This window comes from Neorhizobium sp. T25_13 (genome assembly GCF_002968675.1).
Lineage (GTDB): Bacteria > Pseudomonadota > Alphaproteobacteria > Rhizobiales > Rhizobiaceae > Neorhizobium > Neorhizobium tomejilense.
Genome location: NZ_PVBI01000006.1, coordinates 1 through 230,686, shown reverse-complemented (window position 1 = coordinate 230,686; position 230,686 = coordinate 1). Strand labels below are relative to the sequence as shown.

At 61.0% G+C, this 230,686-nt stretch carries 213 protein-coding genes, 2 tRNA genes and 1 pseudogene (1 of these 216 cut by a window edge); 95 read left to right on the top strand and 121 right to left on the bottom strand.

What is annotated here, in order from left to right:
* A protein-coding gene (locus C5J22_RS16225) for a Tex family protein (protein WP_105439048.1) crosses the window boundary here: on the bottom strand, positions 1-169 show its beginning. Its footprint begins 2,129 nt before the window's first position; only the first 169 of its 2,298 coding nucleotides appear in the window; its start codon is at positions 167-169; its stop codon lies off the left edge, out of view.
* A gap of 226 nt (positions 170-395) precedes the next feature.
* Here C5J22_RS16225 and C5J22_RS16220 point away from each other — a divergent pair, with 226 nt between their 5' ends.
* The 5 genes from C5J22_RS16220 (at position 396) to C5J22_RS16200 (ending at position 7,031) form a co-directional block, all read left to right on the top strand.
* Positions 396-605 (top strand): hypothetical protein, encoded by a 210-nt coding sequence (locus C5J22_RS16220; RefSeq protein WP_105418679.1) that lies wholly within the window; start codon positions 396-398, stop codon positions 603-605.
* A 146-nt stretch (positions 606-751) separates the two neighbouring features.
* On the top strand, positions 752-2,023 hold the full coding sequence (gene purD, locus C5J22_RS16215; protein ID WP_105439047.1) for a phosphoribosylamine--glycine ligase: 1,272 nt from the start codon (positions 752-754) through the stop codon (positions 2,021-2,023).
* Positions 2,024-2,124: 101 nt separating this feature from the next.
* Complete coding sequence (locus C5J22_RS16210) at positions 2,125-2,643, top strand: plant virulence effector HPE1-like domain-containing protein (protein ID WP_205837188.1); 519 nt, start codon at positions 2,125-2,127, stop codon at positions 2,641-2,643.
* A 279-nt stretch (positions 2,644-2,922) separates the two neighbouring features.
* On the top strand, positions 2,923-4,776 hold the full coding sequence (locus C5J22_RS16205; RefSeq protein ID WP_105439046.1) for a methyl-accepting chemotaxis protein: 1,854 nt from the start codon (positions 2,923-2,925) through the stop codon (positions 4,774-4,776).
* A gap of 401 nt (positions 4,777-5,177) precedes the next feature.
* Positions 5,178-7,031, top strand: a complete 1,854-nt coding sequence (locus C5J22_RS16200) for a methyl-accepting chemotaxis protein (RefSeq protein ID WP_105439045.1) — start codon at positions 5,178-5,180, stop codon at positions 7,029-7,031.
* A 70-nt stretch (positions 7,032-7,101) separates the two neighbouring features.
* Here the strand turns inward: C5J22_RS16200 and C5J22_RS16195 are convergent, their stop codons facing one another.
* The 6 genes from C5J22_RS16195 to C5J22_RS16170 form a co-directional block, all read right to left on the bottom strand.
* Positions 7,102-7,416, bottom strand: a complete 315-nt coding sequence (locus C5J22_RS16195) for a DNA-binding protein (protein WP_105402043.1) — start codon at positions 7,414-7,416, stop codon at positions 7,102-7,104.
* 1 nt (position 7,417) lies between these two features.
* Complete coding sequence (locus C5J22_RS16190) at positions 7,418-7,738, bottom strand: type II toxin-antitoxin system RelE/ParE family toxin (protein WP_105439044.1); 321 nt, start codon at positions 7,736-7,738, stop codon at positions 7,418-7,420.
* A 48-nt stretch (positions 7,739-7,786) separates the two neighbouring features.
* The gene (gene glyS, locus C5J22_RS16185) at positions 7,787-10,009 is read right to left on the bottom strand and encodes a glycine--tRNA ligase subunit beta (protein WP_105439043.1); all 2,223 of its coding nucleotides are present in this window, start codon (positions 10,007-10,009) and stop codon (positions 7,787-7,789) included.
* Positions 10,010-10,093: 84 nt separating this feature from the next.
* Entirely contained in the window at positions 10,094-12,025 is a 1,932-nt protein-coding gene (locus C5J22_RS16180) for a DUF2207 domain-containing protein (RefSeq protein WP_371412620.1), read from the bottom strand.
* A 42-nt stretch (positions 12,026-12,067) separates the two neighbouring features.
* The gene (locus C5J22_RS16175) at positions 12,068-13,342 is read right to left on the bottom strand and encodes a 3-phosphoshikimate 1-carboxyvinyltransferase (protein ID WP_105439041.1); all 1,275 of its coding nucleotides are present in this window, start codon (positions 13,340-13,342) and stop codon (positions 12,068-12,070) included.
* An 87-nt stretch (positions 13,343-13,429) separates the two neighbouring features.
* Positions 13,430-13,981 (bottom strand): LemA family protein, encoded by a 552-nt coding sequence (locus C5J22_RS16170; protein WP_105439040.1) that lies wholly within the window; start codon positions 13,979-13,981, stop codon positions 13,430-13,432.
* A 201-nt stretch (positions 13,982-14,182) separates the two neighbouring features.
* Between C5J22_RS16170 and C5J22_RS16165 the strand changes: the two genes are divergently transcribed.
* The gene (locus tag C5J22_RS16165) at positions 14,183-14,380 is read left to right on the top strand and encodes a hypothetical protein (RefSeq protein ID WP_105439039.1); all 198 of its coding nucleotides are present in this window, start codon (positions 14,183-14,185) and stop codon (positions 14,378-14,380) included.
* A 43-nt stretch (positions 14,381-14,423) separates the two neighbouring features.
* Here the strand turns inward: C5J22_RS16165 and C5J22_RS16160 are convergent, their stop codons facing one another.
* Positions 14,424-15,377, bottom strand: a complete 954-nt coding sequence (locus C5J22_RS16160) for a glycine--tRNA ligase subunit alpha (RefSeq protein ID WP_105419067.1) — start codon at positions 15,375-15,377, stop codon at positions 14,424-14,426.
* Between the two features lie 145 nt (positions 15,378-15,522).
* Between C5J22_RS16160 and C5J22_RS16155 the strand changes: the two genes are divergently transcribed.
* Together C5J22_RS16155 and C5J22_RS16150 are read left to right on the top strand one after the other, a co-directional pair.
* Positions 15,523-15,807: a hypothetical protein gene (locus C5J22_RS16155; RefSeq protein ID WP_105439038.1), complete on the top strand. Its 285-nt coding sequence runs from the start codon at positions 15,523-15,525 to the stop codon at positions 15,805-15,807.
* Positions 15,807-16,121: a type II toxin-antitoxin system RelE/ParE family toxin gene (locus C5J22_RS16150; protein ID WP_105439037.1), complete on the top strand. Its 315-nt coding sequence runs from the start codon at positions 15,807-15,809 to the stop codon at positions 16,119-16,121. The genes C5J22_RS16155 and C5J22_RS16150 overlap by 1 nt, the downstream gene beginning before the upstream one ends.
* Positions 16,122-16,124: 3 nt before the next feature.
* Here C5J22_RS16150 and C5J22_RS16145 read toward each other — a convergent pair whose 3' ends face one another.
* Genes C5J22_RS16145 through C5J22_RS31225 form a run of 3 tightly spaced genes read right to left on the bottom strand, consistent with a single transcriptional unit; the run spans position 16,125 to position 17,328 of the window.
* Positions 16,125-16,316, bottom strand: a complete 192-nt coding sequence (locus C5J22_RS16145; protein ID WP_105439036.1) for a hypothetical protein — start codon at positions 16,314-16,316, stop codon at positions 16,125-16,127.
* A 27-nt stretch (positions 16,317-16,343) separates the two neighbouring features.
* A complete protein-coding gene (locus C5J22_RS16140; RefSeq protein ID WP_105439035.1) occupies positions 16,344-17,210 on the bottom strand; it encodes a S49 family peptidase in 867 nt (288 codons plus the stop codon).
* Positions 17,167-17,328, bottom strand: a complete 162-nt coding sequence (locus tag C5J22_RS31225) for a hypothetical protein (protein ID WP_172746634.1) — start codon at positions 17,326-17,328, stop codon at positions 17,167-17,169. The genes C5J22_RS16140 and C5J22_RS31225 overlap by 44 nt, the downstream gene beginning before the upstream one ends.
* Positions 17,329-17,377: 49 nt before the next feature.
* Between C5J22_RS31225 and C5J22_RS16135 the strand changes: the two genes are divergently transcribed.
* Positions 17,378-18,718: an Nramp family divalent metal transporter gene (locus C5J22_RS16135; protein ID WP_105439034.1), complete on the top strand. Its 1,341-nt coding sequence runs from the start codon at positions 17,378-17,380 to the stop codon at positions 18,716-18,718.
* Here C5J22_RS16135 and C5J22_RS16130 read toward each other — a convergent pair.
* Positions 18,687-19,487, bottom strand: a complete 801-nt coding sequence (locus C5J22_RS16130) for a tRNA1(Val) (adenine(37)-N6)-methyltransferase (protein ID WP_105439033.1) — start codon at positions 19,485-19,487, stop codon at positions 18,687-18,689. The two genes, C5J22_RS16135 and C5J22_RS16130, sit on opposite strands and share 32 nt — an antisense overlap.
* Positions 19,488-19,858: 371 nt before the next feature.
* Positions 19,859-20,080, bottom strand: a complete 222-nt coding sequence (locus tag C5J22_RS16120) for a DUF2007 domain-containing protein (protein ID WP_037087717.1) — start codon at positions 20,078-20,080, stop codon at positions 19,859-19,861.
* Positions 20,081-20,186: 106 nt separating this feature from the next.
* Here C5J22_RS16120 and C5J22_RS16115 point away from each other — a divergent pair, with 106 nt between their 5' ends.
* From C5J22_RS16115 to moaB, 4 genes are all read left to right on the top strand, one after another.
* Positions 20,187-21,203, top strand: coding sequence for a polyprenyl synthetase family protein (locus C5J22_RS16115; RefSeq protein ID WP_046631012.1), 1,017 nt, complete (start codon positions 20,187-20,189; stop codon positions 21,201-21,203).
* A gap of 164 nt (positions 21,204-21,367) precedes the next feature.
* Positions 21,368-23,203 (top strand): tetratricopeptide repeat protein, encoded by a 1,836-nt coding sequence (locus C5J22_RS16110; protein ID WP_105439031.1) that lies wholly within the window; start codon positions 21,368-21,370, stop codon positions 23,201-23,203.
* A gap of 5 nt (positions 23,204-23,208) precedes the next feature.
* Positions 23,209-24,138, top strand: coding sequence for a 4-(cytidine 5'-diphospho)-2-C-methyl-D-erythritol kinase (locus C5J22_RS16105; RefSeq protein WP_105439030.1), 930 nt, complete (start codon positions 23,209-23,211; stop codon positions 24,136-24,138).
* A complete protein-coding gene (moaB, locus tag C5J22_RS16100; RefSeq protein WP_105439029.1) occupies positions 24,135-24,683 on the top strand; it encodes a molybdenum cofactor biosynthesis protein B in 549 nt (182 codons plus the stop codon). The genes C5J22_RS16105 and moaB overlap by 4 nt, the downstream gene beginning before the upstream one ends.
* Before the next feature lie 3 nt (positions 24,684-24,686).
* Here the strand turns inward: moaB and C5J22_RS16095 are convergent, their stop codons facing one another.
* Positions 24,687-25,205 (bottom strand): glycosyl transferase, encoded by a 519-nt coding sequence (locus tag C5J22_RS16095; RefSeq protein WP_046664605.1) that lies wholly within the window; start codon positions 25,203-25,205, stop codon positions 24,687-24,689.
* 133 nt (positions 25,206-25,338) lie between these two features.
* Here C5J22_RS16095 and C5J22_RS16090 point away from each other — a divergent pair, with 133 nt between their 5' ends.
* Complete coding sequence (locus tag C5J22_RS16090; protein WP_046641104.1) at positions 25,339-26,496, top strand: PA0069 family radical SAM protein; 1,158 nt, start codon at positions 25,339-25,341, stop codon at positions 26,494-26,496.
* A gap of 169 nt (positions 26,497-26,665) precedes the next feature.
* The gene (locus C5J22_RS16085; protein ID WP_105439028.1) at positions 26,666-27,334 is read left to right on the top strand and encodes a ribonuclease HII; all 669 of its coding nucleotides are present in this window, start codon (positions 26,666-26,668) and stop codon (positions 27,332-27,334) included.
* A 15-nt stretch (positions 27,335-27,349) separates the two neighbouring features.
* Here the strand turns inward: C5J22_RS16085 and C5J22_RS16080 are convergent, their stop codons facing one another.
* The 11 genes from C5J22_RS16080 to C5J22_RS16030 all read right to left on the bottom strand — a co-directional run bounded on the left by C5J22_RS16080 (position 27,350) and on the right by C5J22_RS16030 (position 37,915).
* Entirely contained in the window at positions 27,350-28,099 is a 750-nt protein-coding gene (locus C5J22_RS16080) for a nucleotidyltransferase domain-containing protein (protein ID WP_105439027.1), read from the bottom strand.
* A gap of 76 nt (positions 28,100-28,175) precedes the next feature.
* Positions 28,176-28,661, bottom strand: a complete 486-nt coding sequence (locus tag C5J22_RS16075; RefSeq protein ID WP_105439026.1) for a F0F1 ATP synthase subunit B — start codon at positions 28,659-28,661, stop codon at positions 28,176-28,178.
* 4 nt (positions 28,662-28,665) lie between these two features.
* Entirely contained in the window at positions 28,666-29,274 is a 609-nt protein-coding gene (locus C5J22_RS16070) for a F0F1 ATP synthase subunit B (protein WP_105418641.1), read from the bottom strand.
* An 83-nt stretch (positions 29,275-29,357) separates the two neighbouring features.
* Complete coding sequence (locus tag C5J22_RS16065) at positions 29,358-29,585, bottom strand: F0F1 ATP synthase subunit C (RefSeq protein WP_037087706.1); 228 nt, start codon at positions 29,583-29,585, stop codon at positions 29,358-29,360.
* Between the two features lie 66 nt (positions 29,586-29,651).
* Entirely contained in the window at positions 29,652-30,404 is a 753-nt protein-coding gene (locus C5J22_RS16060; protein ID WP_046630996.1) for a F0F1 ATP synthase subunit A, read from the bottom strand.
* 61 nt (positions 30,405-30,465) lie between these two features.
* Positions 30,466-30,828 (bottom strand): AtpZ/AtpI family protein, encoded by a 363-nt coding sequence (locus tag C5J22_RS16055; protein ID WP_105418639.1) that lies wholly within the window; start codon positions 30,826-30,828, stop codon positions 30,466-30,468.
* Positions 30,829-31,095: 267 nt separating this feature from the next.
* Entirely contained in the window at positions 31,096-32,250 is a 1,155-nt protein-coding gene (locus tag C5J22_RS16050) for a cell wall hydrolase (protein ID WP_245440404.1), read from the bottom strand.
* Positions 32,251-32,419: 169 nt separating this feature from the next.
* Positions 32,420-34,321, bottom strand: a complete 1,902-nt coding sequence (locus C5J22_RS16045; RefSeq protein ID WP_105439024.1) for a potassium transporter Kup — start codon at positions 34,319-34,321, stop codon at positions 32,420-32,422.
* Positions 34,322-34,335: 14 nt separating this feature from the next.
* Complete coding sequence (locus C5J22_RS16040) at positions 34,336-35,307, bottom strand: magnesium transporter CorA family protein (RefSeq protein ID WP_105439023.1); 972 nt, start codon at positions 35,305-35,307, stop codon at positions 34,336-34,338.
* A 309-nt stretch (positions 35,308-35,616) separates the two neighbouring features.
* Entirely contained in the window at positions 35,617-36,807 is a 1,191-nt protein-coding gene (apbC, locus tag C5J22_RS16035) for an iron-sulfur cluster carrier protein ApbC (RefSeq protein ID WP_105402061.1), read from the bottom strand.
* A 376-nt stretch (positions 36,808-37,183) separates the two neighbouring features.
* Positions 37,184-37,915: a LuxR family transcriptional regulator gene (locus tag C5J22_RS16030; RefSeq protein WP_105439198.1), complete on the bottom strand. Its 732-nt coding sequence runs from the start codon at positions 37,913-37,915 to the stop codon at positions 37,184-37,186.
* Between the two features lie 412 nt (positions 37,916-38,327).
* Between C5J22_RS16030 and C5J22_RS16025 the strand changes: the two genes are divergently transcribed.
* Both C5J22_RS16025 and C5J22_RS16020 read left to right on the top strand, forming a co-directional pair.
* Complete coding sequence (locus tag C5J22_RS16025) at positions 38,328-39,209, top strand: SMP-30/gluconolactonase/LRE family protein (protein ID WP_105439022.1); 882 nt, start codon at positions 38,328-38,330, stop codon at positions 39,207-39,209.
* A 192-nt stretch (positions 39,210-39,401) separates the two neighbouring features.
* The gene (locus tag C5J22_RS16020) at positions 39,402-40,019 is read left to right on the top strand and encodes a PRC-barrel domain-containing protein (RefSeq protein WP_105439021.1); all 618 of its coding nucleotides are present in this window, start codon (positions 39,402-39,404) and stop codon (positions 40,017-40,019) included.
* Positions 40,020-40,130: 111 nt separating this feature from the next.
* Here C5J22_RS16020 and C5J22_RS16015 read toward each other — a convergent pair whose 3' ends face one another.
* The gene (locus tag C5J22_RS16015; RefSeq protein ID WP_105402064.1) at positions 40,131-41,486 is read right to left on the bottom strand and encodes a bifunctional diguanylate cyclase/phosphodiesterase; all 1,356 of its coding nucleotides are present in this window, start codon (positions 41,484-41,486) and stop codon (positions 40,131-40,133) included.
* Positions 41,487-41,586: 100 nt separating this feature from the next.
* Positions 41,587-43,257: a response regulator gene (locus tag C5J22_RS16010; protein WP_105439020.1), complete on the bottom strand. Its 1,671-nt coding sequence runs from the start codon at positions 43,255-43,257 to the stop codon at positions 41,587-41,589.
* A gap of 362 nt (positions 43,258-43,619) precedes the next feature.
* On the opposite strand from C5J22_RS16010, the gene mutL reads away from it, so the two are divergent.
* A complete protein-coding gene (gene mutL / locus C5J22_RS16000; protein ID WP_105439018.1) occupies positions 43,620-45,434 on the top strand; it encodes a DNA mismatch repair endonuclease MutL in 1,815 nt (604 codons plus the stop codon).
* 66 nt (positions 45,435-45,500) lie between these two features.
* Entirely contained in the window at positions 45,501-45,734 is a 234-nt protein-coding gene (locus C5J22_RS15995) for a DUF2093 domain-containing protein (RefSeq protein ID WP_046630976.1), read from the top strand.
* 545 nt (positions 45,735-46,279) lie between these two features.
* Here C5J22_RS15995 and lpxK read toward each other — a convergent pair.
* The 6 genes from lpxK to C5J22_RS15960 form a co-directional block, all read right to left on the bottom strand.
* Entirely contained in the window at positions 46,280-47,326 is a 1,047-nt protein-coding gene (lpxK, locus tag C5J22_RS15985) for a tetraacyldisaccharide 4'-kinase (RefSeq protein WP_105439016.1), read from the bottom strand.
* 90 nt (positions 47,327-47,416) lie between these two features.
* Positions 47,417-48,145 carry an HAD family hydrolase gene (locus C5J22_RS15980; RefSeq protein ID WP_105439015.1) on the bottom strand — a complete coding sequence of 243 codons (729 nt, stop codon included), beginning with the start codon at positions 48,143-48,145 and terminating at the stop codon, positions 47,417-47,419.
* Entirely contained in the window at positions 48,142-49,461 is a 1,320-nt protein-coding gene (gene waaA, locus C5J22_RS15975; RefSeq protein ID WP_105439014.1) for a lipid IV(A) 3-deoxy-D-manno-octulosonic acid transferase, read from the bottom strand. The genes C5J22_RS15980 and waaA overlap by 4 nt, the downstream gene beginning before the upstream one ends.
* 169 nt (positions 49,462-49,630) lie before the next feature.
* Entirely contained in the window at positions 49,631-49,873 is a 243-nt protein-coding gene (locus C5J22_RS15970; protein WP_046630968.1) for a DUF4170 domain-containing protein, read from the bottom strand.
* Between the two features lie 63 nt (positions 49,874-49,936).
* Entirely contained in the window at positions 49,937-50,740 is an 804-nt protein-coding gene (locus C5J22_RS15965) for a 3'(2'),5'-bisphosphate nucleotidase CysQ (protein WP_105439013.1), read from the bottom strand.
* A 5-nt stretch (positions 50,741-50,745) separates the two neighbouring features.
* Entirely contained in the window at positions 50,746-52,092 is a 1,347-nt protein-coding gene (locus C5J22_RS15960) for a TldD/PmbA family protein (protein WP_105439197.1), read from the bottom strand.
* A 104-nt stretch (positions 52,093-52,196) separates the two neighbouring features.
* On the opposite strand from C5J22_RS15960, the gene C5J22_RS15955 reads away from it, so the two are divergent.
* Positions 52,197-54,011 carry a monovalent cation:proton antiporter-2 (CPA2) family protein gene (locus C5J22_RS15955; RefSeq protein ID WP_105439012.1) on the top strand — a complete coding sequence of 605 codons (1,815 nt, stop codon included), beginning with the start codon at positions 52,197-52,199 and terminating at the stop codon, positions 54,009-54,011.
* On the opposite strand, the gene C5J22_RS15950 is transcribed toward C5J22_RS15955, so the two are convergent.
* Complete coding sequence (locus tag C5J22_RS15950; protein WP_105439011.1) at positions 54,008-54,628, bottom strand: TetR/AcrR family transcriptional regulator; 621 nt, start codon at positions 54,626-54,628, stop codon at positions 54,008-54,010. The two genes, C5J22_RS15955 and C5J22_RS15950, sit on opposite strands and share 4 nt — an antisense overlap.
* 79 nt (positions 54,629-54,707) lie before the next feature.
* On the opposite strand from C5J22_RS15950, the gene C5J22_RS15945 reads away from it, so the two are divergent.
* Positions 54,708-55,313 carry an NAD(P)H-dependent oxidoreductase gene (locus tag C5J22_RS15945; RefSeq protein WP_105439010.1) on the top strand — a complete coding sequence of 202 codons (606 nt, stop codon included), beginning with the start codon at positions 54,708-54,710 and terminating at the stop codon, positions 55,311-55,313.
* Between the two features lie 11 nt (positions 55,314-55,324).
* On the opposite strand, the gene C5J22_RS15940 is transcribed toward C5J22_RS15945, so the two are convergent.
* Genes C5J22_RS15940 through C5J22_RS15930 form a run of 3 tightly spaced genes read right to left on the bottom strand, consistent with a single transcriptional unit; the run spans position 55,325 to position 58,922 of the window.
* Complete coding sequence (locus C5J22_RS15940; protein ID WP_046664623.1) at positions 55,325-56,206, bottom strand: patatin-like phospholipase family protein; 882 nt, start codon at positions 56,204-56,206, stop codon at positions 55,325-55,327.
* 10 nt (positions 56,207-56,216) lie between these two features.
* Positions 56,217-56,777 carry a 16S rRNA (guanine(966)-N(2))-methyltransferase RsmD gene (gene rsmD / locus C5J22_RS15935; RefSeq protein WP_046630955.1) on the bottom strand — a complete coding sequence of 187 codons (561 nt, stop codon included), beginning with the start codon at positions 56,775-56,777 and terminating at the stop codon, positions 56,217-56,219.
* A 6-nt stretch (positions 56,778-56,783) separates the two neighbouring features.
* Entirely contained in the window at positions 56,784-58,922 is a 2,139-nt protein-coding gene (locus C5J22_RS15930; protein WP_105439009.1) for a pseudouridine synthase, read from the bottom strand.
* A gap of 147 nt (positions 58,923-59,069) precedes the next feature.
* Between C5J22_RS15930 and C5J22_RS15925 the strand changes: the two genes are divergently transcribed.
* On the top strand, positions 59,070-59,525 hold the full coding sequence (locus C5J22_RS15925; protein WP_105439008.1) for a nucleoside deaminase: 456 nt from the start codon (positions 59,070-59,072) through the stop codon (positions 59,523-59,525).
* A gap of 7 nt (positions 59,526-59,532) precedes the next feature.
* On the opposite strand, the gene C5J22_RS15920 is transcribed toward C5J22_RS15925, so the two are convergent.
* Both C5J22_RS15920 and ileS read right to left on the bottom strand, forming a co-directional pair.
* Positions 59,533-60,162 carry a hypothetical protein gene (locus tag C5J22_RS15920; RefSeq protein ID WP_046630949.1) on the bottom strand — a complete coding sequence of 210 codons (630 nt, stop codon included), beginning with the start codon at positions 60,160-60,162 and terminating at the stop codon, positions 59,533-59,535.
* A gap of 134 nt (positions 60,163-60,296) precedes the next feature.
* Positions 60,297-63,227: an isoleucine--tRNA ligase gene (ileS, locus tag C5J22_RS15915; protein ID WP_105439007.1), complete on the bottom strand. Its 2,931-nt coding sequence runs from the start codon at positions 63,225-63,227 to the stop codon at positions 60,297-60,299.
* A 248-nt stretch (positions 63,228-63,475) separates the two neighbouring features.
* On the opposite strand from ileS, the gene C5J22_RS15910 reads away from it, so the two are divergent.
* Together C5J22_RS15910 and C5J22_RS15905 are read left to right on the top strand one after the other, a co-directional pair.
* Complete coding sequence (locus C5J22_RS15910; protein WP_245440421.1) at positions 63,476-63,922, top strand: antitoxin Xre/MbcA/ParS toxin-binding domain-containing protein; 447 nt, start codon at positions 63,476-63,478, stop codon at positions 63,920-63,922.
* 3 nt (positions 63,923-63,925) lie between these two features.
* Entirely contained in the window at positions 63,926-64,360 is a 435-nt protein-coding gene (locus C5J22_RS15905) for an RES family NAD+ phosphorylase (protein ID WP_105439005.1), read from the top strand.
* Positions 64,361-64,364: 4 nt separating this feature from the next.
* Here C5J22_RS15905 and C5J22_RS15900 read toward each other — a convergent pair whose 3' ends face one another.
* The 3 genes from C5J22_RS15900 to chrA form a co-directional block, all read right to left on the bottom strand.
* Positions 64,365-65,345, bottom strand: coding sequence for a bifunctional riboflavin kinase/FAD synthetase (locus C5J22_RS15900; RefSeq protein WP_105439004.1), 981 nt, complete (start codon positions 65,343-65,345; stop codon positions 64,365-64,367).
* 40 nt (positions 65,346-65,385) lie between these two features.
* Positions 65,386-66,234: a TIGR01459 family HAD-type hydrolase gene (locus C5J22_RS15895; protein WP_046630939.1), complete on the bottom strand. Its 849-nt coding sequence runs from the start codon at positions 66,232-66,234 to the stop codon at positions 65,386-65,388.
* 126 nt (positions 66,235-66,360) lie between these two features.
* Positions 66,361-67,695: a chromate efflux transporter gene (gene chrA, locus C5J22_RS15890; protein ID WP_105439196.1), complete on the bottom strand. Its 1,335-nt coding sequence runs from the start codon at positions 67,693-67,695 to the stop codon at positions 66,361-66,363.
* A gap of 484 nt (positions 67,696-68,179) precedes the next feature.
* On the opposite strand from chrA, the gene groES reads away from it, so the two are divergent.
* Together groES and groL are read left to right on the top strand one after the other, a co-directional pair.
* The gene (groES, locus tag C5J22_RS15885) at positions 68,180-68,476 is read left to right on the top strand and encodes a co-chaperone GroES (RefSeq protein ID WP_007752582.1); all 297 of its coding nucleotides are present in this window, start codon (positions 68,180-68,182) and stop codon (positions 68,474-68,476) included.
* 58 nt (positions 68,477-68,534) lie between these two features.
* On the top strand, positions 68,535-70,178 hold the full coding sequence (gene groL / locus C5J22_RS15880) for a chaperonin GroEL (protein WP_038540272.1): 1,644 nt from the start codon (positions 68,535-68,537) through the stop codon (positions 70,176-70,178).
* 107 nt (positions 70,179-70,285) lie between these two features.
* On the opposite strand, the gene C5J22_RS15875 is transcribed toward groL, so the two are convergent.
* A complete protein-coding gene (locus tag C5J22_RS15875; protein ID WP_105439003.1) occupies positions 70,286-72,223 on the bottom strand; it encodes a translation factor GTPase family protein in 1,938 nt (645 codons plus the stop codon).
* A 268-nt stretch (positions 72,224-72,491) separates the two neighbouring features.
* Between C5J22_RS15875 and C5J22_RS15870 the strand changes: the two genes are divergently transcribed.
* Complete coding sequence (locus tag C5J22_RS15870; RefSeq protein WP_105439002.1) at positions 72,492-74,033, top strand: sodium:proton antiporter; 1,542 nt, start codon at positions 72,492-72,494, stop codon at positions 74,031-74,033.
* A 109-nt stretch (positions 74,034-74,142) separates the two neighbouring features.
* Here the strand turns inward: C5J22_RS15870 and C5J22_RS15865 are convergent, their stop codons facing one another.
* Positions 74,143-74,457, bottom strand: a complete 315-nt coding sequence (locus tag C5J22_RS15865; RefSeq protein ID WP_046630933.1) for a hypothetical protein — start codon at positions 74,455-74,457, stop codon at positions 74,143-74,145.
* Between the two features lie 267 nt (positions 74,458-74,724).
* On the opposite strand from C5J22_RS15865, the gene C5J22_RS15860 reads away from it, so the two are divergent.
* The gene (locus C5J22_RS15860; RefSeq protein ID WP_105439001.1) at positions 74,725-75,174 is read left to right on the top strand and encodes a DoxX family protein; all 450 of its coding nucleotides are present in this window, start codon (positions 74,725-74,727) and stop codon (positions 75,172-75,174) included.
* 65 nt (positions 75,175-75,239) lie between these two features.
* Here the strand turns inward: C5J22_RS15860 and C5J22_RS15855 are convergent, their stop codons facing one another.
* The 4 genes from C5J22_RS15855 to hisS all read right to left on the bottom strand — a co-directional run bounded on the left by C5J22_RS15855 (position 75,240) and on the right by hisS (position 79,268).
* The gene (locus C5J22_RS15855; RefSeq protein WP_105439000.1) at positions 75,240-75,644 is read right to left on the bottom strand and encodes a GFA family protein; all 405 of its coding nucleotides are present in this window, start codon (positions 75,642-75,644) and stop codon (positions 75,240-75,242) included.
* A gap of 22 nt (positions 75,645-75,666) precedes the next feature.
* Positions 75,667-76,365 carry an ATP phosphoribosyltransferase gene (hisG, locus tag C5J22_RS15850; protein ID WP_105438999.1) on the bottom strand — a complete coding sequence of 233 codons (699 nt, stop codon included), beginning with the start codon at positions 76,363-76,365 and terminating at the stop codon, positions 75,667-75,669.
* Entirely contained in the window at positions 76,362-77,483 is a 1,122-nt protein-coding gene (locus C5J22_RS15845) for an ATP phosphoribosyltransferase regulatory subunit (RefSeq protein ID WP_105438998.1), read from the bottom strand. The genes hisG and C5J22_RS15845 overlap by 4 nt, the downstream gene beginning before the upstream one ends.
* 168 nt (positions 77,484-77,651) lie before the next feature.
* A complete protein-coding gene (gene hisS, locus C5J22_RS15835; protein WP_105438996.1) occupies positions 77,652-79,268 on the bottom strand; it encodes a histidine--tRNA ligase in 1,617 nt (538 codons plus the stop codon).
* 144 nt (positions 79,269-79,412) lie between these two features.
* Between hisS and C5J22_RS31220 the strand changes: the two genes are divergently transcribed.
* The 4 genes from C5J22_RS31220 (at position 79,413) to C5J22_RS15815 (ending at position 81,739) form a co-directional block, all read left to right on the top strand.
* The gene (locus C5J22_RS31220) at positions 79,413-79,646 is read left to right on the top strand and encodes a DUF6290 family protein (protein WP_172746650.1); all 234 of its coding nucleotides are present in this window, start codon (positions 79,413-79,415) and stop codon (positions 79,644-79,646) included.
* 35 nt (positions 79,647-79,681) lie between these two features.
* Positions 79,682-80,434, top strand: coding sequence for a hypothetical protein (locus tag C5J22_RS15825; protein WP_105438994.1), 753 nt, complete (start codon positions 79,682-79,684; stop codon positions 80,432-80,434).
* A 141-nt stretch (positions 80,435-80,575) separates the two neighbouring features.
* Complete coding sequence (locus C5J22_RS15820; RefSeq protein WP_105426554.1) at positions 80,576-80,947, top strand: DUF305 domain-containing protein; 372 nt, start codon at positions 80,576-80,578, stop codon at positions 80,945-80,947.
* Between the two features lie 87 nt (positions 80,948-81,034).
* Positions 81,035-81,739: an HAD family hydrolase gene (locus tag C5J22_RS15815; RefSeq protein WP_105426553.1), complete on the top strand. Its 705-nt coding sequence runs from the start codon at positions 81,035-81,037 to the stop codon at positions 81,737-81,739.
* Here C5J22_RS15815 and C5J22_RS15810 read toward each other — a convergent pair.
* Positions 81,726-82,355, bottom strand: coding sequence for a DNA-3-methyladenine glycosylase I (locus C5J22_RS15810; protein ID WP_105438993.1), 630 nt, complete (start codon positions 82,353-82,355; stop codon positions 81,726-81,728). The genes C5J22_RS15815 and C5J22_RS15810 overlap by 14 nt on opposite strands.
* Positions 82,356-82,598: 243 nt before the next feature.
* Between C5J22_RS15810 and C5J22_RS15805 the strand changes: the two genes are divergently transcribed.
* The 3 genes from C5J22_RS15805 (at position 82,599) to C5J22_RS15795 (ending at position 85,113) form a co-directional block, all read left to right on the top strand.
* Positions 82,599-83,357: a L,D-transpeptidase gene (locus tag C5J22_RS15805; RefSeq protein WP_105439195.1), complete on the top strand. Its 759-nt coding sequence runs from the start codon at positions 82,599-82,601 to the stop codon at positions 83,355-83,357.
* A gap of 162 nt (positions 83,358-83,519) precedes the next feature.
* On the top strand, positions 83,520-84,212 hold the full coding sequence (locus tag C5J22_RS15800; protein ID WP_046664642.1) for a L,D-transpeptidase: 693 nt from the start codon (positions 83,520-83,522) through the stop codon (positions 84,210-84,212).
* Positions 84,213-84,393: 181 nt separating this feature from the next.
* The gene (locus C5J22_RS15795) at positions 84,394-85,113 is read left to right on the top strand and encodes an outer membrane protein (protein ID WP_105438992.1); all 720 of its coding nucleotides are present in this window, start codon (positions 84,394-84,396) and stop codon (positions 85,111-85,113) included.
* A 60-nt stretch (positions 85,114-85,173) separates the two neighbouring features.
* Here C5J22_RS15795 and glcF read toward each other — a convergent pair whose 3' ends face one another.
* From glcF to C5J22_RS15780, 3 genes are all read right to left on the bottom strand, one after another.
* On the bottom strand, positions 85,174-86,478 hold the full coding sequence (glcF, locus tag C5J22_RS15790; protein WP_105438991.1) for a glycolate oxidase subunit GlcF: 1,305 nt from the start codon (positions 86,476-86,478) through the stop codon (positions 85,174-85,176).
* A gap of 230 nt (positions 86,479-86,708) precedes the next feature.
* Positions 86,709-87,905: an FAD-binding protein gene (locus C5J22_RS15785; RefSeq protein ID WP_105438990.1), complete on the bottom strand. Its 1,197-nt coding sequence runs from the start codon at positions 87,903-87,905 to the stop codon at positions 86,709-86,711.
* Complete coding sequence (locus C5J22_RS15780) at positions 87,902-89,341, bottom strand: FAD-linked oxidase C-terminal domain-containing protein (protein ID WP_105438989.1); 1,440 nt, start codon at positions 89,339-89,341, stop codon at positions 87,902-87,904. The genes C5J22_RS15785 and C5J22_RS15780 overlap by 4 nt, the downstream gene beginning before the upstream one ends.
* A 98-nt stretch (positions 89,342-89,439) precedes the next feature.
* On the opposite strand from C5J22_RS15780, the gene C5J22_RS15775 reads away from it, so the two are divergent.
* The 6 genes from C5J22_RS15775 (at position 89,440) to C5J22_RS15750 (ending at position 95,828) form a co-directional block, all read left to right on the top strand.
* Entirely contained in the window at positions 89,440-90,213 is a 774-nt protein-coding gene (locus tag C5J22_RS15775) for a FadR/GntR family transcriptional regulator (RefSeq protein ID WP_105438988.1), read from the top strand.
* A gap of 214 nt (positions 90,214-90,427) precedes the next feature.
* Entirely contained in the window at positions 90,428-90,934 is a 507-nt protein-coding gene (locus tag C5J22_RS15770; RefSeq protein ID WP_105418566.1) for an NUDIX hydrolase, read from the top strand.
* Positions 90,935-91,077: 143 nt separating this feature from the next.
* Positions 91,078-92,583, top strand: coding sequence for an inorganic phosphate transporter (locus C5J22_RS15765; protein ID WP_105438987.1), 1,506 nt, complete (start codon positions 91,078-91,080; stop codon positions 92,581-92,583).
* 13 nt (positions 92,584-92,596) lie between these two features.
* On the top strand, positions 92,597-93,334 hold the full coding sequence (locus C5J22_RS15760) for a 16S rRNA (uracil(1498)-N(3))-methyltransferase (RefSeq protein WP_105438986.1): 738 nt from the start codon (positions 92,597-92,599) through the stop codon (positions 93,332-93,334).
* Positions 93,335-93,462: 128 nt separating this feature from the next.
* Positions 93,463-94,836: a glutamate--cysteine ligase gene (locus C5J22_RS15755; protein WP_105438985.1), complete on the top strand. Its 1,374-nt coding sequence runs from the start codon at positions 93,463-93,465 to the stop codon at positions 94,834-94,836.
* 86 nt (positions 94,837-94,922) lie between these two features.
* Positions 94,923-95,828 (top strand): DUF937 domain-containing protein, encoded by a 906-nt coding sequence (locus C5J22_RS15750; protein ID WP_105438984.1) that lies wholly within the window; start codon positions 94,923-94,925, stop codon positions 95,826-95,828.
* Positions 95,829-95,909: 81 nt separating this feature from the next.
* Here C5J22_RS15750 and C5J22_RS15745 read toward each other — a convergent pair whose 3' ends face one another.
* Positions 95,910-96,209 carry a DUF1127 domain-containing protein gene (locus tag C5J22_RS15745; RefSeq protein WP_105438983.1) on the bottom strand — a complete coding sequence of 100 codons (300 nt, stop codon included), beginning with the start codon at positions 96,207-96,209 and terminating at the stop codon, positions 95,910-95,912.
* 195 nt (positions 96,210-96,404) lie between these two features.
* Between C5J22_RS15745 and C5J22_RS15740 the strand changes: the two genes are divergently transcribed.
* From C5J22_RS15740 to C5J22_RS15730, 3 genes are read left to right on the top strand one after another with little or no spacing between them, the layout of a single operon-like run.
* Positions 96,405-97,355: a LysR substrate-binding domain-containing protein gene (locus C5J22_RS15740; protein ID WP_105418555.1), complete on the top strand. Its 951-nt coding sequence runs from the start codon at positions 96,405-96,407 to the stop codon at positions 97,353-97,355.
* Positions 97,356-97,411: 56 nt separating this feature from the next.
* Positions 97,412-97,690 carry a CopG family ribbon-helix-helix protein gene (locus C5J22_RS15735; protein WP_105438982.1) on the top strand — a complete coding sequence of 93 codons (279 nt, stop codon included), beginning with the start codon at positions 97,412-97,414 and terminating at the stop codon, positions 97,688-97,690.
* A complete protein-coding gene (locus C5J22_RS15730; RefSeq protein WP_105438981.1) occupies positions 97,690-98,004 on the top strand; it encodes a type II toxin-antitoxin system RelE/ParE family toxin in 315 nt (104 codons plus the stop codon). Before C5J22_RS15735 ends, C5J22_RS15730 begins: the two co-directional genes overlap by 1 nt.
* 71 nt (positions 98,005-98,075) lie before the next feature.
* Here C5J22_RS15730 and C5J22_RS15725 read toward each other — a convergent pair whose 3' ends face one another.
* From C5J22_RS15725 to C5J22_RS15710, 4 genes are all read right to left on the bottom strand, one after another.
* Complete coding sequence (locus C5J22_RS15725; RefSeq protein ID WP_105438980.1) at positions 98,076-98,960, bottom strand: dienelactone hydrolase family protein; 885 nt, start codon at positions 98,958-98,960, stop codon at positions 98,076-98,078.
* A gap of 215 nt (positions 98,961-99,175) precedes the next feature.
* The gene (locus C5J22_RS15720; protein WP_105438979.1) at positions 99,176-99,595 is read right to left on the bottom strand and encodes an MAPEG family protein; all 420 of its coding nucleotides are present in this window, start codon (positions 99,593-99,595) and stop codon (positions 99,176-99,178) included.
* Between the two features lie 197 nt (positions 99,596-99,792).
* Positions 99,793-101,295, bottom strand: coding sequence for an IMP dehydrogenase (gene guaB / locus C5J22_RS15715; protein WP_105438978.1), 1,503 nt, complete (start codon positions 101,293-101,295; stop codon positions 99,793-99,795).
* Between the two features lie 180 nt (positions 101,296-101,475).
* Entirely contained in the window at positions 101,476-102,465 is a 990-nt protein-coding gene (locus tag C5J22_RS15710; RefSeq protein ID WP_172746649.1) for an MBL fold metallo-hydrolase, read from the bottom strand.
* 195 nt (positions 102,466-102,660) lie between these two features.
* Between C5J22_RS15710 and C5J22_RS15705 the strand changes: the two genes are divergently transcribed.
* Positions 102,661-104,064, top strand: a complete 1,404-nt coding sequence (locus tag C5J22_RS15705; RefSeq protein ID WP_105438976.1) for a DHA2 family efflux MFS transporter permease subunit — start codon at positions 102,661-102,663, stop codon at positions 104,062-104,064.
* Here C5J22_RS15705 and C5J22_RS15700 read toward each other — a convergent pair whose 3' ends face one another.
* Both C5J22_RS15700 and C5J22_RS15695 read right to left on the bottom strand, forming a co-directional pair.
* Positions 104,065-104,874, bottom strand: a complete 810-nt coding sequence (locus tag C5J22_RS15700; protein ID WP_105438975.1) for an RlmE family RNA methyltransferase — start codon at positions 104,872-104,874, stop codon at positions 104,065-104,067.
* Entirely contained in the window at positions 104,871-106,478 is a 1,608-nt protein-coding gene (locus C5J22_RS15695; RefSeq protein ID WP_105438974.1) for a Ppx/GppA phosphatase family protein, read from the bottom strand. The genes C5J22_RS15700 and C5J22_RS15695 overlap by 4 nt, the downstream gene beginning before the upstream one ends.
* A 276-nt stretch (positions 106,479-106,754) precedes the next feature.
* Here C5J22_RS15695 and C5J22_RS15690 point away from each other — a divergent pair.
* Positions 106,755-106,828 (top strand) — tRNA-Gln (locus C5J22_RS15690).
* Between the two features lie 158 nt (positions 106,829-106,986).
* On the top strand, positions 106,987-109,071 hold the full coding sequence (locus C5J22_RS15685; RefSeq protein WP_105438973.1) for an integrase: 2,085 nt from the start codon (positions 106,987-106,989) through the stop codon (positions 109,069-109,071).
* Between the two features lie 43 nt (positions 109,072-109,114).
* Here the strand turns inward: C5J22_RS15685 and C5J22_RS15680 are convergent, their stop codons facing one another.
* The 9 genes from C5J22_RS15680 to C5J22_RS15640 form a co-directional block, all read right to left on the bottom strand.
* On the bottom strand, positions 109,115-110,773 hold the full coding sequence (locus C5J22_RS15680) for a hypothetical protein (protein WP_105438972.1): 1,659 nt from the start codon (positions 110,771-110,773) through the stop codon (positions 109,115-109,117).
* Positions 110,774-111,086: 313 nt separating this feature from the next.
* Positions 111,087-111,326, bottom strand: a complete 240-nt coding sequence (locus C5J22_RS15675; RefSeq protein WP_245440403.1) for a hypothetical protein — start codon at positions 111,324-111,326, stop codon at positions 111,087-111,089.
* 314 nt (positions 111,327-111,640) lie between these two features.
* Complete coding sequence (locus C5J22_RS15670) at positions 111,641-112,543, bottom strand: DUF429 domain-containing protein (RefSeq protein WP_245440402.1); 903 nt, start codon at positions 112,541-112,543, stop codon at positions 111,641-111,643.
* Positions 112,544-112,614: 71 nt separating this feature from the next.
* Positions 112,615-113,382 carry an ATP-dependent Zn protease gene (locus C5J22_RS15665; protein WP_245440401.1) on the bottom strand — a complete coding sequence of 256 codons (768 nt, stop codon included), beginning with the start codon at positions 113,380-113,382 and terminating at the stop codon, positions 112,615-112,617.
* Positions 113,379-114,146 carry an ATP-binding protein gene (locus tag C5J22_RS15660; RefSeq protein WP_105438970.1) on the bottom strand — a complete coding sequence of 256 codons (768 nt, stop codon included), beginning with the start codon at positions 114,144-114,146 and terminating at the stop codon, positions 113,379-113,381. Before C5J22_RS15660 ends, C5J22_RS15665 begins: the two co-directional genes overlap by 4 nt.
* Positions 114,143-115,339, bottom strand: a complete 1,197-nt coding sequence (locus C5J22_RS15655; RefSeq protein ID WP_105438969.1) for a hypothetical protein — start codon at positions 115,337-115,339, stop codon at positions 114,143-114,145. Before C5J22_RS15655 ends, C5J22_RS15660 begins: the two co-directional genes overlap by 4 nt.
* A complete protein-coding gene (locus C5J22_RS15650; RefSeq protein WP_105438968.1) occupies positions 115,332-115,835 on the bottom strand; it encodes a hypothetical protein in 504 nt (167 codons plus the stop codon). Before C5J22_RS15650 ends, C5J22_RS15655 begins: the two co-directional genes overlap by 8 nt.
* Positions 115,836-115,985: 150 nt before the next feature.
* Positions 115,986-117,131: a hypothetical protein gene (locus tag C5J22_RS15645; protein WP_105438967.1), complete on the bottom strand. Its 1,146-nt coding sequence runs from the start codon at positions 117,129-117,131 to the stop codon at positions 115,986-115,988.
* 321 nt (positions 117,132-117,452) lie between these two features.
* Positions 117,453-118,631 (bottom strand): hypothetical protein, encoded by a 1,179-nt coding sequence (locus tag C5J22_RS15640; protein ID WP_105438966.1) that lies wholly within the window; start codon positions 118,629-118,631, stop codon positions 117,453-117,455.
* A gap of 339 nt (positions 118,632-118,970) precedes the next feature.
* On the opposite strand from C5J22_RS15640, the gene C5J22_RS15635 reads away from it, so the two are divergent.
* On the top strand, positions 118,971-120,020 hold the full coding sequence (locus tag C5J22_RS15635; RefSeq protein ID WP_245440400.1) for an HNH endonuclease: 1,050 nt from the start codon (positions 118,971-118,973) through the stop codon (positions 120,018-120,020).
* Here the strand turns inward: C5J22_RS15635 and C5J22_RS15630 are convergent.
* On the bottom strand, positions 119,944-120,372 hold the full coding sequence (locus C5J22_RS15630; RefSeq protein ID WP_105438965.1) for a very short patch repair endonuclease: 429 nt from the start codon (positions 120,370-120,372) through the stop codon (positions 119,944-119,946). The two genes, C5J22_RS15635 and C5J22_RS15630, sit on opposite strands and share 77 nt — an antisense overlap.
* Positions 120,369-121,868, bottom strand: a complete 1,500-nt coding sequence (locus C5J22_RS15625; RefSeq protein ID WP_105438964.1) for an Eco57I restriction-modification methylase domain-containing protein — start codon at positions 121,866-121,868, stop codon at positions 120,369-120,371. Before C5J22_RS15625 ends, C5J22_RS15630 begins: the two co-directional genes overlap by 4 nt.
* A gap of 145 nt (positions 121,869-122,013) precedes the next feature.
* Between C5J22_RS15625 and C5J22_RS15620 the strand changes: the two genes are divergently transcribed.
* The 6 genes from C5J22_RS15620 to C5J22_RS15595 all read left to right on the top strand — a co-directional run bounded on the left by C5J22_RS15620 (position 122,014) and on the right by C5J22_RS15595 (position 132,603).
* Positions 122,014-124,299, top strand: coding sequence for an ATP-binding protein (locus tag C5J22_RS15620; RefSeq protein ID WP_105438963.1), 2,286 nt, complete (start codon positions 122,014-122,016; stop codon positions 124,297-124,299).
* A 4-nt stretch (positions 124,300-124,303) separates the two neighbouring features.
* Entirely contained in the window at positions 124,304-125,434 is a 1,131-nt protein-coding gene (locus tag C5J22_RS15615) for a hypothetical protein (RefSeq protein ID WP_105438962.1), read from the top strand.
* A complete protein-coding gene (locus C5J22_RS15610) occupies positions 125,431-126,138 on the top strand; it encodes a hypothetical protein (RefSeq protein ID WP_105438961.1) in 708 nt (235 codons plus the stop codon). Before C5J22_RS15615 ends, C5J22_RS15610 begins: the two co-directional genes overlap by 4 nt.
* Positions 126,138-127,244 carry a DNA cytosine methyltransferase gene (locus tag C5J22_RS15605; protein WP_105438960.1) on the top strand — a complete coding sequence of 369 codons (1,107 nt, stop codon included), beginning with the start codon at positions 126,138-126,140 and terminating at the stop codon, positions 127,242-127,244. Before C5J22_RS15610 ends, C5J22_RS15605 begins: the two co-directional genes overlap by 1 nt.
* Before the next feature lie 387 nt (positions 127,245-127,631).
* A complete protein-coding gene (locus tag C5J22_RS15600) occupies positions 127,632-128,264 on the top strand; it encodes a hypothetical protein (protein WP_105438959.1) in 633 nt (210 codons plus the stop codon).
* A 229-nt stretch (positions 128,265-128,493) separates the two neighbouring features.
* Positions 128,494-132,603 carry a hypothetical protein gene (locus C5J22_RS15595; RefSeq protein ID WP_172746648.1) on the top strand — a complete coding sequence of 1,370 codons (4,110 nt, stop codon included), beginning with the start codon at positions 128,494-128,496 and terminating at the stop codon, positions 132,601-132,603.
* 831 nt (positions 132,604-133,434) lie between these two features.
* Here the strand turns inward: C5J22_RS15595 and C5J22_RS15590 are convergent.
* Both C5J22_RS15590 and C5J22_RS15585 read right to left on the bottom strand, forming a co-directional pair.
* Positions 133,435-134,556 (bottom strand): hypothetical protein, encoded by a 1,122-nt coding sequence (locus tag C5J22_RS15590; protein ID WP_105438957.1) that lies wholly within the window; start codon positions 134,554-134,556, stop codon positions 133,435-133,437.
* Complete coding sequence (locus C5J22_RS15585; protein WP_105438956.1) at positions 134,553-135,545, bottom strand: hypothetical protein; 993 nt, start codon at positions 135,543-135,545, stop codon at positions 134,553-134,555. Before C5J22_RS15585 ends, C5J22_RS15590 begins: the two co-directional genes overlap by 4 nt.
* Before the next feature lie 229 nt (positions 135,546-135,774).
* On the opposite strand from C5J22_RS15585, the gene C5J22_RS15580 reads away from it, so the two are divergent.
* Both C5J22_RS15580 and C5J22_RS15575 read left to right on the top strand, forming a co-directional pair.
* Entirely contained in the window at positions 135,775-138,084 is a 2,310-nt protein-coding gene (locus C5J22_RS15580; protein ID WP_105438955.1) for a trypsin-like peptidase domain-containing protein, read from the top strand.
* A 75-nt stretch (positions 138,085-138,159) separates the two neighbouring features.
* On the top strand, positions 138,160-138,693 hold the full coding sequence (locus C5J22_RS15575) for a phospholipase D-like domain-containing protein (RefSeq protein WP_172746647.1): 534 nt from the start codon (positions 138,160-138,162) through the stop codon (positions 138,691-138,693).
* Between the two features lie 1,310 nt (positions 138,694-140,003).
* Here C5J22_RS15575 and C5J22_RS15570 read toward each other — a convergent pair.
* The 5 genes from C5J22_RS15570 to C5J22_RS15555 form a co-directional block, all read right to left on the bottom strand.
* Complete coding sequence (locus C5J22_RS15570; RefSeq protein WP_172746646.1) at positions 140,004-141,791, bottom strand: hypothetical protein; 1,788 nt, start codon at positions 141,789-141,791, stop codon at positions 140,004-140,006.
* 622 nt (positions 141,792-142,413) lie between these two features.
* Positions 142,414-143,316, bottom strand: coding sequence for a hypothetical protein (locus C5J22_RS15565; protein WP_105438952.1), 903 nt, complete (start codon positions 143,314-143,316; stop codon positions 142,414-142,416).
* A 1-nt stretch (position 143,317) separates the two neighbouring features.
* Positions 143,318-144,058, bottom strand: coding sequence for a hypothetical protein (locus C5J22_RS15560; protein WP_172746645.1), 741 nt, complete (start codon positions 144,056-144,058; stop codon positions 143,318-143,320).
* Positions 144,055-144,609, bottom strand: a complete 555-nt coding sequence (locus C5J22_RS31215; protein WP_172746644.1) for a hypothetical protein — start codon at positions 144,607-144,609, stop codon at positions 144,055-144,057. The genes C5J22_RS15560 and C5J22_RS31215 overlap by 4 nt, the downstream gene beginning before the upstream one ends.
* Before the next feature lie 345 nt (positions 144,610-144,954).
* On the bottom strand, positions 144,955-146,388 hold the full coding sequence (locus tag C5J22_RS15555; RefSeq protein WP_172746643.1) for a restriction endonuclease: 1,434 nt from the start codon (positions 146,386-146,388) through the stop codon (positions 144,955-144,957).
* A 627-nt stretch (positions 146,389-147,015) separates the two neighbouring features.
* Here C5J22_RS15555 and C5J22_RS15550 point away from each other — a divergent pair.
* From C5J22_RS15550 to C5J22_RS15540, 3 genes are all read left to right on the top strand, one after another.
* Positions 147,016-147,909: a hypothetical protein gene (locus C5J22_RS15550; RefSeq protein ID WP_172746642.1), complete on the top strand. Its 894-nt coding sequence runs from the start codon at positions 147,016-147,018 to the stop codon at positions 147,907-147,909.
* A 91-nt stretch (positions 147,910-148,000) separates the two neighbouring features.
* Positions 148,001-148,180 carry a hypothetical protein gene (locus C5J22_RS15545; protein WP_105438948.1) on the top strand — a complete coding sequence of 60 codons (180 nt, stop codon included), beginning with the start codon at positions 148,001-148,003 and terminating at the stop codon, positions 148,178-148,180.
* 40 nt (positions 148,181-148,220) lie between these two features.
* Positions 148,221-149,243 (top strand): hypothetical protein, encoded by a 1,023-nt coding sequence (locus C5J22_RS15540; RefSeq protein ID WP_105438947.1) that lies wholly within the window; start codon positions 148,221-148,223, stop codon positions 149,241-149,243.
* A gap of 386 nt (positions 149,244-149,629) precedes the next feature.
* On the opposite strand, the gene C5J22_RS15535 is transcribed toward C5J22_RS15540, so the two are convergent.
* The 6 genes from C5J22_RS15535 to C5J22_RS15510 are packed head-to-tail and all read right to left on the bottom strand — an operon-like array spanning position 149,630 to position 155,602.
* Positions 149,630-150,292: a flavin reductase family protein gene (locus C5J22_RS15535; protein ID WP_172746641.1), complete on the bottom strand. Its 663-nt coding sequence runs from the start codon at positions 150,290-150,292 to the stop codon at positions 149,630-149,632.
* Between the two features lies 1 nt (position 150,293).
* Positions 150,294-151,718, bottom strand: a complete 1,425-nt coding sequence (locus tag C5J22_RS15530; RefSeq protein WP_105438945.1) for a Xaa-Pro peptidase family protein — start codon at positions 151,716-151,718, stop codon at positions 150,294-150,296.
* A 31-nt stretch (positions 151,719-151,749) separates the two neighbouring features.
* A complete protein-coding gene (locus tag C5J22_RS15525; RefSeq protein WP_046632060.1) occupies positions 151,750-152,571 on the bottom strand; it encodes an ABC transporter permease in 822 nt (273 codons plus the stop codon).
* On the bottom strand, positions 152,564-153,391 hold the full coding sequence (locus C5J22_RS15520; RefSeq protein WP_105402114.1) for an ABC transporter permease: 828 nt from the start codon (positions 153,389-153,391) through the stop codon (positions 152,564-152,566). The genes C5J22_RS15525 and C5J22_RS15520 overlap by 8 nt, the downstream gene beginning before the upstream one ends.
* Positions 153,392-153,400: 9 nt before the next feature.
* Positions 153,401-154,438 carry an extracellular solute-binding protein gene (locus C5J22_RS15515; protein ID WP_105438944.1) on the bottom strand — a complete coding sequence of 346 codons (1,038 nt, stop codon included), beginning with the start codon at positions 154,436-154,438 and terminating at the stop codon, positions 153,401-153,403.
* Between the two features lie 51 nt (positions 154,439-154,489).
* Positions 154,490-155,602 (bottom strand): ABC transporter ATP-binding protein, encoded by a 1,113-nt coding sequence (locus C5J22_RS15510; RefSeq protein ID WP_371412619.1) that lies wholly within the window; start codon positions 155,600-155,602, stop codon positions 154,490-154,492.
* 628 nt (positions 155,603-156,230) lie between these two features.
* Between C5J22_RS15510 and C5J22_RS15505 the strand changes: the two genes are divergently transcribed.
* The 7 genes from C5J22_RS15505 (at position 156,231) to C5J22_RS15475 (ending at position 164,548) form a co-directional block, all read left to right on the top strand.
* A complete protein-coding gene (locus C5J22_RS15505; RefSeq protein WP_105438942.1) occupies positions 156,231-157,163 on the top strand; it encodes an ABC transporter substrate-binding protein in 933 nt (310 codons plus the stop codon).
* A gap of 4 nt (positions 157,164-157,167) precedes the next feature.
* The gene (locus C5J22_RS15500) at positions 157,168-158,040 is read left to right on the top strand and encodes an amino acid ABC transporter permease (protein ID WP_105418529.1); all 873 of its coding nucleotides are present in this window, start codon (positions 157,168-157,170) and stop codon (positions 158,038-158,040) included.
* An 82-nt stretch (positions 158,041-158,122) separates the two neighbouring features.
* Positions 158,123-159,253 (top strand): sugar phosphate isomerase/epimerase family protein, encoded by a 1,131-nt coding sequence (locus tag C5J22_RS15495; protein ID WP_105438941.1) that lies wholly within the window; start codon positions 158,123-158,125, stop codon positions 159,251-159,253.
* 146 nt (positions 159,254-159,399) lie between these two features.
* The gene (locus C5J22_RS15490; protein ID WP_105439193.1) at positions 159,400-160,149 is read left to right on the top strand and encodes a GntR family transcriptional regulator; all 750 of its coding nucleotides are present in this window, start codon (positions 159,400-159,402) and stop codon (positions 160,147-160,149) included.
* 505 nt (positions 160,150-160,654) lie between these two features.
* Entirely contained in the window at positions 160,655-160,888 is a 234-nt protein-coding gene (locus tag C5J22_RS15485) for a hypothetical protein (protein ID WP_105438940.1), read from the top strand.
* Positions 160,889-161,112: 224 nt separating this feature from the next.
* A complete protein-coding gene (locus tag C5J22_RS15480) occupies positions 161,113-163,788 on the top strand; it encodes an HAD-IC family P-type ATPase (protein ID WP_105438939.1) in 2,676 nt (891 codons plus the stop codon).
* A 100-nt stretch (positions 163,789-163,888) separates the two neighbouring features.
* A complete protein-coding gene (locus C5J22_RS15475) occupies positions 163,889-164,548 on the top strand; it encodes a CBS domain-containing protein (protein WP_105438938.1) in 660 nt (219 codons plus the stop codon).
* Positions 164,549-164,717: 169 nt separating this feature from the next.
* Here the strand turns inward: C5J22_RS15475 and C5J22_RS15470 are convergent, their stop codons facing one another.
* Positions 164,718-165,548, bottom strand: a complete 831-nt coding sequence (locus C5J22_RS15470; protein WP_105438937.1) for a universal stress protein — start codon at positions 165,546-165,548, stop codon at positions 164,718-164,720.
* Positions 165,549-165,821: 273 nt separating this feature from the next.
* On the opposite strand from C5J22_RS15470, the gene C5J22_RS31210 reads away from it, so the two are divergent.
* A complete protein-coding gene (locus C5J22_RS31210; RefSeq protein WP_172723971.1) occupies positions 165,822-165,995 on the top strand; it encodes a hypothetical protein in 174 nt (57 codons plus the stop codon).
* Positions 165,996-166,116: 121 nt separating this feature from the next.
* Here the strand turns inward: C5J22_RS31210 and C5J22_RS31205 are convergent, their stop codons facing one another.
* Complete coding sequence (locus C5J22_RS31205; protein WP_172723970.1) at positions 166,117-166,287, bottom strand: hypothetical protein; 171 nt, start codon at positions 166,285-166,287, stop codon at positions 166,117-166,119.
* Between the two features lie 111 nt (positions 166,288-166,398).
* Complete coding sequence (locus C5J22_RS15465; RefSeq protein WP_038548738.1) at positions 166,399-166,608, bottom strand: cold-shock protein; 210 nt, start codon at positions 166,606-166,608, stop codon at positions 166,399-166,401.
* A 294-nt stretch (positions 166,609-166,902) separates the two neighbouring features.
* Between C5J22_RS15465 and C5J22_RS15460 the strand changes: the two genes are divergently transcribed.
* A complete protein-coding gene (locus C5J22_RS15460; RefSeq protein WP_105438936.1) occupies positions 166,903-167,157 on the top strand; it encodes a hypothetical protein in 255 nt (84 codons plus the stop codon).
* A 110-nt stretch (positions 167,158-167,267) separates the two neighbouring features.
* Positions 167,268-167,408, top strand: a complete 141-nt coding sequence (locus tag C5J22_RS31200; RefSeq protein ID WP_172716950.1) for a hypothetical protein — start codon at positions 167,268-167,270, stop codon at positions 167,406-167,408.
* A gap of 132 nt (positions 167,409-167,540) precedes the next feature.
* On the opposite strand, the gene C5J22_RS15455 is transcribed toward C5J22_RS31200, so the two are convergent.
* On the bottom strand, positions 167,541-167,762 hold the full coding sequence (locus C5J22_RS15455; RefSeq protein ID WP_105438935.1) for a hypothetical protein: 222 nt from the start codon (positions 167,760-167,762) through the stop codon (positions 167,541-167,543).
* A 328-nt stretch (positions 167,763-168,090) separates the two neighbouring features.
* Between C5J22_RS15455 and C5J22_RS15450 the strand changes: the two genes are divergently transcribed.
* The 10 genes from C5J22_RS15450 to C5J22_RS15410 all read left to right on the top strand — a co-directional run bounded on the left by C5J22_RS15450 (position 168,091) and on the right by C5J22_RS15410 (position 173,864).
* Positions 168,091-168,273 carry a hypothetical protein gene (locus C5J22_RS15450; protein ID WP_105402128.1) on the top strand — a complete coding sequence of 61 codons (183 nt, stop codon included), beginning with the start codon at positions 168,091-168,093 and terminating at the stop codon, positions 168,271-168,273.
* A 72-nt stretch (positions 168,274-168,345) separates the two neighbouring features.
* On the top strand, positions 168,346-168,591 hold the full coding sequence (locus C5J22_RS15445; protein WP_046603327.1) for a hypothetical protein: 246 nt from the start codon (positions 168,346-168,348) through the stop codon (positions 168,589-168,591).
* A 176-nt stretch (positions 168,592-168,767) separates the two neighbouring features.
* Positions 168,768-169,664: a transglutaminase family protein gene (locus tag C5J22_RS15440; protein WP_105438934.1), complete on the top strand. Its 897-nt coding sequence runs from the start codon at positions 168,768-168,770 to the stop codon at positions 169,662-169,664.
* 75 nt (positions 169,665-169,739) lie between these two features.
* Complete coding sequence (locus C5J22_RS15435) at positions 169,740-170,555, top strand: transglutaminase family protein (protein ID WP_105402129.1); 816 nt, start codon at positions 169,740-169,742, stop codon at positions 170,553-170,555.
* Between the two features lie 284 nt (positions 170,556-170,839).
* Positions 170,840-171,049, top strand: coding sequence for a cold-shock protein (locus tag C5J22_RS15430; protein WP_037085395.1), 210 nt, complete (start codon positions 170,840-170,842; stop codon positions 171,047-171,049).
* A 194-nt stretch (positions 171,050-171,243) separates the two neighbouring features.
* Positions 171,244-171,624, top strand: coding sequence for a DUF6481 family protein (locus C5J22_RS15425; protein WP_105402130.1), 381 nt, complete (start codon positions 171,244-171,246; stop codon positions 171,622-171,624).
* 86 nt (positions 171,625-171,710) lie between these two features.
* The gene (locus tag C5J22_RS15420; RefSeq protein WP_105402131.1) at positions 171,711-172,751 is read left to right on the top strand and encodes a fatty acid desaturase; all 1,041 of its coding nucleotides are present in this window, start codon (positions 171,711-171,713) and stop codon (positions 172,749-172,751) included.
* Between the two features lie 139 nt (positions 172,752-172,890).
* Positions 172,891-173,181 carry a hypothetical protein gene (locus C5J22_RS15415; protein ID WP_105402205.1) on the top strand — a complete coding sequence of 97 codons (291 nt, stop codon included), beginning with the start codon at positions 172,891-172,893 and terminating at the stop codon, positions 173,179-173,181.
* Positions 173,182-173,379: 198 nt separating this feature from the next.
* Positions 173,380-173,523, top strand: a complete 144-nt coding sequence (locus C5J22_RS31195; protein ID WP_172723969.1) for a hypothetical protein — start codon at positions 173,380-173,382, stop codon at positions 173,521-173,523.
* 77 nt (positions 173,524-173,600) lie between these two features.
* Complete coding sequence (locus C5J22_RS15410) at positions 173,601-173,864, top strand: DUF1488 domain-containing protein (RefSeq protein ID WP_105402132.1); 264 nt, start codon at positions 173,601-173,603, stop codon at positions 173,862-173,864.
* A gap of 38 nt (positions 173,865-173,902) precedes the next feature.
* On the opposite strand, the gene C5J22_RS15405 is transcribed toward C5J22_RS15410, so the two are convergent.
* Positions 173,903-174,439 carry a hypothetical protein gene (locus C5J22_RS15405; protein ID WP_172746640.1) on the bottom strand — a complete coding sequence of 179 codons (537 nt, stop codon included), beginning with the start codon at positions 174,437-174,439 and terminating at the stop codon, positions 173,903-173,905.
* A 74-nt stretch (positions 174,440-174,513) separates the two neighbouring features.
* Positions 174,514-176,028 carry a bifunctional aminoglycoside phosphotransferase/ATP-binding protein gene (locus tag C5J22_RS15400; RefSeq protein ID WP_105438932.1) on the bottom strand — a complete coding sequence of 505 codons (1,515 nt, stop codon included), beginning with the start codon at positions 176,026-176,028 and terminating at the stop codon, positions 174,514-174,516.
* A 370-nt stretch (positions 176,029-176,398) separates the two neighbouring features.
* On the opposite strand from C5J22_RS15400, the gene C5J22_RS15390 reads away from it, so the two are divergent.
* From C5J22_RS15390 to msrA, 4 genes are all read left to right on the top strand, one after another.
* A complete protein-coding gene (locus C5J22_RS15390; protein ID WP_105438931.1) occupies positions 176,399-177,583 on the top strand; it encodes an acetate/propionate family kinase in 1,185 nt (394 codons plus the stop codon).
* Positions 177,584-177,647: 64 nt separating this feature from the next.
* On the top strand, positions 177,648-180,041 hold the full coding sequence (locus C5J22_RS15385; RefSeq protein WP_105438930.1) for a phosphoketolase: 2,394 nt from the start codon (positions 177,648-177,650) through the stop codon (positions 180,039-180,041).
* A gap of 152 nt (positions 180,042-180,193) precedes the next feature.
* Positions 180,194-180,685 carry a peptide-methionine (R)-S-oxide reductase MsrB gene (gene msrB / locus C5J22_RS15380; RefSeq protein WP_105439192.1) on the top strand — a complete coding sequence of 164 codons (492 nt, stop codon included), beginning with the start codon at positions 180,194-180,196 and terminating at the stop codon, positions 180,683-180,685.
* 43 nt (positions 180,686-180,728) lie between these two features.
* The gene (gene msrA / locus C5J22_RS15375) at positions 180,729-181,457 is read left to right on the top strand and encodes a peptide-methionine (S)-S-oxide reductase MsrA (protein ID WP_105438929.1); all 729 of its coding nucleotides are present in this window, start codon (positions 180,729-180,731) and stop codon (positions 181,455-181,457) included.
* 61 nt (positions 181,458-181,518) lie between these two features.
* Here the strand turns inward: msrA and C5J22_RS15370 are convergent, their stop codons facing one another.
* The 12 genes from C5J22_RS15370 to C5J22_RS31185 all read right to left on the bottom strand — a co-directional run bounded on the left by C5J22_RS15370 (position 181,519) and on the right by C5J22_RS31185 (position 194,905).
* The gene (locus C5J22_RS15370; protein ID WP_105438928.1) at positions 181,519-182,979 is read right to left on the bottom strand and encodes an MDR family MFS transporter; all 1,461 of its coding nucleotides are present in this window, start codon (positions 182,977-182,979) and stop codon (positions 181,519-181,521) included.
* A gap of 166 nt (positions 182,980-183,145) precedes the next feature.
* Positions 183,146-185,053, bottom strand: coding sequence for a diguanylate cyclase (locus C5J22_RS15365; protein ID WP_105438927.1), 1,908 nt, complete (start codon positions 185,051-185,053; stop codon positions 183,146-183,148).
* 112 nt (positions 185,054-185,165) lie between these two features.
* Positions 185,166-185,615, bottom strand: coding sequence for a PTS sugar transporter subunit IIA (locus tag C5J22_RS15360; RefSeq protein WP_105438926.1), 450 nt, complete (start codon positions 185,613-185,615; stop codon positions 185,166-185,168).
* Positions 185,616-185,643: 28 nt separating this feature from the next.
* Positions 185,644-186,336: a response regulator transcription factor gene (locus tag C5J22_RS15355; protein ID WP_105402142.1), complete on the bottom strand. Its 693-nt coding sequence runs from the start codon at positions 186,334-186,336 to the stop codon at positions 185,644-185,646.
* Positions 186,333-189,038 (bottom strand): sensor histidine kinase KdpD, encoded by a 2,706-nt coding sequence (locus C5J22_RS15350; RefSeq protein ID WP_105438925.1) that lies wholly within the window; start codon positions 189,036-189,038, stop codon positions 186,333-186,335. The genes C5J22_RS15355 and C5J22_RS15350 overlap by 4 nt, the downstream gene beginning before the upstream one ends.
* Before the next feature lie 163 nt (positions 189,039-189,201).
* Positions 189,202-189,771 (bottom strand): potassium-transporting ATPase subunit KdpC, encoded by a 570-nt coding sequence (kdpC, locus tag C5J22_RS15345; protein ID WP_105438924.1) that lies wholly within the window; start codon positions 189,769-189,771, stop codon positions 189,202-189,204.
* A 12-nt stretch (positions 189,772-189,783) separates the two neighbouring features.
* Entirely contained in the window at positions 189,784-191,871 is a 2,088-nt protein-coding gene (kdpB, locus tag C5J22_RS15340; RefSeq protein WP_046603310.1) for a potassium-transporting ATPase subunit KdpB, read from the bottom strand.
* A gap of 206 nt (positions 191,872-192,077) precedes the next feature.
* A complete protein-coding gene (gene kdpA / locus C5J22_RS15335) occupies positions 192,078-193,781 on the bottom strand; it encodes a potassium-transporting ATPase subunit KdpA (RefSeq protein ID WP_105438923.1) in 1,704 nt (567 codons plus the stop codon).
* 67 nt (positions 193,782-193,848) lie between these two features.
* Positions 193,849-193,938 (bottom strand): K(+)-transporting ATPase subunit F, encoded by a 90-nt coding sequence (locus tag C5J22_RS15330; RefSeq protein WP_007760774.1) that lies wholly within the window; start codon positions 193,936-193,938, stop codon positions 193,849-193,851.
* A gap of 309 nt (positions 193,939-194,247) precedes the next feature.
* Positions 194,248-194,412 carry a hypothetical protein gene (locus C5J22_RS31190; protein ID WP_172746639.1) on the bottom strand — a complete coding sequence of 55 codons (165 nt, stop codon included), beginning with the start codon at positions 194,410-194,412 and terminating at the stop codon, positions 194,248-194,250.
* Between the two features lie 11 nt (positions 194,413-194,423).
* Positions 194,424-194,714: a hypothetical protein gene (locus C5J22_RS15325; RefSeq protein ID WP_105438922.1), complete on the bottom strand. Its 291-nt coding sequence runs from the start codon at positions 194,712-194,714 to the stop codon at positions 194,424-194,426.
* An 11-nt stretch (positions 194,715-194,725) separates the two neighbouring features.
* Complete coding sequence (locus C5J22_RS31185; protein ID WP_172746638.1) at positions 194,726-194,905, bottom strand: hypothetical protein; 180 nt, start codon at positions 194,903-194,905, stop codon at positions 194,726-194,728.
* Between the two features lie 234 nt (positions 194,906-195,139).
* On the opposite strand from C5J22_RS31185, the gene C5J22_RS15315 reads away from it, so the two are divergent.
* A complete protein-coding gene (locus C5J22_RS15315; protein WP_105438920.1) occupies positions 195,140-196,387 on the top strand; it encodes an FAD-binding oxidoreductase in 1,248 nt (415 codons plus the stop codon).
* Positions 196,388-196,500: 113 nt separating this feature from the next.
* Positions 196,501-197,811: an FAD-binding oxidoreductase gene (locus tag C5J22_RS15310; protein WP_172746663.1), complete on the top strand. Its 1,311-nt coding sequence runs from the start codon at positions 196,501-196,503 to the stop codon at positions 197,809-197,811.
* On the opposite strand, the gene C5J22_RS15305 is transcribed toward C5J22_RS15310, so the two are convergent.
* Positions 197,812-198,474, bottom strand: a complete 663-nt coding sequence (locus C5J22_RS15305) for a TetR/AcrR family transcriptional regulator (protein WP_105438918.1) — start codon at positions 198,472-198,474, stop codon at positions 197,812-197,814.
* 212 nt (positions 198,475-198,686) lie between these two features.
* Positions 198,687-199,223, bottom strand: coding sequence for a gluconokinase (locus tag C5J22_RS15300; RefSeq protein WP_105438917.1), 537 nt, complete (start codon positions 199,221-199,223; stop codon positions 198,687-198,689).
* 170 nt (positions 199,224-199,393) lie between these two features.
* Here C5J22_RS15300 and C5J22_RS15295 point away from each other — a divergent pair, with 170 nt between their 5' ends.
* A complete protein-coding gene (locus C5J22_RS15295; RefSeq protein ID WP_105438916.1) occupies positions 199,394-200,632 on the top strand; it encodes a TadE/TadG family type IV pilus assembly protein in 1,239 nt (412 codons plus the stop codon).
* A gap of 3 nt (positions 200,633-200,635) precedes the next feature.
* On the opposite strand, the gene C5J22_RS15290 is transcribed toward C5J22_RS15295, so the two are convergent.
* From C5J22_RS15290 to C5J22_RS15270, 6 genes are all read right to left on the bottom strand, one after another.
* Positions 200,636-201,667, bottom strand: a complete 1,032-nt coding sequence (locus tag C5J22_RS15290) for an AbrB family transcriptional regulator (RefSeq protein WP_105438915.1) — start codon at positions 201,665-201,667, stop codon at positions 200,636-200,638.
* A gap of 172 nt (positions 201,668-201,839) precedes the next feature.
* Positions 201,840-202,322, bottom strand: a complete 483-nt coding sequence (gene rirA, locus C5J22_RS15285; protein WP_105429265.1) for an iron-responsive transcriptional regulator RirA — start codon at positions 202,320-202,322, stop codon at positions 201,840-201,842.
* 344 nt (positions 202,323-202,666) lie between these two features.
* Entirely contained in the window at positions 202,667-202,798 is a 132-nt protein-coding gene (locus C5J22_RS31915) for a hypothetical protein (RefSeq protein WP_256386132.1), read from the bottom strand.
* Positions 202,799-202,871: 73 nt separating this feature from the next.
* Positions 202,872-203,936 carry a M48 family metallopeptidase gene (locus C5J22_RS15280; RefSeq protein WP_105438914.1) on the bottom strand — a complete coding sequence of 355 codons (1,065 nt, stop codon included), beginning with the start codon at positions 203,934-203,936 and terminating at the stop codon, positions 202,872-202,874.
* Positions 203,926-205,020: a YjgN family protein gene (locus C5J22_RS15275; RefSeq protein WP_105438913.1), complete on the bottom strand. Its 1,095-nt coding sequence runs from the start codon at positions 205,018-205,020 to the stop codon at positions 203,926-203,928. The genes C5J22_RS15280 and C5J22_RS15275 overlap by 11 nt, the downstream gene beginning before the upstream one ends.
* Before the next feature lie 178 nt (positions 205,021-205,198).
* Positions 205,199-206,695, bottom strand: a complete 1,497-nt coding sequence (locus C5J22_RS15270) for a CoA-acylating methylmalonate-semialdehyde dehydrogenase (RefSeq protein WP_105438912.1) — start codon at positions 206,693-206,695, stop codon at positions 205,199-205,201.
* A gap of 114 nt (positions 206,696-206,809) precedes the next feature.
* On the opposite strand from C5J22_RS15270, the gene C5J22_RS15265 reads away from it, so the two are divergent.
* Positions 206,810-207,118, top strand: a complete 309-nt coding sequence (locus tag C5J22_RS15265) for a putative quinol monooxygenase (protein WP_105439191.1) — start codon at positions 206,810-206,812, stop codon at positions 207,116-207,118.
* A gap of 27 nt (positions 207,119-207,145) precedes the next feature.
* Positions 207,146-208,027 carry a LysR family transcriptional regulator gene (locus C5J22_RS15260; RefSeq protein ID WP_105438911.1) on the top strand — a complete coding sequence of 294 codons (882 nt, stop codon included), beginning with the start codon at positions 207,146-207,148 and terminating at the stop codon, positions 208,025-208,027.
* A gap of 80 nt (positions 208,028-208,107) precedes the next feature.
* Here the strand turns inward: C5J22_RS15260 and C5J22_RS15255 are convergent, their stop codons facing one another.
* The 4 genes and pseudogenes from C5J22_RS15255 to C5J22_RS31660 all read right to left on the bottom strand — a co-directional run.
* Positions 208,108-208,353 (bottom strand): helix-turn-helix domain-containing protein, encoded by a 246-nt coding sequence (locus tag C5J22_RS15255; RefSeq protein WP_038539927.1) that lies wholly within the window; start codon positions 208,351-208,353, stop codon positions 208,108-208,110.
* A 312-nt stretch (positions 208,354-208,665) separates the two neighbouring features.
* Positions 208,666-209,664 (bottom strand): TRAP transporter substrate-binding protein, encoded by a 999-nt coding sequence (locus C5J22_RS15250; RefSeq protein ID WP_105438910.1) that lies wholly within the window; start codon positions 209,662-209,664, stop codon positions 208,666-208,668.
* 29 nt (positions 209,665-209,693) lie between these two features.
* Positions 209,694-211,469 carry a TRAP transporter large permease subunit gene (locus C5J22_RS15245; RefSeq protein ID WP_245440418.1) on the bottom strand — a complete coding sequence of 592 codons (1,776 nt, stop codon included), beginning with the start codon at positions 211,467-211,469 and terminating at the stop codon, positions 209,694-209,696.
* 122 nt (positions 211,470-211,591) lie between these two features.
* A pseudogene (locus C5J22_RS31660) lies at positions 211,592-211,707 on the bottom strand (alkanesulfonate monooxygenase); the annotation flags it as partial.
* A 221-nt stretch (positions 211,708-211,928) separates the two neighbouring features.
* Here C5J22_RS31660 and C5J22_RS15235 point away from each other — a divergent pair.
* Together C5J22_RS15235 and C5J22_RS15230 are read left to right on the top strand one after the other, a co-directional pair.
* Complete coding sequence (locus C5J22_RS15235; protein WP_172746637.1) at positions 211,929-214,181, top strand: bifunctional diguanylate cyclase/phosphodiesterase; 2,253 nt, start codon at positions 211,929-211,931, stop codon at positions 214,179-214,181.
* Between the two features lie 96 nt (positions 214,182-214,277).
* Entirely contained in the window at positions 214,278-216,098 is a 1,821-nt protein-coding gene (locus tag C5J22_RS15230; protein ID WP_172746636.1) for a sensor histidine kinase, read from the top strand.
* Positions 216,099-216,105: 7 nt separating this feature from the next.
* On the opposite strand, the gene C5J22_RS15225 is transcribed toward C5J22_RS15230, so the two are convergent.
* The 3 genes from C5J22_RS15225 to C5J22_RS15215 all read right to left on the bottom strand — a co-directional run bounded on the left by C5J22_RS15225 (position 216,106) and on the right by C5J22_RS15215 (position 218,092).
* Positions 216,106-216,882 carry a molybdopterin-binding protein gene (locus C5J22_RS15225; RefSeq protein WP_105438906.1) on the bottom strand — a complete coding sequence of 259 codons (777 nt, stop codon included), beginning with the start codon at positions 216,880-216,882 and terminating at the stop codon, positions 216,106-216,108.
* Positions 216,879-217,733 carry a cytochrome b/b6 domain-containing protein gene (locus C5J22_RS15220; protein ID WP_105438905.1) on the bottom strand — a complete coding sequence of 285 codons (855 nt, stop codon included), beginning with the start codon at positions 217,731-217,733 and terminating at the stop codon, positions 216,879-216,881. The genes C5J22_RS15225 and C5J22_RS15220 overlap by 4 nt, the downstream gene beginning before the upstream one ends.
* Before the next feature lie 95 nt (positions 217,734-217,828).
* Positions 217,829-218,092, bottom strand: a complete 264-nt coding sequence (locus tag C5J22_RS15215; RefSeq protein WP_105426499.1) for a pentapeptide MXKDX repeat protein — start codon at positions 218,090-218,092, stop codon at positions 217,829-217,831.
* Between the two features lie 186 nt (positions 218,093-218,278).
* Here C5J22_RS15215 and C5J22_RS15210 point away from each other — a divergent pair, with 186 nt between their 5' ends.
* Together C5J22_RS15210 and C5J22_RS15205 are read left to right on the top strand one after the other, a co-directional pair.
* Positions 218,279-218,827 (top strand): sigma-70 family RNA polymerase sigma factor, encoded by a 549-nt coding sequence (locus tag C5J22_RS15210; protein WP_105438904.1) that lies wholly within the window; start codon positions 218,279-218,281, stop codon positions 218,825-218,827.
* On the top strand, positions 218,824-219,468 hold the full coding sequence (locus C5J22_RS15205; RefSeq protein WP_105438903.1) for an NrsF family protein: 645 nt from the start codon (positions 218,824-218,826) through the stop codon (positions 219,466-219,468). The genes C5J22_RS15210 and C5J22_RS15205 overlap by 4 nt, the downstream gene beginning before the upstream one ends.
* Before the next feature lie 166 nt (positions 219,469-219,634).
* Here C5J22_RS15205 and C5J22_RS15200 read toward each other — a convergent pair.
* Positions 219,635-219,711 (bottom strand) — tRNA-His (locus tag C5J22_RS15200).
* A gap of 147 nt (positions 219,712-219,858) precedes the next feature.
* Entirely contained in the window at positions 219,859-220,305 is a 447-nt protein-coding gene (locus C5J22_RS15195) for a phasin (protein ID WP_105418451.1), read from the bottom strand.
* A gap of 237 nt (positions 220,306-220,542) precedes the next feature.
* On the opposite strand from C5J22_RS15195, the gene C5J22_RS15190 reads away from it, so the two are divergent.
* A complete protein-coding gene (locus C5J22_RS15190; RefSeq protein ID WP_105438902.1) occupies positions 220,543-224,385 on the top strand; it encodes an ATP-binding protein in 3,843 nt (1,280 codons plus the stop codon).
* A gap of 328 nt (positions 224,386-224,713) precedes the next feature.
* On the opposite strand, the gene C5J22_RS15185 is transcribed toward C5J22_RS15190, so the two are convergent.
* The gene (locus C5J22_RS15185) at positions 224,714-226,666 is read right to left on the bottom strand and encodes an acetoacetate--CoA ligase (RefSeq protein WP_105438901.1); all 1,953 of its coding nucleotides are present in this window, start codon (positions 226,664-226,666) and stop codon (positions 224,714-224,716) included.
* 181 nt (positions 226,667-226,847) lie between these two features.
* On the opposite strand from C5J22_RS15185, the gene C5J22_RS15180 reads away from it, so the two are divergent.
* Both C5J22_RS15180 and C5J22_RS15175 read left to right on the top strand, forming a co-directional pair.
* On the top strand, positions 226,848-228,722 hold the full coding sequence (locus tag C5J22_RS15180; protein WP_172746635.1) for an AsmA-like C-terminal region-containing protein: 1,875 nt from the start codon (positions 226,848-226,850) through the stop codon (positions 228,720-228,722).
* A gap of 28 nt (positions 228,723-228,750) precedes the next feature.
* Positions 228,751-228,999 carry a hypothetical protein gene (locus C5J22_RS15175; protein ID WP_105438899.1) on the top strand — a complete coding sequence of 83 codons (249 nt, stop codon included), beginning with the start codon at positions 228,751-228,753 and terminating at the stop codon, positions 228,997-228,999.
* Between the two features lie 3 nt (positions 229,000-229,002).
* Here C5J22_RS15175 and C5J22_RS15170 read toward each other — a convergent pair whose 3' ends face one another.
* Positions 229,003-229,821 (bottom strand): ABC transporter permease, encoded by an 819-nt coding sequence (locus C5J22_RS15170; RefSeq protein WP_046664720.1) that lies wholly within the window; start codon positions 229,819-229,821, stop codon positions 229,003-229,005.
* Between the two features lies 1 nt (position 229,822).
* Positions 229,823-230,686 (bottom strand): ABC transporter permease subunit (locus tag C5J22_RS15165; protein ID WP_245440399.1); only part of this gene is annotated, 864 nt, incomplete at its 5' end.

Sequence of the window (230,686 nt, the reverse complement as noted above, 5' to 3'; positions counted from 1 at the left end):
TGCGGAGCTGCGTATCGTCCAGCCCGCCGGTCACTTCCTTACGGTAGCGCGCAATGAACGGCACGGTGGCGCCCTCGTCGATCAGGCCGATCGCGGCGGCGGCCTGTTCGGGACGGGCATTGATTTCCGCGGCAATCGCGGCGGCAAGGAAACGGAGATCGGCGGCCATGGGCGTCCTCGTTCAAATGGGAGGCGCGACCATAGTCGAAGTTTGTGGCAAGGCAACGTAGCGAATGCCGGTTCCACAATTTGCTTGGCGCCAACCGTGCCGGAACGAGACACGAGGTGACCGATTGCTAACCAAGGCCCTGTGGAAAAGAACCAACGCACTCTCACCTCCGGCAAGAGGCTATTAAAATCATTCCGCCGCATGATGTGGCCGAATGGAGATACGAATGCCCAAAAACGCCGCCAGGACACTGGCATTTGACACGGCGGTCGCCAATGAAGAGCTAGAGGCTGCCATTTCCTATCTCGAACAGAAGCTGAACGATGCGTCCCTTCGGAACGAACCGGTGCCTTTCCTCGCCTATCGGAACAGGGTGATCTTCCAGACGACACTGGACATCCGACGTGGCGCCAAAAATCGGCGCGGTGAATTCTGACCTTTATCGAACGCAACGGCCTCCCATTGAAACGCCATGATGGCCACAAGATGGGAGGCCACCTAAGCCTTGGCCCTTGACCTTTGCCTCCCCTCCCCTTAACCGCCGCGCAAGGCCAAGGTTTTCAGCGCAGGCGAGGGCAGGACATGAAAGTTCTCTTGATCGGTTCGGGTGGACGCGAGCACGCGCTCGCCTGGAAACTCGCCCAGTCTCCGAAACTCGGCAAACTCTATGCCGCCCCCGGCAATCCCGGCATCGCCGATCATGCCGAACTCGTATCGCTCGACATCGACGATCATGCCGCCGTCGCGGCCTTCTGCCTCGACAACGCAATCGGTCTCGTCGTCGTCGGGCCGGAAGCGCCGCTCGTCGCCGGGCTTGCGGACCATCTCCGCGCCAAGGGCATTGCGACCTTCGGTCCTTCCGCCGCCGCCGCCCAACTCGAAGGCTCGAAGGGTTTCACCAAGGATCTCTGCGCCCGCTACGATATCCCGACCGGCGCCTATCGCCGCTTCACCGACGCTGCCGAGGCCAGGGCCTATGTGCGCGAACAGGGCGCGCCGATCGTCGTGAAGGCAGACGGGCTTGCCGCCGGCAAGGGCGTCACCGTCGCCATGGTGCTCGACGAGGCGCTTGCCGCAATCGACGACTGCTTCGACGGCGCCTTCGGGTCGGCCGGAGCCGAAGTGGTGGTGGAAGCCTATCTGGACGGCGAGGAGGCGAGCTTCTTCTGCCTGTCCGACGGCAAGTCAGCGCTGGCGCTGGCGACAGCCCAGGACCACAAGCGGGTCGGCGACGGCGATACCGGCCCGAATACTGGCGGCATGGGCGCCTATTCGCCCGCTCCGGTGATGACGCCGGACATGGTCGCGCGCACCATGAAGGAGATCATCGAGCCGACGATCCGCGGCATGGCGGCAAGCGGGCATCCCTTTACCGGCGTGTTCTTCGCGGGCCTGATGATCACCACCAAGGGTCCGGAACTGATCGAATACAATGTCCGCTTCGGCGATCCCGAATGCCAGGTGCTGATGATGCGGCTGAAGAGCGACCTGCTCGACCTGCTGCATGCGGCAGCGACCGAAACGCTCGACCAGGTTTCCGCCGAGTGGAGCGACGACGTGGCGCTGACCGTGGTGATGGCCTCCAAGGGTTACCCGGGCGCCTACGACAAGGGCACCCCGATCGCCCACCTGCCGGAGGATGCTGCCGCGGGGAAGATTTTTCACGCCGGGACGGCCCTCAAGGACGGCAAACTTGTCGCAACCGGCGGCCGCGTGCTGAACGTTACGGCGACTGCCGGGACCGTCGCGGATGCGCAGGCGCGCGCCTACAGGCTCGTGGACCAGGTCGAATGGGAAAACGGCTTCTGCCGCCGCGATATCGGCTGGCAGGCAGTGGCGCGCGAAAAGAGCTGAGTGTCGGAAACGCCAAGTTCATTCAAAATTTACCGACTATCCAGACGGGATAGAAACGAAGCTACGGTAATCATCGGGGACCTCAAGAAGGATTCCCGGTCATGCGTCTCGTTCTGGCTACAGCTCTGGTGTTTGCAAGCAGTTCCGCTTTCGCGTCGTCGATCACGGTGATCAACAGCACACATCAGCCAGGCGTCAGTATCGTCACCAAGACCTGCGCAAGCTGCCCGGTCACCGTGGCCCCGAAATCCGACGAGGCGGCCTACAGGGTTCCCGATCTGCCGGCAGGCACCCAGAAGACGGAAATCATCGAGATCAACGGTGAGAAGAAGCTGGCGCGCACCGAAGCCTGGCTCGGCGGCTCGCCGGTAGTCCATGTCAGCAAGCTGCCCCAATGGATGGCCGAGGAAAAGGCCATTGCCGAACTTCACCCGACCACCAACGGCTCGACCCAGACGCAGATCGTCGCCGCCGAAGCACCGAGTGACGGCATCGATACCGACGCCATGACCAGTGCCGTGAAGACAATCGGCGACGCGTCGGTCGGAATTGCCGAAGCTTCGCTCGCGCCGAAGCCGCTGGCCCTCGACATGTTCGAGCTGCGTACCAACCGGTACTAAGTTAGAAAATCATTATATTTACATAGCAGAAAGTGCTTCCGGAATGCCGTTTCACGGCATGCGCGCAAATTGTGCATCGTCAAATCCGACCTGCCCAAAATATTTGCGTTCGGGGCTGTCAAGACCCCGATAATTAAATTTTTATTCAAATGTTCGAGATCACTCTCGCGTCATAGTGCGATGTGAGCACGTGACCGGCGCAGGACGCGCTTCCCCAAAAACTTCGCCCCCGCTCCGGCTCCTCCGGGAGAGTTCGGCTGCCTGAAAGTGAGTCGAAACATGAAGAATCTCAAGATTTCCCACCAGTTATTGACCATGGTGGCAGTGCTCATGGTGGCTTTTACCGCCGTCACCTACTATCAGATCCGCACGTCGATCGCCTCCATCTATGCCGAGCGCTACGAAATGCTGCGCACCCAGGTGGAATCGGGCATTTCCATCCTGCAATCCTATTACGACCGGGAAAAGTCGGGCGAGCTGAAGCGCGAGGACGCGCAGAAATTGGCTTACGCAACCGTGGCAGGGATCAAATACGAGCCGGCCGGCTACATCTTCGGCCTGAACTACGAGACGGTGACGCAGTTCCACTTCAATTCCAAACTGATCGGCGTGAACCAGAAGGGTCAGCCGGACAAGATGGGCAACCTGTTCCGCGAAGAGATGGTCGCCAAGGGCCGTGCCGGCGGCGGCGTCACCACCTATTACTGGGAAAAGCCCGGCATGCCGGCTGACAAGGTCTTCGAAAAGGCCGCCTATTCCCGCGCCTTCGAGCCCTGGCAGCTCATTGTCGGCACAGGCGTTTACACCGACGACCTCGACGCCAAGATCAACAGGACGATCCTGGAAGTGGTCGGCATCGGCTTCGTCGCCTTCCTGTTTGCACTCGGCGTCGCCGTCCTCGTCATCCGCAACATCACCAAGCCGCTCGCCGCCGTGCACACGGCTCTGCAGGCCGTCGCCGACGAAAACGTCACCGCGACGATCCCGCATACGGACATGTCGAACGAAGTGGGCATGATGGCGAAGGCCACCCAGGCTCTGCAGGAAAAGATCCGCGAACGCCATGCGATGGCCGATCGCGAGGAAAAACAGAAGACGGAACTCGATCGCGAGCGCCAGCAGAATGTCGATATGCAGCAACAGGAAGCCGCGCTGCAGACCCGTGTGGTCTCCACCATCGGCGAAGCGCTCGAAGCGCTTGCCCAGGGAGACCTCACTGTCCGCTGCAGCGATCTTGGAGCGCGTTACGAGACGCTGCGCCATAACTTCAACGAAGCACTCGCCCATCTCGAGGCGGCGATGAGCAAGGTCAATGCCAAGGGCATCGACATCGGCGGCTCGAAGGAAGAAATCCGCCGCGCCTCGAGCGAATTGTCGCAACGCACCGAACGTCAGGCCGCCAATCTCGAAGAAACGTCCGCGGCTCTCGACGAACTCACCGTCGCCGTTCGCCAGACGGCCGAAGGTGCACATGAGGCAGCCCAGCGCGTCACCTCCGTCAGCGCCGAGGCCACCCGTTCCGACCAGATCGTCGCCCAGGCGATCGACGCGATGGGCGGCATCGAGCATTCGTCGGACGAGATCTCCAAGATTATCGGCGTCATCGACGATATCGCCTTCCAGACCAACCTGCTGGCCCTCAATGCCGGTGTCGAAGCAGCACGCGCCGGTGAATCCGGCAAGGGTTTTGCGGTCGTCGCCCAGGAAGTCCGCGAACTGGCCCAGCGCTCCGCCGCTGCCGCCAAGGAGATCAAGGACCAGATCTCCCGTTCTTCCGGTCAGGTGCAGAATGGCGTCCGGCTCGTCGGCGAAGCCGGCGAAGCCCTGAAGCGGATTTCCAACCAGGTGAAGGCGGCGAGCGACATCGTCGGCAAGATCGCCCATTCGGCTTCCGAACAGGACACCACGCTGCGCTCGATCTCGTCGTCGCTGAACCAGCTCGACGCGGCAACCCAGCACAATGCGGCGATGGCGGAAGAAACCACCGCCTCGGCCGAAGCGCTTGCCGCCGATACCGATGAACTGCTGAGCCTGATCAGCAGCTTCCGCATCAGTGCAGGCCAGGACACCGGCTACAATACCGGCGCCGGCAGCCTCAACCGCGTCGCGCAGAAGATGCGCCGGGCCAGCTGACGCCAATCCAATACATGGGACGGAGGAACCGCCGGATCGAAAGATCCGGCGGTTGCATCATAAGAGATAATAAGTCACATAATAGAAATTCAATTCAAGTATATAATGCGTGGACATTAAATACTATTGCCAAAACTCTTCGGCTTATTGAGCCCTGCTGCTCAAATTTCCTTTATTTGCGACAGCTTTAAACGTATCGCCCCGCGAAAAACATACGCATAATTTCTCTGGATTGTTAAATATCATCCCTGAAATTCGCTTTTGTTAAATTTTTATTCAAATATTGCATTATATTCTCTCGGGTGTGCGATGCAGCACATTTCCACGCGCAGAAGCGCCTCTCCATTCAGAATCATTCTTCCAAGTCGCTCGAGGCGAGCTCAATCACTTATGGAACGAACATGAAAAACCTGAGGATTTCAAACCAGCTCGTCCTGCTGGTTCTGGCCCTGATCGCCGGCTTCGCCGTCGTGACCTATTTCCAACTCCAGACCTCGACGCGCGCTATCTATGCCGAGCGGTATGGAATGCTGCGGACCCAGGTGGAGTCTGGTATCGGTATCCTCAAGAAGTTCCAGCAGCGTGAGGCGGCCGGTGAGCTGACGCGCGCAGACGCCCAGAAGCAGGCCTTCGCCGCAGTCTCCGCCATGAGCTTCCAGCCCGACGGCTATCTCTTCGCCTATGACTACGACGTGAAGATGCTGATGCATCCCGATCCGAAGAAGGTCGGCGAGAGCGGCAAGGGCAAACCTGATTCCGCCGGGAAACTGTTCCGCGACGAAATGGTCTCCGTTGGCAGATCCGGCGGCGGAATTGTCGATTATATAAGCACGACCAAGCCCGGCCTGCCTGATGGCGACTTTTCGAAGAGCTCCTATGCGAAGGCATTCGAACCCTGGCAGATGGTCATTGCGACAGGCGTCTACACCGATGACCTGCAGGCACAGATTCGCGGAATGGTGCTGGACGCACTCGCTACCGGCGCCTTCGCGTTGATAATCGCCCTTGCGGCTGCCTATGTGGTGATCCGCGGCATCACCAAGCCGCTCGCCGCCGTGCATGGCACGCTTCAGGCGGTCGCCGACGAAAACGTCACGATCGCCATCCCGCATACGGACATGTCGAACGAAGTGGGCATGATGGCGAAGGCCACCCAGGCGCTGCAGGAAAAGATCCGCGAACGCCATGCCATGGCCGATCGCGAGGAAAAGCAGCGCCAGGAGCTCGACCGCGAACGCCAGCAGAACCTCCACAGCCAGCAGCAGGAAGCCGCGCTGCAGACCCGTGTGGTCTCCACCATCGGCGAAGCGCTGGAATCACTCGCCCAAAGCGACTTGACGATCCGCTGCGGCGATCTCGGCCCGCGTTACGAGACGCTGCGCCACAACTTCAACGAGGCGCTCGCCCATCTCGAAGCGGCGATGAGCAAGGTCAATGCCAAGGGCATCGACATCGGCGGCTCGAAGGAAGAAATCCGCCGCGCCTCGAGCGAGTTGTCGCAACGCACCGAACGCCAGGCCGCCAATCTCGAAGAGACGTCCGCGGCGCTCGACGAACTCACCGTCGCCGTTCGCCAGACGGCCGAAGGTGCACACGAGGCGGCCCAGCGCGTCACCTCGGTCAGCGCCGAAGCCACCCGCTCCGACCAGATCGTCGCCCAGGCGATCGACGCAATGGGCGGCATCGAACATTCGTCGGACGAGATCTCCAAGATCATCGGCGTCATCGACGACATCGCCTTCCAGACCAACCTGCTGGCGCTCAATGCCGGTGTCGAAGCAGCCCGCGCCGGCGAGTCCGGCAAAGGTTTTGCGGTCGTTGCCCAGGAAGTCCGCGAACTCGCTCAGCGCTCCGCCGCTGCGGCCAAAGAGATCAAGGATCAGATCTCGCGTTCTTCCGGACAGGTGCAGAACGGCGTCCGCCTCGTTGGCGAAGCCGGCGAAGCCCTGAAGCGGATTTCCAACCAGGTGAAGGCGGCGAGCGACATCGTCGGCAAGATCGCCCATTCGGCTTCCGAACAAGACACCACGCTGCGCTCGATCTCGTCTTCGCTGAACCAGCTCGACGCGGCCACCCAGCACAATGCGGCGATGGCGGAAGAAACCACCGCCTCGGCCGAAGCGCTTGCCGCCGACACCGACGAGTTACTCAGCCTGATCAGCAGCTTCCGCATCAATGCAGGCCAAAATACCGGCTACAACGCCGGTGCCGGCAGCCTCAACCGCGTTGCACAGAAGATGCGCCGCGCCAGCTAATTAAAGTTAGTCGGGGGACGGGGAACCGCCGGGTCGAAAGATCCGGCGGTTTTTTTGGGGGGGAGTAAGATCAGGCGGCGGCCACTGCCAGGTGGATGCCGGAGCTTTCCTGCAATTGCCGGATGACATTGAACAGATTATCGGCGCGCGGATTGCCTTTTGGCCCGAACATTCGCATCAGGCTCTTGGCCGGCATATCGACCTTTTCGGCCAATGTCTCGAAACCGATCGTAGCGTTGATGAAGTCGCGCAGCACGCTCTTACCGGTTTCGAGATCGCCTTCCAGAAGAAGTTCGACAGCATCCGAAAGCAAAGCGGCGCGAAATGCCGGATCCTGATCCAGCCGGGCCTTCACCGTTTCCTTGAATTCGCGTGTCAGGGCCATCTCAGCTTCCCTTCCTGGATTTGTAGCTCTGCCAATAGCCAAGCGCGGTCTCGATATCATTTTGCTGGCGCTGTTTGGTTCCGCCGACCAACAGGATCACCAGTTGCCCGCCGTCCCGACCGAAATAGATCCGGTAGCCGGGCCCATAATCGATCCGGTATTCCGGCACTCCGGCGCCGACCGACTTCACGTTCGAGAGGTTGCCTTGTCCGATCCGCGCCAGCGCAATCGTCACCTTCGAGGCCGCACGGGACTCGATCTTCGAAAACCACCGCCCGAAAGGGCTCGATCCATCTGGCTCAAGGTATTCGGTGATCTTCATTGGATGATGGTAACATATGCGTCACCATCATCCAATAGCGTCGGATGTTCAGCCGCTGATCTTGGAAAAGTCCGCGACGGTCGCGGTCGCTTCGCGGATGGCCTTCAGGAGGGCCAAGCGGTTGGCGCGGATGGCGGCGTCCTCGTCGTTGACGAGCACATCCTCGAAGAACTTGTCGACGGGCGCGCGGAGTTTCGACAGGGCTTCCATGGCCGAGCGGAAGTCTTCCCTGGCGACGGCCTCGGCCGCTTCCTTCGAGGCGACGACGACCGCTGCCCAGAGCGCCTTTTCGGCATCGAGCCTCAACAGTTCTTCCGAAACGCCATCGGCGACGACGGTGCCCTTCTTCTCTTCCGCGGCGAGCAGCTGCACGGCGCGCTTGGTACCGGCGAGCAAGTTCTTGCCGTCTTCCGAAGTGATGAACGCCGTCAGCGCCTCGACGCGGCGAGCGACCATCAGCAGATCGTCGGAGGACGGCGTCAGGACGGCGTCGATCAGGTCGTGGCGGGCGCCCTGGTCGCGAAGATAGACTTTTAGGCGGTCGTGGAAGAAGGAGAGGAGATCGGGCTTATAAATCCTATCCGCGATCTCTTCTTCCGTCCTACCGGGATGAAAATAGAGATTCGGAACGTAGGCCATTCGAAAAGCTTCGCTGAGCGCCAGCCGAACCTTCCGCTCCAACAAAATCCGTACAACACCTAGAGCCGCACGTCGCAGCGCATACGGATCCTTCGAACCCGTCGGCTTCTCATCGATCGCCCAGAAGCCGACCAGCGTATCGAGCTTGTCGGCAAGAGCGACCGTCAGCCCGACCTTGTCCTCGGGCAGGCGATCGGAAGGGCCATTCGGCTTCCAGTGGTCTTCGATCGCCGCAGCAACCGTCGCATCCTCGCCCTGCAGCACCGCATATTTCCGGCCCATTAGGCCCTGCAGTTCCGGGAATTCACCGACCGCTTCGGTGCGAAGATCAGCCTTCGCCAGCACGGCGGCGCGATCGACGAGCTTCGTATCAGCACCGACGATCGGAGCCAGCTCCTGAGCCAAAGCTCGGATGCGCGTCACGCGTTCGCCTTGCGTGCCGAGCTTGGCGTGGAACGTCACGTTCAGCGCGTCGAGCTTTGCCATGCGCTGGTCGAGCGGCTTTTCCTTATGCAAGTCGAACTTTTTGAATGACTCCTCAAGAGTGTCGAGGTCGGGCATGTCGCCCTGGTCGCGCGTCCAGAAATGCTTGGCGTCGGAGAGGCGCGCGCGCACGACCTTGCCGTTGCCGTGCATGATTTCCTTGCCGCCGTCCTTCGCCTCGATGTTCGAAATCAGGATGAAGCGGTTGGAAAGGCCCTCTCCGCCTGTCTGCGGGCGGGTGACGAAACATTTCTGGTTCGTCTTGATGGTCAGGCGGATGATTTCGGAGGGGATTTCGAGATAATCCTCTTCGAACTCGCCCATCAGCACATGCGGCCATTCGACGAGACCGGAGACTTCTTCGAGCAGGCCTTCGTCCTCGACCAGTTCGAGGCCGTTGGCGAAGGCGAGGTCGCGGGCATCGTGCAGGATGACGTCCTTGCGGCGGTCGGCATCGAGCATGACCTTCGCCTTTTCGAGGCTCGTCACGTAATCGTCGAAACGGCGCACGGTAACGGCGTCAGGCGCGTGGAACCGGTGGCCGTAGGTGATGTTGCTGGCGGTCAGGCCGTCGATCTCGAAGGGGATGACCTGGGTTTCGTCATGTTCCGGGCCGAAGACGCAGACGATCGACTGCAGCGGGCGCACCCAGCGCAGGCTTTCCGGACCCTTGCCGTCAATGCCGGCAAAGCGCGCACCCTTCGGCATGGAGGCGGCACCCCAGCGCATCGATTTCGGCCAGGGGAAATTGCGGATGATGCCGGGCATCACCTCGGCGATGATCTCTTCCGCCGGACGGCCGGGCTTGGAGATGAGCGCGACGTAGAAATCGCCCTTCTTCGGGTCGTTGACGACCTGGGCCTCGGAGATCGACGAAAGACCTGCACCGCGCAAAAAGCCGGCGATGGCGCCTTCCGGCGCGTCGGTGCGCGGACCCTTGCGCTCCTCGCGCTGATCTGCGGAGCGGGCTGTCAGGCCGCGGATATCCAGCGTCAGGCGACGCGGCGTCCAGTATTCGCGCGCACCCTCATAGGTCAGACCCGCTTCCACCAGCGCGTCGGTGACGAGCTTTTTCAGGTCTCCCGCCGCCTTGCGCTGCATGCGGGCGGGAATTTCCTCTGAGCGGAGTTCGAGAAGCAGATCGGGCATGATGATGTCTTTGCGCTAACAATAAGGTCGCGGCGGACTTAGCAAGCCCGTCGCCAAAAGTCATCAGCGGATTGGGGAAAGTCTCTACCAGCCGCCTCCGCCGCCGCCACCTCCGCCGCCACCGGACGAGCCGCCGGAAAAGCCGGAGGAGGACGAGGAGGATTTTGGGGCGGGGATGGTCGAGGCGATGGTGGAGGCCATCGAGGAGGAGAAACCGCCGATGCGGTCGCCGAAATTGGATCCGTAATTGCCGCTATACCAGCCGGGCGCATAGGCGCCGGCGGCCGCTCCAGCGGCGGCGCTCGCAAGCCAGGTCTCGAATGTGTTGCTCCACGGCTTTTCGACGCCGAGTGCCACCGCATAGGGCAGAAGCTTTTCGAAATGCTGCGGCGACATCGTGGGGGCGCCGGCCGTGTTCATGCGGTCCTTTTCGGCGAGCGTCAGGTAGATGCGCAGGCCCTCTATGCCATCCATCAGCTTGCGGCCGAGCGGCGTCGGCGCACCTATCAGGAAGAAGAAGATGACGTTGGCGAGCACGATGCCGCCGACCGAGACCAGGATCGGCCAATGCTCGTTGCCGGTCATCTCCGACAGGACCGCCACGAGGATGGCCGAGCCGATCGAGATCGCAACGAGGCCGATGACGCCGAGGATAACGACCGAGATGATTTTCGAAAACAGCGACGAGCCGCGGCGGAAGCCCTTGCCGAAACCGACAGCAAGGAAACCGAAGACCACGGCGAAAAATGCGGGGATGATCAGCATGGCGATCATGTCCGGTTCAAGATTGCCGAACACCAGCAGAGCCACGATGGAAAGCACGCTCAGGATGACGCCGCCGATCACGTAACTCTTGTTGCCGTTGTAATATTTGCCGCGATGTTCCTTCTCGATCGCCTGGCGGAAGCTCGCGCCGATCGACTGGACAGTGGTGCCGTGGGCCTCGTCGATGATCAGTTCCTGCCCCTTGGCCCCGATGGAGCCAAGGATCGAGGCCTGACCGATCGGCACCGTCCTCGGCACTGCCTTGTCGGTGCGCCGGATGACGATCTTTTCCGCGAGATCCTCCAGCGTCACATAACCCTTGACCGCCAGATCGAGCGCGCTTGCCGCAAAGGCCGTCCATCCGCCGCCGGAAAAGCCCTTGTTGTCGATGTAGTTGACCAGAGCCGGCGATAGCCCCTCCGGCGCATCCCAGCGCGGCACGACGACACCTCGATCCGGGTCGCGACCGACGCGGACCCAGAACGCGGCATAATAACCGACGACGAGGACAAGGCCGACGACCGAGATGATCGTCCCGATATTGTCGCGCCACCACCACGCACTTTCCTGATCCCTGGAAGGAGGGGCTACAACCCCCTTGGGAAAGCCCGCAACGATCGTCAGGCCCTCCTGCGCGCCGAGCGGCCTCGTGGTCGAGAACACCGCCTGATTGCCGTTCGCCTGCATGCGGGCATTGCGAGCGGTGGAGCCGAGCGGACCGGTATAGGCGGCGGTTTGGGTTATCCGCGCGGCGGCCGGCAGGGTCACCCGCGCCGAGGCCTGGGCGATGCGGAATTCCCAGCCATTGCCGGTGGCATTCCAGTAAAGCTCGTCGTGATCGTCGAAATAACGGATCTGCCGGTCGGTCTTGTAGGTGAAGACGAAGGTGTGCTCGCCATCGCGGAGGAACACGTCCTTGTCGCCGGAATAGATACGGATGCCGCCGGTAACGCTTTCGGTATGGAAGGGTTCGGGCTCGCCGTCGCGGGTGACGGAAACGACCTCGAAGCCGACCCGCACGGTGCGGCCGGCCGCATCCGTCATGGTCAGCGGGAAGTCGCGGAACAGGCCGCGCTTGATCCTGTCGCCTTCGGAATTGGCGATGATGGTTTCGGTGACCGTCAGGTCGCCGTTTTCCGCGACCTGGATGTCGGAATGATAGGAGCGGATATATTCCTCCGCCGCGGCGGGCAGCGCCGCCGACAGGGAGAAAAGCAACGCCAGGCCAAGGCCGGAGAACCACCGCATCACGACATTCCTCCTCTTCGGCACCAGCCGATCCGGGTTTTCCGCTTAAACTATGTCCGTATATTCGACGCCGAGCGAGGCCAGTACATCCCAATAGCTGGGGAAGGTCTTGGCGACGCAATCCGGATCGAGAATGGTGATGCCGCCGATCATCAGGCCCGCCAGCGCGAAGCTCATGGCAATGCGGTGATCGGCGAAGGTATTGATCTCGGCCGGCAGGGTCTGGCCGGCAAGCGACGGGTCGGAGGCGACGATCAGGTCGTCGCCCTCTTCCGTCGCAAGGCCGTCGCGAATGGCGTTGAGGCCGAGCGAGAGCGCCCTCACCCGGTCGCATTCCTTGACGCGCAGGTTGGCGATACCGGTGAAACGCACCGGTGTTTCGTTGAAGGCGGCCAGCACCGCGAGCGTCGGCACCGCGTCCTGCATCTGCGAACCGTCGATTTCGGCCGGCAGGTGCGGGAATTGTGCGATCACTTCGTAAGCCTTCGCATCCGGTTGGGTGAAGGCGGTGGCCGCCACGCCGAGATCGATGGCGCCGCCGGTCAGCACCTCGGCAGCCCAGAGATAGGTGGCGGCCGACGCGTCCGGTTCAATGACGAAGTCTGCTGCGCGATATCCGGTCGGCTCGACCTTCCATGTCGCGGCGTCGATCTGCTCGACCTTGGCCCCGAAAGCCTGCATGGCGGCGAGCGTCAGGTCCACATAACCGCGGGCGCCGATTTCCGCGCCGGCCAGCGCAACCGTCAAGGGGGCGTTGGCGCCTTGATTGACGAGCGGCCCCGCCATCAGCAGCGCAGAGACGTATTGGCTGGAAAGACCGGCGTCGATCTCGACGCGGCCGGAGGCGAAATGGCCGTTGCCGCGAACCGTCACCGGCGGGCAGCCGGTCGGTGCTTCGGCATCGATACCGAGCGATTTCAGGGCGGCGACCAGCGGGCCGATCGGCCGCTTGCGCATATGTTCGTCGCCGTCAACGACGACGGTGCCCGCAACGGAAGCGACGGCCGCGGTCAGGAAGCGGGTCGCGGTTCCGGCATTGCCGAGGAACAGCGGGGCGGAGGGCGGCAGAAGCTTGCCGCTGCCGGTGACGACAAAGGTCGTCTCGTCCGGTTCGTCGACCGAAACGCCCATGGCCCGCAAAGCGTCGGCCATGTAGCGCGTGTCGTCGCTCCGCAGGGCGCCGGTCAGCCGGCTGGTGCCGCTGGCAAGGCCCGCCAGAAGCAGCGCGCGGTTGGTGATCGACTTGGAACCCGGCGGCATGGCGCGCCCGGAAAGCGGCTTGCCCGACGGCAGGATGGTGAGTTTGGCTCTACCCATGATATTCGTCTCTTAACGCCAATGGAATGCCGCAACGAGCGGCCGACCGCGCTCTTAAACCGTTGCGGCACGAAGGTCCAATGGCGGATTTCAGAACTTGACGGTCGGGACTGCGCGGTCGGCGGCGTTCTCGATCTCGAAATACTCGCGCTTCGAGAACCCGAACTGGCCGGCGACGAGGTTGTTGGGGAAGCTCTCGACCTTGACGTTCAGGTCGCGAGCTGCACCGTTATAGTACCGCCGGGACATCTGGATTTCGGTTTCGATGGTTTCGAGCGAGGCCTGCAGTTCGGAGAAGTTCTCGTTCGCCTTGAGGTCCGGATAGGCCTCGGCTAGTGCGATGATCTTGCCGAGTGCCTGGCCGAGCAGGCCTTCCGCCTGGGCGCGGCCGGCGACATCGCCTGCGGGCACCGCCTGCGCCTGGTTGCGCAGCTTGACGACTTCCTCGAACGTGCCCTTTTCGTGCGCGGCATATCCCTTGACCGTCTCGATCAGGTTCGGGATCAGGTCGGCACGGCGCTTCAACTGAACGTCGATGCCGGACCACGCCTCCTCCGCCATCTGGCGCGCCTTGACGAGGCCGTTGTAGATCATAACGACGTAGAATGCGACGAGAACAATTATGCCGATCAAAATGTACATCTGAGTCTCCCGACTTGCCATTGCGATGGGACAGTAGAGGCCTGGTATAAAAAAGTGGTTGAAGTCATCGATTATTTTTCACGGTCAATTTTTTGACTTACCGCAAAGTCCCGACCGTCCGGATACCCTAGATTCTCTTACAGAAAAACGGGCGATTCCAAAGATTCGGCCCCACCTCAAAACAATCTGGATGGAATTGCCATGGCGTGCCTAGTGCGAACCGCCAATGTGCTGGCGTTTGCCGTGCTGTTTTTTCAGTACGGGGTAATGATGAGGCCCCCGGAGCCGGCCGGCACGCGCCGGTTCCTGCAGATCTATGCAGGGCAGCTTCCGACCGGCGCCTACGCGACACTCAAACCTATCTGGCAGCTGGGCACGCAGTGGACGGGCGCCGTTTGAACGGTTCGCCGCCCAGCGCCAGTCCCGCTCCAAAATCCGGACTTCAGGCGGCGCGGCCGAAATTCGCACCACCGGCATCCGTCATCAGGAAGGCCTCGCCGCAGGCTTTCGCCAGCGTGCGAACGCGCAGGATATAGCTCTGGCGTTCGGTGACCGAGATTACCCCGCGGGCATCCAGCAAGTTGAAGACGTGGGACGCCTTGATGCACTGGTCATAGGCGGGGAAGACGCATTTGTGCAGCATCTGGTTGGCGTTCGCCCCCGGAGCGCCGGCCGCCAGCAGCGCCTGGCATTCCTTCTCAGCGTCGATGAAATGACGGTGCAGCATGGCGGTGTCGGCAAATTCGAAGTTATGGCGGGAATATTCCTGCTCGGCCTGCAGGAAGACGTCGCCATAGGAGATCTTTTCCTCGCCCTCACGGCCGTTGAAATTGAGCTCGTAAATGCTGTCCACGCCCTGCAGATAGGTGGCGAGGCGTTCGAGGCCATAGGTCAGTTCGCCGGCGACCGGCGCGCATTCGATGCCGCAGACCTGCTGGAAATAGGTGAACTGCGAGACTTCCATGCCGTCGCACCAGCATTCCCAGCCGAGGCCCCAGGCGCCGAGCGTCGGGCTTTCCCAGTCGTCCTCGACGAAACGCACGTCGTGCAGCAGCGGATCGAGGCCGATTGCCGCGAGCGAGCCGAGATAGAGTTCCTGCAGGTTCGGCGGGTTCGGCTTCAGGATGACCTGGAACTGGTAATAATGCTGCAGCCGGTTGGGGTTCTCGCCATAACGGCCGTCGGACGGACGACGCGACGGCTGCACATAGGCAGCCTTCCACGGCTTCGGCCCGAGCGCACGCAGCGTGGTCGCCGGATGGAAGGTACCAGCACCGACTTCCATGTCGTAGGGCTGCAGGATCGCACAGCCCTTGTCCGCCCAGTAATTCTGGAGCGCGAGGATCAGCCCCTGGAAGGAGCGGGTCGGAGACATGTGGTCGGGCAGCTCGGTCATGGCCATATCTGTGTCGGTTCGAGGATGCGGACGAGTGCCACGCATCAGGGGCGCGGGTCAAGGATTTATGCGTTTGGAGCGGTTGCGGGGATGCCGAAACGGCACGATCCATGTTAAGGTCCGCCCGTTCTTCCGGAGAAAGACCATGAACGTCAAGAACAGCTTCACCTTGTCTGAGCGCTCTCTGCGACTTGCTGAAAAGCTCGTCGAGGACGGCCAGTTTCCGTCCGTCGAAAAAGTCCTCGAGGCCGGCATCGAGAGCCTGCTGAGGGATGAGGAAAGTTCCGCTCATGAGGATCCGCTGATCGGCATGAAGGACGAAATCCGCCGCCGCGCGAAGCTGCCGCGAGATCAGTGGCTGCCGTGGGATGGGGACGAAATGGCTAATCGCATCAAGGCAAAACTGGACGAGAAATATAAGAACCGCTGATGAGCTACGCGATCATCAAGCACCCGCTCGTCGAGTTCGATATCTTTGACATCACCGATTTCATTTCGTCCTATGCGGGCACTGCCATCGGCAAATCCAAGGTCGATGAGATCACGCTCTTCATCTCCCGCCTGACAGATTTCCCAAAAATCGGGACCATCCGGGATGACATTCTCCCCGGTCTTCGCGCCATCCCGGCCTCCGAAAAAGCCGTGGTGTGCTTCACCGTAGACGATGAAGCCAGAACCGTGTTCATTCTCTGCGTAAGTTATGCCGGCTCAGACTGGGCGTCGCGCGTGAGGGAGCGACTCTAGCTCCTACTCCTCATCCCGCTTCACCCTGTACTCCCCCGTCGTCGGGTCCCGTTCCAGGGTGCCGATCGCGCCGTTCTGGCGTTCCTTTTCCTCGCGGCGGGTGCGCGATGACAGTCTTTCGGCGTCCTTGATGAATTTCTTGTAGAGCATCCAGCCGCCGCCGATGACGATGATCAGAAATAAAAGCTGCGCCATTTCCCCTCTCGCGCTATCCTGACGACCTCAAAGGCCGTAGCGGCTCCACATTGCCTTTTCTTCCAGGCTCGCCGCAAGTCCCGTGACTGCGCCTGCGGCGATTTCTCCAGCCTTGCCCTCGCCGAAGACGACGCCGGGCACGCGGCGGCCGAAGAGCGTGCGGGCGCTGCCGATCAGTTCCAGCCTCGTATCCTTGCCGTAACGGCGCTTGAGGACCTCGCGCATGTCGCCGAGGCTGTCGATCAGGCCGAGATCGAGCCCGCGCAAACCGCTCCAGAACAGGCCCGAAAAGATCGTCGCGTCGTCGGCGAGCCGCTCGCCGCGGCGCAGCTTGACCATCTCGATGAAGACCTTGTGGATTTCGAGCTGCAGGGCCTTCAGATATTCGATGTCACCTTCCTTTTCCGGCTGGAAGGGATCGAGGATCACCTTGTTTTCGCCGGCGGTATAGACGCGGCGCTCGACGCCGATCTTGCGCAGCAGTTCCGGAAAGCCGAAACCGCCGGAAACGACACCGATCGAGCCGACGATGGAGGTCGGATCGGCAAAGATCTCGTCGCCTGCGAGTGCGATCATATAGCCACCCGAGGCCGCGACATCCTCGACGAAGACCAGCACCTTCTTGTTCTTTTCTTCCGCCAGCGAGCGGATGCGCTGGAAGATCAGGCGCGACTGCACGGGCGATCCGCCGGGGGAATTGATCGAGATCGCGACGACCGGCGCATCCTTCTTGGCGAAGGCCTTGTCGAGCATCGGCGCCACGCCGGCCAGGTTGAGGCTCTGCTTGAACTGGCTGCCGCCGGCCATGATCGCTCCGTGAAGCCGCACGACGGGAATCGTCAGCCCTTTCTTACGGAACCGTTTCGGCATCAACCTCTTCAAAAACCCGGCCATTTCTTTTCCTTCTGTCGCGTTCGGCTCTGCCAAAGCATGTATGTGACGGATTTTCAAACGCAATGGCTGTGCCGCTTAAAGCAGGATTTTGATTTTTCCAGTTGCGAATGACTTGCATTACCATTCCAACAAGGCATTATCCGCTCGCGAACGAAGAGAGAGTGACAATGGACGTCTTGGGTTCAAAACAGGACAGCGGCTGGCGGAACAAGCGGGGAGAGGCATCGCTTTCCGACGTCCATCGAAGCATCGACATCTCGCAATCCGGATCCCGTTGGCGGCGGCTCGCTGCCTTTGCGGGGCCGGGTTACCTGGTCGCAGTCGGCTACATGGATCCCGGCAACTGGGCGACTTCGCTCGCCGGTGGCTCCAAATTCGGCTATGCGCTGCTGGCGGTCGCGCTGCTGTCCAACCTGATGGCGATCGTGCTTCAGTCGCTCTGTGCGCGTCTTGCGATCGCATCGGGCCGAGATCTGGCGCAGGCCTGCCGCGACGCGTTCCCGAAATGGGTTTCCATCCCGCTCTGGGCGCTTGCTGAAATCGCCATCATCGCCACCGACATCGCCGAGGTGATCGGCACCGCGATCGGTCTCAACCTGATCTTCGGCATTCCGCTCGAGCTCGGCGTGCTGATCACGGCACTCGACGTCTTCATCATCCTTTACCTGCAGAAGATGGGTTTCCGCTGGGTCGAAGCCTTCATCATCACCCTGCTCGGCGTCATCGCCGTCTGCTTCGCAATCCAGATCTTCCTCGCCGATCCGCAATGGGGCGGCGTCATCCGCGGCTTCTTCCCGACAACCGAGATCGTCACCAATCCGGAGATGCTTTATCTGGCGCTCGGCATTCTCGGCGCGACCGTCATGCCGCACAATCTCTACCTGCATTCCGGCATCGTACAGACCCGCAACTATGGCCACACCCTGCCGGAAAAGAAGGAGGCACTCACCTATGCGACGATCGACTCCACCGTCGCGCTCTGTTTTGCATTGTTGATCAATGCCTCGATCCTGATCCTCGCGGCAGCCGCCTTCAACAGCACCGGCCGGACTGAGGTAGCGGAACTCGGCGAAGCCCATTCGCTGCTGGCACCGCTGCTCGGCTTGGCCATCGCCCCGACGCTGTTCGGGATCGCCCTGCTCTGCTGCGGCCTGAACTCGACGGTGACGGCGACGCTTGCGGGTCAGATCGTCATGGAAGGCTTCCTCAAGATGAAGCTGCAGCCATGGATCCGCCGGCTGATCACCCGGGCGATCGCCATCATTCCGGCCGCGTTCGTGACGATATGGTACGGTGATGCGGGTACGGCCGAGCTGCTGATCCTGACCCAGGTCGTGCTCAGCCTACAGCTTTCCTTTGCGGTCTTCCCGCTCGTCATGTTCACCGCCAGCAAGGCCAAGATGGGTCAACTGGTGGCGCCGATTTGGCTCTCCGGCATCGCCTGGCTGATCGCCGTCGTCATCGCCGGCCTTAACGTCAAGCTTCTCGTGGATTTCGTTTCGGGCTGAGGCGGGAATAGGCGGCCCGGCCATTGTTCAGGTCGTCCACGAACGCCGAAAAAGCATGGCCATCCGCGCCATGCACGAAAAGCGGCGCGCGGAAGGTCAGGCGGGCGCGCGATCCCTTGACGGCGGTGACCAGGATGCGTGTGGCGCTTTCGTCCGGCCGGGGATGGAGAGCCGTGATTTCCAAGCCGCCGAAACGCCTGCCACAGGCATCGATGATCTCGGCGATCGATTGCGGCCTGGCGATCAGCGACAACTGCCCGCCGGGCTTCATGATCGCGCCGGCGGTGCGGATCCAGGCTTCGAACAGGTCTTCCGTCATCGCGTGCGCCTCGGCCTTCAACGCATCGGGCGTCTTGCGGTCGCTGGCATCGTTGAAGGGCGGGTTCATGATCACGTGGTCATGGATTTCGTCGACAAGGCCGGCGGCGAGCCGCGGCTTTCCCGTCAGGGTCACATCCGCTTCCAGCACCTCGATGCGACCGGCCAGGAAGGCGTTTTCGGGAAGTTCCAGCGTCCTGCGGGCATAGTCGGCCATCAGCGGCGATTTCTCGATCAGCAGGACTTTCGAGTGCTGCAGCCGCGCGGCGACCGCGAGACCCGCAGCACCTGCGCCCGAACCGAGATCGGCGACGCTCACGGGCGTGTCGGCAGCTACCAATGAGGCGAGCAGCATCGCATCGACGCCTGACCGATGCCCACCGCCCTTCGGCTGCATGACGTGAAAGCGGCCGCGATGGAAGGCGTCGATGGTGTGGGTTGGAGTGCTCATACTTTGCGGCACCATTGGATGTCGGCGGTTGGAAGATCCCATCTAGTGCCGGTGGTTGCCAGCCCCCCTCTGCCCTGCCGGGCATCTCCCCCTCGAGTGGGGAGATCACAAGCGGCGCGATCCTCGCTCCCCCCGAAACAGCGTGCTGGAAGAGAGGTATTGAAATGTTCGGGGAGAGACGTCGCATTGAAATGCGCAGGAGACGACAGCTGATTGGGAGCGGCAGGCATGCCCCCAGCCGATCTCCCCCCTTGAGGGGGAGATGCCCGGCAGGGCAGAGGGGGGCGATCCGCGAAAAGGCTCAAGGTTGGAACTCCAAAACATCCAACACCAAGGCTTCAAAAAAACTCACAGCCACAGCTCCCTCGACATCAAGGCCGCAGCTCCGCTTCCAGCCCCGCGTCCTTCAAGATCCGCCGGGCCTCGTCGGCGCGCTCGCCGTCGACCATCAGCCGGCGCTGCAACAGGCCCAGCGAGCCTTCGAGCACGCTCATCGACTGGTCGGCGACCATGCAGTAGATGCCCGCATCCTTCATCAGGCTCTGTGCCAGCGACAGGATCACGATGTCGTTGGTGCGGATGATCTCCAGCATGGCTTGTTTGTTACCCCATTATATCTGGCGGGATGCGATTTGCGCTTGCCGCACTATCAGCCTCTTTCTATTGTCGTTTGAAAGATTTCGATAGGGAGGCCTGACATTGGGCGTCGTCATACCGCTTGAAGAAGGCAAAAACAAACTGGCATCCGTCAAACCGCTGGTGGATCTCACCAAGGCGGACATGGATCGGGTCAACCAGCTGATCCTTTCCAAGGCCGGCTCCGACGTGCAGATGATCCCGGAAGTCGCCAACCACCTGATCTCGTCCGGCGGCAAACGGTTGCGGCCGATGCTGACGCTCGCGTCTGCTGCCCTGTTCGGCTACCAGGGCGAAGGCCATGTGAAGCTTGCGACCAGCGTCGAGTTCATGCACACGGCAACGCTGCTCCACGACGACGTGGTGGACGAAAGCGATCTGCGCCGCGGGCGTTCCACCGCACGGATGATCTGGGGAAATCAGGCAAGCGTTCTGGTCGGTGATTTCCTGCTTGGCCAGGCCTTCCGGATGATGGTGGAGGTCGGCTCTCTCGAAGCGCTCGACGTGCTGTCGGCCGCAGCGTCCGTGATCGCCGAAGGCGAAGTGCTGCAGCTTTCCGTCGCCAAGAACATGGAGACGACCGAGGACGACTATCTTTCGGTCATCCGCGCCAAGACGGCCGCGCTGTTTGCCGCCGCCGCCGAAGTCGGGCCGATCATCGCCAATGCCGACAAGGCCGGCCGGGGTGCGCTGAAATCCTACGGCATGAACCTTGGCCTTGCGTTCCAGCTCGTCGACGACGCGCTGGATTACGGCGGCAAGGCTGCCGATCTCGGCAAGAATGTCGGCGACGATTTCCGCGAGGGCAAGATCACGCTGCCCGTCATCCTCTCCTATCGCCGCGGCACCGAAGCCGAACGCGCCTTCTGGCGCCAGGCGATCGAGAAGGGTGAAAGCAGCGACGAGAACCTGGAAAAGGCGCTCGGCTTGATCAACAAATACGGAGCCCTGAACGACACGATCGGCCGCGCGCTGCATTACGGCACGATCGCCCGCGATGCGCTGGCACCGCTTCCAGCCTCGCCGCTCAAGGCCGCTCTTCTCGAAGTCATCGACTTCTCGATCCAGCGCGTCAACTGACCGAAAGCCGCCCGCTGACGAAGGTGTGACCGGCGCCGTCCCCATGCGGCGCTGGGGATTTCCTTGCGGACGTGCTTCAAAAAAGCCATTCTATCATGAATCAATAGGGCGGAATTGGCGGCGGTATCTCATCGAATCGCCATGCTCTTACGAAAGGCATGTTTATGCGGCAGAAATCCAGCCTTCTTCTGCTCTCCAGCGCGGCGCTTGCAACTGTTCTCCTGTTTGGAACGGTAGCCAATGCGGCGACGGCGGAAGTGAAGCCCGCGGTGAAAGACACGGTGACGTTCGGCCCTGGCAACGTGAAGACGTTTTCCGGTGCATTTCTGGCCGCACGGACAGCCGACGTCGACCATGACTACGACACTGCGATCGCGCTCTACCGCAAGGCGCTGGCTTTCGATGCCGCCAACCTGGAAATCCGCGAGCGGCTGATGATCTCGCTGTTGCTCAACGGCGATTTCGACCAGGGCCTCGCTGAAGCCAACGCGCTCAAGGACGACAAGGCCGTCGAGCGGATCACCAAGATCGTCCGCGGCCTCGATGCCCTGCGCGCCAAGAAATTCGATACCGCCAAGAAGGTTCTTGCCTACGAAGGCCCGAACGATCTCGACCGGCTGACCCACCAGCTTCTTTCCGCCTGGGCGGATGTCGGCGCCGGCAAGGGCAAGCAGGCGATGGCCGGCATCAACAACCTCAAGGGACCGGCCTGGTACAAGGTATTCACCGATTACCATCTCGGCGCCATGGCGCTGGTGACCGGCGATATCGGCACGGCGCGGCAGCACCTCAATACCGCCGTCACCAACAAGGAAGCCGTCGCCACCGCGCCGGACACCTTTATGCGCGCGGTGATGGCGCTTGCGCGTCTCGAAGCGGCTGCTGGCAACAAGCAGAAGGCGCTGGACGCGATCTCCGTCGGTGACGGCATGGTCTCCAACTATGCGCCGCTGAAGGCCCTGCGCCAGAGCATCGAGAAGGGCCAGAAGCCCGAACAGCAGGTGAGCAATGCCGCAGAAGGCGCGGCCAGCGTCCTGTTTTCGATCGGCGGGGCGCTGAACCGCCAGGGCGCCGAGGACATGGTCTCGCTCTACCTGCAGATTTCCCACGCGCTCGACCCCAAGAGCGCCGACACGCTGATCCTGCTCGGCGGCATCGCTGAAAAGCTGAAGCAGCCGGAGCGCGCCATCAAGTTCTATGCCAGCGTCCCGGCCGATTCGCCGATGCGCCGCATTTCCGAGCTGCAGCTCGGCGTGACGCTTTCCGATACCGGCAAGGTGAATGAGGCCAAGCAGCACCTGAAGTCGCTGATCGATTCCGATCCGTCCGACATCCGCAGCTACATCGCCTATGGCAGCGTGCTTTCCGACGCCAAGGACTACAAGACCATGGCGGAGACCTACGACAAGGCTGCCGAGGTCATCGGGCCTGTGCCGAAGCCCGGCGACTGGACGATTTTCTTCCAGCGCGGCATCGCCTACGAGCGGCTCAAGAACTGGGCGAAGGCCGAGCCGAACTTCCGCAAGGCGCTCGAGCTCAACCCGGAACAGCCGCAGGTCCTCAACTATCTCGGCTATTCGCTGGTCGACATGAACAAGAACCTCGACGAGGGTCTCGACATGATCAAGCGGGCCGTCGACGCACGGCCGGATGACGGATACATCGTCGACTCGCTCGGCTGGGCCTATTTCCGGATGAGCAAGTTCGACGATGCCGTGACCGAGCTGGAACGTGCGGTGCAGCTGCGTGCCGGCGATTCGACGATCAACGACCATCTCGGCGATTCTTACTGGCGCGTCGGGCGCAAGCTCGAGGCCGTCTACCAGTGGAACCGGGCTCTGATCTCGGAAGGCGAGGACATCAACCGCGAGCAGATCAAGGAGAAGATCGAGAAGGGCCTGGCGCCGCTCGATCCGAACGCCACGACTGCCGACCGCAGCCCGACGGAGCCCGTGGCACCTGCCCCGCCGGCGCCGGCCAATCCCGACAAGAAATCCTGACGCGCATGTTTCTCGACAATCCGTCATCTGACAAATGGCTCGCCGACAAGGCGGGCCTCTTCGAACTGGCGCCCGCCAAGATCAATCTCGCGCTGCACGTGACCGGCCAGCGGGCCGACGGTTATCATCGGCTCGAAAGCATCGTGACTTTTGCGGACACCGGGGACCGGCTGTGCTTTAGCGAGACGGAGGCCGACGATTTTTCCGTTTCCGGCCGGTTCGCCTCGCTGCTACCGACCTCGCCGGAAGGCAAGAGGGGCAATCTCGTGCTGAAAGCGCGCGATCTCCTGCGCGCGGCGTTGGAGGATAAAGGCGTTTCGGCGCCGCCGGTAGCTATCCATCTCGAAAAGAACCTCCCGGTCGCAGCCGGTATCGGCGGTGGTTCGGCTGATGCGGCAGCTGCCCTGCGCGGCCTGATGCGCTTCTGGAATGCCAACCTGCCGGATGGGGAACTGGCAGCGCTCGCGCTTTTGCTCGGCGCCGATGTGCCTATGTGTCTCAAGAGCGAGGCGCTGATGGCGAGGGGCATAGGCGAGGAACTGACCGCGCTTCCCGACCTGCCCTCGCTGTCGCTGGTGCTCGGCAATCCGCTCGTCGGCGTCTCGACGCCCGATATCTTCCTGCGCCTGACGCAGAAGGAAAACGCGGCGATCGGCCCGTTCGACAGTGACTGGATCAGCTTCCTGAAAACTCTGCGCAACGATCTCGAACCGCCGGCGCGCTCGCTGGTGCGCGAGATCGACCAGATCTCCAGCCTGATCGGCGCGGAGGGCACGATGCTGACGCGGATGTCCGGTTCCGGCGCCACCTGTTTCGGGATATTTCCTTCCTTCGAAGCGGCGGAAAAGGCGATGGAAAACCTTAACGGCCAGAAGCCGGAATGGTATTTTCAGGCGGTGAGGACCGTCGGACAGGTGCCCGAGAAAACCCAATGAACCGGATCGACGAAACCCGTTCCTTCATCCCCGTCGGCATCGCCGTGCTGACCGTCTCCGACACGCGCACGGCGGCCGACGACAAGTCCGGCGACACGCTGGTGGCGCGGATCACTGAAGCCGGCCACGAGCTGAAGGCACGGGCGATCGTGACGGACGACAAGGACCGCATTGCCGGCCAGGTGCGGGAATGGACGCTCGATCCCGATATCGACGTGGTGATTACCACAGGCGGCACGGGTTTTACCGGCCGGGACGTGACGCCCGAGGCGCTGGAGCCGCTGTTCGAAAAACGCATGGACGGCTTTTCGGAAGTGTTCCACCGCATTTCCTACGACAAGATCGGCACTTCGACGATCCAGTCGCGGGCGACCGGCGGCGTGACGAACGCCACTTTCATCTTCGTGCTGCCGGGTTCGCCCGGCGCCTGCAAGGATGCCTGGGACGGCATTTTGAAGGCGCAGCTCGACTACCGCCACATGCCCTGCAATTTCATCGAGATCATGCCGCGGCTCGACGAGCACCTGAAGCGCGGCGGCAAGTAGCCGCTACCTGACTGCCGCTGCCACCCAGGCCGGAATAATCTCGCTGGCGAGCTTCGACACCTTCTGGCCGCGTGCCAGCGCTTCCAGGTCCATCCCCGATTTTGCGAGCGCGATCGCCTGCCGCTTCGGCAGCAGCATGCCGTATTCCAGCGGCGGCACGGCGCGGCCGATGCGCTTGAAGAACGGCCGCCGATAGTTGCGCGCCGGCGCGAAGCGGGCCGGCTGCTTGTTCAGCGCGATATACTCCATCACCTCGTCGATCCAGCCGGCCTGCAGCCGGGCGCCGGGTTCGACGAGCAACAACCATTCTCCACGGGCGCCGCGCAAAATATCCTTGATGTCCCAATGGCCGTAAAAACGGCAGCCGGCCGCATCGGCGACGCGGGAGGAACCATCCCGCGAACCGTGATCGAGCACCACGACGTCGCTCACAAGTCCCTCCACCGCAGCGGAAACGAGCACAGAGAGCGTCTGCGCCAGCTCGGATTCCTGATCGCGGCATTCCATGATGACAGTCAGCATGCCTGACATGTAACGCATTGCCACAAGGAACGCCAGAAACGCCGGCCTTCAATTTTGTTCTTGCAATGTTCTCATTTCCGCGCTAGGAATTTAATCATCAGGAACGGGGAATTTCCCCTTCAGGAGCTAACCCATGAACGAGCTGCATCAGTTGCGGCAGGACGCTTTCGCGCCTGCCCATACGGCCGATATTGCCGATGCGTTGGTCAAATCCTCCGGTCTTCGGGTGGAGATCGACCGGCGTCGCGGGCGCGGCGCGGGGCTCAACCCGAGCGGCCGTTTCGAGGAAGAGCGCCGCGAGGCATTCGATGACGGCTGGCAGACACTGGAGGAGCTCGAACCGTTCAGGACCGAGGTGCAGGTGGAGAAGCCGCGCACCGCGATCACTCGCAACGAATCTCCGGACCTTTCCTTCGATCGCTCGATCAATCCCTATCGCGGCTGCGAACATGGCTGCATCTACTGCTTCGCAAGGCCGACGCACAGTTTCATGGGGCTTTCGCCAGGCCTCGATTTCGAGTCGAAGCTGTTCGCCAAGCCGGACGTGCCGAAACTGCTCGAACGGGAGCTGAGCCGCCCGGATTACAAGGTGCGGGCGATCGCGATCGGCACCAATACCGACCCCTATCAGCCGATCGAGCGGGAATGGCGGATCATGCGGCAGATCCTCGAAGTGCTGCAGAAGGCCAACCACCCCGTCGCGATCGTCACCAAGTCGGCGCTGATCACCCGCGACATCGACATCCTTGCCGATATGGCTTCGAAAGGGCTCGCGAAGGTCGGGATTTCGGTCACCACCCTCGACCGCAAGCTTGCCCGCACCATGGAGCCGCGCGCCTCGACCCCTCCCAAGCGTCTCACTGCCATCAAGGCGTTGACCGATGCCGGTATTCCGACTGCGGTCATGGTGGCACCCGTCATTCCGGCGCTCAACGACCATGAGATCGAGCGGATCCTCGACGCCGGCCATGCGGCAGGGGCGACGGAAGCGAGCTACGTGCTCCTGCGCCTGCCGCTGGAGGTGAGCCCCCTCTTCCGCGACTGGCTGCTGCAGAACTATCCGGACCGCTACCGGCATGTGATGTCGCTCGTCCGCTCGATGCGCGGCGGCAAGGATTACGACGCCGAATGGGGAAAGCGGATGAAGGGTGCCGGTCCCTATGCATGGCAGATCGGCCGGCGTTTCGAGATGGCGACCAAGCGGCTCGGCATGGTCCGGCGCGGCCTGCCGCTGCGCGACGACATTTTCCTCCGCCCCGACGGCGGTGGTATCCAACTCTCGCTGCTCTGACCGGGCCCTCTCCCGGTTTCATTGCGAATTCCCATTTCCGGCGCGGACCCGCCCTGTCCCCCGCGTCGGAAGATACCCCGGTTCCACCGCCGCCCCTCGGTGGATAGCGACGCCGCAATCGCTTGGCCGGGGGTTGCAGGAGGTCGGGACGACGTGCGAGGTTGCCGCCATGTTACCTCGCACGTCGCCCGATTCTCCGATGCTTTTTGAAGATGTTCCGCTGGTTCCGGATTTCAGTCTGGAGCTTGTGGCGCGCCAGGCCGGCCATTGGCCGGTCGCGGGCACCGACGAGGCGGGACGCGGGCCGCTGGCAGGCCCGGTCGTGGCCGCCGCCGTCATCCTCGACCCCGACAATATCCCGGATGGCCTCAACGATTCCAAGCAGCTGACTCTTAATCAGCGGGAAGTTCTGTTCGAGGCGATCATGGCGACGGCCGAAGTGTCGATCGCCGCGTCCGGTCCACGCCATATCGACGAGCGCAACATCCTGCGCGCCAGTCTCGACGCCATGCGCCGCGCGGTGGCGGGGCTTGCCGTGACGCCGGCCTATGTGCTCGCCGACGGCCGCGACGTGCCGCAGGGGCTCTGTTGCCCCGGCAAGGCGGTCATCAAGGGCGACGCCCGCTCCGTTTCGATTGCCGCCGCCTCGATCATCGCAAAAGTTACCCGCGACCGGATGATGACCCGCGCGCACCTGGTCTTCCCCGGTTACGGTTTTGCCAATCACGTCGGTTATGGGACGCCCCAGCACCGCGCCGGCATCGAGACGCATGGCCCCTGCTCCCTGCACCGGATGAGCTTTCGGCCGCTCAAAAAGGATGATCTGCCGGAAAGCTAACCGGCACTCCTTCCCTCATTTACGCCATTCGGGCAACGCGTCGGCGCGATAGCCATCGAACAGCAGTCCCCCATGTGCGGCGAAGACTTGTTCCGCGCAATCCAGGGCCGGCTTAGCCTCTCCTTCGCGAAACAGCATGTCGAAGGCCTCGACGAATGCATCGCCCAGCACCGGATCGAAAGCTGTCATCTGCCGCGGCAACCATTTTCCGGCTCCGGACCATTGCCCGTTGCTGCGCAGGATGAAATCACCGAGCGCCTGATAAAGCGCCGAGCCAATCGCCACCCGCTCGAAGTCAGGCCGTTCGTCGGCAAGATCGGTCAGCAGGCTCGAGATGACATAACGCATGCGGTCGAGCGCCTCCTGGTCCAACTGCGGCGGACCTTTGACCAGGAGAGCCTCGGCCTCGCGGCGAAGCTCATCCGCTCGCTGCGGCCGCGGACCAATAGGAATTCCTTCGATCACCATGCGGATCAGCACGGGGCGGCCCGCTTTTACATCCGCCTCAAGAAACCAGCGCAAGGTCCCCTCGTCATGTACCAGAGCTTCGAATGGCACACCTTCGAAGACCTCTGAGTGACGATGGGCATGCGGCAGGGCAGAATGCAGTACGACGAGATCAATATCGGAGGACGGCGTTCCCGCGCCACGCATGATGGAGCCGGCCACGAAGGCGAAATCCGCATCGGCAAACCGCTCGGTCAGAAACCGTTCGGTTAGCGACAGTGCTCGTTCCCTCGACAGACTTCCCGCAGCCAAAGCCATCACGACACTCCTTTCGCCCAAAACAAAAAAAGCCGGGGTTTTCGCCCCGGCTTTGGAAAGTCTTGCGTGACTGAAATCAGTTCAGTCTCGACTGCACCTTGCCGACGGCGTCCTTGAAGAGCGTGTCCTGGGTGGACGCATCGGCCTTGCGGGCGATGACGCTCTGGGCAGCGGCAATTGCGAGATCGACGGCGGCGGCGCGCACGGCGCCGATCGCTTCGGCTTCGGCCTGCTTGATCTTCTGCTCGGAAAGCGCGTTGCGGCGAGTGACGAATTCGTCGGTCTTCTGGCGAGCTTCCTCGGTCAGGGCCGCGGCTTCACGCTCGGCGACAGCCACAATCTGCGCGGCTTCCGCTTCGGCTTCCTTGCGCTTGCGCTGGTATTCGGCGAGCAGGGTCTGCGCTTCTTCGCGCAGGCGCTTGGCTTCGTCGAGTTCCTTGCCGATGTTGGCGGCGCGCTCGTCGAGCGACTTCGCCATCATGCCCGGCACTTTCAGGTAAACGATCAGGGCCAGGAAGATGACGAGAGCGACAAGTGCGAAAAATGTTGCATCCAATGTCATTGGATCAGGCCTCCGTCTTCGCGGCCGCAACTGCAGCCTTGATGTCGTCGCCGCTTGCCTTGGCGCCGATCAGCTGATCGACGATGGCGGTGGCGGTCTCTTCGGCGATCTGGCCAACCTCTGCGAAAGCTTTTGCCTTGATTTCGCCGATGCGGGTTTCGGCAGCGGCCAGCTTCTCGGTCAGCTCGGCCTCGATCGCGGTGCGGTCGGCGGCGGCCTTGGTCTTGGCGGCCTCGCGAGCGGTTTCGGCGATCTTGTGGCCCTTGGAACGGGCAGCTGCCAGTTCCTTTTCATAGGTCTCGACGGCGGCGTCCGCTTCCGCCTTCAGGCGGGCGGCCTCGTCGAGGTCCTGGGCGATCCGGTCGTGGCGGTGTTCGAGAATGCCGCCGACGCGCGGAACGATGACCTTCTTCATCAGCAGGTAGAAGAGGCCGAAGCTGATGACCAGCCACAGAAGCTGCGAAGCGAAATAGGTGGAATCCAGGGGCGGGAACGCACCCTTGTGTTCGCCGCCGTGGGCAACGCCGGTTTCGGTATGCACTTCGCCAGCGGGCGCAGCAGGCGTATTTGGAGCGGCCGGCGCGGTCTGCGCATATGCCGAGGTCACGAACATCATCACCTCCAGGTGAATTCCAAATGCGAAAGACCACGGCCACCCTGTTCAGGCGGCCGCGATCCGAATTCCTGGCCTAGATATCAGACCACGAACAGGAGAAGGAGAGCGACGAGCAGCGAGAAGATGCCCAGAGCTTCCGTAACGGCGAAGCCGAATACCAGACGGCCGAACTGGCTGTCAGCGGCAGACGGGTTGCGCAATGCGCCCGACAGGTAGCTGCCGAAGATGTTGCCGAGGCCAAGAGCCGTACCGGCCATACCAAAGCAAGCCAGGCCTGCACCGATGAACTTTGCTGCTTCCGCTTCCATGAGAAACTCCTTCGAAATGGTTGTTGCGGCTGTAGACTGACGCCTATGACGCCAATGTCTTTATCCTTAGTGCCCGCCGGGATGGACCGCGTCGTTGAGGTACATGCAAGTGAGCACCGCAAAGACGTAGGCCTGGAGGAAGGCGACGAGGAATTCGAGACCGGTCAGGGCGACGGTCATGATGAGGGGCAGGATGGCACCACCGATGCCGAGTGCGCCGAGCGCTCCAAGCGAGCCGACGAAGCCCGCGAACACTTTCAGCGTGATATGGCCGGCCAGCATGTTGGCGAACAGACGAACGGAGAGCGAAATCGGACGCGAGAGGAACGAGATCACTTCGATCGCCACGACCAGCGGCAGCAGTGCCCCCGGGACGCCGCTCGGCACGAAGAGCTTGAGGAAATGCAGGCCGTGCTTGTAGAAACCGTAGACGATGACCGTGCCGACCACGAGAATCGCCAGCGCGAAGGTGACGATGATCTGGCTGGTAACCGTGAAGAAATAGGGGAACATGCCGAGCAGGTTTGCGGTCAGCACGAACATGAACAGCGAAAAGACCAGCGGGAAGAACTTCATGCCATGGCTGCCGGCGCCTTCGCGCAGCATGTTGGCGATGAACTCATAGGACATTTCCGCAACCGACTGCGCGCGGCCCGGGACGACCGAGCGCTGCGAGGTGGAGAAATAGAGGAAACCTGCGGCGCAGGCCACGGTCGCAACCATGAACAGGGATGCATTGGTAAAGGAGAAGTCGATGCCGCCGATTTCGATCGGAACGATCTTGCTGATCTGGAACTGATGGATCGGATCGTTTGCCACCGTCTACCTCTTTCATTCGCCGCTTTGAGCGGCTCCCTTCACTTCGCCGGAAGCGCCCTTCTTAAAGGTCGCCTTCCTTTCCGTCTCCGTCACTGCGCTTCTGCAGGGCAGGCGGCTGAGCCACCTTTCCCACCGAGCGAAGCACGTTCAAGACACCGGCACAGAAGCCGAGGAGGAGAAGAATGATCATCCCCCACGGCGACGTGCCGACATAATAATCGAGCGCATAGCCCAGAATCGCACCCACTGCGATCGCGGAGATGAACTCGGAGGAAATCTTGAAGCCGAGGGCCATGCCCTTTCGGCTTTCTTCAGATTGCGCGTCCCGCCTCGCCTCTGCGTCGTCGTCAGCCTTCCTTTCCGCAAGTTTTGCGGAAAGACGCCGCCGGCGCTCTTCCAGACCATCGTCGCGGTGATCCGTCATGTGCGTCCTCCCCTATTTCTGCTCCCGGCACAACCGGTTTTATGCTTTCCAACAGCAAAAAAGTGCAGTTGGCGGGGGATTTCGCGCCGTCCGGCCCGTTTTCAAGTCGCGCGCAACATAGTTTTGCCCGCCCCCATAGTCAAGGCGTCCAAGGTTCTTCGAACTAGGTAAATTAACCAAGCAAATTCAACCAGTTAAAACGAGTACAACCGGAGTCGGGTAAAACTGTCGCGGGAATCGCCGCCTGTTGAAGCGACGGGAATCAGCTCAGCTCCAGCCGCCGCCGTAAGTGCGGTAGAAGACGTGCAGGCCGATGCGGCCAACCTTCTTCATCGTGCGCGCCCAGTCGGGACGAACATAGACGGCATGATAATGGGTGGCGGAACCAACTTCCGGAAGCCAGATCTTGCCGGCGGTCACGGCCATGGCCACTTCGCGTGCCATCTTCCAATGATATTCGGAGCGGATGCGATCCTTGATATTGTCGCAGGCGAAGGAAAACTGGCAGCGGTTGCGCCAGTCCTCGTTCTGGTAGACGACGTCGCAGATCGTATCCGGATAGGCCGGATTGCGGACGCGGTTCAGGATGACCTGGGCGACAGCCGCCTGGCCGCGAGCGGATTCGCCGCGCGCCTCGAAATAGATGCCGGAGGCGAGGCATTGCTGCTCGCGCGCCGAAAAGGAGGCCGGCGGCAACGGCGTCGCAGCCCAGGCGTGATCGTCGAGACCGATCGGCGGAATGAAGCGGCCGGCGCTCGGCTTTTCCGTGAGGATCGCATCGAAGGGCGATTCCTTGGCGAAATCCTGCGCCGCCGGCGCATAGGCGGTTGCCAGCACATCGGCCTGATTGTTGTTGATGAGGCTCGCGATCATCGGCATCAGATCGTCTTCCGGCTTCGGCTCGGCCTTCTTGCGGAAATAGAAGGCGGCGAGTTCGACGGGCTTCTCGCTCTTGCCGGCCCTGGCAAACCTGGTCAGTTCATCACGGGCGTCGAGCGGCAAGGTCAGCGAACTCGAACGCTGCAGCACGGAGCCTGCGGAAAAGGCCTTGGGCGGCTGCATGCGTTCGACGGTGACGATGCGGCCCTTCTTGGCGGCGCGGTTGACGCGGTCCTCATCGGGCCGCGGATCGGAGGATTTCTTTTCGTCGACGAGCGCGATCTTGCGGCCGTCCGGGAGTTCGAGACCGGCATTGCCGGAGACCGCGTTCTTGAGACCGGGAAATGCCAGCGAAGCCTGATGGATCGAGCCCGCCGGCGAATCGGTCAGCACCATGCGCCATTGTTCGGCGCCGTCGAAGCCGGTCAGAAGATCGGCGAGATCGCCATGAGCCGGGGCGGATGGAAAGATCAGCCAGCAGGCAAGGCCGAAGACGGCCGGGGAAGTCCATCCACTCAGTCCGGATGAGGACTTGCGACGCAAAACACTATTCGAACGCAAAACCTTAAAACTCCACAGGGCAACAAGAACCCGATGAAGATCAATCATTAACCTTGATGAGCGGTTAACGCCGGCTGCCGAAACGCCCGGCAGCCGGTTTGAATTAGCACATTCACATCAATGTCAGCGAAGGACATCCCAACGGCGCGTCTCAGATGATGACATGCGAGCCGAGTTCGACGACGCGGTTGGCCGGCAGGTGGAAATAGTCTGACGGGTCGGTCGCGGTGTTGGCCATGGCGATGAACAGCCGGTCCTGCCACATGGGCATGCCGGATTCGGCATCCGGCACCAGCTTGCGGCGGCCCAGATAGAAGGAGGTCGACATGATGTCGAACTTGAAGCCCGTCTTGCGCAGATAGGCGAGCGCCTGCGAGACATTGTGCGACTGCATGAAGCCGAAGCGCAGTTCGATCAGCGTGAAACGCTCCGAGACCTTCTCGATCTTGAACCGCTCCTCCAGCGACACGCGCGGCTTGTTGACCGTGATGATGGTCAGCACCACGTTCTTTTCGTGCAGGACGTGGTTGTGCTTGATGTTGTGCAGCAGTGCTGCGGGCGCGGTTTCCGGATCGCTGGTCAGGAAGATCGCGACGCCGGGCACGGAGACCGGCGCATGATCGCTCTTCTTCTCGACCATCGGAATGAAGGTTTCGAGCGGCACGTCGATGCGGCGGGTCTTTTCGAAGAGGATCGCGGTACCCCGCTTCCAGGTCCACATGACGATGGTGAAGATGATTGCCATCATGACCGGGACCCAGCCGCCGTCATGGACCTTCAAGAGGTTGGCGCCGAGGAAGACCAGTTCCAGGGCAAGCAGCGGAGCCAGAATGCAGATCGCAAAGGTCTGCGGCCATTTCCACTTCACGCGCACGAACTCGAACGCCATCAGCGTGGTGACGACCATGGCGCCGGTCACCGAGATACCGTAGGCGGTGGCGAGCGATTCGGAACTTCCGAAGCCCAGGACCAGCGCGATCACACCGACCAGAAGCAGGGTGTTGACCCCCGGCAGGAAGATCTGCCCGGTATTGGTCTCGGAGGTGATCAGGATCTGCATGCGCGGCAGGTAACCGAGGTGGATCCCCTGGCGGACCAGCGAGAAAGCACCGGTGATCACCGCCTGGCTGGCGATGATGGTGGCGGCGGTCGCGAGAATGACCACCGGCAGCAGCGCCCATTGCGGGAACATCAGGTAGAACGGATCGGACATCGCTTCCGGATGCTTCAGCACCAGAGCGCCCTGCCCCAGATAGTTCAAGGTCAGCGCCGGGAAGACAAGCGTGAACCAGGCCCACTGGATCGGACGTCGGCCGAAATGGCCAAGGTCCGCATAAAGCGCTTCGGCACCAGTGACCGTCAGGAAAACGGCGCCGAGGACGACGATGCCGACGAAACTCTCGTTCAGCATGAATTCGACCGCATAGACCGGATTGAAGGAGGCCAGGATGCTGTAGTCGTCCGATATATGGGCGACGCCGCCGGCGCCCATGACGATGAACCATACGGCGGTGATCGGCCCGAAGAAGCGCGATACGAGGCCGGTTCCCTTCGACTGGATAGCGAAAAGACCAATCAGGATACCTACCGAGATCGGTACCACGGCGCTGCTCATCGACGGCGCCACCAGCTTCAGGCCCTCGACGGCGGACAGGACCGACAGTGCCGGAGTGATCATCGCATCGCCAAGGAAAAGCGCCGCGCCGATGAGGCCGAGCAGCATCAACACTGCCCTATGGCCATTGGCGGACTTGGTCAGAAGTGCAAGGAGCGAGAGCGTGCCGCCTTCGCCGTCGTTGTCGGCGCGCAGCAGGAAAAGCACGTATTTGAACGTGACGATGATCGTCAGCGTCCAGATCATCAGCGAGATGAGGCCGATGATCTCGAGTTCCGTGACGCCATCGTGGGCGATCGGCTTCAGAGCCTCGCGGAATGCATAGAGCGGGCTCGTACCGATGTCGCCGTAGACGACGCCGACGGAGCCGAGTGCGAGCGCAAAAAGGCCTTGGACCTTCGTTTTCTCGGCGTCGTGATGTTCAGCGGGGTGACCCATGGGGGATGTCCGGCTTAAAGCCAGCCTTTCCAGCGAAAGAAGAAAAAAGGGATGATGGCGGACAGGAGCATCGCGAAGATCGCGAGCGGATATCCGATATGCCACTCGAGTTCCGGCATGAATTGAAAGTTCATGCCGTAGATCGAGGCAACGAGCGTCGGAGGCAGGAACACGACCGACGCGATGGAGAATATCTTGATGATGGCGTTCTGCTCGACATTGATCAGCCCGAGCGAGGCGTCCAGCAGAAAAGCTATGTTACCGGCGATGTAGGAGGCATGCTCCGAAAGCGAGTCGACATCCCGCGCAACAGTGCGGCAGAGGTTGTCGTCGCTCTTGTCCTGGCTGATCAAGGGCACGTTCATGAGAAAGGTCAACAACCGGGCGAGCGAGCCAAGGCTGTCGCGCACCTTGCTGATCAGCCGGTGGTATTCGGCGATATCGGCCAGCTTGCGTTCCAGGAACTGCGGCGGGCGGCGCTTGCCGCGGTCGCGGAAGATTTCCGTCGACAGCGCATCGACGTGATCGACCGTCTGCTCAAGAATTTCGGCGGTGCGATCGGCGATGGTTTCCAGAAGTTTTGCCAGCAAAGTGGCACCATCGCGCCCCGGTTCCGGCAGGCGGTTCAAGCTGGCGATGAACAGCTGGAAGCTTTTCGGCTCGGCATAGCGCACGGTGATCAGCCGGCTGCCGGAGAGGATGAAGGCGACGTCGGTGAGCTGCGGATCCTTGCCATCGGCGCGCCAGACGAGCGACGCTGTCATGAACACTGAGCCCTTCTCCACATAAAGCCGGCTCGAAGGTTCGATGTCCTTCAGGTCGTCACGGGTCGGAACCTGAATTCCGAGGAGACCCTCGACATAAGCGTCCTCCTGCGGAGTCGGTTCGACCAGATCGATCCAGACGATGTCGTCGGCGAGCTGTCGCAATGCGTCGGCCGGCGCAAGCGTCTTCATCGAGCCAGTGGCGCTATAGGCATTGATCAATCGTGGTCTCCGGCCGAACGTCGTCGGCCCTGAACGAGAAGCGGGCTTGCCGGCCCCTGGTTTAGGGACCGCCAGCCGGCCATCAGCGGGACGGGCCTATAGAGACAGCCATAGTCAAAATCAAGAGCCGTATAAACCTCCTAGTGGGCGCCGCAACATGACTCCCGCGCCGAATATGTTCAAGGGGGCTTCGGCAACAAGGTGATTCGCGGTCTACATCAAAGCCTTGAGCGGGAACGGCCGCCAAAGTGACTGCCCATCGGCGCGAGGGAGGTATTCCGAAATGGTGAGGAACATATATGCGAATTCTTATTCGAAAACGATTGCAGGCGCCGGTCGGGGAGTAAGGCCACCGAGCTCGGCCCAGACCCTGGCGGCAATCTCGCGGTAGATTTTCGCCGAGGCTCCTTCGGGATCGGAGGCGACGACGGGCGTGCCCGCATCGGACCGTTCGCGGATGTCGATCGTCAGCGGAACCTCGCCGAGGAACGGTACGCCGATCCGCTCCGCCTCGCTTCTCGCGCCGCCATGGCCGAAGATGTCGTAACGCTTGCCGGTATCGGGAGCGAGGAAATAGCTCATGTTCTCGACGATGCCGAGCAGCGGCACTTCGACCTTGCGGAACATGGCGATCCCCTTGCGCGCATCGAGAAGCGCCAGGTCCTGCGGCGTCGAAACGATCACCGCGCCGGCCAACGGCACCTGCTGGGCCATGGTGAGCTGCACGTCGCCGGTGCCCGGCGGCATGTCGACGACGAGCACGTCGAGGTCACCCCAGGCGACTTCGCGCAGCATCTGCAGCAACGCTGACTGGACCATCGGTCCGCGCCAGATCATCGCGGTCTCCTCATCGACGAGGAAACCCATCGACATGGCCTTCAGGCCGTAATTCTCCATCGGCTTGATGATGCGGTTTTCGATCTGCTGCGGACGGCCGGTGATCTTCAGGAGGCGCGGCACAGACGGGCCGTAGATATCGGCATCGAGAATGCCGACCCGCAGGCCGTTCGCCTGGAGCCCGAGCGCGAGATTGACCGCCGTCGTCGACTTGCCGACGCCGCCCTTGCCGGATGCCACCGCGATGATGGCGCCGACGCCCGGCACACCAGGCTTTTCCCGCTGCGGCGGCTGGCCCGGCTGCTGGCCTTGGGGCGGATGGCTGTGCCCGTGATCATGGGCGTGCCCGTGCGAATGCGAATGAGCAGCCGGTGCGGCAGGCTGCGGGCGCGGCGGCGGAGCGGACCCGGCCTTGCGGTCCGCCGTCAGCGTCACCAGCGCGCCCTTGACGCCCGGCATGGCCTTGACGGTACGTTCCGCTGCCACGCGCAGCGGCTCCAGTTCGTTCGCCCGCGCTGCCGGGACGGTAATCGAGAAATAGACCTTGTTGTCGGAGATGAAGACGTCCGAGACCATGCCGCGCGAGACGATATCGCCTTCGAGGTCCGGCCCGCGCACCTTGGCGAGAACCGCCAGCACTTCCTCTTTCGTCACGTCGGCCATGATTTCAAAACTCCCGAATGCCTGATGCGACACCGATCCCTCAGAACGGGATGTCGCGTTCGCAGATATATAGGAGTTCGGCATTGCCGGGGGCAAGCAAGATAAACCGCCGTTCGATCGGCAGCCATGTGGCGCACTGATCGAACGGCAGCTTTTCTTGTCACGCCTCTTGGGGCGCTTGCAGTCCCCTCTGGACCTGCCCCTACAGAAGCACGAAACATGCCAGACGGGAAGATACTTCCTATTGATGAGCTTTTTCAACCACTTCTGGCCGAAAGCCCTGCTGCAGCGCAACATCCCTTGATGGAAGGGGCATTTCGTGACCGGTCAATGCTTGAGCAGTGGTGAAATTTTGTGCGCCGCAGCATTTTATTGGCTACTTGATCAAACCGATTCTGAGCGCCTTGGCGACCGCCTGGGTGCGGTTGACCGTATCCAGCTTCTTGGCCGCACGGTTCAGGTAGTGATTGACCGTGTGTTCGGAGAGGCCGAGGATCTCTGCGATTTCCGCGCTGGTCTTGCCGGCGGCCGTCCAGTTGAGGCAGTCGATCTCACGATCGGTCAGCACGTCCGTGGTGCGGACATCGAGGTTGCGGATCTCCGCCAGGCGCTCGAAGACGTGGATGGAGATGTACATCAGCTCCATCATCTGCTGGTGCGTGAACGGCAGGCCATCGCCTGCGAAGGAAACGGCACCGCGGCTGCCGGACATGTCATGGACCGGGAAATAAGCGCCGCGGACAAGATTGAACCTCCCGAACATGCCGCGGATGGCCGGTCCCTGGCGCTCGGGCGGCACCGTTTCGAGATCGAAGGTGAACGGGATCGTGGAGGCGCGCAGCCGCCGAAGTACGGGGCTGGTCTGCATCATGCCTTCGCGGTCGAAAAGAGACAGCAGTTCCGCGGGCCAGTTGGTAATGACCGTGTTGTTGGACAATTCGAGCGACGTGGCGTGGGGCAGGTTGAGAACCATGAACGTGCGGCAGCCATAATGCTCGGTTACCCGCTTCATGAACCGGAACACGTCGAACTGTGTCTTGAGATCCGCGATTTCTCCGACACTTCCGCCAAAGACACGAGCTTCTTCTGCTTTCTCGGTATTGGCCATCATCTGCTTCTCTGTCCGCCGGTTGGCGTCGAGCGATTCCTGGTGTTTCCCATACATCCGCCCAATCCGGTCCTTTATATTCGCATTGCCCGCCTCCGACCCGTGGAACGGAAAAGGCTCTCCGGATTTGCCCGGATAGCTCCCGCCGAACGTGCCTGCGTGGTGGAGGCTGCTATTTCAGATTTTAATTAGATGCTAAATTTGTGGCTACTATCAATTCCGAATATCACGACATCAATTGTCAACTTTCGACAATGATGACATCTACTCGGATTTGCAAACCTTTTGCATGCCTCCAGCCGTTTGTCAGGAGATAATTGTTGGGGATCAAATCACCTATGCGGCGAGTTTGCCGACTCTCTCCCGTCGATGATACTAATCGATCACCTCGATATGCAATTGGAGATTTCACATGGCGACCACACACGCTTTCGAAGGCCGTGTCCTTTCCTCCTCCCTGTGCCAACTTGGAGAAGGCCCTTCCTTCGAATCGGAAACGGAGACGCTCTGGTGGTTCGACATTCTCGGCAAGGGATTGCACGAATTGCACCTGCCGACCGGGCGGGAGATCGTTCATGCATTGCCGGTGATGGGCAGCGCGCTTGCCTCGATCGATGCCGCCCGACAGATGATCGCGAGCGACAAGGGGATGTTCATCCGTGACCGCGCGACCGGCGCGCTGTCCCCCTATCTCGAACTGGAGCCGGAAAAGCCGGGCAACCGTTCGAACGACGGCAGGGTCCATCCCTCCGGCAGCCTCTGGATCGGAACCATGGGACGAAAAGCCGAGGACGGCGCCGGCGCTATCTATCATGTCCGTCAGGGTGAGGTGACGAAGCTGTTCGACCGCATCAGCATCCCCAACTCGATCTGCTTCTCGCCCGACGGGGCGATCGGTTATTATGCAGACACCCGCATCAACCGGCTGATGCGGGTATCCCTCGACCCGGCGACAGGCTTGCCAAACGGCGAAGCCGAACTTCTAGTCGACGAGAACGGCAAGCCGGGCGGCATAGACGGGTCGATCTGCGCCAGCGACGGAACGATCTGGAACGCCCGCTGGGGCGAGGGTGCTGTCGATCATTATTCGGCTGACGGCCGGCATCTGTCGCGTCACCTGGTGCCGGCAAAACAGACCACCTGCCCCGCCTTCGTCGGCAAGGACCGGTTGGCCGTGACGTCGGCGCGGGAGGGACTGGACGAGGCCGCTCGCGCTGCCGACCCCTTTGCCGGCTCGCTGTTCGAAATCACCGTTTCCATCCAATGCGATCCGGAGTCAGCCTATCGCCTCTAAAGGACGCAAAGAGCGCTTCAAACAAGCAAAACGCGAAAAAGTTCCAGCTCAAACGCCTAAAATTTCGGCAATCTTAGTCGGAACCAATCCGTCCTCATAACATTTTCCTCTCGAACCAGCGCGGTCGGAGAGCTCCGTAGCGGAGGGCCGCGTGTTCAGAGATAATTTTGAGCAGAGGAAGGTAGGTTCGTTATGAAGAAAACCCTTAGCACGATGGCAGCCGTTGTTCTTTTGGCGTCCACCGCCATTGCACCGGCATATGCCCAGACCCAGCCGACGCCGCCGGCCTCCCCGGCTCCGGCAACCCCTGCCGCTCCGACAGATCCGGCTGCAAAACCGGCTGACAGCGCCGCAACGCCGGCTCCGAAGACCGGCACCGACACGGCCGCCGCTTCCGGCAGCTACCTCACCGAGCAGGCTGAAAACCAGATCAGCGCCAACGACTATATCGGCAAGTCGGTCTACAACGCAGAAGACAAGAGCATCGGCGACGTCAACGACCTCATTCTTGAAGAAAGCGGCGGCATCGTTGCAGCCGTGGTCGGCGTCGGCGGCTTCCTCGGCATCGGCGAGAAGGAAATCGCTCTGCCGATGGACAAGATCACCATGACGCGTGATGCGGAAAACAACAACGAAGTCCGTCTGTCCACCACGGAAACGGCAGAAGCCCTTCAGGCCGCTCCGGAATTCAAGAGCCTGGCAGACAAGCAGGCAGAAACCGACCGGACGACCACGTCCTCCACCGGCACCTCGATGCCTGCAGGCGGCGCTACTAACCCGTCGACGACACCGGCTGCCCCGAGCAAATAAGCGCTCGATCAGTCAAGGGTCCGGAACGGGTGACCCGTCGTCACCACGAAACGGGGCGGTACCGAAAGTGCCGCCCCTTTTTACAGGTACTGAACGCAAACCAGGCCTCGGTCAGGCCCGCTCGATGGTCATGAAGTCGCGGTAGTGTTCCTGGAGGTAGCGCAGGGTGACAGCGCTGTCAGCCGGTCTGCCGTAATAATAGCCCTGTCCCATCGCGCAGCCGAGCTCGTTAAGCTTGTCCGCATCGGCTTTTTCCTCGATGCCTTCCGCGACCACAGCCAGGTTGAGCCCGTCGCACATGGCGATGATCGCCTTGACGATGTGTTCCGACGCGCGGTCCGTGGTGATGCGCGAGACGAACGCGCGGTCGATCTTCACCTTGTCGAAGGTGAAGTCCCGCAGCCGCCCGAGGCTCGACTGGCCCGTGCCGAAATCGTCGAGAGAGATGCGCACGCCTTGCTGGCGCAGGTCGGTGATGATGCGCTGCGCCGTATCGGCCGAGGTCATCACCGCCGTTTCGGTAATTTCCAGTTCCAGGCGATGAGGATCGAGGCCGACGCGCGCGAGGGTGGCGAGAATGGTCTCGGTCGTGCCGGGGTCCATCAGCTGCGCTGAAGAGAGGTTGAAGGAGAGGAAAAGCTCGCGCGGCCAGGAGAGTGCAGCCTCGGCAGCCTTGTGCAGTAACGTTTCAGAAAGCGCGTCAATAAAACCGCGCTCTTCGGCAAGGGGCACAAAAACCGCGGGCGAAACGAAGCCGAGATCGGCATCGATCCATCGCGCCAGCGCCTCGAAACCGACCACTGCGCCATCGCTGATGCGCACGATCGGCTGAAAGTGGACATCCACGGCATCGGCGATGATGGCGTTGCGAAGCGCCTGTTCCAGCTGTGTCGCCCGCTTCATCTCCTGGGCGATTTCGCGGGAGTAGACCGTGATCTGTCCCCGGCCGCGGCGTTTCGAGCGGTAGAGCGCGGTTTCTGCGCTTTTCAGCAGTTCCTCGAAATCCGCGCCGGCGAAGGGATAGATCGCAAAGCCGAAGGAGGCCGATAGCCGGACGTTGCGGTCGCCGAGATCGTAGGGGGCGGACAGGACGTCCTTGATCATCTGGCCGATACGTTCGGCGCCGACGCGCTCGAAGACCAGAGGCAGGATGAAGGCAAACTCGTCGCCGTCATGGCGGGTAACGGTCGCGCCGTCCGGAATGCAGGCTTTCAGGCGATGAGCGACCTGGCAGAGGATCTCGTCGCCCGCTTCGGCGCCGAACAGATCGTTGATCGGCTTGAAGCCGTCGAGATTGGCAATGCAGATGGTAAAGGGTGCAGGATCCTGGGCCCGCTCGGCAGCCAGCAGGCGCACCTTGTCACGCAGACGGTATCGATTTCCAAGTCCCGTCAGGGCGTCACTGTAGGCCATTGCCTGCAGTTCATTCTGGCTGACCTGCGGCAATGGGTTTCCCGCCGACTTCATGAATAATCCCGTTGCGCTTCACAGACCGGCGCAGGATGCGGGAAAAAGATTAAAAAATAATGGCCCGAGCTTAACTTACATGAACGGATTGATTAATCGGTTAAGCATACGATTGCTTTGCAGATATGCCGAGAAACGTCTGGAAGACGGCTTCCAGCGCCTCGGGGCTAATCGGCTTGAGGATCACCTCGTTCATGCCGGAGGCGAAACACTGGTCACGGTCGCGTTCGAAGGCCTGGGGAAGGACGCCGATGATCGGAATGGAGTTGTCGACCGTCTCCAGGTTCCGTATACGCACGCTCGCATCGAAGCCGCTGAGCTTTGGAAGGGTGATATCCATCAGGATCAGCCGCGGCGACCGCTCCTGCCAGAGCCGCACCGCTTCTTCGCCATCGGCGGCGATCGCATAACGATAACCCAAACCCTCGAGGATTTGCGAGAAGACGATCTGGTTCACCTCGTTGTCTTCGGCAACCAGAATATCGATGCCGGCGCTTTCGCCGGCTTGCGAGGCAATCCAGGCGTCTTCGTCGCGCGCAGTCTCGTTTGCGGCAGGCTGGCTGAACTGGCGAGTGACGCCGGCGGCCAGTTCCCGCTTCACCCGGACCCCGTTGATCGCCAAGGCGGGAATGCGGTGTCGCTGGACGATTTCGAGGCAAGCCTTGTCCGCCAGTGTGTCCACGATGACGAGATCGATTGCGATGCTGGCTTCCTTTGCCAGTTGCAGGAAGAGCTCCAGTTCCTCACCGTCTGAAACGGAAGAGGTGTCGAACCCCAGATCATCGAGAATTTCCAGCGCCTCGGCGCTCGTCCTCGGATCGCTGGAGGCGACAAGAACCTTGCGGTTGGAGAGATGGGTCGTGTCGGGCGCAACCGCCTTCACTGGCACGTCGCGCTCCTGCCGAGCCAGCGAAGTGGCGATCAATCCGCCCCGGCTCATGCGCGGCTTGATCTCCTCGCCGTCTTCATCGGTCGCGACCAGTCCGGTAATGTCTTCCATGGCGGTGACAAGGTAATAACGGCCCGGCTTTCCGATACGGTATTTGTTGGCGATGATGACGGCCTGCGAGCCGTCCGGCCGGATCACCAGTTCGGACATCTGCTGGGGCTCGCCAAGATCGAGGACCCCGCGATTGATGCGGTCCAGGCGCTGCTCCACCTGCGGCGGATGAACATCGGATCCCTTGTGACCGAGAATTGCTTCGGGCGGCAGATCGAGGAAGCGCGCGGCCATCTTGTTGACGGCGACGAAGGTCAGGCTGCTGTCCTTGACGGTAATCGGGAACGGCAGGTTGTCGAGCACCTCTTCGGTGATCTGCACCCGTTCCATGTCGGCGCGCCACTGCTCCTCGCGTTTCTTGTGATCCGAGATATCCCTGACGACGCAGACACCGTAACCGGATGACAGGCGGCGCTTGGTGAAGCTCACCCAGCGGTCGGTGCCGCGGCGTTCCTGCGACTCGGCCCGTTCCTTCCAGAGAGTGGCGATCTGTTCGGCGATCCAGTCCTCACGGCTCAGCATCCGACGCGGACCGGAAGCATCGGTCAGGAAGCGTCCGCCGCCATCGTAGACAGCCCCGAGGAAATCCCGAAGGCGTGTGCCGGGCGTCAGAAAGCTCTTCGGAACCGGCAGGAGGGTCAGCAATTGCTGGCTCGCAAAGACGATCAGGTCATTCTTGTCATAGACAAATACGCCGCCCGAAATGCCCTCGGAAATCACTTCGAGCATGACAGCTTGAATGTTTGCGTCCGCCGACGCCAAATCATTCATAGGATGGAACTCCCCGTATGCTTTTTCGGACCGGACAAAGGCCGGGCCGTAATGCCGATATTCGCCTCTCGGCGTTATTCCTTCTAGTTTTCGTCTTGTCGGCGTGGGAACATGCTGGCTCCAAGTCCTCAACGGGTGATCAGGGCTCGCATGACGGTGCCCAGCTGGCCGCCATCCCGGTCACACGCGGGAAGCTGGCGCCTCCCCGGTTTCATCCAAGTTTTAATACGGAACAAATTATCTCGTTTATCTTAAAGCTGGATTAATGAACGGCCGTGCATCAACCTTAAAGTTCATTTCAATCGGTTAGGAAAGGTGCGATCCGGGCTTTCCTTCCGGCGCCGAATCCGGGAAAATGGCGCATGTCCGTTAAACAGCTCCCCGAGACCCTGATCAACCAGATCGCTGCCGGCGAAGTCATCGAAAGGCCTGCCAGCGCCGCGAAGGAACTGATCGAAAACGCCATCGATGCCGGCGCGACCCGCATCGAGATCGCCACCGCCGGCGGTGGCAAAAGCCTGATCCGCATTACCGACAACGGCTCCGGCATGGATGCGGCCGATCTCGATCTTGCGGTGCGGCGACACTGCACATCGAAAATATCCGAGACGCTCGACGACATCCGCACGCTCGGCTTCCGCGGCGAGGCCCTGCCCTCGATCGGTTCGGTGGCGAAGCTCACCATCACCAGCCGCCGCAACGGTCATTCGGAAGGATCGCAGGTGGCGGTGATCGGCGGCAAGATGTCCGGCGTGAAGCCGGCGCCGGCCAATACGGGCACGGTCGTCGAGGTGCGCGACATCTTCTTTGCGACGCCGGCGCGGCTGAAATTCTTGAAGACCGAGAAGGCCGAGGCCGGCGCGATCACCGAAGTGGTCAAGCGCATGGCGATCGCCTTCCCGCATATCCGCTTCGTGCTGTCCGGGTCCGACCGCACGATGCTCGAATTCCCGGCGACCGGCGACGACCATCTTTCCCGCATGGCGCAGATTCTCGGCGCCGATTTCCGCGACAATGCGATCGAGATCGATGCGATGCGGGAAGATGTCGGGCTTTCCGGCTTCGTCGGCGTGCCGACCTTTCACCGTGGAAATTCGGCGCATCAATATGCCTTCGTGAACGGCCGGCCGGTACAGGACAAGCTGATCCTGTCGGCCCTGCGCGGCGCCTATGCGGAAAGCGTTCCCTCCGGTCGCTATCCCGTGGCGGTCCTGTCGATCAAGATCGATCCGGCGCTGGTGGACGTCAACGTGCATCCGGCGAAGTCGGACGTGCGGTTTCGCGATCCCGGCCTGGTGCGGGGCCTCATCGTCGGGGCGATCCGCGAGGCGTTGCATCGCGAGGGCGACCGGGCGGCGACAACCGGAACGTCGGGCATGATGCGCGCCTTCCGACCCGGCTTCCAGCCGGCTAACGCCGCGCCGCGCACCCCCTGGGCGGCAGCCGCTTCGCCGTTCAGGCCGCTCCATCCGCAGCCGGCCAACGGCTTTGCCGAACAGGCGCAATCCGGCTTCGACGTGTTGACCATGCCGACAGCCCGTGCCGATACGGTGATCGCGGAGCCCGCTCCGAGGACCGCTGGCGAAGCCGTGCCGCGATACCGCCTGGGTGCCGCCCGCGCGCAGGTTCACGAGAACTACATCGTGGCCCAGACCGAAGACGGGCTTGTCATCGTCGACCAGCACGCCGCGCATGAACGGCTGGTGTTCGAGGCGATGCGCAAGGCGCTCGACAACAAGCGGCTGGCGAGCCAGGTCCTCCTGATCCCGGAGATCATCGACCTGCCGGAAGAGGATTGCGACCGGCTGATGGCGAACGCGACGGAACTCGACCGGCTGGGCCTGGCGATCGAACGTTTCGGTCCCGGCGCTGTCGCGGTGCGCGAGACGCCCGCCATGCTCGGCGAAGTCGATGCGGCCTCGATGGTCCGGGACCTCGCCGACGAGATCGCCGAATGGAACACCGCCGGTGGCCTGCGCGGCAAGCTCGAATATGTCGCCGCCACCATGGCCTGCCACGGTTCGGTGCGTTCCGGCCGACGGCTGAGGCCCGAGGAGATGAACGCGTTGTTGCGCGAAATGGAAGCCACGCCCGGCTCCGGTACCTGTAACCACGGCCGGCCCACCTATATCGAACTCAAGCTTTCCGACATCGAGCGGCTCTTCGGCCGAAGCTGAAAAAGCTGGCAATTCAGGTTCAATCGGGGTAGAGCAGGCGCCATGTTTTTCCGCAGGAGACGACAGATGAACCGGTTCGAGGGAAGCGGATTCCGCGAAGCGAAGATCCGGTATCTCGATGGCGATTACCAGATCCTGACCGCCGGCTCTTACGTGATATGCGCCATGACAGGGGCGCAGATTCCGATCGACGAATTGCGGTACTGGAGCGTCGCCCGGCAGGAGCCCTATGTCGATTGCGCCTCCTCGCTGGAAGCCGACAAGCGCGCCGGCATTCTGCCCAACCAGAGCCGCGGCTAAACTCATTGCCCATCCCGTCTCACCACCTCGTGAAATGTTAATCGCGAAAAATATCGAACAGTTCAATCTGAGGCAGGTCTTGGACTATTCATCTCATTGGCGTCATTTCGGAATGAAGATAGCATTCCTCATTGTCGGTACTGCGTTGGTATTTGCAGTCATGATTCCCTGGAATATGTGGCAGATTTGGCAGGTCGAACACTATCCTCATTCCGAGGCGACGATAGTGCGGGTTTGGACCGAAAAGTGGAGGGCCAAACATAAGGCAAGCGATCTCGTTTATGGCGAGATTCAGTTCGAGATGAGGGAGGGCAATTCGGTCGAAACCTGCGTTGCTAAGGTCCGCCTTGGTCTACCTGAGGATGGTCTAAAAGCTGGCGACAAGATTGACGTAGTCCCGCGGGGCAAAGACTGTAAATCGCCCCCCTTAATTCCGAACATCGTGCTACGGAGTCGAGGAATAAGCTAGTTTCGCTCTGAAGTATGAGGATGATGCGGCAGACGACAATAAGTGTCAGTGCAGAACTGGAAGAGGGCTTCTGCTATCACGCCTTCCTCGCATTCCCTTCCCTAATCCGTCGCTCTCGGAAATTGGCGATCGCCGTATCGATGATCTTGCCCGGTGCCTGCGGATCGTCGAACGCCATGTCGACCTCGACCACGCTTACCTTTTCCGCCAGTTCCTCCATGCGCCCGTGATGTCCCTGCAGCCGCACCGCATCCTTGGCGGTGGTGACGAGCGTCAGTTTGTCCTTGGCGGCGCCATCCAGGAGGTCCGAGATTTCGTCCTCGGTAAAATAGTGATGATCGGGGAAGTCGCGCTTTTCCATGACCAACCCGCCAACTTCTCTGACGGTGCGATAGAATTTTTCCGGATCGGCGATGCCGGCGAAGGCGAAGAGCGCCTTGCCGGCGATGTCGCGATTTTCGCGCGGCTTCAGCGCCGCGACATAGATCTGCTTGCCGGCGCGGGCAGCCTGGCGCACCAGCTGGTCGGCCGCCTCGCCGTTGCCGACCTTGAGGATCGCCGAGAGCTGACGCATCTGCTCGGATATCGGCGCCCTCACCGGCCCGCCCGGTACGAGATGGCCGTTGCCGATGCCGCGCACCGTGTCGATAACGACGAGGGCGAAATCCAGCGCCAGGCGGGCGCTCTGGAAACCGTCGTCCATGATGATCAGGTCGGCGCCTTCGGCGACCAGTCGATGAGCCCCCTCGACGCGGGTGTGGGAAATCACCGTCAGCGTCTCGCGGCAGAGCAAGAGCGCCTCGTCGCCCACGGCCTCTGCCCAGTGATGCTCGGGATCGACCACGGTGGTGACATCAAGCGAACCGCCGTAACCGCGGCTGAGGAAACCGGGCTTCAGGCCTTTTTCTTTAGCGGCGCGTGCAAGGGTGATGGCGGTCGGGGTCTTGCCGGCGCCGCCGACCGTGAAATTGCCGACGCAGATGACCGGCACGCTAATGCTGGCGCGCCTGGCTTTGGCCATGCGGCGACCGGCGATACGGCCATAAACAAACGAAACGGGGGCAAGGCCCCAGGCACGCCAATCCGCTTTCGTCCACCAGAATGGCGGTGCTTCCGATACCATACCCAAACTCCGGCTGATCCGTCCTGAAACAGCCCGCGAACAAAATGGCAGTTTTGGAAAAAAGGCAAGTCTTTGAAACCAAAGCCCGGTTCAGGCGTGAAGCTTTTCCGGCAGAAGGTCCATGAGCGCGGTAATATCGGCAAGGCAGATATCCGCCGATGCCGACAGCGTTTCGCGGGAGCCGGTGCCGGTCAGCACCGCGACCTTCAGGCCGACGCCCGCACTCGCACCCATATGCATGTCGTGATTGTTGTCGCCGACCATGGCGACCTCGGCGGGATCGAGCCCGGTGGCGCGGCAGAAGCCGAGCACCATACCGGGTTCCGGCTTCACGCCGTGACCGCTGTCGTAGCCGGCGATGAAATCGACATGATCGATGATGCCGAAGCGGATGGCGGTCTGGCGGATCGCCTGCTCGTTGTCGCTGGAGGCGATGCCGAGCTTGAAGCCCCGCGCTTTGAGCTTGGCAAACAGTGCCGCCAGATCGGTGACGGCCACGGAAAATTCAGCCGAGCGGATGAAAAGGTCGTCGAGCAGCCGGGTGAGCTCACCCACCTCGAGCGGCGAACCGGCGGCGACAAATCCCGCGGCGATCTCGGCGGCGTTGCCGGCGGCCAGCAGGCTGTCCGGACGGGTGTGGCCGGATACTGGGTCCATGCCGCCGGAAAACAGAAGCTGCGGTTCGAGTTCGGCGTCGCCGGCGGAAGCGATGCGGGCAGCCTCGCGGTTCACCGGTCCCCAGCTCTCGTCATAGAGCAACAACGTGCCGTCCTTGTCGAACAGGATGCCGGCGATGTGTGCGAGCTTTTCCGGGGTCATCGAACGGCGGCGGCTTTCGGCTGCAGCCTGGCGCTGACCGTCAGCGGATTGACATAGGGCTCCAGCGCCTTGATCGTCTTCGACAGCGCACCGCGCATCTCGTCCATCGCGTCATGGCCGGAATCGATCATCTTCACGCGAGCGAGATCGTTGATCATCAGGTAGTGGACTGCCTTTGCCAGCATCTCCACGTCCTTGACGATGCGAGCACCGCCCTTGCGCACCAGATGCTGGTACGCGTCGCGGAAATTCTGGACATGCGGGCCGGAAAGCACGGCGCAGCCGAGCATGGCCGGCTCCAGGGGGTTCTGCCCGCCCTCGTTCGTCAGCGACCTGCCGACGAAGGCGATTTCGGTCAAACGCAGGTAAAGCCCCATTTCGCCGATCGAGTCGCCGAGAAAAACGTCGGTCTCCGGCGTCACAACATCGTTGCGCGAGCGGCGCGCCACGGTCAGGCCCGTTTCCTTCAGCATCTCTTCGACCGCGTCGGCGCGATCGGGGTGGCGCGGCACGAGAATGGTCAGCTGTCCGTTCTTCGGTTTCAGCGCCTTGTGGACGGTCGCCGCCGCCTTTTCCTCGCCGTCGAAAGTCGAGATCGCAGCCCAGGTCCGGCGGCTGCCGATCTGCTTGCGATAACTTGCCAGCACCGCCTCATCGCAGGGCGGCGGATCGGTATCGCTCTTCAGGTTGCCGGATGCGATGACAGGCCAGGCGCCGAGATCGCGGAAGCGCTCGGCATCCAGATCCGACTGAGCGACCACCAGAGCCATCTTGCCGAAGATGGCTTCGGCGATCGAGCTGCGGTTGCGCCAGCGATCGAAGGACCGGTCGGAGATGCGGGCATTGACGCGGATCTGCGGAATGCGGCGGCGGGCGAGTTCGGCGATGGTGGTCGGCCAGATCTCGGATTCCGCCGTGATGCAGGCATCCGGCTTCCAGTAGGCGATGAACCGCTTGATCGGAAATTTCAGGTCGAGCGGCACGTATTGGTGGATCACCTCGTCAGCCAGCCGCGACCGGACGAGATTTGCGGAGGTGACGGTGCCCGTCGTCAGAAGGATGTGGATCTCGCGGCGCCGCAGTTCGCGGATCATCGGCATGATGGCGATGGTTTCCCCGACGCTTGCCGCGTGCACCCAGATGAGCGGGCCACGAGGGCGGGCAAGGCTTGCATAACCGAGCCGTTCCAGCTTGCGGGTCCTGTCTTCCTTGCCCTTCATGGCGCGATAGGCAAGGTAAGGGCCGACCAGGGGATAAAGGGAAATACCGGCCACCCGGTAACCAACGAGAGCCAGGCGCGCAGAAATTTTGCTCACCGTGTTTGCCCCCGATGCGTGATGGCCGCCATCAATGTGATAGACCCTCCGATTGCTCATCCGTAACCCAGTTTTTTGTGTTTTACAAATGCGTCAAAAAAGGGTCCCCGGGATCGATACCAGGCAAGGGACCAGCATTGCGAGCACATTGTAAAACGCGAGGCTTATCTCAAGCCGACTTAGTATCAGGATCGAGCAGACGGTGCATATGGACGATGAAATACCGCATATGGGCGTTGTCGACCGTCTGCTGCGCCTTGCCCCGCCAGGCGATCAGCGCGCTTGCGTAGTCCGGATAGATGCCGACGATATCAAGCGCCGAAAGGTCCTTGAATTGAAGGCCTTCCAGGCTCTGCAGTTCGCCACCGAAGACCAGGTGCAGAAGTTGTTTCTTTTCGCCCGTTTCCGTCATTGTCCGATATTCCGTCCGTTCCAGCTCCCCCGGCTCTTCCTCTGCTGCATTCCCATGGAAAGGTCAACCCGGAGCGAGCCTCGCGAGCTGGGGTAAAAGGCTGTGGAGCGCATGTTCGGCACCGGCGGCCAGCATTTCGTGGCTGACGGTCTCGCGATTGTAGACAAGCCGGTTACCCGCAAGATCAGTGAGGCGACCGCCTGCCCGTTCGAGGATGAGGTCGGCAGCGGCCAGATCCCAGTCGTGAGAGGCACGCTTGACGACGGTGCCGTCAATGCTGCCATCGGCGATCATGGCGAGCCGGTAGGCGAGCGACGGTACATGCCGCACCCGGCGGACTTCGTCGCGGAACTCCGGCTCGAATTTCTTGACGAGGTTTTCGTCGGCCGCAATGACCAGTTCGCCATTGCTGCGGCCGGCGGTGACGGAAATCGGCCGGCCGTTCTTCAGCGCCGGGCCATCCTTCACCGCGCAAAACTCCTCGTCGAGCGCCGGTGCCACAAGAACACCGGCCACCGGCTGGCCGCGATGCACGACGGCGACCGAGACGCACCAGGTCCTCTCGCCGTTGATGAAGGCGCGGGTGCCATCGATCGGATCGACGACGAAGAGCGTTTCGCAGCTGAGCCGGGCGACATCGTCGTCAGTTTCCTCGGAAAGCCAGCCGTAGTTCGGCCGGGCCATCAGGAGCAGGCTCTGCAGCCGGTCGTTGGCGGCGAAGTCGGCGGCGCTGACCGGCGACTTGCCCTCGTTCTTCCACCAGACTTCAGGCGAGCGGCCGAAAAATCCGTGAGCGATGTCACCGGCCTGGCGCGCCGCGTCGAGAATGAGTTCGAGATCCTGGCCCCAGGCTTCAGCAACCGTCATCGGGATCAGCGTCCCGCCAGCGTCATGCCCTCGATGGCGATGGTCGGGGAGGCGACGCCGAACTTTCGGTCGATGTCGTTGGCCGGCGTCAGGCGCATGAACATGTCCTTGAGGTTGGAGGCGATCGTCACTTCCGAAACAGGATAGGCGAGCTCGCCATTCTCGATCCAGAAGCCGGTCGCACCGCGCGAGTATTCGCCGGTGATCATGTTGACACCCTGGCCGATCAGTTCGGTGATGTAGAAACCGTTGCCGATCGACCTGATCAGGTCTTCGGGCGAGATGTCGCCGGGCTCCAGCGCCAGATTGGTGGAGGCAGGCGAGACGGCCGTGCCGCCGCGCACGCCGCGGCCGTTGGTGACAAGCCCCAGTTCGCGCGCCGTCGAGGTCGACAGGAACCAGTGGTTCAGGACGCCGTCCTCGATCATGACCATGCGCTCGCCGGACACGCCCTCGCCGTCGAAGGGGCGTGAGGCGGAACCGCGAACGATCAGCGGATCGTCGGTGATGCTGAGCCCGGCCTTCAGCACCTGCTGGCCCATCTTGTCACGCAGGAAGCTGGTCTTGCGGGCGACGGACGCGCCGTTGATGGCGCCGGCGATGTGGCCGACGAAACCGCGGGCGATGCGCGGATCAAAGACGACGGTGACGTTGCTGCCGGTATCAACCTGGCGCGGATTGACGCGCTTGACGACGCGCTCGCCGGCGCGGAGGCCGATCAGCTTCGGATCGTCGAGGTCGGCTGCATAAAGGCGGCTGTCGAAATCGTAGTCGCGCTCCATCTTGGTGCCCTCGCCCGCAATGACGCTGACGGAGCGGCCGAAACGGGATGCCATGTAGCTGCCGGAAAAGCCGTGGGAGGTGACGAGCACGAGCCCACCCATGCCAGACGACGCGCCGGAACCGGAGGAATTGGTGACGCCCTCAACGTCGAGCGCCGCCTGTTCCATTTCGAGCGCGGCTTCGCGCAATGCATCGGTCGGCACATCGGTTGGGTCGTAAAGCTCGAGGTCCGGATAAGATCTCGCGAGATCGGCTTCGTCCGCCAGGCAGGCGAAAGGATCTTCGGGAGAGACCTTGGCCATCGCGACGGCGCGCTCGGCAAGCACCTTCATGTCGAAGCCGGGATTGGCCGAGACGCTGGCCACCTGCCGGCCGACGAAGACGCGAAGCGAGAAATCGTCGCTCTCGGACGCTTCCGTGCCCTCGACCTTGCCGAGACGGACGCTGACGGAACGGGACCGGGAGCGAACCACGACCGCATCCGCCTGATCCGCTCCCGCGGCCTTGGCTAGATCGATCAGTTGGCTGGCGCGGGAAAGCAGTTCGGCGGAATCGATTTCAGAGGTCATGATTGCAAGCCTTTCATTCTCGTCCCATTTATTGTGCACTGTCAGAAGCATCAAGGGCGGCTCGCCGATTCTTGATTTCCCACCTTAGACTGAAAGTATCCCGCATGACCGCTCCCGGCTCGCTATTTTCCCAAATGCTTCTCCTGCTTGCCGGCGCGGTGATCGCCGCCCCGGTGTTCAGGAAGCTGGGACTCGGCACGGTGCTCGGTTATCTCGCCGCCGGCGTGGTCATCGGACCGATCATGCAGCAGATCATCGAAACGGAAGAAGTGCTGCATTTCGCGGAGTTCGGCGTCGTCTTCCTGCTGTTCATCATCGGGCTCGAACTGAAGCCTTCGCGTCTCTGGCAGATGCGCGGCGACGTGTTCGGCCTCGGGCCGGCACAGGTGGTGATCTCGGGACTGGTGCTGACCGGACTGGCCTATCTGAGCAATATGGCTGACTGGCGCGGCAGCCTGATCGTCGGTTTCGGCCTTGCATTGTCCTCGACGGCGTTTGCGCTGCAGATCCTCAACGACGACGGCGAGATGAACAGCCGACACGGCCAGCGATCGTTTTCGGTGCTGCTGTTCCAGGATCTGGCCATCGTGCCGTTGCTGGCGCTGATCACCATCCTGGCGCCAGGGACCACGGAGACGGAAGCCTCGCCGCTTCTGGATTTTGCCATCGCGGTCGGGGCGGTCGGCGCCATGGTGATTGCCGGGCGCTATCTCCTGACGCCGATGTTCCAGATCATTGCCCGCACCGGTGCGCGCGAGGTGATGATCGCCGCAGCCCTGCTGGTGGTGCTGGGGTCGGCAGCCGCCATGCAGGCCGTCGGCCTCTCGATGGCTATGGGCGCCTTCCTGTCCGGCGTGATGCTGGCCGAGTCTTCCTACCGGCACGAGCTGGAAGCGGATATCGAACCCTTCCGCGGCCTGCTTCTGGCGCTGTTCTTCATGGCCGTCGGCCTGTCGCTGGAAGTCCATGTCATCCTCGACAACATCTTCTTCATCCTGCCCGCGGTGCCGATCTTCATGGCGCTCAAGGCTCTGATCGTCTACGGGCTCTCCCGGCTCTGGGGTTCACCGCACAATGATGCGGTGCGCATCGCGTTCCTGCTGCCGCAGGGTGGCGAATTCGGCTTCGTGCTGTTCACCACGGCAACGGCGAGCGGCCTGTTCTCGTCGGCCACCGCCTCGCTGCTGATTGCCGGCGTGACGCTGTCGATGGCGCTCACGCCGTTCGGTGCGGCACTTTCCAAACGGCTCCTCAACGGCGAGAGCCGCGAGGAATTGGAGGAGGATTTCAACGGTGCCGGCGCCGACGTGCTGATGATCGGGTTTTCGCGTTTCGGCCAGATCGCCGCTCAGATCCTGCTGGCCGGCGGCCGCGAGGTGACCGTCATCGACGATTCCGCCGACCGCATCCGCCAGGCCGCGTCCTTCGGTTTCCGTATCTATTTCGGTGACGGGACGCGTCGGGACGTGCTCATCGCATCAGGCATCGAAAAGGCGAAGATCGTCGCCGTCACCACCCAGAAACGCGAGACGACCGACCAGATCGTCGATCTCATCCGCTCGCAATTTCCGGACGTACGCCTCTATGTCCGCTCCTACGACCGTATCCATGCGCTGTCGCTGCGGGATCGGAACGTCGAATACGAGCTGCGTGAGACCCTGGAATCCGGCCTGCTGTTCGGAAAAAAGACGCTGGAAGCGCTTGGCATGAGCGAGAACGAGACCGACGAGATCGGCGACGACATCCGCCAGCGCGACGAAGAGCGGCTGCAGATCCAGGCCGTCCAGGGGCTTGGCGCCGGCCGCGAAATGCTGTTCAATAGCCCGGTCCGGCCGGAACCGCTGATCAAGCCGAAGCGGTCGATGGTGCTGGACGCCGACGAACTGAGCGCGGAACCGGCGACGGCGGAGAACGGCTAGGGCCGGCTGGCGCTCCCTCTTGCGACCATCGCTACGATCGTCTCGAAAAGCTCGGCCTTGGCCTCTGCCGCCGTGATGTCGCCGCTGGCGGCGGCGTTCGACAGCGCCTCGGCTGCACCGAGCATGGCCCAGAGCCCGGGCGACGCTATATGACCGGCCTCTGCGAACGGGAGAAGCGCAAGCCGGCATTTTTCCATGAAAATGGCCTCGTATTCGTGCTTGATCCGTTCAAGCTCGGGAGAGCTCTCCAGGGCGGCGATGACGCCCGGTATCTCCCGGCCCTGCAACAGAACACAGTCCACATAGGAGGAGGCGATGACCGCGGCCCGGTCGGCGAGCGTCGGCCCGCTCGATTGCAGTGCCGCGTCCATGATGGCCGTCTGGCGGCTGTCGAAATCCTGATAAAGCGCGGCCAGGAGAACGGGCCGGGTGCTGAAATGATCGTAGACGACAGGCTTTGCGACACCCGCCTGCTCCGCCAGCCGGGGAAGCGTCAGCGCATCCGTGCCTTCATGCCGGACGATGCGCCACGCAACCTCCATCAACTGTTGGCGCCTTCCCTGCCGCGAGAGGCGCTGCCGGAGACGCGCCGGCTCTTTCATTTCGGTGCTTGACATGACTATATACCAAAAGTAACTTACTAAAAGTATATAACCACTGCCCGTGAGTTTCAATCTGCCAGCAGGAGTTTTCGCCATGCACGCGCTGATCGTCGTTTCGCATCCCGAACCCGGATCCCTCACCCATAACGTCGCCGCCCATCTCGCCGAGGGCGTCACCATGTCCGGCGGCTCCTTCGAAATTGCAGACCTTGCTGCGGAGGGTTTCGATCCGAGGTTTACGCAGGCGGATCTCGCCGCGCATCGCAGGCAGGCACCACCGCCGGCGGATGTCACGGCCGAACAGGCGAGGATCGATCGCGCCGATGCTCTGGTGCTCGTCTATCCCGTCTACTGGTGGTCGATGCCGGGGCTGTTGAAAGGATGGATCGACCGCGTCTTCGCAAACGGCTGGGCCTATGACGATGGGCAAGGCGCCAAAGTGGTGAAGAAACTTCGCCACCTTCCCATCCACCTAGTCGCGATCGGCGGCGCCGACATGCGGACCTATGCGCGGCACGGTTATTTCGGCGCGATGAGGACGCAGATCGATCATGGGATATTCGATTATTGCGGCGCGCCGGTCGTGGCATCCGAGCTTCTGCTGGAAGAAGAACTGGCTAAACCCGATTTCCCGTCGGAGATCGCACGGAAGATCGGCCGCAATGTTTTCAGCGCGGCGCGGAAAACCGAGGCCGCGTAGCCAGCCCGACGTCAGGCTTCGGCTGCTGCCGCATGAAGCGCGTCGATGGCGCGCTTGAGCTCATCCTTGACGTGCTCGGACTCGTCGAGGATGTCGCGGGCCTTCAGGAAGTCCAGCACCCGGAAACGGTTGACCGACGGCCGAAGGAAGATCTGGGGCGGATTGAGCTTCAGCTTGAGCGCGATACTTGCCTGCATTGTCAGCTGGCTGGCGCCGAACAGGCTGTCGATGCGATTGGGCGCATGGGTGCCGTCGCCTTCCGGCGCACCGACCACGTCGACGCCGATCACCACGTCGGCAACGTCCATCAGCTGCTCATAAGGGACGGGATTGAAGACGCCGCCGTCGATCATCACCCGGCCGTTCACTCGGACCGGCATGAAAAGGCCGGGAATGGCGGCAGACGCCGCGATCGCGGTGCGCAGCTCGCCCTGTTCGAGGATCACCTCCGCCTGGCCGTAATAATCGGTAGCCGAAATCTTCATCGGGATTTCGAGATCGGCGAAATCCTCCGGCACCTGCGGCGGCAGGAAGGCATCGAGGATGAGTTCGAGATTGAACTGGCCGAAGCGGAAACCGCCGAGCTTGTCGCGCATGGTCGCCGGGCCGAGACCCCAGAGCTTGTTCAAGAGGGTGCCCCGGTGGCCGACCGTCTCCAGTGCGTATTCGCGGATCTCGCGTCCGGTCATGCCCGACGCCATGCCGGCGCCGATGATCGCGCCGATCGACGAGCCGGAAATCGCAACCGGCCGTATGCCGAGCTCGTCGAGCGCCTCGATGATCTGGATATGCGACAGGCCCCGCGCGCCGCCGCCGCCGAGAGCAACCGCAAACGTCAGGCCGCCCTTGGCTCTGACGGCTTCGAGATCGGGAACTGCAAGCCTCGTATTCATTCCTCTGACCTCAGGCCGGCTGGTAGCGGAAAAAATCCATGCGGGTATCGCCGAACGTCCGGCTCTCCAAAAACTTGAAGACGGCATCGACGGCAGGATTGATGTCGGCCCGCTCCTCCAGAATGGCAAGGGCTCCGGGTGCGAGCCAGCCGCCGGCATGGGCAGAAAGCATGGCGCCCTCGCCGAGCCCCTGACCATAGGGCGGGTCGGCGAACAGGAAATGAAACGGCTCGATATTGTTGGCCGTGCCGAGCTTGGTGGCATCACGGCGCAGGATGCGCGCCCGGCCATGCAGGCCGAGGCTGTCGATGTTTTCCCACAACAGGCCCCTGCCCTCGACGCCGTTCTCGACGAAGAGCGCACTCTTGCAGCCGCGCGACAACGCCTCCAGCCCGACCGCGCCGGTGCCGGCGAAAAGGTCGATCACCCGGCCGCCATCCAGTGCCTGCGGATAGACGTGGCCGATGATGTTGAACAGGCTCTCACGCGTCCGGTCGATGGTCGGCCGGATGTCGCTTGTTTTGGGCGTGGCCAGAGACCGGCCGCGAAATTCACCACCGACGATCCGCACTGCGCGTTACCCTCTCGGCGTGCGCGGCTTGCCGCCGGCCGGGCGTCCGCCCGAGGCGGGCCGGCCACCAGGCTTGCCCCCGGGCTTGCCACCGGCACCCGCCGGTTTTCCGCGGCCGCCGGAAGGTTTTCCGCCAAAGCTCTTGCCGCCGCCAGGCTTCGCTACAAAGGGCTTGCCACCAGGCTTTCCACCGCGCGGCCTGTCGCCGGCGGGCCGATCACCTGTGGGACGGTCGCCTGCGGAGAAGGACCGTGCGGGACGCTCTCCATCCTCGCGCGGCTTGCGGTCGCCGAATGAACGTTCGCCTCTGGGCTTGTCACCGAAGGAGCGTTCGCCCCTCGGCTTGTCGCCGAACGGACGGTCACCACGGGGCGGACGGTCACCGGAAGGACGCTCGCCGCGCGGACGCTCGGAACGGCCTTCGCCGAAGGAGCGAGCAGGCCGATCACCATCGGCGCGTGGCTTGCGGTCGGCAAACGGGCGTTCGCCTCTCGGCTTGTCGCCGAACGGGCGGTCGCCACGGGGTTTGTCAGCGAAGGAACGCTCGCCACGCGGACGCTCCGAGCGAGCATCGCCGGAGAAGGATTTGGTCCGCGGACGGTCGCCGTCCTCGCGCGGCTTGCGGTCGCCCCTCGGCTTGTCGCCGAAGGGACGGTCACCACGATCCGGGCGGTCGCCAAAGGATTTCTTGCGGCCGAAATCGGCCTTTTCCGGCTTGTCAGGCCCGTCGGCGCGGATCCAGTCGCGGTCCTCTTCGGCGCGGTTGACGATGACCGGCCGGTCGTTCTGAGGCGTGGGCTTCTTGAAAAGCTGCTCGGCCTCGGCACGGGCGGAGGATTTGCGCGTCTTGTTTTCGGTGGTCGGGCGGGCGCCCGGCGCCATCCAGACATTGGCGGTGCGGCTGGTGCCCATCGGCGGACGCTTCTTCGGCCGGTCGTCCTCGTCCTCAGCGCGACCGCCGAACGGCTTTGCGCCGCGCGGCTTGTCGGCGAACTTGCGGTCGTCGCGCTTGGTATCCAGACGGCCGAGCGCCTTTTCGCGCCGGTCCTCCGGCTTGCCGGCACGCGGACGTTCGCTCCGCTCCGGCCTTGCCGCCCATTCCGACTGCTCGTTACGGGCCGAGCGCTCGGCACGGGCGGGCTTCTCATCCTCTTCTGCAGCCGTCTCGGTATAGATCGGCGCATCGAAATTCGCCTTGGATTCCTCGATCAGGCGCGGCCCGAGCTGGTCGCGCAGCATGCGGCCCCGCACTTCCACCACCTCGCCTTCCGGCAGGTCCCCGAGCTGAAACGGTCCGTAGGAAATGCGGATCAGGCGGTTGACCTCGAGGCCGAGCGCGCCGAGCACGTTCTTGATCTCGCGGTTCTTGCCTTCGCGAAGGCCCATTGTGATCCAGACATTGCTGCCCTGGGTGCGGTCGAGCGTCGCGTCGATCGAGCCGTAGAGCACGCCTTCGACGGCAATGCCCTCCTTCAGCTTGTCCAGCTCCTCCTGCTTGATCTCGCCATGGGCACGCACGCGGTAACGGCGCAGCCAGCCGGTGGTCGGCAGTTCCAGCACGCGCGACAGGCCGCCATCGTTGGTCAACAGCAGCAGGCCTTCGGTATTGATGTCGAGGCGGCCGATGGAAAGCACCCGCGGCAGACCTTCGGGAAGGTTGTCGAAGACGGTCGCGCGGCCTTCCGGATCGGAATTGGTGGTCACCAGGCCGGCAGGCTTGTGGTAGAGCCAGAGGCGGGTGCGCTCGATGCCGCGGATCGGCATGCCGTCGACCTCGATCTTGTCAGCGAGCGTCACGTTGACGACCGGGGTATCCAGGACCTTGCCGTTCAGGCTGACCCGGCCTTCCATGATCATCCGCTCGATATCGCGGCGCGACGCGACTCCGACGCGTGCGAGGATCTTGGAAATGCGCTCGGGCTTGCCCTCGGCCTCCATGGTTTCCGGTGCCGGGGGCAGCTTGCGGACGGGCTTTGCCGCCTTTTCAGCGCCGCTCTTGGCTGCGGAACTCTTCCTGGGCGCGAGGCCTTCCTTGGCGGAAAAGCCCGCCTTGCCGCCAGGGCCGGCCTTCGGAGCGGCTCTCGGTTTGGTTTCGCGAACGAAAGTCTTGCCTTCGCCGCGCTTCGGCTTGTCTTTGGAATTCATTTGTTGTTTGCCTGAAGCGTGATGTCTACGGAGCGATCCGGACATTCTTGTTCGTGTTGACTGAGATGGATTCGTGCCCGCAGCCGGGCGTCCAGTTGGATGCTTCCTACCAGTTCGCGCGATCCGGGTTAAGAGGAAATCGCCGAAATGCCTAATACCGATGGGTTCATGAATGCTGCCCTTGCGGAAGCCAAAGACGCGGCCGCCCGCGGCGAGGTTCCGATCGGCGCCGTTCTGGTCATCAACGGCGTTGTCGTCGCCCGCTCCGGAAACCGGACCCGCGCCGAAAACGACGTTACCGCCCATGCCGAAATCGCCGTCATCCGGGATGCCGCGGCCGCCCTTGGACAGGAGCGTCTGTCAGGTGCGGACCTTTACGTGACGCTCGAACCCTGCACCATGTGCGCGGCGGCGATCTCGTTTGCGCGCATCCGGCGGCTCTATTACGGCGCGGAGGACCCGAAAGGCGGAGCGGTGGACAACGGCGTGCGCTTCTTTACCCAGCCGACCTGCCATCATGCGCCGGAAGTCTATTCGGGCCTCGGCGAAAGCGAGGCCGCGATCCTGCTCACCGGCTTCTTCAGATCGAAAAGAGAGAGCTAAAGCGGGCTTAGAAAAGCTTCCACCAGTCGCTGCCCTTCTTGGCTTCCGCGGCTTGCGCCTTGCGACGCTTTTCCTTCTGGCTTTCGGGCTCGCCGACATCCGACAGGGCAGCCGCATCCGCCGAACGGAACTCCGCCGGCGGATCGGCGAGCGAACGACGGCGTCCGGTGACGCTGACGGTCTCGGCGTTTTCCTTGGCCTTGCGGAAGGCTTCCCACTTTTCCGTTTCGGTCATCTGACCGGCCTGGCCGCTGCCTGCGAGCAGCGGTGAGCGATAGTTGGGATCGTTCTCGTGAGCCGCCGCTTCGTCACGCAGACGCTTGCGGGTTTCTTCCGGAGATTCGACCCAGTTGGGATTGCTCTCGCGGTTCGCCAGCGATTGCTGCGGCGCCGGCAGCGCCTGATCCTGGCCCTTGGCGACAACCAGCGAAGGACGCGGGTTGTATTTCAGGCCCGCTTTCGCTTCGGCGCTCTTGCCGCCCAGCGAGACGGACTGACCGAGGTCGTCGGTCAGCTGCTCCATGGCTGTCTTGTCAGTGCCGTATGTCGGGCCGCCGATGCAGCCCGAAAGGGTCAATGTCGAGGCGAGGACACCGGCCACGCCCATGCCGACACGAAACGCATAAGTCGCTTTCATCAAAACCCTTCCAGCGGCGCCCGTCCTGACGCCTCAGACACACTCAAACGCCTGATGACCGGAAAATCCGGCCAATTTCAGGCGGTTTTACCGGATGATTGCTCAAAGCGCAATGATCCGGTAACTTTCCACCATCAAAGCCGGCCGAGAGCGGCCAACTCGCGCAATGCGGCAGCGTCACGCGCCGAAACATCCGGATAGGCAGGATCGGAGCCGACATCGGTCGTCACCCGCCACGAGCGGGCACATTTGGTGCCTTCGGCGAGCTTCGGATCGACGGCAACGCCCTGCACTTCCGGTAGACGGAAGGCACTCTCCGGCCCCTCGCCCGCAACGATCGCGATGTCCGACGTTATGCAGGTTTCTTCGAACTCCTGGCCTTCCAGCGCCTTCATCAGCTCCGGATCGTTGACATAAACGACCGGTGCGGCCTCCAGCGAAGAGCCGATCCGCTTGTCCTTGCGCTCGATTTCGAGTGCGCCTGTGACAACCGAGCGCACCTTGCGGATTCGCGCCCACTTTTCGGCCACCGCTTCGTTCTTCCACTCGGCCGGAACCGTCGGAAACTGCTCGAGATGGATCGAGACGGCGTTCGGGTTGCGCGACAGCCACGATTCCTCGGTGGTGAACGGCAGCATGGGCGCAAGCCAGGTCACCGTGCAGTCGAAGATCTTGCGGATGACCGCAAGAGCCGCACGACGGCGCAGCGACGACGGGGCATCGCAATAAAGCGCATCCTTGCGGATATCGAAGTAGAAGGCCGACAGTTCGATATTGGAAAAATCGATGAGCGCCCGGGCGATCTTCTTGAACTCGAAAGCGTCGTAGCCTTCGCGGACGAGCTTATCGAGCTCGGCCAGGCGATGCAGCATCAGCTTTTCGAGTTCCGGCAGGTCAGCATAGGCGATCTCCTCTCCCTCGTCGTGGGCGAGCGTGCCGAGCATCCAGCGGATCGTGTTGCGCAGCTTGCGATACGCATCGACATTGGTCTGGATGATTGTCTTGCCGAGGCGCTGGTCTTCCCAATAGTCCGTCGTCATCACCCAGAGGCGGAGGATATCGGCGCCAGCATCCTTCATGACGTCCTGCGGCGCCACGACATTGCCGAGCGACTTCGACATCTTCTGGCCCTTCTCATCCATGGTGAAGCCATGGGTGACGACCGTGTCATAGGGCGCCCGGCCGCGGGTGGCGGCGGATTCCAGCAGCGAGGAGTGGAACCAGCCGCGATGCTGGTCCGAACCTTCCAGATAGACGTCGGCCGGCCATTTCAGGTCCGGCCGGTCTTCCAGCGTGAACGTGTGGGTCGAGCCAGAGTCGAACCAGACGTCCAGGATATCCCTTACCTGGGTCCAGCCTTCGTTGGCGCGCGACCCCAGGAAGCGCTCGCGCGCTCCTTCGGCGAACCAGGCGTCGGCACCTTCGAGATCGAAGGCTTCGAGGATGCGCTGGTTGACGGCTTCGTCCTGGAGGATTTCGCCCTGCTCGTCGACAAAGACGCAGATCGGGACGCCCCAGGCGCGCTGACGCGAAAGCACCCAGTCCGGGCGCTGCTCGATCATGGCGCGCAGGCGGTTCTGGCCGGCTGATGGCACGAAACGCGTGTCGTCGATCGCCTTCAGCGCGCGTGAGCGCAGCGTGGTGCCGTCGGCAAGGTCCTTGTCCATGTAGACGAACCACTGCGGCGTGTTGCGGAAGATGATCGGCTTCTTCGACCGCCAGGAATGCGGATACTGGTGCTTCATCCGGCCGCGGGCAAACAGCGCGTTGCGCTCGATCAGCGCCTTGATGACGCGATCGTTGGCATCGCCCTTCTTGCCGTTGTCGTCCATGACGCGAGCGCCCTCGAAACCGGGGGCGTCAGCCGTATAGAAACCGCCGTCGTCGACCGTGAAGGGGATTTTCGACGAGATGCCACGGGCTTCGAGATCGCGGGCGGCGGACGTCCAGGCGTCAAAGTCCTCGCGGCCGTGGCCGGGGGCGGTGTGGACGAAACCGGTGCCCGCATCGTCGGTGACGTGATCGCCGGCGAGGAGCGGGACGGCGAAGTCGTAGCCGAGATCGCGAAGTGGATGGGCGCAAGTAATTGCGGCGAGTTGATGTGCCATCACAGCGCCAACAAATTCCAAGACGATCTTCGCTTTGGCGGCGCATTCGTCGGCCAGACTCTTTGCGAAGACAAGTATTTCACCCGGCTGGGGACCGAAGTCGTTGGTTGCTTTAGTTACTTTATAAAGTCCATAGGTGACCTTTGGAGAGAAAGCGATCGCACGATTTCCCGGTATGGTCCAAGGCGTAGTGGTCCATATGACAATTGACGCCGACTTCAACTCTTCAGCTGTCGCCAAATCAAAGCCATCGTCTTCAGGTTCGTAAAAATCAGTCTTAACAACCGGGAACTTCACCCAGATCGTGTCGCTCTCGTAATCGTGGTATTCGACCTCAGCCTCGGCCAGCGCGGTGCGTTCGACGACCGACCACATGATCGGCTTCGAGCCGCGATAAAGCTGGCCGCTCTTGGCGATCTTCAGCAGTTCGCCGGCGATGCGGCTCTCGGCGTGAAAGTTCATCGTCAGGTACGGGTTTTCGAAATCGCCGACGATGCCGAGGCGCTTGAATTCTTCCCCCTGGACCTTGATCCAGCCGGCGGCGAATTCGCGGCATTCGCGGCGGAATTCGTTGATCGGAACTTCGTCCTTGTTCTTGCCCTTGGCGCGATAGGCTTCCTCGATCTTCCATTCGATCGGAAGGCCGTGGCAATCCCAGCCCGGAACATAGTTCGAGTCATATCCGCGCATCTGGAACGAGCGGGTGATGACGTCCTTCAGGATCTTGTTCAGCGCGTGGCCGATGTGGATGTTGCCGTTGGCATAGGGCGGGCCGTCATGCAGCACGAATTTTGCCCGGCCCGCGGCGGAGGCGCGGAGCTGCTTGTAGAGGTCCATCTGCTGCCAGCGGGCAACCAGTTCCGGTTCCTTCTGCGGCAGCCCGGCACGCATCGGGAAGTCGGTTTCGGGCAGATAGAGGGTTTTCGAATAGTCGAGCTTTTCGGCGGTATCGGTCATGGAAGCAATCGTCCTGGCGCCGCGACGGGGCGCATCTCGATGAAAATTCGCTGGCGGAAGGCGCTCATGAAGCGCCAAAAACCCGGACCCTCCGGCCGCTCTTACAGCGCGCGGAAGGCCGGGCCTATAATTCGAATGATCTGGGCCAGCCGGAATTTTTTCATGGTGGCGGTTCTTAAGGGTTTTTGCGGCGGAAAGGAAGGGGATTTACCAAGCCAATTTCCTTCCGAAGGCCGCATTTGATTTTGGTGCCATCTGCGCTTATATTTCTGGGCAAATGGCACGGAGGCAATGAAGTGCGCGCATCTGCTGACATACCTATTCGCAAGCGACTTGAGATCGCATCGCGCGGTCAGTTGCAAGCCTATGACGGAGCCAATGTATCAGAGTTGACCAACCTCGGCTTTTCGATGGAAGAACTCTATAGATTTGTGGCCCCGCGTCGCACGCTTGCCCGGCGGATCGCGAATAGAGAGACATTAACTGTCAGCGAGAACGACGGAGCCCTGCGTGTAGTGCGCGTGATGGAACTCGCCAAGCGGGTCTTCGGCGATCAGGATCGCGCTCATCGCTGGTTGCGCAAACCGAACAGAGGAATGAATGGCGTCGTGCCGCTCGATCTCCTTGAATCGGAAACTGGCGCAGTGCTCGTCGAGCAGGCGTTGCATCAGATCGATCACGGCATTTACGTCTGACCCATGATCCTGTGGCGCATTTCCAACTATGCGGACTTATCAGGCGGAGGTGGACTGGTCGCGCCCGGGCGATGGCATAAACAAGGAAGCCCAATCGTCTATTGCTGCGATCACCCTTCGACCGCACTTCTGGAAATATTGGTGCATGTGGACGCCGAAGACTTGCCGCTGGATTTTCAACTACTGAAGATCCATTGCCCGGACGAGATTGCCGCCCAGACGATTACGTCGGGCGATGTCGACCTTTTGGATACCGCTGAAACAGGTCAGGCGGGAAACGCCTGGCTCGTGGAAAACAAATTCTGCCTTCTGAAGGTGCCGTCGGCGATTTTGCCTGAAGCTGCAAACATTCTTGTCAATCCGGAGCATGCGGATGCCGGCCAACTGACGATCGAAAAGGCAGTGCGCTACCCCTTCGACAGCCGGCTGCTCCGCTAACCCCTCAAAACGCGATCTTGGCGTCCACTTCGCCGAGGGGCCTGACGCCGGACAACAGCGCCCGCGCCTCTTCCTCATCGCGCTTGATCTGGGCGACCAGGGCATCCAGCCCGTCGAACTTCAGTTCGTCGCGCAGGTGGCCGAAGAAGGAGACGGAACAGGTTTCGCCGTAGAGGCTGCCGGAGAAATCGAAGAGGTAGGTCTCGAGCAGGGGCGCACCGTTTTCGGTCACCGTCGGGCGGCGGCCGTAGCTGGCGACGCCGTCGAAAAGCGTGCCGTCGGGGCGGCGGAAGCGCACGGCGTAGATGCCGGCCTTGAGTACGGCCTCCGGCGGCAGCTGCATGTTGGCAGTCGGGAAACCGAGCTGGCGGCCGAGCTTTTCACCGCCGATCACCTCCGCCTCGAGCGTGTAGCGATAACCGAGCAGGCCGGCCGCGGCGGAGACATCGCCTTCCGCCAGCAGATCGCGGATGCGGCTGGACGAGATTACGTCAGCATTCTCGTCGCGAAAGGCATCGACCAGCTGCACGTTGAAACCGTGCTTGCCGCCCGATGCCATCAGGAAGGCGGGGCCGCCTTTCCGGTCCTTGCCGAAATGAAAGTCGAAGCCGGTGACGACGGCGCTGGCTGCGAGCCAATCCACGAGGATGGTCTGGATGAATTCTTCTGCCGAGCGGGTCGCAAACTCGCGGGTGAAGGGATATTCGATCACCGAGCGGAAACCCATGGCCTCCAGCAGGCGAGCCTTGAGCGGCGCCGGGGTCAGGCGGAAGACCGGTTCCTCCGGGCGGAAAACGGTGCGCGGATGCGGCTCGAAGGTCAGCACCAGGGCGGGTACGCCGTGCTGTTCGGCAAGTGCCAGCGCGCGCTCCAGCACGCTGCGATGGCCGCGATGCACGCCGTCGAAATTGCCGATGGCGATGACGCCGCCCTTCAGTTCCTCGGGCAGCGGTTCCTTCTTCTCGTTGCGGTGGAAGACAGTCATGCGGCGGGTTCCGGTTCAGGCCGAATTCAGGCCCAGGGGGCTATGCGAGGCGCGGCATCCAGTATTTCGGCGCGGCATTTTCCCGCTTCAGCCAGGCGTTGAGGATCGCCTCGTCGGTCTGGCCGTTGACGGTGTATTCCGCGACATGGATGCCCGCGCTGATATAGAGCAGGTCGAGGCCGTATGCGAGCGCGCCGCGCACATCGGTCGGCATGCCGTCGCCGATCGCCAGCACCCGGTTCATCGGGAAATCGCCGCGCACTTCGCGGGCAGCTTCGATCGTCGCCTCATAGATCGGACGGTGCGGCTTGCCGGCGACGCGGGTCTTGCCGCCGAACTCTTCGTAATAGGCGGCCACCGCGCCGGCGCAGGGGATGATCTTGTGGCCGCGCTCGACGACGAGATCCGGGTTGGCGCAGATGAAAGGCACGTCACGCTTGGCGAACGCTGCCAGCATGTCGGTATAGTCTTCCGGTACTTCCTTCTCGTCGTCGAAGAAACCGGTGCAGACGATGCATTCGGCTTCGTCGGCGGAGACCACCTCGACGCCGAGCCCGTCGAACAGGTTGAGGTCGCGCTCGGGACCGATCAGAAAAACCTTTTTCGGGCCGTCGACGATCAGGTGCTGGGTGACGTCGCCGGACGTAACGATCCGGTCATAGGTGCCGTCGGGCACGCCGAGCGTGCGCATCTGCTCGATGACGCCGGGAGCCGTGCGCGGCGAATTGGTGATCAGCACGACGGTGGCGCCGGCTTCGCGGGCCGCGGCGAGCGCCCGGCAGGAATGCTGGAAAGCCTCGACACCGTTGTGAACCACACCCCAGACGTCCGAAAGGACCACGTCGTAGTCGCCGATCACTTCGTTCAGATTGCCGATGCGCTTTGCCATGTAACCTTCCCATCTCGCAAGTCCCGGGTCACATGACAAACCCGGTTAAGGATTACAAGAGATATTCGGGAGAAAAGCCGCGCCCGCATCGGCGACGCTGGCAAGGGTAACTCTTCCACTTCGTCCCTAGCCCGCTACCGCCAACCGGACGGCAAGGCCCACGACCGCGCTGACGGCCAGGACCGGCACCATGCCGATCTTCATGCGGAAGAGCAGGAAGGCCGATACCACGAAAAGCAGGAAGGCGAGCGGATCGAGCGTCGTCCAGGCCGGCCAGAAAAGCCTCAAGCCGGCCGCGGGCCAGAGGGAAATCTGCTCGACCTCGCGGAACAGGACGTGCAGGCCGAACCAGATGGCGAGGTTGAGGATGACGCCGACAACCGCGGCCGTGATGGCCGACAGCGCCGCCGAAAGGACCGGATTGCCGCGCAGCCGCTCGATATAGGGTGCGCCTGCGAAGATCCAGATGAAGCTCGGCACGAAGGTCGCCCAGGCGACCAGCAGGGCGCCGATCACGCCGCCGGCGACCGGTCCGAGACCGGCGGCTTCCCGGAAGCCGACCAGGAAGCCGACGAAGGACAGCACCAGAACCAGCGGCCCAGGCGTCGTTTCGGCAAGCGCCAGCCCGTCCAGCATTTCGCCAGGTTTCAGCCAGCCGTAATTGTCGACCGCCACCTGCGCCACATAGGCGAGCACCGCATAGGCACCGCCGAACGTCACCATCGCCATCTTGGAGAAGAAGGTGAACATGACGGCCAGGCCTTCCGGCGCCGAGAACATCCACAGCAGCAGAAGCGGAAGCTGCCAGACCGCGATCCAGAAGACCAGTGTGGCGATCGCCGTCAACGGCTTCGGCCGTTTCGGCAAGTCGATCACGTCGGAGCTTTTGGCTGCTCCGCTGCCTCTGCGGGCGGCAAAGAAGCCAACTAACCCGGCCAGAAGCACCACGAGCGGAAACGGCAGGCCGAAGAAGAACAATGCCACGAAGGCAGCCGCCGCGATGCCGAACAGGAGGCGGTTCTTCAGCGTCTTGCGGCTAAGGCGGATCACCGCCTCGACAACGATCGCGAGGACAGCCGCCTTGAGGCCGAAAAACAGGCCGGTCAGCCAGCTCGTATCCTGATAGAGGGCGTAGGCCGTCGAAAGGGCGATGATGACGGCCAGCCCCGGAAGCACGAAAAGAAGGCCGGCGATCATGCCCCCGCGCACCCCGAACATCAGCCAGCCAATATAGGTGGCCAGCTGCTGGGCTTCCGGTCCCGGCAGCAGCATGCAGTAGTTCAAGGCATGCAGAAAGCGCGCCTCGGAAAGCCAGCGCCTTTCGTCCACCAGGGTCCGGTGCATCAGGCCGATCTGCCCAGCAGGCCCGCCGAAGCTCAGGACCCCGATCTTGGCGAACACCGCCGTCAGCTCGCCGAGCGTCGGCTTCACCGCAATCTCGTCCTTCACCGCCTGATCCATCATTGCCTCATGCTCTTCCGCAACGGTTACCTGTCGTCCATGGCGTCATGTACCCCCCGGGCGCGGAAGCTCGCCGCCCCCTCTAGGAGCCATATGTGAAGGCCGTATGAAGGAAGCGAACTTCGGGCATGGCGCCACGTTGCGGCATTCGCAGGCCTCGGGCGGCTGTTAAACGCGCCGGCGCCTTTCTTCCACCAAAGTCCGGTGCAACATGCCGACCTGCCCGGAGAGGTAGCTTAAACCCGAGACCCGATGTGGCCGGTTGCGGTCATCAGTTCCGCCAGGCGCAGGCGTTGCCCAGCATCCGTATCGTTAAGCGTATTTCCCATGAGTTCCGAGCCGTCCCGAAAATTTTACGGCCGTTCTTGACTCATCCGCCGGTCACCCTTATCTCGACGCGGCTGGCACTCTCCAAACGGGAGTGCTAACAGCACCGAGATACGGGTTTCCACCCGTCCATGTCATTTGATCGAGGGATTAGACAATGGCAAGCACCAATTTCCGCCCCCTTCACGACCGCGTCGTTGTTCGTCGCGTCGAATCCGAAGCCAAGACCAAGGGCGGCATCATCATTCCTGATACCGCCAAGGAAAAGCCGCAAGAAGGCGAAATCGTCGCCGTCGGCACCGGCACCCGCGACGACAAGGGCAACATCACCGCTCTCGACGTCAAGGCTGGCGATCGCGTCCTGTTCGGCAAGTGGTCCGGCACCGAAGTCAAGCTCGACGGCGAAGACCTTCTGATCATGAAGGAATCCGACATCATGGGCATCATCGGCTGATCTCAGTCGGTTGCTTTCACTGAAATATCGCTGACACCCCTTTTCAGGAGTTCCCAAAATGGCAGCTAAAGAAATCAAGTTCGGCCGCACCGCGCGCGAAAAGATGCTGCGCGGCGTCGACATTCTCGCCGACGCAGTCAAGGTAACGCTCGGCCCGAAGGGTCGCAACGTCATCATCGACAAGTCCTTCGGCGCTCCGCGCATCACCAAGGACGGCGTATCGGTCGCCAAGGAAATCGAACTTGACGACAAGTTCGAGAACATGGGCGCCCAGATGGTCCGCGAAGTTGCTTCGAAGACCAACGACATCGCGGGCGACGGCACCACGACTGCTACCGTTCTTGCCCAGGCCATCGTTCGCGAAGGCAACAAGGCCGTTGCAGCCGGCATGAACCCGATGGACCTGAAGCGCGGCATCGATCTCGCCGTTGCAGACGTCGTCAAGGATCTCCAGGCCAAGGCCAAGAAGATCTCGACCTCGGAAGAAGTCGCACAGGTCGGCACGATCTCCGCAAACGGCGACAAGCAGGTCGGTCTCGACATTGCTGAAGCCATGCAGAAGGTCGGCAACGAAGGCGTCATCACCGTCGAAGAAGCCAAGACCGCAGAAACCGAACTCGAAGTCGTCGAAGGCATGCAGTTCGACCGCGGCTACCTGTCGCCCTACTTCGTCACCAACCCGGAAAAGATGGTTGCCGATCTCGACGACGCTTTCATTCTCCTCCACGAGAAGAAGCTCTCGAACCTGCAGGCGATGCTCCCGGTTCTCGAAGCCGTCGTCCAGACCGGCAAGCCGCTCCTGATCATCGCTGAAGACGTCGAAGGCGAAGCTCTTGCGACGCTCGTCGTCAACAAGCTGCGTGGCGGCCTCAAGATCGCTGCCGTCAAGGCTCCGGGCTTCGGCGATCGCCGCAAGGCCATGCTCGAAGACATCGCCATCCTGACGGGCGGCACTGTCATCTCCGAAGACCTCGGCATCAAGCTCGAAAATGTCACGCTCGACATGCTCGGCCGCACCAAGAAGGTCTCGATCTCCAAGGAAAACACCACGATCGTCGACGGCGCCGGCTCCAAGGCCGACATCGAAGGCCGCGTTGGTCAGATCAAGGCTCAGATCGAAGAAACCACTTCCGACTACGACCGCGAAAAGCTGCAGGAACGTCTGGCCAAGCTGGCCGGCGGCGTTGCCGTGATCCGCGTCGGTGGCTCGACGGAAGTCGAAGTCAAGGAAAAGAAGGACCGTATCGACGACGCCCTCAACGCGACGCGCGCTGCCGTTCAGGAAGGCATCGTACCGGGCGGCGGCGTTGCCCTGCTGCGTTCCTCCGTCAAGATCACCGCAAAGGGTGCAAACGACGACCAGGAAGCCGGCATCAACATCGTTCGCCGCGCTCTGCAGTCGCTGGTTCGCCAGATCGCTGAAAACGCTGGTGACGAAGCTTCGATCGTGGTCGGCAAGATCCTCGAAAAGAACGAAGACAACTACGGCTACAACGCCCAGACGTCTGAATATGGCGACATGATCACCATGGGCATCGTCGACCCGCTCAAGGTCGTTCGCACGGCTCTGCAGAACGCAGCTTCGGTTGCTTCGCTGCTGATCACCACCGAAGCCATGATCGCCGAACTTCCGAAGAAGGAATCGGCAGGCGGCGGCATGCCTGGCGGCATGGGCGGAATGGGCGGCATGGACATGATGTAAGACCTCCGGGTCTTCACATCTGAGCCAACCGGTTCAGTTGAGAAAAGGGCGATCCTCGGATCGCCCTTTTTGTTTTGTCGTCGATTACCGGCCAATCCGATGACGTTTCAGCGCATACGGAGCAGATACTCGGTGGCATTGAAGGGATTGGCGCCCGAACGTCGGCGCGAACGCGGCGGATCGGGCATCCGGGCATAGTGATCGAAGGAATATTCCATCGTACCCATGCCGCTTGTCAGCCCCGGCAATTGTTGCAGTATGCCTTGGGTCGTCGTGGATGCAATCGTGCCTTCCAGCCGGGCCACGCCATTTGCAATCGCCGTTTCCCTGGTTATCGCACCGGATTTCGCAAGCATGGCATGCACACCGCTTAAAGCCGCGGCAGGCACTTCGAGGCAAAAGTGGTCGATCGGTTCGCAGACGATGGTTTGCGCCGCCGACAGAGCAGCCGCCAGCACCAGCGGCGTCAACCGACGAAAATCGGCAGCGGTGCTCACCGGCGAACTATGCCGGGCCGCGGTCATTGCGACGTGGCAATCGATGATCTGCCAGCCGAAAGGCCCCTGTTTCAACGTTTCGAATACGGTGTCCTCGACCGCCCGATAAAAGCTTGCGGGCATTTGGCCGACATCCACTTCCAATGCGAAGCTGTTGCCGGCCCCTTCCGGGCGTGGCTCGACGCGCAGCCCGACTGTCGCCATGAAGGGATTGGGCTCCTTGAATATGATCTCAAGGCCGGCACCGGTTCCGACAAGCCTTTCCACGCAGATGACCGTGCTCTCCTCGAAGATCGCTTCGAGACCGAAATCCGCCAGCAGGGTCGATTGGATGACCTCCTTCTGCACCTCGCCATACAGCGACACGAAGACTTCGTCGGCGTCGTCGTTGCGACGCAGGTTGATCAGCGGGTCCTGTTCGGCCAGTTGGTTCAGCGCCAGCCAGAGTGCCGCGTTGTCGAAGGGGCGCCTGGCCAGCACCCGGGTTTCAAGTGTAGGCGGAGCAAAGTGAGACCGACCGCCGGAAAGCAGATCGCCTCCCACCGCATCTCCTATCCGAGCGCTGGCCAGTCCGTTTACGCGGGCGATCTGCCCTGCGTGGAAACTGGTGACGGGATGGGTCCCGCCGGCCTCGAAAACCTGGATTCCCGTCACCCTTGCCGGGCCTTTGCGCAGATCCAGGTATTGCCGAAGCTGGACTGTGCCGGATGTCAGATACATGTAGGACAGCTTTTCGCCGCCCCACCCGCGTTCGATCTTGAAGATCTTCCCTTCAACCGGGCCATCCGGGTCGAGCGCGCGGCTGGGCAGCAGCGTCGCGATGGCCGATGTCAGCGCAGACAAGCCGACGCCGGTCATCGCCGCTCCTGCGAATGTCGGGTGCACCAGCCCTCTCGCGACCTGATCGACCAGAGAGTTTCCGAGCCTTTCGGCGGTCAGACGGTCCGGGGCCGTGACATAGTCACGGAGCAGTGCGTCGTCGTTGTCAGCCAGCGTTTCGCTGAGTACCGTGAAAGACGGTTCGGCAAGCAGGTCGGGCGTCTCCACCTGTACGAGTTTGCTGCCGGGGTCGATGACGGCGGACATGGCAATAGGCTGCACCGCCAGCTGGCGGGCGATATCCTCCAGCACAAGGTCATACTGAGCGCCCATCCGATCGACCTTGTTGATGAAGAAGACGAACGGCACGGCGAGGCGCTGCAGCGCTCGTACCAATACGCGGGTCTGTGCCTGCACGCCCTCGACCGCCGAAACGACGACGACCGCAGCGTCCAGCAATCCAAGTACCCGCTCCACCTCGGCAATGAAATCGGGATGGCCGGGCGTATCGACGAGGTTGACGGCCGTGTCGCCAATCGTAAAGGACACGACCGCAGCGCGAATGGTGATACCGCGCAGGCGTTCGATCTCAAGGCTGTCGGTCTGCGTATCGCCGGTATCGACGCTGCCTAGCCTGTCGATCACGCCGGCATTAAAAAGGAGTCTTTCCGTAAGGCTAGTCTTGCCTGCGTCCACATGGGCGAGGATGCCCAGATTCAAAGTGCGCATAGATCCTCAACTTCTCAGAATTTCGAACGTGATTTTCGTGAGAAGGGACTCGGCGCATTGGGACCTCTATGTGCTGATGACCACGGCTTGATGCAAAACCTCTCGTCTTTTGCGGAGGCGCATGTCCAGCTGTACGGAAGTCTCCGAGGATATGTCAAGCGTGGCCATTCCGCCCTGGCGAACACGAGGCAAGCGGCGCCCATATGCCTCAAACCAATTGCGCAAACCCGCAGCTGACAAAGACCCAGACCACAATTACAGTCGCGCCATGAGTTTCTTCGAGAGCCTGCTCGTCCTGCTGCTTGTCGCGATCGTGCTCCTGCAGATCTCGCGCCGGCTTTCCGTGCCCTATCCGTCGATGCTAGCGCTGGCGGGTGCCGCCGTCGCGCTGGTGCCGGGCATGCCCTATATCTCGCTCGATCCGCACACCGCACTGGCGCTGTTCATCGCGCCGGCGCTGCTCGATGCCGCGTTCGATTTTCCGCTCGGGACGGCCCGCCGGTTCTGGGTTCCGCTGCTTGTCTTTGCGATCGGCGGCGTATGTGCGACCGCGGCCGTCGTTGCCTTTGCAGGATGGGCTTTTGCCGGGTTGCCGATTGCAGCGGCGCTGGTGCTCGGTGCGATCGTCGCTCCCCCCGATGCGGCGGCGGCGACGGCAGTGCTGTCTTCGATGTCGATCCCGCGCACCACCGATACGGTCCTCCGGGGCGAGAGCCTGTTCAACGATGCGGCGGCGCTGCTGATCTTCGATGCGGCGCTCTCCGTACAATCGGCCGGCAGTCTCGACACCGGCGTCGCGCTGCATCTTTCCGTCGCCGTGCCCGGCGGCCTGCTGCTCGGCATCCTTGCCGCCTGGGTGGTCCGGTATCTCATGCGGTTCGTCGCCGGCACGCTCGGCGGCGTCCTCCTGCAGTTCGTCCAAACCTTCCTTCTGTGGATCGTCGCCGAGCGGCTCGGCCTGTCGGCGGTGCTTGCCATCGTCGCCTTCGCGATGACGCTGGCGAGAAGCAGCGAAGCCCGCTCCTCGGCCCGCATGCGGGTGCAGTCCTATGCGGTCTGGACTGCAGTCGTCTTCGTGCTCAACGTCATGGCCTTCCTGCTGATGGGCATGCAGGTTCGCGACATCGTCGGCGGGATGCCGGCGGATCATCTTTGGGATGCTGCGCAGTTTTCGCTGATCACCATCGTGATCGTCGTCGCCGTCCGTTTTATCGTCTGCGTCGGCTACAATCGCCTCACCGCCTGGTACGAGCGCAGCCGCGGCAGGCCGGAACCCGCGACGACGACGCAGGCGCTGCTGGCCGGGTGGTGCGGCATGCGCGGCCTGGTGACGCTTGCGACCGCCTTTGCCCTGCCGATGGACTTTCCGCAGCGCGACGTGGTGGTGCTGACCGCTTTTTCGGTGGTTCTTGCGACCCTCGTCGTCCAGGGACTGACGCTCACCCCGATCATCCGCTGGCTCGGCCTCGACCGCCGTGCCGAAGGGCATGGCGAACTCGCCGTCCTGCGCAGCAAGATCGCCCTCGCCGGCCTTTCCAGGCTCGACGGCGCGACCGAGACGGAGGCGGAACTGCTGCGCTCCAAGTTCCGCATCGAGCAGCTGGCCGCTACCCGTATCGAGGACGCCAACGCGCTCGAGACCTACCGGCGGCTCGCCCTGACGGCGATTGCCGCGCAGCGCGAAGAGCTGGAAAAGCTTCGCTCGGTGCACAAGGTCAATGTCGACGAATACAATCTGCTGCTCGAGGAGATCGACTGGCGCGAACTTTCGGTCCTGCCGGAAGATGCGCGCAGGATCGAGGAAATCTGATCCGCCGTTCAATCAGTACTGTGGCGGGTAACGGCGAGCCGGCGCGGCATGCGAAGGGCGGCCTGGAAGCCGCCCCCGTTACACCGATCTACAGTTCCGCGTTGCGCAATCAATAGATATCGCGGCCGTTATTGCTCTTGCGGTAGATGTTGCGCGAAGCGCGGTCCTGCATGCGCTCGATCCGCTGACGCTCCCTATAGGAAATGTAGCCGTCACGGCCGGCACGGGACTGCGCCCTGTCGATGCGATATTGCTGGCGGGAGAGGTTGCGCAATTCGCGCGGCGTCAGCTCACCCCGGGCCATGCCGCGATAGATGCGGTATTCCTGGCGGTTTTCCCGCGCCTCGCTGCGGTAGGTCTGGGCAAGGCTCGGAACGGCGGATGCGACCAGGAGGGCGAGCGCGGTGATGATGATCTTCTTCATGAGGGGTTCCTTTCATCGGCAATGATCGCATGGTGAAGGAGAAACGATGAACCTTTGCTGAAGGTTGCGTTCAGCAAAGAGAACGCCCTTTAAGTGCCGATTGGAGCAGGAGGCGGCGCGGCATTGGGAGCGCGAACGATTGTCTCTTTTTATCGAACAAACCGTCAATCATTGTTCATCTTCCGGATACGAGGGAAATGGGGCACATACGGTCCCAGAGAATTCAACCCGCGTGTCCCACCAGAGACACCGATCCGGAGATATGAAATGTCCACCACCGCTACCAATACCCTGCTTCTCGTCGGCCGCGTCCTCCTGTCCGGCATGTTCGTCATGTCCGGTTTCCAGAAGCTCATCGATCCCGCCGGCACCGCCGGCATGATCACCGGTGCCGGCCTTCCGGCTGGCATGCTGCTCGCCTATGTCGCAGGTCTGTTCGAACTGGTCACCGGCCTTGCCGTGCTGACCGGCTTCCAGACGCGCATCGCAGCGCTGCTGCTGGCTCTCTTTTCGGCTTTCACCGCGTTCGTCTTCCATTCCGGCGCTATCAACGTCCCGAACTTCCCCGAGGCCGCCAACGGTCTGCTGACGCTCTTTAACAGCCTGATGATGATGAAGAACCTGACGATTGCCGGTGGTTTCCTGGTTCTCGCCGCCGTCGGCGCCGGTGCATTTTCTATCGATGCCCGCCGTGGTTCTGTCGCAATCTCTGCCTAAACTTTCGAAATTCCCTGCCCAAGACTGCCCGCCGGATGAGAAGTCCGGCGGGTATTTTTTTGACCTCAATCGGTCTGGACGGCCGGCAGTTCGGTCATTTCGGGCAGCCAGGAAACGGCAGAGCGACACCAGATCTGGCGCTGCGGCTTCAACTCCGCCCGCTGGTCGATACTGCCCCAGCGGATGCCCCAGATCCTGGCCGCCTCACCTTCGCCATTGACGAAAAGCGGCGAGCCGCATTCGGGGCAGAAATACTGCTGGCGGACGCGGCCGCTCTCGGCCACCTTGCGATAGAGCTTTGGCTCGTGCCCGGTGAGCTTCAGATCGCTTTCCGGTACGACGGCGGTGACACGAAACGGCGAACCGCTCAGCGTCTGGCAATCGGTGCAATGGCAGATACTGATCCGCTTCGGATCGAGTTCGGCCTCATAGGTCACATAGCCGCAATGGCATCGACCGGTCACATGCATCGTGCTTCCTCCTCTTCAAAACTCAGAGCGCGGCGCGGACTGCCTCCACGATCCTGGCTATCCTCGGATCCTGTTCGTGAGCCGGCTTGCGGGCCCTGACCAGGCAGGCCTCGGATTTCAGGATCACCCCATCCGAGAGGATCTTCAGGTGGTTGGCCCGGAGCGTCGAACCCGTAGAGGTGATATCGACGATGATATCCGCCTGGCCGGCAGCCGGCGCACCTTCCGTTGCGCCGAGGCTTTCGACGATGCGGTAGAGCTGGATGCCGTGCTGGCTCGAAAAGAACTGTTGGGTGAGCCGCCAGTATTTGGTGGCGATGGCCAGCCGCCGGCCATGGCGGGCGCGAAAATCCGCTGCCACGTCGCCGAGGTCGGCCATGGTTTCGACGTCGAGCCAGATTTCCGGCACGGCGACGACCACATCCGCGTGGCCGAAGCCGAGGCGGGCGCAGAATTCCACCCGTCCGTCGGCGCCGGCCATGCCTTCGCGTACCAGGTCTTCGCCGGTGACGCCGAAATCGACGGCGCCGCTCGCAAGCTCGCGGGCGATCTCGGAGGCCGAGAGATAGGCGATCTCGACGCCTTCCATGCCCTCGATACGGCCGCGATAGGAACGGTCGTTGCCGACCGCGGAAATGGCAAGCCCGGCGCGCTCGAAGATCTCGGCTGTCTCTTCCTTGATACGGCCCTTGGAGGGCAGAGCGATGGTGATCGTGCTCATCTGGATGCCCTCGCAGCTTCAATCCGGTCGAGCCAGAGCGAGAAACCGACCGCCGGGATATGTTCCCTGGCGCCGAGCAGGGTCAGCAGCCGGTCGAAACGGCCGCCGCCGGCGAGCACCGCGGACGACCCCGCCTCGGTCACTTCGAAAACGAGGTCGGTATAATAATCGAGCGGACGGCCGAAGGCGGCGCGGTAGGTCATGGCGGAGAGATCGGCGCCGGCATTGGCGAGCGCCGCCAGCCGGGCGTCGAAGCGGGAAACCGCCGCGCCGAGCTTCAGGCCGGCGGCATCGGCAAAACCGGCCAAGGCGGCGGGCGCTTCACCGAGCGGAAGCTGCAGCGTCAGGAATTCGCGCAGCAGCAGCAGCGCGGTGCCGTCAAGCCGGGTTTCGGCCAGTTCCAGCTTTTCCTTCAGCCTTCTCGCGATCTCGGTCGGCGAACGGCTGGCATTGGTGGAATAACCGGTTTCCTGCATGGTGCGGTCGATGCGGGCGACGAGATCCGTCTCGTTGTCCGAAGCGATCAGTTCGGCGATCTGCGGATCGAGGCCAGTGACCGGCTGAGGCCTCGCGAGCCGCTCCAGCAACGCTTCGAGATGCGCCATGTCGCCGAACGCGTGGATCAGCCGCCGCTGCCAGCCGAACGGCAGGCCGAGCGCCTTGACCACCGCCTCGAACACCGCCTGGTCGCCGAGCGTGAGCGAGAGCTTACAGCCGGGCAGCAGCGCTTTCAGGATGCCGGTTGCATCGCCGATGGCGCGGGCGTCGGAGCTGGCGATATCCTTGTCGCCGAGATCTTCTATGCCGGCCTGGTAGAATTCGTGGGACCCCTCACGGCGCTGGCGGAACACTTCGCCGAGATAGGAATACCGTTTTGGCGTGCCGGTCGCCGTTTCGATGTGGCGCAGGCAGACGGGAATGGTGAATTCCGGCCGCAGGCAGAGATTGGCGCCGGTCTCGCTTTCGGTGAGGAAGATGCGGCGGCGCAGATCCTCGCCGGCCATGTCGAGAAAGGGTTCGGCCGGCTGGATGACCGGCGTGTTGACCCGCTCGGTGCGGCGGGCAGCGAATTCGGCGAGGAGGTCGGCGGAGAAGTCCGGCATGTCGATCAGGGGCATGGGGTCGCTCCCTCTGACAGAGACTGCCCCTCATCCGCCCTGCCGGGCACCTTCTCCCCGCTCGCGGGGCGAAGGAGACTCGTGGCACCCTCACCGCAGATTTCGGCGGCCTTTTGGGGCACGTCCCCTCGCCCCGCCTGCGGGGAGAGGGTTAGGGTGAGGGGCAGACTACGCATTGCCCGCCCTCTTCCGATCCTCCGCCTGGGCGGCCAGAATCTCCTTCACCTTGGCGACCAAGTCCGCCTCAGGAACAGTTTCCTGCGCTACGCGCGCCTCGCGCCAGCTGGCATTGTCCTCGATCTCGCCGGACAGGCGCTTGCCCTCGATCAGGTCCTTCAACTGCACGACGCCCTCTGCCCGCTCGTCGCCGCCCTGGATGATGGCGATCGGGCAGCCGCGGCGGTCGGCATATTTCAGCTGGTTGCCGAATTTCTTCCAGTTGCCCTGGTACATTTCGGCGCGGATGCCTTCGTTGCGCAGCGCCTGGGTGAAGCGCTGGTAACGACCCATGCTCTCGACGTCGCCGTCCATGACGGTGACCAGAACCGGGGCGATCACCTCGTCCTGGCCGAGCTTGCCGAGGTTTTTCAGCGCCGTCATCAGGCGCGAAACGCCGATCGAGAAACCGGTCGCCGGAACCGGCTGGCCCATGAAGCGCGACACGAGACCGTCATAACGCCCGCCGCCGCCGACCGAGCCGAACACGACCTTTTCGCCTTTTTCGTTGGTGACGTCGAAAGTGAGTTCGGCTTCGAAGACCGGGCCGGTGTAATATTCAAGGCCGCGAACGACGGATGAATCGAAAAAGATCCGACCTGGACCGTAGCCAGCGGCTCTGCATATCCCAGCCATCAATTCCAGTTCGGCTACACCTTCGGTTCCAACGGAGGAACCTTCCGTGGCTTGACGCCAAAATCCGAACGTCATTGCATCATCGGGAAAAGTGTTTTCTCCCTCAATGTTGGCGATCGGGGACTTTTCGCCTGCAGCTTCCGCTTTCTGCGTTGTCTCGGCTGATCCGCTTCGAAAGCTTGTACCGAGATACGACGAGAGAAGACGTGTAATCTGATCATCACCGAGGCCCGCGCCCTTGGTGAAGTCTCCCGATTCATCCTTGCGGCCCGCGCCGAGCAACAGCCTGACCCCTTCCGGGCCGAACTTGTCGAGCTTGTCGATCGCCCGCAACACGTTCAGCCGCTGTCCAGCCTTGTCCTCGCCGCCAAGCCCGATCGCCTCCATGACGCCGTCGAGGACCTTGCGGTTGTTCACCCGGATCACATAGTCGCCGCGCTTGATGCCAAGTGCTTCCATCGTATCGGCCATCATCATGCACATTTCAGCATCTGCCGAGACATGGGGCGCGCCGACCGTATCGGCGTCGAACTGCATGAACTGGCGGAAACGGCCCGGGCCCGGCTTCTCGTTGCGGAAGACGTAACCGGCGCGATAGGTGCGGAAGGGCAGCTGGATCTCGTTGAAATTCTCCGCGACATGGCGGGCGAGCGGCGCCGTCAGGTCGTAGCGCAGGCTCATCCACTGGTCGTCGTCATCCTGCAGCGAGAACACACCCTCGTTCGGGCGGTCGCTGTCGGGCAGGAATTTTCCAAGCGCATCTGTGTATTCGAATAGCGGCGTCTCGACCGGGTCGAAACCGTAACGCTCATAGACTTCGCGGATCTTGGCGGTCATCTCGTTGGTGGCGTGGATATCGGCGGCGGAACGATCGACGAAGCCGCGCGGCAGGCGGGCTCTCAGTTTCTGCGGTTTTTTGCTCTTGTCGTTCATGATCGGAATTCCATTGCCAAAGGCCCCGGAGAGGCCGGATTTGTGTGCGGTTTCTTAGAGGATAGAGGCCTGAGCGGCAAGGGCGGCGTCTGGTGAAGACGCAGGCGCGATGCTATATATTATGCCACTGAAGGGGCAAAGGTCATGAGCAAACGCGTCGCCATTGAAATCCCGGAGGCAATGTATGGTTTGCTCAGCCGCTATGCGGATATCCATGGCTTCGATACCGATGCCTATGTCGCGCAAGTCCTGCATCGTCATCTCGAAGATCTGCATGACATTGCTGCAGCAGATCGTGCGATGGAAGAAATTCGAAATGGTAATTCCAGTACCTACACGATGGAACAGCTTGAACGCGAGCTTGGATTAGAGAATTGAAAGTCGGCCATCGCCGCGAGGTCTATCGCTAATTCATGCTCACCGAAGCTCTCCAATACGCCGCGACCTCGCTGGTCACGCCGAAGCAATTCCGTCCCTTCATCCGTTCGTCCGTCAGCCTGTGGTCGCGGGCCGGGCGGTGCGCGAAGGATTGGGCAGCGCATGAAGAGAACTGCAAAGCCTTCATTCGCGAAACGATGGCCGGAATGAAGCAGCGGCGGACCTGCGTCGTGCTGGGTTCGGGCTTGCTGCGGGACGTGCCGATCGACGATCTGGCGGCGAAATTCGATACGGTCGTGCTGGTCGATCTCGTGCATCTGGCGAGCGTGCGGATGCGGCTGAAGGCGAAGCGGTTCGCGAATGTCCGGCTGATTGCGCGCGACCTCTCCGGCTTCGACGATGCAGTCGCAACCAAAGATTCCGAGCCGCTGTCGTTCCTGCGGCAGGTGCCGTATCTCGATCTCGTCGTCTCGGCCAATATCCTGTCGCAGATCGGTGTCGGATCGAAACGCCGGCTGGAGGCCGAAAACAATCCCGCGCGCGACGAGGTCCTGCAGCGACTGGTCCGGGCGCATCTCGACGGCCTTGCCGCACTGCCCTGCAAAACGGCTCTGATCACCGATACCGCCTATCGCGTCACCGATCGGGCGAGCCAGGTGCTGGAAGAGGCCGACCTGTTCCATGGCGTACCGGTGCCGGCGGCGAAACGGGCTTGGACCTGGCCGGTCGCGCCTTATGGCGAACTCAGCAAGGTATATCAGGCGGTGCACGATGTCATCGCCTTGTGATCTCGGCGCGGTTGATTTCCGCAAGGACGACCGTAGATCTGGAACCATGTCACGCCGCGCCGCTGGCGCCCTCCCCGCGCCTAACGGGATTTTGGCTCACGTCATCATCAAAACTCTGTCGGACACGGAAAAGGAAAACCTATGTCTGCAAAAATCATTCTCATGACCGCCGCCCTCTCCGCTCTCATGACCGGCCCGCTCGCCGCGCAGGAGATGAAGGGGATGGACCACTCCAAGATGAGCATGCCGACGGGCGGCAGCCCCTCCACCAAGGCATTCGAAGATGCGAACGCCAAAATGCACAAGGACATGGCGATCCAGTATTCCGGTGATACGGATGCGGATTTCGTGCGCAGCATGATCCCGCATCACCAGGGCGCAATCGACATGGCCAAGGTCGAGCTTGCGCATGGCAAGGATCCGGAAATCCGCAAGCTCGCTGAAGCCGTCATCAAGGCGCAGGAGGCGGAAATCGCCGAGATGCAGGCCTGGCTGAAGGCGCACGGCAAGTAACAAGCCTTGATGCAGGTAGGCGCCGGGCAGGCTTTCGTCTTGCCCGGCGCTTTCTTTTTCGCCATATCAGCGGGTGGAGGCAGATCCATGCGCCCGATTACCGCTATCGGCTTCGATGCCGACGATACGCTGTGGCAGAACGAACAGTATTACCGGCTGACGGAGGAACACTTCGCCAAGCTGCTCGGCGACTTCGCCGAAGGCACGCATATTGCGGAGCGGCTGCTGGAAGCGGAAAAGCGCAATCTTTCCCATTACGGTTTCGGCATCAAGGGGTTCACCCTGTCGATGATCGAGACGGCGATCGAGATCACCAACGGCAAGGTGCCGACCAGGACGATCAGCGAGATCCTCGATATCGGCCGCGACCTGCTGCGCCATCCGGTCGAAACCCTGCCGCATGTGGAAGAGACGCTGGAGGCCCTGAACGGCGAATATCTGCTGGTGCTGATCACCAAGGGCGACCTGTTCGACCAGGAGCGCAAGCTCGCCCAATCGGGCCTCGGCGATTTCTTCGATGCGGTCGAGATCGTCAGCGAGAAGAACGCCACCACCTATCGCCGCATCTTCTCGAAGGTCGCGGACGGACCTGAACGGGCGATGATGGTCGGCAATTCGCTGAAATCCGACATCGTGCCGGCGATCGCGGCCGGGAGCTACGGCGTGTTCGTGCCGCATGCGCTGACCTGGGTTCTGGAACATGTGGACGCGCCGACCGACGCGCCGCGCTTCCGCCAGATCGAACATCTGGGCGAACTGGGATCGGTGCTGTCGGAAATCACGGGCGCCTGAACTTCAGCCTGAGTTCATCAACCTCGCGCTGGCAGAAACAGCCGTCGAGATGGTCGTTGACCATGCCCATCGCCTGCATGAAAGCGTAGACGGTGGTCGGCCCGACGAAGGTCCAGCCGCGTTTTTTCAGGGCTTTGGACAACGTTACCGACACCGGCGTGGTGGGGTTGGCCCTGAGCGTCGCAAGATCCATCACCTCCGGACGCTGGTGCGGCCCCGGCTCAAAGCTCCAGAAGAACTTTGCGAGCGAACCGAACTCCCGCTTCAGTTCGATGGCGCGGGCGGCATTGTTGATGGTCGAAACGATCTTGCCGCGATGGCGGATGATGCCGGCATCGGCGAGGCAGCGGGCGATATCCTCCTCGCCGAACTGCGCGACTTCAACGAAATCGAAACCGGCAAAGGCGGCGCGGAAATTCTCGCGCTTCCTCAGGATCGTCAGCCAGGACAGGCCTGACTGGAAACCTTCCAGGCAAATCTTCTCGAACAGGCGGATGTTGTCCGTCACCGGCCGGCCCCATTCCTCGTCGTGATAGCGCCGGTAGTCTTCGAGACCGCCATGCCAGGCGCAGCGCCCCTTGCCGTCTTCACCGACGATGATTCCCGCCTTTTCCATTCCCGATTCCTTTTAGCCCGATCCCTTTGGTTAAAGGGCTTTTGGCCGGCTTTAACATTGGTCAACCATGTTTCAAAACCGGGCGGTAACCCTGCCAAAAGGTTTATAGGCCGGCCGGCTTGGAATGTTCCACCCGTTTACCGTTCGCTTTCATCTCGCGGTCACCATGTTCGTCAACACCGACGCCAAATTATCCAAAAGTTTGAGGGGCGTCCGGTCGGTGATTTGTAACGTGTGGATCCGATCATGAAGAAAACCCTTTTCCTGGCCTTCGGCCTTGCCGCCGCCTTTTCCAGTTCCGCCACGTTTGCCCAGGACCGCTATCGCGAGCGTCCGCCCGTGGTCGTCAGCCCCGATCTTGCCGCCCCGTGGGTGATGCAGCTCGCCGGCCCCAACGGCCGACCGGTCGTCTATCCGCGCCAGGCCGCCCAGCAGCGCACCATCTATCAGCAGCGCGAGCAGCAGCCGATGGTTCGCCGCGGCATCTTCGACCGCTCGCCGGCCCAGCCGGTGGCGATGCGGCCGCAGCCGATCCGCAGCCGGATCGAACCGCAGTTCCTGCCCCAGACGGTCGCCTACGACAGCAAGGAAAAGGCCGGAACGATCATCATCGATACCAATAACCGTTTCCTCTATCTGGTCATGGACAACGGTCAGGCGCGGCGTTACGGCGTCGGCGTCGGCAAGCCGGGCTTCGAATGGGCAGGCGAGCACCGGGTGACCCGCAAGGCCGAGTGGCCGGACTGGACGCCGCCTTCCGAAATGATCAGCCGCGAAGCCGCCAAGGGCCATTACCTGCCGGCCCGCATGGAAGGCGGACCGGAAAACCCGCTCGGCGCCCGCGCCATGTATCTCGGCTCGACGCTCTATCGCATCCACGGCACCAACGCCCCCTGGTCGATCGGCAGCGCCGTCTCTTCCGGCTGCATTCGCATGCGCAACGAAGATGTCACCGATCTCTACGGGCGGGTGAACATCGGCACCAAAGTCGTCGTCATGTAACGCCGGCAAATGCCAAAGGTGAGGCGGCGGAGACACAGTACCGCCGCCTTTTTGCCATCACATCTTCTTTATTACATCTATCCCGGCTTGCTTTGATGCCCGAGTCGGTTAGCCTTCGCCGTTCAACAGAGCGGAGAGGATTTTGGAATGAGAACAGGGGGAATGGGGGCAGGCAAGACCTTCGCGATGGCCGTGGGAATGGCTGGCGCGATCTTCTTTACAGCCGGACATGCAAGCGCAATCGGCCCGGCGGCAGCGCCTATCGAACGCCCTGCGGGCGACGTGACACTTGTCGCGATGCCACGGGAAGTTCCGGAACAATTCAAGCGCCGCGTGGTGCGCTTCTCGACGACCGAGAAACCCGGCACGATCATCGTCGATACCAACAACAAGTTCCTCTACTACATCGAAGGCCCCAACCGGGCGACACGCTACGGCATCGGCGTCGGGCGCGAAGGGTTCGGCTGGTCGGGCGTGGTCAATGTCGGCCGCAAGGCGGAGTGGCCCTCCTGGACGCCGCCGGCCGAGATGCGCGTTCGCGAACGTCGCGCCGGCCGCATTCTGCCGGCCGTACAAGAAGGCGGCATCGACAACCCGCTCGGTGCCCGCGCCATGTATCTCTACAAGGGCGGCCGCGACACGATCTTCCGCATCCACGGCACCAACCAGCCCTGGACGATCGGCCTCAACATGTCTTCCGGCTGCATCCGGATGATGAACAAGGATGTCGAGCATCTTTATTCGCGCGCCGACATCGGCACGAAGGTGATCGTCATCGGCCCCGGCAACCGGCAGGGCAACGTCGATTTCAAGGATCGCGGCATCGATATTTTCGGCACGATTTTCGGCGGCTGAGACACCTCGTCAAAGGTCAAAAAGGGCAGCAAAAGCTGCCCTTTTCAGGGGTTTAGACTTCGTTAACCATAAATCGCCTAGCTTCGTCGGCGACTGATGCAGAAAAAGCACAGACCGCCGATGCATCCGCCGCTAAACATTCAGTCATCAAAAGCCAACGTTCCTCCCTGCAGGCTGATTCATGCGCAAAATTCTTTCTTTCGCCTTCGCTTCCACGCTTCTCACCGCTGGTCTTGCTTATATTGCTCCGGCTCAAGCGGCAGACATGACCCCCGCGACCCAGGCCTATGTGGCTCCGGTTCACACCGGCGGATTTGAAATCTCCGGTTACGGCGGCTACCAGTTCGCGCCGCACTCCGATGTCGACGTCTCGGACGGACCTGATTTCGCAGCCGGCTGGGATACCAAGCCCTTCGCGATGCCGCCCTACTGGGGCGTCCGCGGCACCTACTGGTTCGACGGCGGCGCCCTCACGAACTGGGGTGTTTCGCTCGATTACACCCACGCCAAGGTCTACGCAGACGACGAAACCATGGTCAAGGCCGGCGGCTGGAGCGTCTTCGAATTCACCGACGGCCTGAACCTGCTGACGCTCAATGCGCTCTACAAGTTCCCGATCGAAGGCAGCAAGTGGACGCCTTATGTCGGCGCCGGTGTCGGTATCAACGTGCCGCACGTCGAAGTGACCCGCGCTTCCGGCCGTACCTTCGAATATCAGTTCGGTGGCGCGACGATCCAGGCCCAGGCCGGCGTGAAATACCAGCTCACCGAAAAGTGGTCGATGTTCGCCGAATACAAGGGCAACTACTCGTTCGTGGATGTGGATATCGACAGCGGCGCTTCGCTGAAGACCAACATCCTGACGCACGCCATCAACCTCGGCGTCTCCTACAAGTTCTAAGGCTCCAGGCCCTTGACGAAAAAGCCGGCGATTTCGCCGGCTTTTTTATTGAACAGAACTTTATCCGGCCGGGATCTTTTCCGGCTTCGGGCCGCCATAAGCCCAGTCCAGAAGCTCCACGGTATGCAGGATCGGGATCGCCGTGCCGGAAGCGATCTGGGTGATGCAGCCGATATTGCCGGTGGCGATCACGTCCGCCTTGGTGGCCTCGATATTCCTGACCTTGCGGGCCTTCAACTGCTCCGAGATGTCCGGCTGCAGGATATTGTAGGTGCCGGCCGAACCGCAGCAGAGATGCCCCTCCCCCGGATCGCGGACAGTGAAGCCCGCCGCCTTCAGCAGGTTCTTCGGCGCCATGGTGATCTTCTGGCCGTGCTGCATCGAACAGGCGGAGTGATAGGCGACGTTCAGCCGCTTCGGTTCGAGCCTCGGCAGGTCGAGCGCCGACAGATATTCGGTAATATCCTTGGCAAGACTCGAGACTTTGGCCGCCTTTTCCGCATAGGCCGGGTCGAGCCGCAGCATGTGGCCGTAGTCCTTGATCGTCGTGCCGCAGCCCGACGCGGTGATGATGATCGCATCGAGGCCGCCCTTGTCGATCTCGCGCATCCAGACATCGACATTTCGGCGGGCAAAATCGAGCGCCTGCTCCTCGCGGCCCATATGGTGGACGAGCGCGCCGCAGCAGCCCTCGCCTTCCGGCACCACCACTTCGACACCGAGCCGGGCGAGAAGCCGGAGGGTGGCTTCGTTGATGCCCGGATCGAGCACCGGCTGGGCGCAGCCTGACAGGATCGCAACGCGGCCCCGCTTTTCGATCTCAGGCGCACGGGTGCCGGGGGTAGCGGAGTCGGAAACCTTGGCAGCGGATTTCGGCGCGAGATCCAGCATCGCCCCCAGCGGCTTCATCGCGGGAATCCGCTTCAGGAGCGGCGCGAAGGGGCGACCGAGCTTCGCGAAACCAAGCGCCATGCGGAAGCGGGCGGGATAGGGCAGAACGGCGGCGAGCAGGTCGCGGATCAACCTGTCCATCAGCGGGCGCCGGTAGGTATTCTCGATATGTATGCGGGCATGGTCGACCAGGTGCATATAATCGACGCCGGACGGACAGGTGGTGACGCAGGCAAGGCAGGAGAGACAGCGGTCGATATGGGTGACCACTTCCTCGTCCGCCGCGCGGCCGTTTTCCAGCATGTCCTTGATCAGATAGATGCGGCCGCGCGGGCTGTCGAGTTCGTTGCCGAGGGTGACGTAGGTGGGACAGGTGGCGGTGCAGAACCCGCAATGGACGCAGCGGCGAAGGATCTTTTCCGATTCGGCCACATGCGGATCGGCGAGCTGGGCGAGAGTGAAGTTGGTTTGCATTTATTGGATATCCCTCGCATTTCCGCCGATCGCTCCGCGTTCTGCCAGCCCCCCTCTGGCCTGCCGGCCATCTCCCCCACAGGTGGGGAGATCGGCAAGACGCGCGGACATCACTTTATCGGCTACCGTCGAGATCGGCGCAATGTTGCTCCGATTCGATCTCCCCCCTTGAGGGGGAGATGTCCGGCAGGACAGAGGGGGGTAAGACGGGAAAACTACCATGGCCGTAATCACCCCATCTTCCCCGGACAAAAAATGCCGGCCGGGTCGAGCTTCTGTTTTACGCGCGCCGAGAGTGCCGCCACCGCATCCGGCTGCGGCTCGAAAGCCGGGGTTTGGGCGCGCACCGTATCCGATGCCCGCAGAAGCGTCGCGTGGCCGCCGCCGAGGGCGCGGATATAGCGGCGCAGCAAATCCGCTTCCGGGTCGGCTTCCATGCGCATCCAGACCAGCCCGCCCTGCCAGTCGTAGAAGGCATCGACGCCGATTTCGAGCCGGAGGGCGGCGACGAGCTGGTGGCCCGCAGATGGGGCTATCGAGACGCGCCATACGGGTTTCAGGGTCCCATCCGAATAGGGGTAGACATCGCGGATCTGGCACCAGAGCGTTTGGCTCTCCTCCATGCCGAGCCGCGAGACCGGACCGAATGCCTCCATGACGGCCGCGAGCTTTTCGGCACGAACGGAAACCGACGCGGCAAGGCCCTCAAGGCGCAGGACGGTCGCCTCCCCGCTTGGCAAGGCACCGCCGAGAAAACGGAACCGGACGGTCTGCGGCAGGTGGGCGGCGCCCGATACTTCGACCGGCAGCGCCATCGCCGCCGCCATCGCCTTTGCGGCGGCCGCGTCGTCGAGGCCGGAGATGACGATGGTCTCCACCGTCTGCGGCACCGGCAGCACCCGAAACGTCACCTCGGTCAGGAACCCGAGCGTGCCGTGCGAGCCGGCGAGCAGTTTGACGAGATCGAGGCCGGTGACGTTCTTCATCACCCGTCCGCCGGCGCGGATCGTCTCGCCCCGGCCGTTGATGAACCGGATGCCGAGCAGGCTGTCGCGGGCAGCACCCGAGACGAAACGGCGCGGGCCGGAGACATTGGCGGCAAACACACCGCCGATCGTCGGTTCGCCGAGCGTGCCCATCACGCCGCGGTGGTCCATCGGCTCGAACGCCATCATCTGCCGGTTGGCGGCAAGCGTCGCCTCTATCTCGGCGACCGGCGTACCTGTCTTGACCGTCATCACCATTTCCGCCGGCTCGTAGTCGACAATTCCGGAAAGGCCGGTCGAGTTCATCATTTCGGCAGGCTCGGCGGAGTTGCCGAAACCGGCGCGGGTGTTGCCGCCGCACAGCGCAAGCTTCTTGCCGTCGCCGGCGGCATTGCGGATGATATAGGCGGCGTCCGTTTCGGAATTCGGGATCAGCGTCATGCGGCAGGCCGTCCATCCAGCGGAAAGACCTTGGACGGGTTGAGTATCCAGCCTTCGTCGAAAGCGTAGCGCACCGCCATCTGCTGGTTGAGTTCAGCCTCCGAATACTGGTGGCGCATCAGGTCACGTTTCTCGATGCCGACACCATGTTCGCCGGTCAGGCAGCCACCGGCATCGACGCAGAGTTTCAGGATCTCGTTGCCCGCCTCCTCGGCCCTGGCCGCATCCTCGGGGTCGTTGGCGTTGAACAGGATCAGCGGATGCATGTTGCCGTCGCCAGCATGAAAGACGTTGGCGACCCTGAGCCCGAAACGATCGACGATCTCGGAGGTCTTGTTGAGCACATAGGAGAGCTTGCCGAGCGGCACCGTGCCGTCCATGCAGATGTAATCGGCGATGCGGCCGGTGGCGCCGAAGGCGGATTTGCGGCCTTTCCAGATCAGCGCCGCCTCGGTCGCCGACTGGCTTTCGCGCACCGTCTTGACGCCATTGCGCCCGGCGATCTCGACGATCGCCTTCAGCATCGCCTCCATCTCGGCCTCGGAACCCTCGACTTCGACGATCAGCAGCGCTTCCACGTCGAGCGGATAACCCGCATGGGCGAACGCCTCGCAGATCTCGATCGCCGGTTTGTCCATGAATTCGATGGCGACGGGAATGATGCCGGAGCCGATGATATCGGCGACGCAGGCGCCGGCATGCTCCGACGTATCGAAGCCGAACAGGACCGGGCGGGCGCCTTCCGGCTTGGCGATCAGCCGAACCACGGCCTCGGTGACGATGCCGAGCTGGCCTTCCGAACCGCAGACGAGGCCGAGCAGGTCGTAACCCGCCGCATCCAGATGTTTGCCGCCGAGTTCGATCACCGTGCCGTCGACCAGCACCATCTTCACGCCGAGCAGGTTATTGGTGGTGACGCCGTATTTCAGACAGTGGGCGCCGCCGGAATTCATGCCAATATTGCCGCCGATGGTGCAGGCGAGCTGGGAGCTGGGATCCGGCGCATAGAAAAAGCCGTCGATGCCGACCGCTTCGGAAATGTTGAGGTTGGTGACGCCTGCCTGCACGGTGGCGGTGCGGTTGGCGTAGTCGACTTCCAGGATGCGCGACATCTTGGACAAGCCGAGCACGACCGCATCCTCCTGCGGAATGGCGCCGCCGGAAAGCGAGGTGCCGGCCCCGCGCGGCACGACCGGAATGCCATAACGATGACAGTATTTCATCACCGCGGCCACCTGCGCCGTGGTCTTCGGCAGGGCGACGGCGAGCGGCAGGCGGCGGTAGGAGACGAACGCGTCCGTCTCGAAAGGCACCAGCTCGCGTGCCTCATGGACCAGGCATTCGGGCGGCAGAAGCTCGGTCAGGTCGGCAATGATCGCCGCCCGGCGCGATAGCACCGCCTCGCGAGGCTTCAGAAAACTGATCGTATCGGCCACCGGCTCCTCCTAAAGACATTCAACTGGTATACTTTTTTTACCAGTGATACAAGAAGCCCGAACGCCCGGCTGGCATCACCCGATTGGAGACGGTAAAGTTGACGCATGAGCTTTTCGCGCCGGTGCCGCATGGTCGAACTGCGGACGAGGTCATCCTGCAGATCGAGAGCCTGATCCTCAACGGCGTGCTGCGCGACGGCGACCGCCTGCCGGGTGAACGTGAACTGGCCCAGAGGTTCGACGTTTCCCGGCCGATCCTGCGAGAGGCGCTGAAGGAGCTTGAGGCGCGCGGGCTGCTGGTGAGCCAGCATGGCGGCGGTACTTACGTGGCCGATATCGTCGGCCAGATCTTCTCGCCGCCGCTGGTCGCCCTGATCCGCCGGCATCAGCGGGCGGTTCACGACTATCTGGAATATCGTCGCCAGCTCGAAGGCATGACGGCGGAACTTGCCGCCGAACGTGCGACGGACACCGACAAGCAACTCATCGAGCGCATCCTGGAGACGATGCGCAGCGCGCATCGGGAGGGACGTTTCGAGGACGAACTGACATCCGACGTCGAATTCCACAATGCCATCGGCGATGCGGCGCATAACATCATTCTCATGCACACCCTGCGCGCCTGCTACCGGCTGCTCAGCGACGGGATCTTTTACAACCGCCGCATCATCTTCAATGTCGGTAGCGCCCATGATGCCGTGATGACGCAACACGAGGCGATCGGCCAAGCAATACTGGACGGTGAACCTGCCAAGGCCCGAAAGGCTGCGGAAGACCATATCGACTTCATCTCCAAGGTCACCGACGAGGCCGAACGCACCGGAGAATGGAGCCGAATCGCACAACTCAGGATGATTCAGACCACGATCTGAGGCCCCTCCTCCTGATGGCCGGACGTCATGCACAGTTACAATTGAACACCTGTGCAAATTTCTATTGACGTGAAACCAAGTGGCCTCACAATGGTTATCGCTTCCGTGGTGGTTATCCACCGTGATTCTTGTCAAAAGAAGCCGCTGAGGGTCGTTAATCCTCGCGCAAGCATTATATTAGTAAATTACCATTTGCTGGAGGACTAAACAGAAATTGGGCTTGATGGATCGGGTTACGAGCAATCTCAGGTTGATGCTGCAGCGGCCGCCGCGGCAGCAATATGCTGCGCTTTGCTACCGGATAAAAAAGAAGCCGGGACAACTCGAGGTTCTTGTTGCGACCAGCCGCGATACCGGCCGCTGGGTCGTGCCCAAGGGCTGGCCGATGACTGACAAGAAAGCTCACCAGGTCGCCGAACGCGAAGCGTTCGAAGAGGTTGGCGTCAAGGGCAAAGTAGAGAAGGAACCACTTGGTTTCTATCACTACCGCAAGACCCTCGATAACGGCTTGAAGATCCCTGTGCGGGTGCAGGTCCACGCGCTCGAAGTGGACGAATGCCTGAAGAGCTATCCGGAAAAGGGCTCTCGAACGCTGGAATGGGTTTCCTGTGAAGAGGCGGCAATGCGCGTCAATGAGCCGGAACTGAAGATTCTCTTCCTGCAGTTCGCCGAACGAATGCAGCCGCGCGTTCCGCAGCTTGCAATCAAGGCTGCAAGTTAGAGCGCTTCGAAGCACCTTCACAATTCCGCAATATTGCCTTCGCCTGCGCACGCTATTAAGCGATAGGCCTTGATTTCTTCCGGGGGGCGGAGACGGCTGGCAGTTCCGTTCTCGCGCCTCACTTTTCACCCAAGGATGGAGATATGGGCCAGAGAAGGCCGCGCCTGGCGAAGCCGACGCTCGACAAGGATCTGGAGAAATTCTCCTCCGTTGAGGAAGCCACCCGGCAGATGTCGCGCGGGCTTGCCGCACCGGGAACGGCATTGCTGTTCATCATCCTCGTCGCCATCTTTGCGGCCGCCTACGTCACCGGCAAACCCGGAGCCGTCGTCGTCATCGCCGCCTCCGGCCTTGCCGCCTACATGGCGATGAACATCGGCGCCAATGACGTCACCAACAATATCGGCGCGGCTGTCGGCGCCCGTGCCATGACCATGACCTTCGGTCTCGGTCTTGCGGCCGTCTTCGAAGTGGCGGGTGCCGTGATCGCCGGCCGGGGCGTCGCCAACACGATCGCCAACGGCATCATGCAGGGCGGCATGATCACCAGCCCCGATGTGCTGATATGGGCGATGATGGCGGCACTCCTGTCGGCTGCGGTGCTGATCAACGTCGCGACCTGGCTCGGCACACCGATTTCCACCACCCATTCGATCGTCGGCGGGGTCATGGGCGCCGGGATCGCCGCCGCCGGACTTTCCGCAGTCAAGTGGGGAACGATTGCAGGCATCACCGCGAGCTGGGTCTTTTCGCCGATCCTCGGCGCCGTCATCGCCGCCGCCTTCCTGTTCTTCGTCAAGGAAACCATCATCTACCGCGAGGACAAGATCGCCGCGGCGAAGAAGTGGGTGCCGGTGCTGATCGGCGTGATGACCGGCGCCTTTGCAGGTTATCTGGCGCTGCTCGGGCTGGGAGAACTGGTGGACGTGTCGGCACCGGTTGCGACGCTGATCGCTCTCCTGACCGGTCTCGCTGCCTGGCGCCTGCTGATCCCGGTGATCACCCGGCAAGCCGAGGGGCTCGAAAACCGCAACCAGTCGCTTCGCACCCTCTTCCGTATTCCGCTCATCCTGTCTGCGGCACTGCTCTCTTTCGCGCATGGCGCCAATGACGTTTCCAACGCCATCGGTCCACTTGCGGCGATCGTTTCCGCGGCCCAACGGGGCATTTCGACCGGCGTGCGCATCCCGCTCTGGGAACTGATCATCGGCGGCCTCGGGATCTCGCTCGGCCTGCTGCTCTATGGCCCGAAGCTGGTCCAGCTGGTCGGCGCCGAGATCACCAAGCTCAATCCGATGCGCGCCTATTGCGTCTCGCTGTCGACGGCGCTGACCGTGATCGTTGCCTCCTGGATCGGGTTGCCGGTCTCCTCGACCCATATTGCCGTCGGTGCGGTGTTCGGCGTCGGCTTCTTCCGCGAATGGTATACCCGCCATTCCCGACGCCGCTTCGAATACATGCGGGTGCGGGCCGGCAAGGACCTCGATACCACCGAGCCCTTCGAGCGCAATGACGACGAACTGAAACGGCGTTACCTGGTGCGGCGCTCGCATTTCTTGAGCATCATCGCGGCGTGGATGATCACCCTTCCGGCGGCCGCAACCCTTGCGGCGCTGATCGCCACGGCTATGTTCGCGCTGTTCGTCTAGCTTCGAGGTTTCCATGCGCGCCAATTTCCGGATGCAGAGGCTGTTCATCGAGGCGCCGCTCGGCGCCGATGCCCGCCATGAGGTTTCGTCGGAGCAGTTCAACTATCTCGCCAACGTGCTGAGGATGGAGGAAGGTTCGGCAATACTGCTCTTCAACGGCCGCGACGGCGAATGGAAGGCGAAAATCACCTATCCGACCCGCAAGAAGATCGTGCTGGAAGCGATCGAGGAAACCCGGCCGCAGCCGCCTGCCTCCGACCTGCATTATCTCTTCGCGCCGCTGAAGGTCGGTCGTCTCGACTATCTGGTGCAGAAGGCGGTCGAGATGGGTGCAGGGTTCATCCAGCCGGTCATGACCCAGCATGTGCAGGGCAAGATTACCAGCATGGACCGGCTTCAGGCGAATGTGGTGGAAGCCGCCGAGCAGTGCGGCATTTTGTCGGTGCCGGAGGTCTCGCCGCCGAAGAAACTCGGCGACCTGCTCGATACCTGGCCCGAAGAACGCCGCATCATCTTCTGCGACGAAGGCGACGAGGGCCAGAACCCGCTGCCGATCCTCTCGGCGATCAAGGAGAGCAAGTTGGCGCTGCTGGTCGGCCCGGAAGGCGGATTTTCGGACGAGGAAAGGGAACGGCTGCGTTCGCTTTCCTTCGTCACCGCGATACCGCTCGGGCCCCGGATATTAAGGGCGGATACGGCCGCGGTGGCGGCGCTTGCGGTCATCCAGGCAGCGGTCGGCGACTGGCGTTGACCCGCTTAACATGACGGCCTCGAAAATTCTGAATCTATCTTGAAAGAAATTCACTTGCAGCGCACATCAATCCGGTCCAATCAGCCGGCTATCTGTCCAGATCAGGCATTCCGAGCAAGGTAATTTTCATGGCCCGCGATACGACCGACCAGACACCGCTTACCTCGGTGTCCGAGCTTTCCGCCTACCTGGCGCAGGGACCACGGCCGAGGCAAGATTTCCGCATCGGCACGGAGCATGAGAAATTCGCCTTCTTCCGGGCGGACAACAGCCCGGTTCCCTATTTCGGCGACGCCAGCATTTCCGCGCTGCTGAAAGGCATGGAAAAGAAGCTCGGCTGGGAGCCGATCATGGACGGCGAGAACATCATCGGGCTTGCCGAACATTCCGGCATGGGCGCGATCTCGATCGAACCCGGCGGCCAGTTCGAGCTTTCCGGCGCGCCTGTGGAGAACATCCACCAGACCTGTCGGGAATCCAACCAGCATCTCGCCGTTCTGCGCGAGATCGCCGAACCGATGGGCATCCGTTTTCTCGGCATCGGCGGCAGCCCCAAATGGACGCTCGCGGAAACCCCGCGCATGCCGAAATCCCGCTACGACATCATGACGCGCTACATGCCCAAGGTCGGTTCTAAGGGCCTCGACATGATGTACCGCACCTGCACGATCCAGGTGAACCTCGACTTCTCCTCGGAGGAGGACATGGCCGCCAAGATGCGCGTGTCGATGAAGCTGCAATCGATCGCGACCGCGCTGTTTGCGTCCTCCCCGTTCACTGAAGGCAAGCCGAACGGCCTGGTCTCCTGGCGCGGCGACATCTGGCGCGACACCGACAACCAGCGCTCCGGCGTACTGCCCTTCGTGTTCAGGCCAGATTTCGGCTTTGCCGACTATGTGGAATGGGCGCTCGACGTGCCGATGTATTTCATCGTTCGCGACGGCAAATACCACGACTGCACGCATGTCACCTTCCGCCAGTTCATGAACGGCGCCCTGAAAGGCGAGGTCAAGGACTGGGAACCGACGATGGGCGACTGGACCAACCACCTTTCCACCCTCTTCCCCGACGTTCGCCTGAAGCGTTTCCTCGAAATGCGCGGCGCCGATGGTGGCCCGTGGCGGCGGATCTGCGCGCTGCCGGCCTTCTGGGTCGGCCTGCTCTACGACGACACGGCGCTTGCCGACGCCGAAACGCTGACGGCCGACTGGACGGTCGAGGACGTCATCGCCATGCGCGATGCCGTGCCGGCGAAGGGCTTGAAGGCCGAAATCAAGGGCAAGTCGGTGCTCGACGTCGCCCGCGAGGCGGTAGCGATCTCCAAGGCGGGTTTGAAGGCGCGGGCGCGGCTCAACGGCGAAGGACAGGACGAAAGCATCTTCCTGCAACCGCTTGACGAAGTGCTCGCCAAGAAGACGACCATGGCGGACGACCTGCTGTCTCTCTATCACGGCCGCTGGAACGGCTCGGTCGAGCCGGTGTTCGAGGAATACCAATACTGACCAGATTGAGATCGGTTCTAAAAACCGGTTTCCGTCCAGCACTTTCCGGATATAGTGGTGTATCACACAACCGGAAAGGATTCTCCATGCTGCCACTGTTCGACATGATGCTCAGGGCTCAGAACGGCGCAGGCATGGAGGCGATCGCCAAGCAGTTCAACCTGGCCCAGGAACAGGCCACCCAGGCCATGGCGGCGCTGATGCCCGCTTTTTCCTCCGGGTTCAAGCGCACCAGCGCCAATCCCTATGATCTCACCTCGCTGATGAGCAGCATGGTGTCCGGCGCCTATGGCAAATATTTCGAGGACCTGACCAAGGCCTTCACGCCGCAGGGCACGATGGACGGCAATGCGGTGCTCGAAAAGCTGTTCGGCTCCAAGGAAGTCTCCCGCGCGATCGCGGCGCAGGCCGAACAGCTGACCGGGATCGGCCAGGAAGTCTTCAAGAAGATGATGCCGGCCATGGCCGACACATTGATGGGCGGGCTGTTCAAGCAGATGAGCGGTCAGATGACCGGCGCCAACGAAGCGTTCGCCGCCTCCCCGATGGGACAGATGCAGCAGCAATGGCTGGAAAGCATGGGCCTGCAGCCGAAGGCTAAGCCCCAGGCCGCTGCCAATCCCTTCGACAATCCCTTCGCCCAGGCGATGCGTTCCATGTGGGGGCTCGACAAGCCGGAACAGCCGCAGCCTTCGAGCGGCAACCCGTTTGCGGACAATCCCTTCGCCAAGGCTTTCCAGGACATGATGGGCGGTGCCTTCACGAGCCCTAGCCCGGCGGCGGCCCCGACACCCGAGAAATCCAAGGAAGCGCCGGCGGACGAACCCAATCCCTATCGCGACGTGCTGAACAACATGTTCGACAGCGGCCTGGAAGTGCAGAAGAGCTACCAGAAGAACATGGAAGCGATCTTCGACACCTATCTGCGCAATGGAACGGGCGGCAATGACGAAGCGGCGGCCACGCCTGCCGCTCCAAAGCCTTCCAAATAAAAAAAGCCCGGCACGGATCGACCGGCCGGGCAAGCAGCAGGGCTATTGGCTATCACCCTGCGGGGAAAAGGTCAGGCAAGATCAGCGATTGGCCGGCCTTGCAAAGCGGTGCCGCGCACGCTCGCGAGCGGAGCGGGACAGAAGCAGCGACGGATCATCCAGCACGCCGGACCGATTGAGCGCCATCACCACATCATGCCGTGTGATGCCGATATCGTTGAGCTGGCGGTCGTCGAGATCATGGAGGCGATTGCTCGCCAAACGATTGCGAAAGGCACGCCATACGGATTTCGTTCGCAGCATCACGGCAGCCAGACGGCCTTGCGTGCCGCGCTCCTCGTGAACCAGATCGAGTTCAGTTCCGCAGTCGGTCGTGCTCATTGGTCTATCCTTTCGCAGGCACGAGAAAGGCCGTCCCTTCCGTGGAGGTCCGACGGAAAGGCTGCCCGGATTGGGTGCTCAGGGAAGAAGCACCCTTCGATTTTGATTTACGATCTCCTTATCGCGTAAAACCTATTGATCAGTCCAACGAATGTTTCTAATGATTAGCATCAACCTCTCTGATGGATCATTCTCATGTCCGCACCGCTCGATATCGATCAGTTGCATACCTTTATTTCCATCGTCGACACCGGCAGTTTCACCAAGGCCGCCGATAGGGTGTTCAAAACCCAGTCCGCCGTGTCGATGCAGATGCGCCGTCTCGAGGAACGGATCGGCAAGCAGCTGTTCGCCAAGGACGGCCGCGGCAACCGGCTGACGGCGGAAGGCGAGAAGCTCCTGAACTATGCACGGCGCATCATTCGCCTCAACAACGAGGCGATCGCCGCCTTCGACGACAACCGTCTGGAGGGTACGCTCAGGATCGGCACGCCCGACGACTACGCCGACCGGTACATGCCCGAGATCATCGGCCGTTTCGCCAAGACCCACCCGAATGTCGAACTCTATATCGTCTGCGAGCCCTCGGTCAGCCTTGCCGAGAAGATGGCGCGCGGCGAGCTGGATATTGCGCTCGTCACCCACAACCCGCGCCAGCGGATTTCCGACGTGATGCGCACGGAGCCGCTCTGCTGGGTCGCCTCGGCCAACCATCCGCTGAAGGACGACGCGCCGGTGCCGCTCGCTGTCGGCCGCCGCGATTGCCTTTGGCGGCAGCTCGCCTGTTCGGCGCTCGATGCGGACGGGCGCGAATACCAGGTCCTGTTCACCAGCTGGTCCTCGACCGTCGTCGCAGCCGCGGTGCTCGCGGGCATGGCCGTCTCGGTGCTGCCTGAGTCGGCGCTTCGCACCGGCATGAAGGTGCTGTCGTCCGCCGACGGCTTCCCGCCGCTGCCGCCGGTGCAAATCGGCCTGATGAAGCGGCCCGGGCTTTCACCGTCGCTGATGAACGCCATAACCGACCACATCACCGCCTGCCTCGACAACATCTCGCCGGCCGTGATGCCCGACGATCTCGACGGCGATGTGAAAGCGTTCCAGCGCATGCCGCGATCCCGGGCGACACAGGTGATGCCGGGGTGGTGATTGACTTTGGTTAGCATGGGTTGCACTGTAATGCGCTGTCTTACAGGGAGCTTCCCATGCTGACGCAGGACAAATCGCAAATATCCCTTCGACTTCCGACAGATCTCGTGAGCGAGTACGACCGTATTGCGACCGCGCTCGATCGCGATCGGACTTGGGTGATGCTTCGCGCGCTTACCCAGTATCTTGAACAGGAAGGCGCCGAACTGCTTCAGGACGCAGAAGGGTTTGCGGAACTGGATGAAGGCAAAGGCGCCGATCTGGATGACGTGCTGAGCAAAGCCTCGTCGATCGTCGAGACAGCGGAGGCAAAGCGCTCCAAACGAGCCGGTTGATGCCACGTGCCACAGTTCGGCTTTCGCCAAGTGCCGAGCGCTGGTTTCTCATTTACATCGCCGAGCTTGCGGCGCAGAACCCAGCCGCTGCGCGCAAGATCCTTGCTCGGCTGGCAAAGCTGAAAGAGGAACTCGCTCGATTTCCGGAAATGACGGAACGCGGCTTGATCCCTGGCTCTCGCCGGATCGTCATGCAGCCACTGATATTGACGGCACGTATACGCAAGGGCGTCGTGGAGATTGCATCCATCCGGCATGAACGGCAGAAAGACGCGCAAGCACCTTCAGACTTCAAGAGCGGCGACGAAACCTAGTCATCCAACAAAAAGCCGGGGCCAGACCCCGACTTCCTGTCGCAGCCGAACAGATATTCGCCAAATATCCGTCAGGCCAGGTTCTTCTTGAAGAACGCCACCGATCGGCTCCAGGCGAGATCGGCGGCGGCCTTGTCGTAGCGGGCCGACGAGGTATCGTTGTTGAAGGCGTGGTTGGCGCCGTCGTAGACGAAGATCTCGAAGGTCTTGCCGCCTTTTTCAAGCGCCGCCTTGAAGGCCGGAATGCCGGCATTGATGCGCTCGTCGAGACCGCCGTAATGCAGCATCAGCGGCGCCTTGATGGCAGGCACGTCCTCGGCCTTCGGCTGGGCGCCGTAATAGGCGACGCCGGCGTTGAGGCTGGGGGACTTCACAGCAAGATTGTTGACCGCGCCGCCACCCCAGCAGAAACCGATCGCACCGACCTTGCCGTTCGCGCCGCTGATACCGGCGAGATAGGCGCGGCTTGCTTCGCCATTGGCCGAAACCTCTTCGGGCTTCAGCGAAGAGAACATCTGCCGGGCCTGCTCTTCATCCGCCGGCGTGCCGCCCTGGGGCGACAGGAAATCGACGGCGAGTGCATTGAAGCCCTCGAGCGCCATACGGCGGGCGACATCCTTGATATGGGCGTTGAGGCCGCGGTTCTCATGGATGACGAGGACGCCGCCGCGCGTGCCGGAAGCATTCTTGGGTTTTACGAGATAACCCTTCATCGCCACGCCGTTGGCGCCCGGATAGGTAACGTCCTCCGTGGTCAGCCGTTCGTCATTGGCGGAAATGATCTCCGCCATGGCGGAACTCGCGCCGATCAGGGGCGCGATTGCCGCGGCGGCCGCACCGGAGCCCGCAAGCTGGGTCAGCTTCTCCATGAAGCGACGGCGGTCCAAAGTCAGATGGGTGTATTCATCGTAGGCGTCGATCATCGCCTGGGTGATCTTCGGTGTCTCGTTGTCCATGGCTATTCCTCCGTAGCAGACCGTATGACGGGGAAATCTATACCGAGGACCTGCAGCTTGCAGATGAAACACTGAGTGATCCAAGTGCCCGATATTACACTTGTTCGTGAGGTCGGTTGATCGACGAGCCCGCCAAAATTACGGCGGAAAGCCGCAAGCGCGGCTCTGCAAAGGTCGAGGCGGGTCCGGCTTTCGACTCCATCTGGCGCTGGAGGCTAGTTCAAAACCAGCCAGACCGCGAGCCAGGCCCACATTGCCATCACCGCAAAAAAGCCGACCATGAAGATCGGGCGGCGATAGCGGAGCCGGTTGCTGGTCAGGTGCACGTAGGAATGCGCATAGCGGGAAAGCACGAATATCCAGGCAAGCGCAACCGAGCCCCAATTATCTGCGGTCGACACATAAAGGACGAGGCAAACGGCGTAGAACAGGACCGGTAGCTCGAACTGGTTCTTGAGGTTGTTGTGGACAACCAGGCTTTCGCGCGGCTCCTCCCGGTTTTCACGGAACTGACCGGCCGCAGCGCTGCCGGACTTCACAGCCATGTACCGCTTCCTCGACAGGAGCCAATAGAGAAAGAAGACCAGCGCGGCATGCGCTATCATCGGCCAGAGCGTTGCGTCCGTGGAAACCATCGGTTCTCCTCATTCGTCAGAGGAACCCAATAACACGGGTTCGCCGATGCACAATGGCGTGCCGTCCGAGCGGCGCCACATGGTCTCACCACTGCCTGCGGACCACCCGACTTCGCGATGAGGCAAGGTCGCAGGCATCCAACCAACTATTTCCGAGACTTGAGGAGGAGGCACGCGACCTCCTCCGATCAGAAACGTCAGGCGCCAGAGCCCGGATAGTTGGGGCTCTCGCGGGTGATCGTCACGTCATGCGCGTGGCTTTCGCGCAGGCCTGCGCCGGAGATGCGCACGAAGGTGGCGCGCTCCTGGAATTCCTTGAGATTGGCGCCGCCGACATAACCCATGGCCGCCTTCAGGCCGCCGCCGAGCTGATGCAGCACGCCCGAGACCGGGCCCTTGTAGGGAACCTGCCCTTCGATGCCTTCGGGAACCAGCTTCAGCGTATCACGCACCTCCGCCTGGAAATAACGGTCGGCGGAACCGCGGGCCATGGCGCCTACCGAGCCCATGCCGCGATAGGCTTTGAACGAGCGGCCCTGGTAGAGATAGACCTCGCCCGGGCTTTCGTCGGTGCCGGCCAGTAGCGAGCCGATCATCACTGCGGATGCGCCGGCGGCGATCGCCTTGGCAAGGTCGCCCGAGAACTTGATGCCGCCGTCGGCGATGACGGGAATGTCCTGCGCCCGTGCCGCTTCGACGGCCGACATGATCGCCGCAAGCTGCGGCACGCCGACGCCGGCGACGATACGGGTGGTGCAGATCGAGCCCGGGCCGATACCGACCTTGACCGCATCCGCACCGGCATCGATGAGCGCCTTGGTACCGTCGGAGGTGGCGACATTGCCGGCCATGACCCGCACGTGGTTGGAGATGCGCTTGACGCGGGCGACGGCGTCGAGCACGCGCTGCGAGTGGCCGTGGGCCGTATCGACGACCAGAAGATCGACGCCGGCCTCGATGAGACGTTCGGCGCGCTCAAAACCATCGTCGCCGACGCTGATCGCGGCCGCAGCGCGCAGGCGCCCTTGAGCGTCCTTGGAGGCATTGGGATTGAGTTGGGACTTTTCGATATCTTTGACGGTGATGAGACCGACGCAACGACCTTCGCCATCCACCACCAGCAGCTTCTCGATGCGATGCTTGTGAAGAAGGCGCTTGGCTTCCGTCTGATCGACGCTGCTTTCCTTGACCGTGATGAGGTTCTCACGGGTCATCAGTTCGTAGATCTTCTGAGCCGGATCGGAAGCGAACCGAACGTCACGGTTGGTGAGAATGCCGACCAGCCGGCCCGGAACGTGGCCGCCGCCGTTCTCGACCACCGGAATGCCGGAAATGCTGTAGGACTTCATCAGCGACAGCGCGTCGGCGAGCGTCGCATCCGGACCGATCGTCACCGGGTTGACGACCATGCCGCTTTCGAACTTCTTGACCTGGCGGACCTGTTCGGCCTGTTCGATCGGGGTCAGGTTACGGTGGATGACGCCGATGCCGCCTGCCTGCGCCATGGCGATGGCAAGCCGGCTTTCCGTCACCGTATCCATGGCCGAGGAAATGATCGGCAGATTAAGCTCGATATCCTGGGCGATCCTCGTCGCGATATTCGTCTGGCCCGGCATGACTTCGGAATGGCCGGGCTGCAGGAGCACGTCGTCGAAGGTAAGCGCATCTGCGCCGGTTGCGGTTTCAATGATGCGTGCCATTGCCAAATTCCTTCGATCTAGAAAATGCGGGATGCGCTCAGGAACGACTCTATACGTCCCGACGCTCCGGCAACAATTGCTTGGAAGTTGGCGAGGGCTGGTAACACGTTCATGACAAGAAGGGAATAGCAAAAACCCGGGAGAGGCTTCTCCCGGGTTTCGATTGCTTTTCAACAACAATCAGATGTCGAACTGATAGCTCTTCGGCACGAACCGGTAGCCGGTATCCTGTTTTTCGACGAAACCGACCGCCGGGAAGGGCATATGATAGCCGAGGAAGGCGACCTTGTCGGTGGCAATCATGTCGAGGACCTTCTTGCGGGTGGCCGCCCCCTGCGCCTTGTCCATGTCGAAACGCACCTCCCATTCGGGCCGCTGAAGCGACAGGACGTAGTGGTTGACCGTATCGGCAGCGAGGATCAGGCGCTTGCCTTGCGATTCGACATTGAAATTCAGCATGCCGGGCGTATGGCCCGGCGCCAACATGGCGGTGATGCCGGAAACCACTTCGCCGCCATCCTTCAGGAAGGTCATCTTTTCGGCAAGCGGCTTCACATTGGCGAGCACGCTCTTCTGGTTGCCCTCTGCAGGCGTGCCGGCGCGGGCGGCATCGGTCCAGAAGTCGTATTCCACCTGGCCCGTGATGTAACGGGCTTTCGGGAAGGCCGGCTTGCCGTCTTCCATGAGGCCGCCGATATGGTCGCCATGCATGTGGGTGATGACGACGATCGAGATATCCTCCGGCATGTAGCCAGCGGCTGCCAATCCTTCGATCAGGCGTCCGACGCCCTGGGCGCGGCCCGGTTTGCCGAGGCCGGTATCGAACAGGATGACGTTGCTGCCGGTATCGATCAGCGTCGGTGAGAAACTGTTGACGAACTGGTCCGTCGGCAGAAAATTCTCAGTGAGCAGCGCTGCGAGCGTTTCGGGCGGCTGGTTGAGGCCGAAGGTTTCGCCGGGAGCACCGGAGGGGCGGGCGCCGTCCTTCACCGCCAGAACCTGGAAACCACCGAGCTTGAATTTGTGGATATCCGGCGGGATCACCTGATCGATAGCCAATTTCTGCTTCTCCTGGGCAAAAGCCCCAGCATTGATGATCGCCGGAGCGGCGAGAATGCCCAAACCGGCTGTGCCGATAAGGGTGCGCCGTCCGATACCTGAATTCGTCATGATGTCGCTGCCTCCTGGAATTGTGCCGGACCGTCAAGATCCGGTCCTATCCGGGGGAACATAACCGCGCTCCATGCCGAGGAAATCCGATCTCACGCAGACGTGACCCAAAATCCGAAACGGTGAGATTCCGCAATTGGCAGACGGGACCAAGAGGTCTATGGACGGGCCAATTCCCGCCATTGCAGGCACCCCATGAATCGCATCGTTCCGCTCATTCTCGCCGTCGCCCTTTTCATGGAGCAGATGGACTCCACCGTCATTGCGACAGCACTTCCGGCGATCGCCGCCGACCTCAATGTGGGGCCGATCACGCTCAAACTGGCGCTGACTTCCTACATGGTGGCGCTCGCCATGTTCATCCCGATCAGCGGCTGGATGGCGGACCGCTTCGGCGCCAAGAAGATCTTTCGCGTCGCGATCTTCGTCTTTGTCGTCGGCTCGATCTGCTGCGCGTTCTCCTCCGACCTCCTGCAGTTCGTGCTTTCGCGCTTTCTGCAGGGCATGGGCGGAGCGATGATGACGCCGGTTGCGCGCCTGGTTCTCCTACGCACCACGAAACGCAGCGAGCTCGTTTCGGCCATGGCGCTGCTGACCATTCCGGCACTGGTCGGCCCCCTCACCGGCCCGCCGATTGGCGGTTTCATCACCACCTATTTCACCTGGCACTGGATCTTCCTGATCAACGTGCCGGTCGGCCTGCTCGGCATCTATCTCGCAACAATCTTCCTGCCGGAAATCGAGACCACCAATCCTCCCTCGATCGACTGGTGGGGGTTCTTCCTGACCTCTGTCACCGCCGCCGGCACGGTCTTCGGGCTTTCCGTCGTCGGCCTCCCGGCGCTGCCGCCGGCCGTCGGCATCACGGCGACGGCATTGGGGCTCGCGGCTGGCGTCGCCTATGTCGTCCATGCGCGCAGCCACCCCGCGCCGATCCTCAACCTGCGGCTCTTCAAGGACGATGCATTCCGGGCCGCCAGCAGCAGCGGTACACTGTTCCGCATCTCGACAGGGGCCATTCCGTTCCTGATGCCGCTGATGCTGCAGCTCGGTTTTGGCCTCAACCCTTTCCAATCCGGCCTCATCACGTTTGCGGGCGCGCTCGGCGCGCTGATCGTGAAGTTCGTCGCCCGCCGCGTCTTTGCAATGACCGGCTTCAAGATGACGCTGATCGTCGCGGGCGTGCTCGGCGCGGCAACCACGGCGGCAAACGGCTTTTTCACGCCGGAAACCTCCCACGCGCTGATCGTCGCCTTCCTGCTGATGTCGGGCGTCTGCCGTTCCTTCTTCTTCACCGGCTCGAATGCGCTCAGCTATTCCGAGATCAGCGACGAACAGGCAAGCCAGGCGACCTCGATCGCCTCCGTCATGCAGCAGATCAGCATGGCGCTCGGCGTCGCCTTTGCGGCCTTCATCCTCGAAGCCTCGGCGGCGGTCACCGGCACGCATCTGCAGCTCTTCGACTTCCACCTGGCTTTCTTCCTGGTGGCGGCCCTTTCGCTTCTGGCGGTCATGCCCCTGCTGAGGCTGGACCCGATGACGGGGGCTGCCGTTTCCGGCCACGGAGCCGCCAAAATCCAACCGGAAGCCGGCGAGTAGTCAGGCCCGATCGTCCAGGTCGCGGTCTTCGGCTTCAGCGTATTCCACGTCCGCATCCTCCACCTCGGGTTCCTCCATGTCGGCGTTCGGGGCAGTCTCGCCTGCCCTGCGGCCCTTGAAATGCTTGGCGAGCAGGAACATCTCGACCGATTCCTGGCGAGATGCGCCCGGCTTGACGTGGATGACCTGCTTGAAATTCTGCTTCAGCATGTTGAGCAGGTCGCGTTCAGTGCCGCCCTGGAAGGTCTTGGCCAGGAAATGGCCGCCCTCGCCCAGCACCTCAACCGCGAAATGCGCCGCCACCTCGCACAGATGCATGGTGCGCAGGTGATCGGTCTTCTGGTGGCCGGTGGTCGGCGCCGCCATGTCCGAAATGACCACGTCCGGCGTGCCGCCGATCGCTTCCATCAACAGGCGCGGCGCTTCCGGATCGAGGAAGTCGAGCTGCAGGATCTTGACGCCGGCGAGCGGCGCCATTTCCAGGAAATCGATCGCCGCGACGCGGATATCATCGTCGGTCGAACCGGTGACATTGGCGGCGATCTGCGACCAGCTTCCCGGTGCAGCACCCAGATCGATGATGCGGCGGGCGCCTTTGAGAATCTGATGTTTTTCGTCGATCTCCAGCAGCTTGAAGGCCGCGCGGGCGCGATATCCTTCGAGTTTGGCGCGCTGGACATAGGGGTCGTTGATATGGCGCTCGAGCCAGCGCCGCGACGACGCCTTGAGCTTGCCCTTCTTGACCTTCTGGCCGAGCTTGCGGCCAGTGCGATTGCCGCTTCCCGGGGATTTGGAGGGTGGTTTCGTCATCGCCTTGCTCCAGCCTCATCCTGTCCGCCGGCACCTTGACTGCCCGCCTGATTGCCCCCTGGGCGGCGCGGCCGCACCCGGCGCCACACGCCGTCATCGGCCATCATGTCCGTCAACAGGCCCTCGCGCAGGCCCCGATCGGCCACCCGCATGCGCTGGCTCGGCCAGCGGCGGCGGATCGCTTCCAGTATGGCGCAGCCGGCCAGCACCAGATCGGCCCGGTCCGGACCGATGCAGGGATTGGCGGCACGGCCGGCAAAATCCCAGGAGAGCAGTTTTGCCTGCATGGCGGAGACTTCCGCGTCCGACAGCCACAGGCCGTCGACCTTGCGGCGGTCGTAGCGCGGCAGGTCGAGATGCACGCCCGCAAGCGTGGTGACCGTGCCCGACGTGCCGATCAGGTGGAAATCCTCGGCGCCCTGACGACGGAAGGCGGCAAGCGGCGGGCAATCGAAACCGGCCAGCATGCCTTCGACTTCCGTCACCATGGCGCCGAAAACCTCGGGCGTCACGTCGCGCCCGCCATGCCGTTCCGACAGCGTCACGACGCCGACAGGAAGCGAAGTCCAATGGGTGATGTGATTGGCAAGCCGGCTCGAGCGGCTGTCATCGATGCGGATGACGGCGATTTCCGACGAACCGCCACCGATATCGAAGAGAACGACGGACCGCGCCTCGCGGCCGACCAGCGACGAGCAGCCCGAGACCGCAAGCCGCGCCTCGGTCTCGCGATCGATGATTTCCAGTTCCAGCCCGGTTTCCGCGATGACGCGGGCCAAGAATTCCTCACCGTTTTCGGCAGCCCGGCAGGCTTCGGTTGCGATCAGCCGCATGCGGCGGATCGGCCGGTTGGCGAGCTTTGTGGCGCAGATGCGTAACGCCTCGACCGCGCGGTCCATGGCATCCTGCGACAGACGGCGGCTGGTGCCGAGCCCTTCGCCGAGACGGACGATCCGCGAAAACGCATCGACGACGCGAAACTGGCCCGGCCTTGTCGGCTGGGCGATCAGCAGGCGGCAATTGTTGGTGCCGAGGTCGAGCGCCGCATAGAGATCGTTGACGTAGGAGAATTTTTCGCCGCGCTGCTCAGCACCCGGGCTTTCAGCTCCGGCCCTGCCGCGCACATCCTTGGAGGAAACCGGGCCCGAACCGGCAGGCGCCGGAGCCTTGGCCACACCGGGCGCCGCCTTGGCGGGCGTCAGCGGCCGGCCCTGAAGGCCGCGACCGCCTCTGTTCTTCTTGCGCCGATTGCGCGACGACGACTTGGCCGAATGCGGCTGTTGCCCGCCCTCGGCACGCACCGGAACCTGCTGTGCTGCGGGTGCGGTGTTCGTCCCCTGTGCCGCCCCCTGTACCGGTTGCTGGGCGCCCGCGGATTTCGCGCGGCGCCGCTTGCGCTTGCGCGCCGACGGGTTGGGTTCCTGGTTATTGGGACGTCCGGCAGAGGCGGCCGAATCGACCGCTTCCGAATTGGTTACAGGCGCCGCGTCACGACGTTTGCCGTTCCGCTTCGCCTTCCGACGCCTCGAGGATTTACCCTCTCCGCGCGGTACCGCCGACGCCCCGCCTTCCGGCGGCTTTGCGCCGCTATCGGGGTCCATCACTGTTAAGTCCATCTCGCCGCGCAAAGCCACTTGAAGGTATGCCGCTGGCGTCTGATTGTTTCGTTGGTGCGAAGATAACAGGCGGTGGCGATTTCGCCAACGGCTTTTTGGCCAACCCCGTCATCACCCTGTCATCAGCCGACTTTTGAGCTTTTCCCCGCCAATGACGAGAAAGCCTCCGCAGTGTCGATTTTTTTCGAAATCGGTATTTGCAATCCGCCCGCTTTTGTTTATAAGCGCCGCACACCGGCCCGGGCATTCACCGGCGCACCCTGCTGGGGAATAGTTCAACGGTAGAACGACGGACTCTGACTCCGTTAATCTTGGTTCGAATCCAGGTTCCCCAGCCAATTCTCCCGAAAAGCCCTTAATTCCTTGATTTTCCAGTCGTGCCGGATATCGTTTTGGCATCATTGGCGACCTGATGCCCAGAACTGATGCCCAAAGGTGATGCCCACGACGCTTGAGCGCGGTGGACAGGCCCTGGGCAAAAGACAGGGCATTCGTCATGGCCGTGCGCCACGAGGTCGAGAATCTGATCCGCCGCGGAAACATCTTCTATTGGCGGCCACGCGTCCCGGCCGTCTTCACCCACTGCCGTCCAGGCAGCCGCCTTTCACTGAGCCTTCATTGTTCCGACCATAAAAAGGCTCAGATCATTGGCCGCAAGCTCAACACGCGGCTGGCCGAGTTGAAGACGCATTCGAAGGAACCGATGTCCAAGCAGCAGCTCCAGAAACTTTGCGAACACGAGCGAGACAAGGAACTCGAACGGCTCGAGAAAATCAGTGACGCTGCGAAGCGCTTCGGACGGGCTGGCGATGTCGTTGAGATGGAACTCGATCTCGAGGCGGGCTGGGCCTACCAACTTCTTGCCAAGTTCGGAACTCGTGCGGAGCTCAGCCTCGAGGGCGCTTGCGTCGGCCTGACCTATCTCCTGCGGAACGGTGTTCCAGCCTCGCATGTCGATGCCGTCCGGGCGAACTATCGAAGCGAGCGCAGCACGGCTCGAAGCCCCGGGTTCGAGGAGGGCATCAGACGATTGATGTACAACTTTGAAATCGACGACACGGCGCTCAATCGCGAACGCGCCATGTCAAAGATTTTCGAAGGCCGGGCCGCCGCCCTTCTCGACATCGATGAGCGCCACGAGCTTGTCGACAAAAGGCAGAGCGAATTCACAGGCGGCGGAAGAGCCGGTACGCCTGGCGCCAAGGTCCAGGCAACCGACACCGGGAATTCAGATCCTGCTCCTGCGTCTTCAGTCGACGAGCGATCCTTGCCAACGGCTCTGATCGCCATTCCAGAAGAAACGGAAATCACCCAGCTCGATCTAACCCCGCGCCCGGCGGTGGCGAAAAAGGCCGCCTCGAAAGCTTCTGAGGCCGGGCAACGGGTAGTCGCCGTTGCGGACTTCGAGCAAGAGTGCGAAAAGCTCATCGCCAACATGGGAGACGAATGGGAGCCAGCGACCGCGCGGGATGCAATGGCGCTGGTGCGGATATTCAAATCGGTGCTCATCGAGCATGGCGTGGAGCATTCCGGGCAAGTGGAGCAGTATCACATCGGCCTGTTGCGTCGGCACCTCAACCACATTCCGACAAATTGGGGACGCAGCAGCAAAATGCGTGTCATGTCGGCGCCGGACCTACGTGCTGAAGGCGAGAAACTGCGCAAAGCGGCTGAGCTGACGGGCACCGTTGCGAAAGTTGGTCTGGCCCCAACGACGATCCGAAAGCACTTTGGAAATCTGCAGCACTTCCTGAAACATCTCAAAGGTCACGGGTTCAAAATTGAGAGCTGGACCTTTGAAGGGCTGCGTCCGAAAAAGCCGAAGGTCGGCGAAATTCGCGGCAAACAGTACAAACCATCGCCGCAGGATATCGCCCCGATCTTCTCCTGCCCGCTCTATGCCGGCTCCCTCGGCCACCTGCGTGGACAGAGACGAGCGGCCGGACAACAGGTCTTTCATGACTCGCTCTACTATTTGCCGATCCTGTTCACTTATCTTGGCCCTCGCCGCAGAGAATTTGCTGGGCTTCATGTCAATGACATTGCAAGAGATGGGGACGGCTATGTCATCATCCTTAGGTCCAACGGGATTCGCCGACTGAAGAACATCCAGTCACAACGCATGCTTCCCATGCCCGAAGAGATGGTTCGATTGGGCTTCATCGAATACGTCCAGGCAATCAAGAAGCTGGGATATGCGACCCTATTCCCGGATCTCTTCTCGGACAAAACGGAAAACGATCCAGGCGACAGGTTCTACGACACCTTCGTTCCGATCATGCAGGCCGTCCTCGGCGAAAAAATGTGGGAGCGCGCCATTCATGCTTTCCGGCATGGCTTCGCAGATACTCTCAAGCAGGCTGGTGTCTCGCAAGACGTCATCGAAGACATTTCGGGGAGATTGGCTGAGGGCAATGAGACCAGCACTCGATACACCAATCCTGCTGGGCTGCCGTTGATGCGAAGCGCCCTGCAACACTATCCGATCATCTCATCGGTCATCGAACCCAAGCCATTGCAACTTCTGCCGTGGGTTGAAAAGAGACAACCACCGCCGTGGGCACGCGAAGGCAAGAAGTGAATGATCAAGGCGGAAATGATTTCCGCCTTGATCTGCCATATGATCAGGCGGCTTCCCAGACCTGATTGAGAATTCGTGCCGCCAGTGCTGCCTTGTCCTGCGGCAGGAAACGGCCGTAGTGCTTGGCCACCATGTCAGCCGTATCCTGGATCGCGTAGCTTGCTTGCTCGTATGAGCCGGTCTGCTTCAAGATATGGGTCGCGAGCACATCCCGCACGTTATGTGGACCATGAGGCAGCAGACCCTTGATCGCCCCTCGGCCGGTATAGGGATTATAGATGCCGTAACGCTGGATGGTCAGCCTCCAGGCCTCGTAGAAGGTCGTCACGTCGTATGCCGCATCGGTGCTTGTCGTCTTGACGGTTTTCACGAAGAAGGTTCCGGGATCAGCAACGCCCCTGAGAAGCGTAGCGCGATGCCGTTCGACATAGTCATCGATGTAACGGTAGAGGTCTAGCAGATCCGGTAGAACCAGTCGGAACGGCTTGTCTCCGAAAAATGACGAGTGGGCATTTTTGAAGGCGACTGCTGGAATCAGCACTTCCCAGCCACCGTCTCGCTCGCTCCAGCGGATTTCCCCACGCTTCAGCTTTTCGAGGACACGTTCCGGACGCGGCATCTGTCCGCGCGGGCAGAGCATCAATTGCCGAAGATTTTTCTGGCGAAGCCCCAGATGCAATCCCAGCCGCAACATGAGGAACGATCGAACTGCCTCCGCCGCCGGGCGCGGATAACGCTCTTCGTCCGGCATGAGGCGAATGATCTCCTCGGTGATCTTGCGATACTCGCCAACGGGACTGTAGCGTTGTTTGGCTGCGGCCGCCTGAAATTTTCTGTAATCCGTTGAGCCGCTGATGATTACACGACGCACCCAATCCAGAATCTCCTGGCGCTTGGCAAATGGCAGAGCATTGAAGTCGTCCGGGAGATGCCAGGCGATCCTTCGACGTTCAGCCGGATCGAGCTCCGACAGATTGAAACCGGACGCTGACCGTGACCGATGCGGAAGTTTCGCCTTAAAGTATCCGTCCGGAAGGCGGTAGCGGCGCTCGATCCGCCCGAGCACTTCAAAGCTGTCGGTGCTGCGAGGCACGCGCCTTCCTTCGATCCAGCTCAGCAGTGTGTTTTTGTCCATAGCCTCATCGGAGCGGACGACGGAACGATGGAGGACCCAATAGGTTTCGCCATGCCGCCGCATATGAAGCTGGAGCGCCTCAGCGAAACCGGAAGGATCGGACCATTCCCGGAACCAGGGTTCCGGAAACTCGATGATGTCCGCGGGCTTTCGTTTCGGGAGATCGTCCCGAGGCCGCGTGTTGTCTGCTGCAACAGTTCTCGCACGCGCCTTCGGCTGTTCGGTCAACAGCGCCTTCTTCTTGTCCGCCGCAGATTTCCGTGGACTGGTTGCAGCATCTCTCCCGGCGTCGCCATCCCTGCTCCATCGAATGGTGGCATCAAAGGCAGGATCGATTGCACGGTGATGGACGGCAAGCATCGCCGCATCCACGCCAGTCAGCCGGGCAACCACATCCCAATCCGTGTGACTTCCGGTTCGCTGCGGACCGCATCGTCGCTCGATGAGACGCCGCATATAGGCGGTGAGAGCGTCGGTATCTTTCGTCGAGAAGATTGGCATCAGTCGCATCGCGCAATAGGCGTCGATCTTGCGCTGGAAGGCTTTCATTGCGGTAAGTTTCGTCATTTCACTTCATGCTCGTTGTTACTATACCCCTCAGTTCAGGGGGCGGTCGAGCTAAGCGAAGCGCGTTAATGAAGCGTTGGAGCCCACGGAACGCTCTGGAAATTCGATTCAGAATCGAACGGCGTTTTACGAAGTAATGGGGGGAGAACACGTGAGATGGACAAACGCCGTTAGGCGCTGAGCGGTATCAGCAACAAGGAAGACCGGATCCGCGGTGGTCCAAAATGAACGACCGCTCAAACGTCCTGATCGACACCATCGGGATAAAGGAGGTGAAGCTTCCGGCGAAACGGAAGCCCCCCGGACCGGTACTTCAAGACGAGATCGTCGAAGACCCTATCGCATCGCCCTCATCGAAGCCTTGATCGCTTAGCATCGATACGATCACGTCCTGGAATTTCTGGAGTTCAGCCTCCTGGCCTTTCTCGATCGCCCTGCGGATGAGCCAATACAGGGCCACCCTCGCGAGATCATCCCGGTCAGGTCGCCGTGCGCTTCTATTCGCATCACGAAGCGCCTTCTGCCGCTGCCTTGCCGCTTTTACATTCATCATTCGCCCTCCCATCCTCGGCCTCCTCAATGGTCAGGGGATCGGCCCACCGGCGCAAGCGCCGTTTGCCGGAATCGAAAATATCGAGCTGGGAATCGGCAGCTCAGAGATTTGAATCAAAAGAGCGCAACTTGTCTCGCATTGCGGGTAAGTTACCGTGCGTCAACACAGGTTGACTGCCGCAAACGGCGTTGCTGAATCATTCCGTTTGAGTTCTGAATCAAAAATCCTGAACTCGGAATCAAAAGAGCGCAATTTGTCTCAGGTCCTGAAGACGTGAGATCCGTTGCCAACAACCTACCTCACGTCATCTCGGATCATACTGCATCATGGCGATGATGACCGAGGATCCATCTCTCCCATCGGCGCACGCCATCGATATCCGGAACGCCTTCGTCACGCCGCCCGTCGACGACGTCGAGCAGGCCGAGAAGGCCGACAGCAGCATCAAAACGGTCCTCACCTGCCTTGTCCGCGCCGAACCCATCTTCAATCATTGCCAAGAGGGCATGAGCGTCGAGATCCGGCCGCACCGAGAGCCAAGGTATCATCACCTTCGCTATACGCTGGCGGTCGCTCTGCCGCCGCTTGCTCCAGCCGCCGCGGGACATGCCGAGCTGTCCGTAGACATCACCGGGATAAGTCTCAGCGATAACGCATGACCTGGTGTCGAGGAGATCGGCCAGACGTCCGTCGAAAGGCCAGAGGCCGATGTCATCCAGCCGGGGGACGATCATCTCGCGCCATCCGGTGATGGCGCCCTTTCCGACCTGATTGCCGCCGAGCGTCCAAAACAGCATACAGGCAGCCTGCCTGTCTGAGCTGGCGCGTTCGCACAGACGCAGAAGCGCCTGCGGAGCGGTCACGCCGAGAGCATCGAAGAGATGCGCGCGCTGGGTGCCGCCCGGCCGCGCCGGATAGAACGGGCGGTGGAGGGAGATATGGCTACGGTGGTCCGCAACGCTATACCAGTCTGACCAGATGCCCGACCCGAACGAGGCAAGGGCTTCACGAAACGAGCCAAGCTCGGTGGTGCGCGCATAGGCCTCCGGAAGACCGATCGGGAAATCGAAGCCGAGGAGCAGAGCGCCTTTCTCCGCCGATTTGGCCTTCATCCGGCCAATCAGGGTCGACGTGTCGCCCACCAATTCCGGAGCATGGACCCGCCATCGCACGCCGTCCCGGATGGCAACTGACATCCAGCGCTTCTTCCTGTCCATGCTCCAGTCGCAATGCGCGACGACAGCGACATTCATACCTTACTCCTCATCACGATGCGCACCGAAGGTTATCAGCTTCCTCCTGCACGATTACTGTGTTTGAGGAGTTGCTTCACGGCCACTCCATCGAGCGCCTGGGCATCGAACAGTGCCTTGACCAACGCATCAAGTTTGTCCCGGTTCTCGTTCAGAACCTCGACAGCCCTGGCGAGCGCCCTCTCCAACTGAGCATGAATGCGAGCCGCCAAATCCGGATTGCCATCGAGCACGGCGGTCGGATCCTTGTCATCATGGTAGAGCAACGGTTGGACGGCGCCGAAGCCGAGGCTGCGCTCCATGGCGAGTGCAAGCTTCGTCGCGCGCGCCAGATCGCTGTCTTCGGAGCCACCCGATCCGGCAGACACCTTGCCGACAACGATCTGCTCGGCGGCCCTCCCCGCCATCAGCATGGCGAGCATGTCTTCCCGATAGCCAAGGGTGTCGCTTCCGGATGCCGTGAAGCCAAGCTGGCTGTAGCCCCCGCCAGTAGGCGTATCGATGTTGAGGCCATGGATCGGCCCAAGCCTAAGAGCGTGATGAACGACCGCATGGCCGGACTCATGGATCGCGAAGCGCCAGCGCAGATCATAGGGCACCATCGGCCGGTCCATCCGGATCCCTTCCTCGATGTCCTCGTAACGGATCGACCGCTTCTCTCGGCGCGCTTTCAACCGTGCCTGGCGAACGATCCGCTCGATGTCGGCTCCAGTCAGACCCATGGCGCGGCTCGCAAGCTTGTTCAAAGCTGCCTGGACTGCTTCGGGCGTCACTGGTTCAAGGTGCGTGGATGTGGTGGTCAATTCGCCGCTCCTTTCCGAGCTTCTCCGGAACCCTGTTCGCCGCTGTCTTCGCTGGCCGGTCCGTTGGAGGCCAATGGCTCATCCGTCATGCCGATGAGTTCGGGATTGTCCCCCTCCACCTTGGCGCTGACTGCGTTCTTGTCCCTAACCAGCGCAGCAACATCATCGCCCAGATGGTAAGCGAAGATCTCCGCGAGCGTCGCGGCATCAGGCAGAGGGATTTCAATATGCGTCTCCAGTCTACCAGAGCGCTTGATCGCCTCATCGATCTGTTCCGGCCTATTCGTGGCACCGACGATGACCAGGCCGTCGCTCTTCACTACACCATTGAGCAATTCGAGCGCCTTGTTGACCACCGTATTCCAATAGTCCGCGTACTCTTGGCTCGCCGGCTGCCGTTTTCCGATGCCGTCGATCTCGTCGATGAACAGGATCGACGGTGCCAGCGCACGTGCCTCCGCAAACGTCTTGGCCATCTTGTCGATCACATCGTTGAGATGGCCTCCCTGCAGCCAAGTGGAAACGGAGGTGACGAAAAGCGGAACCTGCAGGCTGTTGCACAGCGCCCGGGCAAAGGTCGTCTTGCCAGTTCCGGGCGCACCGTAGAGCAGCAGCTTGGTGCTCATGTCCGACCAGGCAAGCGAGCCTGCCTTGTAGTCGGCGAGATCCAATTTCAGATCCAGTGCCCAGGTCTTGGCCTTGCCGTATCCGGAGAGCGTTTCGACCGTCAGTGACGGGCGACCGGGCGCAACGGTTTCATTCATCGGTTCCGGCTGAATGACCTCGGCGCCCGATGGCTTGTCACGCTTCCACCCACCGCCGCCGTCCTTTCCGGACGTGGTCTTCTCTGGCGATGCCGCATCCTTCTTCGACTTCGATGGCTTGCCCGCGTCGGTCGTAGCCGGATCGGCTTGCCATCATCGCCGTCCCGGGCCGCAATGCGATTGCGCTCGGTCAGTGACGCCAGCACCGCGATCACCTCATGGGCGCTCCGCCCCGGCCTGAACGCCAGCACGACGTCGTCGATGGTCAGGTAGTGGGCATCGTAGGCATTTGACCACTGCTCCAGCGCCGCGATGCCGGCAGCGCCATGCATCGCCCCAATCATCGTACTGATGAAGGCGTAATCCAGCCAACCTGTAGTGAGAGCAATATCGGCGGCAATGGTGATCTCGGACGGAATGGACTCCGACTTCTCTGAGATCGCGACAACGGGATAGTCCCGCGTCAGGGCATTGACCAACCGCCGCTGCAGTGCCGCCCCGCCAATGCGCCGGACGTTGTCTCCGATGAACTGGATGTAGGTCCGACCAGTGCTCTCCGACCCTACGAAGCTTGAGTCGTCATAGACATAATCCCCATCAATGCCGTTCGGGGCTCCACCAGGGATGAAGCCGGGCACCTCGATCAGCCGCCGCATGGCCTGCTCGAAGCCTGCCATCGGCGCATGCAGGGAAACGACGGGCGCCGACATGGCGGCAGCACGCACAATCTTGGCAAAGGGCACGGGGCCATTCTCGATCGCACGGGCAAGCACGAGGGCGGCGACGATGTTGCTGACCAATGGCGGCCTCCCTGCCCGGCCGACCAAGCTAACGGCGTAAGCGCGGCGAGCATGATCAGAGGCCGAGATACGTTCACCGGTTCCGGCCTGCGTCCCTCCAGAGGGAAACGGCGCGAGGAATGCTGGAGGCCTGCCTTCGGCGACGACGATATCGGACGGCTGTGGTGGAGGCATGAGATAGCCGCCAAAATTCCGGCGCAGCCATGCCAGGTCGCGATCACGATCTCCGGACAGACGAGACGTATCGAAGACCGGTGCGTAGCGCCGCAGCAGATGCCCGCGGACCTCAACGATCCTTATGTTCAGCAGACCATTGAGATGCGCGTTGCGCTGAACCTCGCGGCGGGCAATACGCTCCAGGCGGCGGACGAGCAGACGGGACAGCTTATTCATCGACCCTGCCCTCCGTCGTCGCGGCAATAATTGCCGTTTTGGGATTGGGCGAATGGCCCTTCGTCGGCTTGCGCCGCTTCAAGCTGCCCGGCCCTGCCTGGCGGCGCTCCCGGATCATACGGCGACCGGGGCGGGATGCAGCGCGATCCGGTTTGACGGGATCCGGCGAAGTCGATGCCACGAGATCACGGTTGCGCCCGGCAAGCCAGTCGAGCAGCAGGCGGCAAGCCGGATTGCCGTTGTCGGCATGCGCCCGCAGGCGATCGATGATGGTGTCCGGTACGGTGCCGGTAAGCCCTTCTCCCTGTCGGACATGACCGAGCGCCAATCCGATCAAGCGTGCCGGGTCGTCGGCAGGTGTGTTCATACGACTGGTTCCGGGATAGCGGAGGACAGCGCCATGCGGACGATCGCACATGGCGTTCGGTGAGATCGAGGACGAGATTGCCTCGCAACGGATGCGCGGCGGCACATCCGGATGGGTGTCGGAAGACATGACGGCTCCTTGGCCAGACCGCTGCGGGTCCGGCGCCAATGAGAGATGAGGGAAGGATGAGGAAGCCACGGCCTCTGGCCATGGCGGTCAACGGCCGATGCCTGACGGCGAGCGTCAGGGCACGGCGTTCAAGTCATCAGGACACTTGGATCAGTGCGCAGCCGGACGGCGGGCATAGCCGACGCGGAAGAAGATCGGCTTCGGCGCGTCATCCTCGATCCCATCGCAAGCGCCGAAGACATCGTCGCCCAGATCATCACAAGTGAGATCATCACGAGCGAGATCGTCATCACCTGAGCAGGCAGCCTGGTCTTCCTCGAAGGCCCGGCTCGGCCCGTTGAGATTGACACGCGAAGGAATGGGGACTGATGAATGACCGACCATCTCGGCCGCAACGGTCATGGCCCGCTCGTTCACCCCGATCGCCCTGCGCGCCTCGACTTCGAGAAGCTGCTGCACCCGGCTGCCGAAGCGCAGGCGCAGTTCGGCCATGCATGCGGCGACACCATCGATCTCCAGAAGGTCGTCGATCTCGGACAGGGCCCAGACCCCATTAGCATGATCGCTTGGGCGGCTGGCACCATCGACGATCGCGACTTCCACCGTATCGACCATCAAACGTTTGTGGTTCTTGTAGAGCCAGTCCGGCAGCACCATGGCCGAGGCCATCATCTTGATCTTCAGCTCTTCGAGACGGCTCGTATCGCCGTAGGAAGCGAGCGACCGCTTGAGGTCGAGAATGTAGGCCGTGTGCCGGGCCCTGTTCACGATGATCAGGTCCGGCGTGTACGATCCCTTGGCCGGTGCCTCGCAATCGAGCTTCACGCCATCGAGGCAGGTCCAGTCGTTTCCAGAAAGCGCTTCCATCGCCGCCTTGACCAGCGGCAGCTTCAAGGACTGCGACAGGACCAGGACGTGTGGGTTGGCTTTCGCCAAACGGTCAACCGCCTGCTCCAACAACTTGCCTTCCCGGAACGACACCGCCCGGACGAGCGAGGCGATGTTGACGTAATGGCCGAGGATCTCGTCTTCGGTCGGCTCGCCATCCATGATGGCGGCAATGGCGCGATCGATCAGCAGATCGAGATCGGCCTCGACATCAGAGAAGCGAACGAGATGCGGGTGGCGGCGCAGGACCGCTGGCTCGTGGATCGAAGCCGCAGCCTGGACCGCGTTGCGGCCAAAGCCGAACGGGCGCGGGCGTGAGAGGCAAGCCGGGGCAACGGCATCCGGGGTGATGTTGGTTGTCGAACGAAGAACTTCCCCCGTGGGGGTCGAGGAGATAAACGTAGTCATAGCCCGATTCCTTTTCGTGAAGGCTGAGGGTCAGGCCCTTGTCAGTGGTGCAAACACTGCCTTGGGCCGCTTGCTCCGGTCATCCGGAACGCCTTCAACCTGGCAGGACCCGGGACCGGGCTCAAGGGCCCCACAGCAAAAAAGAGAACGAAGCCGGTACAAGGTTAATACCGGGCTCACAGCGCCCGAACTGGAAGCGATCGAAAATCGCAAACCGGATTTCGTTGCCGCAGAAATCTGCCTGGATCCGGGAAATGAGAAAGGGCCGACAAGCGGCCCTCTCGAACTCGATGGCAAGACCGGTAGTCCGGCCTTCCAAAGTTAAGCCGTGGCGGATGGTGGCGAGGTCGGCTTGGCCTTGCCCAAGAACGCCGGACGCTGGAAACGCGTTTCGGTCGTGGCCAGGGCTTCCGTCACCGTCGGGATCAAATCATCTTCCACCACGGGCTGGGGCAAGTCGATCGTGGCGGTGGCGCCGAAAGCCTCAGCGATTGACGTAAGCCTTTCATTCAGGGTCGGGGCGCTCGCTGCCTCCGGCTCCAAATCGATCAAGGGTTCTGCCGGCACCGGTTCGTCGGCGACCAATGTGGGAGTTTTGGTTTTCGCGTCCCGCGTGGTCGGCTCGGCCTTTTCAGGCGCCACCCAGTTCAACAGCGGCACCACCTCAGTTTCCAGCCAGGTCCGCAGCTCAGCCTTGTCAGGCCACGAGGTATCACTGCCCATCTTGTAAAGCAGAGCGCTAACCGCCGCCCAGCGCGAGCCGGCAGGCAACCGGGTCCCGTCAATAACGTAGGCTTTCAGAGCGTTCGGAGTGACGAACTCCGCAAGGCTCTCCAACTCGCGGTGGGCGAGACGTGCCGTAAGCGCTGTCTGTTCGGCAAGCGTCTTCTTGACGATGTTGTTTTTCGGCAGCGCGTCTTTGACATGCGTGCGAATCTCCTCAAGGTGCGCAACGAACGACTTCAAGCCGTCGCGGACTTTGATGGCGATGATCGCCTTGAGCCCGTCGAGCCCGCCAAGATCATACGGATCGCGTTTCGGGTTCTCATCGACGTCCGACTTCGACCCGGCGAGCATTGCCGTAACGTCCTGAACCCGCAGCCGATCCCGCGTGCTGGCAAAGCCGATGACCTGTTCGACCTGCTCCGGCGTGGCAGCACTCAGTTTTCCAAGCACGGTCGGACCAACAGCAAGCGCCACAAGGATCTGCCTGTATGCACTCAAGTTACGGGACACAGCACGCATAGCGCGGATATGGCGCGCGGTGTAGCCGCAGCACTCGACGGCCCATTTCTCCACAGTGCCTTCCGGGAGAAGCAAGGCGATTTTTTCGAGACGCTCCCCGAATTCAAAGGCTTCTTCCGTCGATCTGCGCCGCGCACCGATGAGGAACTTGGCCTCATCCTCAAGCCGTATCTTCAGATCATCGCCGATCGCGTGCTCTTCATAAAAGGGGCGGGCGGCAGAGGCAAAAGCGGATTCTTTATTGATGTTCTTCACAGTCTATCTCCTTATGTGTTTGCGATCGCAAGATACGATGACCTTACCCAACTATTATCGCACGGTATCCAAATAAATAAACCAACTAAAGGTTTTGCAATAATTTGTTTCCAGGAAATATACACAGAATAATACTATATATACTTCAAAAACGGTCCTTTTGAGCCCCCGGTAGAGGAATCTTGCTTCTCATTGAGGCAAGAAAAGCCTACACTTAATACGAGTGACACCTGAGGCGTTTTTCGGCCCATGTGGCCCCACGCGCCCCCTTTCAACACTCCGCCCGGCCTGGTAGCCAGGACGGACTGCCGCAACTCGTCAGCATGAAAGAGCGCGCTCATGGCAAAGGCAATCCTGACGACCAAGGTCGACCCGACCTACGACGACCTTCCGGAGCAGCGGTATCATTTCCCGCGCACCTACCTGCGCCAGGTGGAGGCCGCGCGGGGAGACTGGATCGTCTACTACGAGCCACGGCGGCCCAGCGGTGATCTCATGAAGACGGGTGGCAAGCAGGCTTATTTCGCGACGGCCAGGATCTCCGACATCATCGAGGACCCCTCAAAGGCCGACCATTTCTATGCGCTAATCGAGGACTTTCTGCAGTTCGACCACGCCGTGCCGTTCAAGGAGGCTGACCACTATTATGAGAGCGGCCTGCGCAAGGAGGACGGCTCAACGAACAAGGGCGCCTTCGGGCGCGCCGTCCGCAACATCCCGGATGAAGAATACGACCTGATCCTCGCCGCCGGCTTCGCGCATGTGCTTGGTCGACGAGACCGCGAGCGACCGGCGCCCGATCCGGCCGAGGAGGCGCGTCTTGGGTTTGGTGAAAATCCGCAGATGCCCTACGAGGTCGACAGCACAGACCGACGGATCGTCTCCCAAGTGCTACAGCGCCCCTTCCGGGACCGAGCGTTTTCTGTGGCGATCAAGGCGGCCTACCAGGACACTTGCGGCGTCACCGGCCTGAAGCTGATCAATGGCGGCGGCCGCTCGGAGGTCCAAGCAGCACACATCCGTCCGGTAGCAGATGGTGGGCCGGATAGTGTTCGGAATGGTCTGGCCTTATCCGGAACCGTGCACTGGATGTTCGACCGCGGCCTGATTTCGGTCGATGACGATTACAGCCTGCTGATCGCGGGTGGCGGCGTTCCGGATACCATCACAAGGCTCATTAATCCGGAGCGACGCCTGCTTGTGCCGGCACGTGAGGACGAGAGGCCGCATTCGCAGTTTCTGCGATATCACCGCAAGCAGGTGTTCAAAGAAAAAGGAAGCGGAAATGATTTCCGGCCGAACGACAGAGCACTTACGTCGTCTGAGGGGAAAGTAACATGCCAACCTGTTTGGTCAGCTCACGATCTTTGGTATGGCACTCCCATATAATGAGGACCTCCCAACCAAGTGCTTTGAGCTTAGCCTGGCTAACACAATCCCGCTGCACATTATCAGCGAATTTCTTCTGCCAGTAATCGGTACGGGTCTTCGGAGTTGTGGTTTTTGAGCATCCTGTATGGCGGTGCCAGAAGCATCCATGAACGAAAATGACCGTCTTGAGCCGAGGAAAGACAAGATCGGGCGTTCCGGGCAATCTTCGGTCATGTAGCCGATATCGAAACCCTAAACCGTGTGCCGCTCGCCTGACTAGCATTTCTGGCTTGGTATCAGTCCCTTTGACCTTCGCCATTAACTGGCGACGCTGGTCAGGGACATCTGAGAATATGTCCGGACTTTTCATTCCAGGGATATAACGCCCGGAGCAAATCCAAACAGGTCTTCGAAAATCTGTTCGAATTGACCAGTTGCCTCGCTGGCAAGCCCTTCACGCTCGCCACGCGACAATTGCCCCCATTGCGGCAGCGGCGTCCTTAGCAGAAACCGCTTGTAGAATCTCATCCATCCCTGCTTCAGAGCAGGAGCCTCGGCTTTCGCGGTTATTTCAAGCAAACCGCTGTTCAGCACACGCTGAAGAATCTCTATCGGCCACTCTCCCGGCCATACCGCGTAAATTGAATGGGCCGGAATTGCGATCGTTCGATCAATCGTAACGAACGGTCTATTGCATAGTTCTGGCATTAACAGCTTGGGACCCGTGGACCACAAATCTGGCACCGCATCGATCGTCCGCCAATACTGATCTTTCTCTCTAAAATGACTTCTTTTACTCAGAGCGTCCCGTTTGCCGCCGATCCATTTTCCAAAGCCCGGCCAATCCGACGGGTCAATCAGAACGCCGTTGAGATCGTAGGGGACTACGACCCTAAGGCGGGCAGTATCAACCGTCGACCCGACCAAATCCTTTCGCTCAAGGAAAGGGCGAACTAGATCAGCCTCCACTTCGGTATTGTCATCTGGCTCAAGTATGAAGGTCCGCCCGGCACCTAAAGCTGGACCAACGCGAACAATACAGCCAGCCTCGTGGAGGCTTCCATGTCGCTCAAGGAGCTTGAGCTGAATGCGTAGGGCCTTGTCTCTTGTGGTTGAGGGCAGGTAACGAACGGGACCGTTCTCTTGCGTCAGCAGTACGATCGCGCTGTAGGCACCCACCGTTTTCATAAATGGATCGGACGGTCGCTCGTCGACCACAGTGATGTTCCAGCCTCTCGATTTGGTGTCTTTCAGAAAGGCTTCTCCATATTGAGCGAACATCCATCTGTCGCTCGTCAACGCCGCGATTGAACCGCCATCGCCAGCCCATTGCTGCATCTTATTCAGAAACGCGACCGACAGGTCCCCGCGCGTGCTCACCGTCGGCAGGTTCTCGCGATACAGACGCGCCAGAATAGGAGGGAGGTTCTTCCACCGGACGTAGGGCGGATTTGCCGCAACGTGAGTAGCGCGGCCGGGATTTTCCAACAGGAAATCGCGTTCACTCACCCATTGCAGGACGAGTTGGTCCGCTTGTTTCAGAGAAAGTCTTTCCTCAATCAGCAGTTCTCGAAGTAGCCGGCGCAAGGTCGCTGCGGCCCCCGGGTGGAGTTCGAAACTTTTGATCCGAGGTTCGAGATCGACCAACGTAGGTATTCGACCCTTGCCTCGCAAAGACTGCAGAAGGCGGCGTGCACCTTCCAAGAGGATGGAACCTTCTCCGGCACAGGGTTCGAGGAGCACAGCCTTAGAAAGGTCTGCGCTTGCAGTCCATCCAATCAAATCGAGCAAACGCGCAGCGGTCGGGCTGGACGTGTATATCGCGCAACGATCGTGCAATTGCTCTATCGCTGCGTGCATGTCCATTACTCATTCCTCTGGCAATTTCCATCGGCAGCTTATAACAATACCACTCGCTGAAGACAGCCAAAAAGACGCGTGAAGAGTTGGGGATTGATTATATGAGAAGCGACCGGAAAGCGTGCCCGTTTGCAAGGCGGAATTGGTCTAGATGACGGGGTTCAGCGTCGATACCAAGCTGTTTCAAGAGCTTGGCCAGCTACTGGTATCGAAGGAAAGCATCGCTCTCGTCGAACTGATCAAGAATGCTTACGACGCGGATGCCACGTTGGTAACCGTCACCGGCTTGAACCTCGGCGACGCTGAAAATGGCCGCATCATCGTGGCCGACGACGGCGTCGGCATGAATGGGGACGAATTCCGCCGCGGCTTCCTGACAATTGCCGGCCGTACGAAGAACGACGGCGATCGCCGCTCCCCTGTATTCGGGCGCCGATATACTGGGGAGAAGGGAGTCGGTCGCCTTGCTTCTCACAAGCTCGGCATGGAGGTAGAGGTTCAGTCGCGCAAGGCGGGACCTGTGCAAAGAGGTGCTACCGCTCTACCGCCCGCAATCTCGGAGGTAAAGGCTCGTATAGACTGGCGCGCGATCGAGAAGCTGGAAACACTAGATCAGATACCGGCCTCCGGTGCTGTGACCGTTGTCGAGAGCGCCCAACCCACAAAGCCTTCAAGCGGCACGACGCTGTCCATTGCGCCCTTGCGGACAGCTTGGTCCGGACGCATCCGCTCAAGCTTTTTGAAGGAAGCCGCCACCCTTGCGCCCTTGCCTCTCACCTGGAAGAAACTGCCGGATGGCGCTGTGTCCGAGATGCTGCTCTTCGATGAGCTGCCGATACGCGACCTCCATTCAAGTGATCCCGGATTTGAGGTGGTTTTCGGCGGAGATCTGAGCGTCGGGGATCGACTACTTCCTGAGGATGCTGCCGCGGCCAACTGGATTGCGGAGGTCTCTTTCGATCGCGAGACCGGGAAGCTGGCGATCGCTTTGGCGCCTACGGCAAGAGAGCTTCGCGACGTGCCCGATGCGGAAGGTTTTCGATTCGAAAAGCTTCTAGGAAAGAATGCTGGACCATCTTTCACCGGAAGAATTCTTCAAAAATCAAATGGTATTTGGCCGCCGGAGGTCTCGGGTGTCCGTTTGTTTATGGAGGGATTTCGCGTATCGCCCTACGGCGAGCAGGGCAATGACTGGCTCGAATTGGACCACGATTACCTATCGCGAGTCAGACGTACGTTGACCGGATTGGCAATACTTAGGGCTGACGATCTGCCACAGGGCATCGACACAGAAGGGGTCAGCACACAGGGCAACAAGGCCTATCTAGGGGCTGTATTCCTGCAAAGGTCCAGCAGTCCGGGTCTGGAGATGGTCGTGAGCCGAGAAGGATTCCTGCCGGGAGCAGCCCTGGATTTTATCGCCGAGTGGACGCGGGTAGCGGTTGATCTCATCGTCAGGTTCAGGTCCTTGGCGCGAAACAAGCCTAAGGAGGTGAGGCCAGAGACAAAGCTTGCACAGAGGAACGCGTCCAATCGCTCGGATGTCAACGAGACACCGACCGCATTTCGGGTACGGGACAATGCAATCGAGATCGAGCGCAAATTCTCTAGTATTGCACAGGCTGTCGAGCGCAATGATTTCCAGACAGTGGCGCGCGAGGCGAAGGAACTTCAGCCAAGCCTAAGCGAGATCAGGGAGATGGCCGATCAGTTCGGCAGCGAAGCGGTTCAGTGGCGGGTTCTTGCTTCGTTGGGGACGGAGCTCGCTGCCTTCGTGCATGAAATCAATTCTGTAGGCCTGCAGATCTCAGTCCTGGCACGCGAGCTGGAAGATGCCCTCACGATGGAAGATCTCGCACGCACGCGCTCGGCAATTCGCAAGACAAGGCAGCGCGCACTGGACCTCGCCGATCGCATCCGGCGCAATGCAATCTATCTGGTCGACGCGACAAGCTTCGAAGGACGCAGCCGACGGGCACGGATATTGCTGCGCGAACACTTCGAGGCCGTCCGTTTGTTCTTCGATACCAGGATCGAACAGAAGGGCATTACCGTCGTCAACACTATTTCCGCCGACTTCCGGACGCCGCCAATGTTCCCGTCCGAAATATCGGGCATCTTCATCAACCTTCTGTCGAATGCAGTAAAGTTCACCGATGATGGAGGCCGGATTGAGGTCACGGCAAGAGACCGAGACGGGTTCTGCGAAGTGCAAATGAGCAATACGGGAACCGGTGTGGATCTCTCCCGCGCCCGCCGATTTTTCGACGCGTTCCAGTCCACGACCGAACGTCCCGATGCCATTCTCGGGCAGGGAATGGGAATGGGCCTCACCATCACTCGCGCCTTCGTGCAGGAATATGGTGGTGACATCGATTTTGTCGCGCCTCCGCCTGGTTTCGCGACGTCCATTCGTTTCAAGATTCCAGTTAGGTAATCCGATGTCCGATATTGTTTACGTTGATGACGTACCTGAAGAATTCCTTGCGAAGGCTGAAACCATTCGCAAGAGAATACTGGATTTTGAATTCGACGACGGGAGGGGCATTGAAAAAGCGTTCGGCGTCGCAGACACGGCCGTGCTCTGGCTTTTTGATTTCTACTTGATACATCCTGATCGCGCCGGCTACAGCGATGAGAACGGACTCAGTCTGTTACCGAAGTGGACATCGGAGCTGGGGGGCCGGCCGACGACGGTTGTTGTGAGCAACGATCTTGGAAAAGCTCTCAAGGAGCCTTTAGGGCGTGAAGAGCGGCGCCACGTGATAGCGCAAAAACATGGCGTTGAGTGGCTCGGACCGAAGACAAAAGATACAGCGGATCGCATTAAGCAATTGGCGGACGCTTCTTTGAACATCGCGGAAAGTTTGATACTTACTGATTCGAGCGAGGCCAACCTCGGGATTGTTGATCTTTCCAACCTTTGCTTTGATGTCCTTCGTGTTCCTAGCGGATCAGAGTGGGCGAATAGTGCGATGCGCCATATCGATCGCTCCCGGCCACCACGTGAAGTCTCGAATAAGTCCGCTGCGATGAAAGCGCAGGCCGTCGTAAGCTGGCTACTCGTTCACGTTCTGCCTTTTCCATCATTCCTACTGACAGACAGGCAGGCGGCGCTTCGCCTTCAGATGACACCCGAAAGCTTTAGGAGGCTTATTCAGGTGGTGGAAGAAAGTAAGTCTCGTGACGCGCTTCAAGAAAAGCTTGCCGCGTCAAAATACGAGGGGCCGCTTTCAAACTTTCTGGGGCCGAGATGGTGGCGAGCAGGAATAGATGATTTTGCATGGCACCTCTCAAAGGAGGCAGAAGGCTTCCGCCCCGCCTTGGAGGCCTTTGCCGAGACTGCCGCGGTTGATTGGCTGACACAGTCGGAACCAGTGCTCGTGTCTGACGCTGACTTGATCGAAACTGATGAAATTGCGGAAGCCCGTGATTGCGTGCGGGTAACCGACGAAGACTTTCCAGCCGGCATCGAGCCGGCATGGGTGCGCGTAGATGCGGCGCGTGACGACAGGAAGCTTCGCGCCAAGGTCGTGTATGAGGATCGCGAGCTTCTGGAAGTCGAAGAATGAAGATAAACCTGCAGAATTACCGTCAGGAGTTCGATCATTGGATAAAGGCATTTGATCAGTTTGTTGATCACGCATCCAAGCCCACATTGAATGATTTGAAGACAACGCTGGAAGACGGCATCGACAATAAGCGCGAAGCATTTAAATGGATCCCAAGAAATGTTGTTTCGACGATTATTGCCGATTCATATGACAGGAGAAAACCGAGTGCGTCCGACCCTGTTTACATTGACTGGTGGTTCGAGGCGGAGTTCGCTCGGTGCGAAGACACGAGAAAGAAAAAGATCTGGCTCGTCAATTCGATGTGTACACAGTTCAATGTGAGGAATGCCTCGGACAACGCATCGATCATGCAGTTTCATGTGGACCTAAGGGACGGCAAGCAATTGGGTCCGCATGTCCACCTTCAGATGGCGGAAGAATACATGAAGCGGAACGTCGGAGTTCCGCTCGCCGTACCCCGGTTCCCGCTAGCAACGGTGCTGCCGACCGACTGCATGGACCTCGTGCTCTCAGAATTTTTCCCGCATACGTGGCCACAATCTCAATCGGGAGCACATGGAGTGGCAAATCTGCGCGACGCCCAGCTCAGGCGGTTGAAAACTATGGCTTCGGAAATAGTAAAGCTATGGGGCAAGCAAACGAAACAGACGCCAGTGTCGGTTGTTCAAGATTGTCTCCTGCCCGACATTGAACTTGCCTGATGCGAATAGCTAGTCTCTTCAGCGGTGCAGGCGGTTTCGAGGTAGGCTTCAGCGATCGGCATGAAGCCATTCTGGTGAACGACGTCGCAATCGGCGCCCAAGAGCTCCTCCAGCACCGTTTTCCCGACATTCCGCTTATTAAAGATATCAAGGACATCGACCCAGGCGACGTCCGGGCTGCCGATGCTTTGGTAGCAGGGTTCCCCTGTCAGGATGTTTCTATCGTCGGCGGGCAGCGAGGGCTTGCAGGCACGAGATCCGCTCTTGTTGAACATGTGTTCCGCCTCGCCGCCGCGACTCGTCCCGCGCATATACTGCTTGAGAACGTGCAGTCGATCCGTTTCGTGCACGGCGGCCGGGTCCTCCTTTACCTCATGCACGCGGCGGAGCAGCTTGGCTATGCATGGGCATACCGTACGTTAGACAGCCGCGCCTTCGGCCTCCCTCAGAGGCGCCGACGCTTTTATTTCATTGCCTCCCGGGAGATGGACCCAGGTGAGGTTCTGCTTTCCGATGCCGGGATGGCTCTGCCTGAGGTGACGCCAATTCAATCCTTGCCGCTTGGCTTCTACTGGACGGAGGGCAGAAGCGGCCACGGCTTAACCGTCGATGCGATACCCACTCTAAAGACGGGCTCATCAATTGGGATTCCTTCGCCGCCGGCCGTGCTTTTTCCGGATGGCGGCGTGAAGATCCCTTCCATTGAAACGGCAGAGCGTTTCCAGGGATTTCCGGAAGGCTGGACAGAAGCCGCACCTCCACGGCTGCGCTGGGGGTTGGTTGGCAATGCGGTGAGCGTACCCGTCATTCGGTGGATTGGCGAAAAAATGGCTTCACCAGCGCCTTGGGATCGAAAGCTATCGTCGCCAATGCCCGCCAATCCCACCTGGCCGTTGGCCGCTTGGGGAGATGGACGAGGCCTACGCCTCGCCGTCAACGTTCAGGAAGCGCCGAGCTCTCTTGTATTGGGCCGAATCTCCCATGGAGAATACTCGTGGACTGATCTGTCCAACCGCGCCCTTTCGGGCTTCGTAAAAAGAGCTCAAGAAAGCCGATTGCGCTATCCGGAAGGTTTCTTGGAGCGCCTTGAGGCTCGATTACGGTGATTCGTGAATCGGCGCCAGCTTCCTCAATGACGTTTTATGGCTACTACATGAGCAGCTACAACGACACCTCGGTGATCGCGACTGTAGGAACCTTCGAATATTTGGGCCTGACCGTCCCGCAAATCACCTAGGACATCCTTGGGGCCGAGTAACGGCACTTTGTTGCCTGCTCCTCCTTCATGTCTGAGAAACCACTTACCGTCTTCATGAAACGTCGTTCCCATCACCTCATTCAAGAGATCTCTCCTTCGCGTCCAATCCCGGATATGATGCCACTTGATCGCGATACCCGGTAGCGGAAACAATTTCCGGCTGGCATCAGTAACTGGATTTGCACGTAGTCGCCGACCATACAGTCTCATGATAGCGATGAGGAAAAAGGCTAGCATGTCAAATACTGATATTGCAAACACAGCCGCTGCGTCGGAGCGCTTCTTCCGACTGTATGAACGCCACTGCATTGAACCTGACGAAGATACGCTGTTCTCCTTTCTGGAGGCGACCCACAGTCTAAACGATCGCTTAAAGGTTAGCGCCAATCAGGATTTTTTCGATGTCGGTCAATTTGCGGCACTGAAATGCCTGCGGAACTACTTCCATCACCATCAGGAATTGAGACATTTCGTTGCTTTGGTACCCATAGGTGACTATCCGGTCACAACGGACCTTATGGATTTGTGCCTGGTACAACGCACCTCCGTAGAGGCGGCGATTGAAGAAACAATGGATCGTCATAAAGATGCCACACGGCGCGCCTGCCAAGATTTTTTCCATTGGTATGGACCAGTGGTGAACATAAATCCTTGCATCTTCAACTTTGTCGTATTGGCCTACGAACGCTTGAGAGACGCCGTCATTCCACTGGATGGCGCATCAATCGAACGGTTCCGCGAAAGCTATAACGGGGAGGAGAAAAACGATATTCCGCATCTCGTGGACGGGCGTATATCTACATCTGCTGGGAATGTTGACGAGCTACTGATTGCGATTTTTGAAATGCAACGAAATTGTGAACCGTAACCGAGCCGCTTCGACGCCTATTGGTACCGAGTTCGTACTGCTTCGCGAGAAGCTGAACGGTCAAATGTTCGGCTTTACAAGGCACAGTTAGCTCGAAGGTCCGAAATGCAAACATAAAGTTGCTGCGCGCCGTGCGGCTCATCAAATACTTTGTTACGGACAGCGGAAACCATTGCCGCTCTGGCTTTCGTGACATTAGGCAGAATGTTGGATGAATAGGGACGGAAGTGTGGCGGGCGCGATGACCTTAAGCGGCGAAAGTATATCAATCCACAGAGGTATCCCCAAGTCCAAGATCGACATTTCTGGTGTGTTCGGACAGTTCCTTTCCGATCTCTCCCTGAATGATCTTGTGGTGGAGCTCGTGCAGAACGACCTAGATGCTGGAGCAAAGCGCACTGTCATCTCCTTCGATACGTCCAAGATATCCGCGGAGGGCGACGGGGCGGCCATCGACGGAGGCGGCTGGGCGCGGCTTGAGTATCTCCTTGGAGCGGGAGGCGAGGTCGAAGCGAAGAAAGACGGCATCGGTTCGAAAAATCACGGCCTGAGAGCCCTGTTTCTGCTTGGCGATGAGATCGTGGTGCAGTCGGATGGCTCCCAGGTATCGCTCACCGTCAGAGGCAATTTGGATCGCCCTGGCCATTTTCATCCCGCGACCTGGGACCGGGTCGACGATGTCGCCGCGCCCGCTCAAGGCACACGCATCACGACAGCTTACCGGACAGAGAAACTCAAGAAACCAGACGGCGACAGCAGCTTTCTCACGCCGCCTTCCGTAGAAGAGCTCGACGCGCTTTGGCAGGAGGCCGTTCGCGAGGCGCCCGATCGCTTCATAACGTCATCGTCGCCTGGCAAGCCATGGAAGTACGAGCTTTGTCTTTCTCGTGAGGGCCAAGATCCCGTTACCTTCACCTACGAGTGCCGACCGCTGAATGGCGCTTTTAAAGGCGTGTTCTTGCGGACCTGCAAGCGGAAGGTCGGCGAAGGACCGTCGGAAATTGTCTCGCGGCGGCATTGCATCAGCTTTCCTATCGATAACGATATGCTCGGCGCCGGGAAAATTCCTAGGCTGTTTCGTCTGGGGCGACGTGTTTATGGGGAGGTCTCCTGGGGGGTCACGCGAAGCAATCGGCCGATTCCCGCCTTGGGGCTGTTGCGATACCCCATAGCGTTTCCTCCCGACACAGCGCTTTCCGGGGCCGGGTTCGACATTTCGGGTCCCTTCATCGCGGGTCGCGCCAGACACGCGCTGAGCGAGGACCCTCGTAACGCCCGCATCGTCGACGCCGGCAGGCGGGTATTCGCCATCGCGGCCGGTAGACATCTGGCAGCGAAATACGGTCCGGCTTTGGGCGACCTTGCCACAAGCAACGAACGCGTGGATGGCACACGCGCCGACGAGATGGCGCGTTGGCTCTTCGAGCACGGAGGGCTGTCCAAAGGTATCTACAATGCAGGAAGTCGGCTAGTTGGGGCCAAATCGACCAAAGCGGGCGCTCGGCTGACCATCGCCGCCAGCTCTCTAAGTGCCGGGCGCCCCGATGACAAGTTGTCCGCATTGGCATCGCGTTTCCGGGATGTATTGCATCCCGCTACGCCCGTGGATCTCGCTTCTCGCGTCGCACGTGTCTGCAAGGACGAGATTGATGTATTTGATGAAGTCGTCGCAGCGAATCTGGTCTTCATCGACGGCGAAGTGGGAAGACCTTCCGCGCCGATTTCGCTGTACAAGGCAGCGCTGGAGGTTCTCGATCGACTTCGCAGGGCGGATTCCCTTCCCAAGGATCTCGTGTCCGACTTGAGGCAGAGGGGAAAGCTACCGGCCAGCGACGGGAAACTCCATCTCTGGAGCGATATCCGTCGAGATCTCGAAGGTGGCGTTCCTGCGGTCCCGGGAATTCAGGAGCCGAAAATCCTGAACGAAGCGCTGTCGCGAGAGCCGATTCTTACGACATCGCAACTCAAACTCCCCGCTTTCAACATCGACGAGCTACTGCGTAAAAGGAACTTCCACCCTGTCATACCTGCCGGACGTCAGCGCTTCTTTGACTGGCTAAGGACTAATGCGCGCGTTGTGAAGTCGGCGCGCATCAAGGAGATAGCAGGGTACCCGATTTGGCCGGGCATCGATGGAGTACACAGAAAACTCGACGACTATTGCCGTCCTTCGAACCGCCGCCTCTCCACAATCCTCAAGGACGTCTGCCAAGAGCCGTCCAAAGAGGTGATGGCGCTCGTCACGAGCAAGGCGGCAAAGAGCGTCCTGAAATTTCGCACCCGACCTTCCGATGAGGAATTTGCCGCGTGGTATCGTCTTCTCGCGGGAAAGGTGGAAAAGCATTTAGAAGATGGCGATCTTGATTCCTGCCGCGGGGACTTGATGAGGCTTGAGCAGGATCTGGAAACAATTCGAACCAAGCTCGCCATAGCGGTCGACAGGTTAGCTTCCGGTCATCATACGTTGGCCCAAGATGACCAACTGAGGCCGATAAGTTCGCTCCACGCGGCCACATCAATCGTCTCCGAATGCGCCTTGCTTCCGGAAGCACTCTGCCAGACCAAGTACATCGATCTGTATCGAGCGCTCGGAGCGCGGACGCGGCCTTTGCCGGAGGCGCTGGTCGCGGCGTTGCGTGCCGATCCTAGCCGCTCGAAACTGTTCATTCGGCTTGAAGAATACAAGAGCGGCGGAAACGACCTCGCCGATCTCGGATCGGAGAAGATCATCCGCGTGGGTCTTGGTCTGCACGCGGCCGAAGAATTGGCCTTCAAATCTGAACCCGATCTTTGGGGGCGCTGGAAGACTAAGATCGATAGAATCTCGGACGTCCCGAGTCACAATACCCTGCTTGCAGCGCTGGGAGTGATTACGGGCTCGTTGAAGTCCGGGGATTCCTCGGAGTTTTTCAGGTGGCTTGGAGCACAGGCCGCCGCCGTGCAACGCGAACATTTGCCGCAAATCCTGCGGCACTGGCGCGACCACTCTCGTGGTCCCGCGAATTGGGCCGAAACCATGAGAAGCGTTCCGTGTGTTCCGGTTCGCAGTGGAGGCCAACAGTTCGAACTCCTGACCGTCGATGAAGCGGTCAGTTATCGACGATCGGTATTCCTGGACGACTTTGTCGAATTGAGAGAAGCTGTAATCAAGGATAAGAAGCTTCGCCTTGCGATCGACACGACAGGTAGCCAGCCTTCTGTTCTTGCGGCTTTTGAGAGCGTAGGCATTCGCTCACTTCGGCAAGCGGCCGGGCAACCGATCGCGATCTCGATAAGGGGCCAGCAGCCTTTGCCCACGCACCTGCGGACCGAGCTGCAACGTCTGCAATCCCCGTCGGTCTCGTCCGGCATGAAGGCCAAGCTTCCAAGATTTGGCGTGGCTCTTGGTGACGTCAAGCATGACATCAAGAATTTGATACGCGGCATCAATGGAGTGAGTATAGGAAACTCGCTCACCGCCACGTATTCGGTCGCGGGAAGCCGCTTCGCCGTTTCAGTGCAGAGCGCAGTCGATCCCGCCTCGGGCCTCGTCTACCTTACGGCCGAAACCGATCCAGTGATCGGTTTCTATAGTGCATTGGCTGGACATGTATTCAAACCCGGAACCAGTCCGCAGAACGCCTGGGGTCTCCTTAATGCCGCCAGGGATCGGAGGGCGATCGCCGAGCCTGAGTTCTATGACGATGACGAAGATGGAGCTATGGATCCCGACGCTTCCCAAGGCGGCGAAACTCCGGCGAACGGCGAACCACGCCCAGGTCACGGCGTCAACAAGTCGGAGATCACGCCGAAAGTCCCGTCGCCAAAGCCCTTCACTCCTATCACCACAATCACGCGCGCCCGCGGCAGTCGGTTCAGGCATTCGCCTTCTCGGCGTAGCGCCACCGACGAGCGCCGGAACTCGCTTGAAGAACAGGAACAAATCCGCGCGCTGAAGGACGAGCATTACGTTTGGCATTGCCAAGCCTGCCTCGGCACGCATGACGTGCTAAAGGTTGCTCCGCCGGGCACCTACATTTACTCGCCGGGATACCGCAAGCGGCTCATCGAGGCCCACCATGTGCAGCACCTGCAGAACGCAGGTGATCTCGGCGCTCGTAACCTGCTCATTCTGTGCCACTTCCACCACGACCTATTGGGGGACGACCTCTCTCGCGATTCCATATCCGCTGCGCTTTTGGTGGCAGAGAGCGTCTCGAGGGCTTTTCCCAAGGACCGGTCGGGGAAGGAAGTCGAGCGTCGCAAAGGCCTATTGGCATCGGTGACGCTAACCACGGAGCCGTTTTCAGCAAAGCTCTTCTTCACCGCCGAGCATGCGAATGCCTGGAAAACGAAGTAGAAGGGGCAATGTTTCGCTGATGCGATTTCGACTTATATGACAGTTACTGCAAGCCGACTGACTGGATCATATCTCCCAACCGCCGGTTATCTCTAAGCTGGCCAGTCGCCGCGCGAGCCGTCCAACGGCGTCCACGACAATTATCAAGCGTGGTTGGAAGCAGACGGATGCGAGGTGGCCCGCTGCGAACTGATGTTTCCTTTCAGGAAAGTGCCAACGCAAGCTCTACGGTCGATCAGAAGGCCCAAAGCTGGCGGGGGCCTTATGGGCCGCCTCGCCCCGAACGCGAGGTCCGCAAGCGGAAATTATTGCCGGTAAACCCGCTTGGTTGACGGATACCCAAAGCCAGGGCACAAAGGTGGCATCCACGGTCGCCCGCGGCAGGAAAACAGAGGGAATTTGAAGGAAATTTCTTTAAGCCTTTGAAATCATGTGAGAATCCAAGGTCCCCAGGCGATCATTTTTGCACCCTTCCCGCCATTTTGATAACGACCATCCCCAACTGGAAAACGTGACGCCTTTTCAGATGCTTGGCGCGATTTCGCGTTAAAAACTATGTGACGTAGTCCAGATCTCAAGGATGCCTGGAACGACTGGGGACCTTGTTTGACTTCCTCAAGACAAGCCTTGCCCAACGATGTGTTAGGGCCGGCGGCAGACAGGCAGCGTTAAGCAAAGCAGCCATTGCCAGGTCGTGGCGTTATGGCGGGTGCCGACCCCATTCCTGACATTGGCGTCTCAGGTCCAGCCGACTCCTCCACGAACGCGTAGAAATTGCTTGGAATGCCGGAAATTCCCGGAGGAGCAGGCGGAAGTTGTCGCGTAGCGAAGTCATAAGAACCTCCCGATAACCGCAAGCCATGCCCAAGATACCCACGTCAATACAAGGGCTGCGAGCCCGACCATCAGACATACGCCAGCTACCCGGACTCCTCCCCGGATGGGTGCCCACATGGGCCGCCACACCTCTGGTTGAAATAGCTTAGGGTCGCCATCGAGCGTGCTGGGGTGACGACGCAAAAAACGGTCCCACAAACCTCCAGGTGCGAGGTTTGCCTCCAACTCTTTGAGCTCAAAGCAGCCGCCGTGACCGTGGTCCTCGTTCATCACGTTGATCGCGGCGACGTCTGTGAATCCGGTGCGTGCAGCGGGCCCCGTCCCCGGAATGAAGTATTGCGCGAAAGGAACCGCCCAATCCTTGCCGCCGCAATGACAGAGCACCGCCTCCAGACGGCCTTGAGAGACCCGCTCCGCCCAATTGTAGTTTGGTTGGATCACGGCGCCGGTGGCTATTATGCGTCCGAACTTCAGATCGTCGAATTCGGGCATAGCGAGCAGTTGCACGAATAGTTGGCTCCCAAAACTATGAAGAATCACATCCGGCGGCTCAGGTATCCGGTTTGCTTCGGCATGGGCTATAGCCGAGCGGATAACCATCCCTAGCTGTTTTGCCAGTTGGAAATGACGCCACCGGACTAGAACACTGAAGCGAATAAGGCCGTATTTGTAGATCAGGACTGGGGCACTATACTTGAGCTTGTTCCCTATGCGCCAACTGAAATCTTGCTGCCATTCGCCATGGGTGTTAAAGCCGTGGATCACGATGACCCAAGGGATCGCGCGCGGGGGATTTGCCTCCACCCGATAAGAAACCTTCGTCAGGACCCCGCCGTGATCCAAGAATGCCTTTTGGCAAAGTGGACAAAGTTCAACCTCCGAGTCCACCCCCTCAAGCCTCTCGTTGCAAGCGGGACAGTGTTGAGTCTCGCAGCGCTCGACCAAACCAGCCATGGAGGCGACCTCCAAGAGCTCGATCGCTGTCTCCTCTTGAAGACCGAAGTGCGCCGCTGAGAGCTTTGGATCGATCTCCGGCGACGCTCCACTCCATATCCGAGCCAGCAGCGCGTCAACTGCCCGGCTGCCGAACTGTTTCCGTAGTTCTGCCTCGCTCATAGATTGGCCCAAATCACGCCGAGTACCAGATAGACATCCTCGCGTTTACACTGCACCCACACGCGCACGCGGCTCTCAACGCCGTAACCCTGCACCTTTACGTTTCGGCTGAGTTCACCATGCTTGGTCTGGAGGAAATGGAATTGCCCATCGGCGCCTGCAAAACTGCGGTCGTTAACGCCACGGCGCGCCTCAAGGAGCGCTTCAACATCCCCGATGCCGCCCTCGGTCAATGTAGAGACGACATCGACGTGGCCACCGTCCGTCATCATTCGGGTCGATTGGACTACCGTATCGTTGTGCAGGGTCATGTTCTTGAATGCTTGACTCAATGGGATACGCTCGGGATTCGCATCGAAAAGGCCGATGTGCTTCAAGTCCTCCCGCACTTGTATATGGATAGCTGTATGTGCGTCACCCTCGACGGGTTGTTGGATCATGACTGCGCAGAATGGGTCCGTGAAGCGCCAGGCGAAGCGCACGACGGAACGATCAAACCGCTCTCGGTAGGCATGATACCTGAATCGCTCGTCTTCTTCGATCCGTTCGAAGTCTTTCGACGGCGTCCGTTCCCACCCGCCAGCACCCTTGTGCCAAGCAATGAACAGGTGATCAGCGGTCAGCGAAATGGCGCTAAGCTCCAGGCTTTCGGGAAACCCGTAGCTGATGGCCGTGTCAATGAGCTTGCCGAAGTCCGAGGCCTCCAATTTGCCGTTGATATCAGCCTTCGGCAGGGTTGGCGGCTTAAACAAGTATATGTGCTGATTGCCCCAACCCTCCACCTCCGAAAGCCAATCCTCGATCATCTGCCTCGTCAAACTGCCAGCGTCGATGGCGGCCAAGATGTTCTTGGAGAAGTCGGCCTTCTTCGTGCCGATCTGAATCTTGTGCTTGCGCAGTAGCTCCTTGATGAACTCGTTGCCCTGCGTGAGAATGATGGAACGAACGGCGTCCTTTAGCTGTTGCTTGTCCTTCTCTGCATCCACCATTCTACCTATCCCCCCAAAGATGCGAAATTATTCCGTCCGGAAACAATTATTTTATCATGACATAGACCGACACTAGCGATAGCGCGGGTGGTTAAGGCTGCCTTCACCCAGCGGCCGGTCTAGGCGTTGCTGTCGAGGATTATTTATTAGAATGGTGTCTTCCTTCAGAAATACTTTGCGCGTACGAATATGCAACCAAATGATGTATCTCTCCAGTTAGGGCTGCGCCATGAAAGAACTCGGCAAGACGCTTGTTGAGGTGAATGCCAAAAATTTGGGCGCGCCTTATGCGCGCGACCAGGAGCTGGTGAAGCGGCTCGCGGCCGAGCAGCAAGTCACCAGGTATCAGTGCCGTATCGATGAACGGGTTGCACAAACCGGAGCCCTTGACGACGTCGTTATGCTGCCTGAGGCGGCCAATCTGCGGCTGGATTTTGACCATCGCTTTCGACCAACAGCACTTCCGAACACGCCTGCATTGACCCCAGTCGTCGAACAACTATCCGAGCGCTCGGCAGAACAGGATGCTGCACGTATCCGGGAAGAGTCGATTGCGTTGCGGCAGGGGCGCCCGGTTCTGGTGATAAAGGATGGCGATACCGTTCTTGAATTCGCGCAATCGGCTTCCACCGCGTGGCGGGAAAAGCTAGTGGCCGCGTCGTCACAGCTTCGGCGCACCATCCCGTCGGTTGGACGCGTCGAACTGACAAACTATGTCGCGGCGCCATCCGTCGGAACAGCTTGGATGATCGCGCCCGAGGTCGCGGTGACGAACCGGCACGTGGCAGAATATTTCGTGCAGCGATCGGCCGGCGGCTTGCGCTTTCTGCTGGGGGACGATCGGCGCATTCCAATAGCGGTTGACGTCGACTTCGCCGAAGAATTCGGCTCCGACGTGGAACGCGAATTCAGTGTCGAGGAAGTGATCTATCTTGCACCGATGAACCTGCCCGATATTGCGCTTTTGCGGATCAAAGGCAGGTCGGGGCTAACTCTACCACCCCCATTGCCGCTGTCGAAGATGTCGAGCGTCGGAAAGACGGTCGCCGTCATCGGCTATCCGCACCGCGATCCGTTCCTGCCTGAACAGAAGCTGATGGACGAGATCTTCTTCAAAGGCTACGAGCGCAAGCAGATCGCGCCCGGTTTCGTCATGAACGAACTGACAGCAGACATCGAGCACGACTGCTCGACGCTGACAGGCAATTCGGGGTCGCCCGTCATCGATCTGGAAAGCGGCGAGGTCGTTGGACATCACAGAGCGGGAATTTTCCTGTCTCGTAACTTCGCCGTCACGCCGGCGGGCATCACTCAAGCCCTCGACTTTGCGCGCCGACCACCGATCATCGAAGCTAAAGCAAGGCCGCCTGTTCAAACACCGGACGTAGCAACTGTGGGAGGAGCCGCAATGGCAAACAACGAGGTCCAGATTACGATCCCTTTGACAATTACGGTCTCACTTGGCGATCCGAGCGGAATGTTGAACAGTGCCACGATGGCGGCAAAGGCCGGACCGGCCGACATGAGGGCCCGCACCAGCTTGACTTGGGAGCAGATCGAGGACGCTGTCCCGGCAATCCGCGCGGCGCTCGGCAGTCGGCGTGACGTGATCGCCGTCAAGCCGGGGTATAGGGTGACCGGAGGCGTAATGACCAAGGAACCGGTCGTCGTTGTTTCCGTCAGGCAGCGCTACGAACCGGACCAACTCACCGCGATGGGTCTGTTGCCGTTGCCCGGCTCGATTGACGGCTATCCGATCGACGTCGCAGTGGCGACGCTATCGGAAAGCTTGGGCATCGACGTGGAGGCGGCATCGGAAGCGCCCTGGCAGTCTGCTTACAAGAAGCGCAAGCTGAAGCCCGTCACGGACACCATGTCGATAACGCTGTGTGCGAGCCCGGATACCGGATGGCCGGAGCTCAAGTCGTTCCTCAAGAAGGTGAATAGCACACTGACCGTTGCCATGTATGATTTCGGCGCGCCGCATGTCGTAGAGGCTGTCCGGGCCAGCGTGAAGGCACCAGATGCGACTATGACGCTCGTGTTGCAGGAAGGCGAGTCGCTCAAAAAGAAGGGACCGAAGAAGGATGATTTGAAGGACGCGGAGGTTGTCGACCTGCTTGCGGGAGATCTCAAGGACCGGTTCGCGTTCTCTCTGGCTTCGGTCTATCGGCCGGTGGGTTACAAGAGCAATGCATTCGGACTTTTCGAAAGCAGTTATCACATCAAAGTGGCAGTTCGCGACAATGACGGATTCTGGCTGTCGTCGGGAAACTGGCAATCGTCCAATCAGGCACCTATCGGTGAAGGTGAAGACTTAGGAACGCCCACCGGAATGTGGAATGCCTTTAATCGTGAGTGGCACGCGATCGTTGATCACCCCGGCCTTGCCAGAACTTTCCGAGAGCATATCGAACAGGATCTAGCAGATGCCAAGCAGACCGCGCGGCCGGAGGCCCCCATCATCGAGCGATATGTCTGGGTTCCAATCGACTATCTGGAGCCCGATGTCGCCCAGATCGAAGCACCTTATGTTTAGCGTAAATCGGTCACCATCAACGGCAAGATTAAAGTTCATCCGCTGCTCACACCGGACAATTATTCGGACGTCGTGTTGGATTTGCTGGAGCGGGCGAAGCGGCGCATCCTGTTCCAGAACCAGACGTTTAAGCCCTCCGGAGACGGGAGCGATCGCCCAGGCTTCCGCGAACTGATCGAGGTCATGCTGCGCAAGCACAACGATCCTGCGATCGAGGACCTCAGAATTATCTGGCGAAATGGTTTCGACACGGACCGGCAAGTGGCGACCAATATTCAGCGACGGGGCTTTGACCTCGAACGCGTGCGCGTCAATCGCCACTGCCACACCAAAGGCATTATCATCGACGACGACGTCGTCGTTATCGGAAGCCATAACTGGTCTAGCCAGGGTGTGACGACCAATCGTGATGCAAGCCTGATCATCTACGACACGCGCGCGGTGCGATATTTCGAAGATCTATTCCAGGCAGATTGGGTGCGATCCAAGCCCCCGGAATTTTATGAGAATGCAGCGCCTGTCGCCTTGGTAGAGCCCGGCGATGAAAGTGTGAGGCCGCGCATGATCAAAGTTCCTTTGGCCGAGTGGCTGGCTGAACAGGAGAGCTAGGGCGGCTGTCTGGCTCCGACGGCGCAACAGGCGCGCGTTGGGCGAGATTAGCGGTTGGAAAAAGAGCGGTAAGTGCCGATTACATCGAGGCGGCGATCTTATCGGTTGTCGGCGGGACACACACGTCTGCTGTTCGCGTGATCAAGGACAAAAGGTTGACTAGAGAGCGTCCGCTTCTGGTGTGTTGTCTCTTTTGGCTGAACGGCGGACCTAAGGAGGGTATAGCGGCCATGCGCGCGGTGGTCTTAAGGCGGTAAACTTCGACCGCGAAGCGGAAATTATTGCCGCTCGCCCGTCCTGTTGACTGATGCCCAAAGCCAGGGCACAAAGATGGCATCCACGGTTGCTCGCGATGGGAAAATACAGGGAAATTCAACGGCGATTTCGTTAAGTCGTTGAAATAACGTGAGAATCCAGGTCGCCCAGGCGGGCCATTTTAGGCCATTTTTTTGCTCTAAATCGGCGACCTTTCCAATTCGAAAAATCGACGTCTTCTCAACAAGTTGAGCGGTCTCCGCTGCGATCCTTCAAGCCATCAGTCAACCTCAAGCGACCCAAGAAAATTTGGCTGGGGACCCGCAAGCAACGACCGCAACGGGGCTGGAATCTGACTGTCGGATATTGCGTTGGATAAAAAGGTAACGCTGACATTGAAGATATGTTGATGTTGTCCGCTATCGGCCCCGTTGCGGTCATTGATCGGGGTCCCCAGCCAAATTACCTAGCCGCCTTCGAACGCGACGGATGGCCCAAGGAGGCGCGGCCGAGATCGCCAACGTATTGAGAAGAGGCCACTTTTCCTAGGGGGAGATTGTTGCCAATTTAGATCGAAAAATCGTTCCAAAATGACTTGCTTGTATTCTCACATGATTTCAATGACTTATTTGAAAAGCTTTGAAATTCCCTCTGTTTTCCTGCCGCGAGCGACCGTGGATGCCACCTTTGTGCCCTGGCTTTGGGCATCAGTCAACTGGGCGCCAGAGCGGCGATCCCCGACACATTGCCAAATGAGACGAGGCGGAAACAAACTTGGTCGAGGATGTTTTTCCAAGTTCGCCGTCATTTGACTAAGAGACTGTAACTGCGCGCTAATTCGGGATTCCATTTGACAACGTGCTACTCCCGGAACATTCTGGTAACGCGAATCGGAGATTATGTGTTGATCTCTTAGCTTCCAGCGCCTATCTCCGGCAGCCAAACAACTGGAATGAGTAATGACCGCAGCAATCGTCCGCCACCCTATCCTTCCTTGGAAGCCGGCTCCCCGCCCCCCCAAGGGGCCAAATAACCGCAAGGGCCGCAAGTCCTGATCAAAACTCACGGAAGCGCCGCTGCCAACCAAGCGCCAAGTACATCTCGGCAAAGCCTCGGTACGTGCTTTCCACCTCTGCAAAGACCTGCTGCTGGATTTCCAGTCCTTCTTTGACTTCTTTCTCATCGCCGAAGACGACCTTTATGGCGCTCTCGGTCGATTTTAGCGCGGTCTCGTCCGGCGCCTCTGGATCGGCGGCTCTCGAACGCACCTCGCCTATTAGTGCTTCGATCTCCTCTCGGACTTTCTGCGCTGGCTGCGAGATCGAGGCTTCGATCAGATAGTTCGCCAGATTGAGGCGGGGGATCAGGCAGCGCGGATCGTCGGCGTGTTCGTCGAGGAACCGACGTACGGTGGAGATAGCGTCGTCTATCCGGTTGGTCTGGTGGTAGGAGGCAGAAGCGAAATGCAAGTAATCGAAGTCGTCTGGCTCGTCTTCTTTGCGCCAGTCTTCCAATGCACGTTCCACCAAGTTACCTAGTTCGGTGTCGATCCTAAACGAAGCAAGGAACACAGTTAAGCTCAGCCGGAGTTGGGCAGCGTCAGGCTTCACGGATTCGATAAGCTCTACGGCGACCTTCATGTTCTTGTCGTCGCGTGCGCATACGGCCAGATAGGACGAGTTCTCCTCGATATAGTCGAGACAGGTCTTATACCTGGTCTCGACTTCGCTATCGGGAAAGTCGTTCCACGACCGGAGGGTCTCCATCAAGGGAATCCGAGCGGCGATCCTCAGCCGTTCCAACGGTCTGGTGCCCTCCAGGATCGCGTCGCGGAGTGTCTCGCTTTGGACCTCGATCGCCTGAAGGCTGTTGCCGAAGCTTTCCATCAGCGCCTTAAGCTTGGGGTCGAGGACGCTGCCGGGTTTGTAAGTCAGGTCGTGCATCTTGGCGCCCCAAGCGTCGTGGAGCATGGTTTTGACCTGCACTTCGGCCTTGAGCCTGGGACGCATGGAGTCTGTGGATATAACCTTGACATGCGTTGCGTGGTAGCCCTTCTCGCGATGGATCTTCTCGCGGACGGTACCGCCTCCCGTAACTTCGTAAGGTTCCAACGCCAATTTGTACTCGGCGAGCCTGCTCTCGAACACATCGAGGAAAAGACGTATCCGGTCCGAGTAGTAGACGACCACGGTGGCGCCGACGATGTCGACCATCTCACGAAGGTGGAAGTCGCGGTTCTCTGCGCGCTTCTCAATCAGTTTGCCCGCGATCTTGATTACGTCCTTTGTGTCGTGATGTATTTGCTTCTTCTTGCGAGTGTAGATCTCGAACACGGTCTCCTTGCCGACTGCACGCGCCGCCTCGTGGGCCGCCGAAACCACATCGCCCAAAAGTTCGTGATATGGCGTGTCGTATCTGCGCATGAACTCGCGGGCCTCGGCCAGTGCCACGTCGATCTCCAACGTAACCCCGCCCGGGCTGATCCCTCCTACGCTCGGCGCACTCTCTATCAACCGGCAGGGAATGTCCGGCCATCCCGAATAGAGGGCGTTGATAAAGGTGGAATTGCCCTCTACCACCACAGTCGAGTCGCCTCGGCGCTCGATCACGATAGGCTCGCGCTTTTCTATCTCGCCCGCAGCCGCTCGCTTCATGTATCCGCAGGCATTGGGAACACCGTCGGCCCGAGCCCGCGTCGAGACAAGTCTCCTGATCGGCACCAGTACGTGGTCCTGTTCCACCTTGAAATAGTCGACGTGGCCGTATGGAAGCTTGGTCAGTTTAGCGGTGTCGACCTGGACTGTCTCGATCCCCTCGGAGGTCCACACGGGCGCAATTAGCATATCTCTATCCATAGGCGATGAAACGAAGTTGTCGGCGAAAGGGAGCGTGGAGCCGGACACTCAGAGAGAGGCAATACACGCGATTTTGTCAACGTGTGATCCGAAAGACAGACCGCGAGATCAACAAAATCGACGGTGAAGGATTGAGGGCTTTTAGCGACAGCATTTGCCATTCGCTTATCGAAACCTGCCTGTGAGCTCCCCGCCCCATCGCAGAGTTCCAGGGACTGGTGTAGGAATGTCCGCTTCGGGGCCATCAGCGGTCTGACGGCTTTCCAACAGCGAACACATAAACCGGACATCGCAGTTCTCAACGTCAAGGTCCGAGGTCAGCTCAAAGGCCACGTAGCCAGCCGCCTCCGACGCGATCCATAACGATTTGCGGACAATAGTTTAGCGGTCTGGCAGGCCACCGAGCTCGTTGACGTTAGTACGAAGTAGGCCCTGAGGAAGTGAATTTCCGATCCACCTCCCCACCTTTCCGTACGGTTCAAAGGTCTTAACGAATGCCTCGGCCACTTCGTTGGATAGGGCTACGAATGGGCGTCGGATGCGACCATGCCAATATCGATGACCAGCGATTTGGTGTCTTTCGCCTATTAAATGGGCAGCCTCGAGATAGTCACGACTTCAATCCTTTTGCAAACAATGCGGCTTCGCCCGCCCTCCGTTTGACCACTCCCCTTGCATTGGGCTTGTCAAGCCAAAGACGTTGCATATCCATGAATTTCTGCGGAATGGCGTCATACTGTTTGCTAGCCATGAGATCCCTGATTTCACGCATCTCGCGACGGCTATCGATGGGGTCGTTTCTAAGCTTCAGTGCTGTACCACGGTTGAAAACCAGGGAAGTAAGTGCCCCTCGGCAATCCGGAGGCAAATCTTCAACGTTCTGGCAGAAGGTCTCTGTCAACGCGACGAATATCGGCAACAACGATTCTGTAAACTGACGGTACGCACCGTCCCATTCAATTCGCACATGCCCGACAGAGCTGATTGCGGATTGTGCGGCGGCGGCCTTCTTGCCGCACAAAGGTTTGAGCTGGTTCAGGATGAAGGGATGAACGTATTTGCTCCATTCGGTAATCATGTCGTCTGCCGACGCATAACCGAGATCGTAACCGATCCCAATCGTGACGCCCGAGTCGCCGCCAGGCCAGATCGGCGCCTTGAGTTTGGCGTTGTAGTTGCTTTCGCTCGTTACTTCGTAGAACAATATAAATTGTCTTGATGCATCAGAAATTTGCAACTGCGATGGAGGGATGCGCGGTGGCTGGCGAGCTGCACTCACTACGCATGTGGTCTTACCGTTCAGGGTGATAGGTATACACGCCGCTCCATCATCCGCCATCGCGAAATCACGAAACGCTACGGTTGCCTGCGCGGCGGCAGGATCCTGCTGAATCTCAGCGAATTCCGCATCGAAATCTAGGTCAAGAGCGTTCGGCGCTGCGAATCCAGGCGCGCCAACAAGTGTATATCCACCGAAGGCGGCGCTCAATTTCAGAAAAGTACGCCTGTCCATATTAAACCTCCTTCCTCTTCATTGCCCAGTCAAAGCCTTTTTGAATCCCTTCATTAAAGCTGATCTTTTCGTCGTGTGCGGCCTGAAAGCCGGTCCACACTGCCTCGGCTCTCTGTTCCGCAGTACCATGATTACCTCCGGCCATTGACCGAAGCGTCTGCAGAAACACAATTGCGGGGTAGTCGGAATGGATAAGTTTTCTCTGCCCGGCAAAAAAGCCAGCGAGGTAATCCGCATGTTGCTCTCCGCGAAATGGGCGCGAGAGATTCGGAACCAACTGATCGTGAAGGCCAGTGTCGTAGGCTAGGATGTGAGCGAATTCATGTGCGCAAACTGCCACTACGGCGGCGTCGCCGTCTGGCTTTGCGAGTAAATCCTTTAGAAGTTTGAGCCCAAACAACACTGTGCCTTTGGAACCATCGACAATACTCTCCTTCGAAACGGTAGCATTGCCCACCTGTCCATCATTGTAAAACGCGAAGCCGGGGTCGATCGAGAAAGCCGTTCTTATCGTTGTAAGAGCGAAGGCCAGGTCGTCATCGAGGTGTTCAATACCTGATTTGCGGACCACGTTGTCAGCAGCGAATGCGAATGTAGACATGTTGCCGTCCGCCAACGCGCGCGGGTCCGCTACCTCGCATCCGGCTGCCGTGGGCTGCGCCTGACTACAACCACAGGCAAGGAAGTAAGCTCCCGATCCGGCTACACCTTTTAACAAACGTCGGCGATTAAACGGGTTCATTTGCACATCGTCTTGTACAGCTTGCAGTCGCTTGACTGATTGACAGGTGTCACATTCGGTTGGGCAATTTCCGAGATGTCAGTTCCTTGAGCATTAACCGGCCCTACATTCGCATCCGGCAATGCCGAACCAGCGCTTGCCCCGACAAATGTTAAGTACTCGACACGCCCAGTATAGTTGCTCAAGCCGATGTACCAGTCTGCCACAATGCCGGACTGATGCCTAACACGCACGGCAAAAACCGGCCCCGCGGGTAACTGGTTTACATTGATAACCTGCATACTGGCGATTGGTCCCGCTGCCGCAATATTAGCGTAGCAGCCAGTGTTATTGGTTTGGAATGCGATCGTTTGATAAAGTTGAATTCCAAGATACTGGTAGACTTGCGGAGGACCACAATATTGGAATGCCGAAATCAACTGACCAAGAATTGGCTTCGGATCGGTATTATTTGTGAACTGCTGCGCTTGAGCGACGTAAGCTATCCCTGCCGCCAAAGTTAAGGCAAGGCAGGTTACCGACAGCAGCCTACGACAATAAGACAGTTGCATTCTCTCCCCCAATGCTTCCATAACTCGCTTAGCACAACGTGTGCAAATGAGCTAGATACATACACTGAATAGACATTGAATATTGCGGAGCCGATCTGCCTCAGAATGTGGATTGTGCTCTTCAGTAAATATTAGAATCCCAAGGAGCCGGCGTACACCGCATCAGAGTCGTATCAATTGGTCTCGGGGCATTGCAGGCGGATATGACGGAATCCTGACTGTTTCGGTCTAAAGGTTGAGCAGAATGGCAGCTTGCGGGATCGGGGGGGTAGGTCCTCAATGCCCGCAATAAAGGCGCGTTACGGTCCGGCAGCTACTGACCCAGTTGACGTTTTCCAGACGACCTTAAGCCTCAGCCGCCCGAAGAGACTCGGCTGGCCATTGCACGCTTTCCGCCTCTGCAGCGGCTGCGATTATCAAATAATAATCGTTAAATGCCTTTCTTGCGTCCCACTGATTAGCCATCTCCGTGGGAAAGATGCTCAATCGCAGATCGTATATATAGTCTTCCTTGTCCACGTGGCCTTGATCTGGGAGATAAAGGGCCACGCGACCGAGCCTGAAGTGGGCACCGAAGTCGTTCGGGAACCGGGCCATGAACCGGTGGAACGCATCGTCGTCGGAAACGTCTAGAATCATAAAAGCATTGAACAAGCTCTCCGCTTCGACCCCCAGTTCAAAGACGATGTCTTGCCAATTAAACCGCCTTGAGAAGCGATGAGCGTCTTCAATGTGCGCATTCACTGCTCGAACCACCCGCATGAACGGGAGTTTGGACAAGGCCTCTACCATTGCATCGAAGGGGCCATTTCGAGTAGCTTCAGACTCCTTTTCAAGCTGTTCAATTTCCTGACGCGACGCGTAGTATTGTGAAATTTTACGATCGTCATCCCTTGTTGCGCCGTTTAGGAAATTTGGCAGGTACATTGTGTAGTAATCATAGTGGTCTTTGTCATAGTGGTCGCTGTGTTCGAAATACTGAATAATTTGGACATCCCAAGAGTATACCTGACCGTCGTCGAGCGCCCAACCGTCGTGTAGCGCTCGTTTAATAGCGGGACTGCTTGCTGCCTGCGCCGAGCCTTTAGGGTACATGTAATCTACATACCAAGTGTAACCGCCGTTCTTGTCGTCGTACCAGACTGCACGGGGCCTCACAAAATGGCCCGGCGGCAGGGGGAGCTTTTCAATGTCCTCGATCCGAGCCTCAATACTGGGCAGGTGATGGGATGTCGCGGAGCCTATTCTATTAGTTAGGTGGAAGACGTATCCCTTGTAGTGGGCGACAAAATGATTTGGGCTTGTGGTTGCATACAGACGCCACTGGTCGCACGACTTTGGCATGAAGCGCTGTGCGATAGCCCAATCCTGCGGATTAGACAGCAGGCGTTCTATCGTCACTGCGTCCCAGTACATCGCAGTAATTCCAACCTTCTCGTTTTGGCTAATGCCCTCAAGCCTGGCCACGAGTCCGGAGGAAGGTTGCGTAGAGCATGCGAGGAGATAACCGGTCGCGCCGTGTTGGGCACACGAAGAGACAGGATCGTCGATCGCGGTATGGGACACGCTGGCCCCCGAATGGGCATTGTGCTTGCATTGCACCAACCATGTACGCGAATGCGACCCGAACAAACCGGTCAGTGTCTCGCGGCACACTAGGTCGCGACCGCCATCCGCACCGCGCCCGCTCCAAGCGACGTGGAGGCCGCGACTGAACAGCAGTTCTCGGACTAGCTGCTCAAAGGCCTGTCCATCTTGGGGCAATTCTTTGAAATCCATTGTTCGTCTCCGTACAGGGGCGTCGATATCCCGAGACGAACAAAAGACATTAACCGGCATGAAATCAAGATAGGGGTTGCGGATGGAGGCCGTAGCTACCTTCTACGTTCCAACTCATGTTTCTGCGTCGGAGCACCAAAACTTGCGAGTCCGCCTTGCACCCCGTCATGGACATTGCAGTAATCTAAGCGGACCGGTAGCTTTCAAGAATTCGCCCGGTCTGCTTGAATGGCCGAAACGGAGGCGCAAAGCTGCCGGGCGCTCTGTGGCTGCCTCACCGCAAACTTGAGGCCCGAAAGCGGAAATTATTGCCGTTAGACCGTCTAGTTGACTGATACCCAAAGCCAGGGCACAAAGGTGGCATCCACGGTCGCTCGCGATTGGAAAACAGAGGGAACTTCAAGGCTTTTAAACTAAGCTATTGAAATCATGTGAGAATCCAGGTTCCCCAGCCAAACTTTTCTTCGACATTTTCAGTTGCTTGCGCAAGAAGCGTTCCGACCTGAACGCTTTCATGTTGCGTCTTGTTGCGCGCTAATTCCCTTGAATTCCGGGCATTTCCCGGCACACTTGGCAAATCCATGCAACATGGATTGCAACATGCGGAGATGGGAGATCACCACGACAATGGCTGACGATCGCGATCGGTCTGAGGAGAATGCTGTGATCGAGGGTGCCGAGCCTGAGGAGGCGGAACCGGCATTGACGGTGAAAGAGTTCTTGGAATCCACTCACCCCTCGGTGGCTAAGCAAGTAAAAGGCTTATGGAGAGCTGCCAGATATATCCACAGCGGTAGCGCGCATAGAAAGGTGGAATGGCCAGATCTTCGTCTGCATTGCGTAGGCTGTGAGGGAGAGCGGACCTTTCGGAGTGATAGCAACGGTGATTTCCGACAAGATTCCGAAGATGTAGACACTCATCCAGACTACACCTGCGGAGACTGTCACAACGAGATGAAACGCTTCGCCCTGTACGCGGTTTTCAGTGACGACGGCGGAGGCACGCTTTACAAATATGGCGAGTTGCCGCCCTTTGGTATCCCAGTTCCAAATCGTGTCTTGAGGTTGTTCGGAGGGGAGGATGCGAAGACCTTCCTCAAAGGGAGGCAGTGCGAGGATCTGGGCTATGGTATCGGAGCGTTCGCATACTATCGGCGCGTCGTCGAGAACCATCGAAACGATCTTTTTGACGAGATAATTAAAGTATGTAGAACGGTCGCGGCCCCCAAAGAGTTGATCGACCAGCTAGATGCTGCAAAAGGAGAGATCTCATTCTCCAAGTCACTGGAAAAAATCAAGACTGCTCTTCCTCAGGGACTACTTATTAACGGGCACAACCCCCTGAACGCCCTTCATGGAGCGCTGAGCATTGGAATTCATACCGAGACCGACGCGGAATGCCTCGCCGCGGCTCAGGCGGTTCGCTTGGTTCTAAGCGATCTAGTGGAGAAAATTGCCATGCTCAAACAGGATAATAAGCAACTGAATGACGCGGTGCAGCTGCTTCTTTCAAAAAGATGAGTGGTCTGGATTAGTGACCTTATTGGATCTAAGCAGCAGCGGCGGACATCGTGTCCGCCGCTGGCTCGGCGATAAATGAGGAATAACCAGGATGGGCCGTCGCACCATTCCCTTTACTGAAGACAGCGTCTGCCGCGCCATCCGTGCTGTGAAGAAAGTCGGGATAGAGATCAAGACGATCCGCATTGAACCGAACGGAGCCGTGGTCATGAACGGCAACGGAGAACTTTCGGAAAGCGACTTCGTCGAGTCCGCTACGGGTTACCTATGACCGACCCTAGCGGTCTACTTGTCGAGGGAGTTCACCTGGCTTGACGACAGAGCAACGCACCCCTTTGCAGCGCGCTTGGATATTGTTGACCAAGCCTCTCGCGGTAGCCGCTTTTCGTCGCAGACACCGTCGCCGCTTCAATCGCAACTATCCGATTATTTGGAGAACACCTGGAGAGATTATTTCTCTGGATCTGGAGAATTACGATAGCGAAGACGATGGGATCAAGCTCGACAAAGCTTTCATTGATGACCTAGTGCCCGCGAGGGACGCGGCGCTGGCTAGGGCTAATAGCTTAACTCTCTTAAACTTCATCGTCTTTGGGCTTTTGGCAGCGGATTATCTCTCGCTGGGCGTTAAGTTCTCTATCCCCGGCGTGGCGGTGGAAGATATTAAGGGGGTGCGAGAGTTCCTATTATTTTTCACAGGTGTCGTCGGCGCCATAGCTCTAATTGCGCAGAGCAATATTTATACTATGGACAGCGCCATCAAGTTCGTAATTACAAACCGGCTACCGGAGGCGTTGCAAAGCATCTATCTGGCGAAGTATTTTTCGCACGAAAATATTCCTCGATTCGTTCCCACGAACATCCCGCATATCACGGTTGCTAAAAGCAATAGTGTTGTGACGACATTGGTGTACCTCGGCTGGGGTGCTGCTATTGTCATCTACCTCATTTTCTATCTTACGATAGGGATTATGATTGCGATCGACATATGGAAGTCCGCAGGTTTAGGTCTACTAAGTAGGGTCGTAGCAGTCGGATACGTCGTCAATGCAATCCTTTGCTGGGGTTACCTCATAACAACACGAGCAAAAATGCCGTACCGCGATTATTTTCGCAGCCAAGAGATCGAGGTGCTCAGCCAGATTGCCCCCTCACAGGTAGAGGCCAAGCGGAGCTTCCTTTACGATGAAAGCAACGGCGACTATGCTCGGATGGTGGAGCGGGGCTACTTTACCGGAAACCCTCAGAAGGACTATGATCACGCCGAAGCGAGGCCCGCGCGCTTCATCGCGATCGCGCTGATCGCCTTTCTGATCATCCTGATACTGGTATAACCCAGCACAAGGTGCGGAATTTCCCCACCCCTCCGCCTAAACCTTTGAGCGACAGCGGCGGATAACTTGTCCGCCTTTCGTCTGCTACTAAAATTAAAAGTGGCGGCGCTTTCGAGCGTCGTCCACCGGCGCGACGACCTTTGACTTGAATTGGCTTCGGTCTTTTTCCATGACGCGCTCCAGTCGCGCGACGGCACCCACAGACGCGCCTCGAGCGTCGACAACGGGTGCATACGTGACCGAGGGCGCGCTCCCTCCGCCACCGGACGCGCCGCCAAGTATACCCTTTTCCCGTCTCGTTTTTCCAGTGCCCTCCCGGCCGCCGGCTTCTTATTATTCAGACCATAAGAAGGCACAGATCACGCGGAGGAAGCGGACAAGCGCGCTTACTCCGCCGCCGCCTTCGCGCCATCCTTCCGGCTTTCCCATTCCTGCGGGGTCAGCGTCTTGATGTCGAACTGGTCACGGGTCCGGGCGTACGTGTGCCCGCCCATGCGGCCGACGGCGTCCATGAGCTGCTGGTCGATATGCAGGTTCGAAGGGTTGACGGCGTCGCTGCGGACATAGACGCCGAGCACCTCGCCCAGGATGATTTCCCGCGCCGGGCCGACCTGCAGGGTGGTGTGACGGCGGCATTCGAGCGCCGCCGGTGCCGCGAGAATGCGCGGGCTGCGCACCATCTGGCCGGGGACGGTCGCAAGGCCCGCCTCCTCCATCTCGTCGATCTCGGGGCCGAATTTGATGGCGCAGACCTCCATCTGGTCGACGAGCGCGTTATCACAGATGTGGACCGTGAACTCTCCGGTCTCGCGGATGTTGCGCGCCGTGTCCTTGAAACGCATGTCCGAATAGTTCTCGACGCCGATGGCGACGATGGCCGGATCATGGGTCAGCACATTGAAGAAGCTGAACGGACCGGCATTGGGCTGCCCTTGCCTGCTGACCGTCGTCACCAGGGCGATGGGGCGCGGGATCACGGTGCCGATCAGAAGCTTGTAGCGCTCGCGCTCGCTAAGCTTGGCGAAATCGAAATGGGTGTGGTCGGTCATGTCAGGCCTCGGCTGCGATGCGATGGGTTTCAAGCGGGGTGTGGCGGGAAAGGTTCTCGAACCCGTCCTTGGTGACGACATACATGTCGCCGACATTGCAGCCGGCGGAGAGCGGTTCCAACCACTGGGTGTGCAGCACGAACACCATGCCTTCCTCCATCCGGTCGTAGTTGTGGGAGGAGATGTTGAAACTGTTTTGGCTCCCAGCCATGCCGACGGAATGGCCGAGATTGGGATTATGCGGGCCTTCCGTCGCCGGATAGACATGCATCAGCTTGCGGCCCTGCGCCTCCCAGTCGATGTTCTTCACATACTGGCGTGGGATCAGCCGCGCGCTACCGTCATCCATCGGCGCCCAGTTATAGGGCATGGTGCGCGCCTCCGGCGAGGACAGCATGCCACGCTCGATCATCGGTCCGAAGGCGGCATTGTTGACGTCGCGCATCAGCGCCCCCGGCCGGATCAGTTTTTCGGCGCGCTTGACGCCCTCGGTGCAGGCGGCGAGCACCTCCTCCTGCCGCTTGGTGATCTCGCCGACGGCGATCATGCGGGCGGTCTGGGCCGTGTAGCCGCGGTAGGTGACGTTGGAGACATAGAGATTGATCAGGTCGCCCGGACGCACGACATGGCCGTAGGGTTTGCCGCAATGGGTGCCGAATTCGTTGATGCCGATCTGGTAGCCGTCACCGGTCTCACCGCCGAAGGATAGCTGGGCCTGTGTGAAGGCGGCATAGATCTCGTGGTCGGTCACGCCGGGCCTGGCGACGTGATAGGCGGCCTGGGTCGCGATGCTGACCAGTTGCGCGGCAGCCCGGAACATCTCGATTTCGCGCGGTGAACGCAGCTTCTGCATCCGGTCGAGAAGAGCGTTGTCGGCGATGAACTTGCTCTTCGACATCAGTTCTTCGAGCGCCGCCCAGAAGGTCAGCGAGGTGCGGTCGCCGATCCGGCCGATCTGGGCGTTTGCGAGCCCGAGGCTGGCCAGCAGTTCGGCGCATTTCTCGGCAGTCTTGATCACGGAGTCGCCCGGCCGATCGGCATATTCGCGGCCGATCGGGCCGATCTGCCAGATATCCTCGACCAGCACCGGTTCACCGCCCGGCGGCAGCAGCACGGATTGGGTGAAGAAGGAGAGAAGTGTCAGCGGCTTGTCGGTGTCTGTCGGGATGATCAGCACGCCTTCGCGCATCCAGTCGCAGATATAGCGGAGATAGTGGTTCGACGTGTGAAACCAGCCGACACCGCCGGTGTGGACGATCAGCGCGTCATGCCCCGCTTCGACCGCCTGACGGCGAATGCGGCGCAGGCGATCCTCGAATTCCTCGACCGGCAGCGGCACTGGTGCGGAAAAATCGAAGTCCGGCTGGAAATCGGCGAGCAGCGATCCGACACGATAAGAGCCCGCCTTGGTTGCACGCATGTTCATTGGGTATTCCTTCCAGAATTCTAAAAATAGGTCAGGCCTGCTTCTGCGGTGCCAGCACCCGTCTTGCGACAAGCAGCACCACGAGCGTGAGAGCGATCAAAACTCCCGACATGGCGGCAACGCGGACGTCGAGCGACTCTTCGATGAGAGCGAACATTCTGAGCGGCAGCACCGTCGTTCGGGCATCTGCGAGGAAGAGCGAGACGGACACGTTGTCGAGCGACTGGATGAAGACGAGAAACGCACCGGCAAGAATGCCCGGCAGCAGGAGCGGCAAGGTTACGCGCCTCAGCGTCGTGAACCACGTCGCCCCCATCACCGTCGAAGCCTCCGCCAGCGATGGATTGATCCCCTGGGCAACAACCGATGCGGCCCGGTACATCAGCGGGCCGAAGACGACCACATGTCCGGTCACGGTCAGCCAGAGCGAAGGCTGGAAGCCGACGAAGTTGGCGACGATCAGCGCCGCGAGACCGTAGACCAGGCTCGGCAGGACGAGCGGCGCGAGCAGGAGAGGCTCGATGGAACTCACGGTGCTGCGTTTCATCCGCGCCATGCCGATGGTGGCAGGAACCGCAAAGAGCAGGGACCCCAGAACCGCAAGAGCGGCAATCTTCAGCGAGTTGCCGGCCGCGATGTGCTCGGTTCCCGAACGGATCGGATCGAACAAGGCCTCGTACCAGCGGATCGAAAAGCCCTGCGGCGGGTATTTCAGGGTCTGCCCTGACGTAAACGACATGGTGATCGCGATGATGATCGGGGCGACCAGATAGATCAGGCTGAGGCCACCGAAGCCGAAGACGAATGCCTTATAGAGGAAAGCGGGGATCGGATTTTCACGCTTGTTACGCATGGCCCACGAGCCTCCTGTGACGGGAAATCATGGTCATCGCGACCAGCAGAATTCCGGTCGATAGCAGCAGGACGACAGCAATCGCCGATGCCATGGACCAGTCGAACAGCGTGCCAACCTCACGGTAGATGAGTTGCGGAACGTAGACGTTGCGGGCGCCGCCGATGACCGCCTGGGTCACGAAGGAACTGCTGGTGCTCGCAAAGACGAGGATCCAGCCGGCCAGCAGGCCCGGCAGCATCATCGGCAGAAGCACGGTCACGAAAATCCGCCATGGCCCGGCGCCCGAAACCTGCGCGGCTTCGGTAAACTGCACGGGTGTCCGCGACAGGATCGCGATCAGCGGCAGGATAATAAGGGGCAGATCGATCTGGCACATGGCCAATACCAATCCGAGTTCGGTCGACATCAGCGAGAACGGTTGTCCTGCAAGACCGAGAGCCACGAAGGTCTCGCTAATCGGCCCCTGCCGCCCGAGAATGACAATCCAGGCAAAGGTTCGCACCACGTTGCTGGTCAGCATCGGGATGAGCGTCAGAAAGATGATAACCTGACGCGCAGTCTTGCCACTGTGCCAGTACAGGAGCGCGATCGGAATGCCGAGAAGCGTCGTGCTCGCTACAGTCTGCAGACCGAGCTTAGCGGTATTCATCAGCACGCGATAATTGAACGCATCGCCGAGGAAGCGTCCATAATTGTTGAGTGTCAGTCCGTCTGGGCCGATGAAACTGAACCCGATGAGAACGGCGAGCGGCGTCGCAAAGAACGCCACCGACAAGAGGAGCATCGGGATAACGTAGGGGAAGCCGCTCGCCTTCATTGTCTTATCTCAACCAGCAACGAGGGCGTCGAACTTGCGGATCCATTCCGCACGGTTCTTGTTGATCGAAGCCCAGTCCGGATAGATCATGCTGGCAAGCTGGTCGCGCTTGACGAAAGCCTCGATGCCGGGCGTCAGGGCAACTTGCCTGTTGGTCGGGAACATCTCGCGTGGCGGCATCTTCAACTGATCCTGCGCCGCCTTGGAGATCGCGGCATCCATGTAAGCATAGGCCGCCTCGACGTTCTTCGAACCCTTGGTCAGGTGGATGTTGACGGGGGCTGCGGGAGAGCCGGTTTCCGGCTGGACGAACTCGGCCTTGAGGCCCATGCTCTTCAGACGCGCGACGTTGCCGGTCGAACACATGAAGACCGCGATCTCGCCCTGCTGGAACAGCGTCATCTGGTGGTTGGTGCTGGCGACGACGCCCTTGATCTGCTCCGGATTGTCCTTGAACAGCTTGAAGACGGCGTCCATGTCCGTGGCGCTGGTCCCGAAGATCTTGGCGATCTGGCTATAGGCCATGACGCCGGTGTTCGAACCGAAGCCGGTCCAGGATACCTTGCCCTTGTAGGCGGGATTTTCGAACAGATCGCGATAGCCCTTGGGGGCCGGCACGAGATCGGGATTGTAGGCGATGCCGTTGACTTCGATCGTCACGGTCGGGCCGTACTCGCCCTGGAAGGCCGGGTCGAGCATGCTCCAGTTCTTGAGCTTGCTCGGATCGATCTTCTGGATCAGGTCGTTGTCGATGGCGGTCGCCATCTGGCCGGGCGACATCAGCAGCGTGTCGTAAGGCGGGTTGCCGGGGCTCGCCATCACCTTGGCGAGTTGGTCCTGCGCCAATGCCGGGGCGACCGTCAGGTCGAAACCGGCTTGCTTGACGAGCGGCGTCAAAACCGTGCGGTAGCCATCTTCCCAGTTGCCGGGGAAGGTTGCGGCGACGACGCTGCCGGCGGCGCGGGCGGAAAACGGCATGGTTGCGGCTGCGGCCGCACCGGCAGCGAGCAGGCCAAAATTACGGCGGGTCATATTGAAGTTGGTCATGCGATCACCTCTGTTGGTTATTGATTGACGGCTTTCATTCACTGGCTTCATTCACTGGGAGACTTCCGGTTCACCCGGAAAGACATGGGCTCGTGCGGTGTCGATCTCGGCAAAAACCTGCGTCCCGGTTTCGGGAACGAAGGTCGAAGGGCCGCGAACCTCGGACGCACGCAGATTGGTACCGTCGTCGAGGACGAGGTCGTGGACGAGCGTCGGGCCGAGCGGCACGGATACGGTCACGCGTGCCGCAAGCGAATTTTCGCCTGGCTGGCTTGTCAGCCGAACCTCTTCGGGCCGGAAGGTGACGGTGACCTTCGATCCGATGGTGAAGTTCAGGCGGCGCGGCAGGCGAAGAGCCTTGTCGCCGGGCAAGCCGATCAACGTGGCTTCAGGATCCAGACGCACGACCGTTCCGCGGAGAATATTGGCCTGCCCGATGAAGGTGTTGACGAACAGCGTGTTCGGCCGGTCGTAAACGGCCATCGGCGTATCGATCTGCTCGACATTACCCTTGCTCATCAAGACAAGACGGTTTGCCAGGCTCTGGGCCTCTTCCTGGTCGTGGGTGACGATCAGCGTTGTGATCCCGAGCGTTTTCTGAAGATGCAGAAGCTCGACCTGCAGGTCGAAGCGAAGCGCCCGGTCCAGTGCGCCGAACGGCTCGTCGAGCAGAAGCAGCGAAGGGCGCCCTGCTATGGCGCGGGCAACCGCGACGCGTTGCTGCTGGCCGCCGGACAGTTCGCGTGGGAGCCGATTGCCGTAACCGTTGAGGCGAACGAGGGACAACATTTCCTCGACGCGTGCCTTTCGTACGGCACGCGGAACCTGCTGGCAGGCGAGTGGATAGGCGATGTTCTCAGCCACGGTCAGATGCGGGAACAGCGCATAATTCTGGAAGACCATGCCGATGCCACGAGCTCGGGCTGATATGTTGGCAAGGTCGGCCCCACCGAGCACCATTCGGCCAGACTTTGGGTGGATCAAGCCTGCAATAGCCCGGAGCACCGTAGATTTGCCGCAGCCGCTTGGCCCGAGGAGTGCGACGATTTCTCCCGCGTTGACCTCAAAGGACACATCGCTGACGGCATTCTGTCCGCCATAACTGTGCGTGAGGTCTTTGACACTGAGCTGCTTTCCTTCAATCGAGTTCGCAATATGAGGCATGCAAATTCCCCCATGATCTGCCGCAACGATGGGACGCGAGTAGCGACCGGGAGCTAAGCGGATATGTCGTTGGCTAAAAAATCTGGTTTCGGTCTGGTTCATGCCAATCAAATTGCAAGCACCGTGCCAGTTCCAAACTGCCAACCGAAAAATCGAAGCAAGGCAATGTTTTAAATATGTTATTTTTGTCGAGGTGAAATTCGCAAGTTTATTATCATAGAGTTTTGAATCTGAATAAATCAGTGTAGTTGCATATAATTTGGTCTCGATAGTTTAGTTCTTGAGCAGAAACTCGGTAGCCGGCGGGGAGAATTCACGCCGCTTTTCACCGGAAACTCGCCCATTGCAGAGCTTTCGTGTTCAAAATTAGGCAAATATTCCTAGAAATGGAGCTAAATTGGATTGGAGGCGGCGTTTCCCATGGCAACAACGTTGAGCCCGATGAAAATTTATGCATTCACATTCGTACAAACACGCGAAACTAATTTCGAAACACCATACGAATATCGGCGATAGAAATATCTAGCTTTCTTCTCAATAACTTAGGAATCAGTCCGTCAACTTGGCACGGCGATTGCTTCAAAATCCCCGAGAATTCAAACACAGCAAAGCAACGAAAGGGGATCCCATGAACAGCATCAACGGAATTCTGAGAAGCGGACTTGCCGGCGCATTCGCAGCCTTTCTCTCCCTGTCGGCACAGGCAGCCGAAGGCCCAGCGGTGAAGATGATACCGGAGGCGGACGTGGCGAAGCTGCCGGGCATAGCATTCAACCAGAAACTTGCGGACGGCCTGCCGCCTGCCATCAAGGCGTCGAAGGTCCTCAAGGTCGCAACCGACCTCACCCCGCCGATCAGCTTCCGCGCAGAGGATGGAAAGCTGATCGGCATCGATGCCGATATCGCGGCGGCCCTCGGCGTTGTTCTCGGCATCGACGTGCAGATGACTGACGTCGGCGCTGGGGCAGCGATCGTCCCTGCGATCCTGTCGAAGCGTTTCGACATGACCGTCTCCGGCATCAACGATGATCCGGAACTGGAAAAGCAGGTCGACGTAATCGACTACATGTATGATGCGACCACGATCATGACCATCAAGGACAACCCGCTCGGCATCAAGAGCATGGCGGATCTCTGCGGCAAGAAGGTCGCCGTGCCGGTCGGCACTTTCCAAGGGCGCATGGTGGAGGCGGCGTCGGCCAAGTGCACCACGCCGATCAACATCATGTCCATCCCGAAAATGCCCGACGTATTGCAGGCAGTACGCACCGGCCGCGCCGATGCCACCGTCAACGGTTATGCCACGAGCGTCTACACCACGGCAAACCAGACCGGCAGAGGCGTCGGCCTGCAGGCTCTTCCGGATGTCCGCCTCGCAGTCGGATATCTCGGCATGCTGGTATCGAAGGACAACCCGCAGCTTCGCAACACGGTCGTGGCAAGCCTTCAGCACATGGTCGATAGTGGCGCCTATGAGGCCATCATGAAAAAATGGAGCCTTGGTCCGCTCGCCGTGAAGACGGTCAAGGTCAACGACGCCGCCAGCATGCCGGTGGATTGAGCCCATGTCCCTTTTTGCTCAACCCGTCAGCATCGCCATGGCACCTCCCGTCGGCAAGCCGATACGGTGGGGGCAAATCACAACCGGTACCAGCGCGATCCTCGCGCTGGCTCTCCTTATGATGATCATCGGCCGTAGCCAGAGCGTTCAATGGAGCGAAATCCCTCGTTTCATGATCGATCCGATGATCCTGGGCGGCGTCGTCCTGACGCTTCAACTGACGGCAGGCGCGATGCTGGCCGGGATCGCCGTCGGCTGCATCGTGGCCATCATGGCCACCAGCCAGAACATCGTGCTGAAAACGATGGCTGTCGGCTTCGTCTGGTGGTTTCGGGGCGTGCCGCTGATCGTCCAGATCTTCTTCTGGTTCAACATTGCGCTTTTTATCCCCGAGGTCGGTCTCGGCGCCTATACGATATCGATCAATGATCTGGTCACTCCCGCGGTCGCCGGGTTCCTGGCGCTCGGTCTGCATGAAGCCGCCAATATGAGCGAGATCATTCGCGGCGGCCTGACGGCGGTGGATCGTGGACAGCGTGAGGCGGCATCGTCCCTCGGCTTGCGGCCACTGCAAACCTTGCGGACGGTCGTTCTGCCGCAGGCGGTCCGCCTCATCGTCCCACCGACCGGCAACCAGGCGATCGGCATGCTGAAGGCCAGTGCCATCGTCTCCGTCATCGGCATGCAGGACCTGCTGACCCAGGCGCAGGCCATCTATGCGCGCAACTTTCTCGTCATCGAACTGCTGTGCGTTGCGTCGCTCTGGTATCTCGCGATCACCACGGTCGCCTCGATCGGCCAGCATTTCCTGGAGCAGCAGCTCGCACCCAAGGGCCGGTCTGGCGGCTCGCAAAAGGAGACCCGGCGACGGACGTGACAGCCCGACGCCATCGTTCAATCCAACCAAGCAAGGATCGCCAGCGCAGCGTATCCGATCAGGAAACCCCAAGGAGCAGACCATGAGACTGGGCATTGATGCACAGAAACTTCCCGAGGCCACAAAGCGTGGGCCGCTTGCAAGCCTAGACCATGTCAAGGACCTCGGCCTCGGTGGCCTTTTCTTCACCACGGTCCTCGATATGAGCCCGACGCTGGACAAGGGCGAGCTGCGCGACATCAGGGCGAAGGCCGATGAACTCGGCCTTTATCTCGAAAGCGGCGTCGGCAAGATCAATCCCTATTGCAGCGCCGAGGCGCCGGAGTTCAGGGCAATCGGCGACGGCGACATCATTCTCGGCTTCACCCGGATGATCGAAGCGAGCGCCGCTATCGGCTGCCCTGAACTCTGGGTATCACCCGGCAATTTCAAATCCGAATATCGCGGCAGGTTGGCGAATGACCGGTTCCGAACCGACGTCACCTGGGAGGAGCAGTTGCTCGCCATCGAAAAGGTTCTGCTGAAGCTGGCACCTGTCGCCCGCGCCAACGGCGTTCACCTCAACATGGAGACCCATGACGAGATCACCTCCTTCGAAATTCTTCGGCTGATCGAAAAGGTCGGCGAGGATTGCATGGGCGTGGTCTTCGACACGGCCAACGGCCTGCAGCGCGCCGAACATCCGGTCTTTGCCGCAAAACGCGTCGCACCCCATGTCCGCCAAACCCACGTGAAGGACGCCTATGTCGGGCGGGCACCCGGTGGCTTCGATTTCCAGACCCGCCCGGTCGGCGGCGGCATCGTCGATTTCGGCGCAATCCTTCCCATCCTCGCAAGAGCGAACCCAGAACTGAACTTTTCGCTCGAAGTTGCCGCCTCCGTCGAAGACAAGCCCCGAAAAGCCAATCCACGCCAGTGCATCCAGATCGACGATCCGATCTGGCGCGCCGGTCACCCAGATCTCAACGCCGAAGAGCTGGATGCTTATATTGCCATGGTGGACGCATACGAAAAGCGCGTCACATCTGGTGAAATTCCGGATTGGGAAGCGTACGAAGCCAGCCAGTACGGCTACCCCACCTATGAGAAGCAGTCCTACGGCTACAAGGAAGCTGTGACTTTCATCAAGGACTCGGCGCGCTATGTCGAAAGCATTTGCGCCGAAAACGGCATCCCCCTTTCTTCGTCGGCGACAAAGCGGCAGGCAGCCTGAACGACCAGTCCATCAGCATCGGCGGCATGAGCTGCCGATGCCCTTTAAAATCATGGGAAAGTCTGGATTTTTGTCGAGATAGGCATATACGCAGGAATATTCTCATGGAAAAAATAATGCTGCCGTAAGGGTATTTGGAGCAGGAAATGAAAAGGACGCGCCGTCAAAGCGCCAAGGCCGCGCCGAACGCGAGTAATACAGCGGATATGGCCGAAACCAACAATGACGATGTTTCGGAGCGTATCCGGACCACGCTTGCCGCGGCCATTGGCGAAGGTGCGCTGACGCCGGGCACCAAGATTCTCGAGGATGCGATAGCCGAACATTTCGGCGTCAGCAGAACGGTTGTCCGAGGAGCCCTCGGCGTCCTGGAAAGCGACCACCTTCTGGAGCGAAAGAAAAATCGCGGCACTTTCGTCGCAGAACCCGGCATCGAAGAAGCCAGGGCGCTTTTCGAATCACGCCGGAAACTGGAGCACGTCATCCTCGAACTCGTCATGAACCGCGCCGAAGCGGAGCAACTGGATGCTCTCGAAAAGCTGACGGACGAGGAAGAACATATCCATCATCACGGCGACGAAAAGTCGAAAACGGTCCTTTCCGGCAAGTTTCACATCGTGCTCGCCCAACTCGGCGGCAATGCGGTCATGACCGAAATGTTGTCGAAGATCGTTGCCCGCCTCTCGCTCGTGATGGCCCTCTACGAGGAAGAGAAGCAGGACGACTGCGGCGCCGATCACCATCGCCTGATCGTGACCGCCCTGAAAGCCAAGGACCTGGTGAAAGCGCAGCAGTTGATGGACCATCATCTTGCTGACATCGAAGGCCGCGTGCGGCTCACCGAGGGCCAGGGCGACCGGCATACGTTCATGGCTGTGCTGGAGAACTTTTCGTAAGCTGGACCGATGCCCAACGTCCGTCCGAGCGGAAATTACTGCCGCTCGGGTCGTTGGGGCGACTGCACGTAAAAGCGTGTGACCTCCTCCGAGGCCATTCTCGCCAACTTTCAATCCGTCAAACTGCTACATTAGATCAGTGGCAGGATGATTGTCGGGATATCCTGACGCTTGTTGACCGCGCGGCTAGGAAGCCATCCCGCTTTAGCGAAGTAGGGCAGGCGGAAAAATGAAACGGCAACATGTCCCTCATCTTATTGAAGGTACCGGTTGAATGGGAGTGGCGCTTCCCTCTTTCCCTACCGTCTTAGCACAGGAAAATCTGTCCGATCGATAGCAGATTCCATCACCTTATCCGGTGATCGGCCGGCAAATACTTTTCGATGTTTAGCCACTTTGGATCGGCTACGCCTTTCGCCCATCCTTCGATGTGCTGGCATGACATGGCGGAGTGATCGGTTCATCGTCACGAAAGTCATGTCTCAAGCAAAGGAGGAATGCTGTGATGTCGACGAAGTTGCTGCAGATTATCACTCTAAGCGCGGGGATGGTCCTTGCCGGGACGGGTTTCTCGGCGAGTTATGCGTGCGGAGCCGGCGAGTGTGAACCGCCGCCTGAAACCTCCAAAGGCAACAACGGCTGGGGACAGGAAAAGAACCAAGGAACGAACGACGGGACCAACGCCGGTAGTGACAATGGTGGCACCGCCGGCTCCAAGACCGCGAGCACCGACAGGTAAACCCGCGACTGCTTCGGCGGCGTCGCGATACTACGCCGCCGATTCCATTTGACCCAGGCCGACAGATTCTCCGGGAACAACATGGAGCAGATAATTCAGCTGTGATGCAGCGACCAGGACACCCACGTTGACGGATATCAATGGCCGGCAAACACCGGCGGTTATCCTTCTCGATCGAGCGCCTCCCGTTTCCCGACAAGGGCGCAGTTTGATCTGGAGCGCCGATGCCTGCAAATTCAGTCCTCGTCCAATCCGAGCGCGAAGAGAACGATGCGGCTTCTGAAGGGCTGAGCACCACGGAAGCGGCGGAGCGTCTGGCGCGGTTTGGCCTGAACCGCCTTCCCGAGCCCAGGGCCTCGTCCCTGTTCCTGATCTTCCTTGCGCAATTCCGCAGCCCGCTGATCTATATCCTGCTGATCGCGGCAGCAGTGTCGCTTCTGGTCAGCGAGGCGGAAGATGCCGTGTTCATCGGCATCGTACTGGTGTTGAACGGCGTGATCGGCGGCATCCAGGAATATTCCGCCGGCCGTGCGGCGGCGGCTTTGCGCAATCTCGAACAACCGTTTGCGACGGTCGTCCGCGACGGGATCGCGCAGGAGATCGAGGCGCGCCTGCTGGTTCCGGGCGATCTCGTGCGGATCGAGGCGGGCGGTCGCATCCCGGCCGATATCGAACTTTTCGAGGCCAACGACCTGCTCTGCGACGAGTCGCTTCTGACTGGCGAATCCGCGCCGGCGCGCAAGATGGTGACCATCGTCGGTGCACCGCCCGAAAACAAAAAATCCGGCCTTGTATTTGCGGGCAGCCTCGTCACGCGCGGGCGGGGTGCCGGTCTGGTGGTCGCGACCGGTCTTTCGACCGAAATCGGCAGGATCGCCGCCGAGATCGGCAAGGCGTCGGCCTCCCAGCCGCCGCTGCTGATCCGGCTCAAGCATTTTTCGAATATCATCGCCTGGAGCGTCGGGCTCGCTTCCGCCGTCCTCGTTGCCGTTGGCCTGTTTCGCGGGCTTGCCTGGGACGACCTGTTCATGATGTCGGTCGGACTTGCGGTCAGCGCCATCCCGGAGGGCCTGCCGATCGCGATCTCGATCGCGCTGGCGATCAGCATGCGCCGCATGGCCAAACGTAACGTCATCGTCCGCCGCATGCCGGCGGTCGAGTCGCTCGGTTCCTGCACGATGATCGCCACCGACAAGACCGGAACGCTGACCCTCAACGAACTCACCGTCACCGATATCCGTCTTCCCGACGGCAGCGAACTCATGCTCGATGCCGGCATGGATCTCGATACCTGCGAGATCCGCGGGTCGAACCTCAGCGCCGCGGAGGCGCGTGATCGTGCCGGGAGACTGCTGAAGGCGGCCGTTCTGCCCAATGAGGGTGGTCTCACCCGCCAGGCGGACGGCTGGAAAGGTGTCGGCGATACGGTCGATATCGCTCTCCTGGCTGCAGCCCGCAAGGCCGGGCTCGAGCAGGAGGCGATGAAGGACGATTACCCGCTGATCGCGCGCATTCCCTATGAGCCGGACCTCAAATATGCCGCCTCCTTCCATCGCCGGGGCGGGCGGGTACGCATCTTCGTCAAGGGGGCGGCGGAAACCCTGATCGACATGGCGGACCGGATGGACGGCGGCAACGGCGTCGTGCCGATCGATCGCGAGACGCTTCTCCGACAAAAGGAGGAGATGGCAGAGCGCGGCCTCCGGGTGCTCGCGTTCGCGGAAGGGGAAATCCGCAGCGGCTCGGAGGAGACCTTCGGTTACCATCACCTAGTCGACCTGGTGTTTCTCGGCCTTGCCGGCATGCAGGATCCGATCCGCCCGGAAGTTCCGCAAGCGATCCAGGACTGTTACTCGGCCGGTGTGACGGTGGTGATGGTGACCGGCGACGACCCTAAGACCGCTGCCGCCATCGCCGCGGAGGCCGGGTTGCGGTTCCTGCCCGATCAGATCACCAGCGGTGCCGATGTCGGCAAGGCCGAGGAATCCGGTCCAGATGCGCTCGACGAGCTGACCGGGCGGGCGCGGATCTATGCCCGGGTGGCACCGGCGCAGAAGCTCGCGATCGTGCTGTCGCTCGCCCGCAACGGCCACTTCGTGGCCGTCACCGGCGACGGCATAAACGACGCCTCCGCGCTCAAACACGCCCATGTGGGGGTGGCGATGGGCCGCAAGGGAACGGAAGTCGCCAAGGAAAGCGCCGATATCGTCGTCACCGACGACAATTTCGCGTCCATCGTCAGCGGCATCCGCGAAGGCCGCACCGCCTATTCGAATATCCGCAAGGTGATCCTCATGCTCACCGCGACGGGTGCGGCGGAAATGCTGCTTTTCCTGCTGGCAATCCCGCTCGGGCTGCCCATGCCGCTGCTTCCGGTGCAGCTGCTCTGGCTCAATCTCGTCACCAACGGCATCCAGGATGTCGCGCTTGCCGGCGAGAAACCTGAAGGGGATGAACTGGCACGACCGCCGCGCCGCCCGAAGGAGCCGATCTTCGACCGGTTGATGATCCGACGGATCGTCCAGTCGACGCTGGTCATCGGCGGCGGCGGTTTCGCGATCTTCTCCTATCTGCTCTATCAGGGCTACGAGATTTCGCAGGCGCGCAACCTGCTGCTGCTGCTTTTCGTGCTGTTCGAAAACGTCCAGACCTTCACCAGCCGCTCGGAGCGCCGATCGATCTTTTCACTGAATTTTTTCGGCAACCCGCTGCTGATCCTGACTGTCATCGCGGCCCAGGCCATCCATATTTCGGCAATGTATATCCCTTGGTTCCGCGAAACCCTCAATCTCGCGCCGATCTCGTTTGCCGAGTGGGCGTTGATGATGCTTGCCGCCTCCTCGATCCTGGTCGTCACCGAACTGGACAAATGGCGCCTCCGTAGAACGAACCCGGCCTGAAGGCCGCCCGCGCTCGGATTGCGCTAGGTCAAGGTCGGCGCGGGTACGATGCGGGAAGCTCAGGGCAAGCGACGGATGATCGCAACCACAGGAGCACAGGATGCTTGCCAAAGATTTGATGACGACCAGGGTGGTTCACATCAGCCCCGGAGCCAGCCTCAGACACGCGATCCGCATGATGATCGACAACGACATCAGCGGCCTGCCCGTGATCGACGACGGTGGGGCATTGTGCGGAATGCTTACCGAAGGAGATATTCTGAAGCGCCACGAATTCAACCTCTCGCCGAAGGCCGCTCCGGACGCCGGCGATCCCGCATTCTTCAAAAACTACGTCAAGACGCACGGGTTGAAGGTCGAGGACTGCATGAGCCGCAAGATCGTCAGCGTGGCGCCGGAAGCCAGCGTCGCCGAGATCGTCGCACTGATGCGCCTCCATTCCGTCAAGCGGATCCCTGTCCTCGACAATGGCATGCTCGTCGGGATCATCAGCCGCCGCGATGTCCTCAAGCTCGACATCGGCATGCCTGACGTGATCGCACGTGGCGACGATGCGCTGCAGCTGGCCGTCGCCACGCGGCTCCAGACCGAACTGGGGCTGGGCAAGGACAAGGTCGAAGTCAGGGTGCGTAATTCGGTCGTGGAGATCATTGGCAAGCTCGCCTCCGATGCGGAGGAAGCGGTACGTATCCTGGCCGCAAGCATTGCCGACATCGGCGGCGTCGTGATCCGAACGCCGCCGATGCAATCCGCTCGATAGGGCAGCAGGAAATGCGATCTGACCCGCCCTTCTGGTTCAGTCCCGTGGGGTGGGTCTTGCGTCCGGGACCAATACCGTCCCTACCCTGTCGCTGCAGTATACGCGCACAAAAACCCGCCTCCCGCGGACTGACAGGAGGCAGGTCAGGATTTGCCGGATCTTCCAGATTTTACCGGGCGATCAGCACCGGGAACCTGTTTTCCTCCAGGATCGAAGCGGTCACCCCGCCGAAAATCCGCTCTCGCAGCCGCGAATGCCCGTAGGCGCCCATGACGATGAGGTCGGCGTTGATTTCCAGCGCATGTCTTTCGAGCACGTCCTCCACCAGCCGGTCGCCGCTCAGCAGCTGCTCGACGACGACATTGATCCCGTGGCGGGCGAGATAGGCGGCAACGTCGGCGCCGGGTTCGCCGCCGCTGACCCAATAGGAGGTGTCCGGATCCACGAGCACCACATGCACTTCTTCCGCCCAGGTCATCATATCAAGAGCCTCGCGCGCGGCCTGAGCGGCCTCGGTGCGGGAATTCCAGGCGAGCAGGATCCGATGCGGTTTCAGCGTTGTCCTGCGGCCCTTCGGAGCCAGCAGGAGGGGACGCCGCGCTTCGAATACGCCACCATCCACGATCCGCCTTGTGAGTATGGTGTCGGCGCGCACGCCGTCTCCGATCACCAGCACATCGGCATAAAGTGCGCGGCGATGGATTTCCTCACTGACGAAACCGCCATCCGCATAGACGACGTCGACGTCGAACGAAAGGCCATTCGCCTCGCAGGCGCCGGCTGTCTGTTTCTGGATACCGTCGAGCAATCTCAGGTCCTGGTCCCGCTGGTCGAGCCATACGGTGCCGGCCGGAAAATCTCCCATGGTTGCCGGAACCGCGAGGCCGATGACCATCACGGAAAGATGCGCCTCGAGTTCGGTCGCGATCTCCATGGCACGGGCGAGATCGGCGGCAGGTTCCATATTGCCGATCATTGCGAGCACTGTCTTGAACGACATTGTCTGTCTCCTCTGCACGAGGCCTTGATCGGCCCTATGGAGGAAAGTCTAGGATCGGCACCGGCCCGAGCCATGATCTTCGTCAATCGGAGCGGATAATTCGAAACTGCTGGAGCCGTCCGCCGATCAGTTGGAATCGAAAATGGAGCCCGTCGTCATGGGGAAGGCCTTTGTGTAGCCGAAACGCAGCAGCCATGAGAAGGCAATCGTTCCTTCTGCCTTCGAAGAAACGGGAGTAGGATCATCCGGTTCGACCAACCAGGGAGATCGAAAATGGGAACGAGAAAAGAGGCGCCTTCGCCCGGAACGTCTGCCAAGGATATCGCCAAGGAGCAGGACGACTACCTGGAAGAGTCGCTTGAAGAGACTTTTCCGGCAAGCGATCCCATCGCACCGGGCCATCCCCAGAAACCGGAGAAAGGGCCGGTCGCTCCCAAGCGCAAGTGATCCAAATTCCGCGCGCCGACGGTGCAATCGCTGGCATGGAATTGGAAGACGCGGGCTTGCCCGGAAGGGACAGATCCGCGGGAACGGGCCGAAGTACCCCTCGGCCCGCATCATCGGATCGTTAGCTCTTGCCGCCGGGCTTGCGGCCCTTGTCGGCCTTGCCCTTGGCGGAAGAGGTCTTGGCGTCGTAGCCCTGACCGTGGTTGGTGCCGCCGAGATGGCCGCCGCCGCTGGTGTTGATCACCTGGCGCTGGGCACGCTTTACCTGCTGTTCTGCATCTGTCTTTTTCATGGAAGTTCTTTCATTATTCAATAACAAAAGGCCGAGAGGAACTGTGCCTCGCGACCGCTTACGGTCCCGCGCCAGTACATCCGTGACCGGAGCCCGAAGTTCGCTTTGGCTTTAAGCGATCTGCAGATTTTCAGCTGCATTCTTGCCGGTGCGGTTGTCCCGCACGACATCGAAACTCACCTTCTGGCCTTCAGCCAGGTAGGTCATTCCCGAGCGCTCGACGGCCGAGATGTGGACGAACACGTCCGTCGACCCGTCGGCGGGCTGGATAAAGCCGAAACCCTTGGAGGTATTGAAAAATTTTACGATTCCGCTGCTCATGAAGATGATCCTTCCGATCGAACACAGGTCGCCGTCCGGCAAGATGCCGGCGACAAAAGAGATCGATTTTGAAGGGAAAGATCAGCTCGAACGCAAAAGGCGTGAAAACGAAGCTCGACAACCAATTTCGATGGTTACCACTACCGGTCAACTATGTCTTGAGCAAGGCATTTCTCACAACCCGCACATTGCGTTTGGCGCAAGTCCGGCGCATGATGGCAGCTTCAGCAGCGATATAAAGGGCACTGCTGCTTCAGGATTCTCACGCCCTGGCCCCAATGAAAGGAGGACGTCATGTCTTCCGAATTCTCTCAGTCCACCTCCCGCAATCTGGTCCGCGTCAGCGGTCCCGGATACCGGGAAAATATCGAACTTCATCAATTCGGTGAGCATACGCAGCCAAGCGACATGCTTGTCGCCGGCCGGGTCGGCACAACGGGGGCTGCCCTCATGCTTGCCCGTTTTGGCGATCATCCCGAAAAGAGCTTTGGGGCCGCAATATCGGCTTCGTTGAGCAAACACAGAGATACCGCGCTACCGCAGCTTTGATGCTTCGGCTGGCAAAGGCAGGTTTTGCAAATCCGTCATTTCACGCCTAGCATGCCTGTCGCCGAACATGATTTCACTCTCGACATTCGACGCCGCCCAAGGAGGACAAAATGGCTAAAGGCCAGGTACGAAGTAATCGCGAAACTCGCAAACCGAAAAAAGACAAGGCCGCCGCAGCAACCGCCGCGCCCGCAGGCGCACAGGTCAAGCTCGCCGGCAGCGGCCTTACCTTGGGCAAGAAGCCGAAATAATATTTCGAGCAGGAGGCGCCGCACCACGGCGCCTCTGACGCAGACTTTATCCTTGATCGTGTAAAGATCGCATCGCCTGGATTTTCCGGCGACGCATGCCGGACTGTCTTTTCCGAGAAGGCCGAAACCGATCTAGTTGGACCCGGGGCGCTTTTTCGAAACGCGGGTGGCGCGGATGCCATCAAGCCAAATCTCCGAACCTGTCAGCGGCGGCCCCTGGATCAGCATATCCCGGAAGATCGCATGCAGGGTCGGGGCATCCGGGCAGCCTTCCGCGGCTTGGTCCGCCTGGCTGTTGGTCAGCATTTTCTGGAAATAGAGCTGGAAATTCGGATGCGAGGATCGTGAAGACATCGCGCCCCTCCTTTTTCGTCGGGGCTAGGGCTCGGGTCCCTCAGGCGGCTGCGCCCTTGCCAGTTGCAGCCGACCAGCCACGATGGGCCTCATTTCCGCCGATGGCAAGCGCCGCCTATCCGTATTTGAGACAAGTCTTGAAAGTGTCGCATTATATCGCCATATATGATTCACGTTTTCAGCCTTTTCGGCTACCTGATCCTTCCGGCCCTGCCGGTTGCTTGGCGACACCCTTGATTTTGCGAACGTCGAACTCCGCCCTGTCGGCTGGAGAATTCTTGCGTTGGCCGTCGTCACGTCCCGCAGTCTACCCTTTAAGGTTACATCAATGATCGATACCGTCCGCAATGCCGCCCAGAATCTGTTTCGCAAACCCGATGCAGAAGAGGGCTCCAACGCCGCCAAGCTCCAGGAATTCCGCCATAGGCAGGCCCTGAGAAGCCGCGAACTCAAGCTCGCCCAAAAGCAGGAACGCCTCCAGAGGCGCGCGTCGCAATTGCAGCCGGCCTGACACGGGACCTCCGACGAGGCCGCTCGCTCGGACCATCCCCTCGCACCTATCCTCGACCACAAGGACACCACCATGGCCGCCTTCAACTACAACGCCGGCGCGGGGCTCTACCCGTGCAAGAACTGGAAGAGAACGAGCAGGCTTGGCTACAAGAGGTTCGACACCGTGGCCGAGGCTCTGCGCTTCGCAATCGAGGTGATGCCTGCATCCCTTTTGCGCGGGTCCATTCTCGAGGTCGAAGAAGCCCGTTTCGACAGTACCCAGATACAGAGGCTCTATGACGCCGGCGATTATCCGCTGCAGCGCCGGGACCAGTGAGGCAGCGCCGATCCGGCGTTCCGATGCCGCGTTCGGGGCTATCGTATTTTACCGACTGCGGCCGGTTTTTCCTGTCGCCGTCGCATGGCGCCTGCTATAGCGGTGATCTATGCAGGGTTGGATAAGGCGCGCCCCGCGCCAGCGCATCCCGCCCTCAATGCTTTTGCGGTGATTGGATGACGATATTTTCCGTCCGGCATGTCACCTCCTACCGGTATACGAGGCCGGTAGAGTTCGGCGAACACAGGCTGATGTTCAGGCCGCGGGACAGTTTTGACCAGACTTTGCTGAGTTCCCAGCTCAACGTTTTTCCAAAACCGGATTATGTCCGGTGGATCCACGATGTCTTCGGCAATTGCGTCGCGCTCGTCGGCATATCCAAACCCTCATCCGAACTGCGATTCGAAACGATCATCCGTCTCGACCACACACCTCAGGCGGCGATGGACTTCCAGATCGACGAAGAGGCCCTCACCTATCCTTTCGCATACGACCCCGAAGAAGTCTTTGATCTGGAGCGGACGATCCAGCGCCACTATCCCGATCCAGAAGACCGGGTCGGCAAATGGGCACAGCAATTCATCAAGGTCGGCCACCCGACCGAAACCGGCCACCTGCTGATGACCATGTGTTTTGCGCTGCACGAGGGTTTCATCTACGCCCGGCGCTCCGAACACGGCACGCAGCCACCGCTCGAAACCCTGCAGCTGCGCCGCGGCACCTGCCGCGATTTCGCACTGCTGATGATGGAGGCGGCGCGGTCGCTCGGATTGGCGGCACGTTTCGTCACCGGCTATATCTACGTGCCCGACCGCGACGGATCGATAACGCTCGGCGGCGGATCGACCCACGCCTGGTGCCAGGTCTATCTTCCCGGCGCCGGCTGGGTGGAATTCGATCCCACCAACGGTATCGTCGGCAATCGCGACCTGATCCGCGTGGGTGTCGCGCGCGATCCGCGGCAGGCGGTCCCGCTATCGGGAAGTTACGATGGCGACGAGACCGATTTCGACAGCATGTCCGTGCAGGTTAACGTGACGACCGATGACCACAGCGTGAAACTGCATGGGTGACCGGAACACCCGGATTATTCGGGCGTTGCCGCTGAACTGCCATTCCGGCGAGAGTTTTTCCATAGGGATACGACCATGAAGATACGCGCAGGGTTTCGCATAGGGTATGAATGCCAGCACGATACCGCGATGCTGCTGGTTCTCAATATCCATCCCTCGCGTCGGGCGGACCTTTTGAGCGATCAGGTACTGAGCTTCGACCGGCCGATCGAGGCCTGGAGCTATCTCGACAGCTTCGGAAACGCCTGCAGCCGGATCGTCGCGCCGGCGGGGCTGACGACGATCTCGACGGAATTCGAAATCTACGACGACGGCATGCCCGATCCCGTGCCGCAGAATGCCTTCCAGCACGAGATCAAGGACCTGCCGGACGACGTGCTGGTCTTCCTGCTCGGCAGCCGCTACTGCGACACCGACCGCCTGGCGGATTTCGCCTGGAAGACATTCTCCTCGACCCCTCTCGGCTGGCCGCGGGTGCAGGCGATCCTCGACTTTGCCCACAATCACATCACCTTCAACTATCAGAACGCCGATCCGCTTCGGACAGCTTTCGGAGGATTTACCGATCGCACCGGCGTCTGCCGCGATTTCGCGCATCTCGCCATCACGCTTTGCCGCTGCATGAACATCCCGGCGCGTTACTGCACCGGCTATCTCGGAGATATCGGCGTCCCGGTGGATGTCAATCCGATGGATTTCAGCGCCTGGTTCCAGGTCTATCTCGGCGGTCGCTGGAATACGGTCGACGCCCGCCATAACAAACCGCGCATCGGGCGCATCCTGATGGCGACGGGGCGGGATGCCACGGACGTGGCGCTTTCAACCGCCTTCGGCCCGGCAATCCTCTCTTCATTCGAAGTGACAACCGAAGAAATACCGGCCTCCGCCTAGATTTCAAGCTGTCGGACCGCTGACCCGCGAGACCTTGATGCGGGTACCGCTGATATTCGTTCGCCCGCCAGAAAAGCTACTCATGGTTGCGTATTTCGCGAATTTCAAAACAAAAAGTTGACACTTCAATCCCGATACGGTAGATAGAGGACATCGATACTTTGTTTGCCGATCTTTGTTTTTGCTGCGCTTTGCGCTTCTTGACGAACTTTCCCTCTCAAAAGTCGAAACACCCGCCGTGCGTCGCCCGGCGGTTTATTAATGTTGCTATGAAAGGGTTCGTTATGGCCACTGGCACAGTTAAATGGTTCAATGCCACCAAGGGCTTCGGCTTCATTCAGCCTGACGACGGCAGCGCCGACGTCTTCGTTCACATCTCTGCTGTCGAACGCGCTGGCATGAGCTCGATCGTTGAAGGCCAGAAGCTTGGCTTTGAACTCGAGCGTGACCGCAAGTCGGGCAAGATGTCCGCAGGCCAGCTCCAGGCTGCCTAAAACTTTAGCCTCCCATGACCACGGACGTACTGGCATGGCGGCAAAGATATGTGAAGGCCAGGCGTATGTCTGGCCTTTTTCCGTTGAGGCATCTGGCTGACGCGAATATCTGCATGGCCTCCCGTTAGGCGCGATATTGGCCTCGGCCACAAGATTTCAAATCTGACAAGTTCAAATCTGACAAGGACGATACATTGAGACACCCGAACGACAACAGCTTTGCCGAGCGCCGCAAAACCGCAGCGGATGCTAAGCGCGAGCTTTTGGCAAAGTTTGCGACCGCCCCTAAGCCGACGGATCCTGCCGTGCAGGAACGTCGCGCCGAGCGCGAAGCCATTGCGGCCGCGAGGGAAGCCCGCCGCGCCGAGCGCGAGGCCCAGAAGGCTGCCGAGAACGAGCGCCAGCTCCAGGAAGCGGCCGCATTGGCCGCCGCTGCGGAAGCCGATGAAAAGGCCGAGGCCGAGGCCCGGCAAGCGGAAACCAACGACCGGGTTGCCCGGGTCATCGCCGATGAAGCCGCCCGCAAGGCGGAGCGCGATCGTCGTTACGCTGCACGCAAGGCCCGTCAGGGCTGATATTTGAGGCATGTGCCTGAAGACGTGCAGGCACATCCCGCTTCGGGCGCGCCGCATGCCGAGGCCAAAAAGGTGGATCGATATCCATGAACGCCACAGCCCATGCGATTGCGCCCGTTGCCGAAGACGATATCGGCGCCTGGCTCAAGATTCTTTCGAAATACCGGCAGCCCCGTTTCGGACGCAGCACCTTCGAGCTGCTCGTCACGGTACTGCCGTTTGCAGCCTTCTCGGCTGCAGCTTATGTTTCCGTATTCCTCGGCTACCCGATCGGGCTGATCCTCGTCCTTCCGGCCGCGGCCTTTCTTTTGCGGCTGTTCATGATCCAGCATGACTGCGGCCACGGCTCGTTCTTCGCGCGCCGGCGCCTCGACAACTGGACCGGACGAGTGCTCGGGGTGCTGACCCTGACGCCCTACGATTACTGGCGCCGGGCGCATGCCGCCCATCACGCCTCGGCCGGCAACCTCGATGAGCGCGGCGTCGGCGACATCACCACGCTGACGATCGACGAATATCAGGCTCTGCCCTGGTCACGCCGGCTTGCCTACCGGCTTTATCGCCACCCGCTGGTGATGTTCGGCATCGGACCCGCCTGGCTTTTCCTCTTCAAGCAGCGCCTGCCGTTCGGAATGATGAAATCGGGCTCCCTGCCCTGGATTTCGACGATGGCGACCAATCTCGCGGTCGCCATTCTGGCGGCACTGATGATATGGGCGATCGGGATCGTGCCCTTCCTGCTGGTCCATCTGCCGATCGTGCTGATCGCAGGGGCCGCCGGCGTCTGGCTCTTCTACGTCCAGCATCAGTTCGAGGAAACCCATTGGTCGAAGACCGAGGAATGGCAATTTCCGGAGGCCGCCCTTCACGGCGCGTCCCACTACGACCTGCCGCTGGCGCTGCGCTGGCTGACCGGCAATATCGGCATCCACCACGTCCATCACCTGTCGAGCCGGATCCCCTATTACCGGCTGCCCGAGGTGCTGCGCGATCATCCCGAGCTTGCCGGCATCGGCCGCATAACGCTTTGGCAGAGCATCCAATGCGTCAAGCTCGTGCTTTGGGACGAAAAGAGCAAACGGCTCCTGTCGTTTCGCGACGCCGCCAAGGCGAGAAAGACTTCTTAACCGATGCAATCTGCCAGGCTGAGACCTCCGCCTGCGCAGCGAATGCACAAAGACTACCTCCGTACCGATCAAGGACCGAACATTGAACACGACCGAGAACACCAAAACAGCCGCCACCCCGACGCCTGCGGCGCACGCGCTGACCGTCGAGCTGACGCCGACCCAGATCAGGGGCCTGAAGCTCGCCAAGGACGGTGACCTGTTTCCGCAGGAAGCCAAGAAATGGACCCATCTGAATGCGGTCGTGACCTATGCGCGGAACGACCGGTTCAAGGAACGGCCCCAGAAGATCAAGTTCCTGACCACCACGACCTTGAACGAACTGCGGGAATACGGCCTTCTGCGCACCCTCAACGAGGACGTTCCGGCGGAGGAATCCGCGCATGGCATCACCATGGCCGGCAAGATCTGGCTTCTGAAGAACAAGTAGCCGACAACGCTACGCCGCCCAACAGCAGGCAGCCGGATCGCATGAAATGCGGCTGCGCCGGATCTCTCAACTCTTGAGGAGCGGAGAGACCTCCCCTTGTATTTGTCCGCGTTCGACCCATATTGAGCGTAGGTAGCAGATTCAGAACCGGGCGCTGCGATCAAGGGCGTGAGCCCTGGCCCCAACGAGGAGGACGACATGTCTTCCATCAGGCGAATCCAACCTTCTTCCCAGACAGGCCCGCAATTACATCGGGCAGGCTACGGCAGCCTGTTCCGCATGGCCGTGCCGGGGATATCCATGGCATTCATTCTCTACATCCTGCTTCGCGATCTGTTCTGACACGGCAATACGCATCATCAGAAACCCCGGAATGCCGTTTCCAAAAGAAATGCCTTCCATCTCGAACTGAAACCGTCATGACCCTGATATTTCCGAACAGAAGCCGCAGTTTCGACGAAGCGCGCAAGGTCGTTCGTTTCCTGGGCTATGACGGCATGTTCGAGGTCAGGTTTTTCGTGGAAGCCAAGGCACTCGCCCATAACACTGCGACAGGCATGTCCGAGGCCGATTACTTGAGGGCTTTCGATGCAGCCCGATCCAGTATCCAGGATGCCGCAATGAAGGCTTATCGTCCTAGTCGGGGCACTACCTATACGCTGACGGCGGCCGACCTCGGCTGATCCGGGTGCGCCTATTGCACCCTTAACCACAAGCCACGTCAGTGAACGGTGCCGCGATCGGTGCCCAGATCATAGATCAATCCATCGTCCCAGGGGCCTGCCTCCCGGAGTGTATCGAGGCTGTAACAATCCTTCGATGCGGAGGACCAGAAATGGACCTTTTCGCACCCGTCCAGTTTTGCGCGCAGTTTGGCGAATTCGAAAAGGCGTTTCGCGACACGCAGCTCATCGACGAGGCCAATGGATGCAAAAACTGGTATTTCGAGCTGGCGACCGTAAACCGGATGCTCGCGGGCAAAGACGTGGCAAAGGCCGCGGACATATCCCTGCGCGTCGGTAACGGCCAGCCAATCGCGACGCAACGAGGCCGATGCGGTCAGCCGTTCCCACGTCTGCAGATCCAGACCTGACATCACAAGCTGGACGACCGCGAAAGCGCGGTAGACATCTGCCGCGTCCAGGACACCCACGTCGTAATCTGTCTCCATATCCTCTCTCCGCCACAAGGCCCGTGAAGTCAGGTCGGGCCGGCTCCCCAAGACCTCAAGTTTTAGCGTCGTCACCGCCAGCGACATTGACGCGCGTCAACAGGCGCGGGCGGAGCCCATCTGTCTTCGCTTGCGCCGGGTCAATGAAGACCATCGGGTTCTCAAGCCCGAAGGATCGCGGTGGAGATCGCCTCGGACGTTTTCGATGCATCGAGTTCCCGCCAGGTTATATCGGTGGGCTTGCGGGCCAATTGGCGGGAGAGCACGTCCGTGGTGGCATCAGACGGGCCGCCTGCCCGCTCCCGAACCCGCTGCCAGAGCAGTTCCGGATCAGCCTCGAGCCAGACACCCCGGAAGCCTGCCCCGGTCCTCGTGGCCACATCCTCGATGAGGCGCCGGTTGGCGGGATCGTCGAAGACAGCATCGGTAGCGACCGATCCGCCGTGGGCAAGGATCAGCTCCGCATGCCTCGCCATCTCGCGATAGACCTTTTCCGATACATCGGGTTGATAGGCGGAAACCGGAAGCCTCGTCTCGGCCGAGACACCATGCAAGGCTTTGCGGATTCGGTCGCTTTCGACGATCCTGGCGCCTGGAGGGGCGCCTACCTTCGCGGCCAAGCGATCCGCGACCGTCGTCTTGCCGGAACCGCTGAGGCCGCCGATCGCGATCAGGCGCGGCGGCACCTCCTTCAGGAGAGCATGGGCGAGATCGAAATAGGACCTTGCCTCCTGCGCCAGCCCGGCGACATCCTGCCCAGGCTCTTCTGCCTGCGTCGCCGTCACATGCGCGCGGACCGCCGCCCTGATCGCCATCAGGAACGGCAGGAGGCAGAACCCGTCCTCGTCATCGGTTTCATCCAAGTACCGGTTCATCGCCAGATTGGCGAGGTCGGGAAAACCGCGATGCCAGAGATCCATCAGCAGGAAGGCGAGGTCGTAGAGGACGTCGACGGTGGCGATCCCGAGATTGAATTCGATGCAGTCGAACAGGCATGGCTTGCCGTCCAGCAGGCAGATATTGCGCAAATGAAGATCACCGTGGCAGCGGCGAACCTTGCCCGCCAGCGCCCGCCGGTCCAGAAGTTCGCCGTGCTGCAGGAGTCGGGACCGAAAGCTCTCGCTAAACTTGGCCAGTTCCGCCGGACCGAAGACACGGCTGGTGGCAAATCCGGCATCGTTGATATCGAGAACGGCTTCGATATTGGCCGCCCCGCCTCCCTTTGAGACAACCGGCGCCCGGCGGTGGTAAAATGCGATCATCCGGGCGGTCTGTGTCATCAGCTCCGGCGTCAGCCGGCCCGTAGCCGCCATCTGGTCGAAGAGCTGGCCCTGCTCGAACCGGCTCATCTCGACGACGGCATCGACGAGCGAACCGTTGCCGTCGAACTCCAAAGCGCCGGCGTCCGAGCGGGTGATACGCCGCACGCCGATATAGAGACCGGGTGCGGTCTCGCTGTTCAGCGCGACCTCCTTGCGGCAGGCATCCTCGCGGATCGCGGCCGTGGAGAAGTCGACATAAGGCAGTTTCAGCGCCTTCTTCAGCTTGTAGACCCGATCGCCGACGAGGAAAATCATGGAGATATGCGTCTCCATGCGCTCGACGGGGACAGCTAGCCCATAAGATGCCGGCTTGGTCAGAAAGACTGCCGTCGCGCTCTGATCGTCTGTCATCATCTGCTGCACCTTATATTGAACGGCACCGGTTCGACAGTTCGCTGCTCGCTGCGTCGGCACATTGAGCTGCGTCAAGGAAAGCGACGCCGTTCCGGGCGACACAGATCGTAGGCGCCCTCATGCGCTCCCTGCGAGAGGAACAGGTCGATCCCGTGGACATCATGCTCAGACATCACGGCCGTTGCGAGGCCATCATCCGCCAAGCGATTTCAATGCGGACGCTCATTTATTTCGCCCGTACCGACGCTGCGGGACTGGTCCTCGGCGCCGGGGTTCCTATCATACTGACAAGCCGCGCAGTCCCGGCCAAGGCGTCGGCCGCTCTTGCGAGGTTCACTGCAGCGAAACGACTTGAAGCAAGGACGCCTCCATGACGGACAACCTTCTCCTGACGTTCAACGCCGGCTCTTCGACGGTGAAGATCGGCATCTTTGAGGTGGTCGACGACAGGCCGGAACGGATCGGCAAGGCAGTCGTCGATTTCGGAACCTATCCGCTGACGCTGCATCTGAAGGAAGGTCCGGAGCAGTTCGATCTGCCACTGGGGGGCGAGGCTGGCGACGATCTCGCCGAGTTGATGGACGAGGTGTTCCGGGAACTCGGCAAACATTTCGATCTCGACGCCGTCACGTCCGCCGGCCACCGGATCGTGCATGGCGGTGACGTCTTCGGTGGGCCGGTGGAACTGACGGCCGAGACGATCGCCAAGGTCCAGTCTTTGACGGAGCTGGCGCCGCTTCACCAGCCGCAGGCGCTGCGGATGATCAGGGCGGTCAGGCACCTGCGGCCGGCGCTTTTCCAGACAGGCTCCTTCGACACCACCTTCCATGCCACCCAAGCGGATCTCGTGCGGCGTCTCGCCATTCCGCGCGCCTATCACGACCAGGGCATCAAACGGTACGGCTTCCACGGGCTTTCCTACCGGTACGTGGCCGGCGCACTTGCCAGGACGGCGCCTGATATCGCCGACGGCAAAATCGTCATCGCCCACCTCGGCAGCGGCGCCAGCCTCTGCGCCATCGAGAACGGAGAGAGCCGCGATTCGAGCATGGGGTTCTCGACGCTCGACGGCATTCCGATGGCGACGAGGCCGGGCTGGCTCGATCCCGGCGTGCTCTTGCATTTCCTGGGTCCGCTCGGAAAATCGCTCGAGGAGGTGGAGGACATGCTCTACCACAAATCCGGCCTCCTCGGCGTCTCGGGCATCAGCGGCGATACCCGCGAACTGATCGGGGACGGCGGCAGCCAAGCCCAGGAGGCGATCGACCTCTTCGCGCTCCGGATCGCCGGCGAGGTCGGGAGACTTGCCTCGACGCTAGGTGGTCTCGATGCGCTGGTCTTCACCGCCGGCATAGGCGAGAATCAGCCGGAGGTAAGGAAGCGCATCGCCGACCGCCTGCTCTGGCTCGGCGTCGAACTGGATGCGGCGGCCAACGGTAGCAACGCCCTGAAGATCAGCACGCCCGCAGCCCGCGTCGCGGTTCATGTCATCTCGACCGACGAGGAACGGATGATCGCCGAGGAATGCCTCGCCGTCCTCAATGCGCAGCCTTGATCCATGTCATGAGCCCGGGTGGAAGCCCGCGGTAGATGTGGTCGACCTATCGAAGGAGAATGAGATGCAACTCAAGACCATCGAGCCGGAAAACCATGAGGCGACGGCGGAGGAACTGGCGCTGATCGACCGCTACTGGCGAGCGGCAAACTATCTCTCCGTCGGGCAGATCTATCTGCTCGACAACCCGCTCTTGAGGGAGCCGCTGAAGCCGGAGCATATCAAGCCGCGCTTGCTCGGTCATTGGGGCACGACGCCCGGGCTCAACTTCATCTACGCGCATCTCAACCGGATCATCGGCAACCGCGATCTCAGCATGATCTATGTCTGCGGTCCCGGCCACGGCGGTCCGGGCATGGTCGCCAGCACCTATCTCGAAGGCACCTATAGCGAGATCTATCCGGAGATCAGTGAGGACACGGCCGGCATGCGAAAACTGTTCCGGCAGTTCTCGTTTCCGGGCGGCATTCCGAGCCACGCGGCACCCGAAACGCCGGGCTCCATCCATGAAGGCGGCGAACTCGGCTATGCGCTGGTGCACGCCTTCGGAGCGGCCTTCGACAATCCGGACCTGGTGGTCGCCTGCGTCGTCGGCGACGGCGAGGCCGAGACCGGTCCGCTTGCCGCCAGCTGGCATTCGAACAAGTTCCTGAACCCCGCCCGAGACGGAGTCGTGCTGCCGATCCTGCATCTCAACGGCTACAAGATCGCCAATCCGACGCTGCTCGCGCGGGTGGCCGACGAGGACCTCGACCATCTTTTCCGCGGTTATGGATATGAACCCTTCTTCGTCGAAGGCCACGAGCCCGAAAAGATGCACCGGCAGATGGCCGCCGTGCTGGACGAGGTTTTCGATCGTATCCGAGCGATCCAGACGGCCGCCCGCGCCGGCAAGGCGCCCGAAGCCTGCCCGCGCTGGCCGATGATCGTGCTGCGCAGCCCGAAAGGCTGGACAGGGCCGAAGGAAGTCGACGGCAAGATGGTCGAAGGTTTCTGGCGTGCCCACCAGGTGCCGGTCTCCGGCTGCCGCGAGAACGACGGCCACCGCAAGATCCTCGAGGACTGGATGCGAAGCTACGATCCGGAAGACCTCTTCGACGGCAATGGCCGGCTGAAGGAGGAGTTGCGCGCGCTCTCGCCCGGAGGCGAACGCCGCATGGGTGCCAACCCGCAAGCCAATGGCGGCCTCCTGCGCAAGGAACTCGTCGTGCCCGACATCCGCGACTATGCGGTGCCGGTGAAGGCGCCGGGCACCGAAATGGTCCAGACGACGGAGATACTCGGCAGATACCTGCGCGACGTGCTGAAGCTCAACGACGCTAATTCCAACTTCAGGATCTTCGGCCCTGACGAAACGGAATCGAACCGGCTCGGCAAGGTCTTCGAGGTCACCGGCCGTGTCTGGATGGAACGGATCGAGCCTTATGACGTGCACCTGTCGCGCGACGGCCGGGTGATGGAGGTGCTTTCCGAGCATCTCTGCCAGGGCTGGCTGGAAGGTTATCTGCTGACCGGCCGCCACGGTTTCTTCTCATGCTACGAGGCGTTCATCCACATCGTCGACTCGATGTTCAACCAGCATGCAAAGTGGCTGAAAGTGTCGCGCGAGCTGGCGTGGCGCAAGCCCGTTTCCTCGCTCAACTACCTGCTGACCTCACATGTCTGGCGGCAGGATCATAACGGCTTCTCCCACCAGGACCCCGGCTTCGTGGACCTCGTCGCCAACAAGAAGGCGGATATCGTGCGCATCTACCTGCCGCCGGATGCCAATACGTTGCTCTGGATCGGCGACCACTGCCTGAAGACCTGGGACCGTGTCAACGTCATCGTCGCCGGCAAACAGCCCGAGCCGCAATGGCTGACGATGGACGAGGCGACCCGGCATTGCGAGGCCGGTATCGGGATCTGGGAGTGGGCAAGCAACGAGAGCGGCACGCTCGAGCCGGACGTGGTGATGGCCTGCGCCGGCGACGTGCCGACCCTGGAGACGCTTGCCGCAGTTTCCCTGCTGCGTGAAGCGATCCCCGACTTGAGGATCCGCGTCGTCAACGTCGTCGACCTGCTCGCCCTGCAGTCCCAGGACCAGCATCCGCACGGCCTGCCCGACGAGGAATTCGACCGGCTGTTCACCGTCGACCGGCCGGTGATCTTCGCCTATCACGGCTATCCCTACCTCATCCACCGGCTGACCTACAAACGCACCAACCACCAGAACATCCATGTGCGCGGCTTCATCGAGGAGGGCACGACGACGACACCCTTCGACATGACGGTGCTGAACGAACTCGACCGGTTCCACCTCGCCATCGAGGCGATCGAGCGCGTCCCCGGACTGAAGGAAAAGGCGGCCGGCGTGATCGACATGCTGAAGGGCAAGCTTGGCGAACATACCCGTTATGTCCGCGAACATGGCGAGGACATGCCGGAAATTCAGAACTGGAAATGGCCGGCGCGCTGATGCCGTATCCGTGAAGGTTCCCGGCCTCCGGGTCGGGAACCCGGCTTCGACGTGAGATCACGTTTCGGTGTTTCGCGTCGATGTGTGTAACCGATCACGCGCCTCTTCCGTAATCATGCAGGAAGCAGATTATGGATCCGGGAGGCTCCACCATGATGAACAGACGCATATTCCTGGCCGGCGGCGTGCTGGCGCTCGCAACTGCGCAGCTTGCAGCAGGCATCCGTCCGGCGCCCGCGACCGCCGGCACTTTCCCCGTCAGCCATACCGAAGACGAATGGCGCAAGCTGCTGACGCCGGAGCAGTACAATATCCTGCGCAAGGAAGGTACCGAATATCCCGGCAGCAGCGCGCTCCTCAACGAGCACCGCAAAGGCACGTTCGCCTGCGTCGGCTGTGACCAGGCGCTTTTCTCGTCGGAAACGAAATACGAAAGCGGCACCGGCTGGCCGAGCTTCTGGGCGCCGCTCAAGGGCGCCGTCGGCACGGTGCGCGACACGACGCTTGGCATGGTCCGCGTCGCCGTTCACTGCGCCCGTTGCGGCGGCCATCTCGGCCATGTCTTCGACGACGGACCGAAGCCGACCGGCCTGCGCTACTGCATGAACGGCGCAGCCTTGAAATTCCGTCCGGTATCGGCCTGATCCGCCGCCCTATCCTTCATTCACTTCGGTTGAGGAGACCGCCATGAAAAACAGAGCGAAAACACCCTATACCCTCACCGCCTTTGCCGGCACCGCGCTGGTTCTGGCCGGCCTTACGTTTGGCGCGACCAGCAGCGCCACGGCCGAGGAGGGAATTGCCATCCCCGCCCCCGCGATCGACCAGGCGGCGAGCACGGCCGCAACCGAAACCGCCATCTTCGCCGGCGGCTGCTTCTGGGGCGTCCAGGGCGTGTTCCAGCATGTGGAGGGCGTCAAGAACGCCGTCTCCGGTTATGCCGGCGGCGCCAAGGAAACCGCCGTCTACGAGACGGTCGGTTACGGCAAGACCGGCCATGCGGAAGCGGTTCGCGTGACATTCGATCCGAAGAAGGTCACCTACGGGCATCTGCTGCAGATCTATTTCTCGGTCGCCCATGACCCGACCCAGCTCAACCGCCAGGGGCCGGATACCGGCACCCAGTACCGCTCGACCGTCTTCCCGATCAGCGAGGAACAGTCCCGCGTCGCCAAGGCCTATATCGGCCAGCTCGACAAGGCCAAGGTCTTCCACGCGCCGATTGCCACGACCATCGAGCCCGGCAAGGCCTTCTATCCGGCGGAAGCCTACCATCAGGATTTCCTGACCCAGAACCCGACCTATCCCTATATCGTCTATAACGACCTGCCGAAGATCGAGAACCTCAAGAAGCTGTTCCCGAGCGATTACCGCGACAAGCCGGTGCTGGTCGCGCAGGCCGGCATCGGCAACTGAGGCTTAAGGGATACAATTCCGCTATCGCCGCCCGTCTGGCGATAGCGGCGTCTCGAAAGCCTCAGCTTTCCTGCACGGCCTCGGTACGCTTCGTCACGCCAGGCACGCAGAGGCAGGCGACGATGATGAGGGCGGTGATCAGGAACATCGCGATGAAGGTCATGTGCAGCGCCTGCTGGAGCGCAGACCTGATGGGCGAATCGGCCGCAAGTCCGCCGCCGACGCCCTGCAGCAGATCACGCAACTGATCGGACGTGATCGGCCCCGCGACGGAATTGGCAAGCCCGTAGGTCAGGACGGCGCCGAGAAGTGCTGCGCCGAGCGTGCTGCCGAGATTGCGGGAAAAGACGTTTGAGGCCGTCGCGCTGCCGCGTTCGGACCAGCCGACATTGTCCTGGATGATCACCAGGCCGGAGATATTGAGCAGGCCCATGCCGAAGCCCATCAGCAGCGAACCGGCGCCGGCCTGGACGGGTGAGCTTTCCGGCGTCAGCAGAACCAGGAGAAACGCCCCCACCGGAACGAAGACGCTGCCGGCGATCATCAGCGGCCGCAGCCCGAAGCGCGGGAACATCCGCGAGGCGAACGTCCCGCCGCTCGGCCAGCCAACCAGCAGCATCGTCAGCGTGAAACCGGCCACCAGCGGAGATCGGTTGAGCACCGTCTGCACGTACATGGGCAGGAAGGTCGTCAGCCCCATGATCGCCATGCTGGAGAGAAAGACCGCCGTATTGGCAAAAGCGATCGGCCGCTTCAGCCAGAGTTCCAGGGAAACCATCGGAGCCGATGCGCGCCGCTCCTGCCAGATGAACAGCACGAAGCTGACGAGGAAGATCGCCAGCGAGACGAACAGGTAGGCGGAAGTTCCTTCGGTTTCGGTGAGTGCGATCATCAGCGCCGAAATGGCAACCGCGAAGAGGCCCGCTCCCAGAAAGTCGATCGATGCCGTCCGGGTCTGTTTTTCTTCGTGCAGGTAGATAATGAAGCCGACCGCCGACATGATGCCGATCGGCACGTTGATCCAGAACACCCAGGCCCAGGGCAGGCTGTGGACGATGATGCTGCCGAGAAGCGGCCCGACGACGGCAGAAAGCGCCCAGACGCTGGCGAGATATCCCTGGACCTTGCCACGTTCGGCCCCCGGATACAGATCGCCGACGACAGTCATGATGACCGGCTGGATCGCGCCGGCACCGATGCCCTGCAACAGCCGGAAGGCGATCATCGACGGCATCGACCAGGCAAAACCGGCGAGCACCGAGGCGATCAGGAAAATCGCCGTGCCGAACAGGATGATCGGCTTGCGGCCATAGATATCGGAAAGCTTGCCGAACACCACGGTCATAGCGGTCTGCGCCAGCAGGAAGGAGGAGAACACCCAGCTATAGAGGTTCAGCTGACCGAGCTGGGCGGCGATCTGCGGCATGGCCGTCGAAACGATGGTCGCCTCGATTGCGATCATCGCCATGCTTGCCATGACGGCCGCAATGACGAGCGCCCGGTTGGAGCTTGGATTGGTCATGGATTCACCTGGGAACGCCGCGCGGCGAACACGCTGGGGATGGATGTTCGGCGGTCAAACGGCCGTCGGCGGGGGATGTTTCTTAGTATTCCCCTGCGGGCCGGCGTCAAGGGCGAAATCTGGCATTTATCAAGGATGTAACGAGGCCGTGACCGCGGGCATGCGGTCAGACGGACTTGATTTCCGACCGGAGGGTTGGCCTTATCGCCTCGTCCCCGCCAGCCGCGACCTGATTGCGGCCGTTGTTCTTCGCCCGGTAAAGCGCATGGTCGGCGCGCTCGAACAGTTCCGCAGTCGTCAGCTTGGCGCCCGCTGCGGGATAGAAGGTCGCGGTACCGATGCTGATCGTCACATGACCCCAGGGAAGGTTCTTCTCATGCGGCAAATGAAGCCCGGCGACGCGCTGGCGGATGTTTTCCGCCGCCTTCAATGCACCGGCACCATTCGTATCCGGCAGGAGGACGGCGAATTCCTCGCCGCCATGACGGGCGGCAAGATCCTTCGACCGGCGAATCGAGCCGCGCACGACGTTTGCAACCGCACGCAGACAGTCGTCGCCGGCGGCGTGGCCATAGGTGTCGTTGAAGAACTTGAAGCGGTCCGCGTCGATCATCAGAATGGAGAGCGGCGTGCGCTGTTGTGCGGCCTGCAGCACCATGTCCTCGAAATGAATGTTGAACGAGCGGCGATTGGCGAGTTGGGTGAGCTCGTCGGTGTTGGCGAGCGCGTCCAGTTCTTCCTGGAGGTTCTTCTGGCGCGTGACGTCGCGTGTGACGGCCACGATGCGGATATCGTCGCCGCCGGTGCCGCCCGGCAGCCTGTTCAGCGTGGTTTCGAGCCAGATCTGCTTGCCGTCGGCCCGCTTGCGGCGGACGATCATGTTTTCCCTGGGCGACCCTTCCCGCAACCGGGTCATGACCTGGTTGACGGCGTCGTGGTCATCCTCATGCAGGTTCTCAAGGATATGGGTGCCAAGCATCGCTTCGGCGTCGACACCGAATATCTCCCGGACGGATGGCGACAGGTATTCCCTGATCCCGTGGCCGTTGAAGCGCTGGATCAGGTCGGCTGACCCTTCCGCAAGCAGGCGGAATTCCGCTTCGCGCGCCACCAGCAGCGCTTCGCTCGCCCGCCGCAATATTACCTGCCGCCGCCAGCGCCAGACCAGGAAGCCGGTGATCGCCACCAGGATAAGGCAGGCGACCCATCGTATCCGCGCGCCCCTCATCCAGGTCGCCAGCGCTTCGGACTGGGATACGGCAGCAAGCCCGACCAGGCCGCTGCGCTCGCTCTGATAAAAGCCGCCTATGCGTTGCAGGCCATCAATCGGGGAGATGTAGTGATAGGAGCCTGAACGCCGTTGGCGGAGATGGTCCGTGAACAGATCGTAGGACGAGATGCTCGATCCCAGCAGCGTCTGGAGGAATGGCGCACGCGCCAGCACGACGCCGTCGCGGCGAACCAACAGGAACGAACCCTCGCTGCCCAGGCTGAAGCCCTGAAAGAAGTTGGTCAATTCGGTGAGGATGAATGCCGCCAGCGCAACGCCGCCGAAACTTCCGTCCGGGTTGCTGATCCTTTGCGTGACCGGCAATATCCACTGACCGTTCAACTTGTTCTTCAACGGCCTGCCCAATACGGGTTCCCGCATGTCGGAGGCTTGGTGGAATACGAAATACTCCCTGTCCGAAAAATTCATGCCGCTGGCGTCGATCGAAGACGATGTCGCGACCATTCTGCCATCGGCATCGAAAACAGCGAGGGCATCGAGCCAAGGAGTGGTGTCGACCTGGCGCTTCATCACCTGGGTGATCTTTGCCGGCAGGTCCACCACGTCGCGTTCCTGCTCGATCCGGGTGACCAGGGCCGCCAGCGGAAACCTCGCCATGTCGACCGTATCGTCGGCATGTTGCACCAGCGCCTTGGCTGTCTGGGCCAGCCCCGCCTCGATGCCGGCGACCTGGGATCTCCAACTGGAATATTCTCCCCACGCGATCAGCCCCACAAAGCCGAAAACGGCAAATGCGACAGCAACGAACGTCCTGGCCGGCAGGTATTTGATTGCACCAGTCATCTCTCTCTCCCAAACCGACGCAATAGGGCGGCTCAGGAGTCGCGATCCGCCAGCCAGGGACGTTAGGGAAAAGTTGTTTACGTTCGCCTAAGCCAACATACCTGCATTTTAATCATGCATTTACGGGGCAGAGCCGCGAATAGACATCCTGCGGCGTCGTTCCACGACGTATGGCTGCAGCAGTCTCCTCATCGCGCACGCAGCGCGCGATACAGGCGAGGACATTCAGGTGGTCCGGGCGGCCTTCCGGCGTGAGGAGCAGGAACACGAGATCGACCGGTTCGTCGTCTACCGCGTCGAAATCGATCGGATCTGCAAGCCGGGCGAACAGGCAGAAATGCCGATCGATGCCGCTGATGCCCGCATGCGGGATGGCAATTCCGGCGCCGATGCCGGTCGATCCCAGATTTTCCCGATTGGTCAGCACCCGGGCGAGATCGCCGGCATCCAGCGCCAGCCGCTCGGCGGCGAGCCTGGAAAGCTGCTTGATCAGGATCGCCTTGGACGGCGGCGCCAGATCGAACACGATGTTCTCCGGCAGGAGGTAGTCACGCAGTTTCATGGGTCATGTCCATTGATCGGGTCTTGGCCTACTGGCCTTCCTGCAGCCGATAACCGACGCCGGTCTCGGTCAGGATGTATTGCGGCTGGTCCGGCGCCTTTTCGATCTTCTGGCGAAGCTGGCGCACGTAGACGCGCAGGTACTGCACGTCGGTCAGACCGTCCCATACGTGTTCGAGAAGGAAACGATGGGTGAGGACCTTGCCCGCATGCTGCACCAGGATACGCAGGATATCGTATTCCTTGGGCGACAGCTTGACCTCCTTGTCCGCCACCTTGACGATGCGCTTGACGAGGTCGACCGAAAGCTCGCCGGTCTGGAAGATCGGTTTTTCGCCCTGGGTCTGGAGCCGGTGGCGAAGCGCCACGCGGATGCGGGCGACAAGTTCGTTCATGCCGAAGGGCTTGGTCACATAGTCGTCGGCGCCGAGTTCGAGCGCCTTGACGATGCCAGCCTCATCGGTGCGGCTCGACAGGATGACGATCGGCAGATCGAGCCCCTCGCCGCGCCATCTGGCGAGCAGATCGTGGCCCGCCATATCCGGCAGGCCGAGATCGAGAATGATCAGGTCCGGCTTCTCGGACTTGACGAGATCGATCGCGACCCGGGCATTCATCGCCTCGCTGACGGCGTAGTCCTGGGTGGAGAGGCCGACGCGCAAGAGCTTGCGGATCGGGGGCTCGTCATCGACGATCAGGACGCGCACGGCGGTATTGGTCATTCCTGTTCTCCCAGAATGGGCATTTCGGCCGGCACCGGCATGCGGATCGTAAAGATCGCACCGGCACGATCGGAGCGGTTGGCGGCCCTGATCGTGCCGCCCATGGCCTCGATGAAGCCGCGGCATATGGAAAGACCAAGCCCGGTGCCGGCCCGCACATGGTCACCTTTCCGAACCCGGTAGAAACTGTCGAAGATGCGCTCCAGATCGTCGCGCGGGATGCCCGGTCCTTCATCCATCACCGAGATAAGAACTGAATCGCCATCCTGCCAACCGCGGATGTCGATGACGGTCTCGTCGGGAGCGTACTTGGCGGCATTGTCGATGAGGTTGAACAGGACCTGTTCGAACAGGACCGGATCGACCTTGAGCATCGGCAAGTCCGCCGGAATGTTGACGTTGAGCCTGTGCCGGTTGGCGATCTTCGCCGCCCGGCTCAACGCCGTGCCGACGATATCGCCGGCGAAATGGAAGGCATAGTTCGGCTCCATGGCGCCGGAACCGATGCGGGTCATGTCGAGCAGGTTGGAAATGAAGCGGTTCAGCCGCTCCGACTCGTCGACGACGCTGGTCAGCAGTTCGGCGCGCGCTTCTTCGGGGATATCGGCGCCGAAATCCTTGAGCGTGCCGGCCGACCCCATGATCGCGGCGAGCGGCGTCTTCAGGTCATGCGAGATGGATGTGAGCAGCGCGGTGCGCAGGCGGTCGGTCTCGGCGGCGAGCTTGGCCTTGTCGACATCCGATACGAGCTGGATGCGCTCGATCGCCAACGCCGCCTGATCGGCCAGCGCGTCGAAAAGCCGCTGCTGTTCGGGTGTCAGCAACGGCCCCTGCTTGTCGTTGTCGAGGCCGATGACGCCGACCGCTTCGCGGCCAGTGCGCATCGGCAGGTAAAGGCGTTTGGCCCCCGGAAGCGTATCGGCGGCACGGCCGGCCGGGCGATTGTGCTCCCAGGCCCATTTGGCGGCGGCGATATCGGCATCCACCAACGTGTCGTCCGGCGGGTAACCGGCCTTGACGGCGATCGAGCCGTTTTCCGGCAGCAGGATGACCACCCGGACCTTCAACATCGAGGCTATCTGGAAGGCGGTCGCCCAGAGCACGTCGTCAAGCGTGCCGGTGCCGGCGAGCTTTTTCGAGAAGAGGTAAAGGTCTTCGGTGGTGCGCGCTCTCTGACGGGCGGCGGCAGCCTGGCGCTGGACGGCCGCCGTCAGGTTGGAAGCGACGACCGCAACGCCAAGATAAAAGAGCAGCGCCACCAGGCTTTCCGGATCCCGGACCGTAAACGTGTAGCGCGGCTCGAGAAAAAAGAAATTGAAGGAGAGCGCGCCAGCCACGGAGGCGAATAGGCCCGGTCCCAGCCCGCCGCGCACCGCTGCCGCCAGCACCGCCATCAGGAAAACGAGGGCAAGGTTGCGGACGTCGAGCGTCTGGTCGAGCGCGGCACCGGCGATGATCGCGAGAGCCACGAAGATCGTACTCTTGACGTAGGGCTTGAAGCGGAAGGCCTTGGGCAGCTGCGCCGCCTTCAGGCCGCGTTTCGGTTCGCCTTCCTTGGTGTCGCCGGAGATGACATGGACGCTGATATCGCCCGCGTAACGGATCAGGTCATAGGTGACCGACCCCTGCAAGATCTGCTGCCAGCGCGGCCTGGCCGGGCGTCCGACGACGATATGGGTGAAGTTGTTGGCGTTGGCATAAGCGATTATCTCGCGCGACGGCTGCAGCGCCGGCAGCGTCACGGTCTCGCCGCCGAGCTGTTCGGCCAGCCGCATGTTGGCCGCCAGCCGGTCCTTGTCCTGTTCGGGCAGATTGACCGACTGCGGCGTTTCGAGATGCAGCGCCGCCCATGGCGCCCGCAGGCGATCGGCCTGGCGGCGCGCGTACCGCACCAGGCTGGCGCCGTTCCTGCCGTGGTCGAGGCAGACAAGCACCCGATCGCCGGCCGCCCAGGGGCCGGAAATGGCATGCGCCTGCATATGGTTCAAAAGCTGCTCGTCAACCCGCTGAGCGGTGCGGCGCAGCGCCAGTTCGCGCAGTGCCGTCAGATTGCCGGGGGAAAAGTAGTTCTCGATGGCACGCCGCGCCGTCTGCGGCACATAGACCTTGCCGTCGTTCAGCCGCTTGATGAGGTCGTCGGGGGTGATGTCGATGATCTCGACGTCGTCGGCCCGGTCGATGATGCTGTCCGGCACCGTCTCGCGTACCCGGACACGGGTGATCTGTGCCACCACGTCGTTCAGGCTCTCGACATGCTGGATGTTAAGCGTCGAATAGACGTCGATACCTTGGCCGAGGATTTCCTGCACATCCATGTAGCGTTTCGGATGGCGGCTGCCGGCGGCGTTGGTATGGGCAAGTTCGTCGACCAGGACCAGAGCCGGACGGCGCGCGAGAATGGCGTCGAGGTCCATTTCATCGAGCTGCTGGCCGCGATAGTCGATCGCCTTGCGGGGCACGATCTCGAAGCCCTCGACCAGCGCCTCGGTTTCCTGGCGGCCGTGGGTTTCGACCACGCCGATCACCACGTCGAGACCATCGACTTTCCGGGCGCGGCCGGACATCAGCATCTCGTAGGTCTTGCCGACGCCGGGCGCCGCCCCCAGAAAAATCTTCAGCCGCCCGCGCGCCTCACGCTCGGCATGCTCCAGAAGCGCATCCGGCGAAGGTCTGTTTTCACTCTCGCGACTGTCGTCGGGCATGCTTGGTCTTTCCTAATGGCGGAGTGCAGCCCCCTCACCCGGCCTCCGCTTTGCTCGGCCACCCTCTCCCCAAGGGGAGAGGAGGAACGGCGACGCCGCGGCATATATCTTCTCCCCTCGGGGAGAAGGTGCCGGCAGGCGGATGAGGGGGTGCTCCGTCCCTTCACCGAGTCATAGGAGCATCAAGCGCCATATTCAACGCAAGCACATTGACCACAGGTTCGCCGAGGAACCCGAGTTCGCGGCTTTCGACATACTGGTCCACAAGCGCGCGAACCGCTGCCTCGTCCATTTGCCGTGCCTTGGCGACGCGCGGCACCTGGAAGTAGGCGGCTTCCGGCGAGACATGCGGGTCGAGGCCGCTGCCGGATGCGGTGACGAGGTCGATCGGCACGTCCGCGTTCGGGTTGGTGGCCTTCGCGGCTTCGTAGTCCGTCTTCACCCGGTCGATCAGCTTGGCGCTGGTCGGGCCGAGGTTGGAGCCGGAGGACGAGGCGGCGTTGTAGCCGTCGCCGGCGGCCGACGGGCGACCATGGAAATACTGGTCGCCGGTGAATGCCTGGCCGATCAGGGCCGAGCCGACAACGGTTCCGTCCTTCTCGATCAGGCTGCCATTTGCCTGGACCGGAAAGATGGCCTGGGCAATGCCGGTCATGGCGAAGGGGTAGATCAGGCCGGTAATGGCCGTGGTGGCGACGATCAAAACGATCGCAGGGCGAAGTTGCTTGAACATTGTCATTTCTCCTTAAGCGAGACCGATCGCGGTGATGATCATGTCGATCGCCTTGATGCCGATGAAGGGAACGAGGATGCCGCCGAGACCATAGACGAGCAGGTTGCGGGAAAGCAGCGCCCCGGCGCCGATGGCGCGGTATTTGACGCCCTTCAGCGACAGCGGGATCAGCGCGATGATGATCAGTGCATTGAAGATGATCGCCGACAGGATGGCGCTTTGCGGCGTGGCCAGCCCCATGATGTTCAGCACGCCGAGCTGCGGGTAGAAGGTCAGGAACATCGCCGGGATGATGGCGAAATACTTGGCGATGTCGTTGGCGATCGAGAAGGTCGTCAGAGCGCCACGGGTCATCAGCAGCTGCTTGCCGATCTCGACGATCTCGATAAGCTTGGTCGGATCGCTGTCGAGATCGACCATGTTGCCCGCCTCGCGGGCGGCGACCGTGCCGGTGTTCATGGCGACGCCGACATCGGCCTGGGCGAGCGCCGGCGCATCGTTGGTGCCGTCGCCGCACATGGCGACGAGCTTGCCCTTGGCCTGTTCCTCGCGGATCAGCGTCAGCTTGTTCTCCGGGGTCGCTTGGGCAAGGAAATCGTCGACGCCAGCTTCGGCGGCAATCGCCGCCGCGGTCATCGGGTTGTCGCCGGTGATCATCACGGTGCGGATGCCCATGCGGCGCAGTTCGGCAAAACGCTCGCGGATGCCGCCCTTGACGATGTCCTTCAGCTGCACGACGCCGAGCAGCTTGCCGTCACGGGCAACGGCGAGCGGCGTACCGCCGGCCTTGGCGATTTCGTCGGCGATCGCCTGCAGTTCGCGCACGATATCGGATTGCGGGCTGGCGGCGATTGCCGCATTGCCGGAGACCGGCATCGTGCCCGAGCCGACATAGGCGAGCACCGCATCGACAGCGCCCTTGCGGATCTGGGAGCCTTCGAGATCGACGCCGCTCATGCGGGTCTGGGCGGTGAAGGGGACGAAAGTTGCCTTGAGGCTCGCCATATCACGGCCGCGGATCGCGTACTTTTCCTTGGCAAGCACGACGATGGAGCGGCCTTCCGGCGTCTCGTCGGCAAGCGAAGCGAGCTGGGCGGCATCGGCGAGATCCTGTTCGGAGACGCCGCGGACCGGGCGAAACGAAGTGGCCTGGCGGTTGCCGAGCGTGATCGTGCCGGTCTTGTCGAGCAGCAGCGTATCGACGTCGCCGGCGGCCTCCACGGCGCGGCCGGACATGGCGAGCACGTTGAAGCGGACGAGGCGGTCCATGCCGGCAATGCCGATCGCCGACAGCAGCGCGCCGATCGTGGTCGGGATCAGCGTCACGAACAGCGCGACGAGGATGATGATCGGGATCGAGCCGCCGGCATAGATCGCGAAGCTCGGGATTGTCGCCGTGGCGAGCACGAAGATCAGCGTCATGCCGGCGAGAAGGATGTTGAGGGCGATCTCGTTCGGCGTCTTCTGGCGCTCGGCACCCTCGACGAGCGAGATCATCCGGTCGAGGAAGGTCGAGCCGGCGGCGGCCGTGATACGGACGCGGATCCAGTCCGACAGGACTTGCGTCCCGCCTGTCACGGCCGAGCGGTCGCCGCCGGATTCACGGATGACGGGCGCGGATTCGCCGGTGATCGCCGCTTCGTTCACAGAGGCGACACCCTCGATGACTTCACCATCCGAGGGGATGATGTCGCCCGGTTCGACGAGCACGACGTCACCGACCTTAAGGCTCGTACCGGCGACCATCTTGTACTGGGTGCGATCACTGCCCGAGAGCAGCTTGGCCTGGGTTTCGGTGCGGGCCTTGCGCAGCGAATCCGCCTGCGCCTTGCCGCGGCCTTCAGCGACCGCTTCGGCGAAGTTGGCAAACAGCACGGTGAACCAGAGCCAGAGATTGATCTGGAAGGAAAAGCCGAGATTGCCGTTGCCCGCCGCGAGGTCGCGGAGGAAGAGGACGGTCGTCAGGACCGAGACCGTGGCCACGACGAACATGACCGGGTTGCGGGCAAGGGTCCGCGGGTTGAGCTTCTTGAAAGCATCGCCTGCGGCCGGAATGAGGATGCGAGTATCCATGATACTCGCGGATTTTGCCTGGCTCATAAGAGACTCCAGCTTTGAAAGGATGTTTGCGAAACAATTCGATGGTGCCGAGGCGGCGCGGCATTCGTAACCCTCCCCCTTGTGGGGAGGGTGGCCGGCAGGCGGGAGGGGGTTTTGATGTGGAGCGAAGCCCCTCCCCAACCCCTCCCCACAAGGGGGAGGGGCTCCTCGCACCACCGTGGCCGGATGAGCGACATGGCGCTGCCTCAAAACGTCTGGCCGGCGATCATGACCAGGTGTTCGACGACCGGGCCGAGCGCCAGGGCCGGCATGAAGGTGAGGCCGCCGACGATCAGGATCGTGCCGACCAGCAGGCCGACGAAGAGCGGGCCATCTGTCGGGAAGGTGCCTGCCGAGGCCGGAACCGTCTTCTTGGCGACCAGCGAGCCTGCGATGGCGAGCGCCGGAATGATGACCAGGAAGCGGCCCATCAGCATGCCGAGCCCGAGCGTCACGTTGTACCAGGGCGTATTGCCCGTCAGTCCGCCGAAAGCCGAGCCGTTGTTGGCCGCAGCCGACGTATAGGCGTAGAGGATTTCGGAGAAGCCGTGCGGGCCGGCCGTGCCGATCGAGGCGACGGCGGACGGCAGGACCGTGGCGATCGCGGTGAAGATCAGCATGGCGAGCGGCAGGCAGAGAATGGCGAGCACGGCCATCTTCATTTCCTTCGCCTCGATCTTCTTGCCGAGATATTCCGGCGTGCGGCCGACCATGAGGCCTGCCACGAAGACTGCGACGATGATGAAGAGGATGATGCCGTAGAAACCCGCGCCGACGCCGCCGACGATGACTTCGCCGAGCTGCATGTTGATGAGCGGGATCAGGCCGCCGAGTGCCGTGAACGAGCCGTGCATGGCATTGACCGCGCCGCAGGAGGCCGCCGTAGTGATGACCGCAAACAGCGACGACAAGGTGATGCCGAAGCGGGCTTCCTTGCCTTCCATGTTGCCGCCTTCAAGACCGAAGGCATGCATCAGCGGATTTCCTGCCGCTTCCGCCCAGTAGGTGATGCCGACGCCGGCGATGAACAGGATGCCCATCGAGGCGAGGATCGCCCAGCCCTGGCGCTGGTTGCCGACCATGCGGCCGAAGACGTTGGTGAAGGCAGCACCGATCGCGAAGATCGACAGCATCTGGATGAGGTTGGAGATCGCATTCGGGTTTTCGAACGGATGGGCGGAGTTGGCGTTGAAGAAACCGCCGCCGTTGGTGCCGAGCATCTTGATGGCAAGCTGCGAGGCGACCGGGCCCAGCGCGATGGTCTGCTTGGCGCCTTCCAGCGTCGTCGCCTCGACATAAGGCCCGAGCGTCTGCGGCACGCCGAGATAGACGTAAACCAGCGTCAGCACGATGCAGATCGGCAGCAGGATATAGAGTATGGCGCGGGTCATATCGACCCAGAAATTGCCGATCGCCTTACCCGATGCGCGCGAAAAAGCGCGGATCAGACCGACGGCGATCGCCATGCCGGTCGCGGCGGACAGGAAGTTCTGCACGTTGAGGCCGACCATCTGGGTGAGATACGACATGGTGCTTTCGCCGCCATAGTTCTGCCAGTTGGTATTGCTGACGAAACTGACAGCGGTGTTGAAGGAAAGCTCGGGCGGAACGGCACCCATGCCCGCCGGATTATAAGGCATGCCGGCCTGCAGGCGCATTATCGCGTAAAGCACGACAACGCCGAAGAGGTTGAACATCAGCAGCGAGACAGCATAGGAAGTCCAATGCTGTTCTTCGCGTTCGCTGGTGCCGGCCATGGCATACAGTCCCCGCTCGATCGGAACGAGGATGGGTGACAGAAACGTGCGCTCGCCTGAAAAGATACGCGTCATGTAACCGCCGAGCGGTTTGACGAGCGCGATGATGATCCCGCAAAAAAGCAGGATCTGAAGCCATCCGTTGAGGGTCATTTGGAGTTAACTTTCAATACCCGGCTGCTTGGCTGGAAGCGCCAGTTCTTTTCAAAAGCGTTCTTTTTCAGAAGCGTTCGGGGCGAATGAGAGCGTAGGTGAGGTAGACGGTGAGGAACACGGTCACGGCACCGCTCAGGACATAATCGAGGATCATCGGTGTTTCTCCCTTCAAAGCCTGTCGCAGGCGCGGGTATAGGCAAAGCAGAGACCGAAGAAGACGACTGCGGTGCCGAGTAGAATGACGTCCAACATTGATCTGGACTCCTGTTGTTAAGGCGAGGCCGGACAGGACAAGGGTGCCATCCTTTAAAGACGGCACCTTGAGGCTTTCGGCTTGGAGACGATCTTTCACGATCTCCCGGGCGTTAATATGCGGCGCGACCGCATAGGGGTTCGAGACGGAGCGCAGAGGAAAGAAATAAAAATCCTATAGGAATTTCACTCGTTCCGGCGGCGGCTGCCCTCAGGAAGCGGCCGCAAAGGTTATGGCATAGGCGAAAACGAGCACCATCAGCATCACCGCGAGCATGCCGAGAATGATGCTCGATGCACGCAGATGGTCCGGCTTCCCGAAATTACGGGAGCGCGGATAGACAGCTCCGCGCATGTGGTGAACGGCCCTGGACATCGGCATTCTCCTCATCCCCGTCCGACGATCTTCATGCGGGGATCGATCGCCCTGGGGACCCTGACCGGGGTCTCAAAAATTGGCCCCAGGCTCAAGGTCACGTCTTCCGGCACGCAGCAGACGGCACCAGGCTCATGATCGCTTTCGAACATGGCGAAATGCACCGCCGACGCCCGGTCGGTGAAGAGGCCCCCGATGAGACCTTCCCGGTCGGAGACAATCCAGCGGCCGCCGGCATCGCGGCCGACCGTGAAACGCACTCCACGCGAGGGAGGTTCGACTTTCGACATTGCCTTGCTCATCGTGCTTCTCCTCAAGCCACCATCACGGAGACAAGACCCGCGGCGCAAAAGCCCAGGCCGATGACGCCGAAGAGCCTCAGGAAAACGCCGAGGTTCGCATCGACCGGGCGATTTGGCTGCGACAGCCGGCGCTGCCGGGCTTTGGCTTCAGCAAGATGCAGGAAGTAGACGCTCCCCAGACGACCAAACATTTCAGTCACTCCTTGTTGGGATCGGCCCGCGGCATTGTCCGCGCGGAGCCCGCATCGAAACCGATGCACGATCCAGAAGGTAGCGACGGCCGCATAGGCTTTCGATTGCATACGGCGGACGAAGAAATAGGGAATCCATATAAGCAACCGTGATTTTTCGTTTGCGCCGCAGCATTCCGGGCGGCATGTTGAGATCCTCGAACGATAAAAGACTTGGGAAATGGAATTCAGATCATGACAGCAGATGCGATCGTGCTGGGAGCCGGCATTGTCGGCGTTTCGACGGCATTGCAGCTCGCCCGGCGCGGCAAATCGGTGGTGCTCGTCGACCGGAAAGAACCCGGCATGGAGACCTCCTATGGCAATGCCGGCCTGATCCAGCGCGAGGGCGTCGTGCCCTATGGCTTCCCTCAGCAGTTCGGCCTGATCCTGCGCTACGCCCTGAACAACCGCATCGATGCGCATTATCACTGGAAAGCCATTCCCTCGGTCACCTCGTTCCTGGCGAAATACTGGTGGCATTCCAACCTGACCCGCCATCAGCTGATCGCCCGCGCCTACGCGCCGCTGATCGAGCATTCGATCGCGACCCATAACGAGCTGATCGAGGAAGCCGGAGCCCAGGATCTGATCGCCAAGAACGGCTGGACGGAGGTGTTCCGCACCCGCGGCAAGCATGATGGCGAGATCGGCGAGGCCGAGCGGCTTCGCAAGGAGTATGGCGTCGCCTTCAAGGAACTTTCGCCGGCCGATATCGCCGAGCAGGAACCCAATCTTTCCAACGATTTCGTTGGCGGACTGCGGTGGGAAGACCCTTGGTCTGTCAAGGACCCGCTGGCGCTGACCCGCGCCTATGTCGCGCTGTTCGAAAAGCTCGGTGGCCGCGTGCTGAAGGGTGATGCCAAGAGCCTGTCGCAGACCAAGACCGGCTGGAGGATCGTCGCCGGCGACGGCACGGTGGAAGCCAAGGATGTCGTGGTGGCGCTCGGCCCCTGGTCCGATACGGTTACGAAACCGCTCGGTTACAATTTCCTGGTCGGCGTCAAGCGCGGCTACCACATGCACTATTCGGCCAAGGGCAATGCCAAGCTCAACGGCTGGACCATGGATGCGGAGCGCGGCTATTTCCTGGCCCCTATGAACCAGGGCATCCGGTTGACGACGGGCGCCGAATTCGCCCGCCGCGATGCGCCGAAAACGCCTGTTCAGCTGGAACGCGCCGAAGCGGTGGCGCGGAGCATCTTCCCGCTCGCAGAGCGGCTCGACATAGAGCCCTGGATGGGTGCCCGCCCCTGCACGCCGGACATGATGCCGGTGATCGGCAAGGCGCCGCGCCACGACGGCCTGTGGTTCGCCTTCGGTCACGCGCATCACGGCCTGACGCTGGGCCCGGTTACCGGCCAGGTGATTGCCGAGGCGATCACGGGGCAGAAGACATTGATCGACATTTCGGCTTATCGTCCGGAGCGCTTCAACGCCTAGCTCTACCTAAAAAGCGCGGGTTGGCCTGCGGCAACAGGGCCGGTCGGAGTTTGCCTTGCGCGTGACCGACGTCCAATGCGACGCCTATATCCGGACGGTGTGAGATGGCTTTTATGACCAGCGGAGATCGGGGCAAGACGAGCGACAATCCCCGCCACACGAATTCGTGGTACGCGGCTTCGGCAAAGGACAAGCGTGTCCGCCCTGCCCTTGACGGGGCGATAGAAGCGAATGTCTGCGTTATCGGTGCCGGCTTCACCGGCATCTCGGCGGCGCTCGAACTGGCCGAGCGCGGATATTCCGTCGTGGTGCTGGAAGCGGAACGCATCGGCTTCGGCGCATCGGGCCGCAATGGCGGTCAGATCGTCAACGGCTACAGCCGTGATCTCGAAACCATCGCCGGCCGTTATGGCCGCGACAAGGCGGTGAAGCTCGGCGCCATGTCGCTCGAAGGCGGCGAGATCATCCGTAGCCGCGTCGCGAAATACGGGATCGACTGCGATCTGGTGCATGGCGGCTTCTTCGCAGCCTTCACGGACAAGCAGATCCGCGAGATGGAGCACCACAAGGCCGATTGGGAACGATACGGCCATGGCGGGCTGGAGATGGTCTCAAAGGCGGATGTCGGCAAATACGTGAAGACCGATCGATATGCCGGCGGCATGATCGACAAGCTCGGCGGCCACATCCACCCCCTCAACCTCGTGCTTGGGGAAGCCTCGGCGTTCGAAAGCCTTGGCGGACGCATCTTCGAAGCCTCGCGCGTGATCGGCCTCGATATGGGCGAAAAACCGGTGGTGCGGACGGAAAGGGGTTCGGTGAAGGCCTCGTATGTGCTCGTCTGCGGCAATGCCTATCTCTCCCCGCAGTTTCCGGAGATCAGCGGCCGGATGATGCCGGTGTCCAGCCAGGTGATGGCGACGGAACCGCTCGACGCGGCACTGATCGAAAGCCTGCTGCCGGCCAATTACTGCGTCGAGGACGCCAATTACATCCTCGACTACTACAGGCGCACCGCGGACAACCGGCTGCTCTACGGCGGCGGCATCGGTTACGGCGGCCACGACCCGAGCGACCTTACGGGCGTTGTCCGGCCCAATATGCTGAAGACGTTTCCGCAATTGAAGGACGTGAAGATCGACTATGCCTGGAGCGGCAACTTCGCGCTCACCCTGACGCGTATCCCGCATATGGGGAAACTGTCGGACAAGGTCTATTTCTCGCACGGCGACAGCGGCCACGGGGTGACCACCACCCATCTGCTCGGCAAGATTCTCGGCGAGGCGGTCGCCGGCCACGCGGAACGCTTCGATATCTGGTCGTCGCTCCCCAACCTGCCCTTCCCGGGCGGCCGCACCTTCCGGGTACCGCTCACCGTGCTCGGCGCCTGGTGGTATGGGTTGCGCGACCGGCTCGGCATCTGATCAAGGGATCAGAGAGACCGGGAAGCTGCCTGTAAGGTAGTAGGTCGCCTGCGCCCGAACGATGGACTTGAACTGCGCCACGGTTCCGGCGGCTTCGTCTTCCGGAATCATGAGAGCCAGCCGCAGGGTGGCGCCTGCCATGTGAAACATCACCAGGAGCGTCTGGGCATAACTTTCTCGAAGAGGCTGCTCAACGAAAGGTTCGGTCGCCTTGTAAAAGACGTCGGCCTGGAAGCGGGTCTCGGCGATATCGAGGTCCGCAAGCGCCTTGTCCGCCTGGATGGCATTCAGGAGATCCTGGGTCGCGGGCCTTTCCCGCATATTGTAGTAGTACAAATCGAAAAGTTCGGCCGGTGCCTGCAAAGCTTCTTCCGCCGTGGTGATCCTTCCGATCTGCTCCGTCACCAGGGTACGGACCTCTTCGGCGTAACTCTCGTAGAGCGTGGCGATGATGGCGGACTTGTTGGGGAAGTACTGATAGACCGATGCGATAGGCCCGCCGGAGAGGGCGGCTATCTCCTTCATGGTCACTGCGTCGATGCCCTTCTGGCCGATCAGTTCCATGGATACTTTCAGGATTTCATCGATGCGCTCGCGGCTCCGCTCCTGTTTCGGCACCCGGCGAAGGGAACCCCGCCCTGGTCCTTGCGTCGAATCTGGCATCCGCAAACCGTCTCCTCAAACACCTGCCAACCGCTGCCTTCGTTGCCGGTGAGGTTTCCGGTAATCGAGGGCAGAATTGCTTGAACACAAACTGTTTGTTTATACGACGCCCGAAGAGCATCGGATCACGAAGGCCGGTAATTTTTAGAATACTTTCCACGCCGATGCACAAGACAGAACATCGAAGAAAACGGGAGCTTAAATCCTATTATCTATGCTCCGGTGAGCGCGGTAATACCATCGAAAGCCTTATCGACAATGGTATCGACACTTGCGTCGATGTCGACAGTTACCACTCCGGCCTCATGCTCCGGGCTTTCCAGGGTTGCAAGCTGGCTCTGAAGCAGTGACGCCGGCATGAAATGGCCGGTACGCGCGCCCATCCGTTGCTCAAGCACCTTGGGGTCGCCGGTGAGGAAGACAAAATAGAGCGTGCCGCCGCTCTCCCGCCGCAACCGGTCCCGATAGGTCTGTTTCAAGGACGAGCACGACACCACGACGCTTTCGCCCCTCCCCCTCGCCTCGGCCAGTTCGTTGCCGACCAGATCGAGCCATGGCCAGCGGTCGTCGTCGGTCAGCGGAATCCCCTTCGCCATCTTGGCGACGTTCGCCTCCGGATGCAGACGGTCACCCTCGACGAAAGCGCAGCCGAGACGCGCGGCGAGGTGCTCGCCCACCGATGTCTTCCCCGATCCGCTGACACCCATGACGACGACGGCAAGAGGGGACGTGAGTTCGATTGCGGGCATAACTGACTTCCATTTGATAACGCGTTCAGGAGGCGGCAAGGCCGAATTGTGGAGATCGCAGTTAACCTCGGGTTTTCCAATTCTCTTACGGGAACCTTAGAGAGACTACGATAAAAGGACCCACCTTCAACCGAATTCCGTCCTCCAAATCCAACTCGAGATCCACGATCATGCGGCGACTCATCAATATTATTGCGCCTCGCGTTTATCACATCCTGCGCGATACGGGCGGCAATTTTGCGATAGCGACTGCTCTCGCGCTGCCGGTCCTCCTGACGACCGCCGGCGGGGCGGTTGATTTCACCCAGGCCTCTTTCGAACGCAGCCGGCTGCAGGGTGCGCTCGATGCGGCTGTGCTCAGCGCCGTTGCAAAACCTGATATCGCCAGTCAGCGCCGGGAAGCGCTGCGCTTTCTGACCGATACGGTTCCGGAGGAGACCGACCTCGACACCGCGCTTGTCGTTGCCGCGAATAGCGACGGCAGCCTGACGGGTACCTATGCCCAAGGTGTCCCCACCAATTTCCTCGGCCTGCTCGGTATCCACACCATTGACGTCAAGGTCCGATCCACCGCCATCGCGAACAAGAATGCGAAGCCTTCAGGCGCATGCATCTACGTGCTCGGCAACGCGTCACAGGCGGTTCTGATCAATTCAGGCGCCAATGTGCAGTCGGAGAAATGCGGCGTGGAGGTCAGTTCGACCCAGAACCCGGCCTTCATCATGAACGGCGGGGCGACGATCGATACGGCCAGCTTCTGCGTTGCCGGCACCCAGTATATCAAGAACGGCGGGACGCTCAGCAACCTGAAGCCCGGCTGCAAGGTTTCCGGAGATCCCTATGCCGGCAGCATTGCCGAGCCGACCGTCTCCTCCACCTGCACGACCAGCGGCACAAAGGACGGAGCGGTGCAGGACATGGCTCCAGGCGTCCATTGCGGCACCACCTTCAACGGATCGCCCAAGATCACGTTCAAACCCGGCCTCCATATCATCAAGGGCCGGATGATCATCAATTCCGGTTCGACGGTCGTCGCAGAGGGCGTGACCTTCTATTTTCCCGACACCGACAGCGAAATCCGCGCCAACGGCAACTTGAGCTTCACGGCGTCGGCGCCGACCAGCGGCACCTACAAGGGCATCCTGATGTTCGAAAAGACCAGCGATACCGCCAACAATGCCCGCAAGCAGCAATACATCTTCAACGGTTCCAATGGCGAAACGCTCAAGGGCGTGATCCATCTTCCGAACCGCGACGTCACCTACAATTCGACGACGAACCAGACGAACCTCATCACGCTGGTGGTCAATACCATGATCATGAACTCGTCCAACTGGAAGATCGAACCCTATACGGGCGCTGCCGGTGGAAGCGGCTCCGAGATTACGTCCGTGCGCCTCGTCAACTGACGCTCAACGCTGCCGGGCGTCCTTGCCGAGCACGATTGGCATCAGCACCGACAGGAACATCAGCCGCAACACGTGGTGGGCGCCGACATAGGTGGGGTCGGCATGCAGCATGACAGCCATCGCCGACATCGTTTCGAGCCCACCCGGCGCAAAGGCGATCAGCGCCGCGTCGAGCGGCACGCCGGTCAAATATGAAACCCCGCCGGCAATCGCCGCCGCAAGAACGATGACGACCACGGTCACCACGCCGCCGGCCACGAAAGCGGTGCGCAAATCGGTGATCGACACACCGCAGAAGCGCGTGCCGATCACCGAACCGAGGATGACGTAGGTCGGAACCAGCAGCCAGTCCGGAACGCCGCCGCTGACGAACCCCGTCACGTGCGTGGCGATCGACACCACGACGCCGCCGAGCAGCAGGGCTGCCGGAAAATTCCAGCGCGTGAACAGCAAGCCGAACAGCACTGAGACCGCGAGCATGACCAGGAGAACGGGCGCGCTCATCGCCAGAGGCGCGAGACCCGGGTCGGCGCCGACGAGATCGAAGACTTCCACGATCAACGGCACCGTGATCGTCAGTGCCAGCACGCGCACGCTCTGGCCGACACTGACGGCACGCAGGTCGCAGCGGGTTTCGGCGGCGAGGCTGAGCACGTAACTCAGATGGCCGGGGGAAGAGGCGAGAAGCGCGGTGATCCGGTCATAGTGGAAGAACCGCTGCAGCACCCACGAGCTTGCATAAAGCAGGATCGCGACTGCCACGAGTACCATGACGAAACTCAGAGGCCAGGTGCGCGCCGCGACGATCACCTCCGGCGTGACAGTCGCCCCCATCGACACGCCGACGACGATGAAACAAACGTTGCGGACCTGCGCCGGCACCGCCAGGTTCAACCCGGCAAGCCCTGCAACGGTGATCGCGATTGCCGGACCGATGAGGTAAGGAGCCGGAAAGGCAATGAGAATTGCGATCAGCGCACCGGCAGTGCCGATCAGCGCAGTCAGCGCGAAGGTGCGCAATTCCGAAAGGGGCATGGCTTGATCCTGAAGGCGCCACAGGAAGGAAAACTGACAAAAGCCAGAAAACGCCTAGTCCCCTTCTATTGCAAATGCGCGCGGGGTCAACCTCTTCTGCCGCATACGGGGGGGGTAGCAAAAAGGCGCCAGCCTCAACGGCGGCGCCTTCAAGAAGCAGGAACGGGCAGGATCAAGCGGCCGGCGCGATGACCTTCGGGATGGCCTTCGGCAGATGCAGCATATCGATGCCCAGCAGGAAATTGATCTGCGGACGCGCCTTGACGAGGTCGTCGATCGTGTATTCGGCGAGCACGTCGAAGAAAGCGTTGAGCGCCTTGCGAAGCGCAGCGTTCAGGCCGCAGCTGTCAACAAGCGGGCATTCCGCAACGCCCTCTTCGAAGCACTCCGCCATGGCAAAGCTGTCTTCAGTCACCTTGATGACATCGAAAAGAGTGATGCGATCGGCAGCCCGGCCAAGCCTTACGCCACCGTTGCGACCGCGCACGGTTTCCACCAGGCCGGCCTTCGTGAGCGGCTGGAGGATCTTGAAGAGGAAGAGTTCGGAAACGCCGTATGCTCTTGCAATCTCGGGGATGCGGCTGAGGTGGCCGTCGTTGGCGGCACAATACATCAGCATCCGTACTGCGTAATTCGTCTGTTTGGTCAAGCGCATGCTGGTCTCCCGAGACTGGTACCCGCCCTATATAAAGGCTCCGCTAGTTTTGAACAATTCCAAAATAAGAAAATTGTCATCAAGTTTTCGCGCTGCGCCAGCTTGTCTTCATCGGCGCGGAATTCAAGCGACGAATTGTTCGTCCACACACACGGAGACCCGGAAGGCCGAGGTACAAGCTAGATCAGGAGGCATAGGCAGACAACCCGGCGGGCTCTCCCGGGAAGACCTTGCTTTTGCAGCCCGCCGAAACGACGGACCGCCGAATTATGAGTCGATTTTCCACAACCTCGGATCGCCATTCCGGATCCGCGGCGATTCGCCGGAAAAAGTTCCGGCTCGCATCAACTGGTTATCGCGATCGCCATCCAGGCCGGGACGGCGACCATCACCATTGCAGCCAGCAGGCTAAGGCCGATCTTCGCCAGATACGCGCGGCGGGCGCGCTTCGCATCCCACTCGTACACCATGGACATACATCCCCACTCCTACTCCGCGGGCTAAATTAGAATAGTCTGCGGAAACGTCAATGGAGGCTATCGATCACGGCTACCTTGCCTGAAGCCTACCTTCCAGCTCGGCGGCATAATTGCGGATGTCCTGCTGGCGCTGCGGCGTGCCCGGATGGCTCGAGAGAATGCTTGCATCCTCATGATCTCCAAGCTTGTCCTCAAGGATTGCGAAGAAGCGCGCCAGTGCTGCCGGATCGTAGCCGGCCGCCCGCATCAGCTCGACAGACCTGCGGTCGGCCTCCGCTTCCGCGGCCCGGGAATAGGACAGTGCCACCAGTGCGCCGCCCTGCGTGAGGATATCCTCGACGCCCGAGCCGACATCGCCGGCAATCAGCATGACCAGCGCGGCGACGCCTGCGGCGCGGTAGAGCTGCCGCAGGCTGTGCTCGCCTTCGACGTGGGCGATCTCGTGGCCGAGCACGCCAAGGATCATCTCCCGGTCGCCATTGGAAAGCTTCACCAGATCATCGGTAAGGATCAGGCTGCCGTCCGGCAGCGCGAAGGCGTTCGGGCCGATCACCCCGCCATCCCGGAAGTAGAGCTGATAGGCCTTTTGCCCGCCCTTCGAATGGACGGCGAGTTTCGAGAAGCCCTCGGAGATCGCCTGCCGGTCGCCTTCCGGCAATTCCGACGGTTTCAGGATCGTCCGATCGAGGGATGCCAGCGTGCCGGAGCCGATCAGTTCCGGCACGAAGGGCGGCGTTACCAGGACGGCGACCTCGACCAGCACGGGGACTGCAAACCGATAGATCGAGACGGCAAGCAGGATGACGGCGATCGTCATGACGATCAGTCGCGGATGGAACTGCTCCAGCCGGTGGATCAAGCCGCTTCCGGCGCCGCGCTTGCCGTGGAGATAGGTGTCGATCCCGTCGTTGTCGCGCGTCTCGAACACGGAACCGTCCGGGAAACCCACCCGCCGCGGGATCGAGCCGACCCGCGCGCTGATCTCGGCCCGCTCCGGCACAGCCGATGCGAGGACCCGCCCCTCTTCCGCTGCGACGAGGAGAGTGCCGTCCTCGCGCAGGACGGCCTCGATTGCGCGGCTGGAATTGGCTGGATGCCATTCGCCTTTGGCGATGACCGTTCCGTCAGAAACCAAAGTCGAACCCTTCCATATCCATGTATTCGGCGCTGATCGCAGCACCGCTCGCCTCGATCGAGGAGAGGATCTCGCCCGGATCGCCGTTGATGCGGATACCGGTGTGTTCGTTGACATACCGCGCCATCCGGACCGCCGCCCAGGGGCGCATCAGCCCGAGCGTCAGCACGGTGACGATCACATTGCTGATTGCGATCCAGGCATAACGCGGCCGGGAGATGTCGCTGACCAGCTGATGGCGGCCGTCGAGCTCCGCCGCCGACCAGGCGACGTTGCGCGCACCCGCCCGGTAGAAGAGACCAGCAATACCGTAGAGGATGAAATAGATGAAGAGACCGGCGTAGAGACCGACGATGCTCAGCACGGTCATCTGCGTGTTCGTCAATTCGGCGCTCTCGCGCATGACGGTCGCGGCACCCATGATCGCGATGAAGGCAATGAACCCGAAGATGATGCTGCCCAGGAACACGATCAATGCCGGCAGGATCCAGACGCCATAAAGCCGGCCAAGCTGAGGGTCGCTGGAAAACGGCCGGTCGCCGTAACGCAGATTGTTGAAGAGGTATCGCCAGGTCCAGCGGCTCGCAAGCGGCGCCAGGATGCCGAAGGAAATGAAGGCTACCAAGCTGCCGAGCATGATCGCAACGAAGGCGCCGCCTGCCGTGCCGACGAAATCGAAACGCACGTTGCGATAGCTCGTCACCCGGGCGTTGAAGCGCAGGCTGCGCTTGATGAGCCACGGCAGAGCGATCAGGATCAGGATCGGGGTCACGATGCCGACTGGCGGAAAGATCGCCGTGCCGATGTTGAGCACGATCACGAACGCGGTGACGATCAGCCGGCCGATAAAGATCTGCTTGCCGGTCGCGTGATATTCGAAGGCGCGGTCGAGAACGACCGTATTGCCGTAGAAATATCGCATGCGCCGCACCTTCGCCCAGGCCGAATAAATGCTGAGGGTGATGATCGTCAGCAGAACGTTGACGATCCAGATGCCGAAATATTCGCTGGCGCTGCCGGTGAAGGATGCGCGTTCAAAAGACTGTCCTTCCGCCGCCCGAGGCGCCGTCTCTGCCATTGCCATGATGTCGTGTCCCCTTGCCGAATACCGTCGAGACGGCCGCCTGCCCGATTCTTCGCCTCATTGTAAGGCCGCGACATGCCATTTCAATCACTGCTCTACATCGCGACGAAGCTTTCAACCGCCAAAATAAAACGGGCCTCCGAAGAGGCCCGCCTGATGCTCTGTCCTGATTGTCGGTTTACTTCATCGTCGGCATGACGAATTCGGCACCGTCCTTGATGCCGGACGGCCAGCGGGCGGTGATCGTCTTGGTCTTGGTCCAGAACTTGATCGAATCCGTACCATGCTGGTTGAGATCGCCGAAGCTCGAAGCCTTCCAGCCGCCGAAGGAGTGGTAGGCAAGCGGAACCGGGATCGGCACGTTGATGCCGATCATGCCGATATTGATGCGGCTGGCAAAATCGCGGGCGGCATCGCCGTCGCGGGTGTAGATCGCAACGCCGTTGCCGTATTCGTGCTTCATCGGCAGATCGAGCGCTTCCTCATAGTTGTGGGCGCGGACGACCGAGAGGACCGGACCGAAGATTTCCTGCTTGTAGATGTCCATCTCGGGCGTGACGTGGTCGAACAGCGTGCCACCGACGAAATAGCCGTTCTCGTAACCCTGCAGCTTGAAACCGCGGCCATCGACCAGAAGCTTTGCGCCTTCCTCGACGCCGCGGTCGATCAGGCCGTTGATGCGGGCATGCGCTTCCTTGGTGACGACCGGGCCCATGTCGGCCTTGTCGTCCGTATAGGGACCGATACGCAGGGACTCGATCTTCGGGATCAGCTTTTCGACGAGACGGTTGGCGGTTTCCTCGCCGACCGGGACGGCAACCGAAACTGCCATGCAGCGCTCGCCGGCCGAACCGTAGCCGGCGCCCATCAGCGCGTTGACGGCCTGGTCGAGATCGGCATCCGGCATGATGATCATGTGGTTCTTGGCACCGCCGAAGCACTGGGCGCGCTTGCCGTTCATGGCAGCCGTGCCATAGACGTAACGGGCGATCGGGGTCGAGCCGACGAAGGAGATGGCGCCGATATCCGGATCGGTAAGGATCGCGTCGACGGCCGCCTTGTCGCCGTTGACGACGTTGAGGATGCCGGCAGGCAGGCCCGCTTCGATCATCAGTTCGGCAAGGCGGATCGGCAGGGACGGATCGCGCTCGGACGGCTTCAGGATGAAGGCATTGCCGCATGCAATCGCCGGCGCGAACATCCACATCGGGATCATGCCCGGGAAGTTGAACGGGGTGATGCCGGCGCCGATGCCGACCGGCTGGCGCATCGAATACATGTCGATCTGCGGACCGGCGCCTTCGGTAAACTCGCCCTTCGACAGGTGCGGGATGCCGATCACGAATTCGCAGACTTCCAGGCCGCGGATGACGTCGCCCTTGGAATCCTCGATCGTCTTGCCGTGTTCGCGGGACAGCATTTCGGCGAGCTCGTCCATGTTCTGGTTGAGCAGGTCGACGAATTTCATGAACACGCGGGCGCGGCGCTGCGGGTTGGTGGCAGCCCATTTCGGCTGGGCCTGCTTGGCGTTTTCGACGGCAGCGCGGATCTCCGAAACGCTGGCGAGCGAAACCTTCGCCTGGACTTCGCCGGTTGCCGGATTGAAGACGTCAGCCGCGCGGCCGCTGGTGCCGGCGACATGCTTGCCGCCGATGAAATGCCCGATCTCACGCATGGGTATGCTCCTCCATTTTTGGTAAGTGGCGGGAGTCTACACTTCGATTTGCACAAAGCAATGGAGTGGAATAAGCATCCGTTGTGCAGAAATTGAAGCAAGATCGAGGCTATGATGTCTTGCAAGATCGTCAGGATTGCGGAATTGGAAATCGATCCGGCACAAATCGACACCTATCGAGCCTTGCTTGCCGAGGAAATCGAGGCATCAGTGGAGAGTGAGCCGGGCGTGCTGATGTTGCATGCGGTCTCCGAAAAGGAACGGCCTCAACAAGTCCGCATCCTGGAAGTCTATGCGGACCAGGAGGCTTACGAAGCCCATCTCCGGACGCCGCATTTTCTGAAATACAAGAAATGCACGGCAGACATGGTGAAGTCTCTCAGGCTGATCGACGTCGATCCGGTGATGATGCGGGCAAAATAAGCAACAGGCATTGAAAGACGACCAACAATGAACTGGGATGATGTCCGCATGTTTCTGGCGGTCGCCCGCGCCGGACAGATCCTGTCTGCTTCGCGGCGGCTCGGTGTCAACCATGCGACGCTCGGGCGAAGGGTGACGGCGCTGGAAGAGGATTTACGCACCCGCCTCATCATCCGCCGGACCAATGGCTGCGAACTGACCGCCGAAGGCGAGGTGTTCTTTCGGGCGGCCGAGCGGATGGAAACCGAGATGCTGGCGGCGCAAGCGAGCACCGGGCGGATCGACGCGGCGATCGCCGGCACGGTCCGGATCGGTGCGCCCGACGGTTTTGGGGTCTCCTTCCTTGCCTCGCGGCTCGGGCGGCTGACGCGCCGGCATCCGGAACTCAAGCTGCAACTGGTGCCGGTGCCGCGATCCTTCTCGCTCTCCCAGCGGGAGGCGGATATCGCCATCACCATCGAACGCCCGGAACAGGGCCGGCTCGTCTCTTCGAAACTGACCGATTATACGCTGGGCCTCTATGCCTCGAAGACCTATCTCGATCAGGCCGGAACGCCGCGAACGGTCGAGGCGCTGAAAAGCCATCCGCGCATCGGTTACGTCGAAGACCTGATCTTCTCGCCTTCCCTGAATTTCACAGGCGAGGTGATGCGGGACTGGGATGCGAGCTTCGAGATTTCAAGCGCCATCGGCCAGACCGAGGCGGTGCGTTCCGGGGCCGGTATCGGCATCCTGCACGACTATGTGGCGCGGCAATATCCGGAACTGGTGCGCGTGCTGCCCGAGACCATCATCCGGAGGTCCTACTGGACCACATATCATGAAACGACGCGGGACCTGATGCGGCTGAGGACGGTGGTGGAATTCCTGAAGGAACTGGTCGACGGGGAAAGCCACATCTTTGTGTGACGGGTCGAACGGTCTTTGCGGAGAAGGATATCGAAGACCCAAACAGGGTCCGGCCGCCGAAGCGGCCGGAAAACCTTGTATTAAGACGGCAAGAAGGTCGTAACCGGAACCTTGAGTGCCGCGGCAATGCGCTTCAGCTTGGCGGGGTCGGCATCGGTGCCATTTTCAATGCGAACGATCTCGTCGTTGACGAGGCCGGTCGTGATGGCAAGCTCTTCGATGCTGTAGCCGACAGAACGTCGCGTTTCGGCGACGGCTGAGGCAATGTGCTGCGGAGAAAGCTTCGCTCCATTGGCGGATGCGAAATTATTGATCGAAATTGTCATTGTATGCTCCTTCTGGAATGGCCTGCCGAAAACCGGTCAGGTGAAGGGGGACGAACGCCCTAGACGCAGGAGTCTAAAAAATTAGGCACCGGCTGCCGCAAACATAGGCATGCTAACGGCCGAGACAAGGGCATTTACTGCAGTGCACAAAAATGTGTTCGCTTTCGGGTCGAAAGAAGGCGACGTCGATCTACCCGGCGCTGTCAAAATGGCCGGAATCGGGCATATTTGCCTTAAATCGAGCTGAAAAAGCATGAATGGCACCGCTTTTGCGGTGCCACATTAAATTTTCTTAACTTTCAAAAAAACGCGTCAGGCCGACTGAATCGACTTGATCCTGTCGATGCCTCCGACGATCGCGGCAAAATCCTGCCAGACGCCTTGAGCGCCCTTCTGCCATTCCTCGAAGGCTTCCGGCTTCAGCAATTTGCCGCCATTCTTGAGCGACACGGCAACGGATGCCGCCTCGTCCTCGACGATGAGTTGGTTGAAATAGGCGGCCCCTTCCTTCGACGCCTCCTGAAAAACCGCCTTCTGCTCGGAGTTCAACTGGTTCCAGAAGCTGGCGGAATAATAGATGACGCCGGACGCCCAGATATGGCCTGTTTCGGTCATGCAGGGCACGACTTCGTAAAGCTTGAAGCCGGCATAGGCGGATTTGGTGAGGTCCATGGCGTCGGCGACGCCGGTCGCCAGCGCATTGTAGGTCTCGGTGATCGGAATGCCGACCGGCGCGGTGCCGAAGGCAGCCCACAGCTTGGTGTGCAGCGGGCTCTGGATGACGCGGATCTTCTTGCCCTTCAGCTGTTCCGGGCGGGTGACCGGCTCCTTGGTCAGGAGATGGCGGGCGCCGTAGTTTATGAAATCGCCGATCACGAAATTCTGGGCGGCGAGCTTCTGCTTGAGATCTGCACCGACATTGCCATCGACCGTCTTGCGGACATGGGCTGCGTCGCGGAAGAGGAACGGCAGATCGAGGACTTGCAGCTCCGGCACCCAGCCAGACAGCGACGAGACGGTGGAAAGACTTGCCTGCACGGAACCGAGGCGGGCGCCTTCTGCCACTTCCTTCTCGCCGCCGAGCGCACCGTTCTTGACGACGTTGAACTTGAACTGGCCGGGCAGCCTGGCTTCCACCAGCTCGCCGATCTTCGCCCAGATCTTCGATTCCGGCTTGTCGTCGCCAAGCAGCGAGGCGGTGGTGATCGTCGTCGTGCGAGCGGCCGCGCTGCGCACGAAAACCGGAGCGGCGAGCGCCGCGCCGGTTGCTGCGGCAGTCTTCAGAAGGGTTCGGCGGTTGATGTTGTCCATGTCTCAGGTCCCCAGGAATTATGGAAGAATTAGAAGATGATCGCCCAGGCGCAAAGGATCGCCAGGGAAACCAGAAGTGCAAGCAGATAGGGCACGACCGCCTTGAACAGCGCGGTCGCGGGAATGCGGGTGACACCGCTGACCACGAAGATCAGCATGCCGAGCGGCGGGGTCAGGCCGTGGATCATCAGATTGACGACGATGATGACACCGAAATGGATCGGATCGATGCCCGCGGCGACGGCGGCCGGCAGCAGGATCGGGCCGAACAGCAGGATCGCCGCGCCGATATCGAGCACCAGTCCGACGACCAGAAGGATGACGTTGGAGAGGATGAGGACCGCGAGCGCACTGCCGCCGAGCATCATCACGAACTCGGAGACGAGGCCGGAGACGTTGTCGACGGCGAGCAGGAAGGCGAAGGGCCCGGCCGTGCCGATCAGCAAACCGATCGCAGCGGACTCCGTCGCGGCCTGCCGGAACGAGGCGAGCAGCGAGCCTGCTCCGACCCTGCCCCAGACGGCGAGAATGATCGTATAGAGGGCCGCGAGAGCCGCAGCCTCCGTCGTGGTGACGATGCCGATGCGGATGCCGACCACGACGATGATGCCGAGACCGAAGGCGGGAATGGCGGAGATCGCCGCCTGCCATCGTTCACGTCCCGACGCGCGCGGCAAGGCAACCTGCTCTCTGACGGACAGATGGATGGCCAAGGCGAGGCAAATCGCCATCAGGCCGCCGGCGAAAAAGCCGCCGACCAGCAGCGAGCCGACCGACAGATTGGTGGCCGTCGCAAGGATCAGGAAGGCGATCGACGGCGGGATGACGTTGTCGAGCACCGAGGTGGCGGCGATGATCGCGCCTGCCTGTGCCGGCGGGTAACCGTGTTTCACCAGTTCCGGCTGGAAGGTGGAGGCGCCAAAGGCCGCGTTCGCGACGGACGAACCCGAGGCGCCAGAAAACAGCACGCTGGTCAGGAGCGTCGTCTGCGCCAGCCCCGCCCGGCGATGGCCGACCATGGATGCGGCGAACCGGACGAGCTGGTTGGCGACGCCGGACGAGGTCAGCAGCCCACCGGCCAGCAGGAAGAACGGAATGGCGAGCAGCAGGAATTTCGACATGCCGGCCACCGTCGAAGAGACGATCGCCGGTTCCGGCAGGCTGCTGCCGAAGGTGATCGCCACATAGGCTGCCGCCAGGAAAGCATGCGCCAGCGGGGCGGCCAGGACGAGACCGAGTGCGGCCACCAGCGCCAGGAACAGGCTCGGCGGCAGTTCGCTGTCGATAAAGATTTCGGGAACGCCAAAATAGAGCGCGGCTCCGAGGACGAGCGATATCAGCACCGGCAGCGCCCTGCCCTCGGCAAGCCTTTGCAGGAGGAGCACGACGAGGATCAGCACGCCGCCCACCCCTAAGAAACCGAAGCGGATCCACTCCGGAACGCCGAGCGCCGGAGAAATACCGCCGAGCATGGACATGATTTCGGAACCGCCGAAGAGCAGGATCATGGCGGCCAGCACGGTGAACACGTCCGCCAGAACGTGGGTCGCCGGCAGCAACCGGGCGGGAGCCAAACGCACGAAGACATCGAGCCGCATGGCCAGCGCACTGTTGAGGCTGAGCGGCGCACCGATCGAGATCAGCGCCACATGCAGCCAGATGCCGAGGTCTTCGGCACCTATGAAGCCGGTACTGAAGAAATAGCGCAGGCAGACGCTGACCAGCACGACCGTCAGCAGAACGGCGAGGATGAGCGCTGCAATAGTGCCGAGCACGGTCTCGACGCCCTTCAGCACCCGCGCCACAAGGCTATCGCCCCGGACTGCCGTCTGCTCTAGAAAGTCGGATGGGCTGGCTGCCACGGGCTCTTACCTTTGCCGGAGAATCAGGCGGTCCTGACCGTGGAAAGATCACGATCGAAGAGCGTCTACCAGGTGAATGACACGCTGCCGACATCTCGCGTGAGACATCGAGACGCGGCAATACCTTTTCGCCGAAGCGATGGGCTTCCTCAAGCAGCCGCAGGCCCGAAAGGAGAAAAGTTTTCGGCGCCCGGCCTTCCGCACGGCCGCAGATCAAGCGCCGCTTGAGAGGTTCCGCCTTTTACGGCGACCATCCCCACGCCGCAACGGCCTCGATCCGAGGTTAAGACCAAAATCTCGACCTCGCTGCATCTTTTTGCGAGACATACTTGGTTTTGAGTGAATTAATGGATTCGCGGAAATGCAGGGGCAACCCTTGCGTGACAATCGGGGGATGTGTCCGTGGGCGATATCGAACAAGAAAAGAAATCTCAGGATCTCTTCGAATTTCATCCGGAGCCCGCCGCCCAGACAGGGGCTTCGCCCGACCAGTTCCAAACGGAGATGAGGGATTTCACCATCTTGAGCGTCGATGACGACGAGATGTTCCAGAACTCCCTCAGGCTCTCGCTTTCAGGCTTCACCTATCGCGGCATCGCGCCGCGGATACTGATGGCCGCTTCTGCCAACGAGGCGGCCAAGCTTCTGCTCGAAACGCCTTCGGTCGCGGTCCTGCTGCTCGACGTCGTGATGGAGACGGACGATGCAGGGCTCAGGTTGGTTCGCACGATCCGCGAGGTGCTCGGCAACTCGCAGCTGCGTATCGTGCTTCTCACCGGGCAACCGGGCATCGCGCCGATGCAATCGTCGCTCGAGACTTATGATATCGCCGATTACTGGCTGAAGACCGACCTGACCAATGAGCGGCTTCACAGCATTCTCACCGCAAATCTCAGGACCTTCGAGCAGATCGATGTGCTGAACCGCGCCCGCCGGGGCCTCCAGAGCATTGTGGAGGCGAGCAATAGCCTGGCGAGGTCGTCAGGATTCGAGGACTTCTCCCGCCGAATGATCCACGAACTGGCCGCACTTCTCGGCGTCAGCGAGGACGGCATCGTCTGCGTCCGCGGGCGTGACCGCGAACAGCCGCCGAAGATCATCGGCTCGGCAGGGCGGTTCGCTTCGGTCCTCAACCAGACCCTCGATACCATCCAAGACGAGTCCATTCGCGACCTGATCCAGCGCTCGCTCGACGAGCAGGCGAGTATCGAAACCGCGAAAGCGCAGGTTCTGTTTTTCCAGGGCCAGGCGGTCGCACCGCCTGCAGCGGCGTACATCGCGACAAACAGGCGAATCGACGACACGGAGCGGGAATTGCTGCGGGTCTTCGCGACCAATATCGGCACCGGCCTGATCAATGTGGCGCTGACCAGCCAGCTCGACCGCACCGCCTATGAAGACGGCCTGCTCGAGATCGCGAACGGCAACGCGCTGAAGCGTGGCATTCAAGCAGCGCTCGAGGTTCCCCCGCCGCGCAGACGGAAGGTCCTGTTCATCGAACTGAACCAGTATGCGAGAAGCTGCATCTCGCTCGGCGTCGAACAGGGCGATCACCTGCTGCGCGCTTTCGTGAAGCGCCTGGCAGCGGCCTTTCCGCCGCCCTGCATGATCGCGCGTCTGCACGAAGACGTATTTGCCGTGCTCGGACCGGAATATCTCGTGCGGATCGACTATGTAAACCGTCTCGAAGCGGGCGCCCACTCGCCCGAAGCCCTGTTCTTCGGCGCAGAGGCGGCCTCCCTCGATCTCAATCACTTCACGTCGGCTCAAACCGTCATCGCGACTGGGCTTCTGCTCCTGAAGAAGGCGGGACTGAAGGGGACGAGCGGGCAACTCATCGAATACGACCCCAATGTCGAAGACGAGACACGCCGCCGGTTCGCTCTTTCGCAGCAGCTTTACAAGGCGCTGCTCAACCGGGAAATCAGCATCGTATTCCAGCCGCAGATCAACCTGGCCGACAATCGGATCGTCGGCGCCGAAATCCTGGCGCGCTGGACGCGTCCGGACGGTTCGGTCGTATTTCCGGCGGATTTCATTCCGCTCGCAGAGGCGAACGGGCTGATCGTGCCCCTGGGTCAGCAGATCCTGGAACAGGCCTGCAGCGCGCTACGGTCCATGAGCGAAGCAGGATTCCCAAGCGTCACGATCGCCGTCAATGTCTCGCCGATACAGCTTGGGCGAAAGGAATTCATAGACGAACTGATCGCCACCACGCGCCGTTATGGCCTGTCGCCGGATCGGCTGGAACTGGAAATTACCGAGACGGTCGCGATGGAAGAGCACCAGCACGCCAACAACATGCTCTCCATTCTCAGAAGCGAAGGTTTCGCGATCGCCATCGACGATTTCGGCACCGGCTATTCTTCGCTGACGAAGCTCCGGTCGTTCGAGGCCGCCACGCTCAAGATCGACCCGTCGTTCATCGCCGGTCTCGGAGAGTCCAGCCAGAGTGACCTGATCGTCGAGATGATCATCCGGCTTGGCGAGCGCATGAACATGCGTGTCCTCGCCGAAGGTGTCGAGACCGAGCAGCAGGCGGAATGGCTGCGGTCGAGAAAATGCATCCTGGCGCAGGGTTATTTCTACGCTCGCCCGGAGCCCTTCGAGCAATTCCTGGCGCGGTTGCAAAACTCGCCGGTCAAGGCGGTGTAGCGACCGATGATCCCCGCGTCTCCACTCCGCATGTTTCCGTCTCTCCGGGCCATTTATCGCCATCGCAGGCGGCTTGCCGTCTTCGTGATACCCTGGATGGTGGGACTTGGCATCGGCGTTCCATTGCTCTGGCATCAGATCGGCGCGAACGCGCGGGAACCCCAGATCCGCAACAGGGAGGAGACCCTGTCGCAAGGCTACGACATCCTCGGTCGGGCTCTGGACCGGCTTGGCCGCGACGCCCTGTTTCTCGCCGACCTGCAATCGCGCTTCGGCGAAACGACCACTCGGCCTGCTCCGCTGAGCGCTGAGATCTTCCAGAGTTTCGCCGCCAGCTCGCCAGATTACGATCAGGTACGGTGGCTGGATAATGACGGCAAAGAACGGCTGCGCGTCAACCGCCGCAGCGGCGCGGAACCGGTCGTCGTGAGCAGCGAGGAGTTGCAGAACAAGGCGGACCAGCCCTATTTTCGCGATGCGATTCCGCTGCCGCTGAACGGCCTCTATTTCTCTGCCCTCGATCTGAACATCGACAACGGCGTGGTCGAGGTCCCCCATCTGCCGACATTGCGCGTTGCAAGCCCCGTCTTCCGCAATGGGACCAAGCAGGGCATCATCGTCATCAACTACCGCGCCACGCGATTGCTCGAACGCCTGAAGCGGCTCGACAGGAGCGTCGAGCTCTATCTGATGAACCAGGCCGGATACTGGCTCCAAGGTCCAAATGCGGATGCGAACTGGGGCTGGCAGCTTGGGGCCTCAACGCCCGGCCCGGCTGAGGCGGAGATGTTGCGGGCGATCGGCAAGGGGGACAGAGGGCTTTTCGGCAGCAGGGACGGCGTTTGGAACTACCGTCGCTTCCAGCCCGTTGCGAGCTTGCTGGCGACAGGCGAAGTCGCGGAAAGACGTGCCGCGGGTGCCGACCTCTATCTGCTCGCCCGTGACTCGGCGGCCGCGATCAACGACCAGGAAACGAGGGGGAAACTCATTCTCGGCGCGGTCGCGGCAATCCTCGCCATGGTGGCGCTTGCGGTAACCGGCCGCCTGGCCAACGGCATGGAGGCCGAGGCGGAATGGGCGCGGCAAATGGAGGACACGAACAAGGCGCTGCGCGACACCAATGAAAAACTGAACGTGACCCAGCGGGAACTTGCGCGAGCCGAACGGCTGTCGTCGCTGGGCCTGATGGTTGCCGGCGTCGCCCACGAAATGAACACGCCGCTTGGAAGTGCGGCACTCGTGCTCAGCAAGGCCGCCAAAGATCTCAGGCTTTTCAAGGAACGGATTGCAGCGGGGCTGCGCCGCTCGGATCTCGACCTCTATGTCGCAGACAGCGATACCAGCCTCGATCTGGTCCGCGACGCCATCCACCGGTGCACCGCGCTGGTTCAGCGTTTCAAACAGGTTGCGGTCGACCGCGCGACGCTGGAGCGACGGGATATCGATCTCGCCGCTTTCATTCCCGATGCCGATCCGCGCCTGCGCAAATGGGACGCCAGCGCCGGTATCAGCCTGGCGTTGAACGTGCCCGCTGATCTGGCGATCACCACCTATCCGGGACCGTTTGCCCAGGTCCTGTCGAACCTCCTCAACAATTCGTTGCTGCATGCCTTCGATGCGGGCAAACCCGGCATGATCGCCATCGATGTCCGCAGACTGGCAGACCAGGTCCTCATCGAATTCACCGACGACGGTCGCGGGATAAACGAGACGGACATCCAGAAGATATTCGAACCCTTCTTTTCCACGGCCCGCCACAGCGGCGGTACCGGCCTCGGGCTGCACATCGTCCACCAGATCGTCACCGAGGTTCTCGGCGGATCGATCGCCGTCGAGAGCCCGCCCGCCGGCAAGGCACGCGGCACGCGATTCATCATCCGGCTTCCGAGAGTTGCTCCCGCACAGGCGGGAACTTAAAGCCTCTTCAGATCCCGGCATACCATTCGTAGCCGCGATCCTCCCAGAAACCGCCGTTGCCGCCATAAAGGCGACCGAGATCGGCCACCGCCTCGATGCGGGTCAGATATTTCGCGTGCTTGTAGCCGAGTTGGCGCTCGACACGCAGCCGCAGCGGCGCGCCATGCGCGACTTCGAGATCCCGGCCGTTCATCGTGTGGGCGAGGATGGTCTGGGGATGGAAGGCATCCACCAGATCGACGCTCTCGTAGTACCAGCCGCTGCCATCGAGCGACTTCTCGTATTCGTCGGCGCAATGGAAGACGATGTAGCGGGCTTCCGGCTTCAGGCCGACCGTCTTGAGCAGAGCGCCGAGCGGCACGCCGGTCCATTTGCCGATGGCGCTCCAGCCTTCGACGCAGTCGTGCCGGGTGATCTGGGTGCGGGCCGGCAGGGCCTTCAATTCGGCAAGCGACAGCTGCATCGGCTTTTCGACCAGGCCGCCGACCTCCAGCTTCCACGTCGAGAACTGCCGGTTCATCCAGTCGAGATATTGCGGATTGTCCGGCATGCTGGTGCCGTTGGCCCGGAAGACCGGGGACAGATCCGCCTCCGTGAACTCGCGCGCCAGCGCGTTGTCGCCGAGCAGGAAGCGCTGGGTTTTCATCGAAAGCCCCTCGGCGATCTTGAGGACCGACTTTGTGCGGTCGCTTTCGACAAGCGCGTCGCAGCCGCTCAGACCGAGCGCCGAAGCCGTCATGGTCGCGCCGATCAGGAAGCGGCGGCGGGTGAAGATGCTGCTCATTGCCTGTCTCCCTTAATGTCGGCTTGGTCGATCGCGTAATAGCCGGTGATCATCGAACGCAGATTGTTGAAGACGCCCGACAGGATCACCATCGCGACGTGAGCCACAACGAAGGCGACGAGCGAAAACGCGGTGAGAAAATGGATCGTGCGGGCCGACTGGCGGCCGCCGAAGACATCGAGCAGCCAGGGTGCCACCGCGTTGAAGCCGGGCGACATGGTGAGCCCCGTGAGGATCATCAGCGGCAGGAGCAGGATGATCACCGCGACATAGCTGAGCTTCTGCAGCGTGTTGTAATGCCGCGCCTCCGGCCCTTTCGCAAACCGCAGCCGGGCGTGATTGACGATTTCGTGGCCGATATGGGCGGGCGTCAGCTCATCCCGTGCCGGCAGGAGATCGCGGCGGAAATGACGGCTCAACAATCCATAGGCGAGATAGATGGAGCCGTTGATGACGAACAGCCACGCAAAGAAGAAATGCCAGCGCCGGCCGCTTGCGAGATCCTGATAGCTCGGGATCGTCAGCCAATCGGGGAACCCTCGCGCGGTCGCCTCGCCGTCCACGTCGGAAACGCCGAGAAATTCGGTTGTGTCGAAGGTGAGCGAGCCGATATGCGTAAGGCCCTTCGCCTTGTCGCCATCCTCGACCGCCTCCGTGGAAATGAAGGAAGGATCGTTATTCGCACCGTATTGGCCCCAGTAGAGCGCCGGATGGGCATTGAATATCTGCAGGCCGCTGAACAGCAGCACGGTCATGCAAAGCACATTCATCCAGTGCGACAAGCGCACCAGCAGGCTGTGGCGGTATATGACCGTCCGGCCGGTCGCAGCGCCGGCGTCGATCGTGGCCATGGCGTTTCCTCCGAATGCGGGAATCGGGCTCCAGAAGATAGACGCGGCCGCCGGGCAGAAAGTTTCAGCGGCCGCGGTCAAATCATTTCATGGCGTCATTTCATCGCGTCGCAGGCCTTCATCATCTCGGACTTCTTCATCGCGTCCTTTTCCATGCCGGCCTTGTGCATGCAGTCGGTCTTGGTGCTGCCGGTCGCCATCGAGTCCTTCTTCATAGCATCCGGTTTCATTGCGTCGGTCTTCATGGAGTCCTTCTTCATCGTGTCGGTGCTCGTGCTGCTCTGGGCGTTCGCCGCACCGGCGAGCGAAAGGCCGACAACAAAGGTGCAGGCTGCGAGGCTGGAAAGAAGCTTGGTCATGGGATGTCCTCCTGGGATCAATCGATGTGTCCGCCGGCTGCGTGCCGAGGGCTCACAGCCATCAATTCGACCCACGCAGAAAGTCGTTACAGCGTCACGGTTATGTGATAGGTCGAAAATATCCGGATTATTTTCCATTCCGGATGTAACCGTTTATGTGCTTCTCCGAATAATCATTTGAACAGCATGACGAGCACCCATTCGGAAGAAGCCCTGAAGGCCCTGATGCTTCTGTCTCTTGATGGGGACGAGGCCGCCTATCGGCGTTTGCTCAACGCAGTGCGCGTCCTGCTGGTCGGATATTACAGCCGCCGAATGGCTGCTGCGACGAAAGCGGACATGGAAGACCTCGTCCAGGAGACATTGCTGGCGCTGCATTCCCGCCGGGAAACCTACGATCGCGCGCGGCCGTTCACCGCATGGTTCTTCTCGATCGCCCGCTACAAGCTGATCGACCACCATCGCGGCCGCGGCAGCCGGATGATGGCGGAAACGGAGCTCGGCGAGGATTTCGAGAGCGACTACAACGAGGAAGGCCTGACGGCGCGGATGGATGTCGAGCGGCTTCTGGACGGCCTGCCGGCGAAACAGCGGGAATTGATCCGCCAGGTGAAGCTCGAGGGCCAATCCGTGGCGGACACGGCAAGCCGGACTGGGCAATCGGAATCGGCCGTCAAGGTCGGCATTCATAGAGGGATCAAGGCACTGGCGGAGAAATTGCGAGGCGGAAAGTGAGAAAGACGGACGACATCATCGACAGTCTGGTGGGCGAATTGAAGCCGGTGCCGCGCCATGCACTGGCGCGCCGCTTCGCGTCCGGCGTCCTGCCGGCGCTCGCCGTGTCGCTGGTGCTGATGCTGGCGATCCTCGGCCTGCGCATAGACATGGCGGAAGCTCTGATGTTGCCGGTGTTCTGGATCAAGTCCGCCTATAACGTGCTGCTAGCGATCGCCGCGTTCCTCGCCGCCTACCATCTGGCGCGGCCCGACGGTTCCAGGGGGCGGTTCTTCCAGGTCGCGGCGGCGATCGTCGCGATCATGGCTGTGGTTGCTGTCGGCCAGCTGATGATGTCGCCCGCTGAGACCTATCGCTCCTTGATCATCGGGTCGTCAGCGCTGCATTGCCCTTTGCTGATCTTCCTCTTCGCGTTGCCGGTGCTTGCCGGGAACGTCTGGGTGCTGCGCCGCGGCGCGCCGACGGACCTGAGGCTTACCGGCTTCATCGCCGGGATTGCGGCGGGTGCCGCCGGCGCCTGGGTCTATTCCTGGTTCTGCATCGAGAACGGCATGCCTTTCGTGCTCATCTGGTATTCGCTCGGCATCCTGCTGACCGGCATTCTCGGCGCACTTCTGGGACCCCGGCTGCTGCGCTGGTGAGATGGTGGGAAGATGCCTTAGCTCGATAATTTTACCGGGCAACCGGCCCGTTCGCGGCAATCCAAGGTGCGGAATTCGGCGGCAGACCTGGTCGATTCTACGATGCACGAGTGCCTAAACACTCGGAGTGCCATCCGTCCCGACAAAACTCTTGATCTGGAAGAAATGGTACGGTTGGGGGGTCTCGAACCTCCGACCTCAGGTGCCACAAACCTGCGCTCTAACCAACTGAGCTACAACCGCACAAACGCCCTTGGGCGCCGTTGGGGGGTCACATACGGCGATCGGACTTTTTTTGCAAGTCCTATCCCGCAAATAGAAAGTCCTTTCCCGCAAATAGAAGAGGCCGGAGCATGCTCCGGCCTTCTCCTTAAAATCATGCCCTAAGAATTAGGCAGCCTTGAAGGTCGTCATGACCTTTTCAGCGGCTTCCTTGCCCGGCTTCGTCACGTCTTCGACGATCTTGCGGGCGGTGTCCTGCATGGACTTGGCCTGCTCAACCGTGATTTCAGCCTGCTTGCGGATGAAACCGGTCTGCAGTTCGATCAGTTCGGCAAAGGACTTCACGCCGAGCAGCGATTCCATATGGGTCAGCGAGTTTTCGGCATTGGTGCGCAGGGCGTCGATCGCCTTGAGGCCGAGTTCGACAGAACCAGCCTGAGCCGACTGCATTGTGGATTCCACCGTCTTGGTGGCTTCCTCGGCAGCGGTTTTCATCTTAGCATAGGCTTCGCGAGACTGGGTGGCACCCTTTTCGGCGAAGTCGCGGAAGCCTTCGGTCATCTTGGACGGATCGAAAGCGGAGAAGGAAAAGATATCGTCGGTCTTGTATGCCATCGTTTCAGGTCCTCGTTGGCGATTTCTTCGGCAGAACCGAAGATGTCATGCCTCTTATATAGACCATCTCGTTGTGCATTGCAATATGATTGTGCGCTGCACAATAAAATGAGTCCCGGAATTAACCCTATCGGAGGTTTGGACGGCGCCGCTCTCGACCCGAAGGCAGGGGGAGGTTATTAACAATCCGTTAAACTACGTAGAAATCCGGTCACAAACGCTCTGTAGGTTTTGCCTATGTCCGCAGTTCAATACCCGTTCATCGACATTGCCGTGCACGAGCGCGTCCGCGATCGTTTTGCGGCAGGCGAAGCGATCGTGCTGTTTTCTCCGGACATGCAAAGCCCTCTCTGGGCGAACGGGCGCGGCGCCGATCTTTTCGGTTTCGGCTCCATCTACGATTTCCTCGACCAGGGTCCCAACCGCGTCGATATCGCCTTCCGCCAGATCGAAGCGGCCGCGCGCCAGCTCGGCGAAGTCGGCGATATCCGCAACCTGACGATCCGCGTCGCCTCCGGTTTCCAGCGCATTCCCGTTCAGGCGATCTGCGAGCTTGTCCAGGTCCAGGGCGAAACGGCCGTGCTGTTCAGCGCGCCGGTGGAACGGGGCAGGCTCGCGCCTTCGGCCTCTGCTGCCCGGATGATTGAAGGCTTCGACGATCCCGATACGCATATGGCGGTGATCGACGAAAATGGTGAGGTGCTTGCCGCCTCGGCCGAATTCGCAGGCCTCGGCGTTTCCGTGCAGACGGCCAAGATGATGGCGACCATGGCGGGCGCCGATCCGAGCCGCCTCGTCAAGCGCCCGATCCCGACCTCCAAGGGCTACCTGCCGGCGGCGATCGGCAAGCTCTCCAGCGAGCCGGCCCTGCATCTTCTGTTCACGGTCGAGACGGAACAGGGCCGCGCCGCCGTCGCCAACGGCTATGAGCCCCGCGACGAGGCAGCGACGCTCGCCGAAGGCGATCAGGCGAATGCCGAGATCGGCGAGGAAATTTCGGAGCCCGCTGCGAGCAACGACGCCGAGGACTTCACGGTCGAGGCCGAGCCGGTGGACGATTTTGCCGAGGTGATCGCCGCTGTATCCGAAATCGAGGATACGGAAGAGCCGGAAGAAGAAATTTCGCTTGAAGCCGGCGGGGATGTCGCGCCGGTTCAGCCGGCTGCTCTCGAGGAACCGGCAGAAGAAGTCGCGCCTGAAGAGGACGTGCTGGCCGCGGACGTCGAGGCCCTTTCCTCCGATGACGCGATCGAGACGGCCGAGGAGCTGGTTTCGCCAACCGCGATCGAGGAAACATCGGCTGCCCAGCTGGAGACCGTGGAGGCAGCTGCCGCAACCGCCGAAACTGCCGCGCCGGAGCCGGCTGGTTTCGTCTTCCGCGGCGACGGGCGCGCGACCCGCTTCGTCTGGAAGATCGATGCGGAAGGCCGGTTCAGGGAAGTTTCGAGCGAATTTGCCGATGCCGTCGGCCCACACGCCGCCGATATCAACGGCATGGCCTTTACCGATCTCGCCGCTCTCTTCCATCTCGATCCCGAGGGCAAGATCACCGAGCTGCTCCAGAAGCGCGATACCTGGTCCGGCAAGACGATCTGGTGGCCGATCGAGGGCACGTCGCTGATGGTGCCGGTCGATCTCGCCGCGCTGCCGACCTATACGCGCACCCGCGAGTTCGACGGCTTTCGCGGCTTCGGCATCGTGCGCATCGGCGATGCAGCCGAGGATCCGAATGCCGTCGGCCTGACCCTGACCCGGGCGGTGCCGGAGGATGTGGCCGAACCGGAAGCGGAGACTGTTTTCGAAACCTACGATGTGCCCGTCGATGCACCGGAAATGGTGGCAGAAGACCTTCTGCAGGGCGAGGCCGAGGATGCCATCGCCGGAAGTTCCGAGTATGACGAACCGGCTGCCGCGGCTTCGGTGACCGAAGAGCTGGAAGTCGCGGAAGATGCCGAGCAGCCGGCTGCCGCCGAAGACATATCCGCCGATGCAGCGCCATCCGAAGACCTGCTGCCGGAGCCGGCGCCAGAGGACGCGCCGCAGCCGTCCAAGTCTGGGCGGCAGATCCCTTCGCTGCTCGACTGGCCGGCCGGCGAACGCCCGGCACTGCGGATCGTCGACAATGCCGGCCGCCGCCATTCTGACAAGGTCATCCAGCTGGAAGAGCGCCGCTCCAACCGCCGCGACGGACTGACCCCCGTCGAACAGGCGGCTTTCCGCGAAATCGCCCGGCAGCTCGACAATTTCGTCGGTCGCCGCAACGAGGAAAAGACGCCGGAGGCCCCGACCGAGACGGAGCTACCTGTTGTCGAACAGAACGAGCCGAGCGCGATAGAGCCGGCTCAGCTCGAGCATGAGGCGGTGCACGAGGAACCTGTCGCCCCCGTTTCGGAAGAGATTTCCGAGGAAGAGGCGATCGCCTTCGCCGAAGACGCGAACCAGGCTTTTGCCGACGGGCCGATCGAGCCCACCGAAGAGACGGAAACCGCTGTGGAGGCTCCGGCCGACCCGCATCCGGAGCTTTCCGACCGCGAACTGTTGAGCCAGATGATACCGGTTCGCGAGCGTATCGGCCTTTCCGCGGAGATCGTCGACCAGATGCCGGTGGCGCTTCTCGTCCACAGCGGCGACACCTTGATCTACGGCAATCCCGAATTCCTGCGGCTGACCGGCTATGCCTCGATCGGCGAGCTGGCGGAAGTTGGCGGTCTCGATGCGCTGCTGCAGCGTCAGGATCTCGAAGGCAAGACAACGGAAGCCGGCGGCATGGTCGTGGTGCGCGCCGACGATGTGCTGGTGCCGGTGACGGCGCGCCTGCAGTCCGTTCGCTGGGACAATTCGACTGTTCTCATGTTGGCGCTGATGCCGGTCGTGGCCGAGAGCCAGAGCTCCACCGAGGACGGAGAAGCGGCGGCGGTCATTCCCCTGCGCGCGCCCCGCGCAGCCGACCAGCTTGCCAAGCTGCAGGTCGAGGTAACCGAACTGCGCGCCATCCTCGAGACGGCCACCGACGGCGTGGTGATCATCGGCGCCGATGGCGACATCCGCTCCCTGAACCGGGCGGCGAGCGCGCTCTTCAACTACGACAATGAAGAGATCAACGGCAAACCTTTCGTCACCCTGTTCGCCCATGAGAGCCAGCGGGCGATCCTCGATTACCTCGCCGGGCTTGCCGGCCATGGCGTGGCGAGCGTTCTCAACGACGGCCGCGAAGTCATCGGCCGCGAGGCTTCCGGCGGCTTTCTGCCGCTGTTCATGACGATCGGCAAATTGACCTCCTCGAACGGCTATTGCGCTGTCATCCGCGACATCACCCAGTGGAAGCGCACCGAAGACGAGCTGCGCACCGCCAAGCGTGCTGCCGAGACGGCGAACGCCCACAAAAGCGAGTTCCTCGCCCATGTGAGCCACGAAATCCGCACACCGCTCAACGCGATCATCGGCTTTGCCGACATGATGGCGAGCGAACGTTTCGGTCAGATCGGCCATGCGCGTTATGTGGAATATGCCAATGACATCAGCCGCTCCGGCCGGCATGTGCTCGATATCGTCAACGACCTCCTCGACATTTCCAAGATCGAGGCCGGCGAGATGGAGCTCGATTTCGTCGCCGTTGGCCTGAACGAGGCGGTGTCGGAAGCCGTCTCGCTGGTGCAGCCGCAGGCAAACGGCCAGCGGGTGATCATCCGCACGGCCCTCTCGCATGCCGTGCCGCAGGTGGTCGCCGATCCGCGCTCGATCAAGCAGATCGTGCTGAACATCCTGTCGAACGCCATCCGCTTCACGCCCTCCGGCGGTCAGATCGTGGTGTCCACCGCCTACGAGACCAACGGCAACGTGGTCCTTCGCGTCCGCGATACCGGCATCGGCATGACCCGCTCGGAGCTGGAACTTGCCATGAAGCCGTTCCGCCAGGTTGCCAGCGCCTCCCGCAAGCGCGGCGACGGCACGGGCCTCGGCCTGCCGCTGACCAAGGCGATGGTCGATGCAAACCGCGCCGCCTTCGCGATCACCTCTGCACCGAACGAAGGTACGCTGGTGGAAATCACCTTCCCTTCACAGCGGGTGCTGGCGAACTGATCCGCGAGACTGCGATTGGTTTTCGCATTCTCTGGCCGATGGCGACATGGCTGCGACGGCACGGAAAACTCTCTTGGGTTGCATTTGACCTAAAAAGAAAGGCAGCCGAAGCTGCCTTTGAAGTTTAATGCTGTCCAACGAGGGTCGGTGGAGACGTCATGTCTATGAAAGCTCGCGGCTAGGCGTAGTTCATACACGAGACGAAACCATGTTGCTCCACTTTTGATCAAAGCGGCTTAATGGGTCGTTAACAGCGACCCGTTTCTGGAATTTATGCCGAAGATGTGCCGTATCGATACATCTCGCCTCGTTGGTGATACCCGGCGATTCAGCTTTTCAACTCGACAAGGCCGTCGAACAGATCGAGCGCTTCCGGATTGACGAGCGTCTCCTTGTTCCTGACCGCCCGGCCATGCACGACGTCGCGGACCGCCAGTTCGACGATCTTGCCGGACTTGGTGCGGGGGATATCGGCGACCTGGATGACCTTTGCCGGTACGTGGCGCGGCGAAGCGCCGGTGCGGATGCGGGCCTTGATCGCCTTGGTAAGATCGTCGTCGAGCTTGAGATCGCCGGTGAGGCGGACAAATAGGATGACGCGGACGTCGTCGTCCCAGTCCTGGCCGATGCAGATGGCTTCCGCGACCTCCTCCATCTGCTCCACCTGATTGTAGATCTCGGCGGTACCGATCCGCACGCCGCCCGGATTTAGTGTCGCGTCCGAACGACCATGGATGACGATGCCGTCATGTTCGGTCCATTCAGCGAAATCGCCATGGCACCAGACATTCTCGAAGCGCTCGAAATAGGCCGCCCGGTATTTCTGCCCTTCGGGATCGTTCCAGAACATGAGCGGCATGCACGGGAAGGCCTTGGGGCAGACGAGTTCACCCTTTTCCCGGCGCACCGGCTTGCCGTCGTCGTTCCAGACGTCGACGGCAAGCCCCAGACCCGGCCCCTGGATCTCGCCACGCCAGACCGGCTTCAGCGGATTACCGAGCACGAAGGTGGAAACGATGTCGGTGCCGCCTGAAATCGAGGCGAGATGCACGTCGGATTTGATGCCTTCGTAGACGAAGGAAAAACCTTCCGGCGAGAGCGGCGAACCGGTGGAGATGATGAGCCTGAGCGCAGCCAGATCGTGGCTCTCCTTCGGCACGATGCCGCCCTTGCGGAGCGCGTCGATATATTTCGCCGAGGTGCCGAACACCGCGAACTTTTCAGCTTCGGCATAATCGAACAGGACATTGCCGTCCGGCGCGAAGGGCGACCCGTCGAACAGGCAGAGCGTGGCGCCGACCGCGAGGCCTGACGCCAGCCAGTTCCACATCATCCAGCCGCAGGTGGTGAAATAGAACATCCTTTCGCCAGCCTCGAGGCTGCAATGGAAGCGATGTTCCTTGAGGTGCTGCAGCAGCGTGCCGCCGGCCGAATGGACGATGCATTTCGGCACCCCGGTCGTACCGGACGAAAAGAGAATGTAGAGCGGATGGGAGAACGGCAGGGGCTCGAACTCGACGGCCTTCGCTTCATAAGGCGCCGTGAAATCGGCAAGTGTACGGCCATCGGCAAGCGATGCGGCGAGTGCGGGAGCGTCGCCGACATAAGGCACCACCAGAACCGGCGTCTTCAGCACCGAGGAAACCGCCCTCACCTTGGCGGCGACGTCCTGGAGCTTGCCGTTGTACCAGTAGCCGTCGCAGGTGATGAACAGCTTTGGGTCGATCTGGCTGAAACGGTCGAGCACGCCCTGTTCGCCAAAATCAGGTGAACAGGAAGACCAGATGGCACCGATCGAGGCGGCGGCCAGCATGCAGGCAATGGTTTCCGGCATATTCGGCATCATCGCAGCAATGCGGTCGCCCTTCTCGATACCGAGCACCCTGAAGGCCTGCTGCAGACGAGAGACTTCGGCGCGAAGTTTATCCCAGGACCAGCGATAGCTCACCTTGTCCTCGCCGCGGAAGATCAGCGCGTCTCCGCCGCCTGTTCCGGAGAGTAGATTTTCGGCGAAATTCAGCGTCGCATCAGGGAAGAAACGCGCGGCGAGCATGTCTTCGCCATTGATCAGCGCGTGTTCGCCGCGCTCGCCCTTGACGCCGCAGAAATCCCAGACCGCCGACCAGAATTCGGCGCGCTCGCTGATCGACCACGCGTAGAACGCATCATAGTCGGGAAAGCTTTTGCCAAAGCGCTCGGCGCACCAATTGATGAAATGATAAAGCGGGGTTTTCTGCTGTACTTCCTTCGAGGGCTCCCAGAGCGGCTGTTCATTGCCCATTCCCATTCCTCCACCCTCGGAGAACCCCGCCCCGACATTGGAAACCAGGGTTCTGCCTCGTCTCCATCATGCCAGACCCTGCGAGCTCGCAGGGTATCGGCTTTTATAGCATGTTGCACCGCATTATAAAGGAGACAGCCGGGGATGTTTCCCGGATTTGCACGGGGCCGGCATTTCCTATATGCGCGTGATGATCATGCTCACCAATCCGATCGGAAATCTGCGGAAGAACCTGGGCCGCCCGCTGGGCCGGCGGTCGCGCCGCGTTCTGATCGGCGCTATCGTCGCCCTCTGCCTGTTCGCGCTTTTCCAGGTTATCGCACCGTTCCTCGTTTCATCGGCCGTCGTGCGCGAAAGCATGGAGCGGGCAGTCGCCGAATGGACCGGCCATGACGTGGAGATCGAGGGAACACCCGATATCCGTTTCTGGCCCGAGCCTCGGGTCACGCTCAGGGACATCACCATCCGCAAGCAGGCGGAAGACGGCGAGCGCGTGCTCGGCCGGGTCTCGCGGCTTTCGGCCTCCTTCGATCTCGTGCAGGCCCTGGTCGGCCAGCCCGAGTTCAAGGACTTCCGGCTCACGGATCCGGAAATCTACGTCATCAGGGAGGCCGATGGCAGGCTCGACTGGGCGAATGACGGGCTGCTCAGCCGTGCGGTGCGCGATGCCCGGCCGGAGGGCAGCGGCCAGGCGTTGACTGCGGATGACGATGCACGCATGGGCGATGTCGGCATCACCAACGGAACACTCGAAATCTCCGACCTCGCCAGCGGCCGCGTCACACGGTTCCAGTCGATCGACGGAACGCTCGACTGGCCCTGGCTTTCTCGCGGCCTGGAGCTGAAGGCGGATGCCGAGCTCAACGGCCGGGCGCTGACGCTGGACATAAGCTCGACCCAACCCCTGCTGCTGCTCTCGGGCAAAAGCGGCGATATCTCGGGCACGATGGCGTCCTCCCTCTTTCGGGGCCAGTTCCGAGGCGTCGCCGACCTTGCGACGCAGGCATTTCTTTCCGGCGATGCCGAACTGACGGTCCCCGACCTTGCGGCGGCGATGAGCTGGGCCGGCCTGAACTTTTTCGGCACGGAACGCGTCAAAAGCTTCTCTTTGACCACCCACCTCGTTACCAACGACAACGTCCTGCGCTTCGACAACCTCTCCCTCAGCCTGAACGACGCCAAGGCGACGGGCGTACTCGATCTGCTGCTGCCCGCGGACAAGCCACCGAGACTGACCGGCACGCTTGCCTTCGACCAGATGGATTTTTCCGCGGCGCTTGCCGCCATTGCGCCGCGCACCATGGGAGACGCCAGCGAGAGCGATGGCCAGCTCGCCGATCTGGAACTCGACCTGAGGCTTTCCGCCCAGCAGGCGACGCTCGGACCTTTCCAGCTTTCGGAGGCCGCCGTGAGCGTGATGAACACCGGCGAGCAATCCCGTATCGACATTGCCGACAGCGATTTCGAGACGGGCCGGCTGACCGGCCGGGTCGCCACCGTGAAAGGCGGCGTGGCCGGGGCTGTCGCCTTGCGCCTTGCTGTCCAGGACGCCGATTTCGGGAATATCGTCAGGGAACTCGGCCTCGCCGGGCCACTTCCGGCAGCACGCGGATCGTTGGACCTGGCGCTCGACGTCGACCGGCCGCTGGAGCCGGAAGCCTGGCGCAACGCCAAGGGTACCTTGCGCTTCCGTGCGGATCGAGGCTCGTTTTCAGGCGTCAATATTGCCGGCATCCGGCAGCTCGCGGCACAAAAACCCTATTTTCCCCTGAGCGATGCCGGCACCGGCAGCCTGGAATTCGACCATATCGACATATCCGCCAGTCTAGCGGACGGTTCGGCCGATATCCGCGAGGGGAAGATAACCGGTGCCGCAGAAACGCTGACGCTTTCGGGCGTCATTCCTTACATCAACAACAGCCTCGCGCTCTCGGCGATCGTCGAAACGATCCCCCAGGGTGCCAATACCGCGCCGCTGATGGTCTTCATCGGCGGGTCCTGGCCCAACCCGGTCATCTGGCCTGTTTCGCAAACTCCGGCGAAACCCCTACAATGAGCCGAATCAACCGGATGGGGGTAATCTGGTGGCGCGGTTCCTGATCAATCTATGCAAGGCGCTGCTCGCCTGTCTCATCATGGGCGCGGTCTTAAGCTTTTTCGGCATCACCATGCCGTCGCTGCTGGCGCTCCTGCACCTGACGCCGGACGATATCCGGATCGGGCTCGAGAACGCCTATGTCTGGTCGGTGCCGCGCATCGTGCTCGGCGCCGTCATCGTGCTGCCGGCCTGGCTGCTCATCTACATCTTCATGCCGCCGCGTGGAGGCGAGTGAGCGTCAGGTCGTGCCACGGGCTGCAACGTGCTCGTCGCGGATACGCCGCATCTCGGCCTGCTTGGTGGTGATCGAGGTGATGATGACGCCGATGGTGACAAGCCCGATCAGGATGGTGCAGATCGCGTTGATTTCCGGCGTGACGCCCAGGCGAACCTGGCTGTAGATCTTGATCGGCAACGTGGTGGCGCCGGGGCCTGTCGTGAAGCTCGCAATCACCAGGTCGTCCAGCGACAGCGTGAAGGCCAGCATCCAGCCGGCGATGACCGCCGGAAAGATCAGTGGCAGGGTGATCTTGAAGAAGGTCTTGACCGGCGGGCAGCCGAGATCGAGGGCCGCCTCCTCCAGGCTCCGGTCGAAGGTCAGCAGCCGCGACTGCACGACGATCGCCACATAGCACATCGTGAAGGTCGTATGCGCGATGATGACAGTCCAGAAACCCCGATCGATGCCGACCGCGACGAACAACAGCAGCATCGACAGGCCGGTGATCACTTCGGGCATGACGAGCGGTGCATAGATCATCCCGGAAAACAGCATCCGGCCGGGAAAGCGCGTGAAGCGCACGAGGGAAAGGGCCGCGAGCGTGCCGAGCACCGTGCCGATCGTGGCGCTGATGACGCCGACGCGCGCCGTTACCCATGCAGCGTCCATAAGCCCCTGGTTCGACCACATCGTGCGATACCATTGCAGCGAAAAGCCGCCCCAGACCGTGACGAGCTTGGAGGCATTGAACGAATAGACCACCAGGATGATGATCGGGATGTAGAGGAAGGCGAAACCGAGGGTCAGGACGGTGGCGTCGAAGCGGGATGATTTCATCTCAAGCCACCTTCTTCTGCTGGTTCTGGAAAATCATGATCGGCACGACCAGCATGATCAGCAGGATGACCGCCACGGCCGATGCCAGCGGCCAGTCGCGGTTGCCGAAAAATTCCGTCCACAGCGTCTTGCCGATCATCAGCGTATCGGCGCCGCCGAGCAGATCCGGGATGACGAATTCGCCGGTGATCGGGATGAAGCAGATCATCGAACCGGCGATCACGCCCGGCAGCGACAAGGGGAAGGTGATCTTCCAGAATGCCTTCCAGGGCGGGCAACCGAGATCGCTCGCGGCCTCGAGCAGAGTATTGTCCATCTTTTCCAGAGCCGCGTAGAGCGGCAGGACCATGAATGGCAGATAGGAATAGACGATGCCGATGAAGACCGCGTAGTCGGTGCGGAAGATCTGCACCTGCTCGTCTGCGCCGAGAAGGCCGACCGACTGAAACAGCAGCGTCAGCAGGCCATCGGGCTTCAGGATGCCTATCCAGGCGTAAACACGGATCAGGAAGGACGTCCAGAACGGCAGGATGACCAGCATGACGAGCGTCGGCCGCAGCATGGTCGGGGCGCGGGCCATGGCAAGCGCCATGGGATAACCGATCAGCAGCAGCAGGAAGGTGGAGATCACCGCGATGCGCAGCGAAGAGAGATAGGCCTCTATGTAAAGCGGATCGTCGGTCAGAAAAAGATAGTTGTCGAGATCGAGTTCGGAAACGAAATCGCCGAATGCGCCGAACCCTTCAAAGAGCGGCGTGTAGGGCGGCATGGCGATCGCCGTCTCGGAGAGCGAGATCTTGAAGATGATCAGGAAAGGGGCGACGAAGAACAGCAGCAGCCAGAGATAGGGCGCCGCGACCACCAG

Coding starts and splice junctions, on each gene's coding strand:
- C5J22_RS16220 (WP_105418679.1), top strand. CDS start 396: ATGCCCAAAAACGCCGCCAGGACACTGGCATTTGACACGGCGGTCGCC.
- purD (WP_105439047.1), top strand. CDS start 752: ATGAAAGTTCTCTTGATCGGTTCGGGTGGACGCGAGCACGCGCTCGCC.
- C5J22_RS16210 (WP_205837188.1), top strand. CDS start 2,125: ATGCGTCTCGTTCTGGCTACAGCTCTGGTGTTTGCAAGCAGTTCCGCT.
- C5J22_RS16205 (WP_105439046.1), top strand. CDS start 2,923: ATGAAGAATCTCAAGATTTCCCACCAGTTATTGACCATGGTGGCAGTG.
- C5J22_RS16200 (WP_105439045.1), top strand. CDS start 5,178: ATGAAAAACCTGAGGATTTCAAACCAGCTCGTCCTGCTGGTTCTGGCC.
- C5J22_RS16195 (WP_105402043.1), bottom strand. CDS start 7,416: ATGGCCCTGACACGCGAATTCAAGGAAACGGTGAAGGCCCGGCTGGAT.
- C5J22_RS16190 (WP_105439044.1), bottom strand. CDS start 7,738: ATGAAGATCACCGAATACCTTGAGCCAGATGGATCGAGCCCTTTCGGG.
- glyS (WP_105439043.1), bottom strand. CDS start 10,009: ATGCCCGATCTGCTTCTCGAACTCCGCTCAGAGGAAATTCCCGCCCGC.
- C5J22_RS16170 (WP_105439040.1), bottom strand. CDS start 13,981: ATGTACATTTTGATCGGCATAATTGTTCTCGTCGCATTCTACGTCGTT.
- C5J22_RS16165 (WP_105439039.1), top strand. CDS start 14,183: ATGGCGTGCCTAGTGCGAACCGCCAATGTGCTGGCGTTTGCCGTGCTG.
- C5J22_RS16160 (WP_105419067.1), bottom strand. CDS start 15,377: ATGACCGAGCTGCCCGACCACATGTCTCCGACCCGCTCCTTCCAGGGG.
- C5J22_RS16155 (WP_105439038.1), top strand. CDS start 15,523: ATGAACGTCAAGAACAGCTTCACCTTGTCTGAGCGCTCTCTGCGACTT.
- C5J22_RS16150 (WP_105439037.1), top strand. CDS start 15,807: ATGAGCTACGCGATCATCAAGCACCCGCTCGTCGAGTTCGATATCTTT.
- C5J22_RS16145 (WP_105439036.1), bottom strand. CDS start 16,316: ATGGCGCAGCTTTTATTTCTGATCATCGTCATCGGCGGCGGCTGGATG.
- C5J22_RS16140 (WP_105439035.1), bottom strand. CDS start 17,210: ATGGCCGGGTTTTTGAAGAGGTTGATGCCGAAACGGTTCCGTAAGAAA.
- C5J22_RS31225 (WP_172746634.1), bottom strand. CDS start 17,328: ATGCAAGTCATTCGCAACTGGAAAAATCAAAATCCTGCTTTAAGCGGC.
- C5J22_RS16135 (WP_105439034.1), top strand. CDS start 17,378: ATGGACGTCTTGGGTTCAAAACAGGACAGCGGCTGGCGGAACAAGCGG.
- C5J22_RS16130 (WP_105439033.1), bottom strand. CDS start 19,487: ATGAGCACTCCAACCCACACCATCGACGCCTTCCATCGCGGCCGCTTT.
- C5J22_RS16120 (WP_037087717.1), bottom strand. CDS start 20,080: ATGCTGGAGATCATCCGCACCAACGACATCGTGATCCTGTCGCTGGCA.
- C5J22_RS16110 (WP_105439031.1), top strand. CDS start 21,368: ATGCGGCAGAAATCCAGCCTTCTTCTGCTCTCCAGCGCGGCGCTTGCA.
- C5J22_RS16105 (WP_105439030.1), top strand. CDS start 23,209: ATGTTTCTCGACAATCCGTCATCTGACAAATGGCTCGCCGACAAGGCG.
- moaB (WP_105439029.1), top strand. CDS start 24,135: ATGAACCGGATCGACGAAACCCGTTCCTTCATCCCCGTCGGCATCGCC.
- C5J22_RS16095 (WP_046664605.1), bottom strand. CDS start 25,205: ATGCTGACTGTCATCATGGAATGCCGCGATCAGGAATCCGAGCTGGCG.
- C5J22_RS16090 (WP_046641104.1), top strand. CDS start 25,339: ATGAACGAGCTGCATCAGTTGCGGCAGGACGCTTTCGCGCCTGCCCAT.
- C5J22_RS16085 (WP_105439028.1), top strand. CDS start 26,666: ATGTTACCTCGCACGTCGCCCGATTCTCCGATGCTTTTTGAAGATGTT.
- C5J22_RS16080 (WP_105439027.1), bottom strand. CDS start 28,099: ATGGCTTTGGCTGCGGGAAGTCTGTCGAGGGAACGAGCACTGTCGCTA.
- C5J22_RS16075 (WP_105439026.1), bottom strand. CDS start 28,661: ATGACATTGGATGCAACATTTTTCGCACTTGTCGCTCTCGTCATCTTC.
- C5J22_RS16070 (WP_105418641.1), bottom strand. CDS start 29,274: ATGTTCGTGACCTCGGCATATGCGCAGACCGCGCCGGCCGCTCCAAAT.
- C5J22_RS16065 (WP_037087706.1), bottom strand. CDS start 29,585: ATGGAAGCGGAAGCAGCAAAGTTCATCGGTGCAGGCCTGGCTTGCTTT.
- C5J22_RS16055 (WP_105418639.1), bottom strand. CDS start 30,828: ATGACGGATCACCGCGACGATGGTCTGGAAGAGCGCCGGCGGCGTCTT.
- C5J22_RS16045 (WP_105439024.1), bottom strand. CDS start 34,321: ATGGGTCACCCCGCTGAACATCACGACGCCGAGAAAACGAAGGTCCAA.
- apbC (WP_105402061.1), bottom strand. CDS start 36,807: ATGGCCGACGTGACGAAAGAGGAAGTGCTGGCGGTTCTCGCCAAGGTG.
- C5J22_RS16030 (WP_105439198.1), bottom strand. CDS start 37,915: ATGGCCAATACCGAGAAAGCAGAAGAAGCTCGTGTCTTTGGCGGAAGT.
- C5J22_RS16025 (WP_105439022.1), top strand. CDS start 38,328: ATGGCGACCACACACGCTTTCGAAGGCCGTGTCCTTTCCTCCTCCCTG.
- C5J22_RS16020 (WP_105439021.1), top strand. CDS start 39,402: ATGAAGAAAACCCTTAGCACGATGGCAGCCGTTGTTCTTTTGGCGTCC.
- C5J22_RS16015 (WP_105402064.1), bottom strand. CDS start 41,486: ATGAAGTCGGCGGGAAACCCATTGCCGCAGGTCAGCCAGAATGAACTG.
- C5J22_RS16010 (WP_105439020.1), bottom strand. CDS start 43,257: ATGAATGATTTGGCGTCGGCGGACGCAAACATTCAAGCTGTCATGCTC.
- mutL (WP_105439018.1), top strand. CDS start 43,620: ATGTCCGTTAAACAGCTCCCCGAGACCCTGATCAACCAGATCGCTGCC.
- C5J22_RS15995 (WP_046630976.1), top strand. CDS start 45,501: ATGAACCGGTTCGAGGGAAGCGGATTCCGCGAAGCGAAGATCCGGTAT.
- lpxK (WP_105439016.1), bottom strand. CDS start 47,326: ATGGTATCGGAAGCACCGCCATTCTGGTGGACGAAAGCGGATTGGCGT.
- C5J22_RS15980 (WP_105439015.1), bottom strand. CDS start 48,145: ATGACCCCGGAAAAGCTCGCACACATCGCCGGCATCCTGTTCGACAAG.
- C5J22_RS15970 (WP_046630968.1), bottom strand. CDS start 49,873: ATGACGGAAACGGGCGAAAAGAAACAACTTCTGCACCTGGTCTTCGGT.
- C5J22_RS15965 (WP_105439013.1), bottom strand. CDS start 50,740: ATGACGGTTGCTGAAGCCTGGGGCCAGGATCTCGAACTCATTCTCGAC.
- C5J22_RS15960 (WP_105439197.1), bottom strand. CDS start 52,092: ATGACCTCTGAAATCGATTCCGCCGAACTGCTTTCCCGCGCCAGCCAA.
- C5J22_RS15955 (WP_105439012.1), top strand. CDS start 52,197: ATGACCGCTCCCGGCTCGCTATTTTCCCAAATGCTTCTCCTGCTTGCC.
- C5J22_RS15950 (WP_105439011.1), bottom strand. CDS start 54,628: ATGTCAAGCACCGAAATGAAAGAGCCGGCGCGTCTCCGGCAGCGCCTC.
- C5J22_RS15945 (WP_105439010.1), top strand. CDS start 54,708: ATGCACGCGCTGATCGTCGTTTCGCATCCCGAACCCGGATCCCTCACC.
- C5J22_RS15940 (WP_046664623.1), bottom strand. CDS start 56,206: ATGAATACGAGGCTTGCAGTTCCCGATCTCGAAGCCGTCAGAGCCAAG.
- C5J22_RS15930 (WP_105439009.1), bottom strand. CDS start 58,922: ATGAATTCCAAAGACAAGCCGAAGCGCGGCGAAGGCAAGACTTTCGTT.
- C5J22_RS15925 (WP_105439008.1), top strand. CDS start 59,070: ATGCCTAATACCGATGGGTTCATGAATGCTGCCCTTGCGGAAGCCAAA.
- C5J22_RS15920 (WP_046630949.1), bottom strand. CDS start 60,162: ATGAAAGCGACTTATGCGTTTCGTGTCGGCATGGGCGTGGCCGGTGTC.
- ileS (WP_105439007.1), bottom strand. CDS start 63,227: ATGACCGATACCGCCGAAAAGCTCGACTATTCGAAAACCCTCTATCTG.
- C5J22_RS15905 (WP_105439005.1), top strand. CDS start 63,926: ATGATCCTGTGGCGCATTTCCAACTATGCGGACTTATCAGGCGGAGGT.
- C5J22_RS15900 (WP_105439004.1), bottom strand. CDS start 65,345: ATGACTGTCTTCCACCGCAACGAGAAGAAGGAACCGCTGCCCGAGGAA.
- C5J22_RS15895 (WP_046630939.1), bottom strand. CDS start 66,234: ATGGCAAAGCGCATCGGCAATCTGAACGAAGTGATCGGCGACTACGAC.
- chrA (WP_105439196.1), bottom strand. CDS start 67,695: ATGGATCAGGCGGTGAAGGACGAGATTGCGGTGAAGCCGACGCTCGGC.
- groES (WP_007752582.1), top strand. CDS start 68,180: ATGGCAAGCACCAATTTCCGCCCCCTTCACGACCGCGTCGTTGTTCGT.
- groL (WP_038540272.1), top strand. CDS start 68,535: ATGGCAGCTAAAGAAATCAAGTTCGGCCGCACCGCGCGCGAAAAGATG.
- C5J22_RS15875 (WP_105439003.1), bottom strand. CDS start 72,223: ATGCGCACTTTGAATCTGGGCATCCTCGCCCATGTGGACGCAGGCAAG.
- C5J22_RS15870 (WP_105439002.1), top strand. CDS start 72,492: ATGAGTTTCTTCGAGAGCCTGCTCGTCCTGCTGCTTGTCGCGATCGTG.
- C5J22_RS15865 (WP_046630933.1), bottom strand. CDS start 74,457: ATGAAGAAGATCATCATCACCGCGCTCGCCCTCCTGGTCGCATCCGCC.
- C5J22_RS15860 (WP_105439001.1), top strand. CDS start 74,725: ATGTCCACCACCGCTACCAATACCCTGCTTCTCGTCGGCCGCGTCCTC.
- C5J22_RS15855 (WP_105439000.1), bottom strand. CDS start 75,644: ATGCATGTGACCGGTCGATGCCATTGCGGCTATGTGACCTATGAGGCC.
- hisG (WP_105438999.1), bottom strand. CDS start 76,365: ATGAGCACGATCACCATCGCTCTGCCCTCCAAGGGCCGTATCAAGGAA.
- C5J22_RS15845 (WP_105438998.1), bottom strand. CDS start 77,483: ATGCCCCTGATCGACATGCCGGACTTCTCCGCCGACCTCCTCGCCGAA.
- hisS (WP_105438996.1), bottom strand. CDS start 79,268: ATGAACGACAAGAGCAAAAAACCGCAGAAACTGAGAGCCCGCCTGCCG.
- C5J22_RS31220 (WP_172746650.1), top strand. CDS start 79,413: ATGAGCAAACGCGTCGCCATTGAAATCCCGGAGGCAATGTATGGTTTG.
- C5J22_RS15825 (WP_105438994.1), top strand. CDS start 79,682: ATGCTCACCGAAGCTCTCCAATACGCCGCGACCTCGCTGGTCACGCCG.
- C5J22_RS15820 (WP_105426554.1), top strand. CDS start 80,576: ATGTCTGCAAAAATCATTCTCATGACCGCCGCCCTCTCCGCTCTCATG.
- C5J22_RS15815 (WP_105426553.1), top strand. CDS start 81,035: ATGCGCCCGATTACCGCTATCGGCTTCGATGCCGACGATACGCTGTGG.
- C5J22_RS15810 (WP_105438993.1), bottom strand. CDS start 82,355: ATGGAAAAGGCGGGAATCATCGTCGGTGAAGACGGCAAGGGGCGCTGC.
- C5J22_RS15800 (WP_046664642.1), top strand. CDS start 83,520: ATGGGGGCAGGCAAGACCTTCGCGATGGCCGTGGGAATGGCTGGCGCG.
- C5J22_RS15795 (WP_105438992.1), top strand. CDS start 84,394: ATGCGCAAAATTCTTTCTTTCGCCTTCGCTTCCACGCTTCTCACCGCT.
- glcF (WP_105438991.1), bottom strand. CDS start 86,478: ATGCAAACCAACTTCACTCTCGCCCAGCTCGCCGATCCGCATGTGGCC.
- C5J22_RS15785 (WP_105438990.1), bottom strand. CDS start 87,905: ATGACGCTGATCCCGAATTCCGAAACGGACGCCGCCTATATCATCCGC.
- C5J22_RS15765 (WP_105438987.1), top strand. CDS start 91,078: ATGGGCCAGAGAAGGCCGCGCCTGGCGAAGCCGACGCTCGACAAGGAT.
- C5J22_RS15760 (WP_105438986.1), top strand. CDS start 92,597: ATGCGCGCCAATTTCCGGATGCAGAGGCTGTTCATCGAGGCGCCGCTC.
- C5J22_RS15755 (WP_105438985.1), top strand. CDS start 93,463: ATGGCCCGCGATACGACCGACCAGACACCGCTTACCTCGGTGTCCGAG.
- C5J22_RS15750 (WP_105438984.1), top strand. CDS start 94,923: ATGCTGCCACTGTTCGACATGATGCTCAGGGCTCAGAACGGCGCAGGC.
- C5J22_RS15745 (WP_105438983.1), bottom strand. CDS start 96,209: ATGAGCACGACCGACTGCGGAACTGAACTCGATCTGGTTCACGAGGAG.
- C5J22_RS15740 (WP_105418555.1), top strand. CDS start 96,405: ATGTCCGCACCGCTCGATATCGATCAGTTGCATACCTTTATTTCCATC.
- C5J22_RS15735 (WP_105438982.1), top strand. CDS start 97,412: ATGCTGACGCAGGACAAATCGCAAATATCCCTTCGACTTCCGACAGAT.
- C5J22_RS15730 (WP_105438981.1), top strand. CDS start 97,690: ATGCCACGTGCCACAGTTCGGCTTTCGCCAAGTGCCGAGCGCTGGTTT.
- C5J22_RS15725 (WP_105438980.1), bottom strand. CDS start 98,960: ATGGACAACGAGACACCGAAGATCACCCAGGCGATGATCGACGCCTAC.
- C5J22_RS15720 (WP_105438979.1), bottom strand. CDS start 99,595: ATGGTTTCCACGGACGCAACGCTCTGGCCGATGATAGCGCATGCCGCG.
- guaB (WP_105438978.1), bottom strand. CDS start 101,295: ATGGCACGCATCATTGAAACCGCAACCGGCGCAGATGCGCTTACCTTC.
- C5J22_RS15710 (WP_172746649.1), bottom strand. CDS start 102,465: ATGACGAATTCAGGTATCGGACGGCGCACCCTTATCGGCACAGCCGGT.
- C5J22_RS15705 (WP_105438976.1), top strand. CDS start 102,661: ATGAATCGCATCGTTCCGCTCATTCTCGCCGTCGCCCTTTTCATGGAG.
- C5J22_RS15700 (WP_105438975.1), bottom strand. CDS start 104,874: ATGACGAAACCACCCTCCAAATCCCCGGGAAGCGGCAATCGCACTGGC.
- C5J22_RS15685 (WP_105438973.1), top strand. CDS start 106,987: ATGGCCGTGCGCCACGAGGTCGAGAATCTGATCCGCCGCGGAAACATC.
- C5J22_RS15680 (WP_105438972.1), bottom strand. CDS start 110,773: ATGACGAAACTTACCGCAATGAAAGCCTTCCAGCGCAAGATCGACGCC.
- C5J22_RS15675 (WP_245440403.1), bottom strand. CDS start 111,326: ATGATGAATGTAAAAGCGGCAAGGCAGCGGCAGAAGGCGCTTCGTGAT.
- C5J22_RS15670 (WP_245440402.1), bottom strand. CDS start 112,543: ATGGACAGGAAGAAGCGCTGGATGTCAGTTGCCATCCGGGACGGCGTG.
- C5J22_RS15660 (WP_105438970.1), bottom strand. CDS start 114,146: ATGAATGAAACCGTTGCGCCCGGTCGCCCGTCACTGACGGTCGAAACG.
- C5J22_RS15655 (WP_105438969.1), bottom strand. CDS start 115,339: ATGAATAAGCTGTCCCGTCTGCTCGTCCGCCGCCTGGAGCGTATTGCC.
- C5J22_RS15650 (WP_105438968.1), bottom strand. CDS start 115,835: ATGTCTTCCGACACCCATCCGGATGTGCCGCCGCGCATCCGTTGCGAG.
- C5J22_RS15645 (WP_105438967.1), bottom strand. CDS start 117,131: ATGACTACGTTTATCTCCTCGACCCCCACGGGGGAAGTTCTTCGTTCG.
- C5J22_RS15635 (WP_245440400.1), top strand. CDS start 118,971: ATGGCAAAGGCAATCCTGACGACCAAGGTCGACCCGACCTACGACGAC.
- C5J22_RS15630 (WP_105438965.1), bottom strand. CDS start 120,372: ATGAAAAGTCCGGACATATTCTCAGATGTCCCTGACCAGCGTCGCCAG.
- C5J22_RS15625 (WP_105438964.1), bottom strand. CDS start 121,868: ATGGACATGCACGCAGCGATAGAGCAATTGCACGATCGTTGCGCGATA.
- C5J22_RS15620 (WP_105438963.1), top strand. CDS start 122,014: ATGACGGGGTTCAGCGTCGATACCAAGCTGTTTCAAGAGCTTGGCCAG.
- C5J22_RS15615 (WP_105438962.1), top strand. CDS start 124,304: ATGTCCGATATTGTTTACGTTGATGACGTACCTGAAGAATTCCTTGCG.
- C5J22_RS15610 (WP_105438961.1), top strand. CDS start 125,431: ATGAAGATAAACCTGCAGAATTACCGTCAGGAGTTCGATCATTGGATA.
- C5J22_RS15605 (WP_105438960.1), top strand. CDS start 126,138: ATGCGAATAGCTAGTCTCTTCAGCGGTGCAGGCGGTTTCGAGGTAGGC.
- C5J22_RS15600 (WP_105438959.1), top strand. CDS start 127,632: ATGTCAAATACTGATATTGCAAACACAGCCGCTGCGTCGGAGCGCTTC.
- C5J22_RS15590 (WP_105438957.1), bottom strand. CDS start 134,556: ATGAGCGAGGCAGAACTACGGAAACAGTTCGGCAGCCGGGCAGTTGAC.
- C5J22_RS15585 (WP_105438956.1), bottom strand. CDS start 135,545: ATGGTGGATGCAGAGAAGGACAAGCAACAGCTAAAGGACGCCGTTCGT.
- C5J22_RS15580 (WP_105438955.1), top strand. CDS start 135,775: ATGAAAGAACTCGGCAAGACGCTTGTTGAGGTGAATGCCAAAAATTTG.
- C5J22_RS15570 (WP_172746646.1), bottom strand. CDS start 141,791: ATGCTAATTGCGCCCGTGTGGACCTCCGAGGGGATCGAGACAGTCCAG.
- C5J22_RS15565 (WP_105438952.1), bottom strand. CDS start 143,316: ATGGACAGGCGTACTTTTCTGAAATTGAGCGCCGCCTTCGGTGGATAT.
- C5J22_RS15560 (WP_172746645.1), bottom strand. CDS start 144,058: ATGAACCCGTTTAATCGCCGACGTTTGTTAAAAGGTGTAGCCGGATCG.
- C5J22_RS31215 (WP_172746644.1), bottom strand. CDS start 144,609: ATGCAACTGTCTTATTGTCGTAGGCTGCTGTCGGTAACCTGCCTTGCC.
- C5J22_RS15555 (WP_172746643.1), bottom strand. CDS start 146,388: ATGGATTTCAAAGAATTGCCCCAAGATGGACAGGCCTTTGAGCAGCTA.
- C5J22_RS15550 (WP_172746642.1), top strand. CDS start 147,016: ATGGCTGACGATCGCGATCGGTCTGAGGAGAATGCTGTGATCGAGGGT.
- C5J22_RS15545 (WP_105438948.1), top strand. CDS start 148,001: ATGGGCCGTCGCACCATTCCCTTTACTGAAGACAGCGTCTGCCGCGCC.
- C5J22_RS15535 (WP_172746641.1), bottom strand. CDS start 150,292: ATGACCGACCACACCCATTTCGATTTCGCCAAGCTTAGCGAGCGCGAG.
- C5J22_RS15530 (WP_105438945.1), bottom strand. CDS start 151,718: ATGAACATGCGTGCAACCAAGGCGGGCTCTTATCGTGTCGGATCGCTG.
- C5J22_RS15525 (WP_046632060.1), bottom strand. CDS start 152,571: ATGCGTAACAAGCGTGAAAATCCGATCCCCGCTTTCCTCTATAAGGCA.
- C5J22_RS15520 (WP_105402114.1), bottom strand. CDS start 153,391: ATGAAGGCGAGCGGCTTCCCCTACGTTATCCCGATGCTCCTCTTGTCG.
- C5J22_RS15515 (WP_105438944.1), bottom strand. CDS start 154,438: ATGACCAACTTCAATATGACCCGCCGTAATTTTGGCCTGCTCGCTGCC.
- C5J22_RS15510 (WP_371412619.1), bottom strand. CDS start 155,602: ATGCCTCATATTGCGAACTCGATTGAAGGAAAGCAGCTCAGTGTCAAA.
- C5J22_RS15505 (WP_105438942.1), top strand. CDS start 156,231: ATGAACAGCATCAACGGAATTCTGAGAAGCGGACTTGCCGGCGCATTC.
- C5J22_RS15500 (WP_105418529.1), top strand. CDS start 157,168: ATGTCCCTTTTTGCTCAACCCGTCAGCATCGCCATGGCACCTCCCGTC.
- C5J22_RS15495 (WP_105438941.1), top strand. CDS start 158,123: ATGAGACTGGGCATTGATGCACAGAAACTTCCCGAGGCCACAAAGCGT.
- C5J22_RS15490 (WP_105439193.1), top strand. CDS start 159,400: ATGAAAAGGACGCGCCGTCAAAGCGCCAAGGCCGCGCCGAACGCGAGT.
- C5J22_RS15485 (WP_105438940.1), top strand. CDS start 160,655: ATGTCGACGAAGTTGCTGCAGATTATCACTCTAAGCGCGGGGATGGTC.
- C5J22_RS15480 (WP_105438939.1), top strand. CDS start 161,113: ATGCCTGCAAATTCAGTCCTCGTCCAATCCGAGCGCGAAGAGAACGAT.
- C5J22_RS15475 (WP_105438938.1), top strand. CDS start 163,889: ATGCTTGCCAAAGATTTGATGACGACCAGGGTGGTTCACATCAGCCCC.
- C5J22_RS15470 (WP_105438937.1), bottom strand. CDS start 165,548: ATGTCGTTCAAGACAGTGCTCGCAATGATCGGCAATATGGAACCTGCC.
- C5J22_RS31210 (WP_172723971.1), top strand. CDS start 165,822: ATGGGAACGAGAAAAGAGGCGCCTTCGCCCGGAACGTCTGCCAAGGAT.
- C5J22_RS31205 (WP_172723970.1), bottom strand. CDS start 166,287: ATGAAAAAGACAGATGCAGAACAGCAGGTAAAGCGTGCCCAGCGCCAG.
- C5J22_RS15465 (WP_038548738.1), bottom strand. CDS start 166,608: ATGAGCAGCGGAATCGTAAAATTTTTCAATACCTCCAAGGGTTTCGGC.
- C5J22_RS15460 (WP_105438936.1), top strand. CDS start 166,903: ATGTCTTCCGAATTCTCTCAGTCCACCTCCCGCAATCTGGTCCGCGTC.
- C5J22_RS31200 (WP_172716950.1), top strand. CDS start 167,268: ATGGCTAAAGGCCAGGTACGAAGTAATCGCGAAACTCGCAAACCGAAA.
- C5J22_RS15455 (WP_105438935.1), bottom strand. CDS start 167,762: ATGTCTTCACGATCCTCGCATCCGAATTTCCAGCTCTATTTCCAGAAA.
- C5J22_RS15450 (WP_105402128.1), top strand. CDS start 168,091: ATGATCGATACCGTCCGCAATGCCGCCCAGAATCTGTTTCGCAAACCC.
- C5J22_RS15445 (WP_046603327.1), top strand. CDS start 168,346: ATGGCCGCCTTCAACTACAACGCCGGCGCGGGGCTCTACCCGTGCAAG.
- C5J22_RS15440 (WP_105438934.1), top strand. CDS start 168,768: ATGACGATATTTTCCGTCCGGCATGTCACCTCCTACCGGTATACGAGG.
- C5J22_RS15435 (WP_105402129.1), top strand. CDS start 169,740: ATGAAGATACGCGCAGGGTTTCGCATAGGGTATGAATGCCAGCACGAT.
- C5J22_RS15430 (WP_037085395.1), top strand. CDS start 170,840: ATGGCCACTGGCACAGTTAAATGGTTCAATGCCACCAAGGGCTTCGGC.
- C5J22_RS15420 (WP_105402131.1), top strand. CDS start 171,711: ATGAACGCCACAGCCCATGCGATTGCGCCCGTTGCCGAAGACGATATC.
- C5J22_RS31195 (WP_172723969.1), top strand. CDS start 173,380: ATGTCTTCCATCAGGCGAATCCAACCTTCTTCCCAGACAGGCCCGCAA.
- C5J22_RS15410 (WP_105402132.1), top strand. CDS start 173,601: ATGACCCTGATATTTCCGAACAGAAGCCGCAGTTTCGACGAAGCGCGC.
- C5J22_RS15405 (WP_172746640.1), bottom strand. CDS start 174,439: ATGTCGCTGGCGGTGACGACGCTAAAACTTGAGGTCTTGGGGAGCCGG.
- C5J22_RS15400 (WP_105438932.1), bottom strand. CDS start 176,028: ATGATGACAGACGATCAGAGCGCGACGGCAGTCTTTCTGACCAAGCCG.
- C5J22_RS15390 (WP_105438931.1), top strand. CDS start 176,399: ATGACGGACAACCTTCTCCTGACGTTCAACGCCGGCTCTTCGACGGTG.
- C5J22_RS15385 (WP_105438930.1), top strand. CDS start 177,648: ATGCAACTCAAGACCATCGAGCCGGAAAACCATGAGGCGACGGCGGAG.
- msrB (WP_105439192.1), top strand. CDS start 180,194: ATGATGAACAGACGCATATTCCTGGCCGGCGGCGTGCTGGCGCTCGCA.
- msrA (WP_105438929.1), top strand. CDS start 180,729: ATGAAAAACAGAGCGAAAACACCCTATACCCTCACCGCCTTTGCCGGC.
- C5J22_RS15370 (WP_105438928.1), bottom strand. CDS start 182,979: ATGACCAATCCAAGCTCCAACCGGGCGCTCGTCATTGCGGCCGTCATG.
- C5J22_RS15365 (WP_105438927.1), bottom strand. CDS start 185,053: ATGACTGGTGCAATCAAATACCTGCCGGCCAGGACGTTCGTTGCTGTC.
- C5J22_RS15360 (WP_105438926.1), bottom strand. CDS start 185,615: ATGAAACTGCGTGACTACCTCCTGCCGGAGAACATCGTGTTCGATCTG.
- C5J22_RS15355 (WP_105402142.1), bottom strand. CDS start 186,336: ATGACCAATACCGCCGTGCGCGTCCTGATCGTCGATGACGAGCCCCCG.
- C5J22_RS15350 (WP_105438925.1), bottom strand. CDS start 189,038: ATGCCCGACGACAGTCGCGAGAGTGAAAACAGACCTTCGCCGGATGCG.
- kdpC (WP_105438924.1), bottom strand. CDS start 189,771: ATGTTCAAGCAACTTCGCCCTGCGATCGTTTTGATCGTCGCCACCACG.
- kdpB (WP_046603310.1), bottom strand. CDS start 191,871: ATGAGCCAGGCAAAATCCGCGAGTATCATGGATACTCGCATCCTCATT.
- kdpA (WP_105438923.1), bottom strand. CDS start 193,781: ATGACCCTCAACGGATGGCTTCAGATCCTGCTTTTTTGCGGGATCATC.
- C5J22_RS15330 (WP_007760774.1), bottom strand. CDS start 193,938: ATGATCCTCGATTATGTCCTGAGCGGTGCCGTGACCGTGTTCCTCACC.
- C5J22_RS31190 (WP_172746639.1), bottom strand. CDS start 194,412: ATGTCCAGGGCCGTTCACCACATGCGCGGAGCTGTCTATCCGCGCTCC.
- C5J22_RS15325 (WP_105438922.1), bottom strand. CDS start 194,714: ATGAGCAAGGCAATGTCGAAAGTCGAACCTCCCTCGCGTGGAGTGCGT.
- C5J22_RS31185 (WP_172746638.1), bottom strand. CDS start 194,905: ATGTTTGGTCGTCTGGGGAGCGTCTACTTCCTGCATCTTGCTGAAGCC.
- C5J22_RS15315 (WP_105438920.1), top strand. CDS start 195,140: ATGACAGCAGATGCGATCGTGCTGGGAGCCGGCATTGTCGGCGTTTCG.
- C5J22_RS15310 (WP_172746663.1), top strand. CDS start 196,501: ATGACCAGCGGAGATCGGGGCAAGACGAGCGACAATCCCCGCCACACG.
- C5J22_RS15305 (WP_105438918.1), bottom strand. CDS start 198,474: ATGCCAGATTCGACGCAAGGACCAGGGCGGGGTTCCCTTCGCCGGGTG.
- C5J22_RS15300 (WP_105438917.1), bottom strand. CDS start 199,223: ATGCCCGCAATCGAACTCACGTCCCCTCTTGCCGTCGTCGTCATGGGT.
- C5J22_RS15295 (WP_105438916.1), top strand. CDS start 199,394: ATGCGGCGACTCATCAATATTATTGCGCCTCGCGTTTATCACATCCTG.
- C5J22_RS15290 (WP_105438915.1), bottom strand. CDS start 201,667: ATGCCCCTTTCGGAATTGCGCACCTTCGCGCTGACTGCGCTGATCGGC.
- rirA (WP_105429265.1), bottom strand. CDS start 202,322: ATGCGCTTGACCAAACAGACGAATTACGCAGTACGGATGCTGATGTAT.
- C5J22_RS31915 (WP_256386132.1), bottom strand. CDS start 202,798: ATGTCCATGGTGTACGAGTGGGATGCGAAGCGCGCCCGCCGCGCGTAT.
- C5J22_RS15275 (WP_105438913.1), bottom strand. CDS start 205,020: ATGGCAATGGCAGAGACGGCGCCTCGGGCGGCGGAAGGACAGTCTTTT.
- C5J22_RS15270 (WP_105438912.1), bottom strand. CDS start 206,695: ATGCGTGAGATCGGGCATTTCATCGGCGGCAAGCATGTCGCCGGCACC.
- C5J22_RS15265 (WP_105439191.1), top strand. CDS start 206,810: ATGTCTTGCAAGATCGTCAGGATTGCGGAATTGGAAATCGATCCGGCA.
- C5J22_RS15260 (WP_105438911.1), top strand. CDS start 207,146: ATGAACTGGGATGATGTCCGCATGTTTCTGGCGGTCGCCCGCGCCGGA.
- C5J22_RS15255 (WP_038539927.1), bottom strand. CDS start 208,353: ATGACAATTTCGATCAATAATTTCGCATCCGCCAATGGAGCGAAGCTT.
- C5J22_RS15250 (WP_105438910.1), bottom strand. CDS start 209,664: ATGGACAACATCAACCGCCGAACCCTTCTGAAGACTGCCGCAGCAACC.
- C5J22_RS15230 (WP_172746636.1), top strand. CDS start 214,278: ATGGTGGGACTTGGCATCGGCGTTCCATTGCTCTGGCATCAGATCGGC.
- C5J22_RS15225 (WP_105438906.1), bottom strand. CDS start 216,882: ATGAGCAGCATCTTCACCCGCCGCCGCTTCCTGATCGGCGCGACCATG.
- C5J22_RS15220 (WP_105438905.1), bottom strand. CDS start 217,733: ATGGCCACGATCGACGCCGGCGCTGCGACCGGCCGGACGGTCATATAC.
- C5J22_RS15215 (WP_105426499.1), bottom strand. CDS start 218,092: ATGACCAAGCTTCTTTCCAGCCTCGCAGCCTGCACCTTTGTTGTCGGC.
- C5J22_RS15210 (WP_105438904.1), top strand. CDS start 218,279: ATGACGAGCACCCATTCGGAAGAAGCCCTGAAGGCCCTGATGCTTCTG.
- C5J22_RS15195 (WP_105418451.1), bottom strand. CDS start 220,305: ATGGCATACAAGACCGACGATATCTTTTCCTTCTCCGCTTTCGATCCG.
- C5J22_RS15190 (WP_105438902.1), top strand. CDS start 220,543: ATGTCCGCAGTTCAATACCCGTTCATCGACATTGCCGTGCACGAGCGC.
- C5J22_RS15185 (WP_105438901.1), bottom strand. CDS start 226,666: ATGGGCAATGAACAGCCGCTCTGGGAGCCCTCGAAGGAAGTACAGCAG.
- C5J22_RS15180 (WP_172746635.1), top strand. CDS start 226,848: ATGCGCGTGATGATCATGCTCACCAATCCGATCGGAAATCTGCGGAAG.
- C5J22_RS15170 (WP_046664720.1), bottom strand. CDS start 229,821: ATGAAATCATCCCGCTTCGACGCCACCGTCCTGACCCTCGGTTTCGCC.